The sequence below is a fragment of the Arthrobacter sp. KNU40 genome (assembly GCF_051515115.1).
GTDB lineage: Bacteria > Actinomycetota > Actinomycetes > Actinomycetales > Micrococcaceae > Arthrobacter.
Map to the genome: position 1 here is coordinate 3,988,375 of NZ_CP195850.1, position 230,686 is coordinate 4,219,060.

Sequence of the window (230,686 nt, forward strand, 5' to 3'; positions counted from 1 at the left end):
TTCAACCAGCTTTGCCTTGACCTCATCGATGGACTTCGCACCGAAGTTACGGATGTCCATCAGGTCAGCCTCGGAGCGGGCAACGAGTTCACCCACGGTGTGGATGCCCTCACGCTTGAGGCAGTTGTAGGAACGGACGGTGAGGTCCAGATCCTCGATCGGCAGTGCCATGTCAGCTGCCAAGGCAGCATCCGTCGGCGACGGGCCAATCTCGATACCTTCAGCTGCGGTGTTCAGCTCACGTGCAAGACCGAACAGTTCCACCAGGGTGGTGCCTGCCGAGGCAACGGCGTCGCGCGGGGCGATAGCCTGCTTGGTCTCGACGTCGACAATCAGCTTGTCGAAGTCAGTGCGCTGCTCAACACGGGTAGCTTCCACGCGGAAGGTAACCTTCAAGACCGGCGAGTAGATCGAGTCGACCGGAATACGGCCGATCTCGGAGTCGCCGGACTTGTTCTGAGCTGCCGAAACGTAGCCGCGGCCGCGTTCGATGGTCAGTTCGAGTTCGAACTTGCCCTTCGAGTTCAGCGTGGCAATGTGCAGATCCGGGTTGTGGAATTCGACGCCGGCCGGCGGAGCGATGTCCGCGGCCGTGACGACTCCGGGGCCCTGCTTGCGCAGGTATGCAACAACCGGCTCATCGTGCTCGGAGGACACGGAGAGGTTCTTGATGTTCAGGATGATCTCAGTGACATCTTCCTTGACACCCGGAACCGTCGTGAACTCGTGCAGCACGCCATCGATCCGGATGCTGGTTACAGCAGCACCGGGGATGGAAGAGAGCAGGGTACGGCGGAGGGAGTTTCCGAGGGTGTAACCGAAGCCCGGTTCCAGCGGTTCAATGATGAAACGCGAGCGGTTCTCGGAGACTACTTCTTCAGACAGAGTGGGGCGCTGTGCAATAAGCACTTAGGTTTCCTTTCGGCGAGCATCCGCTATATGACGCAACACAGGTGGTGGAAATCGGCTTGGTTCCGGCTTTGCCGGCCGGGCGCCACGGAGCAGTCAAGCTGTTCCGTGGCGGACCCGGCCGGCAAGGCCAAGAATCCAATTAGACGCGGCGGCGCTTCGGCGGGCGGCAACCGTTGTGGGCGCTGGGGGTGACGTCCTGGATGGAGCCAACCTCGAGGCCAGCGGCCTGCAGCGAACGGATTGCGGTCTCGCGTCCGGATCCCGGTCCCTTGACGAACACGTCAACCTTGCGCAGGCCGTGCTCCTGGGCGCGTTTTGCAGCAGCCTCGGCAGCCATCTGGGCGGCGAACGGGGTGGACTTACGGGAGCCCTTGAATCCAACCTCACCGGCGGAAGCCCAGGAGATTACAGCACCGTTCGGGTCCGTGATGGACACGATGGTGTTGTTAAAGGTGCTCTTGATGTGCGCCTGGCCAAGCGCGATATTCTTCTTGTCCTTCTTACGCGGCTTGCGAACCGCGCCACGAGTCTTCGGGGGCATTATTTCTCCTACAGAAAGTTATCGGGGGAAAGTCAGCTGCTATTTCTAGCGGCCGGCTTTCTTCTTGCCGGCGACGGTACGCTTCGGGCCCTTGCGGGTACGAGCGTTGGTCTTCGTACGCTGACCGCGTACGGGCAGGCCCTTGCGGTGACGCAGGCCTTCGTAGCTGCCGATTTCAACCTTGCGGCGGATATCTGCTGCTACTTCGCGGCGAAGGTCACCCTCAACCTTGTAGTTGCCTTCAATGTAGTCACGCAGCTGGACCAGCTCGGCGTCAGTCAGGTCCTTGACCCGAACGTCAGCGCTGATGCCGGTGGCAGCCAGGGTTTCGTGTGCACGGGTCTTGCCCACGCCGTAGATGTAAGTAAGCGCAATTTCCAACCGCTTTTCGCGGGGAATGTCTACGCCAGCGAGACGAGCCATAGTGGCAGTACTCCTTGAATAAACCGGAGGTCGTAGGCAGTACACCCGCACTTTCAGTGCGGCCCCAGCCTCCGACCGGGGGTTAGCTGCCAGGCTCTAATACGTCCCGATTCAGCTTGTGCTGCCTTTATTTACTTGCGTGGGTTAGCAACCCAGGTTGCCCTCGCGGGCGCTAGTTCCCCTGCGGGGAATTAGCCCTGGCGCTGCTTGTGGCGCGGGTTCTCGCAGATCACCATGACCCGGCCATTACGGCGGATCACTTTGCACTTGTCGCAGATCTGCTTAACGCTCGGCTTGACCTTCATGGCGTTCCTTTGCGTGTTGCAGTTGGTCGGCTGTTGCGGCAACTACCCCGGTTTCCCGAGGCTGCCGCCCAGCAATTACTTGTAGCGGTAGACGATGCGACCACGTGTGAGGTCGTAAGGGCTTAGCTCCACCACTACGCGGTCCTCAGGGAGAATCCTGATGTAGTGCTGTCGCATCTTCCCCGAGATATGTGCAAGAACGATGTGCTTGTTGGTGAGCTCAACGCGAAACATCGCGTTGGGCAGTGCCTCAGTCACAACGCCCTCGATCTCAATGACCCCGTCCTTCTTGGCCATATCCTCCGCTAACTGTTGTTTGCCGCAGCCCTCCGGTTAGGCACCGGAAAATCTGCGGACGTTTTTTGTTTGTTTGGCCGTCCGGCTCTTGCCACTCCACGAAGCAGGACTCGCGACCTGTTAAATGGGCGTGGCTGTGGAGACAACCAACAAACAACTCTACGCCAAAATGGCACGAAAGTTAAATCCGCCCATGCTAGCGCAGACACCGGCACGGTGTCACCCTTCCGTGGACCGAGGAGCCCCCTTGGATCCCGCTAAACCTCGCCGTAGGCAGTGAAGGTGCCTGCCGCCGTCGTGATGGATTCCGCAGCCGCGACACCGTCAAGGACAGCCAGGCGGACGGCGTCCGCCGCCGCGCTTTGCAGGGTAATGAGCGAAACCTGCCTTGCTTGTTCCGAACTGCGGTCAAGCCCGACGGCGCCGGTCGCCAGCGCGAACACGGTGTCGCCGTCGGCGAGTGTATGGGATGGACTCAGCGCCCGGGCAAGGCCGGCGTGTGCCGCACTCGCGGTGCGCTTGCATTCGGCGGGGTCGAGGACCGCGTTGGTGGCGACGACGACGAGCGTGGTGTTCAGCGCCGGGGGCCCCGCCGGTTCTGAACTGCCGGATTCGATCCGCGGGGACGATGTGCCGAAAGGCATCCCCAACGCGTTGACCACCGCGAGCGCGCCCACCACCACGCCGCTATCCAAGGTGATCGACGAGGTGCCGACTCCCCCCTTGAAGGCGCCGCGGCCAATCACTGCACCGGTACCGGCGCCGATGTTTCCGCGTCCGACGTCGGCGTGCTCGCTTGAGGCCGCAGCCGCAACGGCCGCTTCGTATCCCATGGCTTCGTCGGGGCGGGCGGCGAAGTCACCGCCGCGGCCCAAGTCGAAGATCGCGGCGGCCGGAACGATCGGCACCACTCCCCCGGGCACGGCGAACCCGCGCCCTTGCTCTTCGCACCATCGCTGGGCGCCGTGGGCCGTGACCAAACCAAAGGCACTCCCGCCGGCGAGCACTACCGCGTCGACTGTGGGCACGAGGGTGGTGGGGTCGAGGGCGTCGGTCTCGTGCGTGCCGGGGCCGCCGCCTCGCACGTCTACCGATCCCACGGTCCCTCGCGGCGGAAGGACAACGGTCACCCCACTCAGCCAGCCATCGCCGATCCGCTGGACATGTCCCACCCGGATTCCTGGCACATCAGTGATCTTCGAAGTCATGTGCCTATTCTGCTCCCCGCCACCCAACTGACTGACAGTTGTTGTCGTTATCAGCCGCGATAACGACAACAACTGCGAGCTACTTGGGCATGCTCAGGATTTCCTGAGCACGCCGGGCCTCCTTCCGAACACAAACGGTAGTCGTGCCTCGAATGTAAACACGGCCCCATCCGCCACGGAACATCGGGTGAACAAGCGCAAAAGGCTTGTCCAACAATCCCGCGAACAGCCCTTTTTTTGACTTGACAGGTGCTCCCGTGTGGTGAGGTAAAACTAGCCGCCCCCTTGACCCAACAGTTCGGGTCCGGCGCGCCCCGATATCTGCGAACCGTTAGAGACCTCCCATGACAAGACAACTGACAGGTAGCCCCGCGCACACCGCGCAGGCTGTCCCGGCCCCTCAGCGCCGGGGACGCTGGTCCGGCCGAACCCGACGCGACTTCTTTGTGTTCCTGGCGCTGGCCTTGCCGAACTTGGCGCTGATCGCGGTGTTCACGTATCTGCCGTTGATCAACAACATGTATTACTCGACCCTTGACTGGACCTTGGGCTCCACCTCGGCCACCGTTGTGGGCTTCGACAACTACGTCAACTTCTTCACGAGCTCCGACGCCCCGCAAGTGCTTGGCACCACCCTCATCTTCACCGCGGTCACCGTGGGCGGTTCCATGGTGCTGGGCCTCTTGGTGGCCCTGGCCCTGAACGCGAAGGTCCGCGGCACTACCTTTGCGCGTTCCGCCGTCTTCGCCCCCTATGTCCTCAGCGGCGTAGGAGTCGGCCTCGTGTGGCTGTTCATCTTCGACCCCGGATACGGCGTGCTGTCCTGGCTGCTTCGCGGCATTGGCCAGCAAAGTCCCCAGTGGATCAACGATCCGCAGCTCTCCCTCGTGATGGTCATCATCGTCTACGTCTGGAAGAACCTGGGCTACTGCGCCGTCGTGTACCTCGCCGGACTCCAGTCGCTCCCGAAGGACGTCATGGAGGCAGCCTCCCTGGACGGCGCCAACGGCTTCCGCCGCTTCATGAGCATCTCCGTTCCGCTGCTCTCCCCCACCACGTTCTTCCTGTTGATCACCACGATGATCAGCTCGCTGCAGGCCTTTGACCTGATCCGCATCATGACGCCGCTCGGCAACGGCACCAGCACGCTGATCTACGAGGCCTATCTGCAGGCCTTCGGAGCCTACAACCGTGCCGGCTACTCGGCCGCCATCTCGGTAGTCCTCTTCGCCATCCTGCTCATCATCACCGTGCTCCAGTTGCGGTTCGTCGAACGGAAGGTGCACTACTCATGAGCACGCTCTCTCCCGTCAGCCCCAACCCCGCGACCGGCGTCGGGACCCTGAAAGCTCCCGACGGCGGTCCGGAGCTCCCAGCGCGGCGCGACAAGCCGTTCTCGCGCGCAAACCTCGTCCAGACACTGGCTGGAGGCTACATCCCGCTGATCGTGGCCACGCTGGTGGTTGTCCTGCCGTTGTTGTGGATGTTGCTGAGTTCCTTCAAGCAGCCCGGCGAGATCGTCACCACCGATCTCAAGATCCTGCCGCAGGGCCTGAACCTGGAGAACTACCACACGGCCATGACCACAGTGCCGTTCGCCCGGTTCTTCCTGAACAGCCTGATCGTCACCGTGGTAGGTTCCACGGTCAAGGTGATCCTCGCCATCCTGACGGCGTACGCCCTGGTCTTTGTCCGTTTCCCGTTCAAGAACGTCATATTCGTCGTGATCCTCGTGGCCCTGATGGTGCCGCCGCAGGTGTCGATCCTCCCCAACTACATCCTGATCGCGGGAATCGGCGGGAAGAACACCCTGTGGGGAATCATTCTTCCGGGACTCGGCACCGCCTTCGGAACCTTCCTGCTACGCCAGCATTTCAAGACGCTTCCGGGGTCCATCCTCGAAGCCGCGGAAATCGACGGCGCGGGCCACTGGCGCAGGCTGTGGCAAGTAGTGGCGCCCGTGTCGCTTCCCTCCATCGCCACCGTCGCCCTCGTCACCGTGGTCAGCGAATGGAACGACTACATCTGGCCCCTGATCATCACGGACCGGCCGGAAACCATGACCCTCCCGGTCGGCTTGACCCTGCTTCAGAACTCTGAAGGAAACGGCGCCGGCTGGGGGATCCTCATGGCCGGAGCAGTCCTGGTGATCATCCCCATCCTCCTGGTCTTCGCAGCGTTGCAACGCTACATCGTTGCCGGGCTCACCCAGGGCAGCGTCACTGGCTAGTAACACCGCACCTTCCACACAACCCCATCACCACCTTTGCATCCTTGAGAGGACCAACCATGGCAATGAATCTTGATCGTAGAAACTTCCTGGGGCTCGCCGGACTTGGAGTCGGCGCCGCCGCCCTGGCAGCATGCGGCGGTCCGTCGACCAGCGGCAGCGCAGCGAGCAGCAGCCCTTCGGACATCGACTTCACCGGCGTCAAGCCGGCCGGCTCGTTCGACTTTTGGACCAGCCACCCCGGACAGTCCCAGGCTGTCGAGCAATCCATCATCGACAAGTTCCAGGCGAAGTTCCCGGACATCAAGGTGAACCTCGTGACGGCAGGCGCCAACTACGAGGAGATCGCGCAGAAGTTCCAGACCTCGCAGGCCGCGAAGTCGGCCCTCCCCGGCCTCGTCGTGCTCTCCGACGTCTGGTGGTTCCGCTACTACACCAACGGCAACATCATTCCGTTGGACGGGCTCATCAAGCAGCTGGACGTCAAAATCGACGACTTCCAGAAGTCCCTCGTAGCGGACTACCAGTACGCCAACAAGCAGTGGGCGCTTCCCTACGGCCGCTCCACCCCGCTCTTCTACTACAACAAGGACCACTTCAAGGCCGCCGGCCTTCCGGACCGGGCACCCAAGACCTGGCAGGAGTTCGCCGAGTGGGCCCCTAAGCTCCAGGCCAGCTCGGGCGCGAAGTACGCCTACATCTACCCGGCCCTTGCCGGATACGCCGGCTGGACCCTGCAGAACAACCTGTGGGGCTGGGGCGGCAGCTGGTCCAACGGCTGGACCTTCAACTGCGATTCCACCGAGTCCGTCACGGCCCTGCAGTGGGCCCAGGACTCCATCTACAAGGACAAGTGGGCCGGCGTCTCCTCCAAGAACGCCGCGGACGACTTCTCCGCAGGCATCACGTCCACCACGATCTCCTCCACCGGGGACCTGCTGGGCGTGCTGAAGTCCGCCAAGTTCAACGTCGGCGTCGGCTTCCTGCCGGGCGGCCCCAAGGCCGAGACCAACGTCTGCCCCACCGGCGGCGCCGGACTCGGGATTCCCAGCGGTGTGAGCAAGGAAGTCCAGCTCGCGGCTGCCACCTTCCTGAAATTCATGACCGAGCCGGAGAACACCGCTGCATTCTCGGCTGCGACCGGCTACATGCCCACGCGCGTCTCCGCGGACATGACGGCAGTCCTCGCCAAGACTCCCCAGATCAAGACGGCCATGGACCAGCTCGCCGTGACCAAGGTGCAGGACAACGCCCGCGTGTTCCTGCCTGGTGCCGATCAGGAGATGGCCAAGGCGGCCGCGAAGATCCTCACCCAGCAGGGCGACGTGAAGGCCACCATGACGGACCTCAAGACAACCCTCGATGGCATTTACACCAAGGACGTGAAGCCCAAGCTCAAGAGCTAGGTAAGCTTCCTGATACGCAGAATCCCTGGCGACACCCGAATTCGGGAGTCGCCAGGGATTTTCTGTTTCGGTTCCCGGCTTGGGCGTCAGGGAATCGGAACGGGCACGACGCCGAGCGGCGCCAGCTGCTCTGCACCGCCGTCGGGCGCGGAAAGCACCCAGATGCCCTTTTCGTGGACGGCAACCGAGTGCTCCCACTGGCACGAACGCTTGCCGTCAGTGGTCACCACGGTCCAGTCGTCGTCGAGGGTTGCTGTTTCAATGCTGCCGCGGACGAGCATTGGTTCGATCGCAAGGCACAGTCCCGGCCTGATCTTCGGGCCGCGGTGCGTGGTGCGGTAGTTCAACACATCCGGGGCCATATGCATCTCGGAGCCGATGCCGTGGCCGACGTAGTCCTCCAGGATGCCGAGCGGTTTCCCCGGTACGGAGGAGACGTAGTCATCCACGGCGTTGCCGATGTCGCCCACGAACTTGCCCTTCGACAAAGCAGCGATTCCACGCCACATGGCGGCCTGGGTGACATCCGAGAGCCGCTGGTCTTCAGGATCCGCCGTCCCGACTATCACGGTGCGTGCGGAGTCGGAGTGCCAACCGTCAACGATCGCTCCGCCATCAATCGAAATGATGTCCCCGTCCTGGAGGACCCGGTCGCCGGGGATGCCGTGGACCACTTCCTCGTTGACGGATGCGCAGATGGTGGCCGGGAAGCCGTGGTACCCGAGGAAGTTCGACTTCGCTCCAGCGTCGATGAGGACCGCGGCGAACACTGCGTCGATCTCACGCGTGGTAACGCCGGGTTTCGCAGCGTCAACGGCTGCGTCGAGCGCTCTGCTGAGGACCAATCCGGCCTCCTGCATCTTGCGCATTTGCTCATTGGTCTTGTATTCGATGCGGGGCTGGCCGAACGCCATGGTCTCCTCTTGTCGTGTGCTGCTTGTGGTGGGCTGCGGAACCAGATCACCCTCGGATCTCTTATTTTCCCGCACCAGCGGTAGTGCCCGAAACCGGAGCCGCGAACGCCCGGAAACGGTCCCGGGTCCCGCACCCCCGGAAGGGGGAACAGAAAAGGGCGTGTCCAGCGTGGGGAGCGGTTCACTCCAGCGCGGGACACACCCTTTTCGACAGTCGTGCGGCGACTAGACTGCCTTGGCCGCCTCGATGGCCAACAGGACGCGATCCGTGACCTCGTCGATGCCGCCAATGCCATCGACCTGGGTCAGGATGCCGCGTTCGGCATACTTGGCCACGACGGCCTCGGTCTGCTCGTGGTAGAGGTCCAGGCGGTGGCGGATGACACCTTCGTTGTCATCCGAGCGCCCGGTCTCCTTGGCGCGGCCCAGCAGGCGTGAAACAAGTTCCTCGTCGTCGGCCGTCAGCTGAAGCACGACGTCGAGCTTCTCTTCCGTGTCGGCGAGGATCTGGTCCAGGTATTCCACCTGGGCGGTGGTGCGCGGGTATCCGTCAAGCAGGAAGCCGTTCTCGACGTCGCTCTCGCTCAGGCGGTCACGGACCATCTTGTTGGTCACGCTGTCCGGAACGAAGTCGCCGGCGTCCATGTACTTCTTGGCTTCGATACCCAGCGGGGTTTCGCCCTTGACGTTTGCCCGGAAGATGTCGCCCGTGGAAATGGGGACTACGCCCAAGCGCCCGGAAATCCGCTCAGCCTGGGTTCCCTTGCCCGAACCCGGGGGTCCAATGATCAGCATTCTCGTCATCGCAAAAGCCCTTCGTAGTGACGTTGTTGTAGCTGCGCATCAATCTGCTTGACGGTTTCCAGGCCCACACCCACCATGATCAGAATTGACGTGCCACCGAACGGGAAGTTCTGGTTGGCGCCGATCAGGACGAGTGCGACCAGCGGAATCAACGCCACGAAGCCCAGGTAAAAGGCGCCGGGGAGGGTGATCCTGGAAAGCACGTACTGCAGGTAGTCCGCGGTCGGTTTACCCGCCCGGATGCCCGGAATGAACCCGCCGTACTTCTTCATGTTGTCCGAGACCTCTTCAGGGTTGAAGGTGATCGCGACGTAGAAGTAGGTGAAGAACACAATCATGACGAAGTACAACGCCATGTAGATGGGGTGGTCGCCCTTGGTGAGGTTGTTGTTGATCCACTCAACCCACGGGGCGATCGACTCTCCGGCCTTCGGCTGGTTGAACTGCGCAATCAGCCCGGGCAGGTAGAGCATGGAGGAAGCAAAGATGACGGGCACGACGCCGGCCATGTTCACCTTGATGGGGATGTAGGTGCTGGTGCCGCCCACGGTGCGCCGGCCGATCATACGCTTGGCGTATTGGACCGGAATGCGCCGCTGGGACTGCTCCACGAAGACTACGAGTGCGACCGTCACGAGGCCGATCGCCAACACGGTGAAGAAGGTGCCCGGTCCCTTGGAGTTCCAGATGGCACCAAGCGAGGTCGGGAAGCCGGCTGCGATGGAGGTGAAGATGAGCAACGACATGCCGTTGCCCACGCCCTTCTCGGTAACGAGTTCGCCCATCCACATGATGAGGCCTGTACCGGCCGTCAAGGTGATGACGACAAGAATCGTGGCGATGATGCTCGTGTCGGGGATGATCGGCAGCTGGCAGTTGGGCAGCAGCTGCCCGGAGCGTGCCAGGGACACCAATGTGGTGGCGTTCAGCAGGCCCAGCGCAATGGTCAGATAACGCGTGTACTGCGTCAGCTTCGACTGGCCCGAGGCGCCTTCGTCATACAGCTCCTGGAACCGCGGAATGACCACGCGGAGCAGCTGCACGATGATGCTGGCCGTGATGTACGGCATGATCCCCAGGGCAAAGATCGAAACCTGCAGCAGTGCACCACCGCTGAACAGGTTGACGAGCTGGTAGAGGCCGCCCTGGTCCTGATTGCTTGACAAACATTGCTGAACATTTTGGTAGCTCACACCAGGCGAGGGGATAAAAGCTCCCAAGCGGAAGATTGTGATGATTCCCAGCGTGAACAACAACTTGCGTCGCAGATCAGGCGTACGAAATGCCCGGCCGAATGCGCTTAGCAAGCGTCCTCCTGAGTTAAAAGTCCAAGGGTGTCGAAAGGGGTCATTGAAACCCAACACCCGAGTCTAACGGTTTGAGGCGCCATGCGAACAATCGAGGGGTGTGCGCCATATGAAAAAACTCCCGGCGCGAGGGGCCGAAGCCCTCCACACCGGGAGTCTTTTCACAGCGGGCGATAGCCCCAATGCCCTTTAGAGGGCAGTGGTGGTTCCGCCTGCTGCTGCGATCTTCTCAGCTGCGCTGGAGGAGAAAGCGTGGGCGGTGACGTCCACCTTGACGGTGATGTCGCCGGTGCCCAGCACCTTGACGGGCTGGTTCTTGCGAACGGCACCCTTCTCAACCAGGGACTCGACGGTGACAGCGCCACCTTCCGGGAACAGCTCGTTGAGCTTGTCCAGGTTTACAACCTGGAACTCGACCCGGAACGGGTTCTTGAAGCCGCGAAGCTTCGGCAGGCGCATGTGCAGCGGCAACTGGCCGCCGGCAAAGCCAGCCTTGACCTGGTAGCGGGCCTTCGTACCCTTGGTACCGCGACCGGCGGTCTTACCCTTGGAGCCTTCACCACGACCAACACGGGTCTTGGCAGTCTTGGCACCGGGGGCGGGACGCAGGTGGTGGACCTTCAGAGTGTTCTGCTTGTCGGCAGCCTCTGCGGCGGTTTTGTTCTCAGCCATTACTTCGCCTCCTCTACATTCACGAGGTGCGGAACCGTGTTGAGCATTCCAACGGTTACGGCATCAGCGGTACGGACAACGGTGTGTCCGATGCGCTTGAGGCCGAGGGACCGCAGGGTCTCACGCTGGTTCTGCTTGGCGCCGATGACGCCCTTGATCTGGGTGATCTCCAACTGAGCGTCGGAGGGAGTCAGGTTCTTAGCCATGACTAGACACCTGCCTTTTGGTTCAGGAGTGCGCGCACCAGAGCTGCAGGAGCAACCTCGTCCAGCGGCAGGCCACGGCGGGCTGCCACGGAAGCGGGCTCTTCCAGTCGCTTCAGGGCGTCAACAGTCGCGTGAACGATGTTGATGGCGTTCGAGGAACCGAGCGACTTGGAGAGAACGTCGTGGATACCGACGCATTCCAGTACCGCGCGGACCGGACCACCAGCGATAACACCGGTACCCGGGGAAGCCGGACGCAGCATGACAACGCCTGCTGCGGCCTCACCCTGCACGCGGTGCGGGATGGTGCTGCCAACGCGGGGAACGCGGAAGAAGGACTTCTTGGCCTCTTCAACGCCCTTTGCGATAGCTGCCGGAACTTCCTTGGCCTTGCCGTAGCCAACGCCAACCAGGCCGTTGCCGTCACCGACGACGACGAGGGCGGTGAAGCTGAAGCGACGACCACCCTTGACGACCTTGGCAACACGGTTGATGGTTACAACGCGCTCTACGAACTGGCTCTTCTCGGCCTCGCGACCGCCGTCGCGGCCACCACGGCCACCACGGTCGCCGCGGCCCTGGCCACGGTCACCACGCTCGCCACGACGGCCGCCGCGGCGGTCGTCGGTGGCAGCAGCAGTCTCAGTTGCCTCAGCAGCTGCAGCTTCAGTCACCTGAATGTCCTTATCGTTATTCTCAACGGTCACAGTGCCAACCCACCTTCACGTGCGCCGTCAGCGACGGCGGCGATCCGGCCGTGGTACTTGTTACCACCGCGGTCGAAGACAACAGCTTCGATGCCTGCAGCCTTGGCACGCCCGGCAACGAGCTCGCCGACGCGCTTGGCCTTGGCAGTCTTGTCGCCGTCGAATGCACGAAGGTCAGCTTCCAAAGTGGAAGCGTAAGCCACGGTTACACCCTTGCTGTCATCGACAACCTGGACGAAGATGTGGCGTGCGGAGCGGTTGACGACCAGACGAGGACGAGCAGCCGTACCGGTGATGCGCTTGCGGATACGAAGCTGGCGACGGCTGCGTGCAGCAGACTTGCTCTTGTTCGACCGCTTCTTGTTAATTGCGATGGCCATGGTTTACTTACCAGCCTTTCCGACCTTGCGGCGGATAACTTCGCCGGCGTAACGGACACCCTTGCCCTTGTAGGGGTCAGGCTTGCGCAGCTTGCGAATGTTGGCAGCAACCTCGCCGACCTGCTGCTTGGAGATACCAGCGACGGAGAGCTTGGTCGGCCCCTCCACCGTGAAGGTGATGCCCTCGGGAGCGGCGACATTCACCGGGTGGCTGAAGCCGAGAGCGAACTCAAGGTCAGAACCCTTGGCCTGAACGCGGTAACCGGTACCAACGATTTCAAGCTTCTTTTCGTAGCCCTTGGTGACGCCCTCGATCATGTTGGCGATCAGGGTGCGGGTCAGGCCGTGCAGGGAACGCGAAGTGCGCTCGTCGTTCGGGCGGGTGACAGTCAAGGTGCTTTCGTCCAGGGTGACCTCGATCGGGCTGGCTACAGTGTGGCTCAGCTCGCCTTTGGTGCCCTTGACATTGATGACAGAGCCATCAACCTTAACTTCAACGCCGGCAGGAACGGTGATGGGGAGACGTCCAATACGTGACATTATTCTCTTCCTTTCCCGTTACCAGACGTACGCGAGGACTTCGCCGCCCACGCCCTTCTTGCCGGCCTGCTTGTCAGTCAGGAGGCCGGAAGAGGTGGACAGGATTGCGATACCCAGGCCACCCAGCACGTGAGGCAGGTTGGTGGACTTCGCGTAAACGCGGAGACCAGGCTTGGAAATGCGGCGGACACCAGCAATCGAACGCTCGCGGTTCGGACCGAACTTGAGGTCGATGGTCAGCTTCTTGCCGACTTCGGCTTCCTCTTCCTTCCAGGCAGCAATGTAGCCTTCTGCCTTCAGGATGTCGGCAACGCGTGCCTTGAGCTTGCTGTACGGCATGCTCACAGTGTCGTGGTATGCCGAGTTGGCGTTGCGCAGACGCGTAAGCATGTCTGCGACAGGATCTGTCATAGTCATTGTGGGCTCTTGCCCTTCCTCGTAATGGTTTCCGCGTTGGCTACAAAGGAGCCGCGGCCGGACCTACTACGTAGTTATTAGTCTTCGGATTTAAACGGGAAGCCAAGTGCCTTGAGCAGCGCACGGCCTTCGTCATCGGTCTTTGCAGTGGTGACAACCGTGATGTCCATACCGCGAACGCGGTCGATGGAGTCCTGGTCGATTTCGTGGAACATAACCTGCTCGGTCAGACCGAAGGTGTAGTTGCCGTTGCCGTCGAACTGCTTGCCGTTGAGGCCGCGGAAGTCGCGGATACGGGGCAGGGCGAGGGTCACGAGGCGGTCCACGAATTCCCACATACGGTCCCCACGCAGAGTTGCGTGTGCACCGATGGGCATGCCTTCGCGCAGCTTGAACTGTGCGATGGACTTGCGGGCCTTGGTTACCTGCGGCTTCTGGCCGGTGATCAGGGTGAGGTCGCGGACAGCGCCGTCGATCAGCTTGGAGTCCTTGGCGGCATCTCCAACACCCATGTTCACAACAACCTTCACCAGGCGGGGAACCTGGTTCACGTTCTCGTACTTGAATTCCTCAACCAAGGTCTGCTTGATGGAATCGGCGTACTTCGTCTTCAGACGCGGAACGATCTTCGCTGGGGTCTCGAGAGTCTCAGTCATTAGATGTCCTTCCCGGAGGCCTTGGACACGCGGACACGGACGGTCTTGGAGACGCCGTCCTTGTCAACGGTCTCGAGACGGAAACCAACGCGGGTCGGCTTCTTGGTCGAGGGGTCAACAAGAGCAACGTTGGAGACGTGGATCGGGGCCTCTACGACCTCGATGCCACCGGTCTTGGTGCCGCGCTGCGACTGACCGACCTTGGTGTGCTTGGTGACTCGGTTGATGCCTTCTACCAGGACGCGGTTGGTCTCGGTGAACACGCGCAGAACCTTGCCCTGCTTGCCACGGTCGCCGCCACGTTCCTGCTTGGCGCCGGTGATGACCTGAACCAGGTCACCCTTCTTGATCTTTGCACCCATGGGTTACAGCACCTCCGGAGCCAGCGAAACGATCTTCATGAACTTCTTGTCACGGAGTTCACGACCAACCGGGCCGAAGATACGGGTACCGCGGGGGTCGCCGTCGTTCTTCAGAATCACAGCTGCGTTCTCGTCAAACTTGATGTAGGAACCATCCGCACGGCGGCGTTCCTTCTTGGTACGAACGATGACAGCCTTGACGACGTCACCCTTCTTTACGTTGCCGCCCGGGATAGCGTCCTTGACGGTTGCGACAATGACGTCGCCAATGCCTGCGTAGCGACGGCCGGATCCACCGAGAACGCGAATGGTAAGGATTTCCTTAGCACCCGTGTTGTCGGCGACCTTCAGTCGCGACTCCTGCTGAATCAATTTTTACTCCTTGCGTCGCGCCGGTTCTCAGACCGAAATGGAGCATACGGAATGAGCCTTGCGGAACGGTTGATCGGGGTGTCTCTTGACCTGCCTGGATTTTGCCAGAGCAGGCCTAAACTCCCGTGCCGCCAGCATCAGCTTCCCTTGCGGAAATAACTGCGCGGGGCAGTATGCCGCGGCACGATTGTTTACGAGGTGGTTGTTGACGCACAAGTGGCGCCATACAAACTCAATATCCTAGCACGTTTTATGCTAAGGACCGAAACGCGGAAAGGCCCGCATTCCTTCCGGAATACGGGCCTTCCCACCAATCCATATCGCTGCCGGACAAAGTCCGGCGCGGGATTACTTAGCCTTTTCGAGGATCTCGACCAGGCGCCACCGCTTTGTAGCGGACAGCGGGCGGGTCTCAGAGATCAGAACGAGGTCGCCGATGCCGGCGGTGTTCTGCTCGTCGTGAGCCTTGATCTTCGAGGTGCGGCGAATGACCTTGCCGTACAGAGCGTGCTTCACGCGGTCTTCGACCTGAACAACGATGGTCTTTTCCATCTTGTCAGAGACAACGTAGCCGCGACGCGTCTTACGGTAACCGCGCTGTTCAGCGCTGGCTGCTGCTTCCGTCACAGTTTCCTTCTGTTCGCTCACTTGGCGTCCTCTCCAGCCTCGGCTTCGGCCTTTTCAGCCTTGGCTTCTGCCTTCTTGGACTTCTTTTCTTCCTTGGCTTCCACAACCGGTGCGGCAACCTCGGCACGAATGCCCAGCTCGCGCTCACGGAGAACGGTGTAGATGCGTGCGATGTCCTTCTTTACCGCGCGCAGACGACCGTGGTTCTCCAGCTGTCCGGTGGCGGACTGGAAACGCAGGTTGAACAGCTCTTCCTTGGACTTGCGGAGTTCTTCAACGAGACGCTCGTTGTCGAAACCGTCCAGCTGTGCGGGTGCGAGATCCTTCGACCCTACTGCCATTTCTATTCACCACCTTCGCGACGCACAATGCGTGCCTTCAACGGCAGCTTGTGGATTGCCAGGCGCAGTGCCTCGCGAGCTACCTCTTCATTGACACCGGCGAGCTCGAAGAGAACGCGGCCCGGCTTGACGTTTGCGACCCACCATTCCGGAGAACCCTTACCGGAACCCATGCGGGTTTCGGCCGGCTTCTTCGTCAGCGGGCGGTCCGGATAAATGTTGATCCAGACCTTGCCGCCACGCTTGATGTGGCGGGTCATCGCGATACGGGCAGACTCGATCTGACGGTTCGTGACGTAGGCCGGGCTCAGCGCCTGGATGCCGTACTCACCGAAAGTGACCTTGGTGCCGCCCGTTGCAGCGCCGGAACGACCCGGGTGGTGCTGCTTACGGTGCTTGACTCGACGTGGGATAAGCATTTAAGCCTGTCCTCCTTCTGCTGCGGGAGCAGCAGCTTCAGCTGCCGGAGCCTCTGCAGCAACAGGTGCTGCGTCAGCTGCCGGACGGTCGGTACGACGGCGGCGGTCACCACGGTCTGCGCCACCCGGGCGGCCCGGACGGTCGCTCGGACCGCGGCCGCGGGACGGAGCAGCAGCTGCCTGCTGAGCCAGTTCCTTGGCGGTGACGTCGCCCTTGTAGATCCAGACCTTCACACCGATGCGGCCGAAGGTGGTCTTGGCCTCGTAGAAGCCGTAGTCGATGTTCGCACGCAGGGTGTGCAGGGGCACACGGCCTTCGCGGTAGAACTCCGAGCGGGACATTTCTGCGCCACCCAGTCGACCGGAGCAAGCGATACGGATACCCTTGGCACCCGCACGCTGTGCGGACTGCATGGCCTTCTTCATCGCACGGCGGAAAGCCACGCGGGAAGTCAGCTGCTCAGCAACGCCCTGGGCAACAAGCTGTGCTTCCATCTCGGGGTTCTTGACCTCGAGGATGTTCAGCTGGACCTGCTTGCCGGTGAGCTTTTCGAGCTCGCCGCGAATGCGGTCTGCTTCTGCGCCGCGGCGGCCGATGACGATACCCGGACGAGCCGTGTGGATGTCCACGCGGACACGGTCACGGGTGCGCTCGATTTCGACCTTGGCGATACCAGCGCGCTCCATGCCCGTGGACATGAGCTGGCGGATGCGGATGTCTTCGCGAACGAAGTCCTTGTACCGCTGGCCAGCCTTGGTGCTGTCAGCAAACCAGTGCGATACGTGATCGGTGGTGATGCCGAGTCGGAACCCGTGCGGGTTAACTTTCTGTCCCACTTAGCGAGCCTCCTCTTTCTCCGGGGTAGCGACTACCACGGTGATGTGGCTCGTGCGCTTCTTGATCTGAAATGCGCGACCCTGAGCACGCGGCTGGAACCGCTTCATGGTCGGGCCTTCATCAACAAACGCTTCGCTGATGTAGAGGTCTCCCTCGTCAAAGGCAACGCCGTCGCGGTCCGCGAGGACCCGTGCGTTTGCCATTGCCGACTGAACTACCTTGAATACCGGCTCCGAAGCTGCCTGTTCGGCGAACTTCAGAATTGCCAGAGCCTCATTCGCTTGCTTACCACGAACAAGGTTGACGACGCGCCGGGCCTTCATAGGCGTTACGCGGATGTGACGCGCAATAGCCTTGGCTTCCATTGCTTTCCTTCTCTCGTCTTAGCCGTAGAGCCAGCGCCTTAGCGGCGCTTGCCCTTACGGTCGTCCTTGACATGGCCGCGGAATGTCCGCGTGGGAGCGAATTCGCCGAGCTTGTGCCCGACCATCGACTCAGTGACAAACACCGGAATGTGCTTGCGTCCGTCGTGAACGGCAATCGTGTGACCCAGCATGTCCGGGACGATCATCGAACGGCGGGACCAGGTCTTGATGACGTTCTTGGTGCCCTTTTCGTTTTCCCTGGCGACCTTCACAAAGAGGTGCTGGTCTACGAAAGGACCTTTTTTCAGGCTGCGTGGCATGTGTCCAGGCTCCTATCGCTTGTTCTTGCCAGTACGGCGGCGACGAACAATAAGCTTGTCGCTCTCTTTGTTGGGGCGGCGGGTGCGGCCTTCACGCTTACCGTTCGGGTTGACCGGGTGACGTCCACCGGAAGTCTTACCTTCACCACCACCGTGCGGGTGATCGACCGGGTTCATGGCGACACCACGGACGGTCGGGCGAACGCCCTTCCAGCGCATACGGCCGGCCTTACCCCAGTTGATGTTCGACTGCTCGGCGTTGCCGACCTCGCCGACGGTTGCGCGGCAGCGCACGTCAACGTTGCGGATTTCACCGGAGGGCAGACGCAGCTGGGCGAAACGGCCTTCCTTGGCGACGAGCTGAACCGAAGCACCTGCGGAACGGGCCATCTTAGCGCCGCCACCCGGACGCAGTTCAACTGCGTGGATGGTGGTACCAACCGGGATGTTGCGCAGCGGCAGGTTGTTGCCCGGCTTGATGTCAGCGTCGGGGCCAGCCTCGACGAAGTCACCCTGGGACAGCTTGTTCGGGGCGATGATGTAACGCTTGGTGCCATCAACGTAGTGCAGGAGGGCGATGCGAGCCGTGCGGTTCGGATCGTACTCGATTTCGGCAACGCGGGCGTTGACGCCGTCTTTGTCGTGGCGACGGAAGTCGATCAGACGGTACTGGCGCTTGTGGCCACCACCCTTGTGACGGGTAGTGATCTTACCGGTGTTGTTACGGCCGCCAGTCTTGTGCAGCGGACGCAGCAACGACTTTTCCGGAGTCGATCGCGTGATTTCGGAGAAGTCGGCTACGCTCGAGCCGCGACGGCCCGGGGTAGTCGGCTTGTATTTACGGATTCCCATAATTCATTTCCTCGTTAAAGTGGTCTCCGCTACGCGAGCGGACCGCCGAAGATGTCGATTGTGCCTTCTTTGAGGGTCACAATTGCACGCTTGGTGCTCTTGCGCTGTCCCCAGCCGAATTTGGTGCGCTTGCGCTTACCGGCACGGTTGATGGTGTTGATCGATTCGACCTTGACGGAGAAAATCTTCTCCACGGCCAGCTTGATCTCGGTCTTGTTCGAGCGGGGGTCCACCAGGAAGGTGTACTTGCCCTCATCGATCAGGCCGTAGCTCTTTTCCGAAACGACGGGTGCAATGACGACGTCGCGCGGGTCTTTGATGGTGGCTGCACTCACTTGGCATCCTCCTCGTTCTTTGCCTTGTCAGCGATGAAAGCCTCGAACGCAGCCTTGGTGAAGACAACGTCGTCGGAAACCAGCACGTCGTAGGTGTTCAGCTGGTCTGCGTACAGAACGTGAACATCCGTGAGGTTGCGCACGGAAAGTGCAGCAACATCGTTGGCGCGCTCGATAACAACGAGCAGGTTCCGGCGCTCGGAAACTGCACGCAACGCGGCCAGTGCTTCCTTGGAGGACGGCTTGGGGCCGGCGACCAGTTCAGCAAGGACGTGGATGCGGCCGTTACGGGCGCGGTCGGACAGGGCGCCACGCAGTGCGGCAGCCTTCATCTTCTTGGGGGTCCGCTGGCTGTAGTCACGCGGAGTCGGGCCGTGGACAACGCCACCACCGGTCATGTGAGGAGCACGGATGGAACCCTGACGGGCGCGGCCGGTACCCTTCTGCTTGAACGGCTTGCGGCCTGCACCGGAAACTTCGGCGCGGGTCTTGGTCTTGTGGGTACCCTGGCGAGCAGCAGCGAGCTGTGCGACGACGACCTGGTGCAGCAGCGGCACGTTGGTCTGGACGTCGAAGATCTCTGCAGGCAGGTCTACCTTGACAGTGCTAGTCATTTAACTAGGCTCCCTTCACGGCGGTGCGTACGAGGACGACCTGGCCGCGGGCGCCGGGGACGGCACCCTTGATAAGGAGCAGCGACTTCTCGGCGTCAACAGCGTGAACCGTGAGGTTCAGCGTGGTGTGACGTTCTGCGCCCATGCGACCGGCCATTTTCAGACCCTTGAAGACGCGGCTCGGGGTGGATGCGCCACCGATGGAACCGGGCTTGCGGTGGTTCTTGTGCGCACCGTGGGAGGCTCCAACACCGTGGAAGCCGTGACGCTTCATAACACCGGCGAAGCCCTTACCCTTGCTGGTGCCGACGACGTCGATCTTCTGACCGGCTTCGAAGAGCTCAACAGAAAGCTCCTGGCCCAGTTCGTAAGACGCGGCGTCTGCAGTGCGCAGTTCGACGACGTGGCGGCGAGGAGTTACGCCAGCCTTTTCAAAGTGACCAGCCAGCGGCTTGGTGACCTTGCGGGGATCGATCTGGCCGTAGCCGATCTGAACGGCGACATAGCCATCAGTCTCTGCATTGCGCAGCTGAGTGATGACGTTGGAGTCAGCCTGGACGACAGTTACCGGGATGAGCTTGTTGTTCTCGTCCCAGACCTGGGTCATGCCGAGCTTCGTGCCCAGCAGGCCCTTTACATTACGGGTTGCGGTCATAGTTTTCTCAGCACCTCCCTACAGCTTGATTTCGATGTTCACGTCGGCCGGCAGGTCGAGACGCATAAGCGAGTCAACAGCCTTCGGCGTGGGGTCGATGATGTCGATCAGACGCTTGTGAGTACGCATTTCAAAGTGCTCACGGCTGTCCTTGTACTTGTGGGGAGAGCGGATCACGCAGTAGATGTTCTTCTCCGTCGGCAGCGGCACGGGGCCCACTACCGTTGCGCCTGCGCGCGTGACCGTCTCAACGATCTTCCGCGCTGAAACATCAATGACCTCGTGGTCATATGACTTCAGCCGGATGCGGATTTTTTGTCCCGCCATGTCGCCTGACTCTCTTTCAGTCTGTGCTGCCCTCGAATAAAGGCTGCCCTGTTCACTTACGTGTTGTATGTGGCTGCCGAAGCATTTGAAGTAGTACTACCACCCGCCGCACAAGCTGAATCCGGAGGGATCCGGGTTCCTCAACTTGCCGGTGTAACCGACCCCCGCGGTCGGGCGTGTCGCGATTTCCACGCAAACGCGTCCGACTTCCTTGGGGATCTGGGTTATGTTTGGGCTTCAGCTTGGACCCTGACACCCGGCATTATCCGGATCGGGACGCGAAGAAGCGCTTGAACAACTCACCTAGTATGCCGGAATTCCCCGGCATAAGCCAATCGGGCCTCGCGGACCATTGCCATCGGCTCCCGCGCTCGGGATGATGGGGTCATGACTGTCCAAGATTCTGCCACGGTGGGGGATCTTGCAGGCCGCATCCGGCCGGACTTCACCTTGGGCGTCGCTGCGGCAGCCTTCCAGATCGAGGGCTCGCTCTCAGCGGACGGGCGCGGACCGTCAAGCTGGGATGCATTTGCCGAGAAACCAGGCGCGATCGTCGACGGGCACTCCCCCGCAGTAGCCTGCGACCACTATAACCGGACGGACGAGGACATTGCCCTCATGCAGGATCTGGGCGTGGATTCCTACCGGTTCTCGCTCTCCTGGCCCCGGATCCAACCCGGCGGCAAGGGCCCCATCAACGAACAAGGCCTGGACTTCTACGACCGTCTGATCGACAAGCTCCTGAAGGCCGGGGTCTCGCCCATGGTGACCCTGTTCCATTGGGATACTCCCCTGCCGTTAGAGCACGACGGCGGCTGGCTGAACCGGGCGACGGCGGAACGGTTCGCCGAATACTCCGCTGCGGCCGCGCACCGCTTCGGTGACCGCGTGGCGCAATGGGTCACCCTGAACGAACCCGTTTCGGTCGCGTTGCAAGGTTATGCGCTCGGTGTCCACGCTCCCGGCAGGCGGTTGCTTTTCGATGCCTTGCCGGCCGCCCACCACCAGTTGTTGGGGCACGGCCTTGCTGTCCAGGCCCTGCGCGCTGCCGGCGTGGCGGGAACTGTCGGCGTAGCCAACGTCCATTCGCCAGTCCGGCCCGCAAGCAAGCGGCTTGCAGACGGTCTGATGGCCAAGGCCTTCGACCTCATCTTCAACCGGGTCTATGCCGATCCCATCCTCTTGGGGCGGTACCCGAAACCGCCACTACAGGTAAGGCCCTGGTTCCGGGCCTTGGGCAAGGTCCGCGACGAGGATCTCAAGACCATCCACCAGCCGTTGGATTTCTACGGCTTGAATTACTACTACCCCATCAAGGTGGCCTCGGGCCGCGGCGACGGAAGCGGACCCAGCAGCAACCCGGACATGATGGCCAAGCTGCCGTTCCATCTGGCGGCCTTCCCGGAATACGAAACGACGGGATTTGGGTGGCCTGTGGCTCCCGAACACCTCGGAATCCTGCTGCGGGAGCTGAAAGACCGCTACGGGGCAGCGCTGCCTCCCCTGTTCATCACGGAGAGCGGCGCGAGCTTCCCGGAACCGGACCACACCCCGGGTCCGGTGCACGACGCCGATCGCATCAGCTACCTTGCTTCGCACCTTGGCCAGGCCTTGAGGGCCACGTCCTCCGGCGGGATCGCCCACGACGTCGAACTTCTGGGCTACTACGTCTGGACGTTGCTGGACAACTTCGAATGGGCCGCCGGGTATTCACAGCGATTCGGGCTGGTGCACGTCGACTTCGACACCCTCGAAAGAACCCCCAAAGACTCGTACTACTGGTACCAGTCCTTGAGCAAGGCACGCAGGAGCTGATTCGAGCCCCTTTTGTGGACCGATCGTGCTAAATCAATCTTTCCTGTTGGCCCGATTGATCCGCTTGGCGCGCTCGATCTCGCGGCGGAAGTATTTCCTTCCCCACATCACGCCAGCCACCACCACAACCACAACAACCAGAAAAATGAGCCATCCCATTCCGCATTCCTCCTTTGAGGCAACGCTATCAGGGCGCGGTCCTGTTCAGGCGCCAGACGGCAAGGACGATCAGCGCCAAGGCGATCACGGCGAGCATCGCGAAGGCGTAGGAACGAAGGGCCCACATAACACTGAGGACAACGCCCGCGGCACCCCACCATACAAACATGCGCTCGGCGAGGACCAGTCCGGCAAGCAGTAGCATCGCGTATCCGATGAGGACCCACAGTTGCTGTGGCACAGTGCCCGTGAAGACGCTGCCTGGCACTATCGAGAGGAGGCCCCCGAGGGACAATAGGCCTGAGGCGAGGCCCAACCTGATACGCCCCTCCAGCTGGTTCCCCGCGTAGTAGCGCAGCCCTGCCAAAACGGCGCCGAGGACCGTGAACCACTGCACCACCCAAAAGAGCTCTGGCCTGGTTCCATGGACGAAGAGAACCGCCCGCTGAGCAGCGGCAAGCACCAGCACCGCACCCAGCTCGGCGACAGCGAATCTGATGGCCCGGGGTGCCTCTAGGAAAGCCACGGCCACCGCAGCGCCGAGCAAGCAAGTTCCTGCCAGAGCGATGTCATCGTGCAGTAGGCCTGCAGCTCCGGCCAGGGCGAATCCCCCTCCTGCCGCTACTGCGAGCGACAACTTGCGCACGGGCTGCGACCCCACCCCCGGAATCCGGGACCACCGGACAGCGTAAAGAACAGCGGCCGTTCCTGCGCAGCCCAGGAGCCACGGCAGGAAATCCTCCCAGTGAGCCCCGGCCTGGCCAACAATCGGAGCCCTTTCCAAGACAGAAGAGGCGAAGACTGTAGCCCCGACGAGGCTCGCGGCGGAGGCAAGAGGATAGAAGCCGGGCATTCCCTCGACGTGCGAGGCCACGAAGCACACTACAGCCAATACCAGTCCCGCCATTCCCGTGGCGGTGTCCGACACGTCCACTGACAGCGCCCCACCGGCGCCGGTGAAAGCCAGCGCCGCCACCAACCAGAACCAACGTTCAGGGACGCCGTTTACCGGCTGGACGAGTAGCCTCACAACAGTCACCAAGAGTGACATCGCGAGCAGCACCAGGGGCACCGCCAACTGGCTGAGGAGAGGTGCGGCAAGCCACGTCCCGGAAGGGAAGGACGCCTCGGGTCCGGCTGCCGCCACCGCCGCGATCGACGCCGGAATGGTGAAATACACAGCGCCTCGGGCGGTAAAGATCCGGTTCGCGACAACGGCGGAAACCAACAACACGGCCAGCTCAAGCAACAGGACCCAGCGGCCGCCGTCGTGGGCTTCCGGCTGAACCACAGACGAAAGGTACGTCGCCGGCAGCACGGCCTGCGCGCTGAGCGTCACCCACACTGCTGCCTGCTGGAAGGGAATCTGCTGCAATCGGTTCCGCATGAACCAACGGATGATGTGCTGGAGTACCAGGACGGCCGCGAAAGTCAGCGACACCACCGTGGCGGACGCCGATAGGTCATGGGCAAAAACCGCGGCAACGGCGGCCGTGAGAAACCTGGCGGCGATGAAGTAAATGCCCTTCGCAGTGCGCCCGGGAGCCGCGGCCACCATGACCGCGCCGAATACGGCGAAGATGGCGAGCAACGCCTCGACTTCGTGAATGTGTGCACCGCGAAGCAACAGCAAGAGCGCCAACGTCGCCGGCGCGAAGACCGCAGACGCGCCCTCCGAGCGAATCATGAACCCCGCCACCACAGCCGACACCGCCATGATGATTGAGATCGCTACCGCCTGCCAGCTTCCGGCCGCGGAGCTGTCGAAGTAGCTCCCGGAAATGCTCACGACGGCGGCGGCGCCGGCCATGAAAGGCAGCACCACGGCAACGTCGAGTGCAGCGAGACCTCGATCAGGGCCGCGCAACGCCTCGGCAAGCGGCGGAATCAGTTGGAGTGCCAATGCCACGAAGACCACGGTGGCAAGCTGAAGCCTCTCCCCCGCCACCACCAGGCCGCCTCCGTCCCGGAGCAACTGCAGATAGGCTGTGCCGGCGAGCACGGTGACGAGCGCACGGGCGGCCCACCAATAGCGGCGGCGGTGCAGGGCGCGGGGAAGGCGGAGCGCCTGAACGGCGAAGTAGACCACGCCAATGAGCAACACAACGTTTCCCAACGCCACGGACACCGCCCCGAAGGAAAACGCCCCAGCCCAGGCAAAGGATGCCGGCGCGAGGAACTCAACCACCCTTCCGCGCAAGGTAGCTCTTACGGCTTTCGGGAACAGCGCCCAGCCAAGCAACGCGACGGCGAGGACATGAATCACGACGGCCGATACTGTCAGGGGCTGGCGGGGCGCTTGCTCGAACAACACAACCAAAGGCATCCCTGCCATGCCGGCACCGGCAAAGGCTGCGAGGCAGGCGGTCGGCGCGAAGGTCCTGACGCCGGAACGGATCAGCGCGCCTTCCACCAGCAACTGGAACGTCGTTGCGGCAAGAAACGCCAGGACGACCGCGGCAATGCGGTCGGAATTCTCCGGCAATATCCCCGCTGTCATTGCCGGGACGCTGAGAGTGAGCGCAATCCGCCCCGCCAAGACAAACACCCTGCGCTTGGGCTCCGTTGGCCTGCTTGCCCGCAACAGCCAGAACGCGCCGGCGATAGCCAATAGGGCCGCCGTCGGCCACCCGCCCAGCTCATCGGCAAACGGAGCAGCCACCGCAATGGCTGTCACAGGGAGCCATTCGGCCGGCCCTCCCAGCTTCCACGCCAGGACCAGACTGCACAGGAGGGTCGCGAACAACGGAATCCCCAAGGGCGTCTCGGAATGCCGGACCAGGATGGCGAAGGCCGCCATGAAGGCGGCGGCCAATTGAAGGCCGAAGCACACCACGGCATCAATCCAGCAGCGCCGGATTGCCTGGGATGTGCCCGGTCCCGGGAACCAACGGACGTGCCGGCGGCTGTCGAATGCCGACCACAGGGCCTGCAGTGCAAAGAGAGCGGCCGCGGCGAGCAGCACTTCCGGCAGCCCAAGCCCTGCGTCGGCCAGGGCCACGAGGAAAGCCACGGTGAATGAGAGCCTCGCCGCGTAGAACTGTGGGAGCCGGAACACGCTCTGGGGAATGGCTGCCATCACGGCGAAATACAGTCCACACGCCATCATGATCATGGCGTACTCACCCTTCCCCAGATGCTCGGGCACGAAGCTGGCGGCAAGTGCAACGAACGGCACGACATAAGGGTGGAGGGACATCAAAGGCCGGACATAGACCGGCGGAAGCCAGCGCGGTCTCCGCATGGCCATCAGGGTCAGGACCGCGGCGAACCCGATCAGGGACGCGAAATACCAGACGAGGGCGCCGCCGAGCATGGATACACCGGACCAAGCCGCGGAGACCACAAAGCTCAACGACAGGAAGGCGAGAACCCTGTTGTCGAGTCGCACCGCGGCGACAACATAGGCCACTGTCCCAACGACGGACGTGACCAGCCAGGCGGCCGGGCCATTGTGCAGCGCGAAGTTGTACATCGCCAAACCCGTCACAGGGATCAAGGCAAGGCCCGTTCCCGCAAAGGCGATCGCGGCGGGCCGCAGCCTGGGAGCCCTCGCGTGGAGGATGAAACCCCCCGCGTAGAAGGCAGCAGTGATGGTCCAGACGCCGGCAAAGCGGAGGACAGACGGGAGGCTGGTGCCAATGAACAGTGCCGAAGCTGCGACCAGTAGAAGGCTCGCCACATACAGCGTGACGTTGATGTTCTGCCGATCCCGTTTCAGCTTCCGGGCCGCTTGCTCCTCCCGCAGCGCCTCCGGCGGGATCCGGGCTGCTTGCGGATGGATGGGGAGTGGACCGGGCTTGACTGGAACGGGCCAAACCGGGGCGGCCTGGGCTGGGGTGGCTTGAACTGGAGTAGTCCGAACCGGGACCGTCTGGACGGAAGCAGGTGCGAACGTTTGACCGCGTTCCGCGCCTGGCGGGCGGGAATCCCCTTCCTTCGCGGGAGGCCCCCCGCGGTGAGCCTCGGCGTCGCGCCATCCTGCCAGGTGACCAGCCAGATAGCCTAAGCGATACTGCCGGACAGAATCGTCAGCAAGCCGTTGGGCGGCCCTTGCGGCAAGCGATCGCCCTTTCGATTTCCCTGTGGAGTATGCCACCAAAGCGGTGACGAAGACGACAAGCAGTACGAGGACGGTGCCAAAGAAGCCAGACATTCCTGCTCTCCTGTCCAGGGGCGACGAAGCCACACGGGCTGTGGATTCGCAAGGCACGGATCCACTGTCACCATTAATCCATTCGATCGATAAACTATAGCAAAGAAGAACCCCGCCACGATAGTGACGGGGTTCTTATTTGGTTTGCTACCGGTCGCCAGGCGCCCGGTCCTCCACCGATCTACAAGTAGAAACTACTTGATGATCTTGGTGACACGTCCCGAACCAACGGTGCGGCCACCTTCACGGATTGCGAAGCCGAGGCCCTCTTCCATAGCGATCGGCTGGATGAGCTCAACGGTCATCTCAGTGTTGTCGCCAGGCATAACCATTTCCGTGCCTTCCGGCAGGGTGATAACGCCGGTTACGTCCGTGGTACGGAAGTAGAACTGCGGGCGGTAGTTCGAGTAGAACGGGTTGTGACGTCCGCCTTCGTCCTTGGAAAGGATGTAGACGTTGGCCTCGAAGTCGGTGTGCGGGGTGATGGAACCCGGCTTGACGACAACCTGGCCACGCTCGACGTCGTCGCGCTTCAGACCGCGGAGCAGGAGGCCACAGTTCTCGCCGGCCCATGCTTCGTCGAGCTGCTTGTGGAACATCTCGATACCGGTAACGGTGGTCTTCTGGACCGGACGGATACCAACGATTTCAACTTCAGAGTTGATCGCGAGGGTACCGCGCTCGGCGCGACCCGTAACAACGGTGCCACGACCGGTGATCGTGAAGACGTCTTCGATCGGCATCAGGAACGGCTTGTCGCGGTCACGAACGGGGTCCGGAACCGAGTTGTCGACAGCTTCCATGAGGTCCTCGACGGACTTGACCCAAACCGGGTCGCCTTCGAGTGCCTTGAGGCCGGAAACGCGTACAACCGGAGCGTCGTCGCCATCGAAGCCCTGAGCGCTGAGCAGCTCGCGAACTTCCATTTCAACGAGGTCGAGAAGCTCTTCGTCGTCGACCATGTCGGACTTGTTCAGCGCGACCAGCAGGTAGGGAACACCAACCTGGCGGGCGAGCAGGACGTGCTCGCGGGTCTGAGCCATCGGACCGTCAGTGGCGGCAACCACGAGGATCGCACCGTCCATCTGTGCAGCACCGGTGATCATGTTCTTGATGTAGTCAGCGTGACCCGGAGCGTCTACGTGTGCGTAGTGGCGCTTCTCGGTCTGGTACTCAACGTGGGAGATGTTGATGGTAATACCACGCTGGCGCTCTTCCGGAGCAGAGTCAATCGACGCGAAGTCGCGCTGCTCGTTGAGAGTGGGGTACTTGTCGTACAGCACCTTGGAAATGGCGGCAGTCAGCGTCGTCTTACCGTGGTCAACGTGACCAATGGTGCCGATGTTGACGTGCGGCTTAGTCCGCTCGAACTTTGCCTTTGCCACAGGTTCCTCCTAGAACGATTTCAAGTGAGTTGCTCCTCGGCCGCGCTTTTCGCGGCAGAAACTCCAGCAAGTCTACTTGGGGGCTTTGGATTTGGTGAAATTGCAGATTCAGGGACCATTATCGGCACCTGGAGTCTGTTCGCGCAGGGACCGGACTGCGGCCTGGGCTACAGCCCGGCGCCTGCGCTGAATGCTTTCCCGGAACGGGCCAACATCCTGGTTTATCCGTCGGTGATTACTCGCCGCGGTTCTTCTGGATGATCTCGTCGGCAACTGCCTTCGGGACCTCGGCGTAGCTGTTGAACGTCATGGAGTACACAGCACGGCCCTGGGTCTTCGAACGCAGGTCACCGATGTAGCCGAACATGCCGGACAGCGGAACGTGCGCGCGGATCACCTTGACGCCGGCGGCATCTTCCATGGACTGCATCTGGCCACGGCGGGAGTTCAGGTCACCGATTACTTCACCCATGTATTCCTCAGGGGTGCGGACCTCAACATCCATCAGCGGTTCGAGCAGAACCGGGTTCGCCTTGCGTGCGGCTTCCTTGAAAGCCATACGGCCGGCGATCTTGAACGCCATTTCCGAGGAGTCAACATCGTGGTACGCGCCGTCAATCAGCGTGGCCTTGATGCCGACAACCGGGTAGCCGGCCAGAACGCCGTCGTTGAGTGCATCCTGGATGCCCGCGTCAACGGACGGGATGTACTCGCGGGGCACGCGGCCACCGGTGACCTTGTTCTCGAACGCGTAGAGCTCGCCGTCGGCGGTGTCCATCGGCTCGATGGCGATCTGGATCTTTGCGAACTGACCCGAACCACCGGTCTGCTTCTTGTGCGTGTAGTCGTGACGCTCTACAGCGCGCTTGATGGTTTCGCGGTAAGCAACCTGCGGCTTGCCGACGTTCGCCTCGACCTTGAATTCGCGACGCATGCGGTCCACCAGGATGTCCAGGTGGAGCTCGCCCATGCCGGCGATGATGGTCTGACCGGTGTCCTCGTTGAGGGAGACCTGGAAGGTCGGGTCCTCAGCAGAGAGCTTCTGGATGGCCGTGGAGAGCTTCTCCTGGTCACCCTTGGTGTTCGGCTCGATGGCAACCGAGATCACGGGCTCCGGGAAGCTCATGGACTCGAGGACGATCTGGTTGTTCGCGTCGCACAGGGTGTCGCCCGTGGTGGTGTCCTTCAGACCGATCGCTGCGTAGATGTGGCCGGCGGTAGCGCCTTCAACAGGCATTTCCTTGTTGGCGTGCATCTGGAACAGCTTGCCGATGCGCTCCTTCTTGCCCTTGGTGGAGTTGACCACCTGTGCGCCTGCTTCCACGTGACCGGAGTACACGCGGATGAAGGTGAGCTGGCCGAAGAACGGGTGCGCGGCAATCTTGAACGCGAGGGCCGAGAACGGCTCTTCGGAAGAAGGCTTGCGGGTGAGCTCCTTCTCTTCGTCGCGCGGGTCGTGACCGACCATGGGCGGGACGTCGAGCGGGTTCGGCAGGAAGTCGACAACAGCATCCAGCATCGGCTGTACGCCGCGGTTCTTGAACGCAGAGCCACAGAGAACCGGGTAGAGCTCGGAGTTGATGGTCATCTTGCGGATGCCGGCCTTGAGCTCCTCGACAGTGAGTTCTTCACCTTCGAGGTACTTCTCCATGAGTTCTTCGGAAGCCTCGGCAACAGTCTCAACGAGCTGTGCACGGTACTCCTCAGCCTTGGCCTGGAGATCAGCGGGGATCTCCTGGACCTCGTACTTGGCACCCATGGTGACGTCACCCTTGGCATCGCCCGGCCACACCAGGGCGCGCATCTCAAGGAGATCCACAACGCCGATGAAGTCGTTCTCTGCACCGATCGGCAGCTGGAGGACCAGCGGCTTGGCACCGAGGCGGCTGATGATGGTGTCTACGGTGAAGTAGAAGTCAGCGCCGAGCTTGTCCATCTTGTTGACGAAGCAGATACGCGGCACGTTGTACTTGTCGGCCTGGCGCCAAACAGTCTCGGACTGCGGCTCGACGCCTTCCTTGCCATCGAAGACAGCAACGGCACCGTCGAGGACGCGCAGCGAGCGCTCGACCTCAACCGTGAAGTCCACGTGGCCCGGGGTGTCGATGATGTTGATCTGGTTCTTGTCCCAGAAGCAGGTCACGGCGGCAGACGTGATGGTGATGCCGCGTTCCTTTTCCTGTTCCATCCAGTCGGTCGTCGAAGCGCCGTCGTGCGTTTCGCCGATCTTGTGGTTCACACCCGTGTAGAACAGGATGCGCTCGGTGGTGGTGGTCTTGCCGGCATCGATGTGGGCCATGATGCCGATGTTGCGGACCTTGCTAAGGTCGGTAAGCACGTCCTGTGCCACGGTGTCTCCCTTTCGGATGGACTACACGTTCGCCGCCAGCTCAGGGAGCCGGCGGCGTACGGGAAGTTTTACCAGCGGTAGTGTGCGAAGGCCTTGTTCGACTCGGCCATCTTGTGGGTGTCTTCGCGACGCTTCACAGCGGCACCGAGACCGTTGGACGCATCCAGGATTTCGTTCTGGAGGCGCTCGGTCATCGTCTTCTCGCGGCGGGCCTTGGAGTAGCCAACCAGCCAACGGAGAGCGAGGGCGGTGGAGCGGCCCGGCTTGACCTCAACGGGAACCTGGTAGGTTGCGCCACCGACACGGCGGGAGCGGACCTCGAGGGAAGGCTTGACGTTGTCCATGGCCTTCTTGAGGGCGGCGACGGGGTCGCCACCGGACTTGGCGCGTGCACCTTCGAGTGCGCCGTAAACGATGCGCTCTGCGGTGGACTTCTTGCCGTCGATCAGAACCTTGTTGATCAGCTGCGTGACCAACGGGGAACCGTAAACGGGATCGGAAACTAGCGGCCGCTTCGGGGCCGGACCCTTGCGAGGCATATTACTTCTTCTCCATCTTTGCGCCGTAGCGGCTGCGGGCCTGCTTGCGGTTCTTGACACCCTGGGTATCGAGGGCACCACGGACGATCTTGTAACGGACACCCGGAAGGTCCTTCACACGACCACCACGGACCAGCACGATGGAGTGCTCCTGGAGGTTGTGGCCAACACCGGGGATGTAGGCGGTAACTTCAACGCCACCGTTGAGGCGCACACGTGCAACCTTACGGAGAGCCGAGTTCGGCTTCTTCGGGGTGGTCGTGTAAACGCGGGTGCAAACACCGCGGCGCATCGGGCTGCCCTTAAGCGCGGGAGCCTTGGTCTTGGAGACCTTCGGCGTGCGGCCCTTGCGGACCAGCTGGTTAATCGTAGGCACTTTCGTGTTCTCCGTTGGTTGATCTCTGCTCCGCGCCCAGACGTTGGCCTGTGTTTGCGTGAGAGCTTTGGCGTTGTCCATGCGGCCCTGGTCCGAAGACCGGTGGGCGTGCAAAAGTGCGGCATTCGTTGCGCACGTAGCCCGCAACCCGGAAACAGGCTCCACCCAACATCATGAGAACAAAACCGAAATGATGCTGCGGCGGCCTTCATCCACTGCCACACAGAACAATTACCAAAATTCTAGCATGGCTTGATCTGAGGCCTTAATCGGGTGTAAAGGGGTGAACCACGACGGCGGGTGCCGCCCGCCGTCGTCGGGCACTTAACGGGAAGGACCCCGTACTCACTGAGTACGGGGTCCTTACCTTGACTAGAAGACTAAGGGCAGGGCGGCAGGGTCCCTACGTGGCGCGGAACGCGACACGAAAGGGCCCGCCGCGCCCGTTAGCGGAAGTCGTTGCCGAGATCGTAGTCATCCAGCGGGATGGCGTGGAACTCGGGAGCTCCGTCGCCGCCCAGGGCGTCATACGAGAAGTCGGTGAAGGCGCTGGGGCCTGTGAACAGGCTTGCCTTTGCTTCTTCAGTCGGCTCCACGGTGACCTCGGTATAACGGGGCAGGCCCGTACCGGCCGGGATGAGCTTACCGATGATGACGTTCTCCTTGAGGCCAAGCAGCGGGTCGCTCTTGCCTTCCATGGCCGCCTGCGTCAGAACGCGGGTGGTCTCCTGGAAGGAAGCGGCCGACAGCCAGGACTCGGTTGCCAGAGATGCCTTGGTGATACCCATCAGTTCCGGACGACCGGAAGCCGGGGTACGGCCTTCGGACACCACGCGACGGTTCTCGTCTTCGAAGCGGCTGCGCTCAGCGAGCTCGCCCGGAAGCAGATCGGAGTCGCCGGATTCGATGACGGTCACGCGACGCAGCATCTGACGGACGATGACTTCCACGTGCTTGTCGTGGATGCCGATGCCCTGGCTGCGGTAAACGCCCTGGACCTCGTCCACCAGGAACTTCTGGGCGGCACGCGGACCCATGATGCGCAGAACCTGCTTCGGGTCCACAGGACCGTTGATCAGCTTCTGGCCGACGCTGACGTGCTCGCCATCCTCGATGAGGAGGCGGGAACGGCGCAGCACCGGGTAGGCGATCTCCTCGGAACCATCGTCCGGGGTGATGATGAGGCGCATCTGGCGCTCGGACTCTTCGATGGCGATGCGGCCGGCTGCTTCAGCAATCGGTGCAACACCCTTCGGAGTACGGGCTTCGAAGAGCTCCTGGATACGGGGCAGACCCTGGGTGATGTCGTCGCCACCGCTGGCGGAAACAGCACCACCGGTGTGGAACGTACGCATGGTCAGCTGGGTACCGGGTTCACCGATGGACTGTGCGGCGATGATGCCGACGGCCTCTCCGATGTCCACGGTCTTGCCTGTAGCCAGCGAACGGCCGTAGCAGAGTGCACAGGTGCCGACCTTGGACTCACACGTGAGCACGGAACGGACCTTGACCTCGGTGATGCCGGCTGCGAGCAGCTCGGCAATGACGACGTCGCCGCAGTCGGTGCCGGCAGCTGCCAGCACCGCACCCTTGGAGTCGACGACGTCGACGGCGAGGGTACGTGCGTAGGCGCTGTTCTCGACGTTCTCGTCAAGGACCAGCTCACCGTTGGAGTCCGGCACGGCGATTGCGGTCATGAGACCACGCTCGGTGCCACAGTCCTCTTCACGGACGATGACGTCCTGCGAAACGTCCACCAGACGACGGGTCAGGTAACCCGAGTTGGCGGTACGCAGCGCGGTGTCGGCCAGACCCTTACGGGCACCGTGCGTGGCGATGAAGTATTCCAGCACCGACAGGCCCTCACGGTACGAGGACTTGATCGGACGCGGGATGATCTCACCCTTCGGGTTGGCCACAAGACCACGGATACCCGCGATCTGGCGGACCTGCATCCAGTTACCACGTGCACCGGAGGACACCATGCGGTTGATGGTGTTCATCGGGGACAGGCTGTCACGCATCGCCTGGGCGATTTCGTTGGTGGCCTTGTTCCAGATTTCGATCAGTTCCTGGCGACGCTCGTCGTCGTCGATCAGGCCCTTGTCGTACTGGCCCTGGATCTTGGCAGCCATGGTCTCGTAACGGGCCAGGATGGCCGGCTTGGAGGTAGGCACCTCGATGTCGGAGATTGCCACGGTGACGCCCGAGCGGGTTGCCCAGTAGAAACCGGAGTCCTTCAGGTTGTCCAGCGTTGCAGCCGTGACAACCTTCGGGTAGCGCTCTGCGAGGTCGTTGACGATCCGGGAAAGCTCGCCCTTGTCGGCAACAGCCTCAACCCACGGGTAGTCCTCCGGCAGGGTCTCGTTGAAGAGAACCTGGCCGAGGGAGGTCTGGACCAGTGCGACCTGACCCGGCTCCCAACCTTCCGGAGCTTCCCAGCCGGCGTAAGGGACAAAGCCCTCAAGGCGGATCTTGACCTGGGAGTTCAGGTGCAGCTCGCGGGCATCGTAGGCCATGATGGCTTCCGCAACCGAGGAGAAGATCCGGCCTTCGCCGGCGGAACCAACGCGCTTGGTGGTCAGGTGGTACAGACCGATGATCATGTCCTGCGAAGGCAGGGTCACCGGACGGCCATCAGACGGCTTCAAGATGTTGTTGGAGGACAGCATCAGGATGCGGGCTTCAGCCTGCGCTTCGGGGCTCAGCGGCAGGTGGACTGCCATCTGGTCGCCGTCGAAGTCGGCGTTGAAGGCGCCACAAACCAGCGGGTGAAGCTGGATGGCCTTGCCTTCAACAAGCTGCGGCTCGAATGCCTGGATGCCGAGGCGGTGCAGGGTAGGTGCACGGTTGAGCAGCACCGGGTGTTCGGTGATGATCTCTTCCAGCACGTCCCAGACCTGCGGGCGGTAACGCTCGACCATGCGCTTTGCCGACTTGATGTTCTGCGCGTGGTTGAGGTCAACCAGCCGCTTCATCACGAACGGCTTGAAGAGCTCCAGGGCCATCTGCTTGGGCAGACCACACTGGTGCAGCTTCAGCTGCGGGCCGACGACAATGACCGAACGGCCGGAGTAGTCGACGCGCTTGCCGAGCAGGTTCTGGCGGAAACGACCCTGCTTGCCCTTGAGCATGTCGCTCAGGGACTTCAGCGGACGGTTGCCCGGACCCGTGACGGGACGGCCGCGACGTCCGTTGTCGAAGAGGCTGTCAACAGCTTCCTGAAGCATGCGCTTCTCGTTGTTGACGATGATCTCCGGAGCGCCGAGGTCAAGCAGTCGCTTGAGTCGGTTGTTGCGGTTGATCACACGGCGGTAGAGGTCGTTGAGGTCGGAGGTCGCGAAGCGGCCACCGTCCAGCTGGACCATCGGGCGCAGTTCCGGCGGGATCACCGGGACAGCGTCAAGAACCATGCCAAGCGGGCTGTTGTTGGTGGTCAGGAATGCGTTGACAACCTTCAGTCGCTTGAGGGCTCGGGTCTTGCGCTGGCCCTTGCCGTTCTGGATGGTGTCGCGGAGGGACTCCGACTCTGCCTGCATGTCGAAGTTCTCAAGACGCTTCTTGATGGCTTCGGCACCCATGGAGCCTTCGAAGTACATGCCGTAGCGGTCGCGCAGTTCGCGGTACAGGCCTTCGTCACCTTCAAGGTCGGCGACCTTGAGGTTCTTGAAGCGGTCCCAGACCTGCTCGAGGCGCTCGATCTCAGCATCCGCGCGCTTGCGGACGTTGGCCATCTGACGGTCCGCGGAGTCGCGGGCCTTCTTCTTGTCCGCAGCCTTGGCGCCTTCACCTTCGAGGCGGGCAAGCTCGTCCTCAAGGTCGCGGGCGATCGTGGCGATGTCACTGTCGCGGTTGTCGACGAGCTGCTTCTTCTCGAGGTCGTGCTCCACCTGAAGGTTCGGCAGTTCCGCGTGACGGCTCTCGGTGTCGACGCTCGTGATCATGTAGGCAGCGAAGTAGATGACCTTTTCAAGGTCCTTCGGCGCCAGGTCAAGGAGGTAGCCCAAGCGGGAGGGAACACCCTTGAAGTACCAGATGTGCGTGACGGGAGCGGCCAGCTCGATGTGGCCCATGCGCTCGCGGCGCACCTTGGCGCGAGTGACTTCAACGCCACAACGCTCGCAGATGATGCCCTTGAAGCGCACGCGCTTGTACTTGCCGCAGTAGCATTCCCAGTCCCGGGACGGGCCGAAGATCTTCTCGCAGAAGAGGCCGTCCTTCTCGGGCTTGAGCGTGCGGTAGTTGATGGTTTCCGGCTTCTTGACCTCACCGTAAGACCAGCCGCGGATGTCTTCCGCGGTGGCGAGGCCGATCTGCATGAGGCCGAAGGAGGATTCGCTGGACATATGGTCCCTGTTCTCTCTTGTTCTCTAAATTCTGAAGTCTTGGGTTTACGGAAAGAGGCAGCTGCCTTGGCTGGCGGTCTGCACCGCCAGCCAGAGCGGCTGTTAGACCTCTTCTACGGAGCTGGGCTCTGCGCGAGACAGATCAATGCCCAGTTCTTCCGCAGCCGTAAAGACTGCGTCATCAGAGTCACGCATTTCGATCGTCGTACCGTCCGTGGAAAGAACTTCCACGTTCAGGCACAGCGACTGCATTTCCTTGATCAAGACCTTGAAGGATTCCGGAACGCCAGGCTCGGGGATGTTCTCGCCCTTGACGATGGCTTCGTAGACCTTCACGCGGCCGTGGATATCGTCCGACTTGATCGTCAGCAGTTCCTGGAGGGTGTAGGCAGCGCCGTATGCTTCGAGCGCCCACACTTCCATTTCACCGAAGCGCTGGCCACCGAACTGTGCCTTACCACCCAGCGGCTGCTGCGTGATCATGGAGTACGGGCCAGTGGAGCGCGCGTGGATCTTGTCGTCCACCAGGTGGTGGAGCTTCAGGATGTACATGTAGCCCACGGAGATCGGGTCCGGGAACGGCTCGCCGGAGCGGCCGTCGAACAGACGGGTCTTGCCGGAGGAGTCGATCAGGCGGTCGCCGTCGCGGGTCACGTTGGTGGAATCCAGCAGACCTGTGATTTCCTCTTCGCGTGCACCGTCGAACACCGGGGTGGCGACAGTGGTCTGGCCGGATTCACGAGGCAGGTTCGGGAGGTTCTTGACCCACTCCGGCTCGCCTTCGATCTTCCAACCGGTCTTCGCAACCCAACCGAGGTGCGTTTCGAGCACCTGGCCGACGTTCATGCGGCCCGGAACACCCAGCGGGTTCAGGACGATGTCCACCGGCGTACCGTCGGCAAGGAACGGCATGTCTTCGATCGGGAGGATCTTGGAGATGACGCCCTTGTTACCGTGGCGGCCGGCGAGCTTGTCGCCGTCGGTGATCTTGCGCTTGGCAGCAACGTAGACGCGGACCAGCTGGTTGACGCCCGGGGGCAGCTCGTCGTCGTTGTCGCGGTCGAAGACGCGCACGCCGATGACCGTGCCGGACTCACCGTGGGGAACCTTCAGGGAGGTGTCACGCACTTCGCGGGACTTCTCGCCGAAGATCGCACGGAGGAGGCGCTCTTCCGGAGTCAGTTCGGTTTCACCCTTCGGGGTGACCTTTCCGACCAGGATGTCGCCGGCTTCAACCTCGGCACCGATGTGGATGATGCCGCGCTCGTCCAGTCCTGCGAGGACTTCCTCGGACACGTTGGGGATGTCACGGGTGATTTCCTCGGCACCAAGCTTGGTGTCGCGGGCATCGATCTCGTGCTCCTCGATGTGGATGGAGGAAAGAACATCCTCAGCGACGATGCGCTGCGACAGGATGATGGCGTCCTCGAAGTTGTGGCCTTCCCAGGACATGAATGCCACGAGGAGGTTCTTACCGAGGGCGAGTTCACCTTGGTCCGTTGCCGGGCCGTCAGCGATGATGCCGCCGACTTCGAGGCGCTGGCCTTCGTTGACCAGGACACGGTGGTTGTAGCAGTTGCCTTGGTTGGAACGGGCGAACTTGTTGATGCGGTAGCTGGTTTCCGTGCCGTCGTCGTTAAGCATGGTGACGAGGTCAGCGGAAACTTCGTTGACGACACCGGCCTTCTTCGCGATGACAACGTCACCGGCGTCGACGGCGGCAGCGCGCTCCATGCCGGTACCCACGAACGGGGCCTCGGAACGGACCAGCGGCACAGCCTGGCGCTGCATGTTGGCACCCATGAGTGCGCGGTTTGCATCGTCATGCTCAAGGAACGGAATCAGGGCGGTAGCCACGGACACCATCTGGCGCGGGGAAACGTCCATGAACTGAACTTCGCCGGCCGGAACCAGGACGGGCTCGCCTCCACCACCACGGGCACGGACAAGCACGGTTTCTTCCGCGAACTTCTTGTCGGCGTCGAGCGGTGCGTTGGCCTGTGCAATCAGGACTTCTGCTTCGTCGTCGGCGGTGAGGTACTGGACCTCATCGGAAACGACACCCTCGGACACCAGTCGGTACGGAGTCTCGATGAAACCGAACGGGTTGATACGGCCGTAGGAAGCCAACGAACCGATCAGACCGATGTTCGGGCCTTCAGGAGTTTCGATGGGGCACATACGTCCGTAGTGGGACGGGTGCACGTCTCGAACTTCCATGCCTGCGCGGTCACGGGACAGACCACCCGGGCCAAGGGCCGACAGGCGGCGCTTGTGGGTCAGACCCGACAACGGGTTGTTCTGGTCCATGAACTGCGACAGCTGGGACGTTCCGAAGAACTCCTTGATAGCTGCCACAACAGGGCGGATGTTGATCAGGGTCTGCGGCGTGATCGCTTCGACGTCCTGCGTGGTCATACGTTCGCGGACGACGCGCTCCATGCGGGACAGGCCGGTGCGGACCTGGTTTTCGATCAGTTCGCCGACGGCGCGGATGCGACGGTTGCCGAAGTGGTCGATGTCATCGATCTCGACGCGGAGCTCGTGGTCTTCGCCATCGCGCTTGCCCATGAGGGTCTTCTCGCCGGCGTGAAGCGCGACGAGGAACTTGATCATGGCCACGATGTCTTCAACGTGCAGGACCGAAGCTTCCTTGTCGCCAAGGGAGCGGTCGATGCCGAGCTTGCGGTTGATCTTGTAACGGCCGACCTTGGCCAGATCGTAGCGCTTGGCGTTGAAGTACAGGTTGTCCAGCAGGGACTGGGCAGCCTCGACGGTGGGCGGCTCGCCCGGACGCAGCTTGCGGTAGATGTCCAGCAGGGCGTCTTCGCGGGTTTCGGTGGCGTCCTTCTCCAGCGTTGCGCGCATCGAGTCGTACTGGCCGAACTCTTCGAGGATCTGGCCTTCGGTCCAACCGAGGGCCTTCAGCAGAACGGTGACCGACTGCTTGCGCTTGCGGTCGAGGCGTACGCCGACCTGGTCGCGCTTGTCGATTTCGAGCTCGAACCATGCACCGCGGGACGGGATGATCTTTGCAGTGAAGATGTCCTTGTCACTGGTCTTGTCAGCGGTGCGCTCAAAGTAGGCGCCCGGCGAACGGACCAGCTGGGAGACGACGACACGCTCGGTGCCGTTGACAACGAACGTTCCCTTCTCGGTCATGAGAGGGAAATCGCCCATGAACACGGTCTGCTGCTTGATTTCACCCGTGTTGTTGTTCATGAACTCGGCCTTGACATACAGCGGTGCCGAGTAAGTGGCGTCACGGTCTTTGCATTCGGCCATGGTGTACTTCGGATCAGCGAACTCCGGCTCGGAGAAGCTCAGGGACATAGTGCCCTGGAAGTCCTCGATGGGGGAGATCTCTTCGAAGATGTCAGCAAGTCCCGAGGTGGTGGCGACGCTCAGGTCGCCTTCCTCGACGGCCTTCGCTACCCGCGACTGCCAGCGTTCGTTTCCGACCAGCCAGTCAAAGCTGTCCGTCTGCAGTGCGAGCAGATTCGGAACGTCCAGCGGTTCGTGAATCTTTGCGAATGAGAGCCGGCGAGTTGCACCATCGGTGCTTGCCGTATTAGCGGTTTCGTTATTAGAGGTGCTCGAGGCGACCAAGAGGGATCCTTCCACAGACCTTCAGGCGTTTTCAGATCTCCCCCGCTTGCACCCTGCAGATTGAATCCGCAGTGTACCTTTCCGGTTCCGCTATATGACCCGGGACCCCCGCTGGCCAAGACCATGCGCGTTCTTAACGGCACGTCGATGGCGCAGCTGAGAGGTAAAGCCCACCGCTATATGAAGGCTGAAGGTTAACAGGGAAGACGCAAATATCCACAATACGGCAAATCAACCCACCTGTCTACCCCACATCCCGCCCGAATGCAAGCACAGTTGCTGCAGGCACCTATGCGGCCCTGCCCGATACTGCCGTCGACGGAATGTAGATCCAGGCTCCATTGTTGAATGGAGTGGTGATGTACGCCACGGTAACCTAGGCTCACCACCCTTGATCGGAAGAGAGAAAATGAGCACCCCCTCAGACATGACGGACAACAACAACGACGTTGTCATCCTTTCCGCCAGCCGCACCCCACAGGGACGGTTGAACGGGCAACTGGCCGGGCTCACCGCCGTCGAGCTCGGCGCTCACGCCATTTCGGGCGCCATCGCCGCGAGCGGACTCACCGCGGACAAAGTGGACGCGGTGATCATGGGACAGGTCCTGCAGGCGGGCGCCGGCCAGAATCCGGCCCGGCAAAGCGCCATCGCCGCCGGAATCGGCTGGAACATCCCGGCCGTCACCATCAACAAGGTCTGCCTCTCCGGGCTGACTGCCGTGATCGATGCCGCGCGAATGATCCGCAGCGGGGACGCCGCCGTCGTGGTTGCCGGCGGCCAGGAATCGATGAGCCGCGCTCCCCACCTGTTGCCCGGTTCGAGGCAAGGGTGGAGCTACGGAGCGATCCAGGCCCTCGACGTCGCGGCCCACGACGGCCTCACCGACGCGTTTGATGGCCAGTCAATGGGCCTGTCCACCGAGATCAAGAACCTTTCGCTTGGGATCGACCGACGGTCCCAGGATGAAGTGGCCGCCGCTTCGCACCAGCGGGCCGCCGCGGCCGCCGCGCAAGGCGTGTTCGACGGCGAGATCACACCCATCAGCGTCAAGCAGCGCAAGGGAGAACCCTTGGTGCTGACGAGCGACGAAGGCGTCCGCCCCCAGACGACCCTGGAGACCCTGGCCCCCTTGAAGGGCGCCTTTGCCACCGACGGAACCATCACCGCGGGCAACTCCTCTCCCCTGTCCGACGGCGCCTCCGCACTCGTCCTCACGAGCCGGCGCTTTGCCGAGGAGAACGGCCTTGACTACCTCGCCGTCGTCGGCAAACCCGGCCAAGTAGCCGGACCCGACAACAGCCTGCATTCGCAGCCTTCCAACGCGATACGGCACGCGCTGGGCCGCGCGGGGTGGACAACGGCCGATCTGGACTTCATCGAGATCAATGAAGCCTTCGGCTCGGTTGCGGTGCAGTCCTTGAAGGACCTGGACTATCCCTTGGAGAAGTGCAATGTCCATGGCGGAGCAATTGCGATTGGACACCCGATCGGCGCCTCAGGAGCGCGGCTTGCCCTCCATGCGGCCCACGAGCTGAAGCGCCGCGGGAAGGGCAAAGCGGCCGTCGCCCTTTGTGGTGGCGGCGGCCAAGGCGAAGCACTGCTTCTCTACCGCGACTAGATATTCGGGGTATTCGGCAGCGGGAGCGGCCATGACTGGAAAAGGGGCATGAATGCGGGGCACTGAGCGATTCCTGGCCGACGCGGCCGCCCGCGGACTCGACGTCCAACTCGTGGAGCGGACAGCGGCAAGCAGCCTTGACGAAGCGGCCCGCATCATGGGGATCAGACCGGCGGACATCGTGAAGTCCCTTGTGGTCAAGCGCCGGGATGGCACGTTCCTGTTTGCGCTGGTTCCGGGTGACCGGCAGATCTCCTGGCCCAAGCTGCGCGCCCTCCTGGGCGTCAACAAGCTGTCCATGCCGTCCGCAGACATCGCCTTCGAGGCAACCGGCTATGAGCGCGGTACCATCACGCCGCTCGGAAGTTCCAAGCCCTGGCCGGTATATGCCGATGCCAGCATCGCCGGACGGAGGATCTCCATGGGGGCGGGCGAACACGGATTCAGCGCTTTCGTGAAGGCCGATGAGCTGGCAGCCGCGCTGCAGGCCGTCGTGGCCGACATCAGCGACCCCATCTGAGCAACGCGGGGTCACTTACGGCCCATCCAGCAGCACCCAATGGGCCGTAAGTGACCCCGCGTTGCCCTTAAACGCAGGAAAGCCCCGCCCGGACGAATCCGGACGGGGCTTTCTGAAAAGGCGAGTTACTTGACAGTAACCGTGGCGCCTGCAGCTTCGAGCTGGTCCTTGGCCTTCTCAGCGGCTTCCTTGGTGGCGCCTTCGAGAACAGCCTTCGGTGCACCGTCAACCAGGTCCTTGGCTTCCTTGAGGCCGAGGGAGGTGATGGCGCGAACTTCCTTGATCACTGCGATCTTCTTTTCACCGGCAGCTTCGAGGATGACATCAAATTCGGTCTTCTCTTCAACTTCTTCGCCAGCGCCGGCGCCAGCCGGGCCTGCAACTGCAACAGCAGCAGCAGTGACTTCGAAGGTCTCTTCGAAGAGCTTGACGAACTCGGAGAGCTCGATGATGGTCAGTTCCTTGAAAGCTTCAATGAGCTCTTCGTTGCTGAGCTTCGCCATGTTTGGCGTCCTTCCTTTAGGTGGTGCTGCCACGGACGTGGTCCGTTACTGCACCGCAGTTTGAATGGGGAGAACTTAGTTCTCTTCGGTTGCTGCTTCAGCGGCTTCAGCCGGAGCGGCAGCCTCTTCTGCAGCAGCCTCGGCGGGAGCCTCTTCGGCAGCCGGTGCTTCTTCAGCGGCCGGTGCTACAGCGCCGCCCTCTTCTTCAAGCTTGAGGCGCAGAGCGTCAATGATGCGTGCAGCCGCGGCAGCAGGTGCCTTGAGGATGCCTGCAACCTTGGCGAGCTGCAGCTCACGGGACTCGAGGGCTGCCAGTGCGGCAACCTCTGCTGCGTTCAGTGCCTTGCCTTCGAAGTAGCCGGTCTTGATGACCAGCTGCTTGTTGACCTTGGCAAAGTCCGTCAGGCTCTTGGCGGCAGCAACCGCGTCACCCTTGATGAATGCAATTGCAGTGGGGCCGGCGAGCTGACCGTCGAATGCTTCGACACCAGCTTCCTTGGCTGCAATGGCGGTCAGGGTGTTCTTAACGACCGAGAACTTGGTGTCCAGGCCGAGAGAAACACGCAGCTGCTTGAGCTGTGCAACAGAGAGCCCGCGGTATTCGGTCAGGACAGCGGCGTTCGATTCCTTGAAATCGTTGGTGATCTCAGCTACTGCAGAGATCTTGCTAGGCGTTGCCATAACCCTCCTTCCGGGGAATAAAGCCGGTTTTCCGGGTCCCCGCTCAAAAGAGCTGCAACTAAAAAACGCCCCGCGCAGATGCACGGGGCTTGGCTCAACACGATCGAATGATCGCGGAGATTTGCTTCGTTCACCTGCGCCGGCCGCCCTTTGTCAGGGTCCTTCGTCAAGGAATCCACTTGGTTCTTCCGCGCGTTGCTGCAGAGTTGAGCTGCGCCCGGAGGAGTGGATTCCCATCAACCGACGGTCTTTGGTAGTTCAAGCTTACGGGACTGGCAAGTGCATCGCCAAATCGCGCGGCCTCACTCGGAGGAGGTGACTCTCGGGCCCATGCTCGGCAGTTCTTTCTGCCAAAGCCCCGTGACCCCGGCCGTCGTGAATCCCAATTGCTTGTTCACCGTCAGCAGGTACCGGTTTTCGGGGGCATTCCAGGTGTAGATCACCCGGGCATCGGGGAACTGTTCGCTAAGGCGCTGCATGTTGGCGACCTTGATGAGGAGCCCGAGCTTGTTTCCCCGGTGTTCCTGCAGGACGATCGTGTCGTCCTGGAAGACGACGTCCTGGCGTTGCGCCAGGACGCCGATCGTGGTGAGCCCAACGATCCGCCCGCTGGCGACGTGCTCGACGGCGGTGACCACCGTTCGGCGCCCCTGCGCGACGGCGGCGTCTTCCGCCTGGCGCAACACACCGGCGTCGAACACTAACTGCTGCTGCTCGGCCTCCGCGGTCTCACTGCTCTCGGACACCACTTCTCCGGCCGCGTTCTCCAGCGCGGCCACTGCTTCGAGCCACTGTTGCGGGCAGCGATCGGTCCAGTGGTGGACCCGATAGCGGCCGGCGTTCGCGGCTTCGGCCTCGGCCTCAAGCTCAGCGACGAGTTTTGAATCCAGCGGGAGCGCACAGGAACTGAACTGTTCGATGTGCTGGAGGGTGTAACCGGTACGACGGGCAAAGTCGACCTCGCGGCTGGCCAAGGGAACGAAGCCCAGGCCGCTGCCAGGTACGAGCTGGCCCTCGGCACCACCGCGCAAGGACTCGGCAGGATGGTTGGTGTCCACCATGATCATCGTCCGGCCCTCGCTTTTCGCGAAATGTTCGGCAGCTTCCAGAAGCTGCCGGCCGACGCCCCTGCGCTGGAATTCAGGAAGGATGTCGAGGGTGAACTCGGCCAGGTCCATGTTGTCGGCAAGGGGCAGCGCGATGTCCACGGTACCGACAATACGGCCGTCGACGCGGGCTACGAGAATGACCTGGCGTTCGTAAGGGTCGCCGAGTTCGAGCAGTTTCTCCAACGGAGTGTAGGCGAGATCGTCCGTGCCCCAGATCTGCATGCGGACCCTGCGGCTGACTTCGACGGCCGCCAGAAAATCCTTTGCGTCGTCGGCGTCAAGGGAATCCGGGATCCAGAGTTGGCCGATCTCCACGGTGCTCGTCATTTGATCCTCTTTTGCCATTCGCCGTCGTATCCCGCCGGTTTGAAGCCGAGCTGTACGTTGATGGACAGCATATGTTCGTTTTCCTCGGCGTTAAAAGTCATGACGCGCTGGACGGCTGGATATTCCGCTTGAAGTCTGCGCAGATTGGCCAGTTTCACGAGCATTCCCAGTCCATGGCCCCGGTGCGGCTTTGCCACCAAAGTATCGTCCTGCTCGGCCACCCAGGGCTTCGCTGGATCAAGGTAGATCACGGTGTACGCGACGAGCTCCCCTGTCCGCTGATGTTGCGCAGCTGCCACAAGGGCAGTCTGGCCCTCGGCAAGCGTTGTGTCCTCGAGTTGCCTGACGCGCGCAGCGTCCCAGGCCTCTGCCTCGATCTCAAGACCGCCCGCCGGGGTATCCGTGCTCATCCGGCCCATCAGCACGGCCATGTGGTCCACGTGTTCTGCGGGGCACCGGTTCGTCCAGGCAAGGACCTCGTAGGCGGCGTCGGCCTTGGAATGGGCCGCAAGCTCCAGCCTTGACCATTCCCCGCTGTGGTCCATGTCCAGGCTGCTGAATCTGCTGGCCTGTTCCAAGGTGAATCCATTCTTGAGGCAGAAGGCCACGCCCGGACTGTCTTCGGGCACTCCCCCGGGTACTCCTTCGGCCCCTGCGGAACCGATCGGGTGTTCGGTGTGCGCCTGCAGGACGTGCCTCCCCTGTGCCCTGGCAACCTCTTCTACGGTGCGGAGCAGTGCGGTTCCGATTCCATACCGGCGGTGCCCCTCCAGAACATCTACATGGAGCCAAGCGGTGTGGACGTTGTCCTTGAGCGGAACCTGGCAGGAAGCGTAGCCGACGATGCTTCCGTGAACCCGGGCGAAGAAGTTCCTTGAGGCCTCGTATGGGGAATCCCGCCATCCGGCGAGCCGGGCCTGCGCCGATGATGCCCGGTCCAGGTTTCCCCAGGTTTCCAGCACCATGGCATCCATTACGGAAGAAAGCTCCCGGAATTCCTTGGCGTCCGGCCCGTCCAGGGACTCCGGCAGGTGGAGCTCATGGATGCTGAAATCCGGAAGCCGGTCTGTCATGCCCTTAGCCTAATCAGCGGTCGCTACGCGCGATAGGTGCCGGTTTGCGTACAACGAAAGGACCGCCCGGCGAATGCCGGACGGTCCTTTCAGAGTCGATGCTCCCGGTGGCTTACGCCTCGGTGAGAACCTTGGTGACGTTCGGGTCAACGGAGATGCCCGGGCCGAACGTGGTGGCGACCGTAGCCTTCTGGATGTACCGGCCCTTGGAAGCGGACGGCTTCAGGCGAAGCACCTCTTCCAGAGCGGCTGCGTAGTTCTCGGCCAGCTTCAGTTCATCGAAGGAAACCTTGCCGATGATGAAGTGCAGGTTCGAGTGCTTGTCGACGCGGAAGTCGATCTTGCCACCCTTGATGTCGTTGACAGCCTTGGTGACGTCTGCGGTCACGGTACCGGTCTTCGGGTTCGGCATGAGGTTACGCGGGCCGAGGACTTTACCGAGACGGCCAACCTTGCCCATGAGGTCCGGGGTTGCCACTGCGGCGTCGAAGTCGGTCCAGCCGGCGGCGATCTTTTCGATCAGGTCATCGGAACCAACGAAGTCGGCGCCTGCAGCGATTGCTGCTTCGGCCTTGTCGCCCGTTGCGAAAACCAGGACGCGGGCAGTCTTACCCGTGCCGTGCGGCAGGTTGACGGTGCCGCGCACCATCTGGTCGGCCTTACGCGGGTCAACGCCCAAACGGAAAGCAACCTCAACGGTGGCGTCGAACTTGGACGGGTTGGTGTCCTTGGCGAGCTTGATGGCCTCGAACGGGGCGTAGAACTTGTCTGCCTCGATCTTGGCTACGGCTGCCTCATATGCTTTGCTGCGCTTTGCCATGCTGCTTATTCTCCTTGTGCAGTTGTGGTCTGCGGACCGCGCTGGGCCCTGCCACAGTTGGAAATCCGGCGTGGATCTCCAACATTTTCAATATTTCAGTGGTGCCGGTTTCCCGGCGGTGCTACCCGGCGTCGTCAGTTTCCCAAAACAGACGCCATGAAGCGGTGAGGGGAATTAACCCTCGACGGTGATACCCATGGAGCGTGCGGTGCCGGCGATGATCTTGGCAGCGCCCTCAAGGCTGGTGGCGTTGAGGTCTTCCATCTTGGTGGTGGCGATCTCGTTAACCTGTGCCTGGGTCAGCTTGGCAACCTTGACGGTGTGCGGCGTGGCCGAACCCTTTGCAACGCCTGCAGCCTTCTTGATGAGCTCTGCAGCCGGCGGGGTCTTGGTGATGAAGGTGAAAGAGCGGTCTTCGTAGACCGTGATTTCAACCGGGATAACGTTTCCGCGCTGGGCTTCCGTTGCAGCGTTGTACGCCTTGCAGAATTCCATGATGTTGACACCGTGCTGGCCAAGCGCAGGACCGATCGGCGGGGCCGGGTTGGCGGCACCTGCCTGGATCTGCAGCTTGATGAGGCCGGTGACCTTCTTCTTGGGAGCCAATGTAGGTCCTTCTCTCAATAACTTCCTAGGACACAGGAGCGTGCCTCAGGTTTGTGGCCGCCATGGCAAGGCGACCGACCGCTCCGTGGTTGCTAAGCGGGCAACCACGGGGCGAAATTCTTGGATCAACTAGATCTTGGTGACCTGGTTGAATGCGAGCGTAACCGGGGTTTCGCGTTCGAAGATCGACACCAGCACCACAAGCGTCTGGGAATCCATCTTGATCTCGGAGATCGTGGCGGGAAGGGTCTCGAACGGACCTTCCTTGACGATGACGGACTCTCCGACCTCGAAGTCGATGTCGACGGGCGTCTGGTGCTGCTTGTTGACCGGCTTGCCCTTTTCGGCCTGCTGCTCTTCGAAGACTGGAGCCAGCATGGAGAAGACCTCGTCAAGGCGAAGCGGGACCGGGTTGTGTGCGTTGCCCACGAAGCCAGTGACACCCGGAGTGTGGCGGACGGCGCCCCAGGATGCGTCGGTCAGGTCCATACGGACGAGGACGTAACCCGGGATGCGTACGCGGTTGATGATCTTGCGCTGGGCGTTCTTGATCTCAACGACTTCCTCCATGGGCACCTGGATCTCGAAGATGTAATCTTCCATGTCCAGGGTCTGGATGCGGGTCTCAAGGTTGGCCTTGACGCGGTTTTCGTAACCGGCGTAGGAGTGGATGACGTACCAGTCACCCTCCTGGCGGCGAAGCTTGGCCTTGAACTCCTCAGCGGGGTCGGCGGGCGCTACGGCTGCAGCGGCGGCCAAGGCGTCGGCGCCGGACTCGGCGTCGTCAGACTCGTCGTCGTCGGACACCTCGGCGTCGGACTCATCGGCGTCGTCGACGTCGGCAGTTTCGGGCGCAGCAGAATCGACCTCGGATCCTTCCACGGCGTCAGCCGTGGCGTGGGCCGTGCTTTCAGCGGGCCCATCCAGCTCAGTCTCAGTTACCTCGAGCTCCTGCTCAGACACTTGGTCTCCTGCTTCCTCATTGCCTAACATGCCTATTTAAATGGCTCAATTCCGCAAACCCTACGAAATCCCTTGATTTTCCGGGGATTCCGCGCGGTTTGCGGAGCGATCCGCTTAGTGGTTCGTGGTGCCGGTAGCGCCGAAAACCCATTTGATTCCCGTACCGAAAGCCAGGTCCAGGATGGTGACGACCAGCATCATGATGGCCACGAACACCAGCACCACGACTGTGTAGTTGACCAGTTCCTTACGGGTGGGGGCAACTACCTTCTTGAGCTCGCCAATTACCTGGCGAACAAAAAGCGCAATTCGAGCGAAGAGGCCGGAATCGGACTTCTTGGCAGGGCGGCCCTTCGAGCTGCTCGCAGCTGTTTCGGTCACCTGATCCTCACTCATCTATGCAAACGTCGTTGACCCGACTCTGATCAGAGTCATGGTTGCTGCGCTTGTTCCGAGCAAAACCCGGAACAGCTTGCGCAGGGCAGACAGGACTCGAACCTGCAACCTGCGGTTTTGGAGACCGCTGCGCTACCAATTGCGCCACTACCCTATGGAACGAATCCATATTTCGGCCGCACTCCATCGAAGCCAAGGAATCCAGAAGAACACGAGATTCCGGAGCCTATCTGGGGCGCGAACCATTGTGATGTTTTTCAACACCGGTGAACCAGTCTACGCAACAACGTCGCGATAGTCGAACCGGGCCATTTCCGGAGCGTTCAGGCCGTCCCGCTCGTGTGATCAGCGCTCGCTTGATCAGCCTTCACTGTCACTTTCCCGGCGTTAGCCCGATAGCTCCGCAGAACAGCATAAAGTAGATTTCGTCGAATCCCACCATCCAGCCCATGAGCTGCCCGCGAAGAACGGTGCTTTAATGTCTGCCGGAATACTAGCCGCCCGCATTTCACAGCGAATTTCCGCCATCGCCGAATCCGCCACCCTTGCCGTTGACGCCAAGGCCAAGGCGCTCAAGGCAGCGGGTCGCCCCGTGATTGGCTTTGGCGCCGGGGAGCCCGACTTCCCGACCCCCGACTACATCGTCAAGGCCGCCGTCGAGGCCGCCGGCCAGCCGAAGTACCACCGCTACTCCCCTGCCGCCGGCCTGCCGGAGCTGAAGCAGGCCATCGCGGACAAGACGTTCCGCGACTCGGGCTACAAAGTAGACGCTTCCCAGGTGATGGTTACCAATGGCGGCAAGCAGGCCGTCTACAACACCTTCGCGACCCTTGTTGATCCGGGCGACGAAGTAATCATCCCCACGCCGTTCTGGACCACCTACCCGGAGGCAATTCGCTTGGCCGGAGGCGTTCCCGTTGAGGTCTTCGCCGGCCCCGAGCAGGGTTACCTGGTCACCGTGGAGCAGCTCGAAGCCGCGGTCACCGACAAGACGAAGATCCTGCTTTTCGTTTCGCCGTCCAACCCGACCGGAGCCGTCTACAGCGCCGAACAGGTGGCTGAGATCGGAAAATGGGCTGCGGCAAAGGGCCTCTGGGTTGTCACCGACGAAATCTATGAGCACCTGACCTACGACGGCGTGCCCTTCACCTCGATCGCCACTGCCGCCCCCGAACTCGGCGACAAGGTGGTCATCCTCAACGGTGTCGCCAAGACCTATGCCATGACCGGATGGCGTGTTGGATGGATGATCGGCCCGGCTGACGTCATCAAGGCCGCCACCAACCTCCAGTCGCACGCGACGTCGAACGTTTCCAACATCATGCAGATCGCAGCCCTGGCTGCCGTGTCCGGTCCGCTGACCGCCGTCGACGAAATGAAAGTCGCCTTCGACCGCCGCCGCAAGGCGATTGTCGCCGGACTGAACGCGATCGAGGGTGTGGAATGCCCGACGCCGACCGGCGCCTTCTACGTGTACGCCGACGTCCGCGGTCTGCTGGGCAAGGAATTCCCGACGTCGAACGGTCCTGTCCGTCCGTCAACGTCCGCTGAGCTGGCCTCGCTGATCCTCGACGAGGTTGAGGTCGCAATTGTTCCGGGCGAGGCCTTCGGCCCCTCCGGTTTCGTGCGCCTCTCCTACGCCTTGGGCGACGACGACCTTGCCGAAGGCGTTCGTCGCCTCCAGGAATTCCTCGGCCAGGCCAAGTAGCCTTCCGCCTGCACAAACGCCCGTTCACCTTGGGTTTAGGTGAGCGGGCGTTTGGGTTTAACCCGCTAAAGGTGAGCGGGCGTTTGGGTTTAACCCGCGAAAGGTGAGCGGGCGTTTGGGTTTAACCCGCTAAAGGTGAGCGGGCGTCAGAGGAGGCGGCGCTCGGCGGCCCACCTGGTCAGTTCGTGGCGGCTGGAGAGCTGGAGTTTGCGGAGCACCGCCGAGACATGGGTTTCCACGGTCTTGATGGAAATGAACAGCTCCTTGGCCACCTCCTTGTAGCTGTAGCCGCGGGCGATGAGGCGCATGACTTCCAGTTCCCTCGCGGAAAGCCGGTCCAGTTCGTCGTCGGCGATCTCGGCCGGGGAGGTTCCAAACGCGTCGAGGACAAAACCGGCCAGTCTCGGCGAGAAGACGGCGTCACCGTCGGCCACGCGGATCACGGCATCAGAGATCTCGGGGCCGGAAATGGTCTTGGTGACATAGCCCCGGGCGCCAGCCCGAATGACGGCCACGACGTCCTCGGCGGCATCCGAGACGCTCAAGGCCAGGAAGCTCGTGCTCCCACGCAACGGCGCGGATGCGCTGATGACTTCCCGACCGCCACCGCCAAGGCCGCCAGGCAGGTGGACGTCGAGCAACACCACTTCCGGGTGAACTTCGGCAATCACGGCGATAGCTTGCTCCACTGTTCCGGCTTCGCCTACGACGTCGATCCTGGAATCGAGGTCGGCCTTCAGCCCGGACCGGAAAATGGCGTGGTCGTCCACGATCACCACACGAACCTTCCGCGCTACTTGCTCTGATAGGGCGTTCATGCTTTGGCTTCTCCGTTTCGGTTCTCTGCTTTATCGGGGTTCTCAACGGGCAGTTTCAGGCGTACTTCGGTGCCCTCCGAGCTACTGCTGATGACCGCCGTTCCGCCGTGGCGCTTCATCCGTCCGATGATTGATTCCTTGACTCCGAGCCGGTCTTCCGGGACGGTATCGGGGTCAAAGCCAGGCCCGCGGTCCCTGACAAAAACCTCGCTGCCCGTGTCCGAGCTCTCGAGATAGACGGACACGGCGCCGCCGCCGTGCCGGGCGGCATTGTGCATGGCCTCCCGGGCCGCCAGGACGAGCGCTTCGTGCCTGTCTGTCATGGCGGCGTCTCCCACGCTGACGACGTCGACGGCGTGTCCGTGGGCGTCCTCGACTTCGGCTGCGGCCGCGGCAATCCGCTCCGCCAGGAGTCCCGCATCCTTGGCGGCGTCCCGGTACAGCCAGGTGCGCAGTTCGCGCTCCTGGGCACGGGCGAGGCGGACCACGTCCTGCTCGGAACCTGCCCGGCGCTGGATCAAGGCGAGCGTCTGCAGTACCGAGTCGTGCAAGTGGGCGGCAATCTCGGCCCGCTCCGTCTCCCGGACCCGCGCCGCCCGCTCAGTTTCAAGGTCCTTCCAGAACTTCAAGCCCCACGGCAGCAGCACCAGGGCGACGCCGCCAAGCACTGCGATCGAAGCCAGCAGCGCGAGCCAGGTCTGCTCCCACGAGCCGGAACCGGACACCATGACCAACACCCCGGCAACCACCAAGGCCAGGCCCGCGGCAAGACGGACCCAGCCGCCTGCTTGGTCGGCCTTGGTCTTGTCCACCAGCCCGGCCCGGCGTGTCTCGTCCAACTGCATCCACGCGATCGACGCTCCGCCGAGTATGGCCGCCGCCGGGATCAGCGTGCCGAGAGGGACCTCGACGCCGAACTGCCGGGCGATGAGGATGGCGGCCACCAGGAGCAGGCCGGCTCCCAGGAGGATCTCTTTCCCGTACTGGATGCGACGAATCCTGAACCAGGAGGCGAAGACGGGGGCCGGGGTGGACAGCGGCAGCGGCTGCGCGCCGCCGTCGGGCGCTGTTACCTCGAGAGGGATGCTCACTGAAAGGGGCATGCTCACTGCGGGAGCAATGGGCGACGCCGGCCGGCGGCTATTGCGACGGGCGCTTTCGTCGGCAGTGGGCACCATGACCCAAAGCCAGGCGTAGAAGGCCAGGCCCGCGCCGCCGGCGAACGAGGCAAGGACCATACCGAGCCGGATGTATTTCACAGGCCAGCCAAGGTGGTCCGCCAGGCCACTGCACACGCCGGCAATCATCCGGTCGCTGCTCCGGACCAGCGGCGGGCGTTGCATGGCGGTTGTCATGATTCCATCCAAACACGTATCAGGGCCTTCGGCGCTCGAAGCCAGGGCATCTCAGGGGGCCACTCAGGGAACGTTCAGGGTATCCCCCAATAGAGGGCGGCGTCGCCGGGCGGCAAGATCGAAGTATGAACGCGAACAGCATGAATCCCGAGGACTCCGGACAAGCAGCGGAGCCCGGTCAACCTGAAGAATCCGGCCAGCCGGCCGGGACAGGCTCGCCGGAAGAACCGGCCCAGCCAAACGCTGCCCACAGCGGCGCCTCGCCGAACTACGCCGTTCCCGCTCCCCCGCAGAACTTCTTCAACTGGATCCGCAGCCAAGGCATCAGCCGTGGCCGGGACCGTTGGGTGGGCGGCGTAGCGAGCGGCATCGCGCACCGCTTCGGTGTCGATCCATTGATCGTCCGCGGCATCTTCATCGTCCTTACCCTCTTCGCCGGCGTCGGCATGCTGCTCTACGGCGTCGCCTGGGCGCTCCTGCCCGAACCGGATGGCCGCATCCACGCCCAGGAGGCCGGAGCAGGCCGCTGGTCCGCAGGCATGACCGGCGCCCTCATCACAACCATCATCGGATTGCCGGGCCTCGGCCGCGGTTTCTGGGGATGGGGCTGGAACGGCGTTCCTGGAATCCTCTGGACGCTGTTCTGGGTAGGCGGCACCATCTACCTGATCTACTTCCTGGTCCAGCGCAGCAAATCCCGCAACGGAAGGCAGACCATGGGCCCTCACAACCACGCGGCCGCTCCCGGCTCCCCCAGCGGGGCGGGCACCCCTGCCTCGGCAGGTTATCCAGCCGGCCCCTACACCGCAGGCCCTTACGGTGCGGTTCCTTACAGCGCAGCTCCTTACGGCTCCGGTACTTACGGGACAGGCGGCCCCTCAACTCCCGCAGGCCCCGTCAATCCAGCTGGCCCGTACCCACCGGCCGGCGTACCCAACCGCCCAGAGCGGCCAGAGCGGCCGAGGCGGCAAGGACCGGGCGCGGCCATCGTAGCGGTCTCAGCCGGGGCGGCCCTGTTGGCCGGCGGAACGCTCAAGCTGCTCGACACCGGCAATGTCATCCACCTTGGCGACGCCGCCAACGCAGTGGTCTGGGCCACGGGCGCCGCAGTCCTCGGCCTCGGCATCCTTGTCGCCGGACTCCGGGGCCGTTCGTCGGGGCTGCTCGGCTTCCTGGCCGTAGCGACGCTGATAATCGGAGCCGTATTCAATATCGCCCCGAGCGCGGACCACTTCCGCCTCCAGAATGCCCAATGGAATCCCGTGAGCATCGACGATGCCCGCAAAGGCTTCGACATCACGGGAGCCAACGGGACCGTTGACTTGACCAAACTGAACCTGAGCGCGCCGTTGGGCTCCGACGTCGTGGTTCCGATGGACGTGACCGCAAGCAACATCAAACTCGTCATCCCCTCGACCGTGCCGGTGGAGGTCCAAGCAGACATGACCTTCGCGAACCTCAAGCAGGACGGTAGCGCCGTCACCCAAAGCAACGGTGGTACCAGGGAGAGCTTCAACACGAACAAACCCGGGGCCAAGCTGGTCGTCAGACTCAACGGCACTTTCAGCAACGTCACCGTCCAGGAAGGAAACTGACATGAGCACGCACGAACCCACGCGGGCATTTGAAACGGCACCCGAGCCCGGGGCGCAAGCCGCCCGGGCCAGGGTGGGCACGGTGGTCTGGGGGCTGATTGTCGTCGCACTCGCTGCTTTGATCATCATTTCCAAGCTCGGCCTCGTGGCGCTCAACGGCAACTATGTGTTGATCGGGCTCATGATCGGGGCCGGCGCGGCACTCGTGATCGGAGGCCTAATGTCCGCCCGCTCCCGAAAGGGCAGCGGGTCAGGCCCGGACTCCGGGGCCGGCGGCACCGATTCCGACCACCGGTAGCAAGCAGCACGTGACAAAGCAGCCACAACAGGGAAGGCTCTAGCCATGAACAAGTTCTTCAGCATCGTACGGGGCATCGGCCTGAAGCGCGGTCCGCAGCGTTTGATCGGAGGGGTGTGCGGTGGCATTGCCGCCAAACTGAATGTGGACGTGGCCTACGTCCGCATTGGCTACCTGATCTTCTGCCTGCTACCCGGGCCCGCCGTAGTGATCTACGTGGTGGCTTGGCTGCTGCTTCCCAACCAAAGCGGCACCATTGCACTGGAATCCTTCCTCACCCAGCGTTCGCAGGGCCGGAAGTAGCACAGCCCGGGTTTGCCGGCGAGTTTCAACCCTGTTTCAAAAGTCTCATCCCCGGCGGTGGTCATGGTTTGTGTCCCACCCCACATTGCCCCCTACAATCATTGTGAGCTCAGCGTGGCGCTCTGCACGTATACCTCCTAGCCAGGATTTGAGCCCTCATGAAAATTGGAATCCTTACCAGCGGTGGCGACTGCCCCGGACTTAACGCCGTCATCCGCGGCGCCGTCCTCAAGGGAATTGCCATTCACGGCCAGGAATTCGTCGGTTTCCGGGACGGTTGGCGGGGCGTCGTGGAGGGCGACGTCATCGACATTCCCCGCACCATGGTCCGCGGTATCGCCAAGCAGGGTGGAACCATCCTCGGCACGTCCCGTACCAACCCGTTCGAGAACGGCGGCGGCCCGGATGTCATCAAGGCCCACATGGACCGCCTCGGCATCGACGCCATCATTGCCATCGGCGGCGAAGGTACCCTTGCCGCCGCGAAGCGCCTGACCGACGCCGGGTTGAAGATCGTGGGCGTCCCCAAGACCGTGGACAACGATCTCGACGCCACCGACTATACCTTCGGGTTCGACACCGCCGTCCAGATCGCCACTGAGGCCATCGACCGGCTGCGCACCACCGGGGAATCCCACCACCGCTGCATGATCGCCGAGGTCATGGGCCGCCACGTGGGCTGGATCGCCCTGCACGCGGGCATGGCTGCCGGCGCGCACGCCATCCTGATCCCCGAGCAGAAAGTCAGCATCGAGCAGATCACCGAATGGGTCCAGGAGGCCCACGACCGTGGCCGTGCGCCGTTGATTGTTGTTGCCGAGGGTTTTGTTCCCGACCACATGGAAGCCCCGCACTCCGAACGCGGCCTGGATACCTTCGGCCGGCCCCGACTGGGCGGCATCGCCGACCAGCTCGCCCCCGAAATCGAAGCCCGCACCGGCATCGAGACCCGCGCCACGATCCTCGGCCACATCCAGCGCGGCGGCGTCCCCTCGGCTTTCGACCGCGTCCTGGCCACCCGCCTGGGAATGGCGGCCATCGATTCCGTCGTGGAAGGCCGCTGGGGAACCATGGTGGCCCTCAAGGGCACGGACATCGAGCACGTGGGCTTCGAAGCCGCCCTGGGCAAGCTCAAGACCGTCCCGCAGAACCGCTATGACGAGGCCGCGGTACTGTTCGGCTGAGCTGCTGCCGTTCGGCTGAGCCGGTTCTTCAAGGAGCAGGCGGGCACCACCAGGTGCCTGCCTGCTCCTTCCTTTTCCAGGGACTGCATAGACTCGATGTCATGGAACTTGATGCGGGATCGGCGGAAATTGTGCTGCTGGCCTGGGCCCGACATTTAGGGTTCGACGACGAAGCCTTCAGTTTCGTCTCCGGCTCACCTGCTGCCCTCAACGGCGAGCGGTTGGTCCGGGAAGATGAGGACGCCGAATCCATTACGTTCGTGAGGCTCTTCGGCCGCTCCGCATTGGTGGCCCCGGGATGGGCGGCGGCCGCCGCCGTCGAGCTCTCGGATGATCAACTGAGCGAGCATTCCGTACTGTTGCGGATCAGCCGCGAACACGGTGGCCACGGGCTCGGGACGTCTGCGCTGCTGTTCGCCGATGACCTTCCCCTCTTCCAGCCGGGCGGCGAAGTCACCGTCTCGCACGGCCATCCGGAGGCGATCGAGTTGGAAGGCAGGTGCCCTCCGGACGACGTCAATGAAGTCCATCTCTCCAGGATGGACCACCATTTCACGGTGATGGATGGCAACGAACCGGACCGCAAACCGGTTGCCTGCGGCGCTTATGCGGAGTGGCAGGGGATCCTCGCGGATATGGGCGTCCTGGTGCCCCCGGAATTGCGCCGGCAAGGGCTCGGAACCCTGGCTGTGTCGATCGCCGCCCACGAGGCGCTGGCCTCCGGCCTGACGCTGCAATGGCGGACTGCGCTGGACAACCGGGGCTCGATGGCCTTGGCGCGGAAGCTGGGATTCGTCGACGGCGGCATCCAGACCTCCGTGCTGCTCCGCTAGCGCCCTCCACTGCCCGCGAGTTGGCAGACGATGCCCTCAAAATCGCATTTTGAAGGCATCGTCTGCCAGTTCGCGCGGACTAACCGTCTTGCGAAACAGTCTCAGGCTTGGCCTCTGCGGCAGTCGGGGAACCCCAGCCCTGGACGGCTTTGGGCTTGCCAAACAACAACGCGGCTACGGCGCCCAGCAGAATCGCAAAGGCCGGCAGCAAGACCGACTGGCTCATCGCCGTCGAAAACCCGTCATGCAGGAATTCAGGCAACTTGCCGGTGAATCCGCCTTCGCCCGCCGGGGCGGCACCTGGCGGAGCCGCGGGCAGCTCGGCCGCGAGCCGGGACTGGATGAGGGCAGCAATCGCGGCCGATCCCAGCACCGCACCGATCTGGCGCGTCGTGTTGAAGACACCCGAACCGGCGCCTGCCGAGCGCGGCGGGAGGTTTCGGGTGGTGGCGTTCGAGACCGGTCCCCAAATGAAGCCGTTGGCCACACCCTGGAGGGCGCTGGGCAGCAGGAACATCCAGATGGGGGTGTCCGGTTTCAGAAGGGTCGACGTCCAGAAGAGTGCACCGGACAGGCAGACGAGGCCGAAGGCGGCGAACCAACGCGGGTTGATGCGGTCGATCAGCTTGCCAACGAAAGGTGCCAGCGCCCCGGAGATCACGGCCATGGGGATCATGAGCAACGCGGACTGCGTCGGGGACAAACCGCGGACTACCTGGTAGTAGAAAATGGTGGGCAACGGGAACGCGGTGATGGTGAAACCCACCGCCATGATGGTGGTGTTTCCCAAGGAGAAGTTGCGGTCCTTGAACAGGCCCAACGGCAGCAGGGGTTCGCCGCCGCGGCGTTCCAGGAGCCACTGCCACAAGACGAACAAGGCGAGGACCACGAGCCCCGTGATGATCAGTCCCCAAACGGTAATGGGTCCGCTGACGGTGCCCCACTTGTAGCTTTGGCCCTCCTGGATGCCGAACACCAGCAGGAACATACCCGCTGCGGACAGCAGCACACCCAGGACGTCGAACTTGTGGCTGTGCGTGGTCAGCTTCGGTACGAGCCGGGTCACGAGGACGAAGGCAACGACGCCGATGGGAACGTTGACGAAGAAGATCCACTGCCAACCGAGGCCGTCAACCAACACGCCGCCGAGGATCGGGCCGACGAGGATAGCCATGCCGGCCGTCGCTCCCCAGAGGCCCATGGCCGCGCCGCGGCGGTCCGGCGGGAAGATCCGGGTAATGACGGCCATGGTTTGGGGCGTCATCATGGCCGCGCCGATGCCCTGGACCACCCGGGCGGCGATCAGCATGCCGATATCGCCCGAGAGGCCGCACCACAGCGAAGCCAGGGTAAAGACCACGAGGCCGATCAGGTAGAGGTTCTTCGGCCCGAAGCGGTCACCGAGCCGTCCGGTGATCAGCAACGGGACGGCGTAGGCGAGGAGGTAGGCGCTCGTCACCCAGATTACGGCGTTGATATCCGTGTGCAGGCCCTCCATGATCCGCGGGTTCGCCACGGAGACAATGGTGGTGTCGATCAGGATCATGAAGAACCCGACCACGAGGGACCACAGTGCGGGCCACGGTTTAGCTACGTTTTCCATGGGTTTCCTTTGACTGTGCTGAATCTATTGCAAGTTGGTTCGTGGGATGGGCGGTCACCATGGCAACTGCCCGCTGCGGAGATCATTTTGGAAGCTGCGTATCCAGTCGATTTCCGTCCGCAGCATAGCTTGTTGGTACTTGACGTCAATCCAGAACTTGGGCTCGACGCCTTTGGCAGCGACAGCTTCTTCACCGCGGACCAGGAAGTCGAGCTGGTTTTCCAGGTTCGCCACGCGGTGGTCCAGTAGTTCGAGTACGACGCCGGAGGGCAGGTTGTGCGCCTCGGCGATCGCGTGGGGGAACACCGGGTACTCATTCACGGGTTCCTCCAGCATGTTCTGGAGGCGCTCGGTCAGCGTCTCCCGGCCGGCTCCCGTGATTCGGTAGGTGGTGCGCTCGGGCCGGTTGCCGGAACGGTCAATGCCAGTGGACTCGACCAAACCCGCCTCTTCCAGGCGACCGACCGCGTGGTAGAGCGTACCCGGCCGGACTTTGACCAAACGATCCTCGTGGCGGGCCATCAGGAGCTGGTACATCTCGTAAGGATGCATCGGCGCCTCGACAAGGAGGGCCAATGCAGCGACGCCCAGTGGAGTCAGTGCGGCTCGTGCCATTTCCCCATCCTCCGTGCGAACTATTCCACAACAAATATTCCACATGGAATATTTGGCCGCAAGCCAGCCGGCGCGGTGAGGCCGTCACGCATGGGCAAAACCCGACGGCCCCGCCTTGGCCTATCCGAGCAGTCCGAGAATCTCCGTCCGGGCAAACATCCGGGCGGTGTCGCGCGCTGTGGGTGCGCCGGCGTCGGGATCGGCGCCGGCGTCGATCAGAACCCGGGCCACCTCCGTGTAACCCTTGAAGACTGCGCCGGCCAGCGGAGTCTGGCCACGGTCGTTCGCGCCGTTTGCGTCGGCACCGTGGTAGAGCAGAAGCTGAACGGTTTCAGCGTGGCCATGGTATGCGGCCAGCATCAGCAGCGAGTCACCCGCGGCAGTGCGCATTCCAACCGGCGCACCGGCATTGAGGTAGCTGCGCAGGATCTGCGAGTTGCCTTCCCTGGCGGCATCGAACAAGGCATGCGCCAAGGCAATGGCCTCGTCATCGGCACCGCCCGTTTGGGCTTCGGCGCCCGTCGTTTCGCTCATCGATGGGGTCCCTTCAGGAATCCGGTCTGACGCCCCACCACCTGTCCGGCATCGGGCGCAACGATTACTTCCTGGGCGGCCGGATAAGGCTCCTCACCGTCCAGCACGGTCAGCACTTCGTGCGGGTCGACGGACCGCTTGATCAGAGCCAGTCCTACTGCCCCCATTTCGAAATGCTGGGCCACGGATGTCAGCGTACCCACCTTGCGCTCTCCGGCAAATACGACGCTGCCCGGCGCCGGAAGGGTGTGCTGCGAGCCGTCCAATTGCAGGAAAACGAGCCGCCGTGGTGGGTGTCCCAAGTTGTGGACGCGGGCGATGGTCTCCTGGCCCTTGTAGCAGCCCTTGGACAAGTGGACCGAGGTCCGCAGGAGATCGAGCTCGTGCGGAATGGTCTTCTCGTCTGTCTCCGCGCCGAGCCGGGGACGCCACGCGGCAATGCGGAGCGCCTCCGCCGCCAACGAGCCGGCGAGGGCCATGCCTTCAACGGCCGCTTCAAACTCGTCCGCGGGAATGAGGTACTCGAACCAGGGACGCTCAAGGCCGGGATGGGAGCTTTCCTCCACCACGCTGTACGAATACCCGCCGACGCCGATGTGCGGCCACGGGTCCTCCCAGACGAGCCGCCCGGACCAGGCGTCAACGGGCTTGGTTGAGCCGACGACGGCCCAATCGGCCGACACGTCGGCCACCTCGACGCGCAACATGAACCGCATTCTGTCGAGCCACTCCGCCAGCGGGGCAGCCTCGGCGGCTTCGACCAGCAGCCAGGTGGTCCCGCCGTCGTCCACCACACGGGCATCGAAGTCGATGCGGCCTTGGATGGTGAGAAGCAGCAGTTCGCTTGAGACGCGCGGCTGGAGGTTGGTCAATTGCTGCGAGGAAAGAGTGTTGAGCCAGCTCAGTCGGTCAGGGCCGGTGACGGTGACAACGCCCCGGTAGGAAAGATCGACGACGGCGGTGCCGGCGGCGAGTGCGCGCTGCTCACGCAGGGGTTCGCCGTAGTGGGCCGCGACGCCGGAGTCCTCGCCGCCGCCTTCTACAGCTCCGGGGCGCGACAATAGGGGGCTCTTGTAAGTCATATGTAGTAGAAGTCCTTGGGGCTCAGCGGTATTCCGGGTTTTCAAAATCGAAGCGTGTGCCGGCTTTCCATTCATCCGGGAGGTTGCCGTAGGCAGGAATGCCGCCGACGTCCTTGAGCATGCGGGCGTAGTGGAGCAGGTTCCACGTCATGAAGGTGGTGTTCCGGTTGGTGAAGTCGCTCTCGGGGCCGCCTGATCCTTCGTCGAGGTAGCTGGGGCCGGGGCCGACGGCACCGATCCAGCCGGCGTCGGCCTGCGGCGGAATCGTGAAGCCGACGTGCTGGAGGCTGTACAGGACGTTCATGGCGCAGTGTTTGATGCCATCCTCGTTGCCCGTGATCAGGCAGCCGCCGACTTTTGGATAGTAGGCCCATTGGCCTTTGCTATTGAGCTGGCCCGAATGGGCGTAGAGCCGCTCGATGAGTTTCTTGGTCTGGGAGGAGTTATCACCAAGCCAGATAGGACCGGCCACCACCACGATGTCGGCCTCCAACACGGCCGGGTACAACTCCGGCCATTCGTCCGTGGCCCAGCCATGTTCGCGCATGTCCGGATACACTCCGGCGGCAATGTCATGGTCCACCGTGCGGATCACCTGCGTACTGACGCCCTGCTTTTCCATGATGCGCCGGCTGATGGCTATCAGTCCGTCGGTATTGCTCACTTGCGGGGATGGTTTGAGCGTCCCGTTGAAAAACACAGCTTTGAGATCGTCATAGCTGGCAGGCTTTGTTGCTTCGTTCACTTGCTGTTCCCCTTTGGTTCGGATTGCGAAACGGGACGTTCAGTGAGACCTCTTCGGTGAGACCTTGAAGCCAGGGAACAAACCCTCCTACTAAAGCTTGTTCAGGAAAGCCGAAGCGTGGGCCTCGAGCGACTTGCCCGGAGTGGACACATCCCAGCGCCACAACAGATTGCCATCCACGAGGCCGAAGATGCGTGTGGCCGCAGTGTATTCCTTGGAGTGGCCGCCGCGCATCACCATATCGGTGCTCATCTGGATCTGCGGCCCCTTGATTTGGCCGTAGTACAGCTCGCTGATGCCACCTGGATGGGCGATCGTCACGGTGATGTCGAACCCGCCGTCCGCATTCCGGTGCGCCTCGACGTCGTCGGCGGTTTTCAAAACCGGGACAATTTCCGCGGGAATCAAGCCGGGGCCGCCGTCGGCGTCGAGCATTTTCCGCTCCAGCGCCCAGAAGCCTGTTTCCACCGTGAGGGGCCGCAACTTGGTGCCGTCCTCGTCGCTGAGCCAGCTTTCCGCGCGGTACTCCAGGTAAGGCAGACCGTGGTGCGTGAAGGAGACATGCTGGATGAAATGATCCGAGTCTTCTTCACCGGTTCCAAGCCGTCCCCGGCCTTCCCACTCACCAATGAGCCAGGAAAGAGGTACCAATTCGGGTGTTAGGTCGGAAGGGATTTCGATGGGCACAGCAATTACCTCAGTGGACCGGAAGGTACAGGTTGATCAAAAGCGATGGGAGCTCTACTTCTGGCCCTTGAAGAGACGGTAAACGACAAAACCAGCGAACCACGCCATCGAGAGGCTGGCCAGGCCGAGGAGGACAAGGAAGAAGATTTCAAATGCAAGTACGGACATGATGCCATCCTAACTGTTAGTAGATGAGTAGTTTGTCGATGAAGTAGCACATGGCGCCAACCGCCCAGACGGGAGCGACACCCATTCCAAGGACGGCCGGGAAATTGAGGCGGCCGAGCCGAAGCGTCACCATCCGGCGGAAACTGACCAGGACCGAGCCGATGACGACGCCCACCACGATGGCGGCCACGATCGCGATATTGGAGAACACCAGGCCTGCCAGCGGAGCCACCAACCCGGCCGCCACGATGCCCAAAGGCGCCACAACCCGGTCCGGCCAGCGCAACAAGCCGGCGAGGAGCGCGACGGCGGCGCTGAGAGCGGCGACCAGCACCATTTCCTTGATCCCGTTGAACCTAGCACCCGCAATCCAGCCCGCGCCAAGGCAGCTCAGCAGGACGCCGGCGCAGCTGCCAAGGGTGGATTCGAGCCGTTGGGCCTGACCGGTTCCGCGAATCAGCTGCACGACGAACACCGCGATCACGCCTGCGGCGATGAAGGCGGGGGTTGCGTCGAGAAATCCGGGGGCTGGCACGAAGCCGGCAGCCAAGGCTGAACCCGCACCGCTCAGGCCGATCACGGTGGCGAGCGTTTTCTTCGCGGGGACCGCTAGAAAATGGGGCCAGCCGATGCCAACCGCGGCCGACGCCAGAACTCCGACGGCGACCAGCCCTTCCGTGGGACCGTAAGAGCTGGCGACGAAAACCGCGAGCGCCACGAGGCCGACCACCCCGATGCTCCAAGACTTCACTGCGCCCCTGACCTCACTGTGTCCCTAACCTCGTTGCGCCCTCGTGGGATCCGCGATGGGCCCCATTTCGTTCCAGGCTGCGAGCAACCTCCTGCCAATCCTGCCTTATACGGCACAAATATGTCGCAAACATGGGTTGAAGGTGACACGAATCCCTGACGTTGCAGGGGCCTTTGGGTATACTCGGTTGTCAACAGCGCTTCTTGTTGCAACGCTTCCGTTACAACGGAACCACGCCCCATAAGCAGCTACCGGCCGGTGGAAACCCGGTTCAGACGCCCGATGATGCGCGGACCGCCCATTGGAGGAACTATGTCGCACATCCTGCTCCTGACGAACAGCACCGGCTCGTCGGTAGACATCCTGCCCGCCTTGGAGCTATTGAACCACCGGGTCCACATCCTTCCGGCAGAGCCAACGGCGTTGCTCGAAACCGACCCCACCGACGTCGTCTTCCTTGATGCCCGCAAGGACCTCGTGGGGGCCCGCTCCTTGACCCAGTTGCTCAAAGCCACGGGCTTGAGCGCCCCCCTCATCCTGATCCTCACCGAAGGCGGCATGGCTGCAGTCTCTTCCGCATGGTCTGTTGATGACATCGTCCTCGACTCGGCGGGGCCGGCCGAAGTCGAAGCCCGGATCCGCCTGGCCGTGGCACGCGCCATCCCCGGCGAAGAGGAAACCAACACCGAAATCCGGGCGGCCGGCGTCGTGATCGATGAAGCGAGCTACACGGCCCGCGTGAACGGGCAGCCGCTCAACCTGACCTTCAAGGAGTTCGAACTCCTGAAGTACCTGGCCCAGCACCCGGGCAGGGTGTTCACGCGCCAGCAGCTGCTCACGGAAGTATGGGGCTACGACTACTATGGCGGCACGCGCACCGTGGACGTTCACGTCCGGCGCCTGCGCGCCAAGCTGGGCGTGGACCACGAGAACCTCATCAGCACGGTCCGCAACGTCGGCTACCGCCTGACCTTGGTCCGCTTACCGGAAGACGAGCTCACGGAGGCCTAGGCTTCCGACACCCTTCAAAACACAGGGAAGGCCCGGACTCACTGAGTCCGGGCCTTCCCTTGCTTGAGTGGAGGACATACGGGTCGAACGTATCGAGGCCACCCCACTGGTGGATCCCCCTCGTATCCTGCTTCGCGAAGCCGGATGAGATATAGACCTTACACGGCCAACACGGTGGCCGCAAAATCCATCCCGCCAAACCGGCCGGAGACGTATAGCCTTGCAGCATGAGCCCTGCGCACCCGGAGAACTGGCCCGTCCTCGTCGTCAAAGGCGCGTCGGACAACGACTTGTTGAAAGACATCAAGACGCTGGCCGCAGCTGCCGAGGAGTCGGACGGCAATCCCCCGCTGTCCGAACAGACCCTGGTCATGCTGCGCGGAGCCGATGCCGGCGACCACTCGGTGCTCACGCTGGCCCTCTACGCCCCGGACGAGCAGTCCGATCCCGCAAGCGGCCAGGATCTGGCGGGAATCGCCGTCGTGGTTGAAGCGGACGACGGGACCGGAGTCCTGGAAATGGCGGTGCACCCCAGCTACCGCAACCAGGGTGTCGCAGGCCGGCTGTTGGACTCGCTCCGGGACAGCCGCGGGCTCGAGGGGCTGAACGCCTGGTCCCATGGGAATCACGAGGCCGCCGCGGAGCTTGCGGCCCGTTACGGCTACGGCCCGGCGCGCGAACTGTGGAAGATGCGCCTCATGACCTCCACAGCGGAGCTGCCCGACGCCGGCCTCCCTCAGGGAGTCTCGCTGCGCGCCTTCGTGCCGGGCCAGGATGAGTCCGCCTGGCTGGCCGCCAACAGGGCGGCATTTGCCCACCACCCCGAGCAGGGTTCCCTGACCAGGGCCGACCTGGAAGCGCGTATGGCCGAGGACTGGTTCGATCCCGCCGGTTTCCTGCTGGCTGTGAACCAGGCCGGGGAACTGCTCGGATTCCATTGGACCAAGGTGCACCCCCGGCAAGGACCCCATCCGGCCATCGGAGAGGTCTACGTCGTCGGTGTGACCCCCGCGGCCCAAGGGCTGGGGCTTGGCAAGGCGCTCACGGTCGCCGGAATCAGGTATCTCCAGAGCCACGAGCTGCACTCCGTAATGTTGTATGTGGACGCCGACAACACCGCGGCCGTCGCCCTTTACCAGAAGCTGGGCTTCGTCCGCTGGGACGTCGATGTCATGTATGCGCCGTTGACCCGGAAGTAACCCGGAACCAAGGCGTATCTGAAAGGCTAGGACATCTAGGATTCCGGCACGTGGAATCCTTGTAGGGTTGAATCAAACCCCCGCGCTGAACGAAGGAGAGCCCGATGAACCCGGACCCGGTCGGAACCACCAAAACCGAGGTCAAGGGCGCAACCTTGCCTCCCCGCTTCGGATCTTCCGAAGTCCCGGCTGCGCGGGCAACACAGGACCGCATCGACATTCCCGAATTTGCGCCCTCCCTTGAACCGGAAGGCGACATCACTCCGGACCGCTTCCTGGACCGCGAGCTGAGCTGGCTCGCCTTCAACTCCCGGGTTCTCGAGCTCGCGGAGGATCCGGACCTCTTCCTGCTGGAGCGGGTCAATTTCCTCTCCATCTTCGCCTCGAACCTGGATGAATTCTTCATGGTGCGGGTTGCCGGCTTGAAGCGGCGCATCGCCACCGGGCTCGCGGTCCCCTCCCCCGCCGGGCTGAGCCCGATCGAAGTCCTGGAGCAGATCGGCGATGCCGCCCGGAAGCTGCAGGAACGGCACGCGCGCGTGTTTGCCGAGCAGATCCGCCCCGCCTTGGCCTACGAGCACATCCACCTCATGCGCTGGGACGAACTCGACGACGAGGCCCAGCACCGCTTGAGCATCATGTTCGGCGAGAAGGTCTTCCCGATCCTCACCCCGCTCGCTGTCGATCCCGCCCACCCGTTCCCGTATATCTCCGGCCTTTCCCTCAACCTGGCCGTGATTGTCCGCAACCCCGTGAGCGACAAGGAACTGTTCGCACGCGTCAAGGTTCCGGACCAGTTGCCGCGGCTAGTCTCGATCGACGGACCGCGTGCCGGCGCGGTCCCGGGCCGCGTGGCACGATTCATCGCGCTCGAAGAGGTCATCGCCGTGCATCTGGACAAGCTGTTCCCCGGAATGGAAGTCATGGAGCACCACTCCTTCCGCGTTACCCGCAACGAGGACGTGGAAGTTGAGGAGGACGACGCCGAGAACCTCCTGCAGGCGCTTGAAAAAGAACTGCTGCGCCGCCGCTTCGGCCCTCCCGTCCGGCTTGAGGTCACCACCGACATCAACCCGAACATCCGTGCGCTCCTGGTGCGGGAACTCGGCGTCGAGGAATCCGAGGTGTACTCCGTTCCGGCTCCCTTGGACCTCCGGGGCCTGTCGGTCATCGGCGGAATTGACCGCGCCGACCTCCACTACCCCAAGCACGTGCCCCACACCTCGCGGTACCTGAACGAATCCGAGACCTCCAAAGCCGCCAACGTCTTCGCGGCGATGCGTCGCCGCGACATCCTGCTGCACCACCCGTACGACTCGTTCTCGACGTCGGTCCAGGCCTTCCTGGAGCAGGCCGCCGCCGACCCCAAGGTCCAGGCCATCAAGCAGACCCTGTACCGCACGTCCGGCGATTCCCCGATCGTGGACGCACTGATCGACGCCGCCGAGGCTGGCAAGCAGGTCCTGGCCCTCGTGGAGATCAAAGCCCGCTTTGATGAGCAGGCCAACATCTCCTGGGCCCGCAAGCTGGAGCAGGCCGGTGTGCACGTGGTGTACGGCATCGTGGGACTCAAGACGCACTGCAAGTTGTCCCTGGTTGTCCGTCAGGAAGTGGATGGCCTCCGCCGGTACTGCCATATCGGCACGGGCAACTACCACCCGCGGACGGCCCGCTACTACGAGGACCTTGGCCTGTTGACCTCCAATGAGCAGGTGGGCGAGGACCTGTCCAAGCTCTTCAACCAGCTCTCCGGATATGCCCCCAAGTCGACCTTCAAGCGGCTCCTCGTGGCGCCGCGCTCGGTGCGGTCCGGTCTGATCGACAGGATCGAGACCGAGATCCGCAACGCCCGCGCGGGAATTACCGCCAAAGTCCAGATCAAGGTCAATTCCATGGTTGACGAGGCCACCATCGATGCCCTTTACCGGGCGTCACAGGCCGGGGTAAAGGTTGACGTCATTGTCCGTGGCATCTGCTCGCTGCGTCCGGGAGTGCCTGGACTGAGCGAGAACATCACGGTCCGCTCCGTCCTTGGCCGCTTCCTGGAACACTCCCGCGTGTTTGCCTTCGCCAATGCCAACGATCCCGTGGTCTACATCGGCTCCGCGGACATGATGCACCGCAACCTCGACCGCCGGGTTGAGGCCTTGGTGCAGCTCTCCAACCGCGAAGACACGGCCGAGGTCATGGACCTGCTGCGCCGTTACATGGACCCAGGCACGGCGAGCTGGCACCTCGACAACCAAGGCCACTGGACCAGGTTCCACCAGACCGAGGACGGCACGCCGCTGTTGGACATCCAGTCCTGGCTGCTTGCCTCCCGGTCCCGCCAACGTGCAGTTGCCCGGCGGTAGGCAGCGAAAAGTTGAAGAGCGATACACCTGTTGCAGACCAGACGGACCATCCCGGGGAGCCGATCGCCGTCACGGCGGCCGGCGCTATTCCTTGGCGCATTACCAAGGGCGCCCTTGAGGTCCTACTGATTCATCGGCCAAAATACGACGACTGGTCCTGGCCCAAGGGCAAGCTCGACTCCGGGGAAACCATCCCGGAGTGCGCCGTCCGCGAGATCAGGGAAGAAATCGGCCTCGACGCTGCCCTCGGGATCCCCCTTCCGCCGACCCATTACCATGTGGCGGCCGGGTTGAAGGTGGTGCACTACTGGGCGACGCAGGTCAACGGGTCCATCATCAAGCCGGACGGCGAGGAAGTGGATGCCTACATGTGGGCCGCGCCGGACAAAGCGGCGCGTTTCCTCAGCAACCCGACGGACGTGGGACCCCTCCAGGCGCTCGCGAAGGCACACCTGAACGGTGAGCTGGAGACCTGGCCCCTGATTCTGGTGCGCCATGCCAAGGCCAAGCCGCGATCCTCCTGGTCCAAGGCCGAAGGCAGCCGGCCGCTGGCCGTGACGGGACTGCGGCAGGCGCTGGCCGTCGAACGGCTTCTGGGCGTGTGGAAGCCGCAGCGGATCGTGAGCAGTCCGTGGGCCAGGTGCGTATCCACCATCGCGCCGTATGCCAAGTCAGCCGGAGCCAAGGTGAAACTTGTGGAGGCCCTGACCGAGCACAACCACCAGCGGAGCCCGAAGAAGGCATCCGCCGTCGTCGAGGGCTTGTTCGACAAGCAACGCGGGGTTGCGCTGTGCACCCACAGGCCGGCACTCCCCACCGTCTTGAAGGCGCTCGGCGAGCGTATGGGTCCCGAGCTTCACGAGATGCTGCCTGCCCAGGATCCGTACCTGGCGCCTGGCGAGATGATCGTGTGCCACGTGGCCCGGGCAAACGGCCAGCGCGTTGTGGCCGTGGAACAGATCAAGCCCTTCGACGACTGACTCCAGTAAGCTGGGTGCGTGAGCATCCCAACCCCATACGAAGACCTCCTGCGCGACGTCATGGCCAACGGCACGCATAAGTCGGACCGCACGGGCACAGGCACGCGGAGCGTTTTTGGCCGCCAGCTGCGCTTCGATTTGAGCCAGGGTTTCCCTCTCATAACCACTAAGCGGGTCCACTTCAAATCACTCGCGCTGGAGCTCTTGTGGTTCCTCCGCGGCGAGTCGAACGTGAAGTGGCTCCAGGAGCAGGGTGTCACCATCTGGGACGAATGGGCGGACGCCGACGGCGAACTCGGCCCGGTGTACGGCGTGCAGTGGCGCAGCTGGCCGACCCCCGACGGCGGGCACATTGACCAGATCGCCGAGCTCATGAAGGGCCTGGCCGCCAACCCGGATTCGCGCCGGCATATCGTTTCGGCATGGAACGTGTCCGAGATCAAGGACATGGCCCTGCCGCCGTGCCACGCGTTCTTCCAGTTCTACGTAGCCGACGGCAAGCTGTCCTGCCAGTTGTACCAGCGTTCGGCAGACATGTTCCTAGGTGTTCCTTTCAACATCGCTTCCTATGCTCTGCTGACTTGCATGGTGGCCCAGCAACTGGGCCTTGAACCCGGCGATTTCGTCTGGACCGGCGGGGACGTCCACGTTTACGACAACCACGTGGAGCAAGTCACCGAGCAGCTCTCCCGGGAGCCTTACGAGTACCCGCAACTGCGCTTCGCCCGCAAGCCGGACTCGATCTTCGACTACACCTTCGAGGACTTCGAAGTAGTCGGCTACCGCCACCACCCCTCGATCAAAGCGCCCGTGGCGGTATGAACACCCACGAAACTCCTGCCGCGGAGTCGCCTTCCTCCGGGGAGGCCGCGGACACGCTCAACGGAATCGGCCTGGTCTGGGCACAGACCGGCAGCGGAGTCATCGGCAAGGGCGGGACCATGCCTTGGCACGTTCCCGAAGATCTGCAGCATTTCAGCCGGCTGACAAAAGGACATCCGGTCATCATGGGCCGGAAAACCTGGGAGTCTTTTCCCGCAAAGTACCGGCCCTTGCCCGGCCGCACCAATATCGTGGTGACCCGGCAACACGGCTGGGCGGACTCGCCCGAAGCACGTGGCGCCGTCGTGGTTTCATCCCTTGACGCAGCCCTGCTCGAGTCCCAGTTCGCACCGGGCGGCCAGAATGTCTGGATCATTGGCGGCGGCGAAATTTACCGGCAGTCCATGGATATCGCGAATGTCGCCGTCGTCACGGTCATCGATACCGACACCGACGGCGACACTTACGCGCCGGAGTTCGGCGAGGCCTGGAATCTTGAGGCGACGGAGCCGGCTGAAGGCTGGCTGACGTCCGAGAACGGTACCAACTACCGGATCGCCACGTGGCGCCGGACGGAAGACTGAGAATGCTGAAGAAACCTGAGACCCTGTTCGTGCTCGGCTACATGTTGTTGCCGCTCTTCGCGCTCTTGTCCGCGATCGTTGGACTCACCATGATCCTGGGCGGCAACAAGATCCTGGGAATCATCGTGCTTGTAGTTGTGACCCAGGTCTTCGCTTTTGGCGCCTTCTACGCCCTGCGCGCCCGCAAGGCGGCCCTGCTGGAAGAGCCCGACTCCGGCAAGTAAGGCTGTGTGCCCTGCCCCTCACCCAAGTAACTCGCATTAGTTGTCGTTTTGAGCGCCCAAAACGACAACAACTGCGAGTTAGTTGGGTTTGTCGTGGATGTCCTCGTGACGTAACCGACAGCGGCCGGGAGCCGCGAAAGTCTAGACTGGTTCAATGACTACAGCAGCTAATCCGTCCGTTGGACTGGTCGGTTGGCGTGGCATGGTCGGCTCCGTCCTGATGCAGCGCATGCAGGAAGAAGGCGACTTCGCCAACATCAACCCGGTATTTTTCTCCACCTCGAACGCTGGAGGTGCCGCGCCGTCATTTGCCGACGGCGCAGGCAAGCTCGAGAACGCGTTCGATATTGAGACTCTTGCCAAGCTGCCGATTATTGTCACCGCCCAGGGCGGCGACTACACGAAGCAGGTCCACGGCGAGCTGCGCGGCCGTGGCTGGGACGGTCTGTGGATCGACGCCGCGTCCACGCTGCGCATGAACGACGACTCCATCATCGTGCTGGACCCCATTAACCGCGACGTCATCGACGCAGGCCTGTCCGGCGGCGTGAAGGACTACATCGGCGGCAACTGTACGGTTTCCTGCATGCTCATGGGGCTCGGCGGTCTGTTCAAGAACAACCTGGTCGAGTGGGGTACCTCCATGACCTACCAGGCGGCCTCGGGCGGCGGTGCCCGCCACATGCGCGAACTGCTCAATCAGTTCGGCACCCTCAACAACGAAGTCAGCAGCGAACTGGATGATCCCGCCTCCGCGATCCTGGAAATCGACCGCAAGGTCCTTGCGACCCAACGCACCGGCGTCGATGCCACCCAGTTCGGCGTGCCGCTGGCCGGCTCCCTGATCCCGTGGATCGACGCCGACCTCGGCAACGGCCAGTCCAAGGAAGAGTGGAAGGCCGGGGTGGAAACCAACAAGATCCTCGGCACGGGCAACGGAAAGCCGGGCAAGGACCACGTGGTCATGGACGGCCTCTGCGTCCGTATCGGCGCCATGCGCTCCCACTCCCAGGCACTGACGCTCAAGCTGCGCGAGGACTTGTCCGTCGCCGAAATCGAGAAGCTCCTGGACGCTGACAACGAGTGGGCCAAGGTTGTGCCCAACACGAAGGAAGCATCCATGGCTGACCTCACCCCGGTGGCTGCCTCCGGTACCTTGGAGATCCCTGTGGGCCGTATCCGCAAGCTCGAGATGGGCCCTGAATACATCAGCGCCTTCACCGTGGGCGACCAGCTCCTGTGGGGCGCTGCCGAGCCGCTGCGCCGCATGCTGAAGATCGCTACCGGCACGCTCTAGGCGTCCTGCTGGCATCAACTGACTCGCAGTTGTTGTCGTTTTGAGCGCTCATAACGACAACAACTGCGAGCCAGTTGGGCGCGGTCAACTCTCCATGAACCGCAGGTACTTCGCGGCCTGGAGTTCGAAGGAGCGTTTGGCCGCCGGAGCCAGGCCTTCAGCGGCGAACGGTTCGGGCACGACGACGGCGGTCCGGCCGGTGCCGCTGCGGGACCAGGTGCCCACCACTTCGCCGCCGGACACGATCATCCGCTTGAAGACCCCGTTGCCGCCCGGAACGACCTTCTGGAAATGCTCCGGGGGCAGGACAAGGCTGCGGTCCGTATACCCCAGCAGGAATTCATCGAATCCCGGCAAGGCGAGGACCGTCCGGGAGCCGGGGACGCCGTCGTCGAGCAGTGTTGCCGTCTCAGGCGACAGCCAATAGGACGTTCCGCGGAAGACGAGCTCAACGATTTGGCTGCGAATAGCCTCGAGGGCTGCCCGGACCTCGGCTTTGGGAATCTGGGTCCACCACGCGAAGTCCAAGAGCGTGGCCGGTCCGTGGCTGCGTATATACCTGAGCAGGAATTCGGCAATTCCCTCTTCACGGCCCAAGCCCTTGGATTCCTGAATCCACTCATCGAAGGCCACGAATAGTTGCTGTCCAAGCGCTTTGCCTGCCGTGCCGGCCGGAGGGCCTTGGACCAGCCACGCGTTCTGGCACAGAATCCAGAGCAAATGGATGCCGCGCTGGGCAGTGGTCACTTGGCCTGCGGATTCGAAGATCTTGAAAAGTTCCTCGCGCGTGGCGCCTGGGCTGCCGGCGACCCGTTCAAGGGCAAGGTCCCGGCACGTGGCGATGTCTGCGTCGTCGATCCCAAGCTCCCGATGCCGTGCGGCAACCGAACGCATGGACCGATCCGTGGTGATGGCCAGGATCCAGCGCAAGTCCTGCGGCGGAACCAAGTGAAGTGTGCCCCGCATGGGCCAGGACCGGACCACTGTGCCGTTCTCCAGCGCTTCCAGCACCTTCGAGAGGCCGGAACCGGGGACCCGCTGTCCCACCGCCCAGAAAGCCGAGGCAAGGTCCTGGGCCTGCATGGCGCCCATCCTGGAGACGCATTCCTCCGGGCTACTGAATCCGCCAAGCAATCCTTGGCTCGCAAGGCGCAGCCTGCCCATGACTTTGGGAGTGACGCTGATCTTCGTCGAAGCTGCCATGGCCCCATCATAGGACGCACGGAGGACAGCTTCGGTCCTCATTAGCCCGCTGAAGGAACTCCCATGCCGCTCACAGGGGCCTTCCAGCGGGCCCTCCTACGCTAGGGGAATGCTGTTCGGTGAGTTAGGTCCGCTGCTGCGGCCGCTCAGCCGGCGGTTAGCGGCCGCTGGTTGGTGCGCCGCCGCCGTCGGGCTTGTCTGCGGCTTGGCAATAGCTGTTGGTGCGGGGGTCCGGTTGTCCCCGTCGATGCAGGCTGTCCAAGAGGTGGGACTTGCCGCCACGGGCGCCGCGGCCCTCCTCCTGGGCCTTGCCGCCGCGTGCCAGCCCTCGTCCGAGCGGCACGTTGACGATTCCGAACCAGGGTTCCAGAAAGGCGCGAGCGATCAAGTGCGCAGTTTCCTGCTTGCCGCCATCGTTATGCTCCTGGGCGTCGCTGGCTTTGCGGCAGCCGGCTGGATTTCCCCCGGCGGTCCGTCGCCGCAGAGCATAGCGTTCAGCCAGATCTTCCTCTTGGGGGCAGCCAGTTGCGGGCTGACGTTCCTGCTCCTGAACAAGGTCCTCCCGAGCGGAAAGCGCTGAAGGGCTTTCCTCGCGGGTTCCTAAGCGGTTTTCTACAGGGCCAACCCGATCAATAGCGGCTCCGGATGCAGTTCAATGCCAAAACGCTCGACGACGCCGCGGCGCACCTCGCGCGCGATCGCCACCATGTCCTCCGCGCTGGCTCCTCCCCGGTTGGTGATGGCCAGGGTGTGTTTGGTGGACAGCGAGGCGCGGCCGCCGGAGATGCTTGCGGGTTCGAGTCCGAAGCCCTTTCCGAAGCCGGCCTGGTCGATCAGCCAGGCTGCCGACAGCTTGACGAGGCCATCGTTTCCGGCCGGGTACTGCGGCGCTCCCTCGGGCAGTGACGCGGCCGCTGCTGCCGGGACAATCGGGTTGGTGAAGAAGGAGCCCGTGGAATAGGTGTCCCTGTCCGAAGCGTCGAGGACCATGCCCTTGGAGGCACGCAGCCGCAGGACTTCGCGCCGGACGTCGTTGGAATACGCGCGTTTCCCGGCCTCGACCCCGAGTGACCGGGCCAGCTCTGCGTACCGGATGGGCGCGCTCATCCGTCCGAGCGGCAGTTGGAATTCAACTGTCAGCACCACGTATCGCGGTGAGCCCTCGGTGGTGGTCTGTTTGAGGATGGAGTCCCGGTAGCCGAACTTGAGCTCGGAGTTGGTGAAGGTTTGCACGGCGTTGCGTTCGCGGTCCCAGGTACGGACCGCGGCGATGGTCTGGGAGACATCGGCACCGTAGGCGCCCACATTCTGCACTGGAGTGGCGCCTGTGGCTCCTGGGATGCCGGAGAGGGCTTCCAGCCCGGACCACGCGTGCAGCACCGAGTGCTCCACGAAGGCATCCCAGTTGTGCCCGGCCTGGACCACCACGGAAACGCCTCCGCAGCTATCCTCCGAATTGACGGTGAAGCCTTGCGAAGCGATCTTGAGCACGGTGCCCGCGTATCCGGCGTCGGAGATCAGCAAGTTGGATCCCCCGCCGATGATGAGCAGTTTGTCGCCCGCAGCATCCGCCGAGCGGACGGCGTCGATGATTTCCGCTTCGTTGCGGGCCTCCACGAAGGTGCCGGCGGGGCCACCGACAGCGGCCGTGGTCAGTTCGGAAAGCATCGTCTGGGTCACCAAACAAGCCTAGCGGGGATTGCAGCCCCTAGCCGACTCAGGGGATTGCAGGCCCTAGCCGACTCAGGGGTGCGCCGGCTCAGGGGCACGCTTCCGCGAGACCGGCGCCAAGAAGAAGCTCGCGACGAGCAGGACCAGGACGGCGAGCAAGGAATGCAGGATGCCGAAGTGCTCCGCCAGCAGTCCCAAAAGCGGCGGACCGCAAAGGAAAGCCCCATAGCCGATCGTGGAGACGACTGAAACCCGGGCCGCCGCATGGGCTGGATCGTCCGCGGCGGCGGACATGCCCACCGGGAACCCCAAAGAGGCGCCAAGACCCCAGATGGCCAGGGCCGCGAAGGCGAGCCACGGCACGGGGGCGAAGACAAAGAGCGCCAGCCCCACCACAGCCGTGGCCGAGCACCAACGCATGACGGGCACCCGGCCGAAACGGTCCAGGACCACCGTCCCGGCAAAACGGCCCACAGTCATGAAGGTCACGAAGATTCCGTAGCCGATGGCTCCGGCAGCATCGGATTGACCGTGGCCATCGGCCAACGCCAAGGCCACCCAGTCCCCCGCCGCGCCCTCAGCCAGGGCGAGCCCCAGGACGAGCAATCCAAGCAGGAGGGTCCGGCGTTCGCGCCACGCCCGCGCCACCATGCGCTTGCTGTCCAAGGGTTCGGCCGGTCCCTGCTGAGCGGGCTCGCCCGGCTGGATGACCGGCAAGGGGCCGGTTGAAGGATCTTCGAAGGTGTCCGGCCTTTCGGGCTTGAAAGCCTTGGCAGCCCCTCGCGCTATGGAATGGCGGGTGATATCCGCACGGAACCAGGCAGTGGTTGTCACCACCGAGGCCGCGACCACCAGGCCGGCCGCGGCCAGATGCCAGAAGACCGGCAGTCCCGCGGCAGCGGCCCAAGCGCCGAGCCCTGCGCCCGCAACGGTGCCGAGGCTGAAGGATCCGTGGAGACGCGGCATGATGTGCCGTTCGAGGGCGCGTTCCAGTGACGCTCCCTCGACATTCGATGCCGTGTTCCAGCTGGCCGTGCCGAGGCCGATGACCATGAGTCCAAGCGCCACGACCACCGGGCTGGCCAGCACGGACGTGCCAAAACCGGCAACCGCGAGGCCGAGGCCCACCATGGCGCCGCCGATCCGCGTGGTCAGTCGTGATCCGAGCCGGATCACGATCACCCCGGACGCCGACACGGAGAGGAACGATGCCACGGTCATGCACATCAGCAGGAGCCCTACCGTGCCGGGCGTCAGGTTCAGGCCATCGCGGATCGCGGGCAAGCGGGAGACCCACGAAGAGAAGGCCAGGCCGCTGGCGCCGTACGCGGCCACCACAGCATTACGCCACCGCGACAATTCCGCCGCGGTGGCGCGAGGTGCTGATTGTTGCAACCGGCTCAAGCGAGCTTCACAACGGCCTGGGACTTCATGAGGACCTTCTGGCCGGCAAAGGTGACAGTCAGGTCGATGCGCGCGGTGCGGGCTTCGGCGTCGAGCGCTCCCACCACTCCGGCAACCTCAATCACGGCGCCGGGCTCGCTGGTACCGGTCGTGTCGGTGACCAGCACCGGTTTGGTGAAGCGCGTCTGGTAGTCGATGACGGCGGCGGGGTCGCCGGCCCAGTCGCTCACCAATTGGACGGCGGAGCCCATGGTGAACATGCCATGGGCGATGACTCCGGGAAGTTCGACGCCGGTGGCGAAGGATTCGTTCCAGTGGATCGGGTTGAAGTCGCCGGACGCGCCGGCGTACTTGACCAGGTCCTGGCGCGTGACCTCGATGCTGCGGGTGCCGATTTCCTGCCCGACGGTGAGTTCTTCAAGTTTCAAGCTCATGGTTACTGTCCCTCTCCGCGGACCAGGATGGACGAGGTGGTGGTGGCGACCCTTTCGCGCTGGTTGTCCTCGCGGACAGCGAAGATTTCCGAACGAGTGGTGATCATTGCCCCGCCGCCCATGGCGCGGACGCCGTCGACGTGCAGTTCGGCCCGCAACTGATCCCCGGCAACGATCGGGCGGTGGTGCGTGAAGCGCTGCTCGGCGTGAACCACGCGGCTGAAGTCAATCCCGGAATCGGGGTCCTCGATCAGCTGGGCATCGGCCCGCTGCGCGACGATGATGGCGAAGGTCGGCGGGGCGACGAGGTCGCTGTGGCCAAGGGCTTTGGCGGCTTCGACGTCGAAGTGGGCGGGATGGGTGGCCTTCACGGCCCGGGCGAACTCCCGGATCTTCTCGCGGCCGACGTCGTACACCTCTGCGGCAGGGTAGCTGCGGCCCTGCAAGTCCGGGTTAATAGTCATGGTCCAACCCTATCGGCCCGGGACGTGTCTCCGGATGAGCATCGACGCCGTACCACTACTCCGCGGCACGCGGTCCGAACCATGCGGTCAGCGCGTCGGCAAGGCCCTCCTGGGTTCGGTCTCCCACCCAGACCACGTATCCGTCGGGCCGAATCAACACGGCGGCCGGAGGAGTGACGGCCCCGAGTGCCGGAAGCTCCCAGGCACCAAGGTAGGCGGCGTCGACCAACTGGACGCGGTCCGCCCACGGCGTGATGTCGATGCCGCCGGGCGATCCAAGGTTGAGGAGGACCGGCCGGGCATCGTGCAGCAAGCTGAAGACGCGCAACGGGCCGTTAGCCGTGACCAGGTCGAGATCGGGTATGCGGCGTCCAAGCAGCGGGTGCCCCTCGCCGACGTCGTAATGTACATCGAGGCCGGACTGCATCGCCGCGAAGCGCTTGCGGGGTTCCTCCATGCCTAGGAGCTCGGCTATGACCTCGCCCACGGCTTTTGTGCGTTCGTCCGGGCGGCGAAGCGCGACACTCGCCATCGTATTTCGCAGCACGCGGGCGGCCACCGGGTGGCGCTCCGCGTGGTAGCTATCGAGGAGGCTCTCCGGCGATGTCCGCTTGACCACCTGGGCCAGCTTCCATCCAAGGTTCACGGCATCCTGCACACCCATGTTGAGGCCCTGTCCGCCGTCGGGGGCATGCACGTGTGCGGCGTCGCCGGCGAGCAGGACCCGTTTGTCGCGGTAGCTCGCGGCTTGCCGGGTCATATCGGTGAACCTGGAGATCCAGATGGGACTGTGGATCCCGTAATCCGTCCCGCATACGGCGATGAGCGCCTCGCTCAGGTCATGCAGGGTGGGTTCGCTCGCGGGGCCTACGTGCTCTTCGGTCACCATGACCCCCACCGGCCCGCCATCCGCGTAGACCACCTTGCCGTCGAGAATCTTGTAATCCAGCTTGCCGAAGGAGTGGATGCCGAAAGCATTGGGGTGGACGCCCAATGGCGGCTTCTCGGTCATCTCGACCTGGGCGATCAGGGCGCTGGTGGTCGGATCCCACCCGGGGAACTCGATTCCGGCTGCTTTACGGACCAGGCTGCGTCCGCCGTCGCACCCGACCAGGTATTCAGCCCGCAACGGCCCGCCGTCGGACAGCTCGACGTCGACGCCGGTCTCGTCCTGCGCGAAACCGGTTACCTCTCGTCCGTAGTAGATCGGCACCGCGAGCTCGGCAACCCAGCCGGCCAGGATGCGCTCGATGTGGTTCTGCCACAGCCCAAGCCCGTAGTTGTGCCGGGTGGGAAAGTCGCTGATGTCAAAACGGACGCCGCCGAACCCCGCGACCTGGGCCACCTGCCCCTCGGACAGGAACCGATCAGCGATTCCGCGCTGATCGAGGACCTCAATGGTACGTGAGTGCAAACCGCCCGCACGTGAACCGGCGAGATCCTGGTTTGGACGCCGCTCGACAATGGCGACATCGACGCCGGCCAACGCCATCTCGCCGGCTAGCATCAGCCCTGTAGGGCCTCCTCCGGCGATCACCACCGCATGCTTGGCCATCGCCATGCTCCGCCAGGCTACTTCTTCAAGCCTTTGCGGACCTGCTGGCCGCGGACCACCATGCCCACGACATGCAGGACCAGGCCGAGCCCGATCACGAACAAGGACGTCAGTGCAAGGCTTTGGTTATGGGAGGTGTTGCCGATGATCGTAAGGATGATCCCGACGGCGATAAGCCCCATCGCGCTGAAAACCAGCGTCTTGTAGGCGGTAGAGGCCGTGGCCCAGAATTCGTTCAGCACCCCCCAAGTTTAGGGCACTTGCCAGAGCAGCGGGTCCTGGGGACCTGGAAACCCGACGAACGCTCGCTCACATATCAACGGTTGTGGGCGAACCCTCGCTCACATATCAACGGTTGTGGGCGAACCCTCGCTCACATATCAACCGTTGTGGGCGAACGCTCGCGCAGGTCATCTGCAGGAGGGTTTCAGGAATTGCCGCCATAAGTGAGCGAGCGTCGTGAAAAAGCCGGACATAAGTGAGCGAGCGTCGGTGGGTGCCCTTAGAGCGAGGGCTGGACTCCGAAGGCCACCGCGAGCTTCATGATCTTTTCGGCGCGGCCCAGGCGCGGCAGGTCGGAACCGTCGCGGATGACCCTGCCGTTGGCTTCGAAGTCGTTCATGAAGTCGGTGGCCCAGGCGACGTCGGACGGCGTCGGGCTGATGACCTCGTTGATGACCGTGGTCTGGTCGATGGCCAGGCAGAGCTTGCCGGTCATGCCCATGGTCACCGTGATGCCGGTCTGCTCGCGCAGGATCGGGTGGTTGGTGCCGACGGTGGGGCCGTCGATCGGTCCCGGCAGGTTGCCAACGCGGCTCGCGACGACGAGCTTGGCACGCGGGTAGGCCATTGCTTCAGGCGTGGCGGCCATGCCGGTGTCCCGGCGGAAGTCGCCCGAACCGAAGGCCAGGCGGAAGGCGCCCTGGGCGCGGGCGATGTGGTTGGCTTCCTCGATGCCGAGGGCCGATTCCACGAGGGCGACCACAGGCGTCTTGCCGTCCATGCGGTGGAAGGACTCGGTGACCTGGTCCGCTGACTCGGTCTTGGCCAGCATGACGCCCAACAGGCCGGGCGTGCCGCGGAGTCCGGCGAGGTCATCGGCCCAGAACGGGCTCGTGGCGTCGTTGATGCGGACCCAGGCCTGGCCGCCGGCGGTCAGCCAGTTGATGACGTTGTCGCGGGCGATGTCCTTTTGGGACGGGTCCACGGCGTCTTCGATGTCAAGGATGATGGCGTCCGCGCGCGATGAGGCCGACTGGTCGAAAAGCTCCGTCTTCATGGCGTTCACGAGGAGCCAGGAGCGTGCAATGTCTGCGGGAATTCTGCGGGTTGACCGAATGGACTCGGCGGCGGTGCTTGAGGTCATGTATCTACCGTATCCGGCCAGCCGCCAGGAACGCTAAGAATCTGGCACCGGTGTGAGCATCAATACGAACAAAACGATTGTGACAGGCCGCCCCCACCCCAACTGGCTCGCAGTTGTTGTCGTTATGCGCCGTCAAAACGACAACAACTGCGAGTCAGTTGGGTTTGGCGCGCTGTGGGGAGCCCGCAGCTCAACGCGGCTCAACCCCGCGACGCGAAGCGAATTGTGTCCTTGCATTGCCCGGAGTTGCGCGGGCATGTCGCCGGATTTCGCCCGGTTTCCCGGCGTTTCCGGGCGTTACTGGCGGGCTTCCACTGAGCAGTGGACATGCGCTTACATCGTTCCCACCGGCAGTTCGGTCTGCTCCAGACCACGCCCGGACCACGAATTCCACCGCCCAGAAAGTAGCTCCCATGAAACTGCACCAGACCCTGCTAAGCGTCGCGGCCGCCGTCGTACTTGCGCTGACGGTGACCGGCTGCGGCGGCAATGCTCAAGCGGGAGACCAATCGGCCGGCCAGACAGCCGGTCAACCGGAAATCAGAGTACTCCGCTACCAAGGCTCGGCCAACAACGTCGGGCTCCCGGAACTGGCTGCTGACCTCGGTTACCTGGGCGACATCAAGCTCAATTGGGTGGGCAACACCATCAGCGGCCCCCAGGACATCCAATCGGCTGCCACCAACCAGACCGACTTCGGCGGAGCGTTCGCCGGGGCCGTCGTGAAGCTGATTGAGGCAGGGGCTCCGGTGACCGCCGTCGTGAACTACTACGGCGAAGACGCCAAGACCTTCAACGGCTTCTACGTCAAGGCGGACAGCCCCATCAAAACCGCCAGGGACCTCATCGGCAAGAAGATCGCAGTCAACACCCTCGGCGCGCATTCCGAAGCCGTCATCAACGCCTACCTCAGCAAGAACGGGCTCAGCCAGGACGAAATCAAGCAAGTACAACTGGTAGTAGTCGCGCCCAACGACACTGAAGAAGCCGTGCGCCGCGGCCAAGTGGACGTCGGAAGCCTGGGCGGGGTCTTGCAAGACCATGCCGTTGCCGCCGGTGGACTGCGCTCGCTCTTCAACGACTATGAACTCTTCGGCACCTTCGCCAGCGGACAGTACGTGCTCCGCAACGACTTCATCGAGAAGAACCCCAACACGGCCCGGACCTTTGCAACGGGCGTGGCCAAGGCCATCAAATGGGAGACCGAGACGCCGCGCGACCAAGTGATCGCGCGCTTCAAGAAGATCATCGACGCCCGCGGACGCAATGAGAGCACCGCGAACCTGCAGTACTGGAAGAGCCCCGGAGTACCCGACAACGGTGTGATCAGGGATGGGGATTTCAGCCGCTGGTCTGCATGGCTGAAGAGCTCGGGGATTGTCAAGAACGATCTCGCACCGTCGAAGTACTACACCAACAAATTCAACGATCTCGCAACAAGCACCACAACCCCAAGTACCGCGAAGGGATAGTGATGACCGCCAAAATCAGCCTCCGCAATGTCACCAAGCAATTCGCCGTCCGCCCCGGCAAGGGCTCCAAGACCTCCCCGCCCGGCAACGGCATCAAGATCGGCGTGAAAGAGCCCACTACGCTCACCGCCCTCGACTCTTTGAGCCTCGACGTGCGCGACGGCGAGTTCCTCACCTTGGTGGGGCCCAGCGGTTCCGGCAAGGCCACCTTGCTGGACCTCCTGGCTGGCCTGTCCACGCCCACCTCCGGCGAGGTATTGGTGGACGTCGATCGGGCTTGAAGGCAAGGGCACGGACGGGCGCAAGCTCAATCGCCGCGAACGTGCCACCAAGGCAAGCGAATACCTCAAACTGGTTGGCCTGGCCGGCTTCGAGGACCGTTTCCCGCATGAGCTGTCCGGTGGCATGAAGCAGCGGGTGGCCATTGCCCGGAGCCTCGCCTATGAGCCTGATGTGCTCCTCATGGACGAACCCTTCGCCGCTCTGGACGCCCAGACGCGTGAACAACTCCAAGACGAACTCCTGCGGATCTGGCGGGCCACGGGCAAGACGATCGTGTTCATCACCCACGGCATCGACGAGGCCGTGTACCTGGGGCAGCGCGTCGCCGTCCTCAGCGCACGGCCTGGACGGCTCAAGGAAATCGTGGACGTGGACATCCCGGACCGCGACGGCGAGGACGACATCCGCTCGCACCCCGCCTTCGTCGAACAACGGCACAAGGTCTGGACCTTGTTGCACGACGAAGTCCGCTTGGCCCAGCACGCCGGCCATCGCAAGATCCTGCCGGACGGCACGGCCCCGGATGAAGTCCCGGGAACAACTCTCGAAAGGAGCGCAGCCTGATGACCACAACACTCGCGCAACAGCCCGCGGCGAGCGCCGCACCCAAGCAACCTCCCGCCGTCGGGCACTCCGGTCCTGCTGAGGCGGGGCGTCGGCGCACGACGGCGATACCCGACTTTGTGCGGACCGCCGCCGCCCGCGCCGGTTCCGGCCTGTGGAAGTCCGCAGGGATCATCGCATTCCTCGCGCTGTGGGAACTCGGGCCGACATATCTGGCCAGCCCCTCGACCCGGGTATTCCCGCCGCCCTTGCACGTGGTCCTGGCAGCATGGGGGAAGCTGTTCGAATCCGGCACCATCCAGGCGCATTTGGCCGCGAGCCTCACCCGTTCGTTCTCGGGATTCGGCGCAGCCCTCGTGGCTGGCGTTACCCTCGGTTTGCTGATCGCCTGGTACGGACGGCTCAATTCGGTGCTGAACCCGCTCCTGGAACTGTTCCGGAACACAGCCGCGCTTGCCCTGCTGCCTGTGTTCACGCTGCTGCTGGGGATCGGCGAGGAGTCCAAGATCAGCATCGTGGCCTACGCGGCGTTCTTTCCGGTCCTCTTGAACACGATCGCCGGGGTGAAGACGGTGGACCCGCTGCTCATCCGGGCGGCGAAATCGCTCGGCCTCTCAAGCCTTTCACCTTTCCGCAAAGTGATCCTGCCTTCCGCGGTGCCCACTATTTTCACGGGAATCCGCATGGCCGGCACGGCGTCGATCCTGGTGTTGATCGCCGCGGAAATGGTGGGGGCGAAGGCCGGGCTCGGTTACCTGATTGTGAATGCCCAGAGCAGTTTCCTCATCCCGGACATGTACGCCGGAATCCTCACGGTGTCCCTTTTGGGCTTGGCCGTGAATTTCCTCCTTGTGGCCCTGGAGCGGCATTTCTCCCGCTGGCGGACCGCCGTCGGGTCCGGGTCCTGACCGTCAATCCACCCATTTAGTCGCAACCAAGTCACAACAGAAAAGGAACAAATAATGTCCATCATTACCGAAACCAAACTCGAATTTGCCAAGCTCGGATCCCGCATCGGCGCCGAAATCCGCGGCTTCGACCTGAGCGGCGATCTCGCCCCGGAAACCGTGGCGCAAATCCGGGCCGCGCTCAACGAACACAAGGCCCTCGTTTTCCGGGAAGCCAACATTCTCAGCGATGAGGCTCAGGTGAAATTCGCCAGCCATTTCGGCCCGCTCACCACCGCACATCCGACCGTGGCCTCCGTGGAGGGCGAAGAGAATGTACTGCCAGTGGACAGCGAGAACGGTTCCGCGAACAACTGGCACACTGACGTCACGTTCGTGGTCAACCCGCCGCAGGCTTCGACCCTGCGTAGTATCGACCTTCCGACGTATGGAGGCGAAACCCTGATTGCCTCTTCGGCGGGAGCGTACGCGGACCTGCCGGACGAGCTCCGGAAATTCGCGGACACGCTCTGGGCGATCCACTCCAACGACTACGACTACTCGGTGCCGAAAAACCTGGAACATGAGAACGCCGATGAGCGCCGCAAGGAGTTCACCCGCATCAAATTCGAAACCGCCCACCCCGTGGTGCGTGTCCATCCCCTGACCGGCGAGCGCGGATTGTTCATTGGGGGCTTCGCGCAGCGCCTTCGGATCGTCGGGCTTTCGAATACGGAGTCGAAGGACATCATCCGCTTGTTGCAGGCCTACGTCACCAGACCGGAGAACGTGGTGCGCGTGAACTGGGAACCGAACCAGTTGGTGCTCTTCGACAACCGCATCACCCAGCACTACGCCCCAGACAACTACGACGGCCAGCCGCGCAAGCTCAACCGCGTGACGATTGCCGGCGACATCCCGGTGGGCGTGGACGGCAATCCGAGCCAGTCGATCCAGGGTGACTCGTCAACGTATTCTGTCGTCGCGCCGCTGTAGTAGCACGCATGTGTCGCTGTAGCTGTCGTAACCCAACTGACTCGCATTTATTGTCGTTTTCAGGGCTCATAACGACATCTAACGCGAGTCAGTTGGGCTTAACGGGCTTAGGGGAGCTTGCTGCCCCGCGCGGCCACCCACAGGCCGTACCACTCGGTCCGCGTCATGGCTGCGGCGACGGCGGCAGCGTCCGCGCAGGCAGCGATCCGCGCCGGGTTGGAACTGCCGAGCACCGGGGAAATGCGTGCCGGATGCTTCATGAGCCACCCCAACAACACGGCCTCGGGAGTGACACCCTTTGCTTCCGCAAGCTCGGCGACAAGAGCGGCAGTCGCAGCGTCCGCGGCAGTCGGGGCATCCGGCGTCGAGCCCGTGTACCGGCCCTGGGCGAGGGAACCGTAGGCCTGCAACTCAATCCCCTGGCCGACGCAGTATTCCAAGGTGCCGTGCGGGAAACTGTAGCCGAGGGCGTCGTCGTGGTTGACCAGGACCGTGCTCTCAAGCCAGGCTCGCCGGTTCAGGCTCATTTCCAGCTGGTTGGCCACGATCGGCACCTCCAGCTGGTCCTGCAGGAAGGCGATCTGCGCGCCGGACATGTTGGACACGCCCAATTGCCGCACTTTGCCTTCCGCTATGAGCTGCCCGACGGCGGAGGCCACCTCTGCGGGTTCCATCAAGGGGTCGGGGCGGTGAAGCAGAAGCACGTCGACGTAGTCGGTCCGCAACCGTTCCAGGCTTCCATTGACCCGTTCCAGGATCGCGTCCTTGCTGAGGTCGTAATGTCCGTCGACGCCGGGTTGGCCGAGCCGGATTCCGCACTTGGTCTGGAGCTGGATCTTCTCCCGCAACCCTGGCGTCCTGGCCAGGACCTCGCCGAAAACTGCCTCGGACTTGCCGCTGCGGTAGATGTCGGCGTGGTCGAACAGGGTGATCCCGATGCCCATGGCGGCTTCGATCGCGGCCGCGGCCTGATCAACGTCGGCAGCCCCGTATTCGCTGCCCTCCCAAGGACCTCCGAGACCCATGCAGCCATAGATGAGCCGGCCCGCGGCTGTTTCACTCTTTGCAGTCATTTTCCAACTCTTTCACACCCAACTAGCCCGCAGTTGTTGTCGTTTACAGCCTTCAAAACGACATTAACTGCGGGCCAGTTGGGTAAGGGGTGAGGGTTAGCGCCCAGAGGTTAGACGATCCAGGCCGTGGTGTTTGCCGGGAGCTTGCCGCCGTCGAGCGGTGCGCTGCTCACGACGACGGTGCCTTCCGGAAGTGCCACGGGTTCGGTGCCGAAGTTGGTCACCGACTGCCAGCCGTTGGGCCGCGCGAAGTGCAGCACGGACTCATTGCCCGAGGGGATCCATTCAAGGTCCTCGGCCGCCCGCAGTTCCGAACGCAGTTCAAGTGCCTTGCGGTACAGCTCAAGGGTGGAGCCGGGAACGTTCTCCTGCGCGTCCACCGCGTAGCCGGCAAACCATTCAGGCTGCGGCAAGTGGGCATGTCCATCGCCGAAGCCGAACGACGAACCTTTGCCGGTCCACGGCAGCGGGACACGGCAGCCGTCGCGGCCGACGTCGACTCCCGGGTTGCGGAAGAACGCCGGGTCCTGGCGCTGGCCGGCCACGATGTCGCCGACTTCCTGCAGCCCAAGTTCCTCGCCCTGGTACAGGTACGCGGAACCCGGCAGGGCGAACATCAGCAGCGACGCGGCGCGGGCCCGGCGCAAGCCAAGCTCGGCGTCGACGTCGGCGGCCGAACCGCCGTCGAGCAGCCATTGCTTGCCGTCCTGGCCCAAGCCGTCACGGCCGCCACCCGCAGGCAAACCGTAGCGCGTGGCGTGCCGGACGACGTCGTGGTTGGAGAAGACCCAGGTCGAGGAAGCACCGGATGCCGCGGCCTCACCGAGGTTCTTCGTGATGATCGTGCGGAACTGTTCGGCGTCAAAATCGGCCTGGAGGAGATCGAAGTTGAAAGCCTGACCCAGTCCTTCGGGGCTGGCGTAGCGGGCGCGGCGGTCTGCATGGACCCACGCTTCCGCGACGGCCGTGCGGGGAGGGTTGTACTCGTTGAAGACCTTGCGCCACTCGGCGTAGATTTCGTGTACCTCGTCGCGGTCCCAGAACGGGTGCTCGCCCAAGGCGTTTTCGCCTTCCTTGGGCAGTTCGTTCTTGGAGGGCAGAACCTCCGGCAGGTCCTTCGTGAGGGCGTGGGCGACGTCGATGCGGAAGCCGTCCACGCCACGGTCGGACCAGAAGCGCAGGGTCTTCAAGAAGTCCTCGCGGACCTCGGGGTTGTCCCAGTTGAAGTCCGGCTGCTCCTTGGTGAAGATGTGCATGTACCACTGTCCGGGGGTGCCATCCGGTTCGGTGATGCGCTCCCAGGCCGGGCCGCCGAAGATCGAGTCCCAGTCGGCCGGGGGCAGTTCGCCGTTTTCGCCCAGGCCGTCGCGGAAGATGTAGCGTTCACGGGCTGCCGAGCCCTTCGGGGACGCCAGCGCCTCCTTGAACCATTCGTGCCGGTCCGAGGAGTGGTTCGGGACGATGTCCGCGATCAACTTGATGCCCGCGGCGTGCAGGGCGGCCGCCATCTCATCGAAGTCGGCCAGGGTGCCCAGCTTGGGGTCCACGTTGCGGTAGTCGTCGACGTCGTAGCCGCCGTCGGCAAGGGCCGAGGGGTAGAACGGGCTCAACCAGACGGCGTCAATGCCAAGGGACTTCAGGTACGGAACCTTGGCGGTAATGCCCTTGATGTCGCCCAGGCCGTCGCCGTTCGCATCGGAGAAGCTGCGCGGGTAGATCTGGTAGACAGCCGCTTGGCGCCACCAGTTCGGATCGGCCATGCGCTCGGAGCGCTCGGAGTCGAAGTGGGTTGCCATGGTGACGGTGGAGGACAAAGGAAATCCTGTTCTGTGTCGACGCTTCGATGGATAGGACTTTTATTTAGAATCTAAATTTAGTACCTCAAGTATTATGTGACGTATACCTACAGGAGGTCAACAGCCATGGCTGAAATCGCGACTGCCACTCCGCAGATGCTCCGGCGGTTCAACGCGGCCACCGTGCTCGGAGTCATCCGTTCTTCCAACGCCGTGACCGTTTCTGAACTGATGGACGCCACCGGCCTGACCCGTGCCACTGCCCTTTCCGTGTGCGAAGACCTTATGGCCCGGGGCTGGATCCGCGAGCTGGAAAACCAGCGCGATTTCGGCGCCTACCAGAAGGGTCGCCCCGCGCGGCGCTTCGAACTCGACGAAACTGCTGGCTGCGTCCTGGGTATCGACGTCGGCGTCCTCAAGACCACAGTGGTAGTGGCCGATCTGCGCGGCAGGACCGTCGGACGGGCCAGTGGGCCATTCCGCGCCAGGGAGATCGAAGCGGAGGAACGGATCCGGGTCATCAGCGAAACCGCGCTGCTCGCCCTCGAGTCCGCCGGAGTGGCACCGGACAAGGTCCTTGCCGTGACGGTCGGGCTAGCCGCCCCGGTGGGCCGCGACGGAAATATCCTCGTCAGCCAGCCGTTCTGGAGCCTGTTCGACGTCGGCCTGAAGAAGGCCCTGCACGAGCTGCACGGATGGGCGGTAATGCTGGAGAACGATGCCAACTTGGCCGCATTGGGCGAATGTTGGCGCGGCGCCGGCAGCGGCGTCCAGGACCTGGCCGTGCTCCTGGCCGGTGAGCGTTTCGGTGCGGGCCTGGTGGAATCCGGCAGGCTGCTTCACGGTACTGCCGGGGGCGCGGGTGAAATGGCCTATTTGGACATGGTGGAGGGTGTCGGATCGGCGGACGGCCTCGCTGCACTCGCCAGGCTGTGGGCGGCGGAAGCCGTGGCGGGAAAGTCGAAAACGACGCTGCGGACGGCAGCCCCGCCGGATCGCGAGGTGACCGCCCAACACGTCTTCGCCGCAGCTGCCCAGGGTGACAAAGTTGCGCTGGACATCCTGGACCGGCTCTCGGACCGGCTGGCCCGCGTAGTCTCCACAGTAGCCATTTTGCTCAACCCGGAGCTCGTGGTGATCGGCGGCGCGGTGGCAGATTCGGCGTCGGTCCTCCTAGAGCCGGCCGCCCGGAAGCTGGCTAGCTACACCGCCACTCCCCCACGGCTGGCAGCGTCCCCCTTGGGCGACGCGATCGTGGGCATCGGCGCGGTGCGCCACGCACTGGACCACGTGGAGAAGAACTCTTTGGATCTGGTGTTGCGGCGCGCGTAGGGCCTTCGGCGGCTAATCCGGCATCGCCATAGTGCGGAGGTCCAGCTGGCGCAGCACCCGGTCCGCAACCTCGGGATCCATCCCGGGCTCACTCCGCGCCGCGACCACTTCCTGGCGCGCGGCGTCGAGGGCGATGGTCTGGACCGCGATCGCCAGTTCCCTGCCGCGTTGGCGCTTCTCAGCGTCCGACTCATTCTTCAATGTCCCGTCGAGCAGCTCGGCATGCAGGCGGGTCATTTTTTCCTTGACGAGGGCCACCTTGTCCGCCGGCAGCTCCTTCATCAGATCGTGTTCCTTGAGCGCAGAGATGGCAGCAGTCTGGGCGCGTTTGGCCAAGAGCCGCGCGGCATCCTTTTCGTGTGAACCGTCTTCGGACGCCTTGAGCACGCGCATGAGCCACGGAAGGGTCAGCCCCGGCAGCACCAGGGTGGCCAGCAGTACGGCGCAGGCGATGACCAGGATCTCGTGCCGGGCAGGGAAGTCACTGCCGTCCGCAATAGTCAGCGGAAGGGCCAAGGCGAGCGCGAGCGTCGCCAGCCCCCGCATGCCGCACCAGGTCAGGATCAGGACCTCCTTGGGGGAAGCGGGCTGCAGCAGGTTCTTCCGCTTGCGGGCCGAGATTGCCAAAAGCCCGAGCCAGGCGAAACGGACAACGAACACGAGCACGCAGACCGCCACGGCCGGGCCAATCATGCCGTAAATCGCTGCGCCCTCGTCCCGGATCACATGCCGGATCTCCAAACCCACAAGGCCGAATGCCAGGCCCGTGGCAAGGAGTTCCACCACATCCCAGAAGGCGGTGCGGGTGACACGCTCGGCTGCGTCCTGCGACCGCGCGTGCCGCTGTGTCTCGAGGGCCGTGACGACGACGGCGATCACCCCCGAGGCGTGCAGCTCTTCAGCCAGGATGTATGCAGCGAAGGGAATCACCAGGGTCACGGCACTTCGGGCCACCATGGAGGTGACCAGCTTGGTGATCAGCCTCGTCAACCAGCCCATCGCAATGCCGACAATGACGGCAACGGCGGCACCGATGACGAATTGGAGCACGACGCCGACCCCCAGCTTGGTGCCTGAAACCGTCGCCGCCACCGCAGCCTGGAAGATCACGATCGCGGCGGCGTCGTTGAACAGACCTTCGCTCTGCAGCACGGTGATGAGCCTGCGCGGCATGTGGACGCGGCCGGCAACGGATTCAACCGCGACGGGGTCCGGCGGAGCCACCATGGCGCCCAGTGCGATCGCCGCAGGAATGCCGATCCCTGGAATCATGAGCCACGAGGCTCCGGCAATAACCGCCGTCGAAACGACCACGAGTGCCACCGCCATGAGCAGAAGCGTCCGCCAACGGACCCGGAAGACCGCCCAGGAACTTTTCTGGGCGGTCGCGAAGAGCAGCGGAGGGAGGAAGATCGGGAGGATCAGTTCAGGCGCAAGCTCAAAGTCCGGGAAGCCCGGAATGAAGGTCATCGCCGCAGCCAGCAACAGCATCAGCACCGGGTACGGGAGCCGCAAGCGGTCCCCCAAGCCAACGGCAACGACCGTTGCAAGCAGCAATCCAACAATGAGTGCCAACTGGTCCATGTTCCCGATTTCCCCAGACGTCGTAGTGGCAGCGTCCCGGGCATTGCCTCGGGACCAGCCCTACAAACATATCCCGGCGACGTGCGGTCCCGGCCCGGCTCCGGGCCCGGCAGCGTGTGGCTAGGACGCGGTGAGGGCCTCCACCACAGGCACCGAGCCGTCCCTGAACTCGATGGTGCGGCGGACAGTCTCGGGCAGTTCCAGGACGGCGGCAGCCACCAGGGCAACATTGGCCCGCGAAGTTTCGGTCCCGGTGCTCGGATCGGCGGGGCTTACCTCAATGAGCGCAGACCCAGGATTGCTGGTCAGTGCGCCCGGGCCAAGGATCGTCCAGTCGAGGCCAGTCGCACGCAGGTACTCGTCCGCCGCAGCCTTGGCATCCGCGTAGGCGAAGAAGCTGTTGTCCTCGGGAACCCCATGGCCGGGTCCTGCGCCGAAGTAGGACACCATCACATAGCGGGCCACGCCCGTTTGCGCCGCTGCATCCATCGAGCGGATGGCGGCGTCCCTGTCCACTGCATACGTACGTTGCGGATTGCCCCCGCCTGCCCCGGCGGACCACACCACCGCGTCGTGGCCGTCAAGTGCAGAGGCGATCTCCGCCGTCGTCGAATTCTCGACGTCGAGTACTACCGGGGCGGCACCCGTCACTTCGACGTCGGGCGCGTGTTCCGGATTGCGGATGAAGGAAGTGACCGAGTGACCTTCGTTGCTCAGGATGCGGGACAGTTGCAAGGCCACCTTGCCGTGGCCGCCGATGATTGCGATTCGACTCATGGACCCATTCTGTCCCAGTGGTCAAGAGCGCGGTCAAGCGCGTGGTCAAGCCCTCCCGGACACGGTGGATAAATTCACGAAAAACGGTCTCCGCGCATTTGCAGAGCACATTGCCGAATTCGTCAATTCTCCGGATAAATATGACGGGTACGGATCGCTCAGCGATGGACCAGTCAGCCAGCTGAGCGAGGGAGCAGCGGCAATGCGCGGGCTCTCGCGGCCAGAGAAGCTTATGCGCGTCCACCGAAGAGAAATAATGTAGACGGCGCACTCGTCTGGAATGAATTTCCTATCTCTCGACCCAAATCACCAGCAGCAAGAAAGTAGAATCTCTTTTACCAATCCAATTGATGCATCGTATTTAAGATGTGCGGAAATTATGGGGTTGGAGATGGCGTGTTGTAACCAGTGTCGTACATTTCGTAGTCGTCGGTGGTGATGGTGCCGTTGGTTTGGATGTTCAGTCCCCAGCTGATGCCGGAGGCGCCGGCTGGCAGGGCAGGAGTGGTCCAAGTCAACTGGGTCCAATCGGTGGAAGCGGTGAACAGAGGGCTCGCGGTCCAGTACTGCCAGTATCCGGTGCCGGTGCGGTAGTAGAGCTCGAACTGGGTGGGGGCAGTCGAGGTATACCAGGCCTTGAGCTGGTAAGCGTGGCCGACGGTCCCTGTCGGGGAGCATCCCCCCAGGTCCAGGGCCGGCAGGAGTTTCGCATCACCGTCTACGTAGTTAGTGATGGTGAGCTGTTCGGCATTGGTGCCGCTGTGGCCCGGGTTGATGACGGTGAACGCGGGCGTGTTCGTGCCGTAGCCGCCCGCGGCCCAGCACTGCGGGATGCCGTTTGAAAGGTTCTCCAAGCCTGGGTTCTGGATCATGTTGGCCCCGGGGACCGGTGCGGGTACGTCGGGTCCGGACAGGACGGGTTGAACTGCTCCGCCTATGACCTGGTCCACGGTCTGGACATCGATGGTGCCGCCGGCCTTCTGGTCGGCCAACCACTGGGCAAACTGGCTAAACAGGTCGGGGCTGATCGTCAGGGTGGGGTCGGTGTCGGTTGCGATGTGGTGGAAGGTCAGCTGCACCCAGCCGCCGCCGTTGGCTTGAGCGTTGGTGATGGTGTTTTGCAGGTCCTGCAGGGTCCAGGTGCTGTCCACTTCGGAGGGGGCCGCGGTGTCGTAAGGATTTGCCGGGGGAATGCTTTCGCCTGTGGGGAATCCGGCTGAGGCCGGGTCCTTGCTCTGCAGGTCACCGAGCCCGCGGGCGCTGTTGAATCCACAGTCCTGCACGATGGCCTGGGTGTTGGGATCCTGGGATGCGAATGGATAGGCGAAGCTGGTGATTTTGAAGCCCATGTTCGTCAGGGCTACCCGGCCGTTGCAGATCTGCCTTGTCGCTTCGTCGGCAGGGAGGTTGACCAGGTCGGGGTGACTGACTGTGTGGCCGCCGATCTCGTTGCCGTCGGCTGCTATCTGTTCCAGGTTGGCTTGGGTGAGGTAGCCCGGCTGGTCGACCCATCCAGACGCGGTGTAAAAGGTGCCGGTGAGTCCTAGGGATTTCATCGTCTGTTCAGCGGGGAGCTGGTCCGCGTTATTGTCGTCGAACGTCAGCGACACAATGGTGGCGGCCGCGGCATGCGCGGGTGTCGCTGCAACGATGCCGCAGAGCATGCCCACGGCCAGCAGCATGACGCTGCCCGCCGCGGTCGTGCGGAACCGGAGGGGTGCTGAGATCGTGGGGCGCGTCGCGGGGCTGGCCGTGCGCAGTGGGTTTGTGGTCTTCATCGCTTGGTATCCATTCGGCAGTCGGGGCACGACTTTGCTTCACCGATACCAGCAGGACCGCCGGGCGGCCCTGCTGGTATGGGGAGACCGTTCGGCAAGTCAACGTCAGGCACGGTTCACAAGGACTGCTGCGACAGTGTCTCACCTCCCGGGTCGGATGGGGCGAGCGTCGCGGGACCGTAGTGGTTGGCTAGACGAAAGCAACCGTACGGTGCCGGGCTGAGCCCGGCTAGAGTGTGCGCTACTTGTTTCAATAGCGCCAGAGGGATGGAGCAGACATGGCAGATACAATCCATTTGTGCGGGCAAAGGTGCCTTTCCATCCCCAAGCGACAGAGGACGGCATGACCAGCACCATGATCCCGGAGAAAAGAACAGCGCCACGCCGGAAACGACGCAAGCACATCATCAGCATCATCGTCTTGTGCGTCTCCCCCGTCCTCCTATGGGCAACCGCGGGCCTGTTTCTATACGTAGAGCCCCCAGCTGATGCCCCGAAACACGCTGACGTGCTCTTCGTACTCGGGCCCGCTGATGACCGCGTGGACTACGCTGAGAAGCTTATGGACCAAGGCTATGCGCACACGCTCGTAATATCGGTTCCACAAGGCGTGGCCGGCTACCCTCGCCTTACTCTCTGTGACGAACAGCGCCCTTATCGGATCATTTGCTTCAAACCGGACCCCGGAACCACCCAAGGCGAAGCGAGAGAGCTGCGCACTCTCGCTCAAGAAAACGGGTGGAAGAGCGCCAACGTGCTCACCGCCCAATACCACGTCACGCGAGCACGGGTCATCGTGCAACGCTGTTTCCAAGGGGAACTCAACATGGTTTCATATCAGAAGGATCTACCGTTGCTATCGACCAAAAAATCCACGCCATCATGGGCGTACATGTACGCATACCAGACCGCAGCATTCGTCAAGGTGGCACTCAATCAAGAATGCTGATGAGTTACGCCACGGGATAAATCGGTGTCAGTAGATCTGCAGGTAGTCGCAATCATCCTTGCACTCAGTCGAACAGAATTCTGACTTCGCTCTGCGGGGTACGGGCTCCCCGCAGTAGCGGCAAGTTTTCTCGCGCTTGAATAGCCACAACAACTTCGTGAGCATATCGGGCCTCTCATCGGTGGGCAATTAGTTACCCCAGACCATGAGAAGCGCGCCATGCGGAATCACAGTAAACGTAGCTCGCCCGTCCCCGAGATCGACGCCGTCTTTACGAAATCTTTACGCGTCAATTCTGACACTTAGCTGAATGCAACCTGATGTTTTACGCCATGTCGCTACTCGGCGAATCCGATACCCGGCGAGAATATCGTGTGGCCGATCCAATTTTTGATTTTGCGGACACCATCCCTTATGTAGTCACCTGCGGTCTTGGCCGGGAAGCCCGCGACTTGGCGGGCCGCGCACCCGCGCTCCCGCACGTTCAGCCGTCGTTATCTCAGGACGGCGGGGGGTCGTAGTAATCCATCGACTATGGCGCCGGTACGAACACATGCTTCCACGCCCAGGCTCTGGATCTACCGGGGCCACACAGGCATGGGAGCAAGCGAAAGCGAAGCTTCCAGAAGCTGGTTTCCTCTGCGGCCTAAAATCGCCACCGTGGGCATACAAAATTTCTCTTTCGTTAGTCGGGGTGGACCGCCTAACGCGTCGTTCAATACCGGACCATTGGTTATCCCTGTATCTGGCAAAGTTCTCGCGCTGAAGCCTTGAGAACTAGTAGAGACCAGACCACTCGCAACAACAGTCGCTCTCTGCCATAATGTTTCCCACAGCGTCCACACCAAGGCGGAAACGCCGGATCGCCCATGACCGAGCCCCAACAGCCGACAGCCTGAGATTGGTGGAGAACGTGGACGGACAACAATGGATCTGGGTCATAGCCGTGATAGTTGGCGCAGCACTTGTAGCTGTTGTCTTCGTCTCGGGACGGCGCGGACCGGCGCGAAATGATCGCAAGTCGGTTGGCCAACGTCGCAAGCGGAAGCCCGGAACCACCCGGGCCGCGCCACCTAAGGTGGAGGTCAGGCGGCCGGCTGGATGAATTCGGGTCCGTTGTTCCGCACGTGGTTGCTTTTGTCGCTCACCACGCGCGGGACTCATTGAGGTTCCGGCATCGATTTAAGCAGCGCACCGACGTCAACCTCAAAGGTTGCCTTCACGTGAAAGGGACTTCACTCCGACGGTCTGAGCGGTTCAGGTCCGGATGTGGGCTAACGCCGACAAAAGTGCGGGCGTGGGTCACCTACGGCCTTGATCTCGCCAACGGCGTGGAACAATGCACCCGATACGAGATATGCAGTTATTGCATTCCTTGACAACAAATGAGCGACACGTGCCGCGCTGACAACTGCACTCTCACCAGGCCGAAGCTCGACGCGTCGGCGCTCCGCGCCGACAGAATAGCCGGGGTATCGGAAACCCTCGTCATGGACGCTGGGTCGGCTAACGACCGAGGGCACGAGGCACTGGCCCGGCACGCCGCCCTGACGCGGTCAACATTCCATACGGCCGGGCATCTGGTGAGATCGGCGCGCTGTTGCCCCATGAGTGACGCCAAGAGATGAATCCGCGTCAGTAGACCTGCATGTGTTCCCAGTCATCCCTGCACTCGGCTGAACAGAAATCGGACTTCATCTCGGCGGCAACTAGCCCTTCGCAGAACTGACAGGTGTTCCCGCGCCCAAATAGCCAATGCAACTTCATGAACATGTAGGGACCTTTATCGTTTGGCTTGGGCGAATCGCACCCATGCCATGAAACGGCATGGTGAGTCCCACTGAACGTACATTGCCTGTTTCCCAAATCGACCCGATCTTTACGAATTCTTTACGCCTGTATGCCGATATTTGGCTGAAAGCAACCTGATGTTTCACGTCGGGTCGCCACTCGCTGAAACCCGGGCGCTGCGAGAGGACCGAGTTGCGAACGAGCACCCCCTGTCGCCCCAGGTTCGAAAGAACCACTCACTTATCGGACGGATGAGCCTTTCCCAGTTGAATCACTTGCAGGGTCTACCAACCGGGAGGGTCAATTCGTGCAGACCCTGAAGTTTCGGAATTTGGCTGACGTGGATGCTGCCTGAATGCCGAATGACGTTCCTGTGTGCGTCGAATCAGTGACCGTCACAGTCGGAACCCCGTCAACAAAAGCCTGAATGGTCGGTCCAGTGAACTGCAATGAGATTTCCGTACCGGTCGCTGGCGCAGACGGAAGAACGGTAGCCAGTGTCGTGACAGCACCAGCTGCCACCTTCTCAAGGGACAACCGCCCATCCCACGAGATCCCGAGACGGTAATAATTTGCCGCATCAACAAAGCGTGCCACCAGCCAATGCTCCACCGTGTTTGACCCGGTTATCTGCACTGTCGCCTTCACATCCGCCACTCCCACATTCACGTGCGCACGCGAATTTGCGTTCGCCGACGGTACCGCCCCCTTCCCCGCAACCGTGAACGCTCCAGCAGAGGAAACCCAGACCTGGCCGCCCTCCGAAGTGCCAAGAGTCGCAGCATTTGCGCGGGCAAACGAATCGCACCCGATCCAGGGTGGCAACCCACTCTTCGCGGCGAGAACCTCGACGGTCTTGGTCGAGCCCGTCGGCGCAGACTGCGTAACAATCGGCGCGTTGAACGACACGAAGGTCCGCCCGATAATCTGCCCCGACGCCGGGAAACTTCCCCCACCCAACCACGTATCCCAGCCAGCCACGCCGTTTCGCACGGCCGGAACAAACGCGGACTTGTAATAGGACGCATCCCAGTCGACGCTGGGCGTTCCCTTGTCGATTAGTGGTGGGCCGGCCGTGAAGTTCAGGCCATCCTGCGAGACCATCGCCCAAAGATCACCAGCGCTGCCGTCTGACACGTCAGACATGACGAGCGCCTGCCATTCAGCGCCGACACGGTGCAGGTCGACATGCCAGGGAATTGCAGAGTTGCCGGTGATGGTGCAGATCTGCGGTGTAGTCCAGGGTCCGGCCACGGCTGGCGCGGTGGCCGTGACGAAGGTGCGGGGGGCCTTGGCTGCGTCCACCGCGTACACCACCCAACTCCCGTCGGCGAGCTGCGTGTACGACGGTGCGAGAAGGCGGCGAACGGACTGCGCGTCCTTCCTGACGAGCGTCCTCGCGCCCCAATTAACGCCGTCCTTGCTTGTCACCACATAGTGGTACTCCCAGCCGTCGTAGGTGTTGAGGCGCCAGAACAGATACATAAGCCCTGAGGGGTCAATAAATAGATTCGGGTCAGAATTATAGCCGCCAGCTGGGTCGTTCACTACAGGAATGACGGGGTTCGTCAATCCGGCAGGAACCGTCCAGGTGTTCCCATCATCCGAGTAGACAATAGACGGGTTCTCGAGCTGGTTATTTGAGTTTGGATATGGCGTGAATACCATCCAATAACTGTGCCCATTCCAACCGTCAGCCTTGAAGTAGACAGACGGATGGACTGCAACACCCGATCCTTCATAGGTCGGGATTTTCACAAGTGTGCCGCGCGGAGCGTGCGCGAGGGTCACATCAATACTCGGGGGTGCCGCTGCGGTAACCACGGATGCCCGACTTATGGCCATCGAAGCCGCGGTATGGCCCGGTGCTATGGTTTCGACGGCCGCATGAACGACTCCGCAGGCGCAGGCCGCCGCAGCCGGCTGGCTTGCCAGAGTAACCGTAGCGATAGAGCCGGCCGCAGCAACAGCACCTACCCGGAACAAACTTCGTCGGTTGAGATTCCCCTTGAGTGCGGGCAAAGCACCTTCGAAACGCTTCATGATCAGACCTGCCTATAAGCCCGGTTAGTGTGATTCTGAGCCTAGGGATTTCACTTATAGGCAACACGAGTGATCATCACTGGTTTTGCCACACCAGACTCAGGGGCGACACCCGGTCCCCCACTCACACCTACTCGATTCGCAAGGACTGCCCACTTGGTTCGAGAGCGACAGGTTGAGCGCCCCTTAGCATTGACGGCCGACGGCCGGGATGCCGGCCTTGTGGCATTGGGGAAGCTGGCAACCTGGCGGGCCGCGTGCCCGCGCCCACGATTACACACCGTCAGCCCGTCACCGTCCCTGACAGTGGGGGGACTGCCCCGGTTTCGTTGATTACTTGACCTAGCGAGCTGGTGCTCGTGGAAGGATGTTGACCATGCCCGCGGCTTATGGGGCGGAGTTCCGTCAGGATGTTATTGATGTGGCCCGCAGGGGCGACGCGCGCCACTGGCGCGGATTGCAAAGGATTTCGGAATCTCGGTCACCACGCTGAAGCGTTGGATTGCCATAGCCGAACGTAAGGAGACCGGGGCGGGGGCCCGGCAGCGGCGGAGATGCGTGAAGAAACGCAACAATCCGCCAGGGCTTCACAAGACCGGTTAAATGTAGTCAGTAGGCCCGAAAATACTCCCAGTTCTCCCTGCACTCAGCTGAGCAGAATTCTGGTTTTACTCCGGGTGGCACGGGCCCCCCGCAGAACACGCAGGTTTTCTCGCGCGTGAATAGCTTGAGCAACTTCGTGAACATGTGGAGGCCTTCATCGTTCGGCGTGGGCAGATCACTACCCCAGGTCGGAGATGGTCTTGCGCGGGGATTCGAAGCCAAACGTAGCCTGATTGTTCCACGGATGGACGCGATTTTTACGAAACCTTTACGCCCCAATTCTGAAATTTAGCTGAAAGTAACCTGACGCTTCGCATCGGGTAGTTGCGGGTTGGAACCGAAAGCGGCGAGACCGGCGGGCCATCCACGCCACCCTTGATGTTCCGGCACCCATCGCTCATGGTGGCATTTCCGGCCGACCCTCCGGTACCGCGCCGGTAGCGGCCCTGTGGGATTGGGGGGTGTCCCTATGTTTTTTGTCAAGCGCTGGGTCAGGTTTTTTCGAAAAATGATGTGACCGTTTTCGGGCAGGGATAAGCGGCTTGCGGCGCGTGTCCGCGAGCTGGTATCCCTCCGTGTTTAGGCGGTTTTCGGGCTTGGCGCCTCGTAGAACGTGCCGTCGCGGAGCATCGCGAAGAGGACGTCGCAGCGGCGTCGTGCCAGGGCGATCAGGGCCTGGTTGTGCCGTTTACCCTCTGCGTGTTTGCGGTCGTAGTACTCCCGGGAGACCGGGTCTTTCAAGGACGCGAACGCCGGAGAGGAAGAACGCCCGTTTGAGGATCTTGTTGCCCTTCTTGGAGGAGTGGTCTCCGCGGATTGAGGTTCCGGAGCGCCACGTCACCGGCGCGAGCCCGGAGTAGGAGCCCAGGTGCCCGGCGGTCTTGAATTCCTTGCCGACAACCTCGGTGATGACCCGGGCTGCCGTCCTGACGCCGACCGCCGGTAGGGACGTCAGGAGCTGGTGAAGAGGGTGGGCCTCCACGAGTTTTTCAACCTGTGCCAGGACCTCTGCCCGGGAGGCGCGCAGCTGGGCAAGCTGCGCCGCCAGCTGGGGCAGCACGACGCCGGCGGCACCGGTGCCGACCCCGACCACGGTCTGCTCGGACAGGGCGGTGAAGACCCCCGCGGCCCAGCCTTTACCGGCCCGCGGAGCGGACCTGGCCATGAACGCGGCGACCCGGCTCTGGCCGGCCCTGCGCAACGCCTCAGGCGTGGGGTATTTTTGCAGCAGCTCGGCCATCACAGGGTGGTCCAGATGCGGGCCGATGGCCCGTTCCAGTGCGGGATGGATCTGGGTGAGGAGCCCGCGGATCCGGTTCGAGGCGGCCGTGGCCTGCTTGGCCAGGTCATCGTCGAAGCCGCAGAGCATCGACAGTTCGGCGGCCTGCTCGTCGGTGACGGCGATCGAGCGCAGGGTGTGCGGCATGGTCCGGGCGGCCTCAGCGATTATGTAGGCGTCTCGGGCATCAGTCTTGGCCTCGCCCGGGTGCAGGTCCGCGATGCGGCGCATCGCCAGGCCCGGCAGGTAACCGACCAGAATGCCGGCACCTTGCGCCACGGCGACCGGCAGGGCGCCGATGGTGGCGGGCTGGTCCACGACCAGCAGCAGGGTCCCGTGCTTTGCGAGGCTGTCGATGATCGCCCGCAGTTTCGCCTCGTCCTGGGGCAGGGTCTTGTCGAGCAGTTTCTTGCCGTTCCTGTCCAAGGCCACCGCGTGGTGGTTGGTTTTGCCGACGTCGACGCCGATGAAGACATCAACGCATTCGTGGTCCTTGATCACGCATAACCTCCAGCATTCCGTCCGATCTGACAGCTGGCATGTCCTGCGGCCCCAGAGCTCGGCATCCACGTTACGGCCGGCCTCCCGCGATAAAGTCTGCAGCTGGTCTGGTCCCCATCAGCGATCCCCTGGCGCCTATCGCACCCCGGTGACAACACCCCCCGGATCATGGTCGACTGGGGGACTAAATCATGCCGGGGCCGACAGGCCAGCAACCCCGATTCTTGCTCGTTCAGGGGCTATAAGAAAGGTAACGGGTAACCGGCAACCGAGCGGGCCGTGACCCGTGCCCACGACTACACGCGTGCAGCCCCTCACTGTCTCTGACAGCGAGGGGCTGTTCTCCTGTCCCGGATATTTGCCCGGGCTCCGGTTAGTTGTCCATGCAGCCTTGGGCGCCCAGACTGGTGAAATGACTATGGAAGGCGAGCTTAGCTATCGAAATAGTTGTTGATCGACTCGCGCACGGTACCCCCGCCATGTCACCGAAACATGTTTAAGATGCTGAGCGTGAGGAGCACGAAACCCTGGCTGACCCGATTCGCGACTCCATTCCTATCCTCGTGGAACACCGGCGAAGGACCGCCTTCGCGACAGGCTCAAGCAAGAAAGGTTCCCTCACCGCACCGGACTCAGTGGACTTCCGCCGCACAACCCTGCCGGGTAGAAAGCAATGCGCAGAAGTTGCCTCATAGTCTGCACACATTTAGAACAGAACATCGGGGGGCTGAACGTGTGCTGGCTACCCATGTTAGACGGGAGTCTGCATCCGGGCACGGATCCGGCGCTGGTTGGATCGGTCACAGCGTATGTGCAGGTGGGCACGTGCGGCAAGGGGCCGCACAAAAGGCACTGTCGTTCTAGGGCGACCACATGGGCCCTCACGGCAGCTGGAACCCTGTACTGCGCCCGCTGGGTCAGGCCGCGGAGGCCATGACCATGACGATCGAGGATGCCGCCTAGATTCGCTCGCTAATCTTTGTGGCGGCGTACGGATCCTCGCGCGCCGCCACTAAGCCGGCGGGTCCTCGTTGCGGCTTGGACGCCTGGAGCTGTGCGGCCAAGAGGCGGTACTCGGGTGAGAATCTAGCTACCGGTGCGGCCGCGGACATGGGCTGCCGGGGTGGGGTCTCCTGTACCAGTCCGGCGAAGCTGAAAGCGGCCAACAGCCACCACCAGTCGTAGGAAACGCCGCTTAGCCCCACACTGTAGAAGGCGCTCACAGAGAGGCACGCGAGCATGGCAAGGCTAAGCCCGCCGCTCGCTTCTCTCACACGCCACAGCACCCGGATGCTCCGCCAGAACAGCCAGAGCCACAGGGCTGCGCCAACGATCCCCGCCATGAACAGGGCCTCAAGCAGGGAGTTCTCCAACGGCAAGTCGAACGTGGCAAGCTTCAGCCCGGCGTCCGGACCGGTGTTGTCATAGAGGGCAGTGAAACCGTAACCACGGAACCACTGGTTGAAGTACGTCAGGGCGCTGCCCCAAATACGGTATCTGCCGCTGGCTCCGTACAGGCTTTCAAGGTCGTTGGCACCAAGAAAGTCGATCAGTTTTGGCAGGATCACGGAGTATGACAGCGTCCCGGCAATGCCTGCGATAAGGAACCGCAGGACCTTCCCCCGCCCCCAGAACACAAACACCAGCCCGCTTCCGATCAACAGTGAAACGAACGCGGCCCTGCTGAACGCAGCGAACAGGCAGTACCCGGCGAGAACGAAGACGCAAACGTTCACGAACACATACCGGCGCCGTGAGATGAACCATAGCGAAAGCACGACAATCAGGGATGCTTCGAAACCTAAGAGGACGGCGCTGGTCCCGGCCTCAAGCCTAGACACGCCGCCGAATGCCATCCGTGTGGATCCGGTAGCAACAGCCATTATCAGGTGGCCAACGCTGGCCGCATAGACGATGCGCAACCAGCTTCCCGGGCGGAATCTTTCCGACACATAGAAGCCGAAAACAGCAAGTGGGAACAGGGCAAACAGTTGATACCGCACCGACGGCAAGTCGCCTCGGGCCGTAGCAATGCCCACAACGATCATGTAGACAATCAGTGGAGGAATGGCATAGCGCGCCGAGCTGCTCAACGCGTGGTCTTTTGTCAGCTTTAAAAGTGACAAACAGAGCAGGAACGCCGCCAAAACTGCTGCCCAGGTGCGGAACGTGGGCGAGGCAAGGAATGCCGGCTGCGTTGCCGCTCCCAGCGGCATGACAAAGCCGAGCACTGCGAGCGCCCACTCGTGCGGATAATAACGTTTACCGACCGGATTATGGTCCCCCAGCTGAATCACAGGCTGTAGTCTACCAACCAGCCCGCGCCCACCATGCGATGCCACGTCATGACCACTTTCCTTCCCCCAAGGCCTCATACGAGAGTGGCCAGTCGGCCGCCCATCGCAGGAAGAAATCCGCCTCAGGCTTACATTGGACTGGGTGCTTCAGTCCCCCAGGATCTCGTAATTTTCCGGTCTGTTGACTTGGTCTAATTGAAGATCCACATCCCCTGAATTCTGAACGAGGGTGACACCGCCGGCGCTATTGAACTTCCCAATGCGGATTGTCGCATTTGTCACGTCGTCCAACCCGATTGCTTCAGAAAGCATGGAGCGGGAGGGAGTCGCTGCCGCCGCTGCCGACCGCATTTTGAGTCTACGTGCCTTGCCCAAGAGGTACCCCCGAATAAATAGTCCGTCGATTATCAGCCAAAGGACGCAAAAGCCGACGGCCCAAAATGCAGGCACCATCCATGTGGGCTGTCCCGCGAAGAGACTCGCGGCAGCCCCAAGGAAGCTAGCGACAATCACGCCGACTTGTCATCTGCGCCCGGCCCGAATGCGCTTGACCATCCGAGCTCACGGCTGGTCTGTGCCGGGGCGTGGCCCTGCGAGTGAAGCCAAGAGTTGACCCGGGGTCAGTAAACCTGCATGTAGTCCCAACGGTCCAGACACTCAGCCGAACAGAAATCTGATGTCACATTGGTGGGCATAGACTTCCCACAAAAACGGCACGTTTTCTCGCCCTTGAATAGCCGTCGCAACTTCGTGAACATGAAGGCCTTCATCGTTTGGCGTGGGAACATCACTACCCCAGGCCGGAGATCGTCTTGCACGGGGATTCGAAGCCAACCTAGCCCGGTTGTTCCCCAGATCGACGCGATTTTTACGAAACCTTTACGCCCCAATTCCATATTTAGCTGAAAGCAGCCTGATATTTCGCGTCAGGGTGGCCCGCGGAATCCGAGGCCGCGCGCGGGGAGCGAGTCGTCGATACCGTCCCTTGATGTTGCCGACACCCATCGCTTATGGTGGCTTTTCCGGCCCACCCTCCGGATCCGCGCCGGTAAGCGGCCCTGTGGGATTGGGGTAACCGGCAACCGAGCGGGCCGTGTACTCGCGCCCACGACTACACACGTGCAGCCCCTCACGGTCACCGACAGTGTCGGCCCCGGCTCGCTGGACGGCCGCCTTAGCTTCAGCTACGGAGTCCCGGATGCTAGCCAGCATCGCGCGCGTCCAGTCCGGCCCGGAAAGCATCTCGATGGCCCCGTTTTCCATATCGAAAGTCCCTTGCATGGTTTGAGCTGGGCCTCCGCAAGTAGGGCAGTGTTCCGCACCTCCGACAATGGTCACGTTGAAGACATTGTCGGCTTCGATCAAATTGGATTCAAAGCACTCCCCCACACTTCGTCTGGTGATAACTTGACTGAATTGTGACTCCAACTCAGCAGCTTTTCGTACGCTTCCGTTTTTTGGCCAGACTGCCTTCCACGATCGGTTCTGGCGCGCGGCATACGCTAACAGCAAGTGTCCCGCCACAGCAACGACCGCGCCGGCCAGAACCCCCTGCACGGTGATCAGCGGTACTAGCACCAGATCCGGAATTCCTGGAATCATCCCGGGCTGGGGAACAGGAGTGGGAATAAGTGTCATCTTGAACGCTTCGCGCCTGAACCAAACGGGAACTTGTGGTTCCTGCCTGGCGTGCTGTCTGTAAGCGGGAGCAAGACCACCGGGTGCTCGGCCGGGGCTTGGGCAGCGGCCACGGGCCAGCTTTCGGTCGGTGTTCCAGCGGGCGAGCGTTGCAGTCAGTTTCCCTATGGCCCAAGTGTAAGCGGTCCATAAGTCGCGTGATGAAATGGGTCGGATAAATCACTGGCGCAGAGAGCATTCATCGCCCAACGACGGGATTGCCGTATTCGTCACGGTAATCCAGGACGCGGCGTTGCAGGTCGATAGTCTGCGACAAGGCTTCGTGAAGGTGCAGTTCCTTCCCGAATACTGAGAGCTGACTTGTTTGTGGATCGTAGTGCCGTGCGATGACGAAATTGTCGCCCCCGATAAGCCATGCAGGACCAAGCAGGTTGCCGATAAAGGCCGCGGGTCCTTCTCTGGCGAATTTATCGAGCTTCTCGTCGAAGTGCACCAATGCATTGCGTACTTCCCGAACGGCTTTGAGGCCGTGCTCCGGCAGCACGAGCGTGCGGCGGATCTCGCTGGCCCGAATCTCAGCAGCGATTCGGCGGGAATCAGGTTTTTTGCCGTCCTTTGAGGTGGTGTCTTTGGTTGGCCAGCAGATGTTGGCGATAGATATCATTCCATTGAGAGCGCTCGAAAGCGAGTACCAAACCCGGTCCGGGCTGAGTGGAGTGCGACGGTCCGGGTCATCGAAGTGAGCGCCTAGGTGATAGTCGAGATCCTGAGTGGCCATTATGACCAAGAGGCTCTGATGGTGTATCTCGCCCAGGAAAATTTTGAACAACTCTGTCCGCATGTGTTGATCCCCCATGATTCCTAATCTTAGGGGTCAGATAAGACCGGTTATGTGCCGTCAGTAGACCCGAAAATACTCCCAGTTCTCCCTGCACTCAGCTGAGCAGAATTCTGACCCTACTTCGGGTGGCACAGGCCCACCGCAGAACACGCGGGTTTTCTCGCGCTTGAATAGCCGTGGCAACTTCGTGAACATGTGGAGGCCTTCATCGTTAGGCTTGGGCAGATCACTACCCCAGTCCGGAAGATGGTTTTGCGCGGGGATTCGTAGCCAAACGTAGCCCGGCTGTTTCCCGAATCGATGCGTTTTTTGCGAAACGTTTACGCCTCAATTCTGAAATCTAGCTGAATGCAACCTGATATTTCGCGCGATACCATCCTTGATCTTGCCGACACCCATCGCTTATGGTGGTGGCACTCCGGCCCACCCCCCGGAGCCGTGCCGGGATGGGTGCCCTGTGGGATTGGGGAAGCCGGCAACCGAGCGGGCCGTGTACCCGAGCCCACGACTACACGCGCGCAGCCCCTCACCGTCCCAACGGTGAGGGGCTGTTTTCGTGTCTCGGCGAGGCTCCGGGAACTGCAAGTTAGAGGGTGCGGTCAGATGACTTTCTTAGCCGCTGAGCCGGACCACTTTGGTGCCGAGGTCGGGGCCGCCCAAGGTGAAGTTGCTCAGGCTGGTGAACTGCACGAATTTACCGATCAGGCCTTTGCAGCTGCCCTTGCAGCTGGGTGAGCCGTTGTTGTTCCAGCTGTGCCCGGGGAAATTGAAGCCAAGGAGCTGGAACGCGGCGAAGCCTTTGATGTGGTAGTCGCCCGTAGTGCTGTCGATGTCGTCGAAGACGGGCAGGATGATGACCTGGTTTTCCAAGGAATCGAACACGGCCGAGCACTGCCCGGGTTCGCTGACACCCTGCTTGGACGGAACCAGAGGGTTGGCCAGTGAAATCGTTGCCCCGCACTTTCCCGGGTCCGACTGCAGCCAGCCGAACCCTCCGGGGATGATGTGTCCCGATGGGCTGGAACTGACGCACGTCGTGGTTCCGTGGATCGGCAGGACCTGGATCGTTCCGGACAGATCGAACTGGCACTCGGAGAAGGTGACCGGCAGGTTGACCGTCCCGCCGGAGGGGGACCCCCATTTCGCTCTGGACTCGGCTTTGACGTCGGCGCGGTTGACGCCGAAGATCCTTGCCAGGCCCAGGGAGACTCCGCTCCCGCCTGCGTCCTGGGCCGAGACATCGACCACGACGGTGCCGGGGCTGGGAAAGGTCGGGGCGGCCGCGTTGGCGAGGCCGCCGTCGGCGTTTGCCCTGGCCAGCTGCAGCGCCTTCCCCGGGGCGGCAGGGGTACACAGGCTTATGCCGCGAGTCGCGCAGTCCTGGGCGATTGCCAAGGCGCCGGCATCGGCTCCGTTCTGGAGTTTCGCCTTCGTGGCGTACAGGTTGCCGACGTCAATGGCGATGGCTCCGAAACCCAGCAGCACCACCATGAGTAGTGCGATCAGGACAGCGGCGGCCCCGCGTTCACCTGTATCTTTCAAACCCGCCCCCAGGCAGCGTCCTTTGGAGCCGCCGGTTCGACGCAACCCCTCCGCAATCATAGGGCAACGGACCATTCAGTACAGGTGCCCGCCCTCCTTTTCAGGTCGCCTAACCCGGCGGCGAAAGGCCTTCACCGCCCCGTCAGCGGCCGTTTTTGCGTTCAACGCACTCTCGGGTCGATTATCCGGCGTCGCACCCTTGGCTCTTCCACCCAGACTTCTTTGCGGCCCTCGTAGTAATCCATTGGCCAGGGTACGGACACCAGCACATTCACCCGAGTCCACCAGTAGGCGAACGCTGGCACCTCATGGCTTTGCCCGTTGTTGTAATCGAGCATCACAAACACAGGGAGGGGCTCCTTGGGCCTCGTCAAGCCTTCCACGGCCGCAGGGTCGACCGCCGGCACAACAGGCATGGGCCTATGCGCGCGCGGCGGCTGCCAGAACTTCTTTTCCTCCACAGCCCGAGTCTGTCACCGAGGGCAGACAACCGGGGCCCTTCTCTGGCCATTACCATGGCCTCGCGGAAGGGTAACCCCCACCGGGCGGCGTGCTATCCAGGAACCCGCCGAGGACGCCCCGGGGGCCGTCCCGCAGATTGTGACCCACGAGCCTTTCCCTAAGCTATTTCGTCACAAGACAAGCAACCAGTGAGGCTTCCCGTTCGACGCCTTTCACCTCCGGACAGGCAACAGCCAAAAGGCCTGGCCAGCCAGGACCAGGACCAAGATATTGACTAACGCGAACAGGGCAAGTCCCGCAACCCAAACGGTAACGCTCTTCCAATTCACCATCCCCTCGCGACGCGGAACGCGGCAGGTCCGGCCCTCGGTCCAGTTGTACTGATAGATGGTGCCTACCTTGGTGTCCCAATCGACGGCGCTGGATACCATGCCCATTCTGCGCTCGAGTGCGATCATCAGTAGCTCATCAGTCGCCATGAAGAACCGATGCTTCAGCATCAGCTGAATAGACATGACCGTGACCGCGACTCCGAGTAGCGCGGCGAGAAATTGGGCAAGCCAACTTGTGTCGTGGCCGAGCGCGATGGCGAGGAGGAACGCCTGCGCTGTCATTGCCATGGCCGGGGCCTGCCACATCATCTGGTCTCGGTCCCCAACACGATCATTCAAGGCACCATAAAGTGCGGCTAGCGCTTGGTCCGGCGGAAAACCGCCCGCCGTGGCGGATTCCGGTATGTTGTCGGATTTTTTGTCCATTTTAGGGGCGACCAACTTTCTATTCCTGCGTTTGCCGAAAAGTGATGGGACCTTCTTCGCGGGCCGTCCAACTTCGCGTCAGGTGACACTCGCTGAGTTCACTCAGTCAAGTTCGGAGATAGCGTGGTCAGTACTCATAGCGGGCTACGGGCGTCGATTGTGTCGCGGCGGACCGGGACGGCTGGCGCACAGGCAGGGCATCGATTTTGACCAAGGCACGGTACACCGCCACGAGAATCATAATGTAGCTAGCAACCGCCATAAGGGCGCCGAGGATGGCGATGAGCGCGCCGATAACCAATGCACCCCGGTTCGGATTGCCAGTCGAAAGCGCAGCCAAGTTCGGGGCCGCCACAACGGCTCCCAGGGCACTTACAATTGGGCCGCTGATTGCCATGAATACCCCGGCTTTGAAGATTCCGGCCTTGAAGATTCCGGCTGAACGTTCGAACTGCACCATGGCCCCCTGAGATGAATGAACGAGGTCAGACCACAGGGAAGGCGGTCATTCAACGAGGCGAAAGGCTCCGCACTCCCGGACGCTCAACGAGGACACCAGGCGGCGGGCCATCAGAATCTCCAAACCTGAAGGCCCGATAGCCCGTCAGGGTAGCGAAACCTAACGCCGCTCAACTAACAGACCCCTTACCGAGACTCCTTGGCCTGGGGTACAGTCGCGAGCGAATCATCAGGGCAAATATGGAGGACGCATGGAAAACCACCCTAGGCACTTGGACGACGCGATCGCTTTGCTGGTCGGAAGCCGCAAGACTCCCGGTGACACCAGAGCACTGCTCACGACGGTAGATGTAGCCACCACATCAAGCCAAGCCCAAGCTCTTCTCGACGCACTGGACGCGATGCCGGAGGACGTCAGAGAGGAGTTCTCCACCAAAGGCCGCGAACTTATCGTGACCGGAGCAATTGCAGCTCAGCATGTGCTAGGACCGCAATAGAGAGAACTGGACATTGGGAACTTGGACGGACAGCAGTGGATCTGGGTTGCGGCGGTGCTAGTCGTCGCGGCCGTGGTAGCCGTTGTTATAGCCTTTGGACGCCGGTGACAAATGCCAAGATGCGCAGGCCACGGCCGTCATCATCGGCTGTAGGTTGACTGGAGATCCTTTGCGCCCGCATCTGGGACGCTGATCACAACCGGCACTGTAGTCACTCTGACCGTTTCGTCAGGGTTCCCCGCTGACTACACGCCGCCGTCAATCCCCAGTCGGCCTTAGCCGCGCTCCACCGTTTGAGACCGCCCCCCCAGCCTTGCCCTGGAAACGAAAGCGGCGGCCGCCAGAACTTCTTTTCCTCCACAGCCAGTGTCTGCCACCGCGGGCCGACACCGTTTAGTTAACAACGGCATCCGCTATCGGGCAGAATTTGACGTGCCAGAGACTCCGAAGACGAGTAGCGGCTACTCGCGACCGTGGCTACGCGTCAATCTAGGGTTTCGCGCAGAATCCAAACCGAGAGCCTCAAGCTGGCTTTTGCCAGGGCTGAGCTCAGATTGGGGGAAGCGTGGACGGGCAACAGTGGATCTGGGTCCTGGCGGTGTTCATAGGAGCGCCACTCGTGACTGTTGTTGTGATGTTTGGACGCGGAAGACAGGCGCAGATCGATCCCCAGCGGGTTGCGAATATCGCTGACGGTACGCCGAAATCAGCCGGGCGGCACAGTGGACGGCGGATCAGGCGGCCGGCTGGATGAGTTCGGGGCCGTTGTTCCGCACGTAGTTGACCTTGTCGCTGACCACGCGAGGCATGAGGTGGGGTTCAGGCATGGAATCCAGCAGCGCCCGGACGTCGGTCTCGGAGGTCGTCTCAGGGTCGAGCCAGTCCGAGAACATGTCAGTGGGCACGATTAGCGGCGTGCGGTCATGGATGTGCCCGAGCGCGTCTGAGGCAGCCGTTGTGATGATCGTGGCCGTCCGCAACCACTTTTCGGGGTGACCGTCCGGCAACGCAGGATCCGGCCAGTTCTCGAACAATGCGGCGAACGCCAAGATCTGGTCATCGGCATCATGCAGATAGGTGGGGATCTTCCCGCCGCCGGGTTTCTTCTCCCACTCGTAGTAGCCGTCACCGGCGAGCAATCCGCGCCTCGCCGAGGCGGCCTTCCGGAAGGATGGCTTCTCAGTGACCGTTTCCATCCTCGCGTTGATCAGTCGCGCGCCACCCTTGGTGTCCTTCGCCCACGACGGCACGAGGCCCCAGCGCGCAGTGACCAGCTTCCGCGTCACCGGCTCACCCTCTCCGGAACTCCGATCCAGGATCAATGGCACCGTGTCTGTCGGGGCGACATTGTAGGAAGGCGGCAGCTCATCGACATAAGACTCGTGGACATCGAATGCGTGCATCAGGTCGGAAATCGATTTGGAAACTACGTAGCGTCCGCACATGACTTCATCATGTCGCAGACGGTTGGTGCAGTCAGAATGACATTTCACGAGACTCTGACTCGCTGGGAATTGTCATCCTTGCCTTTGGGGCGCCGTACCGGTAATGGCTCCCAAGGCCTCGCCGGCTTCCAAAACTCTTCCGCCACAATCAGTCGCGCACCATAGACAAACGATCGAAGCGGAATAGGCTCCTGACCTGCGGTTTCTTTCATATCCAGTAGGATTTGGGGCACCGCCGATTCTGCGCGGCCACAGTTTTATGGTGGAATCATGGGAACACTTAGGACCACGCTTCGAAGTACGGCCCTACTAGCGGCATTGCCGCTCGCGGCGCTGATTGCCATCAGCGCCGCAGGAGCCGCCCAAGCCGGCACCCGCCCTACTGGGTTCCATTGGAACGATCTCGGTGGCGGGGCTGGCTTCTGCTCGCCGAACCCAAGCGGCGGAGGCACCGGCGGAAACTCGAGTGTCGATCTGGGAGGAGGTGGCGGAGGGCCATATGGGGCAGTACCTCCCGCCCCGGTGGTCAATGCGCCTGCAGCGCCGGTCTACGTCCCGGGACCTCCAGCTGGGTATCAGCCACCCGCCCCCAATGCACCCGTAAATGTCCCTGCGCCTGCACCGGCGCCAGCCCAAGCCGACCGCCAACCTGCGCCGGGTCCGGCTAACGGCGTCCAAGCACCGGCCAGTGGTCACACGGCCGCAAACTCAGGCGCGGTTGCCGGAACGGCGGAGGTCCCAGCCGACGCCGTCCCCGGTGCGGCGGCTCGGCAGTCCAGTCAGAAGCGCCCGTAACGGCCACGACTGCCCCACCCACACCGAGCACATCTGCGGCGACCGCAGGTCCGACACCTTCGATAGCCACATCCAGTACAGCCGGCGCCCCGGACAGCTCAGCACCTGCCAAACCAATCAGTGCCGACCAAGCTTCCCAGACTGATCACGGGGCACCGCACGGTTACATCATCTGGTTAATCGCCGTCTTGCCCGTGGCCGCCGGAGCCTGGAAGTGGCGTAAGACGTTGAAAGCCCGAAAGGAAGCTCTGTCTCACGACTAAGGAGCAATGGGAGCTCCGCGCTTCGTGCGGGGAGCCTCTAGCGGTCGGTGCGGATCGCAATCATGCGACTGCCCTCTGGCACCTTGGCCCGTGTTGCGGCAGGTGCTTCCGCATAGGTAGCGGCCGTCTCGGTGACATGGCTGAAGCTACCGTCAGGCGCTTTAATGGTGCAGGTAATTTCCACCGCAACAGTCTAAGGCTGGGCCAATCTTCGAAAGGCGCCGCCACCTCAGAATCGGGGGGAACCTCAGATGGCGGCGCTTCTCTGAAGCTATCGGCAGGTCGCGCTCGCCCTCAGCCTTCCGGCACGATCTTTACGAAATCCTTACAGCAAGTCCTCCCCGGACTGCACAATCCAGCCCGGGCGCCAGACGCTCGGCGTTCCTGCCAGTCGTTCGGTGGCTACGTGTAGCGGGTAGCTACAGGAGTAGCTACACCCTGGCACTCATCGGCTAGTCCCGGAAATGAAGAAACCCCCGGAATCTCGCGGATTCCGGGGGTCTGTCTTGGTAGCGGTGGGGAGGCTCGATCTCCCGACCTCACGATTATGAGTCGTGCGCTCTAACCAACTGAGCTACACCGCCACGAATGAGAAAAACCTGCGTCAAGCCGGTCAAAAACCGCCTTGACACAGGCCCTCATTCAGAGCCCCCCACCGGAATCGATCCGGTGACCTCGTTCTTACCAAGAACGCGCTCTACCACTGAGCTAGGGGGGCAACGAGTAAATACTCTACCGGACGATTTCTCAGGCCACAAATCGGCTGCGGGACAAGGATAAACGGCGCCGACACAATTTGCATCCGCACCGGATTCTTGAGCCGGAAAGCGTCCGAATCAGGGCAGGCGGAGTACTTGGCCCGGGTAGATGTGGTCCGGGTTGGGCACGGTATCCGCGTTCGCTGCGATCAGGGCATCCAAGTCAACGCCGAACTGCATGGCTATGCCGCTCAGGGTATCGTCTGCTTCCACTACGACTTCGGTGACCTGCCCCTCGCTGGCGGCGGGAGCGCCGGCGTCGGGCACTGCGGTGCCAGGAACCACGAGAGCTCCCGCTGACGGCTCGGGCCCGGCACTTTGGACTGTCTCCCCCATTGAGGCTTCAGCGGCCTCATGCGGGGCCTCCGAGGCCCGTCCAGTCGGCTTGTGTTCGGCCTTGTCGAAGCCGAGGTTCTTCTTCAACCCATCAAGGAAACCCATGAACCAACCTTTCCACACCCACGGGCCGCGCGTCTTCCCCATGTTTGGTTTGGGACAGCGTTTACGACACGGCGGGTCGGTCATTCTTGATACTCAGGGCCGTCAAATGGGGAAAACGGTACAGTCAGGCGTGCGCGGGACCTGGGCCGTCGTTAAAGGCGGGCCGTCGTTAAACAGCCAGAGGCCGGCTCGAAAGCCGGCCTCCGCCAAAAACCCAGGAACTAGTCCTGTTTACCACTTACCCTTGCGGTTGAAATCGCGGTTGCCTGCGTCGCCGCCAGTGCGCGGCTTGCGTGCGCCCCGGTCGGCGTAGCTGCCCGTTCCGGCGCCGGCGCTGGCGCCGCTGCGCTCGCTGTAGGAACGGCCGCCGCGGTCAGCGGAGGAACGCTCGCCACCGGTGTAACCGCCACGGTCAGCGGAGGAACGCTCGCCACCGGAGTAACCACCACGGTCGCCTTCGGTCTTACGGAACTCCTTTTTGAAGCCACCGTTGCCCTTGAAGTTTCCGCCACGGTCTCCACCGGAGTAGCCACCACGGTCGCCGCCGCGGCTGCCACCGGAGTAACCGCCACGCTCGCCGCCACGGTCAGAGGCCGGCTTGCGACCGTTGTCCAGCTCGAGGTGAATCAGCTCGCCGCCGATCCGGGTGCGGGACAGTGCGCGCAGCTGCTCGGGGCTCAGGTCCGCCGGAAGCTCCACCAAGGAGTGGTCCGAGCGGATGTCGATGCCGCCGATCTGTGCCGAGGAGATGCCGCCTTCGTTGGCAATGGCGCCAACGATCGAACCCGGCATGACGCGCTGGCGGCGTCCGACGGCGATCCGGTAGGTGGCGTTGCCCTCGGTCAGGGTGCGGGTCGGGCCACGGGAACCGAAGCCGTCCTTGGAGCGCTCGCGCTTCTGGAATTCCGGCGCGGCCGGCAGTTCCTTGACCAGGAGCGGCTGTCCGCCCTGTGCCATGACGGCCAGTGCAGCGGCGATTTCCGAAGCCGGAACGTTGTGCTCTTCTTCGTAGGAGGAGATCAGGTCGCGGAACGCGGCGACGTCCTCGGATTCGAGGGTCTCCGTGATCTTGTCCGCGAACTTACCCAGACGCAAGGTGTTGACCGTCTCGGCGGTGGGCAGGTGCATCTGCTCAACCGGCTGGCGGGTGGCCTTCTCGATCGAACGCAGCAGGTACTTCTCCCGAGGCGTCATGAACAGGATGGCGTCGCCGCTACGGCCTGCACGGCCGGTACGGCCGATGCGGTGGACGTAAGACTCGGTGTCGTGCGGGATGTCGTAGTTGACCACGTGGCTGATGCGCTCAACGTCAAGGCCGCGGGCCGCGACGTCGGTGGCGACCAGGATGTCAATGCGGCCTTCCTTCAGCGCGTCGACAGTTCGTTCGCGCTGCTGCTGCGGAATGTCACCGTTGATCGCGGCGGCCTGGAAGCCGCGGGACTTCAGCTTGTCAGCCAGGTCCTCGGTTGCCATCTTGGTGCGCACGAAGGCGATAACGCCGTCGAACTCTTCCACCTCGAGGATGCGGGTCAGTGCGTCGAGCTTGTGCGGGCCCATGACCTGCAGGTACCGCTGGCGGGTGTTGGCGCCGGTGGTGGTCTTGGACTTGACCGAGATCTCGGCAGGGTTATTCAGGTACTGCTTGGACATCCGGCGGATCTGGCTCGGCATGGTGGCGGAGAACAGCGCAACCTGACGGTCTTCCGGGGTCTGCTGGAAGATCTGCTCAACGTCCTCGGCGAAGCCCATGCGGAGCATCTCGTCGGCTTCGTCCAGTACGAGGTACTGCAGCTCGGAAAGGTCCAGTGAACCCTTGGAGATGTGGTCGATGACGCGGCCCGGGGTACCGACAACAACCTGTGCACCGCGGCGCAGGCCAGCAAGCTGCGGGCCATAGGCGGAGCCACCATAGACAGGGAGAACCGTGAAGTCATCGATGTGCTTGGCGTACGAGGTGAAGGCCTCGGCAACCTGGAGCGCAAGCTCGCGGGTCGGGGCGAGAACCAGGGCCTGGGTCTTGCGGGACGGGCCGTTGAGGTCGTGGAGTTCGGCCAGGCGGGACAGTGCCGGTACTGCGAATGCTGCAGTCTTACCGGTGCCGGTCTGGGCGAGGCCGACGACGTCGCGGCCTTCGAGCAGCAGCGGAATGGTTGCTGCCTGGATCGGAGACGGCTTCTCGTAGCCGACGTCCTGCAGGGCCGCCAGGACGCGGGGGTCGATTCCGAGGTCGACGAAGCGGACGCCCTCTTCCTCTTCTTCGACGGGTGATTCGGCCGGGGCCTCAGCCGGGGCCGAAGCCTTTGCGGGTGCCTCAGCTTCAGCGGGTGCCTCAGTGAAGGCAGGAGCCTCAACCGGCGCAGCAGCCTCGATGAATTCAGCGGCGGGTGCGGTTTCGGCGATCTCGACGGCGGTCTCTGCTTCTTCAGCAGACTCGGCGACGAACGGGTCGTTCAGGTTTTCGGGCATAGGGGAAAGTTTCCTCATCCATAGGGGGCCAGTCGGCGCGGCCCGGTTGGGCTTGGCCGCAGTACACGTTGCGAACAGAAGAACCCGAAGGCTCTGTTGCTCGCAAGAAGTCCGGCGCTGTCGCAATCCCAAGGCAGGACTTCCCGCTGCATCTCTTGGCTGCTATCTCAGCAGTCTGTACAGCGTTTTCTTCGCCCGGCTCTCCCTATGAAACTGCCCACACACATTTTGCGGGCCCCAACACTGACCAGTCCTGCCTCAAGAATTGGGCAGGAAAAAGGGATTTCCGGAGTGGGGGATATTTCAAGTGTAGGGCACAGATTGGTCCCTTGGCGACAAAACTGTCGACGGCGGCGGTGAGCTTGCGCACAAACCCGCCCCGAGTGCCCTCAAGGCAGCCCCTCAGGACGCCCGTTCGAGGACGTCCGTTCGAAGCCGGATCAGGCGTCCACCCCGTTGCGGCGCATGAGCTTTTCGAAGATGTCGTGGTAGTCGGACTGCAGCAGGACTTCGCCGTCGGCCTCTGCGTCGAGGAGCAACTGCATGTCATCGAGGTTGGGGTTGCTGAACCACTGCCCCACCGTGATGCCGTGTTTCGGCACAAACAGTTTGTGGATGTAGTCCCCGGCCGAAATGGAACCCGTCTTCACCACGCGCATATAGGTTCCAACGCGTCCAGCTTCCGTGAACCGCTTGACCCACTGCGGTTCATTCATGCGGCGTTGGAACGTTGCGCACGGCACGCGCGGGGAGGTGACCTCGACTTCGACGTCCAGGCCGATCTTCCACCGTTCGCCGATCACGGCACCGCTCGTCTCGATCCCGGCAACGCGGAGGTTCTCCCCGAAGATCCCGGCGGGCATGTCCCTCTGGAGTTCACCGGCCCAGTAATCGGCATCCGCCTGGGAGTACGCATAGAGCGCTTGGTCCTCGCCCCCGTGGTGGATCCGGCTCGCCTGGATGTCTCCGTGGATTCCCAGCTTGTGGACCTTCACAGGCCCGTCAACGGGGCGCTTGTCAATGGCCGTCACTCCGACCGACCCTTCGGGATCGGGCAGGAGTTCGTATACCCGGCAAACAGCAAGCAACGATGCGGTATCCATAACTACAGTCTACGTACGCAGCTACGGATCGAAGCGATATCCCATGCCGGCCTCGGTGTGGAGATGGCGGGGCTGTGCAGGGTCGCGTTCGAGCTTGCGCCGGAGCTGGGCAATGTAGACACGCAGGTACTGGGTCTCCTTCGCGTAGGCCTGTCCCCAGACCTGGGTGAGGATCTGCTGCTGGCTGACCAGCCGGCCGGCGTTGCGCACCAGCAATTCCAGGATGTTCCACTCCGTGGGTGTCAGCCGCACTTCTGCGCCGTCTTTGGTGATCTTCTTTCCGGCCAGGTCAACCAGGAAGTCGGCGGTCTGGAGCGTCGGCACTTCGTGCCGGGGCGCTGCCCGCCGCGAGGCGGCACGGAGCCTGGCCAGCAGTTCGTCCAGGCCGAAAGGCTTGGTCACGTAGTCGTCGGCTCCGGCGTCGAGGGCCTCTACTTTGTCTTCCGAACCGTGCCGGGCGGACAACACGATGATGGGCATGCTGCTCCAGCCGCGGATTCCTTTGATCACATCCACGCCATCCATGTCCGGAAGCCCAAGGTCGAGCACCACGATGTCCACGGGCTGCTGGGCCGCCGCCTTAAGCGCATCCGCGCCGTTGCCCACGCTGATGGCGTGGTAGCCGTGGGCATGGAGATTGATTTGCATCGCGCGGGCGATCTGCGCCTCATCTTCCACGATCAGCACGAGGTTCAAGGCCGCCCTCCTGTCCACAGAGGGAGTGTGACCACCATGGTCAGCCCGCCTCCCGGCGTCGCCTCAGCCATGAGCGTACCGCCCATGGCCTCCGTGAATCCCTTGGCCACAGCGAGTCCCAAGCCGATTCCGCTGCGGCCGTCCCGGCTGGATGGAGAGTCATCGAGTCGCTGGAAAGGCTGGAAGAGCTCCAGGACTGCAGCGGGCGCGATCCCCAAACCATGGTCCATCACCCGCAGTTCGCTGGCCGGCCGTCCGTCCACCGTGATGCCCGCTCCGGTCCTGGCGACAAGCACAACATCGGAGTCAGGTGCGTATTTCACTGCGTTTTCCACAAGGTTCGCCACGACGCGTTCCAGTATCCCGGCGTCGGCCTCAACGTACGGAAGGTTGGCAGGAAGCTCGTTGCGGATGCGCTCCCCCGGCACGCCTCGCAAAGCCTGCGGCATGATCTGGTGCCAGCCCAGTCCGCGCAGCAAAGGGTTCACGGCATCCGCGGTGATCCGGGACATGTCCAGCAAGTTGTCCACCAAGTGATCCAAGCGGTCCGCGTAGTCCTCGATGGTGGCCAACAGTTCGCGCTCGTCTTCGGGGGCAAAGGTCACGTCTTCCTGTCGCAGGCTGCTGACAGCAAGCTTGATGCCCGCCAGAGGAGTACGGAGATCATGGGAGACGGCGCGCAGGATGGAGGTACGCATTTTGTTGCCTTCGGCCAGGCGCACGTTGTCCTGCCTGCTCTTGACAAGCTGCTGGCGCTCCCGCAACGCGACCACGAAGGCGCCGAACGCCGCGAGCATGCGCCGATGCTGTTCGGAAAGCGGCCCGCCCCGGAGCAGGAGCGTGTAGTTGCGATCGACGATGGCGGCATGGTCGGCTGCCGCATGGGTCACCGGCGGCTGAAGCCCTGAGCTTGCAAGGACCTGCCAGTTCGGCCAGGGGGCATCCGGCGAGTCAAACGTGGAGAGCAGCGTCATCGACTCCATGCCGAGGTTGACGCGGATCTTGTCCAGGAAAGACTCGAGGCTGCCGTCCGAGCTCAGGATACGAAGGGCCAATTCGCTGAGGGCTTTTGCTTCGGCGCCGGAGTGCGCGGCCTCTTGGGCCCGTCGGGTCGCCAAACCGACGGCGAGCGCCACTCCGCACGCCACAGCAAGGAAGATGACCAGAGTGAGAAGCGTGGCGGGATCCGCAATCGACAGGGAGCCCACCGGTTCGGCCGAGAAGTAGTTCAAGAGCATACTGCCGAGGACGGCGGATACCACGGCCGGCCATAATCCCCCGATTGCGGCAACGGCGGCGGACACGGCCAGCTGGAAGAGCATGATCATGGCGAAGTTCCGGTATTCCAGCACGGATACCATGACTTCGATGGCGGAGGGTAGCAGCAGGGCCAAGACCAGTCCCGCCAGGATGCGGCGTCGCCCGATCCCCTTGGCTGCCCGAAGCTGCAGCCCTATTGCGTTCACGTCCGCGGCGGCCATGGCTCAATTCTGGCACGACGCGGGTGCCGCGCCCGCGTCGACGGTCTCTACAGGACGCTGCGGGGAACATGTCCGGCCTTAGGATGCTGGCATGAGCCATTCAACGACGAATACCTCCGATGTCCTTGCCCTTGATTCCCTCTTGAGCTCCGAGGAACTGGAGCTTCGCGAGAAGGTACGCGATTTCACCGACCAGCGGATCCGGCCGAACATCGCCCGCTGGTACGAGGACGCGGTGTTCCCGCGGGAACTGCCGGCGGAACTCGGCGAACTCGGTGTCCTTGGCATGCACCTGGAGGGCTACGGCTGCCCGGGCCGCACCGCCGTCGAATACGGCCTCGCCGCGATGGAACTCGAGGCCGGCGATTCCGGCATCCGGACCTTCGTATCGGTCCAGGGCTCCCTGGCCATGACGGCGATCCACAAGTGGGGCAGCGAAGAGCAGAAGGAGCAATGGCTCCCGCGCATGGCAGCCGGCGAACTGATCGGCTGTTTTGCCTTGACAGAGCCGACGGCGGGTTCGGATCCGTCGTCGATGGCCAGCTTTGCGCGCCGCGACGGGACGGGCGACGACGCCGGCTGGGTGCTGAATGGCTCGAAGCGCTGGATCGGGATGGCATCGATCGCCGACGTCATGATCGTGTGGGCAAATACTGACGACGGCATCCGGGGCTTCCTGGTTCCCGCCGGAACTCCGGGAGTCACCGCGACTCCCATCGACGCGAAGCTTTCCATGCGCGCCTCGATCCAGTGCGATGTGGTGTTCGACGCCGTCCGGCTCGGTCCGGAAGCCCTCCTCCCGGGTGCCGTTGGCCTCCGCGGCCCGTTTTCCTGCCTCAACGAGGCGCGATACGGCATTGCTTGGGGTGCCATGGGCGCGGCCCGTGACTCCTACGAAGCCGCGCTCGAATATGCCGGAAGCCGCATGCAATTCGGCAAACCCTTGGCCAGCTACCAGTTGACCCAGGAGAAGCTCGTGAACATGGTCCTGGAAATCCAAAAGGGCACCATGCTCGCGCTACATCTTGGACGGCTCAAGGATGCGGGCAAACTGCGAGCCGAACAGATCTCGGTGGGCAAGCTCAACAATGTGCGCGAGGCAATCAAGATCGCCCGTGAAGCCCGCACCATTCTGGGTGGCAACGGCATCACGCTGGATTACCCGCCGTTACGCCATGCCAACAACCTGGAATCAGTGCGGACCTACGAAGGGACGGACGAGGTACACACGCTGATCCTGGGCCAATACATCACGGGGGTTCCGGCTTTCCGCTAGCTTCCGGTGCGAGGATCAGGCTCCGACGGCAACCGGCTCCTTCTTCCCCGCATCCTTCCGGATTGTGGCGCTGATGACCGCGGCCACCGTGCACATCGCTGCCGCGCCGATCCATGCGTAGGTGTAATGGCCGGTGGCGTCACGGATGTAGCCCGCGAGCAACGCGGCAGCCGCGGCCCCGAGCTGGTGAGCGGCAAAGACCCATCCGAACACCACAGACCCGTCCGCCCCGAACACCTTCCGGCAGATGGCCGCCGTCGGGGGCACAGTGGCTACCCAGTCCAGGCCGTAGACCACAACGAACAGGATCATGCTGGGTTGCACCGTCGAGCCCAAAAGCACGGGCAGCACCAACAGCCCGACTCCGCGGAACTGGTAGTACACAGCGAGGAGCACCTTGGGATTGAAACGGTCCGTCAACCAACCTGAAGCGATGGTGCCCACGATGTCGAAGATCCCGACGACGGCCAGCAAGCCCGCCGCAGTGGTTTCCGGCATCCCGTGGTCGTGCGCAGAGGGAATGAAGTGGGTGCCGATCAGTCCGTTGGTGGTAGCGCCGCAGATGGCGAAACCGGCAACCAGTGCCCAAAAGGTGCGCACCTTGCTGGCGCGTTTGAGGACCTGCAGGGCCCGCACAGCCGCGTTAGGCGTCTTGGCGCCTTCAGCTTGGGTGGCGTCCCCGGCAGGGGCGGCTTCCGCCGTCGTCGGCTGCTCTTCTTCGGCACCGTAAGGCCGGACCCCGACGTCCGCGGGCGAGTTCTTGAGCCAGCGCAGCACGAGCGGCACTACGGCAAGCGCACCGGCTGCGATGAGCAGCGAGGCGCCACGCCAGCCCGGGCTCTGCGCGAGCATGGCGATAAAGGGCAGGAACACAAGCTGCCCGGCGGCGCTGCCCGCCGTCAGGATGCCGATCACGAGTCCACGGTTCTTGGAGAACCACGTGTTGGCGATGGTGGCCGCGAAAACCAGGGCCATGGATCCGGTGCCGAGCCCGATCAGCACACCCCAGGTCAGCAGGATCTGCCAGGACTGGCTGACGAACACCGTCAGCGCGGAGCCGAGGCCGATCAGGCAGAGGGCAATCGAGGTGACGGTGCGGATGCCGAAGCGTTCCATGAGCGCGGCAGCGAAGGGCGCCGTGAGGCCGAACAACACCAGGTTGATGCTGACGGCGAGCGACAGGACGGTTGTTGACCAGCCGAATTCCTGCTGGAGCGGCACCATGAGCACGCCGGGCGCTGCGCGGAACCCGGCAGCGCCCACAAGTGCCAGGAACGCGACGGCGGCCACCATCCAAGCGGGGTGGAGGCGCCGCTTCCGTGGTGTCTTGCCGGCGGAAAGTTTGGTGGGACTGGGTGCGGTCATGCGGAGGGCTCCGATTCGTTCGGGAGGTCGCGTCTGGCGGGGGCAGTGGCCAAAGCCAACGGGTGTTCAGACCGCGTCAGGCTATGCCAGCTGGTGTTGGCGGCGGTCAGCCGGGACCCGCAGTGGGAGCAGGTATCAGCCGACGCCGTCGGCAGTCCGCAACCATTGTGGATCACGCGCATATGGGCGTTGTCCGCCGGGGCGTCGAGATGTTTTTCGGACCAGAGGATGATGGCGTTCAAGACAGGCAAGGCATCTTCGCCCTTGGGGGTGAGGACGTACTCCTGGCGCGTCCGAGCGCCATCCAGATACGGCCGTTGGGCAAGGAGGCCCGCTTCAACCAGCCAACCCAGTCTTTTGCTGAGGACGTTGTCTGCGATGTGGAGGCGGGTCTTGATGGCATCGAAACGGCCGTTGCCGAAGAAGACCTCCCGCAGCACCAGGCTTCCCCACGGGTCGCCCAGGATATCGAGGCCGCGGGCCAGGCTGCACGTCCGCTCGGACCAATCGGATCGTAAGGGCATGGTTTGAGATTAGCTGGCTTTTCTAAAGAAAGCCAGACTTTTGCGAGGGGCACACCAAACCTGACCATGTTTGACGGCAAATCGGCCGGGACACGCCGCTGTGATGGCGCGTCCCGGCCAATCCGGTCATCAAAAAAGGTCAGAAGTTGAGGGGCTATCAGTCAGTGATGTTGCCGATTGCCTGCTCGAGGTCCGCGATCAGGTCCTCGACGTCCTCGATGCCGCAGGAAAGCCGGATCAGGTTGACCGGAACGGCCAGCTCGGTGCCCTTGACCGAAGCGTGCGTCATCTCCGAGGGGTAGTTCATGAGGGATTCGATGCCGCCCAGGGATTCTGCCAGCGTGAAGACCTGGGTGGACTCGGCCACCTTGCGGGCCGCAGCTTCGCCGCCCTTGAACTGCACGGAAATCATGCCGCCGAATTTCTTCATCTGCTTGGCCGCGAGCTCGTGGCCCGGGTGGGAAGGCAGGCCCGGGTACAGCACGGCTTCAACCTCGGGGCGCTCAAGCAACCATTCAGCCACGGCCTGGGCGTTCTCGCTGTGGCGGTCCATGCGCACACCGAGTGTCTTGAGGCCCCGGGTGGTCAGGAACGCATCCATGGGTCCGGACACGGCGCCGACAGCGAACTGCACAAAACCGATCTTTTCGGCCAGTTCGGCGTCCTTGACCACGATCGCTCCGCCCACGACGTCCGAGTGGCCGCCGATGTACTTCGTGGTCGAGTGGACCACGACGTCGGCACCCAGGGCGAGCGGGGTCTGCAAGTAGGGCGAAGCGAAGGTGTTGTCGACGACAAGGAGGGCACCGGCGTCGTGCGCTACTTTGGCGAGCGCCTCGATATCGGTGATCTTCATCATCGGGTTGGAGGGAGTCTCCACCCAGACGATGCGGGTCTTGTTCGCCGCGACGGCCGCCGCAACGGCGTCAAGGTTGGACATGTCCACTGGTGTGTTGCCGATGCCCCACTCACCGAGCACCCGGTTGATGAGCCGGTACGTTCCGCCGTATGCGTCGTTGCCAAGAACGATGTGGTCGCCGGGCCGGGCAACGGCACGGATCAAGGAGTCCTCGGCGGCGAGGCCCGAGCTGAAGCTGTAGGCGCGGGTTCCGCCCTCGAGCGCGGCGAGCTGTTCCTGCAGGGCATCGCGGGTGGGGTTGGTGCCGCGGCCGTATTCGTAGCCGTCCCGCAAACCGCCTATGCCGTCCTGGGCATACGTCGAGCTGAAGTGCAGCGGCGGGACCACTGCGCCGGTGCGCGGTTCGAAGGCCTGGCCGGCGTGGACGGCACGCGTGTTGAATCCTGCTTCGTTTGCAGACATATGAACTCCTAGTGTCAGTTGCTCAGGTAGGCGAGAAGGTCGTGGCGGGTCAGGATGCCCACGGGAGCTCCGACGAACGTCACCATGACGGTGTCGACGTCGGAAAGCAGCTCGCGTGCGGCGGAGATGGTTTCCAAGAAGCCGATGACCGGCAAGCGCTCCCCCATGTGCTCGGAGATCTTGTCGGTCAATTTCGCCTCGCCACGGAACAGCTTGGAGGTCAGCGTGCGCTCATCGACGGCGCCGAGCACCTCGCCCATGACCACCGGCGGTTCCTGCGAGAGGACCGGGATGTGCGAAACCCCGAATTCGTTCATGATGTTGATGACATCGCGCACGGTCTCGTTGGGATGTATATGGACAAGGTCCGGCATCTCGCCCGTCTTGGACTTCAAAACCTCGCCAACCGAGGCTTCCTCCCCGCCGGAGAGGAAACCGTAGGAGCGCATCCACTTGTCGTTGAAGATCTTCGCCAGGTAGCCGCGCCCGGAGTCCGGCAGGATCACGACGACGACGGCTTCCTCGCCAAGGTCTTTGGCCACCTGCAACGCGGCAACCACTGCCATGCCGGATGACCCGCCGACCAGGAGGCCTTCCTCGCGGGCCAGTCGCCGGGTCATCTCGAAGGAGTCGGCGTCGCTGACGGCAATGACATCGTCCGGCACGGTCTTGTCGTAGTTGGCCGGCCACATGTCCTCGCCGACGCCTTCCACGAAGTAGGGCCGCCCGGTGCCGCCCGAGTAGACCGAGCCTGCCGGGTCTGCGCCGATGACCTTGACGCGGCCGCCGTCGGAATCCGGCCGGTTGGCGGACACATCCTTGAGGTACCGTCCGGTACCGGTGATGGTGCCGCCTGTGCCCGCGCCGATCACCACATGGGTGATCTTCCCGTCGGTGTCACGCCAGATCTCTGGCCCGGTGGTTTCGTAGTGGCTGCCGGGGGCGGCGGGGTTGGAGAACTGGTCTGGCTTGTAGGCTCCGGGGATTTCCGACACGAGCCGGTCGGAGACGCTGTAGTAGCTTTGCGGGCTGTCCGGGGCCACAGAAGTGGGAGTGACCACAACTTCGGCGCCGTACGCCTGGAGCACGGCACGCTTGTCCTCGCCGACCTTGTCCGGGACAACGAAGATGCACCTGTAGCCCTTTTGCTGGGCCACGAGGGCGAGTCCCACGCCGGTGTTGCCCGAGGTGGGTTCCACGATGGTTCCGCCCGGCTTGAGCTTCCCTTCCCGCTCTGCCTCCTCGATCATCTTCACCGCGATGCGGTCTTTGATCGAGCCGCCGGGGTTCACATATTCGAGCTTCACCAGAATGGTGGCTTTGATGTCCCCGGTCACGTGGTTGAGCTTGATGAGCGGTGTATTGCCAATGAGGTCCAGGACGGACTGGGCGTACTTCATAGGTACCAAGTTACCGCCTGGTCGGGACTGCTCCTGTGCAGCGGAGGGTCGGGATGGTGGCGGGTCCGCGTCCGCTTCGCGTCTAGCCAAAGGACGGCCTCGCGGGGCAAGCTAGCGGGGACACCCTCCAAGGAAAGGACATGGACCATGGATTGGACCCTCGAAGTGGTTGTGCTCCCCGTGAGTGACATTGACCGTGCCATCGAGTTCTACCGCGACAAGGTGGGCTTCAACCTCGACCACAACACCACCAACGAGCACATGCACGTGGCGCAGCTGACCCCGCCAGGCTCCGGATGCTCGATCGTCGTCGGAGACCTGCCCGCGCAGAGCGAGATGGCGCCGGGTTCCATGCGGGGCCTTCAACTTGTGGTGGCGGATGCGCGCGCTGCACGCGAGGAAATACTCAGCCGCGGAGTCGAGGCCAGCGAAATCACCGTCTTCGACGAGCGCGACGGCGGCACGTTCTTCGGCTTCAGCGATCCGGACGGAAACACCTGGGCGGTGCAGGAACTCAAGGTCCGCGCCGGGAAGCCATTGATTCCGGCGGAGGCCCGCGGGCGCTTCGGAGAATAGGCAACCGACTCACTCAGCCGGTGCAGTGCCTCCTGCCGAAGAGTCGGTCTGCCAGAGGCCCAGGATGTTGCCTTCAGTGTCCTTGAAATAGGCGTAGTAGCCCATTCCCGGAACAGCATCCTTGCCCTTGACCACTGAACCGCCCGCACTCTCGATTTGGCCGAGCGATGCCTCGATATCTTCGACGTCGACCGTGATGATGGGAGTCTTCAGCTCTTCCGAGCGCGGGAAAAGTGCGCCATTGATGGCCCCCGGCGAGCTCGGCATGCCCGTCTGCGGGTCTGACGGCGTGGTGATTGCGATCGTGTAGTCCATCTCCTGCATGGGGTTGAGCATCCAGCCGAAGGCACCCTGGTAGAAAGTGTTGGCCCGCTCCTTGTCGTCCGCGGGGATTTCAAAATGCACAACACCGGCCATTGCGTTCTCCTGAAATTGTCATGGAAGGCGCAGACGCCCCGCGCCACACGTGGAGTCTAGTCGTGTGGGTTTCGCGGCGTAAGGGGCTTGAACGCCGCACTTTTGGAGTGTTGTCGGACGAGCATGCGACCATGAATGAATGACCATCGTCGATGCCCCACCCGCCGCAGCGGCTGCGGCCGACGCGTCGGTGCGATGGCACTCCGGCGCCCCTTTCGACCTTCTGCAGACCCTCGGTATCCTCATGCGCGGCAACGGCGATCCGTCGTTCGCTGCGCGGCAGGACGGCGTGTGGATGGCGTTCACTACGCCGGACGGTCCGGTCACCTTGCGCCTCACCGCCGCGGGAACCGGCCAAGACACGCATGTCGATGCCCAGGCTTGGGGCACCGGCGCCGATTCGGCAATCGCCTCTGTGCCTGCGCTGTTGGGGAGCGGGGACGACTGGTCCGGCTTTGACGAGGCTGCGTTCCATGCGACTCTTCCGCGGATGGTCAGGGAAGCCCGACGCCGGAACCTCGCCGTCCGTTTACCTACCACCGGCCGTGTGGTGGACTCCCTCGTGCCCACGATTCTTGAGCAAAAGGTCACCACTATCGAGGCCCGGAGGGGCTATCGCTACTTGATGTACCGTTACGGTACCGCAGCGCCAAGCGGGGGCCGCCTTTCGACGTCGAGCCTGCCGTCGGGCCTGCTCGTCGCGCCGACCGCCGCCCAATGGTTGGCCATTCCTTCCTGGGAATGGCACAAGGCCGGTGTGGGTCCCCAGCGTTCTGCAACAGTCATGCGGGCGCTGCGATCCGCCGTCGCGCTCGAACGGCTCGCCTCACTCAGCGCGGCGGAGGCCGGGGCCAAGATGCAGACGATTCCTGGCATCGGCATCTGGACGGCTGCCGAGGTCGTCCAACGAACCCATGGCTGCCCGGATTCGATCGCGGTGGGCGACTACCATTTGGCCTCGTACATCGGTTACGCGCTCACGGGCAGGAAAACGGACGACGCCGGAATGATCGCCCTCCTGGAACCCTGGCGCGGTCACCGGCAGCGGGTAGTCCGGATGCTGGGGCTCAGCGGCTTCCGCAAACCGACGTTCGGGCCGCGGATGACCATTCAGGACCACCGAGGACACTAGCAACGCGGGGTCACTTACGGCCCATGTTGCTGCCCGGCACTGGTGAACGCTTCGTCCCTCCGGTTGTCCCTTGTCTGCCGTTCCCGCGTGAGATGCGGGGCGCCGTCATACTGCACGGCGATCCGGAACCGCCGGTACCCCAGGTCCGCGGAAGGCGACCACGGATCGTCCGGATCGACGCGGAGCTGCAATTCCGGTTCAGGCAACCGCGCATCCACCATGGCCAGCCGCAGGAATGTCTCCGGGAACGAATCTGCTCCGACCCGCATGTCTTCAAGGGCAAGCCGGGCCTTCTCGACGCCTTTCATGTTCGGATGCTGCCGAATCAGGAGCCGCAACCCGTCCTTGTTCGCGTAGGGCGCCGTTCTTCCTTCGAGGCCCGGCCGGGGCATGCGGATCAACTGGTCTCCCATGGCGATCACGTACCGCAGCGGCAACTGCTGCGCCAGGTCAAGCCACGTCCGGGATGGAGAGGACACAGGAATTCCGTCAATTTCCGTGACTTCGTCCGGGAGGACACGGACTCGGTGCCCCGTTACTCCGGTTCGTCGGACCCTGGGAAGAGCATGGGGCTTGCTGAGGTGGACCGTCTCGCCGCCGCCGAGCCACGGAGGAAGGCCGAGGCGGGTCAATATCGCGGCACTCTCATGGGACACCCAGGCGCCCGGTGTTGCCGCGGCAAGGATCCTGGCCCTTTCGGAAAACTCAAACTCGCGACCCGAAGGCAAGTAGATCAGGCGGCCGCCGTCGGACACGTCCCTCGCCCGGAGCCGCTTCGGAGCGACGCCAAGCACGCGGGATTCATAGACCGTGAAAGGACGGTCACTGAGTTCCTTCGGCAGCGGAATGATGCGGACCATGGGATCCAGTTTGACCGCAATTCGACCCCGACAAGGAGTTATCCACAGGCAGACTTCCAACCACCCCAACGCGGGGTCACTTACGGCCCATGTCGAGCAGCAACATGGGCCGTAAATGACCCCGCGTTGGCATTAGAGTCCGAGGCGGGCGATCGCTTCTTCGCGCATGTCGATCTTGCGCACCTTGCCGGACACCGTCATGGGGAAGCTCTCCCGGATGTCCACGTAGCGCGGGATCTTGTAGTGGGCCAGTTTGCCGCGGCAGAACTCCTGCACCCCGGCCAAGTCCAAAGCTGCTCCCGGCTTGAGGATGATGCAGGCCATCAGCTCTTCGCCGTATTTGGCATCCGGAACCCCGATGACCTGGACATCCTGGACGGCGGGATGCCTGTACAGGAACTCCTCGATTTCGCGGGGATAGACGTTCTCGCCGCCGCGGATGACCATGTCCTTCATGCGGCCTTCGATCACGATGAAGCCGTCCGAGTCCATCCGGGCGAGGTCGCCGGTGTGCATCCAGCCGTCGTCGTCGATAGCCTCAGCCGTCTTCTCGGGCTGGCCCCAGTACCCTGCCATCACGGCGTAACCCCGCGTGCACAACTCGCCGATCCCGCCGCGTTCCAGGGTTTCGCCAGTGCCTGGATCCACGATCTTGGACTCGAGCCGGGGCATCGTGCGCCCTACCGTCGTGGTCCTCTGCTCCAGGGTGTCCGCCGCGAGGGTCATGGTAGACACGGGCGAAGTCTCGGTCATCCCGTAGCAAATGGCTACGTCCCGCATGTTCATCTCGGAGATGACACGCTCCATGACCTCAATAGGGCACAGGGAGCCTGCCATGACGCCGGTACGCAGCGTGGAGAGATCGTAGGAGGCGAAATCGGGCAAAGCCAACTCGGCGATGAACATCGTGGGAACCCCGTACAGGGAGGTCCCGCCAAAATCCTGCACGGCTTCCAAGGCGGCGGCGGGGGTGAATCCGCGCCCCGGGATGATGGCGGCCGCACCGTAGCTCAGGGCATTCAGGTTCCCGATGACCATGCCGAAGCAGTGGTAGAACGGCACCGGAAGGACCACCCGGTCGCGTTCCGTATATCCGAGCAGCCTGCCAATCTGGTTGCCGTTGTTGAGGATATTGTGGTGGGTCAGCGTGGCACCCTTCGGGAAGCCGGTGGTCCCCGAGGTGTATTGCAGATTGATGGGATCGTGCGGGTCCAGTTCCGCCATGCGAGCCTTGAGCGCTGAAGGGGCGACGTCGTCCGCCCGCTTGAGCAGTTCGGCGTACGTCAGCTCAGCGTCTGTTTGCGGTTCGCCCGCGTTGAGCATGTCCAGTCCCAGATCGGGAAGGAAGACCAGCTCCCGAAGCTCGGGACAGCTGGCCAAGGCCGCCCGGGCCATGCCCACATAGTCGCTGTTCTTGTCCGATGGAGCGGCCACCAGCATCCGCATGCCGTTCTGGCGGACCACGAATTCGAGTTCGTGGCTGCGGTACGCCGGATTGACGTTGACCAGGATCGCGCCGGCCTTCGCTGTGGCATATTGCAGGATGGTCCATTCGGCGCAGTTCGGGCTCCAGATGCCCACCCTGTCGCCCTTGGCGACGCCCATGGCGAGCAGCGCACGCGCGAGCCGGTCGACGTCGTCGTTCAGTTTTTCGTAGCTCCAGCGACGGGCCTCATCGCCGGGCACCACGGCGGCTTCGATGAGCGCATCCCGCAACGGAAACCGCGCCGCGACGCGTTCAAAGTTGGCGCCGATGGTCTCTTCAAGCAGCGGGACGTCAGTGTCCCCGGCTGTGTAGGAAAGCATGAACGCACGCTACCAACTCCGCGGGGCCAAGAGAAGACTTTTGCTTGGAAGTCCTACAAAATATTTCAGGGCCTTGCCGGGCCAGCCGGTAATGTGAATCCCATGAGTGCACCCATTGACCTACAGGCCACGTTCATTCCCAACGACGGCGAATTCTTCCGCGTCAAGCTCGCGCTGGAAATCGCGATCGACGAAGTGGTGAACGAGCCCGGCTGCATCCGCTACGAGCTCACCGAAGCCAACGAGGACAAGCTGGTCCTGACCGAGCAGTGGGCCTCCGAGGAACACCTCGACATCCACTCCAAGGGCATCGCTGTCCAGGACCTCAACGAATCCCTCAGCGCACTGCTGGCGGAGCCTGTGATGCTCGAGCGCCTCTAGGAGTTTCCTCTAGGAGTTTTCTGCGCGCTGCTTTGCGATGTGCGCGTGGACCTCATCCATATCGAGCCCCTTGACGGCCTCGATGACCTGCTCCAGCTGGGGTCCGTTCAGCGCGCCCGGCTGGGAGAACACGAGGACCTTTTCGCGGAACGCCATGAGCGTGGGGATCGAGGAGATCCCGGCTTCGGCGGCGAGCTGCTGCTCGGCCTCGGTGTCCACTTTGGCGAAGAAGACATCGTCGTGCTTCTCGGAAGCGGCCTGGTATGTGGGGGCAAACTGCCTGCAAGGGCCGCACCACGCAGCCCAGAAATCCACCAGGACAATGTCGTTGCCCTCGATGGTCGATGCGAACTGCTCCCCGGTGATGTCAACTGTAGCCATGCTTCCACGGTACGCGACCGCGCCGCCTAAGTCGCCTCTGTTCGCTACCCGGCAAACCGGGAATAAAGCACGACGGCGGGTGGCCAAGTTGGCTCAGTCCGGCACCTTCGGCTAGTGCCAGAGGTGCGGGGCGGCCTTGCGGGAGCCGGGGAGCGCGTTGTTCTCGCGCCACTCGTGGATCCATTCGGGAAGCTCGAGGTCTGCGGGCGGCTCGCCGAACTCGGCCAGGATTTCCTCCTGGCTCACGGGCCGGCCCTTGGCGACAAGCCGGGTGGCGATGTGCGCGCGGGCGTAGATCTCGCCGTCCACCACCATGCGTTGTTCGAAGTAGATCGCTTTGGAATCAAGCCCGATGATCTTGGACTCGATGGTGTATTGCTGCCAAAGCTGCAACGACTTCCGGAATGCGATGGTCTCCCCTGCAGCCACAGGGCTCCAGCCCCGGCGGCGCATCTTCTGCCAGATCCCTGCACGCACCATAAGGTCGAAGCGTCCAAGATCCATCAGCGAGAAGTACATGCCGTTGTTTACGTGCATTGCAATGTCGATGTCCGTGGGCAGTACGCGCATGGGCAACGAGGACGTACCCCAAACGCTGAGCCTGCTCCGCCTGGACGAGGTGAACAGGATCAAGAGGGTTCGCAGAAGCAAATGCATAACCGCCATGTTACTCCGCAGTAACATTTCGGGACAGCTTCGTTTTGTGTGTCGCTACATGGCATGTCGTTTACCGCCGGTTCACGTGCCACGGGAAGAATGTCTGAAAACAAATTGCAGAAGGCACCAAGGAGATCCCGTGAGCACCACCCAAACCATCAGGGCACACGCAGAGGTGTGGCCGGAACTGCCGCTCCACCAGGAACTGGTGCTGCAGGACACCCGCGGCAACAGGATCGTGGGCACCTTGGACGGCATGACCGAGGATCGCAGCACGCTCTGGATCCAGTTGTCCGGAGGCCTGGGCCGGCAACTCGTCCACCATCAGGACGGATACTGGCTGGAGCCGGGCAGCGCGAGCTAAACCGGGCTTCTTCCGCTGTCGACGCGCCAAATCCCTGGCGACACCGGAATTCGGGCGTCGAGAGTCCATCCGCGCCGCGCAGAGAATTTTCCGCGTCGAACGGCCCGCGCGCGTCGAACGGCCCCGCCAAGAAAACACGGACAAACAAAAAAATCCCCGGAACCATGTGGTTCCGGGGATTTAATTTTGTGGCAGATGAGGTGTGTAGTTTCACGACATAGTTCACACATGAGTCGGGTCATCGTTCCCGGTTGACGCTTCACCGGTGAGTCGGGACATCGTTCACGCCCCGGGCGCGGCGAGCATGTTTCATGTCGAAGCAGAAAGTGATCGTCCTTGCAGTCCGTGACCAGGGCCTGAGCGTCGCGGATGCGGCCCGCCGCTATGGAGTCAGCCGCCGCTGGGTCCATGAACTCCTCAGGCGCGAAGCCGAAGGGGGCATCGACGCCGTCGAGCCCCGGTCCAAACGCCCGCTGAGCAACCCGCGCCGAACCACCGACGCTGTCACCGGCCGGGTCCAGGCCCTGCGGCGGGAACTGGACGCTGCCGGCCTGGACGCCGGGCCCGTGACGATCGCCTGGCACCTTGGACGTGAAGGACTACACGCGCCGTCGATCTCCACGATCCGCCGGATCCTGCACACCGCGGGCCTGATCGCCCCGGAGCCGAAGAAACGCCCGAAGTCCTCCCTGCACCGCTTCGAGGCGCACCAGCCCAACGAAACCTGGCAGTCCGACTTCACCCACTGGGCCCTGGCCGACGGGACCGATACCGAGATTTTGAACTTCCTCGATGACCACTCCTGCTACCTGCTCGCCTGCGCCGCGTTCACGCCCGTCACCGTCACTGCGGTGGTGTCCACCTTCCTGGCCGCCGCCGCGGAACACGGGTTGCCGGCCTGGACCCTGACCGATAACGGCATGGTCTACACCACCCGCCTGGCCGGCGGAAAAGGGGGGCGCAACGCCTTCGAACACCAGCTCCACGCCCTGGGCATCACCCAGAAAAACGGCTCACCCAGCCACCCGCAGACCCAGGGAAAGATCGAACGCTTCCATCAGACCCTGAAGAAATGGCTCACCGGCCAGCCCCGCGCCCACACCCTGGCGGACCTGTACGAACAACTGGACAAGTTCCGCCACATCTACAACCACGAACGCCCCCACCGGGCCCTGAACCGCAGAACACCGCACGAGGCCTACACCGCGACCCCCAAAGCAGCACCGTCCGGAGCGAAACAAGGAGACCACTGGCGCCGCCGCATCGACCGCGTCGACCGGTTCGGGAAACTCACCCTCCGCCACGCCGGACGGCTCCGCCACATCGGCATCGGGCGGGCCTACGCCGGCAAACACGTCCTGATGCTCATCCACGACACGGACGTCACGATCAGCGACACGGCCACCGGAGAGATCATCCGCGAACTCACCATCGACCCCGCCCGCGGCTACCAACCCAGACAAAGAAAAACACCCCGGTCCGAAGACCGGGGTGTTACCGATGACCCGACTCATCCATGAAGGATGTCTCGACTCACCACATTGTGGCAGATGAGGGATTCGAACCCCCGTAGGCGTTGCCAGCTGATTTACAGTCAGCCCCCTTTGGCCGCTCGGGTAATCTGCCGAACTTCAAAAGAAGTCACTCCCGATCATCGTTTCGTTTCCGATCCGGTAAGCGCGAGCAAGACAACCTTACAGAACTTCTGCCGAAGAATCGAATCGAGGCGCCGAAGCCTCAAAACAGGCGAAAATCTCAGGCCCCACCAAATATCCGGCCAGCCAACTTGGCCTCGAAACTGGCTGCTTGCTCCAGCGTGATCTGGTTGAGCTGCACGGCCCGCAACAAGTCCGAGTGGACACCATCCATCCGCGATGCCGCATCAGGAACCGGACTCAGGACCACGGACGCTGCGAGCGCCGCGGCTGCAACCGCGGTTGCGGCGGTGGCGGCGGCGGCTCCGATTGAACCGGCGGCGGCAGCGGCTGACTTGGTGACGTAACGGACGGCCTGGTTGCTCATGGTGCTCCCTTTCAGGATGGGATCTTCAAACTGTTACAACTCTGTCCGGGCAGTCTCAGTTCCTGCCATGTGTGTGCTGTGAGCGAACTGTGAACGCCCGGCACACGCCGGGCGCTTCCGTATTAGGCTGGTTGGCAGACAAAGCCGCCCGTTTCCGGGCCGCAACGCATCAACCAAAGGAGAGTCATGGCAGGCGAATCCACATTCGACGTCGTCAGCAAGGTAGACAAGCAGGAAGTCGCCAACGCGCTCCACCAGTCCCAGAAGGAAATCTCACAGCGATACGACTTCAAGGGCGTCGGCGCGGAGATCGACTTCAGCGGCGAAAAGATCCTCATGAAGGCCAACTCCGAGGACCGCATCCTCGCTGTCCTGGACGTCTTCCAGTCCAAGCTCATCAAGCGCGGCATCTCCCTCAAGTCCCTCGACCAGGGCGAGCCCTACCCCTCCGGCAAGGAATTCCGCCTGGAATGCTCCATCAAGGAGGGCATTGCCCAGGACATCGCGAAGAAGATCAACAAGATCATACGCGATGAAGCCCCGAAGTCCGTCAAGTCCCAGATCCAGGGCGACGAACTCCGCGTCACCTCGAAGTCCCGCGATGACCTCCAGGAGACCATGAACATCCTGAAGAAGTTCGAAGAGGTCGATCTCCAGTTCGTGAACTTCCGCAGCTAAGACTTCGCTGCGGCCCAGGCCGCCATCCGGAAGTACGACGACGGCGCGTTGCCCCCTGAGCGGGCAACGCGCCGTCGTCGTCTTTAACGGAGACAGGCGCGTCACGCAACGCAACTTTTTGGAGTCGAGGTCCGGCGAAGATGCCGGGATTCCGCGGCGGCACCGATCCGCGCGAATCAAAAGACTGCAACGCCTGACAAGCAGTCAAAATAATTACGACACCCTTCTTTTGCGTAATCCCTTCCAGCGGGTACTGTACTTCCTTAGGCGAGCCTAAGTGTGGCTCCCCTAACGAAAGATTCCACATGACCGCGAACTTCCTGATCGGCCTGCGCGAGGGCCTTGAAGCCACCCTCGTTGTGGTCCTGCTCATGGCCTACCTGGTCAAGACCGGACGCCGCTCGCTGCTCCCCCGGCTGTGGGCCGGCGTCGGCATCGCCGTGGCCGTATCCATCGGCTTCGGCGCCTTGCTCACCTTCGGTCCGCAGGGACTGACCTTCGCCGCGCAAGAGGCGATCGGGGGCGGATTGTCCGTTGCCGCCGTCGGGCTCGTCACCTGGATGGTCTTCTGGATGGCGCGCACCGCCCGCAGCCTCGGCGGCGAGCTGAAGTCGCAAGTGGACAAGATGGCCGACGGCGCCGCGTGGGGCCTCGTGGTGGTGGCGGCACTCGCGGTGGGCCGCGAAGGACTCGAGACCGCGCTGTTCCTTTGGGCTGCTGCCCAGGCCGCCGGGGAATCGTCGCAGCCGCTGCTAGGCGCGCTGCTCGGCCTGGCCGTCGCTGGCGGGCTCGGATACCTGCTGCATCGCGGCGTCCTCAAGGTCAACCTCTCGCGGTTCTTCACCTGGACCGGAGTCGGCCTCATCGTGATCGCGGGCGGCGTGCTCGCCTATGGCATCCATGACCTCCAGGAAGCCGGAATCCTGCCAGGGCTCCACACCCTCGCGTTCGACGTCTCCGCGGCCATCCCGCCGTCGTCCTGGTACGGCACCCTGCTGAAGGGCACCCTCAACCTGTCCCCGGCCACCACTTGGCTCGAAGCCGGGGCCTGGTTGCTCTACGTGATCCCGGTGCTCTACTTCTACATCCGCGCCAACGGTTCCACTCCCGCGAAATCTTCCGGCAACGCCGCCGCTTCCCAGGCCGCCAAAGCAGCCTAGACGCTTCTCGCACTCCACAACAGAAGGAAAACCCCATGCCTGGCACTCCCCTGCCCAAAATAACGCTGCCTAAGATGACCTCCCGCCGTCGGACAGCTTTTTCCATCGTCGCCGCGGCCGCCGCTGTTCCGCTGGTACTCACCGGCTGCACGGACAACACCAAGACGCCCGGCCCCAGCGCTTCCGCCGGACCGATACAGGTGACCAGTACCAAGACCGAGTGCAAGGTTTCTACCGGGAGCGTCCCCAGCGGCAACCTGAGCTTCGCGGTCAAAAACGAAGGCACGGAAATCACCGAGTTCTACCTCCTCGCGGAGGACGGCTTGCGGATCGTCGGCGAAGTGGAAAACATCGGTCCCGGCCTGACCCGCAACCTGGTGATCACAGCCCCTGCCGGCAAGTACACCACCGCGTGCAAGCCTGGCATGCAGGGCGACGGTATCCGTGCGACCTTCGAAGTCACGGATTCCGGAAGCAAGACCGGAGTCGATGCCGATTTCCAGAAGCTCGTGGACACCGGCGTCCAGCAATACACGGCCTACGTCAAGGACCAGACCGAGCAGCTCGTGACCGGCACCAAGGCCTTCGCCGATGCCTACGCTGCAGGCGACGCAGCAAAGGCCCGCGAACTGTACGCCGCGACCCGCATGCACTGGGAGCGGATCGAGCCCGTCGCGGAATCCTTCGGCGACCTCGATCCCAAGCTCGATGCCCGCGAAGCCGACCTTGAGCCCGGCCAGGAATGGACCGGATGGCATCGCGCGGAGAAGGACCTGTTCCCGCCGGCAGGCTACACGGCACTGACGGCCGCCGAGCGAGCCAGGATCGCCACGCAGCTCGTCGCCGATACCGAGGAGCTCGGCAAGCGCACGCGCACTGTGGTGCTCTCCGCGGACAAGCTCGGCAACGGGGCCAAGGAACTCCTGGACGAGGTCGCGCGCGGCAAGGTCACCGGCGAGGAAGAGATCTGGTCCCACACCGACCTCTGGGACTTCCAGGCCAACGTCGACGGCGCCCGGATCGCGTTCGAAAACCTCAAGTCCGCGCTTGCGCAGAAGGACGCTGCCCTCGCCACGAGCCTCGACGAGAAGTTCGCTGCCCTGCAGACCGAGCTCAAGAAGCACGCCAAGGGTGACGGCTTCGCGTACTACAACGAACTCAGCCCGGCCGAGGTCCAGCAGCTCGCCGCGCTGGTCGACGCCCTCGGAGAGCCGTTGTCCAAGCTCACCTCAGCCGTGGTCCTGTGAGCGGCTGCCCTTTCAACCACGAGCCCATTGAGGTGCCCGACGACGGGACGGAGGCTGCCGCCGTCGGGCCGGCAACCGCTTCTGGCACCCGAGCGTCCGACGGCGGGAGGGCCGGTGCGCTTGCCGGTCCTCCGCAGCGCGGCCTGTCCCGTCGGGGACTGTTCTCCCTCGCGGGCGTAGGCGGCGTCGGTGCCGCGGCAGGCCTTGCCGCCGGATACCTCAGCCATGACGCCGTGGCCGCAGTGGCCGCCCCGGCAGGTACCGGGAGCAGCGTGGTTCCTTTCTATGGCGAACGCCAAGCCGGCATCATCACTCCCGCCCAGGACCGCCTCCACATGGCCGCCTTCGACGTCACCATCGAGGACCGCGCGGCATTAATCCAGCTCCTGAAAGCCTGGACCGCTGCGGCCGAAGCCATGACCGCCGGCCGCACGACCGGCGCGACCGGCGCCGTCGACGGCCCCTACGATGCGCCGCCGGAAGACACCGGGGAAGCCCTCGATCTGGCGGCCGGCAAGCTGACGTTGACGTTCGGCTTCGGACCGGGCCTCTTCGAAACGGACGGCAAGCCCCGCTTCGGACTGGAGGGCCGCAGACCCGATGCCCTGATCGACCTGCCGCATTTCCCTGGCGACGCCTTGCAGCCCGAACGCACGGGCGGGGACATTGTGGTCCAGGCGTGCGCGGACGATCCCCAGGTCGCCGTACATGCGATCCGGAACCTCGCGCGTATCGGCTTCGGCAAGGTGCGCGTCCGTTGGTCCCAGCTGGGCTTCGGCCGGACCTCCTCCACGTCCAGGGCCCAGACGACAACCCGCAACCTTTTCGGGTTCAAGGACGGCACAGCCAACCTGAAGGCCGAAGAACCTGCACTCCTCAACGAGCATGTCTGGGCCACCGCCGGAACCCACCCGGGTGAAGCGTGGATGGCGGGAGGCAGCTACCTTGTGGCCCGGCGGATTCGGATGCATATCGAGATCTGGGACCGGACCTCGTTCCGCGAACAGGAAGGGCTGATCGGCCGCACGAAGGGTGCCGGAGCGCCATTGTCCGGAGGAGAGGAATTCACGGCGCCGGACTTCGGGATCAAGGGCCGCGACGGGGAGCCGTTGATTCCGATCGATTCCCACGTCCGTCTGGCGCACGCGGACCAGAACAACGGTGTGAAGATGCTTCGCCGCGGATACAACTACACCGATGGTTCGGACGGACTCGGCCACCTCGACGCGGGCCTGTTCTTCATCGCCTTCGTCAGGGACCCGCGGACGCATTACGTGCCCATGCAGATGGCCATGGCGAAGAGCGACAAGCTGGCCCTGGAGTACCTCAAGCACACGGGCTCGGGCCTGTTCGCAGTGCCTCCGGGCATAAAGGCGGGCGGCTTCATTGGTGAGGGCTTGTTCGCATGAAGCCGCCCGTCGTCGGACGCGGCACCGGCACTCGGTGACTTACGGGACCGCTGGCTAGGAAAGCGGCCGTCCGGCCATCCGTTCGAGCCGCTCGATGCGCTCACGCATGGGCGGGTGGGTGGCGAACAGCTTGGTCATGGCACCGCCTCGGAACGGGTTGGCAATCATGAGGTGCGAAGTATTCACGAGGCGCTGATCCTGTGGCAGCGGCACTTGCTTCACGCCCGCTTCGATCCTGCGGAGGGCTGAGGCGAGCGCCAGCGGATCGCCGGTGAGTTCCGCGCCGTCGTGGTCGGCGTCGTACTCCCTCGTGCGGGAAATGGCGAGCTGGATCAAGGAAGCGGCAAACGGTGCAAGTAGCGCCATGGCGATCATGGCAAACGGGTTGGCGTTCCGCCGGTCCCCGCCGCCGAAGAACAGCAGCATCTGGCCCACCGAAGTTATGACGCCGGCGACGGCGGCCGCGATGGACGAGGTGAGGATGTCGCGGTTGTAGACGTGCATGAGTTCATGCCCGAGGACGCCGCGGAGTTCGCGCGCGTCGAGCAAGTTCAGGATGCCCGCGGTGCAGCACACGGCGGCGTTCTTCGGATTGCGTCCCGTGGCGAAGGCATTGGGGGTCATGGTCGGAGAAATGTAGATCCGCGGCATGGGTTGGTTCGCGCGCACGGAGAGTTCCCGGACGATCTGGTACAGCTGCGGAGCCTGCTCTTCCGAAACCGGGTACGCGGCCATGGAGCGGATGGCGATCTTGTCGCTGTTCCAATATCCGTAGGCCGTTGTGGCGACGCCGATCAGGGCCATGATCCAGATGGGTCCGGCGCTGCGCGTGCTCGCCCCGATCAAGGCACCGAGTCCCAGCAGCACCGCCCAGAGCACACCGAATAGCGCTGTGGTCTTCAGGCCATTGTGATGATTATGCACTTCACTACTTTCTTGCAGTACGGCTTTTGGTTCTGATCCGATTAACGCCGACGGCGGCCCAGACGTTCCGCCCAACTAGCTCGCATTTGTTGTCGTTCTGGGCCGTGATAACGACAACAACTGTCAGCTACTTGGGCGCGGGGCTGACACTGGGCTAGGGCACCGGGTGGAGCGAATCGTACTGGAGGAATCCGCGCTGCCCGCGCGCCACGAGCCACGCCAGCACTGCGCACAGCACGCCGCCAAGGAGCAGCACCCAGCCCTCGCTGAGAACCTTGGTGACGCCACCGGCGAGCATGTCCCCCACTCGGGGACCACCTGAAACCACCACAATGAACACACCTTGCAACCGTCCCCGCATGTGGTCCGGAGTGGCCGATTGCAGGATGGTGGTGCGGAAGACCGCGCTGACCGAGTCCGAGATTCCGGCAAGGGCACAACACATCGCCGCCGGGATGATCCACAGCGTGACCCCGTCGCGCCCGACGTCCCCGGCAAGGACAACCACCAGGCCGAAAGCCGCGATCGAAAAGCCCCATCCGGCCACGGACCAGACCACCGCACTCCCTTGGCGCCGTACCCTCCCCAACGGTCCGGAGAACAACCCCGCCAGGAACGCGCCGACAGCCACCGAGGCGAGCAGCACCCCAACAGTAGTGTCGCCGCCTCCGATCATCGTGGCTCCGATGGCGGGCATGAGGGCACGCGGCTGGGCGCAGATCATCGCTATGAGGTCGATGATGAAGGTCATGCGGAGGTTCGGCCGGGTGCCCAGGAAACGGAAGCCCTCGACGACGGAGCGCAGGCCGGGTGCCGACGCGTTCGCTGCCGCGGGAAGGGCCGGGAGCTTGAAAAGGCTCCACAGCGCGAAGGCGAAGCTCAGGGCATCGATCGTGTAGGTCCAGCCAAAACCGCTCGAAGCGACCAGAACGCCGGCCAGCAGGGGGCCCGCCGTCATCGAAATACCCATGTTGAGCATGCTCAACGCGTTGGCGGCGGGCAGCAGTTCCTTGCGGACCAGCAAGGGAATGATGGCGCTGCGTGCCGGCGCGTTGATCCCTTGCGCGCCGCTCTGGATCGCGACGAGGAGGAACAGTATCCAGACATTGTTCAGCTGGAACCACGCCTGGAGTGCCAAGGCCACGCTGCAGGCCCATAAAACGAGGGACGCAACAATGGCGACTTTCCGCCGGTCATAGGCATCGGAAAGGGCCCCGCCAAACAAACCGGCGATCACCAGCGGAACCAGGGCAAAGATGCTGAGCAGGCCCACGAAGAGGCTCTGTTGGGTGATGCTGTAGACCTCGAGGCTCACGGCAACCAGGGTCAGCTGGGATCCGACCATCGATACCGAAGACCCCAGCCACAGGCGGCGGAATGCGGGGCTTTCGCGAAGCGGGGTCATGTCAGCCAGGAGTTTTGCCACCGTCCAACCCTACCCACCAACGCGTCCGCCCTCCCGGAGCGCTGCGTGGGGCGGGGTTCGCCGCTGCGGTGTGGGCCGCCGTCGGGCCGCGTGGCTCTGTCCCGCGCCCGAGTCCCGGCCGCCGTCGGCGGGTTCATCCGAAGTTAGCCTCACCTTATTGTGAAGTAATCATAATAAGTGCTTCAATGGGCGTATGGCAGATCACACGGCAGACCAGGAAGCGTGGGCTTCCGCCCTGCATTCCCACGGACGCCGCGTGACCAAACAGCGCTTGGCGGTCCTCGCGGCTGTTCAGCACAATCCACATTCCCCGGCCGAAGGCATCCTGGCTGCCGCGCGCAAGGATCTTCCCGAACTGACAGCGCAGTCTGTTTATGTGGTGCTGAGCGACCTTACGGACCTGAAGATGCTGCGACGCTTCGAACCGCCCCACTCTCCCGCGCTGTACGAGACGCGGGTGGGAGACAACCACCACCACGCCGTCTGCATCAGTTGCGGGCGGGTGGAGGATGTCGACTGCGCGGTAGGCCATGCCCCCTGCCTCACCCCGCACTGGGATGAGCACTCCAAACCCATGACCATCCAGATCGCAGACGTCCTGTACCAAGGCATCTGCCAGGACTGCCAGGCCAAACAACAGCTTCCTACTCAAACGCAAGTAACCACGAAATAGGAGAACGATGACCGCGAACATCTCGACCACCCAGTCGGGCGCCCCCGTCACCTCGGACGCGCATTCCCAGTCCGTTGGTGCCGATGGTGCCATCATCCTGACCGACCACTACTTGGTGGAAAAGCTCGCCCAGTTCAACCGCGAGCGCGTCCCGGAGCGTGTTGTCCACGCCAAGGGTGGCGGCGCTTTCGGTACCTTCAAGACGTCCTCGGACGTTTCCAAGTACACCAAGGCTGCCCTGTTCCAGCACGGTGTCGAGACGGACATGCTCATCCGTTTCTCCTCCGTTGCAGGCGAGAACGGCTCCCCTGACACGTGGCGCGACCCCCGCGGCTTCGCCGTCAAGTTCTACACTTCCGAGGGCAACTACGACCTCGTCGGCAACAACACCCCGGTGTTCTTCATCCGCGACGGCATCAAGTTCCCCGACTTCATCCACTCCCAGAAGCGCCTTCCGGGCACCCACCTGCGCGACGCCGACATGCAGTGGGACTTCTGGACCCTCTCCCCCGAGTCCGCACACCAGGTCACCTGGCTCATGGGCGACCGCGGCCTGCCGGCTTCCTGGCGCGAAATGCAGGGCTACGGCTCGCACACGTACCAGTGGATCAACGCCGAAGGCGAGCGCTTCTGGGTCAAGTACCACTTCAAGTCCAACCAGGGCGTCAAGACCATCACGGGCGACCAGGCTGAAGAACTGGCCGGTTCGGACGCGGACTTCTACATCCGCGACCTCCAGGAGAACATTGCCGCCGGCAACTTCCCGTCCTGGGAACTGCACGTCCAGGTCATGCCTTACGAGGACGCCAAGACCTACCGTTTCAACCCGTTCGACCTCACCAAGGTGTGGCCGCACTCGGACTACCCGCTGATCCACGTCGGCACCATGGAGCTCAACAAGAACCCGGAGAACTATTTCGCGCAGATCGAGCAGGCCACCTTCGCGCCGTCGAACTTCGTTCCGGGTATCGCTGCCTCCCCGGACAAGATGCTGCAGGCCCGCATCTTCTCCTACGCTGACGCACACCGTTACCGTGTGGGCACCAACCACGCCCAGATCCCGGTGAACCAGCCGAAGAACCAGGTCAACAACTACAGCCAGGACGGCGTGGGACGTTACCTGTTCAACGCTCCTTCGGTTCCGGTCTACGCACCGAACTCCGTGGGTGGCCCGGCTGCCGTTGAGCCGCAGAACCCGGCCGGCGGCTGGGAGAACGACGGCGAGCTGACGCTCTCCGCGCACTCCCTGCACGCTGAGGACGGCGACTTCGTCCAGGCTGGCGCCCTGTACCGCGAGGTCTACGACGACGGCGCCAAGGCCCGCCTGCTGGAGACCATCACGGGCGCTGTGGGCGGCGTCAAGAGCCCCGGCATCAAGGAACGCGCCATCCAGTACTGGACCAACGTCGATGCTGAACTCGGTGCCAAGTTGCGCGCCAACCTCGGCGCAGGCGAAGGCGAGTCGGCTTCAGAGGCAGCCAACAAGCTGTAACAAAGTCAACAAACGAAGCAACCCCGCTGCGGAATCTCCGCGGCGGGGTTGCTTTTTATGCCCATGGATGGCGGGCCTGATTACCGTTACGCGGCGGGTTTTCCACATAGCCGAGAATGTCTCTGGCTAGCTCGGCATTGTGATCCATAGGATCCTTACATGAGCACATTCACCGGGATCCCCGCAGAGGCCATTGCCTTCTATGCCGAACTTGAAGAGAACAACAACCGCGAATGGTGGTTGGCGCACAAAGACATCTACGACTCCGCCGTGAAGGAGCCATTGACGCTGTTGCTGGAGGAGCTTGAGCCGCGATTCGGGCCGGGCAAGGTTTTCCGTCCGAACCGGGATATCCGCTTCTCCCAGGACAAGTCCCCCTACAAGACGGCACAGGGAGCGTTTGCGGCGGACAAGGAGGGTGTGGGGTTCTACCTCCAGCTCAGTGCAGACGGCCTGTTGCTCGGCGGCGGATGCCATTCGCGCACCCCAGAGCAGATCGCCCGGTTCCGCGCCGCCACGGATTCGCCGGCCAGCGGGGAGGAACTGCAGAAAATCGTCGATTCCATCGCCGCAGCAGGTTTCGCGGTGGAAGGCGAGAAGCTCAAGACCGTGCCTCGTGGTTTCGACAAAGACCATCCCCGGGCCGAGCTCCTGAAGCACAAGTCGCTGTCTGCCGGGATGACCCTCGGCGAACCGGAATGGATGTCCCAGCCCTCAGCCAAGGAAGAAATCGCCAAGCGTTGGGAGGTATTGCGCCCGCTCGTGGAGTGGGTCAACGAGCACGCGGCACCGTAATCGTTGGGGATGTTGCCTTGGGTCCGTCGGGAGCAGTGAATCCACCGCTGCTTAGACCCTGCTGAGGCTGTCTTCGTCGTCGCCGCTCTTGTCGGAAACAGCGGCCTTCCCGGACACCGCAGCCTTAGCGGAAGCGAACTTCTCGTTCAGTCGGGAGTGGCGCTGCCCGTAGGCAAAGTAGATGGCAAGTCCGATTACCAGCCAGATGGCGAAGAAGATCCAGGTCTCCACGGCCAGGTTTGTCATCAGGTAGACGCACAGCACTGCCGAGACCACGGGAAGCACCTTGCCGAACGGAACCCGGAAAGCAGGCTTCAGATCCGGGCGCTTCTTGCGCAATACCAGGATGCCCAGGCTCACCATGACGAAGGCCGAGAGGGTACCGATGTTGATCATTTCTTCGAGAAGATCCACGTTGGTCAGACCGGCGACGATTGCCACGGCCGCGCCGCAGATGATCTGGAGGCGGACCGGCGTCGAACGCTTGTCGCTCGTCTTGGACAGCGCGCGGGGAAGCAGACCATCGCGGCTCATTGCGAGGACCACGCGGGCCAAGCCCATGAGCAGCACCATGATGACAGTGGTCAAACCGATCAGGGAGCCAAAGGCAATGACCTTGGCCGCGTCGGTGTTTCCGACCGCTTCGAAGGCCGTGGTCAGGGTGGGGTTCTTCGCTTGCGCCAGCTGTGTATAGGACACCATGCCGGTCAGGGCGAGGGAGACCAGGATGTAGAGCAACGTCACGACCGCCAGGCCGCCGAAGATTCCCCGGGGCAGGGTTTTCTGCGGGTTCTTGACCTCTTCCGCGGAAGTGGCGACAACGTCGAAGCCGATGAAGGCAAAGAACACCAAGGCTGCGCCGGCAAAGATGCCCAGCGTTCCGTATTGCGCCGGGACCGCACCAGTGAGGAAGCCGAAGAGGGACTGTTTCATGACATCCGCCCCGTCGGCGCCTCCGGTGGGCTGCGATGCCGGGACGAAGGGAGTGTAGTTGGAGAACTTCACGTAAGTGAAGCCGACAACAATCACGAACAGCACCACGGCGATCTTGATCAGCGTGAAGACGTTGCCCACGCGGGCGGACAGCTTGGTGCCGAGCACCAGGAGCACCGTGAAGATCGCGACAATCAGGAAAGCGCCCCAATAGAGATCCACACCGGCGATGTTCAAGGCCGGCGGCATATCCACGCCCATGAGCGCAAACACTTTGCTCAAGTAGATGCCCCAGTACTTGGCGATCACGGCAGCAGCGGTAAACAGTTCAAGGATGAGGTTCCAACCAATGATCCAGGCGAGGACTTCACCCATGGTGGCGTAGGTGAAGACGTAGGCGGACCCAGCGACCGGGATCGCAGTAGCGAATTCGGCGTAGCACATGATGGCCAAGGCACACGTGACGGCCGCGACGGCGAAGGAGATCGTCACGGCGGGGCCGGCAAAGTTCGCAGCCGCCTTGGCCCCGACTGAGAAGATCCCGGCGCCGACTGCAACGGCAACGCCCATGATCATCAGATCCCAGGTGCTGAGGGAACGCTTGAGCTTGCGTCCGGGCTCATCGGCGTCCGCAATGGACTGCTCGATCGATTTGGTCCGGAAGAGGTTCATAGAAGAGTCCACAATCTTGATGAGGCGGTAGAAACAGACTCATCAAGAGTAGTGTCCAGCCAATGGACCCCCACATTTGTCCCAAATCGTGAGACGCAAGCTCCGCCTATCTTCAGAGCTTGGGGACGTTCCAATCCATCAACGTGGAACGGATCAGGAAGCGTTTCCCCTCGGGCGATTCCACCGAGAAGCCACTCCCGCGGCCGTCCACTACGTCCACCGTCAGATGGGTGTGGGACCAGTAATTGAACTGCTCCCGGGACATCCAGAACTCCAAGGGCTGCGGCCTTTCGGGCTCGCCGATGTCGAAAAGTCCGAGGAGAACGTCCGAATCGCCGGTGATGAATTCGCCGGCGGGGTAACACATGGGTGAGGAACCGTCGCAGCAACCACCTGACTGGTGGAACATGAGCGGACCGTGCTGCTCCCACAACTTTCGGAGCAGTTCGATGGAAACGGCGGTGAGCGCCACCCGGGAAAAGTCTTCCCCGGGCAGCGTCACTGCGGCGTCAAGCCTGTTGTGGGGCATTAGAACCTCAGCACCACGCGGCCGTCGATCTTGGCGTGCTTCATTTCGTCAAGGACCGCGTTCACCTCGGACAGCTCCCTCGTGGACACGGTCGGGTGGATCTTGCCCTGCGCGTAAAAGTCCAGCGCTTCCTCCAGGTCCTGGCGCGTTCCCACGATCGAGCCACGAACGGTCAGGCCCTTGAGCACAATCTCGAAGATCGGCGCGGGGAAGTCTCCCGGCGGGAGTCCGTTGAAGACGATGGTCCCGCCACGGCGAGCCATGCCGATCGCCTGCCCGAACGCTGAAGGGTGCACCGCCGTGACCAGGACGCCGTGGCAGCCTCCGGTTTCCCGCTGGATGACTTCCGCCGGATCTTCGTGCAGCGCGTTGACCGTGAGCTCGGCGCCGTGCTTCTTGGCGAGGGCGAGCTTGTCGTCGGCGATGTCCACTGCGGCAACCCGCAGGCCCATGGCCACCGCGTACTGGACGGCGATGTGGCCCAGGCCGCCGATGCCGGAAATGGTGACCCACTGGCCGGGCTTGGCCTCCGTCATTTTCAATCCCTTGTAGACCGTGACTCCCGCGCACAGCACCGGGGCAACTTCCACAGGGTCCGAACCTGCCGGAATCCTCGCGGCGAACCGGCTGTCCACCAGCATGTACTCCCCGAAGGAGCCGTCGACGCTGTAACCGGCGTTCTTCTGGGCTTCGCACAGCGTTTCCCAGCCGGTCCGGCAGAACTGGCAGTCGCCACAGGCGGACCAAAGCCAGGCGTTGCCCACGAGGTCTCCGACGGCGAGGTCGGTGACGCCCTCGCCGAGGGCAACCACTTCACCCACGCCTTCGTGGCCGGGCACGAACGGCGGCGAGGGCTTGACCGGCCAGTCCCCCTCGGCGGCGTGCAGGTCCGTGTGGCACACGCCGCTGGTGATGACCTTAACCAACGCTTCTCCTCGACCAGGCGAGGGAAGGGGAAGGGATTGGATCTGGAGGTCTTTTCCGAATTCTGTTACTACGGCTGCTTGCATTGTCGTCGTCATTGGCGAAATCCTTGCGTCGTTAAAACTAGATGTGCGGTGCGGGTACTTCTTTCCTGAGGGGTGGCCAGGGTGGTTCGGCAGGGAGTGATCTGTGCTGAACACTCCCTGCCGGATCAAGTGCGGCTTAGAAGAAGCCGAGCTTGTTCTCGTTGTAGCTGACCAGGAGGTTCTTGGTCTGCTGGTAGTGGTCCAGCATCATGGCGTGGTTCTCGCGTCCGATGCCGGAGGACTTGTAGCCGCCGAACGCGGCGCCGGCCGGGTAGGCGTGGTAGTTGTTGACCCAGACACGGCCGGCTTGGATTTCCCGGCCTGCCCGGTAAGCGACGTTGCCGTTGCGGGACCAGACGCCGGCGCCGAGTCCGTAGAGGGTGTCGTTGGCGATGCCGATGGCGTCGTCGTAGTCGCTGAACTTCGTCACGGACACCACGGGGCCGAAGATCTCCTCCTGGAAGATCCGCATCCGGTTGTGGCCTTCGAAGATGGTCGGCTGGACGTAGTAGCCGCCGGCGAGGTCGCCGTCGAGCTGTGCGCGGGCGCCGCCGGTGAGGATCTTGGCGCCTTCCTGCTTTCCGATGTCGATATAGGAGAGGATCTTCTCCAGCTGGTCGTTGGAGGCCTGGGCACCGAGCTGGGTGTCGGTGTCCAGCGGGTTGCCTTGGATGATCTTGTTGGTCCGGACCACGGCGTCGGCCATGAAGGAGTCGTAGATGCCTTCCTGGACCAGGGCGCGGGAGGGGCAGGTGCAGACTTCGCCCTGGTTGAAGGCGAAGAGCGTGAAGCCTTCCTGGGCCTTGTCATAGAACGCATCGTTCTGCGCGGCGACGTCGTCGAAGAAGATATTCGGGCTCTTGCCGCCCAGCTCCAGGGTCACCGGGATCAGGTTCTGGGACGCGTACTGGCTGATCAGCCGGCCCGTGGTGGTCTCGCCGGTGAAGGCGATCTTGCGGATCCGCGGGCTGGACGCCAGCGGCTTGCCGGCCTCGACGCCGAAGCCGTTGACGACGTTCACGACGCCGGCGGGCAGCAGATCGGAGATCAGTTCCATCAGGACCAGGATCGAGGACGGGGTCTGTTCCGCGGGCTTGAGCACGACGGCGTTGCCCGCGGCCAGTGCCGGGGCGAGCTTCCACACGGCCATGAGGATCGGGAAGTTCCACGGGATGATTTGGCCCACGACGCCGAGCGGCTCGCGGAAATGGTACGCCGTGGTGTCCTCGTCGAGCTGCGACAAGTGGCCTTCCTGGGCGCGGATCGCGGAGGCGAAGTAGCGGAAATGGTCCGCCGCCAACGGAATGTCTGCGTTCAGGGTTTCCCGGATCGGTTTGCCGTTGTCCCAGCTCTCGGCGACGGCCAGCAGCTCGGTATTCTCGTCGATCCGGTCGGCGATCTTGTTCAGGATCGCGGCGCGTTCGGTCGCCGAGGTCTTGCCCCACGACGGTGCCACCTTGTGTGCTGCGTCCAGGGCCAGCTCGACGTCCTCGGCTGTGCCCCGGGCCACTTCGCAGAATGCCTTCCCGGTCACCGGGGTGATGTTCTCGAAGTACTGCCCCTTGACGGGGGCAACCCATTCGCCGCCGATCCAGTTCTCATAACGGTCCTTGAACGTGACCTTCGAACCCTCGGCACCCGGCTGTGCATAAACAGTCATCTGTAGCTCCTTTGCTGCGCATGATGGTGGCTTAGCTGTGCCATCAGCGTAGGAGCGGGGAGGTTGCAAGCAGGTTGCAACCCTGTGGTTCAGATCACTTCGGGGCGGTACTCACCTGTCGTAGCGGGGAAGCTAGAGACCCGCAGGGAAATCGTAGGAACCGGGAACCGGTGAGGGTGCGGCACCGTAGGAGAGCACTACCTCGTCGTGGGCCTTGAGAACTACGTCAGACACCGGCGCACTCTGCTTTGCTCCGTTCACGTACACGGTCCATCCACCGGTCCCGCCGTGCGGTGCTCCGCTGGCGTCCTTGCCGTCGAGAACTCCCCATTCGCTGAGCACCTGGCCCAGCGTGTACTTCAGGCCGGCCGTGGGCGCTTCGATGTGGATGACGCCGGACGTGTCGTGGGTGTGAAGCGCCGAGATTCCGTTGGGCTGCCCGTCCGCCCCGAAACTGAAGCCGATCTCAGCCGGGACCGTGACGGCTTTGCCATCAACAAGGACGTCCACATGGGCGTGATAGTGCTCGGCTGTGCCTTCGGCGGTCAGGATATCCAGGCCTGCGGCCTTGATTCTCTGTGCCCCAGCGGCTGGATCAAGTTCCCAACCGGCGGCGGCAGCCGTCGCGGCCGAAGCCGAAGGCGTTGCCGATGCGGGCGCTGTCTGGGCAGGTGCCCCGCAGGCTGTGGCTCCTGCAAGGAGTCCGGAAATGGTCAGGGCAACAGCGAGGCGTTTGTTCAACACGGAGGAAGCTTCTTTCGTTTGGCTCGGTTCTACGATACGGGCCGAAACTCCGTATTTCCCGAGTGCCACACGAGGGGACCGCGTCAGGCCGACAGTTCGCTTTCCAGGCGTTCAAGCTCGGCGACGACGGCGGCCCGCTTGGGCGAGCGCGGCGGCAGGAGCTTGAGGGCTGCAAGCCGGACGTCGACGTCGTTCTTCGCCTCGGGCAGGCCCGCATACTTGAGCAGCGCCTCGGCACTGCCGTCGTTGAGGACCGCCTCGCGCAAGAGCGCCGAGACCTTCTCGCGGAGCTCCACAATGCCGGGCGCTTCCGAATGCGGAAGGACGGCGCCTTTGTAGATCTCCAGCGCGATGCGGTGGGCGCCCCGTTGCAGGCAGGAGAGAACCTGAGCAGCATCCTGGCCGAGGTCGATCGGGAGCCGGTAGGGGCGGGATTCCGGGACCGCAGCGGGATCGATCTCGTGGAGTACCTTGCGCAGACGCACCATTTCGGCCCGAAGGGTGACAGTGAATCCATCGCCCGGATACAGGGCCAAGGCGAGCTCCTCGGCACTGAGCCCCTCGGGACGAGTACCCAGCAACGCCAGGATCTCGCTGTGTCTTGCGGAAAGCGGAATACTGCGCCCTCCTATGCTCAAGAGCGCCTGGTCTCTGCCCAATAGCTGGAGGCTGTTCCGGTACAGGCCCGTGCCCTGCGGCGAGCCACCAGCAGAAGACGAGTTTCGGCGTCGGGCTGGTGTTGAGCGCTTGGTCGCCGCGAGCTGTAGCCTTTCCACGCGCAATTGGGCCTGCGCTGCCGCCACGGTTGCTTCCACGAGGGAAAGCGTGTGGGGCGCGACGGCGGCTTCCGTGCCGGTGATGTCGACGACCCCAAGGAGGGCACCGGAGTCAGGGTCGTGGAAGGGCACCGCCGTGCAGCTCCACGGGTGGACGGAGCGTTTGTAGTGCTCGGCCCCGGAAATCTGGATGCCGCGGCCCAAGGCGAGCGCCGTGCCGGGCGCACTCGTACCGACCGCGGCTTCGGACCAGTCTGCACCGGCGACGAACATCATGCCTTCCGCGCGACGCCGCATCGCGGGATTTCCGTCCACCCACAGCAGTCGGCCGAGCTCGTCCCCCACGGCGACCAACAGCCCGCTCTCGTAGCTGGGCTGGATGAGGAGCTTCTGGATGACGGGCATGATCGTCGCCAGCGGGTGTTGCCGGCGGTATTCCTCAAGCTCGTCGAGATCCATGGCCACGGGAGCCTCGGGCTGGTCCGGGTTCGCCTTGAGCTGCGCGGATCGCTGCCAGGATTCCTTGATCAGGCGGCGCAAACCGGGAAGCTCCGTGGCCTCGGGAAGCCCAAAGCGCAACGTATCAATTTGCTCATGTCCAGCGCGGGCATGGCGCTGCAACAGCTCGGCGACATCATTGACCGAAGCTGCCGGATGGATCGGATTCTTCATCGAACTCCCAAAACCGGACGCAGCACAGTACAGGCCAGTCTAGTTGCGACGCGATGCTTTGTGTACCCGCTCACTCCGGGTGGAATTCGTAGGACTCTACCTCGCCCAACGCTTCGATCCGGGGTTCAGGCAGGCCGACTTCCGCGACGAGTTCCGCGAAACTGTGGCCACGGCTGAAGCGGTCAAATGTCGCCCTGTCCGGACAGGTGTCGTAGACCGAGATGCCACCTTCAGTGGATAGGCATACATGGATCTTCAGGGCCCCGGGTGGCAGGAGGCCCACCATGCGCTTGTGACCTTCCAGCAGTTGAGCGGGATCCCCGTCGAAATGGTAGACGCCCATGAACATTGCTTCTCTCCTGTCTTGCTTCAGCTTCAGTGCGGTGCCGCCAGTGCCCGCGCGAGTGCTTCAGGTTTGCGGTCCGCCCAGGGCGCGGCCTTCTCAAGCTGGCCCGCCAAGCGAAAGAGCGTGGCCTCGTCCCCGAAGCGTCCAAGGAAGGACATGCCCACCGGCAGGCCGGTCGAGTCGACTCCGAGTGGAACCGACATGGCCGGATTGCCCGAGATGTTCGCGTACTCGCCGTCGAACATGAGGAAGCGGCCGGCTTCGCGTTCCCCGCGCAATGGTTCTTCCTCGGTTCCTTGCAGCGTTTCCAGAGGCAACGGTGGCCAGCCGACGGTGGGTGTCATCCAGACGTCGAATCCCTCGAAGAATCCAGCCAGACGGCGGCTGAAGCGCTGCAATTCCTCCATGCCAAGCAGGTATTGCCCGCCTGTCACGGCCCGCGAGCGCTCGAAATCGGCTGCGGTGAACGGCTCGATCTCACCGGGTTCCGGCGGCCTGCCCATCCGCTGCGTCCAGTACGCCTCTATCCACGCGATCGCGCCTCCGTAGACAGCCCTGACTGCCCGGTGCCCGGCCCGCCCGAGGCTCTCGGGGTGCGCTTCTGTGACAGTGAGGCCCAGCCCGGCGAGCAATTCCACGGTTTCCTCGAAGACCCTCATGTAGTCCGGATGCACCTGTTGTCCCGAGTTGGGAGTCGCGGTTGCGGCGATGCGGAGCTTTCCAGGAGCAGTGCCGGCTTCAGGCAAAAAGGGCCGGGCTTGGGGCGGCGCCCAGTATGGATCACCGGGCGACGGACCTGCCGTCGCGTCGAGGAGTGCCGCCGAATCGCGCACGCTCCGCGTCAGCGCGTGTTCCACGGCGAAGCCCCCGGCCACGTCGCCATACTCTGGCCCCACGGGAACCCGACCGCGGGTCGGCTTGAACCCGAAAACCCCGCACCATGCAGCCGGGTAGCGCAGGGATCCGCCAAGGTCGTTCCCGTGCGCCATGGGGACCATTCCGGAGGCGACGGCGGCGGCGGACCCGCCGCTCGAGCCGCTCGTGGACAGCCCCAGGTTCCAAGGGTTTCGCGTGGCACCATGCAAGGCCGGCTCGCAATGCGGGCTGAGCCCGAATTCCGGGGTGTTTGTCTTCCCGAGGATGGAAAGTCCGGCTCGGCGGTACCGCCTCACAAGCTCCTGGTCCTGGCTTGAGACGTTGTCCTTCAACCAGCGGGAGCCTTCGGTGAAGGGCGCTCCGGCGATCTCCAGGGACAGGTCCTTCACCAGGAAGGGGACCCCGGGAAACTGCGCGTCGGGGGTCGGGTCTTCGGCTCCAGGTTCCAAGTGCGCGACGATGCAATGGAGGACCGGATCGATTTCCCGGATACGGTCGCGGCCGGCGTCGAGCAGTTCGCCCGGCGAAATCGCGCCGCTCCGCACCAGTTCTGCCTGCCCGACCGCGTCAGTCCAGCGGAGCCCCTCGTCCATGGCTCATTTTAGGACCGGAGGTCACAAGCCGCTAGGCGCACTGTCCCGAGCCATCAGCCATCAGCCGTTAGCCGCGCGAGATCTCGATCATGTCCTCGCGCGGAACCACCTTGATGCGTTCGCGTACGACGCCGGCGTCCGGGTTTTCGGCGGTCCATTCGGCGCCGAGGGCTACTTCGTGCGCATCGAGCTTGTTCCAGCCTTCCCACGTGGTGTACTCGATGCCCCGCTCCTCCAGGAGGTTAATGATGGCCTGCGGGTCCGGGTTTTCGGCCGGGGGCAGCGTGAGGCGGTCCTCCAGGAGGCAGCCGATGGTCTCCAGCGCGTCGCCCTTGGTGTGCCCGATCAGGCCGACAGGTCCGCGCTTGATCCAGCCCGTGGCGTAGATACCGGGTACCGGTTTGCCGTCGGCGCCCAGCACCCGTCCGCCGTCGTTCGGAATGACGCCGCGGCGGGCGTCGTACTCAAGTTCGTCCAGCGGGGAACCGTGGTAACCGATGGCGCGGTAGACGGCCTGGATCGGATAGTCCACGAACTCGCCGGTGCCCTTGACGTTGCCCGTGCCGTCCAGCTGCATGCGCTCGAACTTGATGCTGGAGACTTTCCCGGAGCCGTCCTCGGAAACGATCTCCACCGGGCTGTGCAGGAAATGCAGGTGCAGGCGGCGGGACGAGGGCTGCTCGGCTTCGGCATGTTCCTCGACGAGCCAGTTGGTCAGCGTGTTGACCATGGTCTTGATCTGGTTGTTGCTGCGGATGGCCTCATCTGAGGCTTCGTCAAACTCGAAGTCTTCCGGGTACAGCACAATGTCCACGTCGTTGGAGTGCGAGAGCTCGCGCAGTTCGAGCGGAGTGAACTTGATCTGGGCGGGGCCGCGGCGTCCGAAGACGTGGACGTCGGTGACCGGAGAGGCCTTGAGGGCGGCATAGACGTTGTCCGGGATTTCGGTCACCAGGAGGTCATCTGCGTGCTTGGAGAGCATGCGGGCCACGTCGAGCGCGACGTTGCCGTTGCCGATGACCGCTACTTCCTTGGCATCCAGCGGCCATTCACGGGGAACGTCGGGGTGTCCGTCGTACCAGGAGACGAAGTCGGCTCCGCCGAAGGAGCCCTCCAGCTCGATGCCTGGGATGTTCAGGTCCGCGTCCTTGATGGCGCCGGTAGAGAAGATCACCGCGTCGTAGAAGGAGCGGAAGTCATGCAGCGTGAGGTCGCGGCCGTACGTCACGTTGCCGAGGAAGCGGATGTCTCCGCGGTCCAGTACCTTGTGGAGCGCGTTGACAATGCCCTTGATGCGGGGGTGGTCCGGCGCCACGCCATAGCGGATCAGGCCGTACGGCGCGGGGTATGCCTCGAAAAGGTCAATGCTGACCTCGACGTCGCCGTCCTTGACCTCGTTCGATTTGGTCAGGATATCCGCGGCGTACACGCCGGCCGGTCCTGCGCCGACAATAGCGACGCGCAGTGGACGTTTGGAGGTGGTTTCGGCCGAGTTGGACACCGTGAACCCTTCTGAGACAGGAATCCGCCCCGCGTGGTGGGGCGCGCAGTTTCCAATTCTAGTTCTCACTTGTGGCCGGAGTGTCAGTACGTGGCGGGAGGTGACACAACCGGGCGAGGAAGCTCACACTAACTTTCCGGCCGTACGGTCAGGAATACCCTCGCAAAATGTGATGTTGTTGACTTTGTGTCTACGCCCGAGCAAACCGTGCCTGCCCAGTCCGCCAACACCGCGCCGAATGCTTCGGCTGCAGCTTCCGCCGCCGCTGCTATGGCAAAGAAAGAGACGACGGCGGGTGTCGTGTTCGGCATCGGGGCGTACGGTCTGTGGGGGCTGCTCCCGCTCTACTTCGTGGTGTTGCAACCCGCCGGAGCCGTGGAAATCGTCGCCAACCGAGTGGTGTGGTCGCTCATTTTCTGCGCCCTGCTCATCACCATCACCCGGACATGGCGCCTCCTCGGCAATGCCTTCAGGAACCGGGCCGTCCTTGGACCGCTCGCGATAGCCGCCGGGCTGATCGCCATCAACTGGCTGACCTACACCTTCGGTGTCACCACCGGGCACGCGGTCGAAGCTTCGCTCGGCTACTTCATCAACCCGCTCGTGTCTGTACTCCTCGGGGTGTTCGTCCTGAAGGAAACGCTTCGCCCGCTCCAGTGGGCCGCCGTCGTGATCGGCTTCATCGCCGTCGGCGTTTTGACGGTTTCCTATGGCAAGCTGCCGTGGATCGCTTTGGTCCTGGCGTTCAGCTTTGGACTCTACGGCTTCGTGAAGAAACGCGTAGGGCCAAAGGTCAACGCCATCACGAGCCTTACTGTGGAAACCGTGGTCCTCGCTCCGATCGCCGGCGCCACCATGATTGTCCTCGGCCTCACGGGTGCCGGGACTCTGGGCAGCAACGGCCCGGGCCACTTCTGGCTGCTGGCGGCTTCGGGCATCATCACCGCCGTGCCGCTCCTGTTCTTCGGTGCCTCCGCGCGCCGCTTGCCCATGACCACCATCGGCCTCCTGCAATACTTCGCGCCTGTCCTCCAGTTCGTCGTGGCTTTGGCGGTCCTCCACGAGACCATGACACCGGACCGCTGGGTGGGCTTCGGAATCGTGTGGCTGGCGCTGCTGCTCCTGACCCTCGACATGCTGCGTACGGCACGCAAGAACTCGGTCATCAGGAAAAGCGCACGGCTCAGCGCGGCCTAGCCCCCGGGGGCAGGCCTTCAAGTCCTCAAAACGGGAACGTAGTAGGTCTCAGGAGCAACCGGTATTCGGCCATCGGGAAACAGTGCGTCCGCCTGGGTGGCATATTTGCGGACGAGCCGATGCTTGGCGGGAATCCGGTCCTCCCAGAGCCACGATCCGAGGCCCTTTCGATCGAGAAAGGCCTCATCTGGTTGGAAGGTCTGGTCATAGGGGAAGTCGGAGTAATAGACGACATGGTTGGTGAAAGCTTCTCCGACCATCCGGGTAATGAGGTGGTCGACATGCCTTCCGACTCCGACTGGGCAGAACACCAAGTCAGCACTGTGCTGCTGGATCAAGCCCGCAACGCTGTCACGGAGCCGTGAGATAAGCGACGCATCACCACGCGAAATCCGTCCAAGGGCGATGTCGAACCGATAAGTGGGGTAGCGATGCACGAGTTCCGGCAACGCGCGTCCCAGGACCCCGCTGCGCACCATCTTTTCCTCCCGCTTCCGGAACAAGGCATCCGTGGCTCCGAGATGAATGGGCTGAACTCCCAAGTCGTTGAAGACCGCGGCATCTTCCCTTCGGCGGGCTTCAAAGAGATCGCCGGCGTCATGAGCTGAACACTGCCGCAGGAAAGATCGTGCAGCCCGTGTATAGGGGGCGGGCCCGGCTTCGGTGAAGAGCGTCGCCACCACAACTTTCCGGTTGTTCGCCGCAGATTCCATGAGGGCGCCGCAGGACAGGACGGCATCGTCCAAGTGCGGGGAAAGAAAGAGCCACGGATTATTGGTCGTCAAAGAGCCCTCGACGCGGGACAGCGATGCAACGGACATGATCTTGCTTCCTGTTCTAGGGTCGCAGGGCCGGGTTCAGTCTTCATCCCGCTCCTCAGTTGTCACCGAGGAAGCGGGCACGGCGTCCCCAGGGTCGAAAGCGCGGCGCGATATGCATCTATCTGGCGGCCGGCCAGCAGATCCCAGTCAAACGTTGACGCGAAGATCCGGCCTGCCGGACCGGCTTTGGCCAGCTCGGAGGCGGCACTGTACCGCTGGACGAGCTCGCGGGCTAGGGCCGCTACATCAAAGGGAGGGATGAGCCAGCCGCACCCTGCTGGCACCACTTCCCTCAGACCAGGTATGTCAAAAGCGATAACTGGCGTGCCAGCGGCCATGGCCTCTATCGCAACGAGTCCGAAGGTCTCCGCCCTCGACGGCATCACTGCCAATCTCGCCGAGCTCAGCAACTGAAACTTTTCCCGACCCGTGACCCAGCCCACAAGATGCACGCGCCCGGCCAGGTCCAGGGTGTCAATCTCTCGGCGTATCTTGTCCTCGTCCGGGCCCGATCCCGCTATGACAAGGTCACCGTCGACGTGCGGGGACGCCTCGGCCCAAGCCGCAAGGAGAAGATCGATGCCCTTTCCGAAAAGCTCCAGCCGTCCGATGCATACGATGTCGCGGCCAAGTTGCGGACGGACCTCGAACGCTTCGGCGTCAGCCCCATTGCCAATCACATCCACGTGCACATCAGGGTTGATCTCGGTCAGGCGGTCGGCTGTGTCTTGCGATACGGCGATCAGCCGTCGGTGTTGGCGCACACCTACCCGTTCAATCAGATGGAGCGGCAACCTATACTCCCGTGACTTTTCCTGTGCATGCAACCATTGCACGAGCCCGATCGTCGGTCGCTTCGTCCACAATGGTGCCGCCATCGTTGAGAATGGGGCAAAGAAATCCTCGACCACCAAATCTGCGGCTTGACCACGTTTCCGCGCCTCAAACGGAAGCCGGGCTATGTACCCGAGCAGCCTGGTCAGCCGGGACTTCCCTTGTCCGAAGCCGATTGGCACATAGTGGACTCCATCCTGGATACGATCCGCCCAACCGGGATAACGAGTCGTGAGGACGGTGACATCGTGACCTTGGAACGCCATTCTGCGGTTCATCTCGTGCGTGCGGACCGACCCGCCGCCGGCCCCAGGCATCATCGGGTCTTCAAACCCCAGATGGAGTACGTGCAAAGTCCCCGGTTCCTGTGGACCTACCCTTGGGGTGCTACCACCGGACATCGGCTGGATCCACCGCCCGGAAACGGGATGGGCCTGCAAGCAGGTCAGAGCCGCTGGCTGAACGCAACTCCGCATGGGTTGCACCCAGCCTTCTCATGACCGCCGACGCCTCAAACTCATCGCAACCTTTGAGCACTGCGGAAACAACCCCGTCGCGTTCAGCAATCTCATCCGTCGCCCGCAAAACGGCGGCCAGGTCAGTGCCCGCCGGGAGCTCGAAGCTCGCTAGTGTCGACATGTCGGAGCGATTGACGGCCCGCCGGGCGTCGCTATGCCCACGCTGCGTGCGTCCAACCTCATCAAAGAGTACGCCTGCGAGGAGGGCCGCGCTCCGGTCCCACGTGAAACAGCGCGCCCACTCCTGGCAGGCAGCGGAAATTCTACTTCTCGCCCCTGCGTCGGACAAAGCATCCAACCCGCCGATGAGGGCCGCCCCAAGTTCCTTTGGAGAATCAACGAGCCAACCGGTGCTGCCGTCAACCACCGAGTCGCGAATTCCCGGTACCCGCAGAGCCAGGCAGGGCACGCCCCAGGCTGCGGCCTCAATAACGGAACACCCCCACCCCTCGGCGGCAGAGGTGCACATCGTGAGCCAAGCGCGGTTGAGCAAAGTGTTTCGCACATGGTCAGGCACGTATCCATGAAAAGTAACGGTGGAATCAAGGCCCAGGTCCCTGGCGAGACTCTCCAGTCGTGTCCTCTCCGGACCATCACCTACTATCTCCAGCCGGAGACGCGGAACGGCGGTTGCGGCTATAGCAACCTGGCCGAGAAGCGTATCAATTCGTTTGTGCGGCACTAGACGACTCACAATGGTTATGGTCGGATCCGGATCACGAGGGCCAACGGTGTCCGGGACCTCAATAGTTCCATTGGGAACCACATGAATAGGCCCTTGAAACCCGAGACGACGCAGCTCCAACCGAGTAGATGGCGAAACCGCGGCGATGGCCCGGGGCCCGTAGACTGCCTTCGCCACTGTGCCTTCCAAATACCGTCCTAGCGCGGCCATGGGGGGTGAAAACCTCGTCCGGAACTGCTCTTGGTGGACGTGGTGAACCACTTGGACCACCGGAACGCCTCTTTGTACGAACAAAGGGGAGAAAAAAGGAATTCCGTTCTGGCAGTCAACTACGGCGTCGTAGGCGCCGCGTTGGCTTAAGAGCCTGAGCGCTGCCCGGGGATACAGTGCGAGCGTGCCCCCTCCCCGGATGATGTTGACACCGTCGATGGTGTCCTTTTCAGTCTGGGCTCCGTCCCGCCCCGTAAACCAGGTGACCTTAACTCCGGCGTCGACCCAACGTCTCGAAATCTCGTGCATATATTGTTCGGCTCCGCCCGCCTGGGAGTGGCGAATGTCCCGCCAGTTCAAAACCAGCAAATGCCTGCCGGAGAGGTGCAAGAGGGAGTTCACGCTGGAAAATGTCATGGCAACAACCGATTCATCTGCAGGACCGCGGCGAAACTAGAAATGCCGTCGCGGAGTGGGTGGAATGTAGACCCGGGTCCATCAGTCCAGGCCACCGGAATCTCTACGATTCGGTCGCCGTCGCGCTGGATCCGCTGTAGGAGTTCGACGTCGAAGGCGAAGCCCGAAGTGCGGCACCGCACCATTGCCCGAGTCAAAACATCCCGCTCGAAAAACTTGAATCCGCATTGTGTGTCGCTGATGCCCTGGACCATGGATTTGGTGAGAATGCGGAATGCCCCACCGCCAACCCGTCGGCCCAGCGGCTGTGAACGGACGAAAGTCGAGCCCGGGGCATGACGTGTCGCAATGACGGCTCCGACCCCTGCTTCCAGGTGTTCCATGGCGGCCGTTAACGTTTCAACCGGCGTGGCAAGATCTGCGTCAAAGAAGCCCGTGAACTTTGACGTACCGCTGAGCATCCCTCGTCGGACCGCGGCCCCCTTGCCTTGACAGGAGCAACCTAACAGAACTACCGGAACTGCACCGCCGCACTCCCGCGCGACTTGCCGGACAAGGAGCCCCGTGTCGTCGACGCTGCCGTTGTCCACGACCACGACTCGCGAACTCCAACGTTGGGACTCCAGGAATGCGACAGTTTGCCGAAGCGTGCGAGCGATCAGGTCCGCTTCGTTATAAGCCGGAATGACGACCTCCAGCTCGACCGGTGAACGCCGCAATCCCTCATTGGCGAGACTGGTGGGGCTTTGGGCCAAGGTCCCGTTTTGCGGAACGACTTCACTAAAGGAAATCACGTTCAGGCCTCCTACTAGCTTGGGGGTTTGATCACAAACCCTAGGGGAGCCCTGTTAGGGTGACACGAGTGCGAAACACTCGAAAGAGCAAGCCGTTCCTACCTTTTGTGGCGAGTGACCCTACTTGCCCCCGGTTGTGCCCTACTCCTGCCAAGGGTTAACTACGCGCCGGATCGCCCGCGCCACAACGGTTGCCGACACACGTACTACTCCGTCGCCGCCGTACTGAGATCGTCGACGCACTTCGGTCCAACTACCTTGAAGTGGGTCTGCGATCGCAACAGCTCAGGACACTTTCAACAAACGGTTGAGGCCCTCCGGGCACGGAGATATGCTGACCGGATGAGAACTACAGCGGGGAAGGCAGCTGTTCTTTCTGCAGTCGCCGTAGCAATCGTCCTGGGCGGGAGTATCGTCCAGGCGTCCCGCGGAACCGCCTCATCGTGCAGCGCCAATGGCAGTAGCGCGACACAAATCCGGCATGCAGACGGAGCCAATCCGGATGATTCAGTGGATGACTCCCTTCCGATCCAGCAGGCGATAGACGCTGCGGCACGCGCCGGAGGAGCGGTTGTGCAGTTACCTGCCGGCCGTTTCGATCTCGATCGTTCACTCGTATTGAAAAGCAACGTTGAATTGAAGGGCGCCGGACCATCGACAGTCCTAAAGGCCACTTCGAACTTCCTGGATTCCGAGGGCCCCCATGGAGGCCATCCGCTCATCACCACAGACGGAGCGACTAACGTCACAATCTCGCAATTGACTGCCGACCAGAGCGGCGACGTCCTGAACGGGGACACGGCTGGACGATTGAACGAGTATCTTGTTGATGTCCGGCATTCCTCAAATGCGCTTGTCGAAGGCGTTTCAACGACAAACCCTTTCACCTACTCAATAGCAGTTGTCGACAGCAGTAACTTTTGCGTCAGAAATAACACCACGGCTGTGACAACGAACGGAAGATACAACCAGTTGGATGGCATCCACATTACGGATTCACATTCGGGCGTCGTTGAGGGCAACCACGTGGATCAGGGCAAAGGGGCGGACGGAGACGACGGACTCGTGGCCCAGACAATCGGTGCGCCGGTTTACGACGTCCTGTATCGAAACAACGACGTTCGAGGCGGACCCCACGGTTCCGGGATGCAGATTGCCGTGGGAAACAACGAAGCGTTTAACATCACCGTGGCCAATAACCGCTTCTGGGGATCTCCGAACGGCATCCGTACCGGCTACTACGGTGGGAGTGCGGCCATCCACGACATAGTGATCTCAGGTAATACCTTCACGGACAACGCGGGTCCGTCGGTTTATTTCACCGGTCAGTTGACGAACATTCATGTCACGGGCAGCGCAATCTGCCGGAGCGGAGATGTCAAAGTGACGTCCGGGGAAGGCAACGACGTAAGCGACACGAAAAACACCTGCTAGCCGAGCAGCCTTTTTGGATAACGGGGTTACAACTGTCCTGAGCGAGGGTCAGTTTTGTCAGGCGCGGTTCCTGCCAATGGCCGCCGCTCAGTGGTTAGCAAGCCTCCGACCCCGAATATACTATCGGAAGAATCACCCGTCTGGCAGCTACCGCTCGGTGGCGTAGGTTCGGGTTGGTGTTCCAACGCCAGCGGCGGCCGCCTCCGCCAGGTCCGCCTCACTGACACGCCACAGCGTTGTTGATCCGTTTGTCGGCCCCTGGACGATGATCAAGGGCACCCCCTTCGCAGACAGCCACGAGATCATCGCCGGCTGCGCATAGCCGTATCCCTGACTTGTGGGGAGGGATTGGGTGAGGATGTAAGTGGCTCCGCTCTGTTCCATCAACGGCGCAGAAGGCCAGACGCCGAAACGCGGATCCTCCGCGAACATGAATTGCCCAGTACTGTTCGTAACGCTGACTCGTGCATCGGCCGGCAAGTTTCCCTGAATCCAATTCCGCACTTGGACATATCCGTTGTCCGCGGTGAATTCAGTTCGAATTCCGAGCACCATAGCCAGTCCGATCAGGACAATGGCGCCGGAAATGATTGTCCAACGGAATCGCGGACGTCTTTCCACGATTTCCGCGGCAAGGACGGTTCCGCTCAAGACGCCCGCGAGAACAACGCCGTATCCATACTGCTCCTCGAACGTCCCAAATACGGCACTGTACAAGCCGAACGCACCCCATGCCAGGCTGACAAGCCCGATCATGCGTCGATCGGCGCGGTGGCTAAAGCACACCAGGCAAGCGGCAATCGGACAAAGCGCCAGCAAAAGATAGCTCGAGCCAAAATGACCTGCTTGGTCGACCAACCGGGTTAGAAAATCAGGGGAACCCGCCGCAGTGAATCCCGTAGATTTCTCGACGCCGATCAGGCGTTGCACTCCGTTGGTTTTGGCCCACACCCATTCCGGGAACTGTCCTTGGATTGCAATGACTGTCAAGTACAGAATGTATGGCGCGGCCGTGGCGGCCACAACGATGACCGCGTCCCGAATACGAAGAGTACGTCGCCAGAAAGTACCTACGATCGTGGGTACGATCGTGCAGAGCGCAAAAACGTCCTTGGTGAGCACGCTATAGCCCAGAAGCAACCCGGCGAGTACCAGCTGCGGGACGGCAAGCTTATTCGCCCGCCGCTTCAATTGGGCCACCAGCAGCATCAGGCCGCCGAGGACTGCGGCCATCCCGAGAGTTTCAAGAAAGACGTGGCTGTTATTGCGTAACACGAAGGGCTCAAACGACAGCACTACTGCGGCTACCCAGGCAGCCGGCTTGTTTGCGACCCTTCGGACCACGAGGAATGCCAGTCCTACTGATGTCGACCCGATCACGGCATTAAGCCACCGGAGGTCAAGAACGACATCGACGATGCCACCTGAAATCCCGAACAAGTTGATGATGCCGCCCTCTACAAGGAAGAACCCTGGAGGATGGAGGAAGAAAGGGCCGTCCGGAAGATTGGGAAGCTGCCCTGCGCTGACAGATTGGCCCAGTTTGGCATAGAGCATTTCGTCAACCCAAAGCTCGAACCCCTGTAGCAATCCGACGCAGCGGATACCTAACGCCATGCCCGAGATCAAGACAAAGGCCGCCAGAGTCCTCGCTGAATGGGCCGTAATGGGAAGTACCCGTCCGCTCACGCGATGTTTGGACGATTTTTCAGTCGCGACGGCGGTGGGATCCGGCTGTATTTGCGTATCATCCCGAGACCCCGAAAACCAGAATTTACGTAGCATCGCTTTCACGTCTGCCGACCCTGATGCACGAAGCACCATCAAGCGACGGAAGCGCCTGATCCACTTTGAGTTGACGGGCCTCCTCCCTCGCTGGCGAGCCAGGACAGCTAGGCCAATTCCGAGTACAACTAGCAGCCAGAGAGCGGGTTGAAGACTGACCAATGACAACAGGACAATGAGCGCTACGGCCGCCGCAATTCCTCGAACCGTGTCGGTCGCGGTGCCAGGCGGCAACAGGGGATAAGAGATTGCCGCCAGCACGGCTGCGGCCAGCATGGATCCCAGAGCACAGCCAATTGCCAAGCCGTCTACTCCGTTGAGTTGCCATCCTGCGAAAAGCCCTCCGGGCACCAGGATGCAGGCGACGCCTAGACCCAGCTGGCAGCGCCGGTAGGCACGCAAAGCAAGCAGAACCGTAGCAAGCACCGTCAGTGTCGCATAGCTGAGGCCTGAGACCGCCAGCCACGGCAATAGCGAAAGCGCCACATGGTAGCGCTCAGGCAAGATCAGTGACGCCAGCCCCCTTGGCACCGTCGCGATCACGGCAAACGCCACGAGGGCGAGTTGACCGAATGAACGCAATGAAGCGCTCAAAACATTATTGAGTTGGGCCCCCGGGGTACGCAACAAAGGGAATGCTACCAATACGGTGCCGGCAGCAACATATACGGGCCCCTTGGCGATAGTGGCCAGCGCCTGGAAACCCGAAGAGGCGTCGGAACCTCCGTCCAGAAACGCGATCACAACTACGTCTGCTCCCACGAGCACCGAAACAACGCACAACGTCAGCGCGATATCGCCGGTTTCGACCCAGCGCCACTTTTGCCGCAGAACATGGGGACGCCAAGTCAGGTCCCGGTAGAAGGAGAAAGGAACTGCAAGCAGCGCAAGCGCACCGATGACGAAGCCTAGAATCGCGCCGTCAGGCCCCCAGATCAGAATAATGGCGAGGATGCTGAACAAGAGGCGTAGGACGACTTCGCCAATAGACGTTAAGGCGTAGCGCATGAACCGGAGCTCACCTTGCAGCCATCCGGACGGCGCCGCGACCAGGAACAGCGCCAGGGCTGCGACAGCCACTGCCGCGGCCATCGTGGGAGGAGCAAAGGCAAGCGTCACCCCACCTGCAACCAAGGCGGCAAGAATTCCGGCCAGCAGGGAGACTTGCGCTGCGAATGCAATGCCGTCACGTCGAGGCTCTGATCCGGTCGAATGCATCGCGACTGCATGAGACAACGGCAAGGGCACCAGGGCCGAAGCGACGATCCCAACGATGCCAAGCATCATCTGCCCTGCAGCGAATTGGCTGTACCTCCCGGAATCCAGGGCATTCGCCATCAAGAGGTTGCAACCGTAGCTCAGCAGGCCGACTACCCCGGCCGAAATAGACAACAGACCGTTGTGTTCGGCAACTTTCAAATGTCCGGTAGGTGCCGCGAGCTCGGAGCTGACCGAGCCAAGAGGCAGTATTTGCGGGACAGTCGAGCGCGTCGTCATGGATTGCCCCTGGAAGCGATCCCGGTCGGGACTCCGGTCGCGAGGATGTTCGGGACCATGACGGACCTCCTTCGACTTTTGGGGAGACTCGTTGTCAAACTTACGGCGGCGCTGTCAGTGGTGACGCGAGTGCTCCTCACCCGTAACTAGGCCTTGGAGGGCTGCTCTTGCAAGTCGGACTACCTGTTTTATGCTGCCTCCACTCGAAAAGCAGCTCGAACACTTGGTTCGCACGCGGGCACTTACTCGCTTTTCACGCGTATCTACCCGCTTTTTTTATTCCCGAAGGCCAAAGGCGGGGGCGCCGTTTGGCAGCGATATCCTCGATCCAACCGACCAGGGGTATCAGCAGCAGCAGAACCATCCACACCGCGAGGTATTCAGAAATCTGGCTATCCAAAAGCCAACCTGCTGAATTGCTCAAGAATGGAATGTCCCATAGCAGGTTGCTCACATACACCGCTGCCATCAGTGCCAGACTGTGCCACAGGTAAATGGTGACCGCGCGGTTGTTGATCAGGATTAGTGGTCTATCCAACTTATGTAGTCGTTTTGGGAGGGTATTCCAAGACGGAGAAAAGCCCATCAGAAGGACGCAGGAACCGAATGACCACGTGGCCTGGGCGAACGGAATCGTACCAAGGTCCCACCCACCGTCGCCAAGGTGGGTTGCGGCCCACAGCAGGCCCACGATCATGAGCAGGAGCCCGCCGGAAAGCTTCAGCCGGGGAGAAAGCTTTCGAAGGAGGCCACCGTAGTGCGCGAACCCAAGGATCCAGCAGGATCCGAAGACGACGAAGTCGGTCACTGCAGGGGCGGCCAACCCCTGAACTTCCACTAACCCGGTGCCAAATACGAACGCTAGGCAGAGCGGCGCGAAAAGGGTTCCCAAGGGCCAGCGTCTAAACGCCGCCAGGATCATAGGAGAGAAGAGGACAAAGAGGAGGTAGGCGCGGACATACCACAGGATGTCCGCTGCCAAGGGCCACGCCGAGACGGCAAAGCCGGCGTCCGTTACAGCGCTACCAGGGAACGGTGGATCGATGATCGGAAACACCCACAGTAGCAAGCGAAGCCACCAGCCGGAATCTCCTGGTTCAGGCCGCCATCCTTCAAGGAGCAAAGCAGCCACGACCGTCAAGCTGTAAGCCCATAGCGGGAACAGGAGACGCCGTGCCCGACTCTTTAATACTGATGCAGCAGGGCGCTCGAGCGATCGGGCGATTAAGGAGCCGGCGAGCGCAAACATCACTCCCATTGAGGGGAATGCAACGGTAAGCCAGACCGCCGTATCAAAAGTGTGAAGCGTAACGATCCGGATCAACGCGATGGCACGCAGAAAGTCGAAATATCGGTCCCGAAAAAGTGCGGGCCTTTCAGCGGTGGCTGAATCCGAAGCTCCCATGTCTGGAGGTTCAGCGGCTCCCGCAGCTGACGGGGCGGTCATCGGGCGATCCTGTGCATCAATGACTCCATCATCGTGGACTCCATCATCGTGCGAATTATCCCGTGGTCTACTCTTGGCCGTCAACGGACTCTTCAAAGATGGCCAGACGACGGAAGAGCCGCGGACGGTCAGTCCGCGGCTCTTCCGTCGTGGTCAGGGCGACGCCAAGCTTTCCCCGAAGTGCTAAGCGTTGGCCTTGATGGCCGCTGCCAGGACCTCGAGGCCGTCCAGGAGCAGTTCGTCGCTGATGACCAGCGGCGGCAGCAGACGGATCACGTTGCCGTAGGTACCGCAGGTCAGGATGATGACGCCTTCCTGGAGGCACGCGGCGGCAACAGCCTTGGTCAGTTCCGCGTTCGGTTCCTTGGAGCCGGCCTGGACCAGTTCGATCGCCAGCATCGCACCGCGCCCACGGACGTCGCCAATGACACCACCTGCAGAAGGATCAGCAGCGAGCTCACGCAAGCGGCCGAGTGCGACTTCCTCGATGTGGCGGGCGCGGGCGTTGAGGTCGTGCTGTTCCATGGTGCCGATCGCCGCAAGAGCTGCAGCACAAGCAACCGGGTTGCCACCGTAGGTGCCGCCGAGGCCGCCCGGGTGGACGGCGTCGAGCAGGTCTGCGCGGCCGGTGATCGCGGACAGCGGGAGGCCGCCGGCAATGCCCTTGGCCATGGTGATGATGTCCGGGACAACGCCCTCGTGGTTGACGGCGAACCATTCACCCGTGCGGCAGAAACCGGACTGGACCTCGTCGGCAATGAAGACGATGCCCTTGTCCTTGGCCCATGCGGACAGTGCCGGCAGGAAGCCCTCAGCGGGAACAATGAAGCCGCCCTCGCCCTGGATCGGCTCGATGATGATCGCGGCAACCTGGTCGCCGCCGATCTGCTTCTCGATCATGGTGATGGCACGCTTGGCGGCCTCGGCACCGGTGATCTCCGGGTTTTCCTCGCGGAACGGGTAGCTCATCGGCATGCGGTAGACCTCGGGCGCGAACGGGCCGAAGTTGGTCTTGTACGGCATGGCCTTGGCGGTGAGCGCCATGGTCAGGTTGGTGCGGCCGTGGTAAGCGTGGTCGAAGGCGACGACGGCGTCACGGCCGGTTGCCAGGCGTGCCACCTTGACGGCGTTCTCCACTGCTTCAGCGCCGGAGTTGAACAGCACGGTGCGCTTCTCGTGGTCGCCCGGGGTGAGGCGGTTCAGCTGCTCGGCGACGGCAACATAGCCCTCGTACGGTGTGACCATGAAACAGGTGTGGGTGAAGTGCGCTGCAGCGTCCTGGACGGCGGCGACGACGGCGGGATCCGAGGCGCCCACGCTGGTGACAGCGATGCCTGAGCCGAGGTCGATGAAGGAGTTGCCGTCGACGTCGCGGATGATGCCGCCGTCGGCGTCCTCAACGTAAACGGGCACGCCCGAGGACACACCAGCCGCGACGACGGCCGCGCGGCGCTCGTTCAGGGCCTGCGACTTGGGGCCGGGGAAGGCGCCGTTGATGCTGCGCCTCTGGTCCAGGCGGTAGGTGATTTCATGTGCTGTTGCGGTCATGATGGTTCTTTCTTTCTTATGCTTACCGTGTGTGGGCGTCGGGCGTTATATGCCTGAGTTAGGCATCAAGGGCGGACATGACGTGCTTGATGCGCGTGTAGTCCTCGACGCCGTACATGGACAGGTCCTTGCCGTAACCGGACTGCTTGAAGCCGCCGTGGGGCATCTCAGCGGTCAGCAGGATGTGGGTGTTGATCCAGACCGCACCGAAGTCCAGGTCGCGGCTCATCCGCATGGCGGTGCCGTGGTCCGTGGTCCAGACGCTGGATGCCAGGGCGTATTCGACGTCGTTGGCCAGCTCGAGTGCCTCGGCTTCGGTGGTGAACTTCTGGACGGTGATGACGGGGCCGAAGGTTTCCTTCTGGACGACGTCGTCAGTCTGCTTGGCGCCGGTGATGATGGTGGGCTCGAAGAAGAAGCCCTTGTCACCTGCGCGGTGGCCGCCGGTTTCGATCTTGCAGTTGGCCGGAAGGTGCTCCACTACCGAGTTCACGGCGTTGAAATGGTTCACGTTGTTGAGCGGGCCGAAGTAGTTTTCCTCGTCGTTCTGCGAACCGGTGTGCAGCGTCTTGGTGTGCTCCACCATGGCGGCAACCATGTCGTCGTGGATGGAGTCCTCGATCAGCACGCGGGTGATGGCCGTGCAGTCCTGGCCGGCGTTGAAGAAGGCGAATTCGGCGATGGCCGCTGCGCTCTTCTTGATGTCGGCATCCTTGAAGACGATGGCCGGGGCTTTGCCGCCGAGCTCCAGGTGGGCGCGCTTGAGTCCCTTGGCCGCCCCGCTCGCGACGGCAATACCGGCACGTACGGAACCGGTGATCGAGACCAGGCCAGGGACCTTGTGCTCGACCATCATCGAGCCGGTGGCCGCGTTGCCGAGGACCACGTTGAGAACACCGGCCGGGAAGATCTCCCCCGCCAGGCGGGCCAGGACCAAGGTGGATTCCGGAGTGGTATCGGAGGGCTTGAGAACAACGGTGTTGCCTGCTGCGAGGGCGGGGCCGATCTTCCAGATGCCCATGAGGAACGGGTAGTTCCACGGTGCAACCTGGGCCACGACGCCAATCGGTTCGCGGCGGACGTACGAGGTGTGCCCCTCGAAGTACTCGCCTGCGGACTTGCCTTCCATGATGCGCGCAGCCCCGGCGAAGAAGCGGAGCTGGTCTGCGCCAGCGGCAACTTCCTCGGATGCAATGAGGGCGCGGACCTGGCCGGTGTTGCGGTGCTGTGCCTCAACGAGCTCGTCGCTGTTGGCCTCGATGGCATCAGCGAGCTTGAGCAGCATGAGCTGGCGCTGGCCGGGCGTGACGTGCTTCCAGGACTTGAAGGCTTCCTTCGCCGCGTTCATGGCCGCATCGACGTCGGCCGCCGTGGAAATAGGCGCCTGGGCGACAATCTCCCCGTTGGTGGGGTTCACGATGTCGAGCAGTTCGGTGCCTGCCGGCGTGACGAACTCGCCGTTGATGAAGTTCTGCAAGGTTTGGACCACGGTGTACAACCTCTTTCGGTGTCTAGGCATTGGTTGCAGCTGCTCCGAGCCTATGCCAGCACCCCGCAGCGCGGAATAGTCAGGTGCACACCCCGACCACCCCGACTTAGTGCGAATGACCAGTGCCGGGATATCCTTTTTGGCATGGCAATGTCACTCGCCGCGCTCGTCGCCGTCCCCTCTCTTCGGCTCCGTAAAGCCGGCCTCGCGGAAACCACCTGGAACGAAGATATCCGTTGGGTGGCCGTGACCGAGCAGGAGGATCCCCAACGCTTCCTCAACGGCGGCGAGCTGATCCTGACCACCGGCCTCAGGCTCAACGGGGCCGCGGAACAGCGCCGCTTCGTGCGCCAGGTCCAGCGCGCGGGAGCCGTCGGCATCGGCTTCGGCACCGGGCTGACCCACGAGGCCATGCCCCCTGCCCTCATTGCGGAAGCGAACCGCTGGGGCCTGCCCCTCGTCGAAGTCCCGTACGAGACCCCTTTCATCGCCATCGGCAAACTCGTGGCCGATTCCCAATCCGCTGACCACTACTCGAAGCTGGAGCGACTCATCGCGGGCCACCAGATCCTGGCCCGGGCCTTGCTGACCGGTGGCGGACTCGGCGAGCTGCTCAAGCAGTTGGGCAGCATGCTCCGGACCGACATCGCCCTCACGCAGTTCAGCGCCCAGCTCTACAACAGTGTGGCCGGCAACCCCGCACCGACGGCTGACGACTGGGCGTCCTTCCCCATCCCGACAGGCCGCCGCGACGCCTGCACCCTATGGATCAAGCAGCCCTTCGGCGACACCGGGATTGTCAGTTATGCGCAAAACCTGATCAGCGTGGAACTCAACAACATGGTCAAGCAGCGCCAGAGCCAGCGGGCCTTGGCGGGCCAGGTGCTGGACGACGTCATCCACGGAACGCTGGACACGGTAGAGGGCGCCCGCCGCCTGGCCGGCGTCGGAATCAACAGCACACGCAAGAACGTGGTGCTGCTGGTGGTCTCCGCAGCGCACCACAAACAGCTCGGCAGCACCTCGCTGCCGCAGTCGCTCGACCGCGGGGTGACCGCCGTCGTCGGGAAGGACCTGGTGACGGTAGTGCCCGACGACGGCAGTTCCGCGAGCGCGCTCGCGAAGGACCTCAGTGATCACCTTCTGGAGGCGGGGATCCATGCGGTGATCGGGATCGGCGGCGCGTACACCAAGCCGAACGGCGTGCGCTGGAGTTACTTCGAAGCGCGCGACGCCGTGGCCCACGGCCTGCCCGTCAACGAACCGGAGCGGCTCAGCCTGACCTCGCTGTTGCTCGCGAGCGAGGATGTGCCGTTGGCCGATATGGCCAGCGAAGCCCTCACTCCCCTGCGCAAGTTCGACGCCGCGCACGGCTCGGAGCTCGTTTCGACCCTGGAAAGCTACCTCAACCACAATGGTTCAGTGGCCGCCGTCGCAGAAGCCCTGACCCTGCACCGCAATACGGTCCGCTACCGCTTGGCGCAAATCACGGACCTCACCGGCTATGACCCTGCCCAGACGCCGGACCGGGTGCAGTTGTGGCTTGCCCTGGCGGTGCAACGGCTGGGAGCGCGCAACCCGCGCTGAGGGTTCTTCGCGGCCGGCCGGCCCAACTAACTCGCATTTGTTGTCGTTTTGAGGGCTGAAAACGACATTTACTGCGAGTCAGTTGGGCTCCCACCGCGACGGGGCCTAGCGGAAGATGTCGGCGGCAACACCCATGATGATCCTGTCCCCAGGGGTCGACTTTTGCAGGAAGTCCACAACCGCCCAATCGTCCAGCGAGATGCACCCGGCGGTAGGCACTTTGTTTTCGTGCAGGAAGATGGCAAATCCGGCGTCTTGGACGATTGGAGAATCAGGGGGACGGTTGTAGTTGATGACGGCCCCTTGCCGGTAATCATGCTGCGGGCGCGTAGCGAAATACCACATGTTCTCGTCATAACCCACCCACGAGCTGGATTCGAAGTACGTGTTGTAGTTCCCGGTCCATGGATTTCCACCCCAGCGCGAACCGGGGTTCAGCGTGCGGTACGGAAGGGCCGTCCCCGGATTACCCAGGCCGAACGCCTCCGTGACAGAGAACGAGCCGGTGGGCGAGTAGTTGTAGCGGGTAGGACCCGAGGGAACTCCGGGTGGCTTGAACCCGCTGGCGCCCACGAAACCGCTCGTGGTCCACTCGGCCACGTACGTTCCTGCCACCCGCTTGCAGTACGCAACTCCGGCGAACGATTGCCCGTAGGCGGCGGTATATACCAAGGTCACGTGGTTGGCGTTTCCAGAGGAGTATTTCACTCGGCCGTCGTTCAACCCCGTGCACTCACTTTGCCTGTAGTCGCGGGTAGCGGCCGGCGTCCACGTCAGGAACCCGCCCTGGAAAGCTTGGACACATTCACCGTTGACGCACGTCTCCGGCGTCGCCGGATAGCCGAGGTAACTCAGATGCCAGCCCATTTGTTCGTACTTGGCTTTGATGGCTCCCCGAACAGGCTGTGCCCCTGTGGCCGGCGACCAGAAGATGAGGCCGCCTTGAAACCACTCGTAGCACCCGCCGTCGCGCTGGCCGCACACCTCGCCCCCCAAGGGATAGCCAAGATAGCCGCCTGTCAGTCCGCCCATGTTGTCGTACTGGGAACGGATGCCGCCGTTGACGCCATTCGCCCCGGTCTGCGGCGACCAGTAGATGACGCCGCTTTGGAACTGCTGAAGGCAACCGGATGCTGGCTGGCCGCAGATTTCGTCGGAAACAGGATAGCCAAACCGTCCGTTTTCGAAGCCCGCACTGGCCCATGCAGAGCGAATGCCGCCGTGGCTTGTCCGCGCCCCGCTGGCCGGTGACCAGATGATGGCTCCGTGCTGATACATCTGGTAACAGCCGCTGGCCTTGAGTCCGCAGGTCTCGCGGGTTGTCGGATACCCCAGCCAGCCAGATTCAGCTCCGGCCGCAGCATACGTTGCGCCAATAGCCCCTGGTGTCCACACTCCGGCCGCTCCCGACGCCGAGCTCCACAGAACTCTCAGATTCCCGAAGCTCTGCTGGCACCCGGCGTTCACCAGATCGCATAGTTCCGGGCTCGTGGGGTACCCCGCCTCGGCGTAGCCACCATACAAGCGGAACAGGGAGTCGCCGATGCCACCCTTGGTCCAGACAGTCTGAGGACCCCCGGCAGGGCTCCACGTGATATCCAAACCACTGGAGAACTTCTGATAGCAGCCATTGCTATCGCATTTTTCCTCGCCGAGGGGATAGCCGAACGCGGAAAGCTGTCCGCTTGCGTGCCACTGGGGCCCCGTCTTTCCTGCCGTGAGCAGCACAGCGTGAGCACCAGTGAGCGCCGTGTAATAGATTCGTCCGCCGGCAAACAACTGAACGCAAAGGAGATCCTGGTCGCACGATTCGTCCGCTGTAGCGGCCCCCAAAGGTCCCGCCGCACCGCCCAATAGCTGCCATTTGGCCGCGATCGCTCCTGTAGGAACGATGTCGACGGCGGTCGGAGCGATGTTCGGCGGGGCTGCGGGCGCTGCGTCCCGGGTCGGAGCGGGCGCGGGCACCGAGGAGGGCGCCGTTGGAGCCGTCGCAGGCGGAGTTGTCGTCGCCGGCGTCCCCGTCGGTTCCTGAGCCGGGGCCGTGCCGTTGCTCGGCTGAGGGGCAACGGTCTCGGAAGGTGCGGGAGACGTTGAAACGGCGGGAGAACGCGTCGGAGACTCCACTGCTGGGAGAGCGACGGCGGTTGCCGCCGTGGGCGCGAGCCCGGCCGCGACAACTGCGGTCAGGACAAACGTTGCTAAGACACGGATAGCCCCGGTGGCGCTGTTTCCCGTCACTTTGAGACCACCGCATCACACGTGGAGCCGGCAGGTGCCGCCTGGGCGACTTCTGCTGCGCGGACTTCCGTGCTGGCGCCGGCAGCGACTTCCTTCTCGATCATCGCGTGCCCGGCCACGCTGCTTGTCGTTCCCACGGCGATCGCGATCGTGTACTTCGCGGATGCCGTTCCGGTGTTGTGCAGCGTCCCGGAGAAAGACCAGATGCCGTGAGCGTCGGCCGCACATTGCACATTCTTCAGCGCATCAGTGACGAGAGAATCCGGCGCGGATACGCTCGGCGCGGGCGACGGCTGCGAAGGAGTCGTCGCGGGCGCGGAAGGTGGTGCGGCGGCGCTCGGAGGTGGTGCTGACGACGGCGCGCCGCAAGCGCCAAGAGTAAAAATTCCGACGGCAGCGAGCACGACAGTAAAGGGCCAGTTCTGCATTCTTCCCCCAAAAAATGTTCATAACCTGCCCAGAACCGTGTTCCTGGCCAGCAACAGTTGCGAGACTACCAGCGCCCGGACTTCAACCGGGAGATTTCCACCACAAAACTTCCCGCGCCAAACATCAAACGTCTAACCTTTAAGCATGGCCTCAACTCACCCGACTCCCCACGCAACGGAAGCAACAACTGTGCCCACCAGCGGCGGTACGGTGGCGCCGAAATCCCGGGTGGTCGCCGTCGTCGGGATCATCGCCGTCATCTTGATCGGCCTTAACCTGCGCGCAGGCATTACGAGCGCGGCGGCGCTGTTCCACGATCTGCAGGCTTTCCTCGGCTACGGGGCGCTTGTCGCGTCGATTCTTCCGTCCATCCCCTTGCTGTGCTTCGCCGTTGCAGGACTGGGCACTTCGTGGCTTTCACGGCGGATCGGCGTTGAGAAGTCGATCTTCGTGGCGCTGGCAATGCTGGCGGCCGGGCTCCTGGTCCGCAGCGTCCCCGCGACCGGCGCCCTCCTCGCCGGAACAGTGCTGGCGATGTCCGGCCTGGCGGTGTGCAACGTGGCCATGCCCTCTTACATCCGCGAGCACTATGCAAGCAAGACCTCCCTGATGACCGGCCTTTACACGTTCACGATGTCCGGCGGTGCCACCTTCGCTGCAGCGGTCAGCGTCCCCTTGGCGCAGCAACTGGGCTCGCCGTCGATGGGACTGGCGGCGTGGGGCCTCCTTGGCGTCGCCGCACTTCTTGGTTTCCTCCCGATGGTCCTCCACACCCATAGCACTACACGGAAGGCCAACCAGGAGCGCGTATCCATGTGGCCCCTCCTGCGCACCCGGTTGGGATTCCTCATCACATCCATCTTCACGTTGCAGGCCCTCCTGGCGTATGCCGTGATGAGTTGGTTTGCATACATCCTGACAACCCAAGGACTGAGCGCCTCCGAGAGCGGCCTGCAGTTCGGACTCATGCAGCTGGTTTCGGTGGCCGCCGGCATGATCCTCCTGGCCATTGGCTCTCGACCCGGCATGATGCGGCCGGCTCTGTACCTAGGTAGTGGGACCACCCTTCTGGCGATCCCCGCCATGCTGTTGCTCCCGACGTCGTTCGCCTCGGTTCCCGCCGTAATGTTCGGTTTCGGTCTGGGCATCTTCCCGTTGGTCCTGGTGATCATCAGCCGCAGCGGGCGTACGACGGCGGAGACCACCGCCATGTCCACCGTCGCACAGTCCGTGGGGTACTTGATCGCGGCGTTGGGACCGTTCGGCATGGGCCTGCTCCATAGTGCCACCGGAGCTTGGACCCTCCCCCTCTCGCTCCTTGCCGTGGCGGCCCTGGCCCTCATGGTCACCTGCCACCAGCTGACCAGCAAACGCACGCCGATCAAGGCCGGACCAAGGCCCGTGGCATGAGCCTGACACCTTCGCACCGGCCCGCCTTGGCCGAGGAAGTCACCAGGCAACTGCGCGGCATGATCCAGTCCGGAGAGTGGCCGCTGCAGGAGAAGATTCCGGCCGAGCCGGAACTCATGGCCTCGCTCGGAGTCTCGCGCGGAACACTCCGCGAAGCCATCAAAGCCTTGGCGCACAGCGGCATGTTGGAGGTCCGCCGCGGTGACGGCACTTATGTCAGGGCCACGAGCGAGATCTCCGGCGCAGCCCAACGCATGTACAAGGAACATACGCAGGAGCACGTAGTCGAGGTCCGGGTGGGGCTCGACACCCAGGCCGCCCGGCTGGCCACGAAGCATGCCACGGCCGAGGACATCGCCGCCATGCGGGCCCTTCTCCAACTACGCCACGACGCGTGGCTCGCCGCCGACTACCCAGCCTGGGCCCGGGCCGATTGGGACTTCCACGAACGGGTGGCGCTGGCTTCGGGCAACCCGTTGCTGCACCAGTTGTATGTGTCCTTCGGCGGGGTCTTCCACGACGATCTCCTGCGCCAGCAACGCAAGGCCGGCTTCAACGGCATCCCGCACGAAGGTCACGACGAGCTCGCCGACGCCATCGAAGCACGCGACCAGGCCGCCGCCGTCGCGAGCGTCTACCGCAACCTGGACTTCTCCGCGGAATGGATCAACAGCTGACGCCGGCTCACCTATGACCGGGTTTTGAGCGACGCCCGCTCACATATGACCGGGTTTTGAGCAACGCCCGCTCACTTATGACCTGCTTTTCCCGGACCCTCGCTCACTTAGGCCGGAGCGGCGCGCGTCAACTCAACGCCGGCATCGGCTGCCTCGCGGAAGAGTGCGTCGATGAGCACCACGTCGCGGCCGGCACGATGCAGCAGGCTTGCGGCGACGCTGGCCCGGTAGCCGGAGGTGCAATGCACCCAGATCCTGGAGTCCGGCAGTTCGTCCAGCCGGAGCAAAAGCTCGTGCAGTGGAACGCTCGCCGCGCCTTGGACGTGGGACGCGGAAAATTCCTCGGTTCGGCGCACGTCCAGCACCGTCTCACCGGGGGTTCGGTCGCGCACCAGCCCGAACCAGTCGGTGACCGGGTACTGCACCAAAGACGCGCCTGGCGCCAGAGCCCCAATATCCCCGCCGACGGCGGCATCCGGGGAGTCGAATCCGATCCTTGCGAGATCGCGGATGGCCTTTTCGACGTCGTCACGGTCGCCCAGCAGGGTCAGCGGCTGATTCCAGGGCAGGACCCAACCGAGGTAGCTTGTGAAGCTCGATCCCGTCCCGTATTCAAAGGCCACGCTGCCGCGCAGGTGGCTCGCCGCGAAGGCGACCCGGTTGCGCAGGTCCACCACCCACTCCCCTGCCTCGAGCCTGCGCTCCAGTTCCGCGGATTCCAGAGATTCCGGCACGTCGAGCATCGCTGGGCCCGGGCCCAGGGCGTTGAGTGGACTCATGTGCGCGTAGTAGCTCGGATAGGCCGTGATATTCGCCAGGAGGTGCCTGACAAAGTGGTCTTCGTCCGGGTCGGTGAGCGCATGGTTGGTGGCGGCTTGCTCCCCGATCGTCGATGCGGGAATCCTGCTCGCGGGACCGATGGAGCAGAACGAACCGAAGCCATGGGTGGGGTACAGGATCGCGTCCGGTGCTGCCTCAGCCACGAGCCGCCGGACTGAGGCGTACTGATCATGGGCCAGCCCGGCGGTGTCCTCCGCGGTAATCAAATCAGTTCGGCCCACAGAACCGTAGAGCAGGCTGCCACCAGAGAACACGGCTTGCCGGACGCCCGCACCGGCGTGAGGGTCCGAAACGACATAGGCCAGGTGGGTGTGCGTGTGCCCAGGGGTCGCTATGGCTTTGACGGAAAGTCTGCCTACTTTGAAGGTCTCCTCCGGGACAACGGGCTCACGCGCAAACGCCACGTTGTCCGCCGCATTCACCAGGTAGCGGGCGTTGTGTTCCCGGGCAAGGGTCAGGCCACCCGTGAGGTAGTCGTTGTGAAGGTGGGTCTCAGCGACATGCGTGATGGTCACGCCGGCGTTTCGGGCTGCCATTTCGACGCGGTCGGTATCACGCTGGGGGTCGATCACGAGCGCCACCGTGCCGTCGTGAACGAGGTAGCTGCGGTCCCCCAATTGGGTCGTTTCGACGACGACGACGTCCATGCGGAGAGTCTAACCCCGATAGAGAGCAACGCGGGGTCACTTAGCGCCCATTCCGATGCTCCGGATGGGCGCTAAGTGACCTCGCGTTGTAGGAGCTAGACCTGTGCCGCCACGCCGTCGCGGGAAATGTCCACCATGTCTTCACGCGGTACAACCTTGATGCGTTCGCGCTTGACCTCGACGCCGTGCGAGGTGCCGGCCTCGGAAGCGGCGGCGCCAAGGGCAAGCTCGTGGGCGTCCAGTGCCAGCCAGCCCTCCCAGCTGGTGAACTTCACGCCGCGGGCGTCCAGGAGCTCGACGACGGCGTCCGCCTCGGGAACTGCGGCGACCGGCAGGTTTTCGCGGTCTTCGAGGAGGTACGTGACCGTCTCCAGGGCGTCACCCTTGGTGTGGCCGATCAGGCCGACAGGGCCGCGTTTGATCCAACCCGTGGCGTACAAGCCAGGAACGTGCTCGCCGGAAGCGTCAAGCACGCGGCCGCCGTCGTTCGCGACGACCCCGCGCCGGTGGTCGAACTCTACGTCCGGCAGTGCGGAACCGAAGTAGCCGATCGCACGGTACACGGCCTGGACCGGGTAGTCCACGACCTCGCCGGTACCGCGCGCGTTGCCGGTTCCGTCCAGTTCGGTGCGCTCGAACTTGATCGCGGCAACCTTGCCGGGGGTCTCTGCGGAGTCCACGATCTCCACCGGGCTGTGCAGGAAGTGCAGGTGCAGCCGGCGGGAGGCTTTGAGCTCGGAGAGGTCCTCGGGCTGCTCGGCGATCCAGTTGGTGAGGGTGCCCACCATGGTCTTGGTCTGGTTGTTCGTCTGGATCTGGCGGTCCGACTCTTCGTCGAACTCGAAGTCCTCGGCGTAGAGGATGATGTCCACGTCCTTGGAGTGGGACAGTTCGCGGAGCTCCAGCGGGGTGAACTTCACCTGCGCGGGACCGCGACGGCCGAAGACGTGCACGTCCGTGACCGGGGAAGCCTTGAGTCCGGCGTAGACGTTGTCCGGGATTTCGGTGACCAGCAGGTCGTCGGCGTGCTTGGAGAGGACTCGGGCGACGTCGAGCGCCACGTTGCCGTTACCGAGCACGGCCACGGAGGTGGCGTCGAGCGGCCATTCGCGGGAAACGTCGGGGTGTCCGTCGTACCAGGAGACGAAGTCGGCGCCGCCGAAGGAGCCTTCCAGCTCGATGCCGGGGATGTTCAGGTCCGCGTCCTTGATGGCGCCGGTGGCGAAGATCACGGCGTCGTAGTGGGTGCGCAGGTCTTCGATGGAGATGTCCGTGCCGTAGTCGACGTTGCCGAAGAACCGGATGTCGCCGCGGTCCAGGACCTTGTGCAGGGCGTTCACGATGCCCTTGATGCGAGGGTGGTCCGGGGCAACGCCGTAGCGGATCAGGCCGTAGGGGGCCGGGTAGCGGTCGAAGAGGTCGATGCTGACCGTCAGCTCGCCGCTCTTGACGGCCTCGCTCTTGGTCAGGATGTCAGCTGCGTAGACGCCGGCCGGGCCGGAGCCGACGACGGCGACGCGCAGCGGACGTGCGGCGGTTCCTACGGTGGTGCTTGATGACACGGCTGTGTTCCTTTTCAGTGTGCTTCCCAACTAGCTCGCATTTGTTGTCGTTTTGAGGGCTCATAACGACAACAACTGCGAGCTAGTTGGGTGAGGGGCTAAGGGGTAACGACGCGGGGCTTGTTGGGGGTCAGGGTGCTGTAGTCAGCGGTCTTGAAATGTTCGGGGGCAAACGGGCTGACACGGACGACATCGCCGATCACAATCACTGCGGGATTTGCGACGCCGGTTGCCTCGGCTTGGTCTGCAATGGTTGCCAAAGTGCCGATCGTGACGCGCTGTTCGGGCATGTAGCCGTTCTCTACGATACCTACTGGCGTGTCCAAGGGCATTCCGGATTCCGCGAGGGCAGCGGCGGATTCGCGGAGTTTGGCGACGCCCATGAGCAGGATCACGGTGTGGTCAGGCCGCGCCGGGACTTCGGACAGTTCCTCGTGGCCGGTCACCACGCTGAAGCCCTTCGCAAGTCCGCGGTGCGTCACGGGAATGCCGGCTGCCGCCGGTACGGAGATCGCCGACGTGACACCGGGAACCACTTCAACCTCGACGCCGTTCTGCCGGCAGAATTCTGCTTCCTCGCCGCCGCGGCCCAGGACGTAGGGGTCGCCGCCTTTGAGTCGGACCACACGGTGGCCGGCCAGGGCTTCCTCCACCAGGATCCGGTTGATCTCCAGTTGCGGCACGGGGTGGTGGCCGGGAGTCTTCCCGACTTCGATCACGCGGACGTCCGGAGCGAGTTCCTGCAGCAAGTCGCGCGGTCCGAGGCGGTCCGCGACGACGACGTCGGCCTGGCCCAGCAGGCGGCGGCCGCGAACGGTGATGAGGCCAGAGTCACCGGGGCCGCCACCCACGAGGGCGACGCTTCCGGTCGAGGCACGACGACGGCGGAGGGGCAGGTCTCCCGTCTCAAGCGCGGTGGCAACTGCGTCGCGCAACGCCATGGCTCGGCGGGGGTCTCCCCCGGCGTTGATGGCGATCTTCACGTCGTCCACAACGGCGACGGCGGGGGTCCAGGCTGCCGAGGATTCGTGGTCCGAGGCGTTGACGCACCAGATGCGCTGCGCCTCGGCGTCGGCGGCTACCTGGGCGTCCACGGCTGCAACGCCGGTGGCCGTCTGGACGAACCACACGCCGTCGACGTCGGAGGAAAGGTAAGTGCGCGGCTCCCAGGTGAGCAGGCCGGAGGCGGCGAGTTCGCGGAGCGCGTCAGAGGCAACGGGGGCCACCACGGTCACCCGGGCGCCGGCGTCGAGCAGTCCCTTGGCGCGTCGCGCGGCCACGGGTCCGCCGCCCACCACCAGCACCGGGCGGCCAAGCAGCCGCAGGGCTGTGGGGTAGATGTCCTGTATTGCCATGAAAAAACTGTAGGGCCGGGCCGTAACATGCTTCAAAGGTCCGGAAACACCAGTTCACGCTAGGTAACCCGGCGTCACATTACGCCTAAGCGCTGGGCGCCTCCCAGCCGATCGCCGGAGCCACGTATTTGGCGATGTTACCCAGCAGCTTGATGTTGTATTCCACCCCTAGTTGGTTGGGCACGGTGACCAGCACCGTGTCCGCAGCCTGTACCGCGGCGTCCTGCGCGAGTTCCTCGGCCAAAGCATCGGGTGGGCCGACGTAGCTCTTGCCGAACCGCGACAAGGCACCGTCGAGCATGCCCACTTGGTCGCGGTTATCCACCTGCGCACGGAGCCCGAAATAGTGTTCGTCCTCGGCGTCAACCACGGGAATGATGCTGCGGCTGACCGAAACGCGCGGCTCAAAACCGTGTCCTGCGGCTGCCCAAGCCTCGCGGAACATGCTGATCTGTTCGGCCTGGAGTTGATCGAAGGGAACCCCCGTGTCCTCGGTGAGCAGGGTGGAGCTCATCAGGTTCATGCCGTGTTCCGCAGCCCAGACCGCGGTCTTGCGGGTGCCGGCGCCCCACCAGATGCGCTGCGGCAGCCCGGGCGACGTCGGCTGGATCGGCAGGAGGCCACGCCCGCCGCCCATGAAGGAAGGATCGGCTTCGGCCACTCCATGGCCTGCGATGGCGTGCCGGAATACGGCCGTGTGGCGGCGGGCCATCGCGGCGTCGTCCTCACCCTCGGCCGGGGCGTAGCCGAAGTACCGGGCGCCGTGCAGGGCCGGCTCGGGTGAACCACGACTGATGCCCAACTGGAGCCTGCCTTGGCTGATGAGGTCAGTGGCCGCGGCTTCCTCGGCCATGTACAGCGGGTTTTCGTAACGCATGTCGATCACGCCCGTGCCCATTTCGATCCGGTTGGTCCGGGCCGCGATGGCCGCCAACAAGGGGAACGGCGAGGCCTGCTGGCGCGCAAAGTGGTGAACGCGGAAGAAGGCTCCGTTGATGCCGAGTTCCTCGGCCGCAACCGCAAGGTCGATCCCTTGGAGCAAGGCGTCGCCGGCCGAAGGAGTGCGCGAGCCTTGGACGGGTCCCCAATGGCCGAAGGAAAGAAAACCGATTCGTTTCATGCCCGCATCAACCACGGGGTGGGCCCGGGAATTCCTTAGCGCGTGCTCCCCGCCAGCAGGCCACGGCGCAACAGGAGGCGGCGCTCAATCGGGGCGAAGACCACGAGTTCGATCAGGATGCCCACAAACAGGATCGCGAGGATCGCGGACATGACCGTGGCCATGTCGGACAAGGTGCGGCCCTGGTCCAGGAGCGAACCGAGCCCGAAGCCGATGGTGCCGCCCACTGCGATGATTTCGGCGGCCATGAGCGAACGCCAAGAGAACGCCCAGCCCTGCTTGAGGCCGCCCAGGTATCCGGGGAGGGCCGCCGGCAGGACGATCTGCAAGGCCATCTGCAGTCGCGAGGCCCCGAGGACCTTGCCGACGCTCCGGTATTGCGGCGGAATCTGGTCCACGCCGGAAATCAGCCCGTTGATGATGGACGGGATGGCACCCATGAGGACGACGAAGTAAACAGTGCCGTCCGAGAGCCCGAACCAGATGATCGCCGCGGGAACCCAGGCAACCGACGGCAGCACCTGGAGCCCGGAGATGAGCGGGCCGAAGGCACGGCGCAACGGCTGCACCTGTGCCAGGAGCAGGCCAACCGGAGTAGCCACGGCAACGCTGATGAGGAAGCCGATGACGCCGCGCTGAAGTGAGGTCCAGATGGCTTCCTGGGCTTTGCCTTCGGCCCAGAGGGCACCGAACTGTCCTAGGACATCAAGCGGCCCGGGAACCTGGTCGCGGCGCTTGAAACCGAGGGAGACGTAGAACTGCCATGCCAGGATGAGGACCAGGAGCGCCGCAATAGGGAGGATGACCCGGGTCCAGTCGATGTGCGCCTTGCGGTGGGCGTCCGACTGCAGCTTGTCCAGGCCGGCCTCGAGATCCCGGAGTTCGTCCGGGTTTCCCTTTAGGGACGGCGAGGTGATGTGGCGGGACTGCGGAGCTTGCTCTGCAGTTTCCCCTTCGGCAAGCCGGGTCTCTTGTTCAATTGGCATGGCGGCGGATCTCCTCGCGCAGGCGGCGGGTAATGGTTCCGGTCAGCTCCCCGGCACGGCCGGCGTCGGTCCGGTGTTCCTCGGTGACGTTCCACTCGGCCACGACCCGTCCCGGACGGGAGGACAGCAGGAGGACCCGCTGGCCGAGCCTGACGGCTTCGCGCACGTTGTGCGTCACGAACACGATGGTGCGGCCCGTTTCTTTCCAGATCCTCTCTAGCTCGTCGTGCAGAAGGTCACGGGTGATGGCGTCGAGGGCAGCGAACGGTTCGTCCATGAGCAACAGCTGCCGGTCCTGGGCCAAAGCGCGGGCCAGGGCGACGCGTTGCCGCATGCCGCCGGAGAGCTCGTGGGGGCGCTTGTCCCCCGCGCCACCCAAATGGACGAGGTCCAACAGCTCGCCCGCACGGGCAGCACGCGACGCTTTGCTCAGGCTGCCGGACTTGTCGGCGAGTTTCAGCGCGAGTTCGATGTTGCCACGGGCAGTGAGCCACGGGAACAGCGCTGAATCCTGGAACATGAAGGCGGCACCGTCGCTGGGCACCTCCAGGGCGCCCGACGTCGGCTGGTCCAGCCCCGCGAGGATGTTCAGCAGGGTGGATTTGCCGCAGCCGGACGCACCGAGCAGGGCGACGAACTCGCCTTGCTCGATGGTGGCGTTGACGTCGTCCAGCACCGGGGCGCCGTCGCCGAAGCGTTTACCCAGGTGTTCCAGTACGACTGGCATGGTCCCGTCCTTCGTTCGTTGCTTCGTTGTTGAATTCCCAACTGACTGGCAGTTGTTGTCGTTATGAGCCTTCAAAACGACAACAACTGCGAGTCAGTTGGGCCTTGGCGGTTCAGTCTTGGCCCAGTCCTGCGGCCGAGGTCTTCTGCCCGGTCACGCTGTTGAGGGCGCGGAGGTCGAAGATGCCGTTGATGTCGGCGGGTTTGGTGATGCCGGCGTCGACCCCGTCCTGGAGCAGCTTCTTGTAGGTTCCAGCGAGCGGGTCCACGGTGAAAGTGATGTTCTTCAGGGAGCGGTCGATGACGTCGGCCGGGAGCGTGCTGCCCGCGGTCGCCTTCAGGGCGGCGTTGATGGCCGTGGCCTTGTCGGCGGCCGAAGCGGTGTTGAGCCAGTTGACCGAGGCTTCGTGGCCTTGGATCAGGGCGGTCACGGTCTGCGGGTGTTCAGCGGCGAACTTCTTGCTCACGATCAGGATCGTGGTGGGGAACGCGCCTTTATCCCAGAGGTCCTTCTCGTCCACCAGGACCTTGCCTCCGGCCTGGACCACCAGACGTGAGGCCCAAGGCTCGGGCAGCCACGCGCCGTCGAGCTTTCCGTCCTGGAAGAGCTTGAGGGTCTGGGCGTTGTCGGTCGGGTTGATGGCGACGTCGCCCCCGCCGTTCGGGTTGGTCTTCAGGCCCTGCTTGCCCAGCCAGGCGCGCAGCGCCACGTCCTGGGTGCCGCCCAGCTGCGGGGAGGCGAGGGTCTTGCCCTTGAGGTCCGCGGCGGAGTTGATGCCGGGCCTGACCACCAGCTGGGCTCCGCCGGAAGCCGCGCCGGCGATGATGCTGATGGATGCGCCCTTGCTCTGGACGAAGGAGTTGATGGCCGGGTTGGGGCCAAGGTATGCGGCGTCGATCGCTCCGGCGTTCAGGGCCTCGACCGCGGCCGGCCCGGCGTTGAAGATCTGGGTGGTGAGCTTGGTGCTGCCCAGCTTGCTGGCGATGATGCCCTTGCTGACGCCCACCAGCGCGGGGGCGTGGGTGACGTTGCCGAAGTAGCCGAGCCGGAGTTCGGCGGCGGGCGTCGTTGCCGCGGCCGGCTGGGTTTCGTTGTTCTTGGCCACAACCGATGCGACGGCGGCGCCGGCACCGATCAGCAGGACGAGTCCGACGGCGATGCCGATCTCGAGCGCGCGGCGGCGCTTGGGCTTGTTGCTCTCGCCGGCGACGATGCGCGTGGTTCCCGGGTTCGAGGCGGGCGGCGTGGGTTCTGGGGTGTTTGACATGTTGATCCTTGGAGTGCGTGAAGGGGCTGGGCGTTTGTCAGGCCCTGCGACATCGCCCCGGGAGGGCAGGCAAGGACCAATCCGAAGAGGTCATGGATTCACCATAGGGACTGTCATATTTGCCGTTCAATGACCCGGAAACCCGGGGTCACGCACGTTCATGCGGCGTCATAATTCGGCCGGCCCCAACGCAAAAAACCGCAGCTTGTTTCCCGTCCCGGACCTTGAAGTCGGGGTTTGGGAAACAAGCTGCGGTTCCAGTCACCGAGAACGTCAGATGACGTAACGTTCGTCCTCGTGGTCGCCCGGGTGGTCCTTCACCAGGCCGGCGGCCAGGGTGTTGCCGTCCACGGGGTCGATCACCAGGAACGCGCCCGTGCGGCGGTGGTGCAGATAGTTCTCCAAGGGCAAGGGCGCGGCCAGTCGAAGCTGGGCGTTGCCGATGTCGTTCAGCTCAAGGCTCGAGGCGGCCTCAACGTTGAACGTGGCCAAGTCGAGCTTGCCCGTTACATTGCGGACGAGTGCCTGGACGGTCCGGGTCCCGTGCTTCACGAGCACCTTGGCACCTTCGCGCAGCGGCTTGGGCGAAAGCCAGCACAGCGCCGCGTACAGGTCGGCCGAGCTCTCGCGCACCGTCCCTGCTGCGGCAATGGTGTCTCCGCGGGCGATGTCGATTTCATCGGCCAGGCGGATCGCCACCGACTGCGGAGCAGTAGCCTCAGCCAGCTCGCTGCCGGCGAAGTCGATCCCCGTCACGGTGGTGATGCGGGGCTCGTGGCCCGGGCTCAGGACGGTTACCTTGTCGCCAAGCTTCACGGTTCCTTCCGTGATCTGGCCGGCGTAGGCGCGGTAGTCGCGGTACGCTCCGACGTCGAGCCCTGCGGCGACGGCGTCGGGAGCCAGCGCGCCCTGCGGGCGGATGACCAGCTGGACCGGGAAGCGGAAGCTCTCCAGGTGGCTTTCAAGCTCGTCGGCGGCCGGAAGGGTTTCCAGGACCTCGAGCAGGGCCGGGCCGCTGTACCAAGGTGTGCGGTCCGAGCGGTCCACGACGTTGTCGCCGTCGAGCGCCGACACTGGGATGACTGCGACGTCGGCAATGCCGTCGCTGCCCAAGCCAAGCTCGCGGGCAACCTTCTGCACGTCCGTCTCGATCTCGCGGAAGACGGACTCGCTGAAGTCCACGAGGTCGATCTTGTTCACAGCGACGATCACGTGCGCCACGCGAAGCAACTGCAGCACTGACAGGTGGCGGCGGGTCTGCTCGAGGACTCCCTTACGGGCGTCAATGAGTACGACGACGGCGTCCGCAGTGGACGCGCCCGTCACCGTGTTCTTGGTGTACTGCACGTGGCCGGGGCAGTCCGCGAGGATGAAGCTGCGGCGGTCGGTGGCGAAGTAGCGGTAGGCGACATCGATCGTGATGCCCTGTTCCCGCTCGGCACGAAGACCGTCGGTCAGGAGGGCGAGGTCGATCGCTTGGCTGCCTGTTGCGCCGGCTCCGCCAAAGCCACGGTCCGCTGAGGTGCGGGCGACGGCGTCGAGCTGGTCGGCAAGGATCGCCTTGGAATCGTGCAGCAGGCGGCCCACCAGGGTGGACTTGCCGTCGTCGACAGATCCAGCCGTGGCGAAGCGGAACAGCGTCCCCACCGGCACCCTAACCTCGCTGCGCTCGGCCAGGGAACCCTGCCGGTGTGGGCCCGCGTTGGACTCGGTGATTGAGCTTGTGGAAATCGTGCTCATTAGAAGTAGCCGTCCTTCTTGCGGTCTTCCATGGCTGCCTCGGAGATGCGGTCATCTGCACGGGTGGCGCCACGTTCGGTGAGTGTGGATGCGGCAACTTCGACGACGACGTCGGCAACCGTGCGGGCGTCGGAAAGGACGGCGCCGGTGCAGGACATGTCGCCCACAGTGCGGTAGCGGACGAGCTTCGTGATGACTTCCTCGTGCGGTTTCGGCATGGAAACCTCGCCGACCGCGCGCCACATGCCGTCGCGTTCGTAAACCTCGCGCTCGTGGGCGTAGTACAGGCCGGGCAGCTCAATGCCTTCGCGTTCGATGTAACGCCACACGTCCAGCTCGGTCCAGTTGCTGATGGGGAACGCGCGGACGTGCTGGCCCACTGTGTGGCGGCCGTTGTACAGGTTCCACAATTCGGGGCGCTGGTTGCGGGGATCCCACTGGCCGAATTCGTCGCGCAGGCTTAGGATGCGTTCTTTGGCACGGGCCTTGTCCTCGTCGCGGCGGCCGCCCCCGAAAACGGCGTCGAACTTGTTGCGCTGGATGGCATCCAGCAGCGGCACGGTCTGCAGCGGGTTGCGGGTACCGTCGGCACGCTCGGCAAGTTCGCCACGGTCGATGAACTCCTGGACGGAGCCAACCACGAGCTTGAGGCCCAGACGCTCCACCGTGCGGTCACGGAAATCGATGACCTCGGGGAAGTTGTGGCCGGTGTCCACGTGCAGCACCGGGAACGGCACCTTGCCCGGCCAGAACGCCTTCGTGGCCAGGTGCAGCATCACCACGGAGTCCTTGCCGCCGGAGAACAGCAGCGCAGGCTTCTCGAACTCGGCAACAACCTCGCGGATGATGTGGATTGCCTCGGACTCCAACGTATCCAGGCTGGACAAGCGTGCGCGGGGTTCGAAGCTAGTCGGCGTCTCAGCAGCGTCGGTTTCCAGCACAGACAACTCCAGGTCCTCGTTGGTTGTGTAGATGCTCATACGTGTAGTCCGCATTCTGTCTTGTCGGTTCCTGCCCAGCGGCCGGAGCGGGGGTCCGCTCCCGGGGCCACTTTGCGGGTGCAGGGCTGGCATCCGATGGACGGGTAGCCCTGGCTCAGGAGGGGGTTGACGGGAAGGATGTTGTCTTCGGAGTACTGGACCAGCTGGTCAAAGCTCCAGTCGGCCATCGGGTTGACCTTGACCAGGCCATTGGTCTCGTCCCACGTGATCAGCGGGGTGTTGGTCCGGGTGGGGGCCTCGTCGCGGCGGACTCCGGTGAACCAGACTTCGTAGCCGGCGAGGGTCCGGCGCAGCGGCTGGACCTTTCGGAGCGCGCAGCACTGGGCGGCGTCGCGGGCAAACAGATCCTTGCCGAGAAGCCGGTCCTGCTGCTCCACAGTGTTTTCCGGGAGCACGTCCACGATGTTCACGCGCAGGTTCGCGGCGACCTCGTCCCGCGTGGCGTGGGTTTCCGGGAAGTGGTAGCCGGTCTCCAGGAAGAGGACGTCGACGCCGGGAAACTGGTCCGCGACGAGGGCCGGCAGCACGGCGTCGGCCATGGAGCAGGCGACGGCGACGGCGGGCAGTTCGAAGTTGCGGGCCACCCAGGCGATGACGTCGCGGGCGGGCGCGTTCCAGCCGAGCTCTGCGGCACCGGCTTCGGCGAGCGCTTTGAGTTCGTCGTGGGAGCGGAGCTCGGTTGTGGCGGTCACTGGAGATCTCCTTCATCTGCGGAGTGTGCCCATTCGGCGAAGGTCTGGCCTTCGGCGCGGTCGGCCACGAACTTCCGGACTACCCGCTCTACGTAATCGGGCAGGTCCTCGACGTAAACCTTGAGGCCGCGCACGGTGCGTCCGAGGCCTGCTTCTTCGCGGTCGGACGAAGCCAGCCCGCCGCCCAAGTGGACCTGGAAACCCGGGGTGGGGTCGCCGTCGGGCGTTGGCAGCATCATGCCCTTGAGCCCGATGTCCGCAGTCTGGATGCGGGCGCAGGAGTTGGGGCAGCCGTTGATGTGCAGGGACAGTGCCTGCGGCAACTGACCGCTGTCCGCGAGGTCGGCCATGCGGCGTTCCAGTTCAGCGACGGCGGTGGCTGCCGTGACCTTGGTTTCCACGATGGCGAGTTTGCAGAATTCGATGCCGGTGCAGGCGATGGTGCCGCGGCGGAACACGGACGGGCGGGCGGAGAGGCCCAGGGTGTCCAGATCGGCGACGAGCGGTTCCACTTGCTCTTTGGCGACGTCGAGCACAACAATCTTCTGGTGCGGAGTGGTGCGCAGGCGGAACGAGCCACGTGCCTCGAGGGTGTCCGCGAGCTTCACGAGCTGGCTGCCCGAGAGGCGACCAGCCAAGGGCGTGGCACCGATGAAGAACTTGCCGTCCTTCTGCTCGTGGATGCCGACGTGATCGCCCGGAGTTGAAGGCTTGGGCGCTGCGGGGCCGTCGGCAAGCTTGAAACCGAGGTATTCGTCCTCGAGGATCTGGCGGAACTTCTCGGGACCCCAGTCCGCAAGGAGGAACTTCAGGCGTGCCTTGGTCCGCATGCGGCGGTATCCGTAGTCGCGGAAGATGCTGGTGACGCCGAGCCATACTTCGGCGGCTTCCTCGGGCTTCACGAACGCACCGAGCCGCTTGGCGAGCATCGGGTTGGTGGAAAGCGCGCCGCCCACCCAGAGGTCATAGCCGACGCCGAGTTCGGGGTGGACCATGCCGACCAGGCCGAAGTCGTTGATCTCGTGGACAACGTCCTGCGAGGGGTGGCCGGTGATGGCGGTCTTGTATTTGCGCGGCAGGTTGGCGAGCTCGGGGTCGCCGATGAAGCGCTCTGCGAGTTCGTGGATCAGCGGCGTGGGGTCGATGATCTCGTCCTTGGCGATGCCGGCGACCGGGGAGCCAAGGATGACACGCGGGACGTCGCCGCAAGCCTCGGTGGTGGACAGGCCCACGGATTCGAGGCGGCGCCAGATTTCCGGCACGTCCTCCACGCGGATCCAGTGCAGCTGGATGTTCTGGCGGTCGGTCAGGTCGGCGCTGCCGCGGGCGAAGTCTACGGAGATCTGGCCGATGACGCGCAGCTGCTCGGTGGTGAGCGCACCGCCGTCGATCCTCACGCGGAGCATGAAGTACTTGTCCTCAAGCTCGTGCGGCTCAAGGGTGGCGGTCTTGCCGCCGTCGATGCCGGGCTTGCGCTGGGTGTACAGGCCCCACCAGCGGAAGCGACCGTGCAGGTCCGTGCCGTCGATCGAGTCGAAGCCGTGCTTGGAGTAGACAGACTCGATACGCTCGCGGACGTTGAGCCCGTTGTCTTCCTGCTTCCAGGTTTCGTTGGCGTTGAGCGGCGCGGTGCCGTCGACTTTCCACTGGCCGTGGGGTTTCGCGGCAGGACGGGCGGTGCGGGCCGGGCGCTTGGAGGCAGCCTCGTCCGCAGACGCTCCGGCTAGAGCTGTATCAGTCATGCATCGACTGTAGGGCTGGCCAGATTTCTCCAACAACGACGCAGAAACGAAGAGTCACCTAGGGAAATATTTCGTCACGAACCGCCGTCGGGCCTTGTTCACCTGGCCGCGCTGTGCATTCGAAAATCCCGCTTAAGCGCTCGCGGCAACCACTGCGTCGTAGCGTTCCAGGGCGATCTTCGCGAGCACCGGAGAAGGCAGCAGCGGTGCCGTCACGACGTCGGCCCCGGCCTTGGACAGCTGGTCGTGGAAGTAGCCCGTGGCCAGCAGATACGAGGACACCACCACCCGGCCACCGTCTTCGGTGACTTCGGCGCGCAAGGCCGCGACGCCGTCGGGCACGTTCGGTTCGGCACTGGCGCCATAGGCGACGCGCACCTTGTTGGGAAGCATCTCGGCGAGCTGGCGCGCCTGCTCTTCCGAATCGACGGAACCGTCCGGTAGCGATGAGCCCGCGGCGGCGAGCAGGACGCCGTCGTCGTCGCCCAGGCCCGAGTCGCGCAACCGTGCGGCAAGCAACTCTGCGAGCCGCGGATCCGGCCCCAGCGGCGGCGCCGCGGACACCTCCGGGCGGGACTTGATCGCCTTGGGGATGTCCACCTTGACGTGGTAGCCGGTACTGAGCAGCAAAGGAACGACGACGGCGGGCGTGCCTTCCGGGAGTGCGGCCACCACGCCGCCCAACTCGGGCTCCTGGACGTCCACGTAGGCCTCGACAACGGTCAGGCCGGGCCGGAGCGCCTCAATCTCGGCCATGACCTGGCGGATAGCGGCTTGCCCTTCGACGTTCCGGGTTCCGTGGGCGCACGCGATCAAGACGGGGCTGTTCATGCGTGCAAGCGTAACGTTGGGCGAGCATGATCGCCCGTCTGTGAACGAAGAATGGAGCTGCATTTGTTCACTTTTGACCTTGCGCTGGTATGGCTGGATCTGGCCGGCGTCTTCTTTTTCGCCGTGTCCGGATCCTTACTCGCGGCCAAGAAACAGTTCGACATCATCGGCTCGCTGCTATTGGCTTCGCTGGTTTCCCTGGGCGGCGGTGTCATCCGCGACATCGTCATCAACACCGGCCCACCCGCCGCGTTCACCAATCCGGTCTATCTCGTGCCGCCCCTGTTGGCCGCAGTGTTGGTGTACTTCCTGTTTTCGAGCATCCAGCGCTTCACGTCCCTCTTGACCCTGTTCGACGCCGGCGGGCTGGCTTTGTTCTGCATCACCGGGACACTCAAAGCACTGGCCGCCGGGATGAATCCGGTGGCTGCAATCCTCCTGGGCGTCACCACTGCCGTGGGCGGCGGCTTGCTTCGCGACATCACGGCCAACGAAATTCCCACCCTCTTCAATGCCCGGGACCTGTACGCCCTGCCGGCCTTCACGGGAGCCGCCCTGACCGCACTCCTCTGGAACATCGGAGCCTTCAACGGTGTGACGGCCGGGGTCATTGCCGCCTGGGTTTTCGCCTTCCGGGTGGTGGCTTGGCGTTGGGGTTGGCGGGTGCCTTTGGCGGTCCGGGGATGGCACCGCGCCGGGGTCTCCCCGGGCGCCGAATCACGTGGCCGCGATTAGCTAGGATGGGAGCATGACTGACATGTTCCTCGAGAAGTTCCGCGCGCTTGTACCGAAGTATCTCGAGGACGAATGGCAGGAAGAAGATGGGCTGTCCGCCGCTGAGCTGGACGAGGCCCTGTCCGCCCACACGTTCACCATTCCCATGGTGCTGCGCGAGTTCTACCTCGCCCTCGGTGGCTGCGAGGACCTCATGGAGGCCTACCACTACTTCTGGGACCCCGAAGAGCTCGAAGTGGACGACGAAGGCTTCCTCATGTTCCTCGAGGACGAAGAAGAGCAGTTCACCTGGGGCTTCCGGGTAGGCGACCTCGGCGTCCCCGATCCGATCGTGTGGCGCCGCAACAACGCCCGCGGCCAGTGGAAATCCGAAGAAGGCACCTTCTCCGAGTTCGTGTTCGACATGTTCGACTGGGCTTTCAGCGACGAAGAAGACTGAGGGTTTTTGGGGGGAGCCGGAGCTTTCTCCAAGAAGTCCACAATGCCGATTCCGGGCAATTCGACCTGCGTCTCGGTGTGGATTCCTGCCTGCCGGAAAAGTATCCGCGCCACGACCTCGATCGGAGAGTCTGCCGAATCGTCGACAAGTGGGAGCACCTTTCGGGCCGCCCCGTTCCGCTTGCCCGGTACCCTCTCCCGGAGGTAATCAAGGTTGGTCCGGGGCTCATGCAAAACCCAGATGCCATGGTGCCGGGCCCCGGATGCGCAGGCGAGCAGGCCGTTTGCGCTGAGGGCTGCGACGATGTCCTCCCGGGCGACGGGCAAGGCCAGCACGCCCCAGCGTCGCCGCACGATCTCGCCTCCAGCAACCGCTGTTCGGATGGCACGGTCGGAGAAGCCAGCAAAGGTGGGGAGATTACGACGCCAAATTCCCAACAAACTCCAGAAAACCCTTTGACCGGGAAAGTTGCACCCATGACAAAGTTGTCATAAGCTGTAACCGGATTCACTAAATGCCTCCGGTGGGTCTGATGCGAACGGAGATTATGGTCCCGGTTCGTTGCAGCGCGTGACTCGTAGCGTTGCAAGGAACCGGGGCCATTGCATTTAAGCCCGGCCCCACCCAACTAGCTCGCAATTGTTGTCGTTATGAGCGCTCAAAACGACAACAACTGCGAGCTAGTTGGGTCTACGGGGCAACCAAACTAGCTGGCGCGCTCCACAACGGCGTGGGCGAAGTTCGTGAGCGACTCCTTGACCACGCCTTCGGGCAACGGCTTCAAGGCTTCGATGGCTTCAGCGGACCACTGACGGGCAATCACCCAGGATTCGGCAGTGACGGGGTGCTCGCGCAGCCCGGCGACGACGAGGGCCAGGGCTTCATCCGAGGTCAAATCGCCATCGACCAGCTTCAAGAGTTCGACGGCGGAGTGGTCGCCGTTGTCTGCAGCCTTGCGGAGCAGGAGTACCGGCAGAGTGGGAACGCCTTCGCGGAGGTCTGTCCCCGGGGACTTGCCGGACTTGACCTTGACGCCCGTGACGTCGATGACGTCGTCGGCCAGTTGGAAGGCCACGCCAACCTTCTCGCCGTACTCCACCAGCACGTCTTCGAAGGCTTCGTCAGCACCGGCGAAGATGGCACCGAGCTGGCCCGAGGCCGCAACCAAGGAGCCGGTCTTGTCGGCGATGACGGAGAGGTAGTGCTCCACGGCGTCCTCGCCTTCACGCGGGCCCACGGTTTCGTGCAGCTGCCCGAGGCACAAACGTTCGAAGGTGCGGGCCTGGATTCCCAAGGCACGCGACCCGAGTTCGGACACCAGGATCGAGGCGCGGGCAAAGATCAGGTCGCCCGTGAGGATGGCCACCGAGTTGCCCCAGACTTCGTGGGCCGTGGGGGCTCCGCGGCGGTAGGGCGCCGAGTCCATCACGTCGTCGTGATAGAGGGTGGCCAGGTGGGTCAGTTCAACAACGACGGCGGCCTGGACCACTTCCGGACGGGACGCGTCGCCGAGGTGGGCGCACAGGAGGGTCAACAACGGGCGGATGCGCTTGCCGCCGGCTTCCACCAAGTGACGCGACGTTGCGTCAGCCAAGGGATCCGAGTTGGCAATTGCTTCGCGGAGCTTCTTTTCCACGCGGGCAAGGTTCGTAGTGATGGCAGGACCCAACTCCACGTCCTTGGCGATAGCCGCAAAACCGGCAGGAAGCTGCAGGCCAGTGGCGATCGCCGTAGTGGTGGGAGCGGGTTCGACAGCGTCCGGCAAGCCGTGCCCGGCATGCGTCCAACTGTGTTCGGCAGAGTGAGTCACGGGTTAACCCTAACTTTTCGCGGAGGAAAGCGTTGATTCGGTGCCGACGCGGGTGGAAGCGGCGGTGGATGTGGTGTTGGACGTGGCCGGAACCAGCATCTCGAGGACGCGGATGGCGCGGTCCTCGAAACCCTTGGCGGACGCATCGGTGAGGTTGGCGAGCATCCGCACCACGAAGCGCATCAGCACCGGAATGGGCATGCCCGTCCGTAGCGCGAGTTTCATGACGGCGGGCTTACCGATGAGGGCGGCAAAGACCCTGCCCAGGGTGAAGTGTGAACCCCATTGGTCCCGCACGTAGTCCGCGTACCGCGAAAGGTGCGCGTCGGCGGCTCTGGAAGCCTCCGTCCCGGATCCCCATCCCGCTGAACGCGAACGCGAGCTGGCGTCGATAATGAACTCGGCGGCAAAGCGGGCGGACTCCATGGCGTAGGAAATGCCCTCGCCGTTGAACGGGGAAACCATGCCGCCGGCGTCGCCCAGGAGCATGAGCCCCGGCGAGTAGTGCGGGGTACGGTTGAAGCCCATGGGCAGGGCGGCCCCGCGGATCTCGCCAACTTGGTTTTCGGGTGTGAAGCCCCACTCGGACGGCATGCCGGCGGTCCATTCGCGCAGGACCTGTTTGTAGTCGAGCTTGCCGAATTCCTTGGAGGAGTTCAGGATCCCGAGGCCAACGTTGGACGTGCCGTCGCCGACGCCGAAAACCCAACCGTAGCCGGGCAGCGGCTTGCCGGACTTGCCAGGGAGCTCGAGCCAGCCTTCCATCCAATCGTCGTCGTGGCGCGGCGAGGTGAAGTAGGTGCGGACGGCGACGCCGAGCGGGCGGTCGTCGCGCTTGTGCATGCCAAGCGAAACGGCGGTGCGGGTGGAGTTGCCGTCTGCGGCGAGCACGACGTCGGCATGGAAGTCGCGCGTTTCGCCCGTCTTGCGTCCGGAGTCGTCGAGCAGGGCGGCGCGGGCGCCGATCACCCGCCCGGCGTCGTCACGGAGCGCTTCGGTGACGCTGTGGCGTTCAAGCACGACGGCGCCCGCCGACTGGGCGTGCCTGGCCAGCTCCTCGTCGAACCCGAGGCGCGTACGGATGAGTCCGTACGTGGGAAAATCGGCGACCTCGGGCCACGGCAATTCAATGGTGCGGCCGCCGGCGATGAGCCTGAGCCCTTTGTTCCGGCGCCACCCCTCGTCCTCGGCGTGCGGGAGGCCGAGCTTCTGGATTTCGCGGACCGCGCGGGGAGTGAGGCCGTCGCCGCAGACCTTCTCACGCGGGAAAGCGGTCTTTTCCAGAACCGTCACGGAAATGCCCGCCTGGGCAAGGTAGTACGCGGCGGTGGACCCGGCTGGCCCTGCGCCGACTATCAGTACGTTCACAGCGTCCTTGTTAATGGGCCGGTTAGCGGGACTGATCGCCGGCTTGGCGCCGCGGCTTGATCTGGCGGCGCAGCTTGGCCAGGGGAACGCTTTCCCGGTGTTCGGCTCCGGGCTTCTGGGCGCGGTGCACCGCGACGATGCCGCCGCTCAGGTTGCGGTAGTTGACGTCGGTCCAACCGGCTTCCTGCAGCCACGCGGCCAGGTGGTCCTGGTCCGGCCAGGCGCGGATGGACTCGGCGAGGTACACGTAGGCGTCCGGGTTGGAGGAGACCTTGGTGGCGATGGCGGGCAGTGCACGCATGAGGTATTCGGTGTACATGGTCCGCCAGAGGGGGACCACGGGGGCCGAGAATTCGGCGATAACCAGGCGTCCGCCCGGCTTGGTGACGCGGAACATCTCCGCGAGGGCCTTGTGTGGTTCGTTGACGTTGCGCAGGCCAAAGGAAATGGTGCACGCGTCGAAGGAGTTGTCCGCGAAGGGCAGCTTGGTGGCGTCCCCGGCAACGAAATTGATGTCGGGGCGGCGGCGCTTGCCGACCTTCAGCATCCCGAGCGAGAAGTCGCAGGCCACAACGTCCACTCCGGCGTCGGCGTACGGTTCGCTGGATGTGCCGGTACCGGCAGCGAGATCCAGGACCTTTTGGCCTACCCGAACATCCATCGCATCCACGACGACGCGGCGCCAACGCCGGGTCTGCCCCATGGACAGGACATCGTTGACGACATCGTATTTGGGGGCGACATCGTCAAACATCGTCGCAACTTCGTCCGGACGCTTTTCCAAGGATGCTCGGTTCACCCTGCAATTGTCTCAGACAAATATGGGAAGAACTTTCGGGGCGCTCTGGTCCGGCGCCGGTCCGGCCCGGGTTCCCGCTCCGGCCAGCACGGCTACCGTTGCCCGCGGGAGTAATGTTGTTCCATCATGACCAGTACGCTCCGCACCTTGACAGTCCCCCTCGATGTTGATTCATCCTCCGGGGGACTGCCGTCATTTCTGGTCCGGGACGACGTCCTGTGCTGGTCCCGCCGCGAGAACGGACTGGTGGGCTTTGGCGAACTCGCGCGATTCACCGCTTCCGGGCCCGATCGCTTTCTCGAGGGCGACATCTGGTGGCGCCACCTCGTCATCGAGGCCGACGTCACGGATCCCCTTGAGCTCCCCGGCACTGGCCCTGTCGCCTTTGGCTCCTTTGCTTTCTCCAAGACGTCCGACTTCGAGTCCCGCTTGATCCTTCCGGAAATTGTTGTCGGGATCCGGGATGGGCAGTCATGGCTCACCCAGTTGACGCTCGACGACGTCGAACTCACCGAGGCGGGCGCCCTGGCCGCCCTGGCGGGCTGGCTCGGCGGCGAGTCGGAGGAACGCGAGTCAGCGGCCGGTGAGCTCACGGCGGCGGCAGGCTCCGGCGTCGGGCACCCAACTAACTCGCAGTTGTTGTCGTTTAGAAGCCCCAAAACGACAACAAATGCGAGCCAGTTGGGTGACGGGAAGGTGACACTCGAGAGCGGCTCGCTGAGCGAAACCGCCTGGAAGCAGGCCGTGGCCGACGGCGTCGCGGAAATCCGGACCGGAAAGCTGGAGAAGCTGGTCCTGGCGCGCGACGTCGTGGCGACACTGCCCGACGGCGTCAACGCCGCCAACGTCCTGCGGCAGCTGGCCAGCCGTTACCGCGAATGCTGGACATACGGCGTCGACGGCTTGGTGGGAGCGACGCCGGAAATGCTCATCCAGGTGGAGGGCCGCACTGCACAAGCGCGGGTCCTGGCCGGCACGCTGGACCGTCGCGACGCCGAAGGAATGGGCGGCTCCCCCATGGAATACGCCGAACGCGTGCTGGCCGGTTCCGAAAAACAGCGGCACGAGCACGAGATCGCCATCCAATCGCTCACCACGCAGCTCGCACCCTTCTCCGAAGCCATGAACGCCCACAGCGAACCGTTCATCCTGGAACTGCCCAATGTGTGGCACCTGGCATCGGACGTGAAGGCCGAGCTCGCCGATATTGAGGGACATGTCCCTACATGCCTGGCCCTGATCAACGCGCTCCACCCCACCGCCGCCGTGTGCGGCACGCCTACTTTGATTGCCGGGGAACTGATCCGGGAGCTTGAGCACATGGATCGGGGGCCCTACGCCGGACCGGTCGGGTGGCTCGACGCCGCAGGCAACGGCGAGTGGGGCATCGCACTGCGCGGCGCGATCATCGAAAGTCCCACCACCGTGCGCCTCTATGCGGGCTGCGGGATCGTTGAAGGCTCGGTTCCCGACGCCGAGCTGGCCGAGACCTGGGCCAAGTTCCGGCCGATGCTCGAGTCGCTGGGGATTAGCAACTAAGCCCCCAAACCCGAGGATTCCGTTCGAAACCTACCCTCCCAACTGTCTGGGGTGCGAGACAATAGCCACGTTGGGGGGCTTGATTTTTTGCTTGGTAGGTTATCCAATAGTAAAACTTAGTTTTCTGTGACGCACATCTCATGTTCGGCGCTACACTATGAACCGATTAGTTTCGCATCCACTGCAAAAAAAGGTAAGAAAATGCAGAAATTCCGTTCGCTCCCGGTCAGTTCGACGCTCAAGGCTGCAACCATCATCGCAATCGGCGCCTTGGCCCTGACGGCCTGCACCAACGCCTCAGAGGCGGGCCCGTCGAGCGCCGCTTCGCCTTCCGGCAGTGCCAATGCAAGCTTTGACCCCAGCACCATCACCAAGGACGACACCCTGGCGGCAATGGTCCCCGCGGCCATCAAGTCCAAGGGCACGCTGACCGTCGGCTCGGACACGACCTACGCTCCTGCGGAATTCCTCGGAACCGACGGCCAGACCCCGGTGGGTTACGACGTCGACATCGCCAAGGCGATCGGCGCCACCCTTGGCCTGAAGGTCCAGGTGCAGACCGCCGAATTCACGGGCATCCTCCCCGCCCTCGGCCCCAAGTACGATCTGGGCATCTCGTCCTTCACGATCAACCCTGAGCGTCTCGGCGCCGTCAACATGGTCAGCTACTTCAACGCCGGCACCGCTTGGGCCGTGCAGAAGGGCAACCCGAAGAAGTTCTCCCTCGACGACGTATGCGGCAAGTCCATCGGCGTGCAGACCGGTACCGTCCAGGAAGACCCGGACCTCTCGGGCCGCAACAAGAAGTGCGCAGCCGACGGCAAGCAGCCGATCAACATCGTGACTCTCAAGAACCAGACCGACGTCACCACCCGGCTCGTCAACGGCAGCATCGACGCCATGGCAGCCGACTCCCCCATCATCGGTTACGCGCTGACGCAGACCAACGGACAGCTCGAGAAGCTCGGCGATGTGTACGACGCCGCTCCCCAGGGCATCGCTGTTGCCAAGTCGGACACCGCCCTCGCCGATGTCATCCAGAAGACGCTGACCAAGCTCATGTCTGACGGTTCCTACAAGAAGATCCTCACTGGCTGGGGCAACGCCGAAGGCGCCATCACCAAGTCCGAGGTCAACCCGGCGGTCAAGTCTTGAGTATTCCCGCCACCGACAACAAATCAGGTGCACAGATGGATCATCATCAACCAGGCCACGCCGCGCCGGTGCTGAACGATGCGGTGCCGGTCAGGCATCCTGGCCGTTGGATCAGCGCCATCATCATTGTTGGCGTACTAGCACTGATGGTGCAGAGCGTGATCACGAACCACAACTTCCGTTGGGACGTGGTGGGCACCTACATCCTGGACGTGAAGGTCGTCCAGGGTGTCGGCTGGACATTGCTCCTGACCGTAGCTTCGATGGTCATTGCGATTGTCCTGGCCATCCTGCTGGCCGTAATGCGCCAGTCAGATAACCCGGTTCTTCGCTATACCTCCTGGGTATGGGTCTGGTTCTTCCGCGGCACCCCGGTCTACACCCAGTTGGTCTTCTGGGGCCTGATCGCCGTCCTCTACCCCAAGATCAGCGCAGGGGTGCCGTTCGGCCCCGAGCTGTTCAGCGTGGACACGAGCACAGTCATTACGGCTCTTGTTGCGGCGATTCTGGGGCTTGGCCTTAACGAATCGGCCTATCTCGCGGAGATCTTCCGGGCCGGCCTGAAGTCCGTGGACAAGGGACAGACCGAAGCCGCCGAAGCCCTGGGCATGGGCAAAGGCAAGATCATGTGGCGGATCATCCTGCCCCAGGCAATGCGCATCATCGTCCCGCCGACCGGCAACGAAACCATCGGCATGCTCAAGACCACCTCCTTGGTCCTGGCCGTCCCGTTCACCTTGGACCTGACCTTCGCGACCAACGCCCTGGCCAACCGGATCTACCTTCCGGTGCCGCTGCTGATCGTGGCAGCCATCTGGTACCTCGTCATCACCAGCCTGCTCATGGTTGGCCAGCACTACATCGAGGCCTACTACGGCAAGGGCGTTGACACCAACCTCGCGCCGGCCGTCATCAACCCCGCAGCCGCCAAGGCTGCCGCAGCAGTGGCACCTAGTGCCGAAGCAGAGCCGTCCCTGAAGATGGACTTCCCGGAGGATGAGGCAAAATGACGATCACCACCCAGAAACCGCTGGTGCGGATCGAAGGCCTCCACAAGTACTTCGGCCCCCACCACGTGCTCCGCGGCATCGACCTGACGGTCAACCAAGGCGAAGTGTCCGTTGTCATCGGCCCGTCCGGTTCCGGCAAGTCCACAATGCTCCGCTGCGTGAACCTACTGGAAACCATCAGCGCCGGCCGCATTTCCGTCGGCGACCAGCTCATCGGTTACCGCGAAGTCAACGGGCGCCTCCACGACCTGAAGGTCAAGGAAATCGCCGCACAGCGCCGGGAAATCGGCATGGTCTTCCAGCGGTTCAACCTGTTCCCGCACAAGACCGCCCTATACAACGTCATGGAAGCGCCCGTGCAGGTCAAAGGCAAATCCAAGGGCGTCGCGAAGAAGGCCGCCCTCGAATTGTTGGATCGGGTGGGCCTGGCCGACCGAGCCAACCACTACCCGGCACAGCTCTCCGGTGGCCAGCAGCAGCGCGTCGCGATCGCCCGGGCCCTGGCCATGGAACCGGAGCTGATGCTCTTCGATGAGCCGACGTCCGCGCTTGACCCCGAGCTCGTGGGCGATGTGCTCAACGTGATGAAGGACCTGGCCAAGTCCGGCATGACCATGATCGTGGTGACCCACGAGATCGGCTTTGCCCGCGAGGTCGGCGACCGCCTGACCTTCATGGACGGAGGTGTGGTGGTGGAATCCGGTGACCCCCGCGAAATCATCGCCAACCCCCAGCATGCCCGCACCAAGGAATTCCTCAGCCGCGTGCTGTAGTTCCTGCTGCCGCTGTTGCGCCTACGACGCGCAAATGCCCTGACGAGCCTGGAAATCCATGGTCGTCAGGGCATTTCCGTGTCGCCAGCCAGGTCCGGTGTCGCCAGTGCCGAGCGCCTACGCCCCGAGCAGCACCTGCGACACTGCCGCGGCAACGGCGGCCTTGATGCGGGCGTGCAACGGACGCAGCTCGGACCGGTCCGTGCGTACTTCCACGATGCTGCGCCCCTTCAAAGGCGAGGCAAGCACGGCGGCGAGCTCCGCCGTCGTGCGCACCAAAGTGTGCCCGACGCCGTATGCCGCGGCGAGCGCTGAAATGTCCACACGGTGCGGGGTGCCGAAGAGGCGCTCGACGGCGGTGCCGTAGCCTCCGTCGTCCTCCACCTTGCCGTGCTCGAGGAGGCCGAAAATGCCCCCGCCGGCGTCGTTGAGGACCACGATGCGCAAGTCCGGTCCGGGTTCGCCGGCTCCGAGGAACAGGCCGCCGGCGTCGTGCAGGAAGGTGACATCGCCCAGGAGGAGGGTGGTTTCGCGGCCCGCGCCGAGGGCGATTCCCGTCGCCGTGGAGATGGTTCCGTCGATGCCAGCGAGGCCGCGGTTCGCGAACACCGTGGCGAGGGGCTCGGGGCTGGGCTGCCCGGCGAGGTCGACGTCGCGGATGCCGTTGGACGAGCCCAGAACCAGCTGCCCGCGGGCGTGTTTCCAGACTGTGGCTCCCACGGCGGGCCCGTTAGCTGCAGGCTCCGCCTCGAGAACGCCGTCGAGCGCGTGTTGGGCCGCAGCCCCGGCCAGGAGCCAGGCGTCGAGCCACTCAGTCGAACCGCGGCCCGCGAAACCGGCCAGTTCCGCCAGGGAATCAAAGCGTTCCTCGCTGCGCCGGCCGTGCTCGTACCAGGCCACCGGAACGGGCTCGTAAATGGCCGCGCGAAGGTCGCCGCGGGCTAGCAAGGAGGCAACGGGCCGGGACAGGGTCGGCCGTCCGAAGACCACCACCCGCTCTATCGGCAGTGCAGAGCCACGCCCGAAGTTGTCCAACATGAGGCGATACGGCCCCACCGCGTTGGGACCGAAGCGCGCGTTGGATGAGGGCTCGGCCAGCAGGGGAAGGCCGTGGGCGCGGGCGAACGCCTCGGCGACCGGACCGGCGTCGTGCCCTGCCAAAACCACGGTCCGCCGCTCCGTTAGTTCGGCCGGAGCGGGGGTCATGCTCAGTGTTTGGGGACCGGAGTCGTAGTGGAAAACTCCGTGGCCCTTGGTGGCGGGCAGCGCCTCGCCTGGTTCCGGAACCAGCGGCTCACGGAAAGCCAGGTTGAGCTGAACCGGGCCTGGAGGGGTGTCCTCGAGGGCGCCGGTTGCCGCGTAAAGGGCGGTCTCGACGGCCCTCTGCGGGTTGCTGCCCGCGGCGATGTCGACGGCGAAGCGAACGTGTTCGCCGAAGAGGTCCAGTTGGATGGTGGTTTGGTTGGCGCCGGTTCCGTGGAGCTCGGCGGGGCGATCGGCCGAAAGGACCACGAGGGGCACGGCGGCGTGGTTGGCCTCCATGACCGCGGGCAAGAGATTCCCGACGGCGGTGCCCGAGGTGGTCAGGACGGCCGCCGGAGCGCCTGTCGACAAGGCCAAGCCCAGGGCCGTGAAACCGGCCGAGCGTTCATCGATCCTCACCAGGAGCCGGACGTTCCCGGCCGCTTCGGCCTCGGCGAGTGCGTACGCCATGGGTGCCGAGCGCGAACCGGGAGAGACCACCACGTGCCGCACACCGCCGTCGAGCAACGCCTTAACGGCGATCCGGGCAGCGGCGAGGGAGCTCAGGGAGCCTTGCGAAGTCACCGCACCAGTCTATTAGCGGCGCCTCCCTCCCGACGCTCGCTCAGCTATGGGCCCCAAAACCGAAACGCTCGCTCACCTATGCAGACATAGGTGAGCGAGCGTCGGGAGGCGGCGAAGAGCCTTAGCCGTCCTTGCGGAACACCTGCACGATCGACGGACGCGGGGCGCGGACCTGGCCGGCGGCCGGGGCAGCTCCGGCGCCCACGTAATCCGGGAAGAAGGAGTGCGGGGCGTCGAACGTCCCTTCCTCGCCCGGGTGCTGCACGGCGACGAATACTGTCCGCTCGTCGTCGTGCACAATCGGTCCGCACGTCTCGGCGTCACGCGGGACGGCGAGGAACTGCTCAACCTTGCCCCGTTCGCTGCCATCCAGCGTGACCTTGAAGAGGCCGTCCGCATAACCGATCGACGACGGCGCGCCGTCAGTTGCGATCCACATGTGGCCTGCCGAGTCGAAAGCGACGTTGTCCGGGCAGGAGATGGGCGAGACCTTGTCGGCCGGGAAGCCGGAGAAGTATGTGGAGGAGTTCTTGGCCGGATCTCCACAAACCATCAGGAGGGTCCAGTTGAAGCGCGTGGAGGTCTGGTCGCCGGTTTCGGTGATTTCGACGATATGGCCGTCCCGGTTGAGCGTGCGCGGGTTGACCTCGGTGGCGCCTTCCTTGCCGGGCTTGCCGCGGTCCGAGTTGTTCGTGCAGACCACGTAGACCTTGCCCGTCGCCAGGTTCGGCTCGACGTCTTCACAACGGTCCATCTTCGTGGGGCCAACCTTGTCCGCGGCGAGGCGGGTGTAGACCAGCACCTCGGGGACGGACATGCCCGGAACTGCGGAGACGCCGTCGACCACCAAGGGAAGCCACTCGCCCGAACCGTCGAACGCGCCATCGGAGGGCAGCGCACCGTTGCCGGTGATTTCAGACGCGGGAGAGTCACCCGTGAACTTGGCGACGTAGAGATCGCCTTCCGAGAGAAGGTTCATGTTGTTCCGGCGGGCTGCGGCCGAGTCGCCGGCCATGTAATTGCCCTTGGAGACGAACTTGTAGAGGTAGTCGAAGCGCTCGTCGTCGCCCATGTAAGCCACCACACGGCCGGAGGCGGCAAGGATCACGTTGGCGCCTTCGTGCTTGAAGCGGCCCATCGCGGAGTGCTTCTTGGGTGTGGAGGAGGGGTCGAACGGGTCGACCTCGACGATCCATCCGAAGCGGTTGGCCTCGTTGGCGTAGCCGGCGTTGTTGGTGTTGAAACGCGGTTCATCCAGCTCCCACTTGCGGGCCGTTGGCTTGTTCGAGAGGCCGTAGCGCTTGTCGCCCGCCGAGGTGCCGGGAGCTACGAAGTAGCCGTTGAAGTTCTCCTCGCCGGAGAGGATGGTCCCCCAGGGAGTCGTGCCGCCGGAGCAGTTACCCAAGGTGCCCTTGATGGCCCGGCCGGTCGGGTCGTCGATGGTCTTGACGAGGTCCGTGCCCGCGGCGGGACCGGTGAGCTCATACGTCGAGTCGGTCAGGAACCGGCGGTTCAGATCAGCGCCCTTCACGTAGTTCCAGGGCTTGTTCTTGTTCTTGCGCTCAAGTTCAACAACCGTGAGACCGTGCGCGGCACGCCCGATCGCCCGCGCCTCCGCAGCCGCCAAAGTGGCCGGGAACATGATGTTCTCGTTGGTGTACTCGTGGTTGGTGAAGAGTACGGCACGGCGGTCCTTGGAGTCCGGGATAGGCAGGATGTCCGTGTAGTCATTGTTGTAACCGAACTGTCGGGCCTGAGCTGCCGCGGTCTGGCCGTTCAGCTCGAAGGCCGGGGAGTCGGCAAAGAGCGGATCGCCCCAACGGATGATCGGCTGCCACGCGAAACCATCCGGCACGGTGAAGGCGTCAACGGTGTAGTCAACGGGCTTGATCGGCGTGAACTTGAGCTTGGCCTTGTCGAAGCCCGTTTTTGCCGCCGCGGACAGGCCGGCACCTTCGGGAACGTTGCCAGGCAGGCTTCCGCCCAGCACGACGGCGAGCGCGCCGACGGCGCCGAAGCCCAGGGCAGCGCGGCGGGACACAGCCGCGGAAGCGATGTCGCGGAAGTAGGCGTTGGAACTCGTGTTGCATACCTCGCCCGAGCAGGCGTTGTCGCACTTCAGGGCGCACGTCACGGGGCTGCGCTTGCCCTTGGTATGGCCGAGCATGGGGAGCAAGTCGAACTTGCGCTTGGTTGATTCAGACATGGGAAATACCTCCGGGGATTGAGTGATTTCCCAACCCTTACAGCGTCAGCGGAATCCGAGAGGAAACCCCGGTAAAGTTCCGGTGAATTCCCAGACTTTTCCCAGCAATCTATGCTTTAAGGAGTGCGTGCACGCGCCGGAGCCGGTCCAGCCACCAGTCGCGACGTTCAGCGGTGGCCGCATACTGCTCCAGCAGCCCCTCGTCGGCGACGGCTTCGCGAACGCGGATGGCGCCGTCGTCGGGCACTAACGGATCCTGGGTAATGTCCGAGCCGAACAGCCGCACGGTCCCCAGCCCGCAGGCGTACGGCAGCTCCGGCAGCGCGGCGGCGAGCGCGAGCCCCGCGCGGATCCCCACCGAGGTGTCCAGCGCCGAGCTTACGACGGCGGGCAGCCCGGCTTGTGCCACGATGTCCAATGCGCGCCACACTCCCCCAAGCGGCGCCACCTTGACCACGATCAGGTCAGCGGCTCCCGCGCGGGCCACCTTGAGGGGATCGTCTTCCTTGCGCACGGATTCGTCGGCTGCGATAAGTACGGGCGTGCCCTGCTGCGCGAGCCGCCGGCGGACTTCGGCGAGGCCCTCAATGTGCGGCACGGGCTGCTCTGCGTATTCGAGCCCGACGGCGGAGAGCCGCCCGAGTGCCTCGACCGCCTGCGGCACGTCCCACCCCGCGTTCGCGTCCACGCGGATCGCGGCGTCCGGCAGGGCGTCCCGGACTGCGGTGACGCGCGCGACGTCGTCGGCCAGTTCCTGCCCGTGCTCGGCAACCTTGACTTTGACGGCGTCCACGCGGCCAAAGCGCTCCAGGACCTCTGGCACTCCGGCGGCAGGTACGGCGGGGACGGTGGCGTTGACGGGGATGATGTCCCTTAGCTGCGGCGGAAAACCTTGCCATGCGGCTTCGACGGCGGCGCTAAGCCAGCGGGAAGCCTCGGCGTCGCCGTACTCGGGGAACGGACAAAACTCGCCCCATCCGGCCGGGCCGCGGAACAGGAGGATCTCGCGCTCGGTGATGCCCCGGAACCTGACCCGCATCGGCAGGCTGACCACTTTGGCTGTGGCAAGGAGCTCGTCGAGGGTGGGGAATGGAGGCATGGTTTCACTGTAACGTGGGGCGGTGCTACGCCGAGTTGCCTGTTTGCGGCGGGGTGGGCTGTTTCGTGGCAGGAATAGTGGGCAGTTGATCGCCGGCATGGTCGACGATCGCATTGACGTAGCTGCTGAGCTCCCGGATGACCGCATCAGTGGGCTGAGCACCCGGCAGCGGGTGCACGCCGGTGACGAACAGGTTTCCGCTCATGGCGACCATGCGCAGCACATGGATCGGCGACCCGGAACCCGTGATGGTGGTGACGTAGGCGAACGACTTCGAGCCATGAAGATCCATATTCAACCGCGTCAGGGACGAGTGCACGGATTGATTCCCCGAGCTAATAGTCACCTCAGTGCAATATCCGAGGACTTTACCGATGCTGTACATGCCCTGCCAGAAATAGCCGGATTCGTCGGAGGAGGCCATGATGACGGACATATTCGACTGGGGGCCAAGCACCGCGGCCGCCGTCGGGATCCTGTAGTCGAGCAACTCTCCTGCTTTCAGGAGGTCCCGGCAATTGGCGGGATCTGTGGTCATATCGGCGGGCCCGACTGCCATCGAATCCTGCATGTCCTGAATTGCTGCCTCATCAATAAGCCGCGACATCACGCCGTCGGGAGCGCGGAGGTTGCCGAGCAACGCCTGCAGCTCTTTCGACGATTGGACCCGCGTTTGGGTGCCACTGCTTGCAGTTGGTGCCGCGGATGGCTTGGAGCTCGGAGGGGCGGGGGACGTCCCGGCTGGGGCCAAGGGTCCGGCCGTAGTTACATCGAACACGCAGGCGTTGAGACTCACTGCCACCGCAGCTGCCAGCACGATCGTAGCCATTTGGCGCAAGGAAAAAATCGGACCCACCCCCATAGATCTGAAACACCGGTTCTGCCCGGCACGCCCAACGATACCGCTTGGCGTTCGGCTCGAAGGGCGTATATCTGAGCGAGGGTTCGGCTCGAAGGGCGTATATCTGAGCGAGCGTTCGGCTCGAAGGGCGTATATCTGAGCGAGCGTTCGGCTCGAACGGCGTATATCTGAGCGAGCGTTCCTGTCTTTTGCTTTAGCGTTCGGCTGCCACACAGGGCCGGCAAACGCCCGCTCACCTTTGGGGGGGGTTTTCGGCAAACGCTCGCTCACCTTTGGGTTGTTTTCGGCAAACGCTCGCTCACCTGATGTGAGCGAGCGATCCCGGTTTTGGCCATATATCTGAGCGAGGGTCGGGCTGACACACCGACCCCCCCCCCACCTCACACGCGTTAGGTAGAATGCAGCAAGAAACGGAACCACAGCCGGAGGAGCACGCATGCAGCGCAAGGCCACAGCACTCGACGTCGCCAAACGCGCGGGCGTCTCTCGGAGTGCGGTGTCGCTGGTGCTCAACGGCCGTGGAGACGGCAACGTGGCCAAGGAAAGCCAGGACCGTATCCGGCAGGCCGCCGCGGACCTCAACTACTCCCCCAACCCCATCGCCCTGAGCCTGCGGAACCAACGAACACGCGTGATCGGCATCGTGTCGGACGAGGTGGTGGTGAGCCCGTTCGACGGCAACATCATCGGGGGCGCCGACGACGTCGCGCGGGCCCACGGCTTTGTCACCGTGGTCATGGACACCGAGCGCGACGCCTCCCGTGACGAGAGCGCCGTCGAGACCCTGTTGGACCGGCAAGTGGACGGGCTGATGTACGTCACGGTCGGTTTGAAGCCGCTCGACGTGCCCCAGGGCATGTTGCGTGTCCCGTCCGTGCTCGCCAATTGCTTCGACAACAGTCCCGCACCACGGCTGCACCACGTGATCCCGGACGAAGTTTCCGGGGGTCGCGAAGCCACTGAGCACTTGCTTCAGCTGGGCCATCGCGATATCGCGTTCCTCGCCGGCGCCGCCACCTCACCGGCTGTGCCCTTGCGCATCAGGGGGCATCGTGAAGCAATGGCCAAGGCCGCCATCCCCGTTCGCGAAGACCGCGTGTTCATGGCCGGTTGGGACATCAACGACGGTTTCAATGGCGCCATGGGACTGCTGTCCGCCACTGAACGCCCGACGGCGATCGTGTGCGCGAATGATCGCCTCGCCATCGGCGTCGCCCTGGCTGCGGCGCGGCTCGGCCTGGCGGTACCGCGCGACCTGTCGATCATGGGTTACGACGACGAGTCACGCATTGCCTCCACAATGGTCCCCGCGCTCACCACCATGGCGCTCCCCCTGCGGGAAATGGGCGCGGCCGCGATGAGCATGTTGCTGGGGCAGATTGAGCATCCGGCCCAGCGGCCGACGTCGGGCGACGGCACCGGTTTGGAGGCCAAGGCCGGCTTGGAAACCATGGTTCCCTGCCGCCTGGTGGTCCGTGAGTCCACTGGGCCTGTTCCCGCCCGCTGAATCTCCCCGCTTTTGGCCGGGCCGCCGCCCGGAAATCCCCGGAAATGCGGGGATCCCGGACTGCGACGCCGGCCAAATGTGGTCAAAAGTGGGGAAACTACGACGGCGGCCTGCCGCCTATTCCGGCAGCTTCAGTTCCCAGACGTCCGCTTCCCCACCTTCGGGAAGCTCAAGGATCCATTCCTCACCCAAGGCAGGATAGGCGCGGAGGGTTGTGGCAACGGAGCCCTTCCGATACACCTCTACCAAGGAAGCATCCACGAAGATGCGGAGTTCCTCGCTGGCGGACAGCGGCCCCGCAAACACGACTTGCCGTTCCGCGCCCGAGGCCAGGACCAGCCGAACCTCACCGGCTCCACCGCCAGCCCCGGTCTTCACAGCCGCCTCGGCGAACGGCGGCAGGGGGACCGTTCCGGAAGCTCCGCTCGCAAGCACAGCACCCCGGTACGCCTCGACCTCCGGCGCAGGAGCAACCACCAATGCACCGTCCTCTACCGAGAGGAAGCGCGGGTGGGTTAATACGCCGGCCCAGCCTGCGGCGTCGATCTCGTCTTGCGAACGGCCACGCCGGCCATCACGGCCGGGGCCTTCGTTGGCCCATCCCCACAGAAGGGCACGCGGCTCCGGCCCCGACGCAGAACCCAGCTGAGCAATCTGCGGGGCATAGAAGTCCCGGCCAAGGTCGGACCTGCCGCCGGAACGCGGGACGAACACGGGCAGCCCCGTAGACGGCTCCTCAGCGAGCGAGCCGATCAGGTGGCCCACCCCGTTGGCGTGCTCGTGATCATCGCCGGAGAGCCAGAGGGAGAACATCATGACCCAGGTTTGCGCCCCGTCGGAAGGCACCTGAACCAGTTGCGGGCACTCCCAGATCTCGGCCGGGGTGTGCATAGCTGCCACGGGGTTTTCGGTGGTCAGCCAAATGCCTTGGTAGTTCCAGTCGGACATGTCCTCCACCGTGTACAGCAGCAAAGCAGCATGTCCATTGGCCAGCCCGGCGCCCTGCATGGCGTAGCGCTTCCCGTTGAAGTGGAAGATGAAGGGGTCGCGCACGGCCGTGACCAGGCCGTCGTCCGGCATGGAAGCTGCAATGTGGCCGTCCTGTTCCCAAGAAACCAGGTCGGCGGAACCCCGGGAAATCACCACTTGCGAGTGTCCGCCGTCGCCCCGCACGCCCGAGTACGCGGCGGTGGGGACACCGCCGTCGTCGGTCACCACACCGGTCCAGCAGCCGAACTCATCCGGCCCGCCGTCCTGCGGGCGCAGCGCGACAGGGTGCTCATCCCAATGAACCAGGTCCGGGGAGCTGGCGTGGCCCCACTGGATCCGGTGGTGCCGGGCCGATTCCGGGTTGAACTGGAAGAACACGTGGTATCGGCCGTTGATGAAACTGACGCCGTTAGGGTCGTTGATCCAGCCTTGCGCCGGCCGGGGGTGGAAGCGCGGGAAAGCCGGGTCCGGGTGGGCGGCCGCCGCGACTAGAGCAGGGGCGGAAGATATGACGTCCGTCATCGAGGTCCTTTCAAGAAAGAGTAGGAGTGCTATTTGCCGGTGCCGGCGGTGAGTCCGTCACGCAAGGCGCGCTGGCCGAACATGAACACCACCAGGGCGGGAATCATGGAGAGGATCACGCCGGCCAGCACCACGGAGATGCTGCCCGTACCGAGGTTGCCTTGCAGCGACACCAGGCCCAGCGGGAGCGTGAAGTTCTGCTCGGAGATGGTGAGGATGAGCGGGCGGAAGAACTCGTTCCAGTGGTAGTTGAAAGCCAGGATGCCCACGATCGCCATACCCGGCATCGCCAGCGGCGCATACACCGAGCGGAACGTGCGCCACGGCGAGGCTCCGTCGATCGCGGCGGCCTCGCCCAAATCACTTGGCAGCCCCAGGAAGTACTGGCGCATCAGGAAGGTGCCGAACGCCGTCGGGATCGCCGGAAGGATGAGCGCGAGGAGCGTGTCGGACAGACCGATGCCGCGGATCAGCATGAAGACCGGAACGATCGTCACCTGCGCCGGGACCATCATGGTGGCCAGCACAATCGAGAACAACGCCCCGCGGCCCCGGAACTTGAGGTTCGCGAACGCGTAGCCGGCGAGCGCCGCCGTGAACATCTGCCCGACGGCGATCAGTCCCGTCACGAGGGCACTGTTGAGGACCAGAAGCATGATGTTGAGCTGCTTGAAGACCTGGTCATACGACGAGAAATCGGGGTTGAGCGGAAGGAACGACGGCGGCAGCTGGAACGACTCCGCCGGGGGCCGCAGCGAGGTGGACAGGGTCCACAGCACCGGACCGAGGATGAAGACGGACGCGATCAGGAGCAGCACGATTCGTCCCGCCATGCTCCAGTTCCGCTTCTTGCGGGGCGCGGGCCGCTGGGGAGCCAAGCGATCGACGACGGCGCGCTGGGTTGAGGTTGTAGTCATGGCGGGCCTTACTGGTAGAAGACGAATCGTTTGCTGAGCCGGAACTGGGCGGCTGTGATGGCCATGATGATCAGCGTGAGGATGACGCCGATCGCCGATGCCTGGCCGAATTCGAGGCGCTGGAACGCGGACTCGAAGATCACCATCACGGCAGTGCGCGTGGAGTCGCCGGGGCCGCCGCGGGTCAGGACGTAGGGCTGGTCGAACACTTGCAGGGCGTTGATGATCGCCATGACGGAGGCCACTAGCGTGGTGGGGCTCAGGAGGGGCAGCGTCACGTGGAGGTGTTTGCGCCAGCCCGTGGCGCCGTCGATTGACGCTGCCTCGTACGTTTCGGTGGGGATGGACGCCAGCCCGCCGATGAACAGCAGGAACGAGAACCCGAAGTTCTGCCACACGTACACGAGGATCACGACGGCGGCAGAGCCGGCTGGCGTCGTCAGCCACGGGACAGCGGGGATGCCTACGAAGGACAAGAGCCAATTGACCACGCCGAATTGTTCGTTGAACAGGTAGCGCATGAAGATGGACACCGACGCCGCGGACAGGATCAGCGGGAAGAAGAAAGCGCTGCGGAAGAAGACGCGGAGCCAGGCCGGGAGCTTCTCCTGCACCATGATCGCCAGTGCTAACGCGAGGCCGAGCTGAAGCGCGACGGCGACCACCACGAACAGGATCGTGTTCAGGAACGAGACGCGCACCGTGGGGTCCTGGACCACTTCGGCGAAGTTGTCGAACCCGACGAAGCTTGGCGCTGAAATGATGTCCCAGCGGAAGAACGCGAGGACCACGGAAGCGACGATCGGCACGAGCGTGAACAAGCCCATGCCCAGGATGGTCGGGGCCAGGAACGCCCACGGCAGCCAGCGCTGACGCTGTCTTCCGCTTGCCTCGCTCTTCGCGGCGCCGTTTCGGCGTTTGGGCCCCGCGCCGTTTCGGCGTTTGGTGGACATGCCCGTTGTTGCCGTGCTCATGCCTGCCTCCTCAAGGCGATCTCAAGGTCGCGCTGCATGGAGGCGAGGGCCTGCTTGAGCTGGTTCTCGTCACCGCTGACGGCCAGGGATACGTTTTTCATCAATGCGGTCTCGACGGCGGCCTGCTGGGGCGGCGCCGGAATGGGACCTGTGGTGGGGAATTTGTCGAGGGTGTCGTAGAAGACTTTCCAGTGTTTGGGTCCGCGTCCCGCATACAGCTGCTCGTTGACCATGGAGCGGCGCGCGGGGGTGGTGTTCGGCGTCGGGAAGACCAAGCGCATGGCTTCCAGGCTGGAAGCGAACTTGAGCCACTCCCAGGCCGCGTCCTTGTCCTTGGCGGTCTTCATGATGGCGTAGCCGGCGGTACCGAACTGGTGCCGCTGGGTGCGCCAGCGCGGGAAGAACTGGACGTCGAAGCCGTCTTCCTTCATTCCTGCTTCGTGGAGGCCTTCCACCCAGTAGCCGCCGGCCGGGGTCATGCCGATCCTGTTGGAAGCGAACAGCCCCACGAGTGAATTTCCGCCGCCTTCCTCGGGACGAACGCCCAAGCCATCTTTGACGAGGCCCCGGAGGTAGTCGAACGACTCGTACACGCGCGGGTCATCGGCATTGGGTTCAAGCCACTGGTAGCCGCCGGAGCGCAGTCCGCGGGAAGGATCCTGGGCATAGAAGCTGTCCCAGAGCCACTCGCCGCCAGTGGACTTCGATTCCTTGAGGAAGCTGGTGTCGTTGGCATAGAGCCAGGGCACCACGCCGCCGAAGAGCCTGTTGGTCCAGTAGTACGGAGTGAAGTCCTGCGGCCTTGCTTTCCGCATGGCAGCCAAGGTGTTGCGAAAATCGACCTGGGTCCAGTCGTCCGCGGGACGTTCAAGTCCGGCTTGCTGCAGGGCCGAGGTGTTGTAGTACATATTGGCGGCGTTCCAGTCGATGGGAAGCTGGAACAGGCTGCCCTTGTACATAAACGCTTCCACGAGGCTCGGGTGGACGTCTGCGAAGTACTCCTTCATGTCCGCGGCGTCGCGGCGAAGGTACTCGTCCAAGGGGTGCGCGAGCTTCTCGGCGAAGAGCTGGGCGCCTTCGGTTGCCACATAGACCACATCCGGTGGCGTTCCTGCTGCCACCATGGTGAGGATCTTGGTGAAGAAGTCCTTCCAGTCCGCGGCCTGGATGGCCTGGACTTTCACCTTGATTTCCGGGTGCACCTTCGCGAACGCATCAATGACCCGCTGGCGGGCGGCTGCGTCCGCTGCGGTTCCCAAGATGGCGATGCTGAGGCTGTTGTCGCCGCGGCCCGGGATGTCCATGCCGGTCAACCGCGGCCACGACGCCACCGTTGCTCCGACAATTCCCGCACCCAAGGCACCAAGGGCTGTCCTGCGTGAGATCTCACGCAGCTTCCCATTGCTTCCTGCCATGTCCAATTCCTTCCTAACACGTGTTAGGTAGCGTAAATCCATCACCTAACACGTGTCAAGCGTCACATTCGTGTTACGCGCCCCTCACCCCTCCCGACCCCCGCTCACATACGTGCCCCAAATTCCGAACGCTCGCTCACATATGTGCCCCAAACTCCCGGATCCACCTGCGGCCGTATGGTTTTGTGAGACAGCTTGATGGGAGCCTCAGTTTCAGATGACCACCCGCAGAAAGACATACGACGCCGCGTTCCGGGAGGAATCGGTTCGACTGGTTTTGTCTTCGGACCGGCCGGTGAAGCAGATCGCGCAGGAGATCGGGGTGAAGGAAAGCACGCTGGGAAACTGGGTACACAAGTCCCGGGACAAGCAACCGGACACCCCTGCCCAGCCCGAGGACCGGGGGCCGGTGGCGTGGGATGAACACCAGAAAGCGCTGGCCGAAAACGCCAGGTTGAAGGCCGAGGTCGAGTTCCTGGGAAAAGTCAGCGCCTTCTTTGCCGCGAAGCAAAAGTAGAGGATTTCTACGAGTTCATCGAAGCGGAGAAGGCCAACCATCCCGTGGTGTGGCTATGCCGGAAATTGAACGTCTCCCGGGCCTCCTATTACCGGTGGCGCAAACCTGCCGGCCCTTCACCGCGCACCGTGCGGCACGGGGAGCTGGTCACCGCGGTCACCAAGCTCTACACGAAGGAGTCCGGGCGTGCCGGGCGGGACCAGCTGACCCGGCTCCTGAACGCGGCCGGGACCAAGGTCTCCGCCCCGACCGTGGGGGCCATCATGCGCGAGCACGGCCTGCGGGCCATCCGCACCCAGGCCTGGAAAAAGACCACGCTCCAGGACCCGCAGGCCAAGACCGCCCACATCCAGAACCACATGCTCGATGACCAGGGCAGGCGCGACTTCACCTCCGCGGTGCCCGGGACCCGGCTGGTCGGGGACATCACCTACCTGCGCACCGGCGAGGGCTGGCTCTACCTGGCCACGGTCATCGACCTGTTCTCCGGGATGGTCATCGGCTGGGCCATGGCCGAACACATGCGCGCCAGCCTGTGCACCGCGGCCCTGCGGATGGCCCGGAACCACGGCCACCTCATCGGCGGCCCAGTCGTCTTCCACTCCGACCGGGGCACCCAGTACACCTCGGAGGAATTCCAACGATGGTGCGCCCAGAACGAGGTCACCCAGTCCATGGGCAAGGTGGGGGTGTGCTGGGACAACGCGGTCGCCGAGAACTTCTTCTCACACCTCAAGACCGAGTTCTACCACCACCACCGCTTCGGTTCCAGGCTCACCGCACGGACCGCCGTGATGGACTACATCGAGGGCTGGTACAACCGCCGCCGACCCAACCGACGGGCCGGCGGCATCCCGCCAGCCACCGCCCACGCAAACCACCACACCAGCGTCCAGGAACCCCTGGCCGCCTAACCAAAACAAACAACGAAAATGTCTCAAAAACTTGACGACCGCAACCCCACATATCCGAGCGAGCGTCCACCCAAAACCCCACATATCCGAGCGAGCGTCCACCCAAAACCCCACATATCCGAGCGAGCGTCCACCCAAAGGCCCACATATCTGCAGGAGGGTTCACTTCCGAAGACGTGGCGAATACGCTGAAACAAGCTGCCCCATTCCCCCGTCCCTAGCTTTGGAGCCCATTGATGACAGGTTGGAATGCCGAGAACCTCGCAGGTTCGGCCGGCGCAGGTGCCGTAACACTGTTGGCAGGAACATCGTTTTGCGTCTCTGCGGCGAACGGCGATATGGACCAACTGCGCCCGCACGGGATGTTCTTCCGTGACACGCGGTTCGTTTCAAACTGGGCGTTGGAGGTGAACGGCCACCCTATCGAGGCCTTGGGTTCTCCTGTCCCGGAGCCCTATCGCGCCGATTTCGTCGGCCGCGCGTCTCGCACCGATGGCTTGGCGGACAGCCATCTGCTGATTGAACGCCGGCGGAGCCTGTTCGGCGGAGTGCGCGAAGAGATTACGGTCAGGAATTTTTCCAGCAAGCCCACCCAGGCCACGGTTTCACTCACGGTCAATGCGGACTTTGCCGACATCTTCGAAGTGAAGGAGGGCCGGGCACGCCACGAGAGTGTGCATTTGACGCGTGGTAGCGACGGTTCGTTGGTCCTTGAGTCCCAGCGGCAGGGCCGGCATGTCCTGGTCGCCGTTGACGCTCCGCATGGCCTGGTTGACGGGGATGTCATCAGTTACCACATCACTCTTGAACCCCAAGGCCATTGGTCCACGGGAGTGACGGCCACGCCCCGCATCGACGGTGTCGGGCCCGAGGCGGACGCCCAGGTTTGGGGGAACCAACGCCCCTACGATGTCCCTGAAGAAAGGCTTCAGGAGTGGCATGGCAAGGTTCCTACGACGGAACTTGCCAACAAGGCCTTCGATAAAGCGTTAGCCCAAAGCAGGGCAGACCTCGGCTCCCTCAGGATCTTCGACCCCGACCATCCCGGACGCACGGTGGTGGCTGCGGGATCGCCTTGGTTCATGGCCCTTTTCGGCCGGGACTCGCTCCTGACCTCCTTCATGACCCTTCCACTGGATCCCTCGCTCGCGCTGGGAACACTCAAAACCCTCGCCGATCACCAGGGCCGTACCGTCAATCCGCTCAGCGAAGAGGAGCCGGGCCGGATCCTGCACGAGGTGCGTCTCGGCGCCACCACAGGCCTCGCGCTTGGCGGCGGGAGTGCCTATTACGGTTCAGTGGACGCCACCCCGTTGTTCGTCACGCTCGCCGGGGAGCTCACCCGCTGGGGGTTCCATTCCGATGTCTCGGAATCCCTTCTGCCGGCGGTGGACCGCGCCCTGGACTGGATCCGCGACTATGGAGACGCCGACGGCGACGGCTTCGTTGAGTACTCGCGGGCCACAGACCATGGCCTCCTCAATCAAGGCTGGAAGGACTCAGGGGACGGCATCAACTTCGCCGACGGCACGTTGGCGGAGCCGCCGATCGCCTTGTGCGAAGTCCAGGGCTATGTCTACACCGCCTATCTCAGCAGGGCCCTGATGGCCCAAGAAGACGGAGACCTGAAGCTGGCCGCGGTGTGGGGCGCACGGGCAGCCGAGCTCAAGCGAAAATTCAACGAGCAATTCTGGCTTCCTGAACTCGGCTATTACGCAATCGCCCTCGATCGGGACAAGCGGCCGGTAGACGCCTGTGCGTCCAATATGGGCCATTGCCTGTGGAGCGGAATCGTCGACGACGACAAGGCTCCGTTAGTCGCGGAGCGGCTGATGTCGGACGCCATGTTCTCGGGCTGGGGCGTCCGGACATTGGCCTCGGACATGGCGGCATACAACCCGGCGAGCTACCACAACGGCTCGGTATGGCCGCATGACAATGCCCTCATTGCAGGCGGATTGATGCGCTACGGCTTCGTCGAGGAGTCCCAGCGCCTCGTCACGGGTCTCCTCGATGCGGCCGAGGCGTTCGGTGGACGGCTCCCCGAGTTGTTCTGCGGACTGGACAGGAAGACCTACGGGACGCCCGTCCCCTACCCTTCGTCATGCTCGCCACAGGCCTGGGCAGCTGCCACACCGGTCCATCTGCTCCGCGTCCTTCTCCGCTTCGATCCGTGCCTCACCCACGGCGGCCTCTGGCTGGCGCCGGTGGTTCCCAAAGGCTTCGGCGACATCAAAATGCGGAACGTCCCGCTCGCCGGCTCCCGGATCTCCGTGGAGGTGGTCAACGGAGAAACACGGGTCACGGACCTGCCCGAGAATGTCGCGCTCCACCTCGAAGCCCGCAAACCGTTGTCCGATCTCTTGGATGTACACCACGCCACCGCCGGACCGCGGCGGGGGCACTAGGTGCGCATCGGACTGGTTGCCCCGCCCTGGATTCCAGTACCGCCGCCTGCATACGGCGGCACGGAGTCGATCATCGATATCCTGGCCCGAGGCTTGTCTGCCGCGGGCCACGATGTGCTTTTGGCGGCCGCGTCCGGAAGCACATGTCCAGTGGACAAAGTCCCCGGCCCGCCGCTTGCGGACGGCTCGAGGATAGGGAACGGGACGGACGAACTCCGCCACAGCGTGTACGCATTCGCGGCCATGGACGACGTCGACCTCATCCACGACAACACCCTGGCGGGACCGCTGTACAGGCATCGGCCGAAGGGAACACCCATCGTCGCAACGGCGCACCTCCCGTTTTCGGCAGAAAACCATGACATCTACCAGGCCATGGCCACGGACACGGCGATCATTGCCATCTCGCACCATCAAGCGGACACTGCCCCCGCCATCAAGATACGGAAGGTCATTCACCACGGGATAGACACGCAGTCCGTCCCGCTCGGAGCCGGCGACGGCGGCTACGCCTGCTTCCTCGGCCGGATGCACCCCGGCAAGGGCCTGCCGGAAGCAATTGAGACCGCCCGGCTGGCCCAGGTTCCGCTGCGAATTGCGGCCAAGATGTACAGCGCGGAAGAACATGAGTACTACGCCGAGGTCATCGCACCGCTGCTCGGGCCCGACGTCGAATACCTCGGCGAGCTGAACGCGGCGGACAAGTTCGTCCTCCTGGGCGGCTCCGTGGCCCTCTTGAATCCGCTTCAGTGGGATGAACCCTTCGGGATGGCGATGATCGAGTCCCTCGCCACAGGGACGCCGGTGGTGGCAACTTTCCGGGGATCAGCCCCGGAAATCGTGTCCGATGGCGTCACGGGCTATCTCCGTTCCAGTCCCCCTGAACTGGCCGAAGCCGTCATTGCCGCCGCGACGCTGGACCGCGGTGAGTGCCGCCGCGCCGCGGAAAACTACTTCAGCGCCGAGAGGATGGTTGCCGAACATTTGGCGCTCTATGAGGAACTCCTCTCCGAGCAAAAGTGATCCTCCCAGCCAAATATGACACCCTGAAAGTAATGAGTTTTCCTAAGACGAGCCGGATGCCGGCCACACGTGGTATTGCCAGCAGGCGCTGGGCCGGCGCTGGGATGGGCTTCCTTTTTGTGCTCTCCACCCTGGCATGCATGGCCGCATTCGTTGCCACCTACTATTTTTTCGTCCGCACCACCACGGGACAGTACATCGACGAATCCGCCCTGGTGGAAGCCGCGACCATCAACGGTCCCACCGAGCGGGCAACCACCCAGTTCCTCGATTGGTTGCCGGTCATCTCGGTGGCGATCGCCGCCGTCGTCGTTCTTTTCGTCACGATCATGCGCCGCCGCTGGAAGTCTGCCGGGATCGCGGTGGCCGCTTGTGTCGCGGCGAACCTGGCCACCCAGCTCCTCAAGGACTGGTTCCCGAACAGGCCGTTCCGCGGCGTCCAGACCATTGAACTGAACTCGCTGCCCTCCGGTCACACCACGCTCGCGGCCTCAGCGGCTGCGGCGGTCTTCTTGGTGGTATCGCCGCGGTGGCGGCCCCTGGCGGGGTTCCTCGGCGGCACTTTCGCGGTGGCGGCCGGGGTTTCCACGCTGATCAACCAGTGGCACCGGCCCGCCGACGTCGTCGCCGCGTTCCTCGTGGTGGGAGCGGTCATGCTGCCGGCTGGCTGGTTGGTGCTGCGAACGGGAAAGCGCTGGAATGTCCAGGACGGCCGCGGTGAGCACTGGGCGTCGTCGCGTGTGTGGCTTTCGCTGTCGACTCTGGCGGGCGTCGTCGCCGCGGCCGTTGCGGTGTACTCGCTGATTGGAATCGCGAGCGGTTTCGGGCAGGAAAGCACCACCAACTATTTCTGGGCCGGCGTCTCCCTGATTGTCATCACCGGTTATCTGGCAACGGTCGCTGCCACCTGGCTTTTCGGTCTGAATGCCCGACGGCGGCAGTCACCTTAGTGCCGCGCGCGGCTTCCTGCACGGTCTGGTCTAGAGGCCCGGTGCGCTGAGCGCTTCTGCCCGATAGAGGTTTTCGATGATGATGTCGGCCTGCGTTGGGCCGATTTTGGGGTACATCGTGCGGAGCTCCTTCACGGCTGCCTCGTGTCCGCGGCAGACGTGGATGACCCGTAGCCAGTTGATCTGCAGGCTGGAAAGGCGCACAGCGAGCCGGCACCGAAATTCTGCCATCTAAGCCAATCAAGGAAGTGTCCCGGGCGTAGTGGCGGGATCTCCAAAAGCGGCGCCTTCTCCGCAGGCACTACTGAAATGGCAGCCGATGCCAGCAGCAGGCCACCCATCCACAAGGACGGGTTGGCCGGATCGGAGAATCCAGGCGCCGACAGCAAGGGCGACGAAACCACGGCCAGAGGCAGGATGGCCGGAAGAACATCCGCTACTTGCCTTCGCATCAGGACCATCAGCTTGGACCAGAAGCGCCAGGACAGGATGACGACACCCCAGATCAGGGCGACGGCGCCATAGAAGAAAGAAAGCAGAACAATCTTGCCATTCTCCGGTCCGGCGGGCGCTCTGGCGGCCAGCCACATTCCGACACAGCCCTCAAGCACCAGGGTGCTGCCCGCCACGATGGATACAGGTTTCGCATTCCAGATTGCCCGCATGAACTGTTCCCTCCCCGCCGAGACAGTTCCCCCTGCGATCATCGAACGCCAATGCCTCGTAGGTGTCAACGATTCCGGGATCGCCCGGCGGGACTCTCCTTAGTGCCGCGCGACGAGGCGTACCCTGATGCTATGGGCGCCGAAGTCCTGGATCTCAGGCTCACGACGGGCGTACGGGTTCCGTGCCTCGTCCAGGGCGACGCCGATGCGAAGCCGTTGTTGCTGTTGCACGCCTGGGGTGAATCCCGTCGTAGCTTTGACCGCCTTGTACCTCTGCTGAAGGACTTCAGGGTCTACGCGCCCGACCTCCGCGGCCAGGGAGACGCGGAGAAGCCGGGGCTCGGCTATTCGTTGGCTGATCAGGCCGAGGACGCCGCAGCCATCCTGGATGCGCTCGGTGTCCAGAGGGCGTTCATCCTTGGTTCCTCCAGCGGCGGCTATGTGGCCCAGCAGCTAGCCATCGGGTACCCCGATCGTGTGGCAGCGCTCGTGCTGGTGGGCTCTCCCCTAAGCCTGCGGGGTCGGACTGCTTTCGCCAACGAAGTCGCCGCTCTTCAGGACCCCGTCGACGAGAGCTGGGTACGGAATTCCCTTGCATGGTTCCCACTACTGCATGCGATTCCTGCTTGGTATATCGAGGACCGGGTGCGCGACGGAGTCAGGATGCCTGCGCATGCGTGGAAGCTCATCCTCGATGGCTTGCGTGCGGCGACTCCGCCCACGGAGTCCGGAACCATTCTGGCGCCCACCCTGATCTTGTGGGGCGCACATGATGGCGTGCTGCCTCGAAGGCACCAGGAAGCCTTGGCGGCTCGAATACCCGGCGCCGCGTTGAAGGTTTATCCCGGGGTAGGGCACCTGGTCTTGTGGGAGTGCCCGGACGAAGTGGCAGCGGATGCCATCGCGTTCCTCAATTCACTCGACTGAGGTTCTGGGACGGCATCACACACCCGCCCTCGCGGCCCCCGCCTTCGGGACCAGTGCGCGCAGCCGGAGCCGGGCCGGTTCCTCGACGTACTTGAACAACAGATGGGTGGCCAAGGCAATCGCGAGCAGGCACGCCGCCCCGAGCAAGTTCTCCGCCACCGGACTGGCCCCATGCGGCCAGTCCTTGATGAGCCAGTAGAAGAGGTAGATGAAGAACATGTGGACCAAGTACAGGCTGTAGGAGCTGTGGCCGCCATATTGCAGCCACCGCGCCGACAACGCCGAGCGGAGCCAGCCGCGGGTCAGGCTAAGGAGCGCAATGAGCAGCGGGAAGGCAAGCACGGCCAGCCGTCCCGGGCCGGGTTTTCCGGCCGTGGCCAGGAAGATCACGACGGCGGTTCCGGTCAGCAGGGCGCCGGGACCGGCCAGGGCAGGATTGAACTTCATACGGTCCGCGTTCCGAGCTGCGATGCAAGCGAAAGCCCCCGCAATGAAGCAGCACGCGATCCGCAGCAGCCATTGGTACGGCTGGTCCTCATCCGTGGCGATTGGCAGGTCCGGACCCCAGATGGCTGTCGGCAGGAGGACGAGCACGGAGGCGGCCAGCGCCGCGAGCGGATGCAGCCGGCGCAGCCGGAACAGGACCAGCGCGAGCAGCGGAAACGCCAAGTAGGCCAGCCACTCGGCACTGACCGTCCATCCCGGGCCGAACCAGCTGGCGCCGTCGGTACCCGGTTGGAACCAGAGATGCATCATCAGCAGCTGCTTGGCCAGCCCCCACGGCGACAGGTCCGGAGCCTGGGTCTGGAGGGACCATTCCCGCACGGATTCCTGCGCGGTCCCATATACGAACCACAGGCCCAACACGCCCACCACCAGGGCGAACGCGGGCCACATGCGGGCGAACCGCGCCCAGACAAAGTCCGCTGCAGCTCGCCAGCGGAAACGTGGGCCAAGCCGGTCCAGGTACGTGTAGGTGATGATGAAGCCGCTGAGCACAAAGAACACGTCCACGCCCAGGTCGCCGTTGGCAATGACGGGCCGGAACAGCTCATAGACCGGGGCGAGGAAGGTGTGCTGCATGGCCTGAAGATGGAAGAACACCACCCACAGAGCGGCAAAAAAACGCAGCGCGGTCAGCGTCGCGAGATCAGGCCGGGACTGCTTTGCCACGCTCTTCGGCAGGCGATTATCCGCCCCGGAACCAAGCGGCGGTGGGTTGTCCGTGACGGGTTTCCCAGCGGTCGGATTCGCGGTGGGGGCACGATGCGGAGGCGCGATGACTGAGAACATCCAATTCACCATACCGGATGCACCTGACCGGAGTCTGGGAGCTGCATTCCCAACTGACTCGCAGTTAATGTCGTTCTGAGCCCTCAAAACGACATCTATTGCGAGCCAGTTGGGTACCCACCGGCGAGGGAGGTGTTGGGCCTCAGTAGTTCCTGCGGTGCTTGAGTTTCGGGAGCGCGACGGCGAACACCGCCGCGGCGGCCAGGCCAAGGAAGCCGGTGGCCCAGACGCCCGCAGCGAGCGATATTGCAGCCGTCAGGGCCGAGAGCAGCACGGGCCCGCCTGTGGCACCGGCGTCGGAAATGAACCTCCACAAGCCGAGGAATTGCCCGCGACCCTTCTCCGGGGAAAAGTCGGCGCCGAGAGTCATGATGAGTCCTGAGCTGATGCCGTTGCCGAAGCCGATCAGGAGCGAGGCCAGCAACAGCCCCACAAACTCGGCGGACGACGGCATCAGGAACAACGCCGCGCCCATGATGAGGGTGGACGGTACAGCTACCCACATGCGCCCCTTGCGGTCCATGAGCTTGCCGGCCGGATAGAACACCAGCATGTCGATCGCGCCGGACAAGCCGTAAATCAGAGACGCGTGTGTGGCGTCCAATCCCAAGTGGTCCGCCCACAAAGGGATGACCACCTGACGTGAGGCCCGCAGCGCGCTGAGCAGCAGGATCCCGGTCCCGACAGTCAGGAACACCCCCGCGTGCGAAACCGCCACGCCACGGAGGGTGGGCTCGGGACCCTTCCGCCCGCCGTCGCCGTCGTCCGGCAACACAAGGTCCGGAATGGTGAGGGAAAGCACCGCGGCTGCCGCCATGCCCGCCACGCCAACCCAATATGCGCCGCTGATGCCGGCGAACTGCATCACGGCCGCGCCGACGAACGGGCCGATGAACACGCCGATCCGGGTGACGCCGCCCAGCGTCGAGAGGGCGCGTGCCCGGTAGATGACCGGGACGGCTTCCGTGAGGTACTTCTGTCGCGCTAGGTTGAAGACGCTCGTGGACATCCCGACCACGGTCATCGCCGCGGCGAGCAGCCAGATGCCGTTGTGCGCAAGGAGCGGCGCGAATCCTGCCGCCAACAAGGCCAAGGCTCCGGCGGCGCCCGCGGCGACGATGGCCCATCGTTCGCCGAACTTGATGGTGATGATCGAAGCGGGCAGGTTGAAGAACCACGATCCCAGTCCGATCAGGGTAACCACCAACGCGGAAACGGCCACGGAAGCACCAAGGTCGCGGGCGGACAACGCCACCACCGGAAGGACCGCGCCTTCGCCGATACAGAACAGCAGGGCGGGCCCAAATGCGGGCAACGCGATGCTGCGGAGATTGAAAGGCTGAAGGGTGCTGGTGGTGGTCATCCCCTTCATCCTAGGACGCCACTCCTTTGCGACGCGCCAAATACCTGTCGCACAGGGAATTCCGGCTGCGTCAGGCAGTCAGCGTAGCGTCAGGCATTCAGCGCGGCGCCAGGCATTCAGCGTAGCGCCAAGCATTCAGCGTAGCGCCAGGCACTCCGCGCCTCATCGGGATCCACGCGGACGACGCCGGGACACCCCTGCCGCTGCCAGCTTCCGTTCGAACACGCCGGGAGCCATGAGTTCTGCCCACACCCAACGGACGACGCCGCACCCCGTGGCACGGATCCGGTCCTCGCGCAGCTTCTCCTCGACGACGGCTTGAGCGGGGGTGCGTCCCTTGAGGAATTCCGGTTTCAGGTACTTATCGATGCCGTCGAACTCCCCGGCCAACCGCACACCCTTCCAATAGAAGTCCGAATAGCCCACCAGGCCCGCTTCGTCGCGGAATTCACGTTGAAGAACCGGGGCCTCGAATCCGGCGACATGCATCAAAGCGCGGCTGTAGGATTCCCCCGCAGATCCGGACAGGGGATCTGCGAAATCGATCGCCGCTTGAATTCTCCGGGTGGCCGCCGCCGTGTAAATTCCATCCGCTCCCGCCAGAAGTGCCTCTTTCGAGATGGCGGGCAATCTCCTTTTCCGGTCGGCTTTGAGGACGTGATCCAAAGGAGCTATGGATTCGACGAACGGGGTGAAAGCGGCCAGATCCAGCACCGTGCGCACCCTGTCAGTCACCAGAAGTCCCTCTCGGCGATACACCTTGAGGCTAGCGGGGTCCGCGTAGTGGCGGGATATTCCGGCCCGAGAGCGGCCGCCGTCGTTCCTCAGGGTCACGGCCTGCACCGGATGATGCAGTCCGATAGTGGGGATACCCCATACAGACGCCGCCGAGTGTCTGGCGAAAATGGTTCGTGAGCTGGAGGTTTCGGCCGCAGCGTTGACCCGTACACGATATTGTTCCCACGGTTTCAGTGCGTCCCACGCAGCGCCGTCAACGTACACTCCTTGGCGGACGCGATGCAAGGCGCCCGCCTTGGCACTCCGAGCGAGTTCCTTGAGAGTCGTTCCGTGAAAAAGGTGATCTCGGCTGAGGATCAGGCGGGGCAACTGGGTCATGCCTACGAACCTGCCACGTGGATCGAGGCCCACGACAGCACCGAATTCCCCCATGTGGACAACTCCAAGGAAACAATCCCGACGCGTCCCGTGCCCTCCGACCCCGTGTCTTCCTGACGCCCCCGGAATTCCTGACGCCCCCGGAATTCCGGGGGCGTCAGGAATTCAGCGCAGCGCAGGGCAAGAAGCGCAGCGCCTACTTCAGGAACCCGGCGTCGAACGAGTTCAGGTCGACGTTGATGCCGTTCAGGGTGTGTTCGAGCTTCTGCTGGATCCCCACGCGCATAGTGCCAGCCGTGTTCCAGCCGCCGTACTGCACAGGGGCCGGTGCCAGGTAGTCCGCGGTCCAGCCGGCGTAGTTGAGGTTGCTCGTGTCGGTATCCCACAGAGGCACGTCCGAGAATGCGGTGCTGTTGCCCATCAAGCCTGGCCACATGCCGCTGCCGCTGTAGATCACGGGCCGCACGCCCAGGCTCCGCACACCATCCACCATGGCGCGCGTTACCAAGGATCCCCCGGGCTCGATGTCCAGGGCGAAGAACTGCAGTTGGGCCATGTACGGGCCTGCGGCTTTGATCCCGTTCGCCCAGCACGAAGCGTCACGCGTGTAGACCGCGATCTTGAGGCCGGCGTCGAGCGCCATCTTCAATTGGGCTTGGGTCTGTTGCCACGGAGTGCACGTGCCCCACGCGGTGGAGTGCATCACGTAGAGACCGAAGCCCTCGGCGTAGGCGTGGCGGAACCAGTTGGGGTCGGTGATGGCCGCGGTGGTGTCGAGCACCTTCACCGAGCCGCCCCGACCAGCTTGGGGTACGGCGGCGGGTACGACTGCAGCTTTGGGCACGACGACGGCGGGCGCGGGTGCGGCGGCAGGCTGCGGAACGGCGGGCGGTGCTGGAGTCGGCGTCGCGAGCGGGGCCACCTCAGCGGCGGGTGCGGCGTTCGCGATGGGTTCGGGAGCGGCGTCGGGCGCTGTGTTGGCGGTGGGGCGGGCGCTAGTGGCACCCGTCAGTCCGAGGAGAAGCACGGCAGCGAACATCAAGGCAAGTTTTTTGGGAATCAAGGAGGCTCCTGGGTGCTGGCCTCGGGTTCAGAAACGGGCGCAGCAGGGTGTCATAAAGGCACAGAATTGGGTGCACCATGCCCGGGCCCAGTTCCCGGTCATGGCGAGGTCGCCCCGCAAAGCGAATGCGTCCAGGTGCAACTCTAGGGAAATCCCGGCGGAAGCGACAATTTGCAATCCGCGTAGTAGTCGAGTAATAACCCGCTCTTGCCGGCGTAAAACCAAGTAATGAATAGAGTGTCAACAGCGTCACGCTAGGCAATAACTAAGTAGCCCCACCCCAACTGACTCGCACTTGTTGTCGTTATGAGCCTTGTAAACGACATCTAATGCGAGCTAGTTGGGCGGGGCCACCAAAGCGGAGGCGCTACACGTACCCGTCCACGATCGCGGCCGCGATCTCCTTGTACGCACGGCGGGTGTCGGGGCGCAGGACGTCAAGGGTGACCAGGTCGCCGTCGGCCACTCCCCTGTCGTGAGGCACGGCAATCAACTGGCGGCAGATCCCGGCGAGGTGTTCCTCGATGGCATCCTTGTCCACGCGGGAGGACACCTCGTCCTTGTCCGTGATGACCACGATCGCGTTGCGTGCCAGTTCCTCGTAGCCGTGGCTCGCGAGCCATTGAAGGGTGCTGCGGGCACGCTTGGCGCCGCTCACGGCATAGCCGGCGGCGATGATGAGGTTGTCGGCCGATTGCAGGATGCCGCTCATCGCATTGTGCGTAACGCCGGTCCCGCAGTCGGTCAGCGCGATGGAGTAGTAGCCCGAGATCAACTGGCGGATCCGCAGGTATTCCTCGGCGGTCAGTGAATCCGAAACTTCCGGGTCCTGTTCGCCGGCGATCAGGTGCAGTCGGCCGGCATGGTGCATGTACCGGGCGAGTGCCGTGAGCGAATCGACGTTGTCGACGTTTTTGAGCAGGTCCGTGATGGTGCGCGGCGTGGCCTTCTGGTAGATGCCCTCACCCAGTGCGCGCTCCACGAGGTCGCCGGAATCAGGGTTGGCGTCGATGGCGCAGGGCGGGTCGCCGCGGAATTCCGCCAAGGTAAGGCCGACGCCCACCGTGGTGGAGGTCTTGCCGATCCCGCCCTTGAGGCTCAGGACAGCCGTGTTGTAGCTGCCTTGAAGCTGCCGGGAAATGCGCCGCGCCAACTCGTCCTCTTCGCGCTGCTTGGCGCTGGGCCCGAGGTTCCAGGCGCCGCCGGTCAGCCTGTAGAGCATGCCGCGGAAGCCACCGATGGGGCGCGGCTTCTGCTCCCGCACGAAGGAACCCGGCGACGAGATGAAGTCGGAAATTGGAGCGTTGGCGGCAGCGGCGCGTCCGGCTCGTGCGGCAGCCGGGGGAACAGCGCCCGACGCCGGTGCTGCCGCCGTCGGGATCTCACGGCGTGGTTCCGCGGGGGTCGCGTCACCGCTGGTCGAGTCTTCGCGGTCTGTTTCCGCGCGGTCCGTTACGGTCCCTGCGGACGCGTCGGCGGCGGCTGCAGCTTCGGCCCAGGATCTGCTTTGGAGCGGGGCAGCGGATGCGGGTGCGTCGGAATCGTTCGGCGTAATGATCGGCATAGTTCCTGTCCAGGGGTCGCCCTCGGCGCGACGGCGATCGCGGCGTCGACGAAGGTCGGGCTGTCCTTCGTTCGATGCAGCGGCGCTGGCTTCGTTGTCCAAAGAATCCGGCATGGTCTTGTCCCCTAAGACTCGCAGCGTTTTGCGCTGCGGCTCTCGTTTAGATTGCTTCAACCAGCAAGTCTAGGTGGCGAGGGCCTCAAACCTGACATGCGGGCCGTGCCGGGCAGTTTGGACAGGGGTTTTGGGCCTTCGTGTGGGCCTGGTTTTGTGGCTGGGGCGGCGGCGGTTGAGGTGGCAGGGGCGACGGATTCTGTTGGATCACCCGGACTCGCCCGGTGCTTATACGCCGGAAACCCGCGGATCTTCCGCCGATATCTCGGCGGTGATCCAGCAGAATGTGTCACGCATCCCAGGCATCAGGACGAGCCGTGTGGGGAATTCGGCGCCGGTTGGAGACAGCCGCGGCCACCCTGGAACCCCAATAGTTCACGACGTCGAACGGGCCGGCAGCCGCATTCAATCCGGCGGCAAATCGCCTGCCCCAGGATCGGGGCAGGCGGCTCATGATGCGGACCAAGGGCAAAAGGGACCGGAAGATCATGTATCCGAAGACCATGTGGAAGAGCAGTTCCTCGTTGGTCCAGCGGGTCCCGTTGCTCTTGCGTTGCAGCTCCGAGCGTTGTCCAGCCAGCCGATCAACTCCCGAAGGGCCCGGCTGTATCCTGCGAGGCATGCTTCCCGGGCCGGATCCATCATGCCTGTGATTCTTGCATCAGGCTGTGCCGGACACTGCTATCACGCGGCGGGCGCGAGGGACTCGATCAGGCCCTCGATGCGGCTTTTGATCTCGTCCCGGATGGGGCGGACGGCGTCCAGGCCCTGGCCGGCCGGATCTTCGAGGACCCAGTCCTCGTAGCGCTTGCCGGGGAAGTACGGGCATTCGTCGCCGCATCCCATGGTGATGACGACATCCGATTCCTTCACGGCCTCTGTGGTGAGGACCTTGGGGATTTCGGCGGACATGTCAATGCCAAGTTCGGCCATGGCTTCGACTGCGGCCGGGTTGACCTTGTCCGCTGGCTGGGAGCCCGCGGACCGGACCTCAATCCGGCCTTCGGCCAGGGTGGTGAGGAAGGCGGCCGCCATCTGGGAACGGCCCGCGTTGTGTACGCAGACGAAGAGGACGGAGGGTTTCTTGGCGGTTTCAGTGCTCATGAGAGGACCTTTCGATCGGATTCGGAGCCGGGCGCGGGAGCCGGCAAAGGCAACGCGGCAACGCGTGGGTACAGGGCGCGGATCAGGAAGAACCCGGCGGCGCCGCCCAGCAACTGGGCGAGGATGAACGCCGGGGCGGATGCGGGGGCGATCCCGGCGAAGGTGTCTGTGATGGTCCGGGCCACGGTCACGGCGGGGTTCGCGAAACTCGTGGAGCTGGTGAACCAGTAGGCGGCAGTGATGTAGCCGCCGACGGCGAAGGCCACCAGCTCGGTCCGGCCGGAGCGGATGGTGCCGAAAATGACCACGAGAAGCCCGATGGTGGCAACGACTTCGCCGAGCCACAGCCCTCCCCCGGCACGTTGATGCGTGGAGAGCGTCACGGCGTCGAGGCCGAACATCAGGTTCGCGAGGACTGTCCCGGCCAGGCCTCCGGCAAACTGGGCGGCGAGCAGAGCCAACGCGGTGGGCGTATCCAGGATCCCCAGGGCGCGTTCCACCAAAGTGACCACAGGGTTGAAGGATGCCGAAACCGGCTGCAATGCAAGAATCAACGCGACGAGGGCGGCGCCGGTGGCGACGCTGTTCTGCAGAAGCTGCAGTCCGACGTCGTTCGGGGACAGTCGCGAGGCCATGACCCCTGAGCCCACCACGCCCATGACCAGGAAGGCGGTGCCGGCGAACTCCGCCACGGCCTGCCGCTTGAGCGCGCTCACTGGCCCTGTCCACCGATCAGGGCCGCCAGGCCGGACAGGGCGTCGGTGCGGGCGCGGTAATAAACCCAGACGCCGCGCTTTTCGCGTTCGAGGAGGCCCGCTTCGTGCAGGACCTTCAGGTGGTGGCTGATGGTCGGCTGTGACAGCTCGAAGGCGTCGTTGAGGTCGCACACGCAGGCTTCGCCGCCCTCGTGGGACGCCACGAGGGACATCAGCCGCAGCCGCACCGGATCGCCCAGCGCCTTCAGCAGTGGCACGATCCCTTCCGCTTCGGATTCCGACAAGGGTTCCCTGGACAGCGGCGAACAACAAGCCACCGTCTGGACGGGTGTTAACTCCAGCGACATAGACACATGTAAATATTCACACTTGTCGATATTTAAGGCAAGGCCGCTAAGGCAAGGCCGCCGGATCGTCGTCGTCCGCCATCGACGCCGCTGCTGCCGTGATGCGATTGGCCATTCCCTTGAAGATGACACCGTGGAAAGGCAACACCGCCAGCCAGTACAACCGTCCGCCCAGGCCTTTGGGGAAGAAGACCGCCCTTTGTCGGTAGAGCGCCCCGCCTTCGGCTTCCTCCGCCCGCATTTCCAGCCACGCGCGCCCGGGTACCTTCATTTCCGCGCGGAGGCGCAACAGGGAGCCGCGGTCGATCTGCTCCACACGCCAGAAGTCCAGCGCGTCCCCCGTATTCAGCCGGGTCGGATTGAGCCGGCCGCGGCGAAGCCCCACTCCACCCACGATCTTGTCCATCCAGCCGCGCACGGACCACGCCAAGGGAAAGGAGTACCAGCCGTTGTCTCCACCGATGCCTTCTATGACTTGCCACAGTTGTTGCCGGGTGGCTGTGGTGAGCTGCTCCTGGTTGTCCTGGTACACCAGGTGTCCGGCCCATTGCGGGTCACTGGGAAGGGGATCACTCGGGGCACCGCGAACGGAGGAGTTCTGCCAACTGGTTTCCACTTCTCCGGCGGCCTCGCGCGCAAGCGCCAGGCGAAGGGATTCCCGGTATCCAAGCAGGCCAGCTTCGGGCGGATCTACATATTCATGGATGTCCCGCTCCCCGACCACGCAGTTCTGCTGCAGCGATCCGATCAGCGGCACTGCCAAGGATCGCGGTATGGGGGTGACGAGGTTGACCCACTGGGATGCCAACCATGGAGTCAGGACGGGCAGTGCGACCACCGGCCGGCGTCGGAGGCCCGCTTCCGCGGCGTAGCCGTTCATCATCTCGTCGTACCGGAGGACATCCGGGCCGCCGACGTCGAAGGTGCGGTTGAGCGAAGCAGGGAGTCCAGCCGCTGCGACCAGGTAATACAGCACGTCTCGGATCGCTATCGGCTGGACTTTGTTCCGCACCCATCGCGGAGCCACCATGACGGGCAGCACCTCGGTCAGTTGCCGGATCATTTCGAAGGACGCCGAACCGGAACCAATCACGACGCCGGCCTGAAGCACTATCGCAGGCACCTGCGGTTCCGCTAGGAAAATGTCGCCCACTTCCTTGCGGGACCGGAGGTGCCGGCTGAGCTCAGTTCCTTCCGGGTGCAGTCCACCCAGGTAAATGATCCGTCCGGCCCCGGCATCGGCCGCCGCACGCGCTACGTTGCCGGCGCAGAGTCTTTCGGTCTCTTCAAAAGACCGGTGGCCCGAATGACCCATCGAGTGCACCAAGTAGTAAATGACGCCGGCCCCGGCAAACGCCTGCCGCAAGGAGTCGACATCCTCGAGGTCGCCGATCATCACGTCCACGCGGTCTGCCCAGGGGACGTCGCTGAGCTTGTTGGTGTGGCGTACCAGGACACGGACGTCGTAGCCGGCGTCGAGCAATCGCGGGACGAGCCGTCCCCCGATATAGCCGGTGGATCCCAATACCACTGCCAGCGGATTCACTGTGGCCCCTTCCGATGCCTTGCGGAGCCGGAACACCGGCGCCCAAGGCCAGCGTAGCCCTACGCCGATCCGGCCCGTTTCCGGCGGTCGTTCTTGCCCCGGAGGTCGCGGTTCAGGCGGCGGTCACCGTGGTAGAGCAGCGACTCCCAGTCGACCTGTTCCGGGGTTTTGGGGATGATGGCCGGCGGCTGTGCTTTCGGCTTCTTGGGCTCGACGTACAGCCAGTTCAGCACGCCAAGGTACATGTCCACTCCGGAGTTGGCCAGTCCGATGTAAGCCCGGATAGCACCGGCGGCCATGACGGCGTTGAAGGCGGCGAATGCGGCGTTGCCCCAGTTTCCCAGTTCCCAGTTGCGCCAGACGGTCAACAAGGAGAACGCAACGATCAAGTACGGAGCGAGGACGTAGAGGGCCGGTGCGGCGGTACGGTCCTTGACCTTCGGGGTTCGGACGAACGGGATCTTGTCTCCCGTGAGGGCTTGCTGGAGGGATTTCAGGACGCCTGCGAGATTGACCGGAAGGAGAACGAGGTTGAATCCGTAGATCCGGAAGATGTCGCTGAACCGGTGGCCGCAGTCCCGCAGGTCGCTTCCCATGGCCAGGAAGTAGGGCAGGGCCGCAAGGAAGACCAAGGGGCTGAGGAGACGGCTGTCGTAGGGGTATGCGAGGAGGAACAGCAACCCGAAGCTCGCCCAGGTGATGGAGGCCATGTAGTTGACGCGCAGCAGGATTTCGCGGAAGAGGACCGGCCGGGCTTGGCCTCGGCGCTTGCGGATCTGTTCCCAGAGTTTGGGCAGGATCAGCAGGCCGCCGTTGGCCCAGCGCCGTCGCTGCACCACGAGCGATCCGAAGTCCGGCGGGGTGGCGCTGTAGCTGAGCCGCTCCGGGTAGTTGGCCAAGGTCCAGCCATGCTTACCGAGGTCCACGCTGGACTCGGTGTCTTCAATGACGGTGCGGTCCTGGATGTAGGTTCTGACCTCGAAGCCGCCCACGGTGGAGATCTCTACGATGTCCTCCAGGGCGCGTTTGCGGATCACGGCGTTCGCGCCCACCCAGAACGTGGCGCCGTATTGGGTCATGCCCTGGTGCTGGATGTGCTGGATGTCCGTGGTGGCCCCGGCGATGCGCTCAATCCGGGTCGGGGCGCCGCGGAAGGAGGAATACGGAGTCTGGGTGACGGCTACCTGCTCATTTCCAGGGGATTCGAGGAGATGAACCAAGCGGAGGCAGTAATCGCGCAGCAGCATCGAGTCCGCATCCAGAGTCAGGACGTAGGTGGTGTCCGGGACCGACAGCACATCGCCGTCGTCGACCCCTGCGGGCCGCAAGACGGTCCCGTCCGCGGTCTGTTCCGGGTGCCAGGTCCCGCCCATGAGTGAGAGGTAGGCGTTCAGGTTCATGGCCTTGTTGGCCTCGTGGGAGAGGCTCGCGAACCGCTTCCGCTCGAACGTGGAAACCCGTGCGTTGAAGATCCAGGTCAGCCGCGCATACAGTTCAGCGATGCGTTCCGGGCCGGGCGACTTCCGCTGTGCGTTGGCGGCCGTAAGGGCCAGGATCACGAGCCGTAGTTCCCGGGCCAGGCCCATGAGGACCAGATCGACGAAGAACTCATCCACGTGGTCCTCGACGGACTCGGTCTCGGCCATAGCTTCGAGCCATTCGGCAGCGTATTGGTATTCGGCGATGAGCCGCTCAACCTCGGTGCCGGGGTCTGGTTCAGGTCCTTGATCACGACGACGGCGGTACCTCGCGTAGGCGGCGTTGACCCTCGCGGCTGGTTCTTCGAGGGTTTCGGTGATCTGGCCGGCAAGGGCACGGGTGGCTTCCAGGCGCCGGAGCACGTCCGGGTCCTTGGGGAAGGGTGGGTCATCAAGAAGAAGCACAACGCTCAGGTCCGGGAATTCCTGCAGGACCGCGGACCACATGGTGCCGCGCACTACTTCCGGTTCTTCTGCGTAAGAAGGAATCAGCACGGTGATGCCCTCGGAGTAGTCGAAGAAGTGCCGGTCCAGTTCCCCTCGGGGAACCCGTCGGTGGGCCCGAAAGCGGGTCAGGGCGCCCTGGCGGGCGGTGAGGTACATCAACGCCGAGAACGTCAGGAAGGACACCACTACCAAGTAGGAGAGGGTCTCGGCGCCGAAGCGGAATCCAGCGCCGGGGTTGTCCACCAGCTGCTTGAGCACCGTCGTGACCAAATAGCCGACCCAGGCAAGCACGGTGGTGAGGACGCCGACGCGGCCGAGGACAATTTTCCGCCGCGATGGTGCCGGGTGGACGATCGAGAGCGGTTCGGAGCGCTTTTCCGCTCCCCACTGACGCTTTCGGGCCTTTGAAGACTGCCCGTCCGCCGTTCCCTGTTCATCGGGGCGAAGCAGCACAATCTGATCCGACATGAATCCCCATTCGCTGTCCGTGCACCCCCAGCGGGCACACGGCACAATGCGGGCGTAATGTAACGGACCGCACTTCAGTGCGCCCCTATGATAGGCGAACAACGCGGAGTTCCGACAGAACTCATGGAAATGCTACGCAAGCTGCGGCGCTTCCCGGGGAGTGAGATCTTTCCCAGACATCCGTGAAGTCCTATTCAGAAGCTCTGGGGGTATTTCTGTGTCTAAACGCTTTCCCGGCCGCCGGCTGTCCGTCCTGCGTTTGGGCATCCTTTGCGTCATCGTGGTTGCGGCGGTCACTGCCGGCTACCTCGGCCTCCGCAATGTCCAGGATGTCAGTGCCGCCGCATCCATGCCCTCGGTGTTCTCCGGCTATGTGGATGTGACGGCGACGCCCCGCTTCGCGTTCGAAGATCCAGCCGTGCCCAGCGCGAAAGCCGTGGTGCTGTCCTTCGTCGTCGCCGATCCGAAGCAGGACTGCGCCCCGTCCTGGGGTGCGGCGTACAGCCCCGACCAGGCAGCTTCCGACCTCGATCTGGACCGGAGAATCGCCCGGCTCCGCCAGCTTGGCGGGGCAACGGCTGTTTCCTTCGGCGGGCTGAACAACAACGAACTCGCGGTTTCCTGCAAAGACACGAAGGCCCTGACCGACGCCTACCGGCAGATCGTGGACCGCTACGACGTCGCGACGGTAGATCTCGACGTCGAAGGCGTCGCCCTGGGCGACCTGGCCGCTGCCGACCGACGGGCCCAAGCCATTGCCGCCCTCCAGAAGGAACGCAAAGCCAGTGGCAAGCCCCTCGCCGTCTGGCTGACCCTTGCGGCCGACCCAGACGGCCTCACGAGCCAAGGCCAGGGCATCGTGGCGCATACCCTGTCCGGCGGAGTCGATCTGGAGGGTGTAAACATCATGACGATGGATTTCGGCGCCAGTAAGCCTGCAGCTTGGAGCATGTCCCGGGCCTCGGAGTCAGCTGCGGATGCCGCCCACGATCAGCTGGCCGCCCTCTACAGCAACGCCGGAACTGACTTTGGGAGCGAAACCATCTGGCGCAAACTTGGCCTGACCGTCATGGTGGGCCAGAACGATATCGCCGGCGAAATATTCACCCTCGATGACGCTGCCACCATGAACAGCTTCGTCAAGGACAAGGGCCTCGGCAGGTTGTCGATGTGGTCCATGAACAGGGACAGGACCTGCAGCCCCAACTACCCGGATTTGAGCAAGGTCTCGGACAGCTGCAGCGGGGTGGTCCAGGGTTCCCAACTGTTCTCGACCACGCTCGCCCATGACGTGGCACTGCCTACGCCGGCTATTACTCCATCGCCAACAGTCACTGCCTCAAGTAGCGCACCCGCCACCACCACCGATGACCCGGCAACGAGCCCCTATCCGATATGGAGCACCTATGCCGCTTATACGGCTGCGGACAGGGTGGTCTGGCACGGAAGCGTCTATGAGGCGAAATGGTGGACCCGCGCTGACGTCCCGGACAACCCGGTCCTGCAGGGCGGCGCCACTCCGTGGAAACTCGTGGGTCCGGTGCTGCCCGGAGACAGGCCAAGCCCCAAGGCAACGGTGCCTGCGGGGACCTTCCCGGCATGGGTTCCGGAGACCATCTATCACAAGGGCGACCGCATTCTGTTCGAAGGATCCGCGTTCGAGGCCAAGTGGTGGACCCAAGGCGACAGCCCGGAAGCCGCAGTCCAAGGCGCCCCTGACTCCCCCTGGGCAAGATTGACCACGGCCCAGATCCTGGCCGCATCCCCCACCGCGCCGGCTTCCTGAAGCGCGAACTGGCAGCAGATGCCCGCAAAATCGCCCGCTCCCTGTTACACCCGCCGTCACACCCGCCCCGCGAAGTTAAGCGCGAATTGGCAGCAGATGCCCTTTCCGTTGCTTTTTGCGGGCATCTGCTGCCTGTTCGCGATGGGGGGGAAGGCCCTCCGCCGTCGGTTTCAGGGGGGGCTCGACGGCGGAGGGCTGGCTGGGGTTGGGGGGTGTTACTGGGCGGCGGCGGTGCGCTGGGTGCCGGTGAAGGTGAAGGCGATGGTGCTGCTCTGGTTCTGCAGGGAGTTGTCCGCGGTGGCGGGCAGGGTCAGGGTGACGCGGAGGTCGTCGGTGTGGCCGGGCGCGACCGAGGTCAGGTTTGCCAGGGCGATGTTGGCGCCGACTTTGCCGGTGGTGGTTTTCAGGTTGAGAACCATGATGATTTCCGTTTCTTGAAGCCCGTGAGACCGGGACTTTGCTGTCCGATGACCTCTACTTTCCGGCAGGAATTTTATGAAGCCGCAAGGTTCCCGCAAGCTTTTCTCGAAGATTAGTTAAATATTCAATCAAGTAGTTTTCGAGTGTTGAGCAGGCGGGTGCCCGCAGCGGGCAAGTAGTGGA

General features: G+C 63.4%; 207 protein-coding genes, 4 tRNA genes and 3 pseudogenes (1 of these 214 cut by a window edge). 61 read left to right on the forward strand and 153 right to left on the reverse strand.

The features are described from left to right. The 6 genes from ACSKT0_RS18520 to ACSKT0_RS18545 all read right to left on the reverse strand — a co-directional run. A protein-coding gene (locus tag ACSKT0_RS18520) for a DNA-directed RNA polymerase subunit alpha (protein ID WP_011692778.1) crosses the window boundary here: on the reverse strand, positions 1-909 show its 5' portion. 102 nt of this gene lie to the left of the window's left edge; the window shows 909 of its 1,011 coding nt (coding positions 1-909); the start codon lies at positions 907-909; its stop codon lies beyond the left edge, outside the window. Between the two features lie 142 nt (positions 910-1,051). Continuing rightward, positions 1,052-1,453, reverse strand: coding sequence for a 30S ribosomal protein S11 (rpsK, locus tag ACSKT0_RS18525; protein WP_028265083.1), 402 nt, complete (start codon positions 1,451-1,453; stop codon positions 1,052-1,054). A 45-nt stretch (positions 1,454-1,498) separates the two neighbouring features. Beyond that, positions 1,499-1,876, reverse strand: coding sequence for a 30S ribosomal protein S13 (gene rpsM / locus ACSKT0_RS18530; protein ID WP_011775569.1), 378 nt, complete (start codon positions 1,874-1,876; stop codon positions 1,499-1,501). A gap of 191 nt (positions 1,877-2,067) precedes the next feature. Beyond that, a complete protein-coding gene (gene rpmJ / locus ACSKT0_RS18535) occupies positions 2,068-2,181 on the reverse strand; it encodes a 50S ribosomal protein L36 (protein WP_011775570.1) in 114 nt (37 codons plus the stop codon). Between the two features lie 75 nt (positions 2,182-2,256). Next, complete coding sequence (gene infA, locus ACSKT0_RS18540) at positions 2,257-2,478, reverse strand: translation initiation factor IF-1 (protein WP_009358723.1); 222 nt, start codon at positions 2,476-2,478, stop codon at positions 2,257-2,259. 257 nt (positions 2,479-2,735) lie between these two features. Continuing rightward, positions 2,736-3,686: a P1 family peptidase gene (locus tag ACSKT0_RS18545; RefSeq protein WP_437771048.1), complete on the reverse strand. Its 951-nt coding sequence runs from the start codon at positions 3,684-3,686 to the stop codon at positions 2,736-2,738. 344 nt (positions 3,687-4,030) lie between these two features. Between ACSKT0_RS18545 and ACSKT0_RS18550 the strand changes: the two genes are divergently transcribed. From ACSKT0_RS18550 to ACSKT0_RS18560, 3 genes are read left to right on the forward strand one after another with little or no spacing between them, the layout of a single operon-like run. Continuing rightward, entirely contained in the window at positions 4,031-4,981 is a 951-nt protein-coding gene (locus ACSKT0_RS18550; RefSeq protein WP_437771049.1) for a carbohydrate ABC transporter permease, read from the forward strand. Further along, the gene (locus ACSKT0_RS18555; RefSeq protein WP_437771050.1) at positions 4,978-5,916 is read left to right on the forward strand and encodes a carbohydrate ABC transporter permease; all 939 of its coding nucleotides are present in this window, start codon (positions 4,978-4,980) and stop codon (positions 5,914-5,916) included. The genes ACSKT0_RS18550 and ACSKT0_RS18555 overlap by 4 nt, the downstream gene beginning before the upstream one ends. Before the next feature lie 59 nt (positions 5,917-5,975). Next, positions 5,976-7,322 carry an ABC transporter substrate-binding protein gene (locus tag ACSKT0_RS18560; protein ID WP_234749072.1) on the forward strand — a complete coding sequence of 449 codons (1,347 nt, stop codon included), beginning with the start codon at positions 5,976-5,978 and terminating at the stop codon, positions 7,320-7,322. An 86-nt stretch (positions 7,323-7,408) separates the two neighbouring features. Here the strand turns inward: ACSKT0_RS18560 and map are convergent, their stop codons facing one another. The 23 genes from map to rpsJ all read right to left on the reverse strand — a co-directional run bounded on the left by map (position 7,409) and on the right by rpsJ (position 20,352). Further along, a complete protein-coding gene (map, locus tag ACSKT0_RS18565; protein ID WP_437771051.1) occupies positions 7,409-8,236 on the reverse strand; it encodes a type I methionyl aminopeptidase in 828 nt (275 codons plus the stop codon). Positions 8,237-8,461: 225 nt separating this feature from the next. Next, on the reverse strand, positions 8,462-9,031 hold the full coding sequence (locus tag ACSKT0_RS18570; protein ID WP_437774082.1) for an adenylate kinase: 570 nt from the start codon (positions 9,029-9,031) through the stop codon (positions 8,462-8,464). 5 nt (positions 9,032-9,036) lie between these two features. Beyond that, the gene (gene secY, locus ACSKT0_RS18575) at positions 9,037-10,347 is read right to left on the reverse strand and encodes a preprotein translocase subunit SecY (protein WP_236812275.1); all 1,311 of its coding nucleotides are present in this window, start codon (positions 10,345-10,347) and stop codon (positions 9,037-9,039) included. Between the two features lie 189 nt (positions 10,348-10,536). Next, on the reverse strand, positions 10,537-11,019 hold the full coding sequence (gene rplO, locus ACSKT0_RS18580; RefSeq protein WP_059387372.1) for a 50S ribosomal protein L15: 483 nt from the start codon (positions 11,017-11,019) through the stop codon (positions 10,537-10,539). Continuing rightward, a complete protein-coding gene (gene rpmD / locus ACSKT0_RS18585; protein WP_059387371.1) occupies positions 11,019-11,225 on the reverse strand; it encodes a 50S ribosomal protein L30 in 207 nt (68 codons plus the stop codon). The genes rplO and rpmD overlap by 1 nt, the downstream gene beginning before the upstream one ends. Before the next feature lie 2 nt (positions 11,226-11,227). Then, the gene (gene rpsE / locus ACSKT0_RS18590) at positions 11,228-11,899 is read right to left on the reverse strand and encodes a 30S ribosomal protein S5 (protein ID WP_437771052.1); all 672 of its coding nucleotides are present in this window, start codon (positions 11,897-11,899) and stop codon (positions 11,228-11,230) included. Between the two features lie 29 nt (positions 11,900-11,928). Beyond that, positions 11,929-12,312, reverse strand: a complete 384-nt coding sequence (rplR, locus tag ACSKT0_RS18595) for a 50S ribosomal protein L18 (protein ID WP_234749066.1) — start codon at positions 12,310-12,312, stop codon at positions 11,929-11,931. Positions 12,313-12,315: 3 nt separating this feature from the next. Beyond that, complete coding sequence (gene rplF / locus ACSKT0_RS18600) at positions 12,316-12,852, reverse strand: 50S ribosomal protein L6 (RefSeq protein WP_437771053.1); 537 nt, start codon at positions 12,850-12,852, stop codon at positions 12,316-12,318. Positions 12,853-12,870: 18 nt separating this feature from the next. Further along, entirely contained in the window at positions 12,871-13,269 is a 399-nt protein-coding gene (rpsH, locus tag ACSKT0_RS18605) for a 30S ribosomal protein S8 (RefSeq protein WP_028265096.1), read from the reverse strand. A gap of 77 nt (positions 13,270-13,346) precedes the next feature. Further along, entirely contained in the window at positions 13,347-13,925 is a 579-nt protein-coding gene (rplE, locus tag ACSKT0_RS18610) for a 50S ribosomal protein L5 (protein ID WP_059387367.1), read from the reverse strand. Then, positions 13,925-14,287, reverse strand: a complete 363-nt coding sequence (rplX, locus tag ACSKT0_RS18615; protein WP_437771054.1) for a 50S ribosomal protein L24 — start codon at positions 14,285-14,287, stop codon at positions 13,925-13,927. Before rplX ends, rplE begins: the two co-directional genes overlap by 1 nt. Positions 14,288-14,290: 3 nt before the next feature. Further along, positions 14,291-14,659 (reverse strand): 50S ribosomal protein L14, encoded by a 369-nt coding sequence (gene rplN, locus ACSKT0_RS18620; RefSeq protein ID WP_003803789.1) that lies wholly within the window; start codon positions 14,657-14,659, stop codon positions 14,291-14,293. A gap of 348 nt (positions 14,660-15,007) precedes the next feature. Next, complete coding sequence (rpsQ, locus tag ACSKT0_RS18625; RefSeq protein ID WP_059387365.1) at positions 15,008-15,307, reverse strand: 30S ribosomal protein S17; 300 nt, start codon at positions 15,305-15,307, stop codon at positions 15,008-15,010. Further along, positions 15,304-15,627, reverse strand: coding sequence for a 50S ribosomal protein L29 (gene rpmC / locus ACSKT0_RS18630; protein ID WP_059387364.1), 324 nt, complete (start codon positions 15,625-15,627; stop codon positions 15,304-15,306). Before rpmC ends, rpsQ begins: the two co-directional genes overlap by 4 nt. Positions 15,628-15,629: 2 nt before the next feature. Further along, positions 15,630-16,046: a 50S ribosomal protein L16 gene (gene rplP, locus ACSKT0_RS18635; RefSeq protein ID WP_028265101.1), complete on the reverse strand. Its 417-nt coding sequence runs from the start codon at positions 16,044-16,046 to the stop codon at positions 15,630-15,632. Next, complete coding sequence (gene rpsC, locus ACSKT0_RS18640) at positions 16,047-16,883, reverse strand: 30S ribosomal protein S3 (RefSeq protein WP_028265102.1); 837 nt, start codon at positions 16,881-16,883, stop codon at positions 16,047-16,049. Then, complete coding sequence (rplV, locus tag ACSKT0_RS18645; RefSeq protein ID WP_028265103.1) at positions 16,884-17,249, reverse strand: 50S ribosomal protein L22; 366 nt, start codon at positions 17,247-17,249, stop codon at positions 16,884-16,886. 38 nt (positions 17,250-17,287) lie between these two features. Then, entirely contained in the window at positions 17,288-17,569 is a 282-nt protein-coding gene (gene rpsS, locus ACSKT0_RS18650) for a 30S ribosomal protein S19 (RefSeq protein WP_018773666.1), read from the reverse strand. Between the two features lie 12 nt (positions 17,570-17,581). After that, positions 17,582-18,421 carry a 50S ribosomal protein L2 gene (rplB, locus tag ACSKT0_RS18655; protein WP_028265104.1) on the reverse strand — a complete coding sequence of 280 codons (840 nt, stop codon included), beginning with the start codon at positions 18,419-18,421 and terminating at the stop codon, positions 17,582-17,584. A 29-nt stretch (positions 18,422-18,450) separates the two neighbouring features. Then, the gene (rplW, locus tag ACSKT0_RS18660; protein WP_059387362.1) at positions 18,451-18,756 is read right to left on the reverse strand and encodes a 50S ribosomal protein L23; all 306 of its coding nucleotides are present in this window, start codon (positions 18,754-18,756) and stop codon (positions 18,451-18,453) included. Continuing rightward, a complete protein-coding gene (gene rplD, locus ACSKT0_RS18665) occupies positions 18,753-19,370 on the reverse strand; it encodes a 50S ribosomal protein L4 (RefSeq protein ID WP_437771055.1) in 618 nt (205 codons plus the stop codon). The genes rplW and rplD overlap by 4 nt, the downstream gene beginning before the upstream one ends. A gap of 4 nt (positions 19,371-19,374) precedes the next feature. Beyond that, positions 19,375-20,025 (reverse strand): 50S ribosomal protein L3, encoded by a 651-nt coding sequence (gene rplC, locus ACSKT0_RS18670; protein WP_059387360.1) that lies wholly within the window; start codon positions 20,023-20,025, stop codon positions 19,375-19,377. An 18-nt stretch (positions 20,026-20,043) separates the two neighbouring features. Continuing rightward, positions 20,044-20,352, reverse strand: coding sequence for a 30S ribosomal protein S10 (gene rpsJ, locus ACSKT0_RS18675; RefSeq protein WP_038464699.1), 309 nt, complete (start codon positions 20,350-20,352; stop codon positions 20,044-20,046). A gap of 387 nt (positions 20,353-20,739) precedes the next feature. Here rpsJ and ACSKT0_RS18680 point away from each other — a divergent pair, with 387 nt between their 5' ends. Continuing rightward, complete coding sequence (locus tag ACSKT0_RS18680; protein WP_437771056.1) at positions 20,740-22,167, forward strand: GH1 family beta-glucosidase; 1,428 nt, start codon at positions 20,740-20,742, stop codon at positions 22,165-22,167. Positions 22,168-22,200: 33 nt separating this feature from the next. Here the strand turns inward: ACSKT0_RS18680 and ACSKT0_RS18685 are convergent, their stop codons facing one another. The 8 genes from ACSKT0_RS18685 to rpoB all read right to left on the reverse strand — a co-directional run bounded on the left by ACSKT0_RS18685 (position 22,201) and on the right by rpoB (position 39,087). After that, positions 22,201-22,326, reverse strand: a complete 126-nt coding sequence (locus ACSKT0_RS18685) for a hypothetical protein (RefSeq protein WP_272909588.1) — start codon at positions 22,324-22,326, stop codon at positions 22,201-22,203. Positions 22,327-22,354: 28 nt separating this feature from the next. Next, the gene (locus ACSKT0_RS18690) at positions 22,355-26,482 is read right to left on the reverse strand and encodes a hypothetical protein (protein ID WP_437771057.1); all 4,128 of its coding nucleotides are present in this window, start codon (positions 26,480-26,482) and stop codon (positions 22,355-22,357) included. A 194-nt stretch (positions 26,483-26,676) separates the two neighbouring features. Then, positions 26,677-27,867, reverse strand: a complete 1,191-nt coding sequence (gene tuf / locus ACSKT0_RS18695) for an elongation factor Tu (protein WP_059387357.1) — start codon at positions 27,865-27,867, stop codon at positions 26,677-26,679. A 235-nt stretch (positions 27,868-28,102) separates the two neighbouring features. Beyond that, entirely contained in the window at positions 28,103-30,217 is a 2,115-nt protein-coding gene (gene fusA / locus ACSKT0_RS18700) for an elongation factor G (protein WP_437771058.1), read from the reverse strand. 68 nt (positions 30,218-30,285) lie between these two features. Then, positions 30,286-30,756 (reverse strand): 30S ribosomal protein S7, encoded by a 471-nt coding sequence (gene rpsG, locus ACSKT0_RS18705; RefSeq protein ID WP_059387355.1) that lies wholly within the window; start codon positions 30,754-30,756, stop codon positions 30,286-30,288. Position 30,757: 1 nt separating this feature from the next. Further along, entirely contained in the window at positions 30,758-31,132 is a 375-nt protein-coding gene (gene rpsL, locus ACSKT0_RS18710) for a 30S ribosomal protein S12 (protein WP_009358312.1), read from the reverse strand. A 446-nt stretch (positions 31,133-31,578) separates the two neighbouring features. Next, positions 31,579-35,478, reverse strand: coding sequence for a DNA-directed RNA polymerase subunit beta' (locus ACSKT0_RS18715; protein ID WP_437771059.1), 3,900 nt, complete (start codon positions 35,476-35,478; stop codon positions 31,579-31,581). 102 nt (positions 35,479-35,580) lie between these two features. After that, a complete protein-coding gene (gene rpoB, locus ACSKT0_RS18720) occupies positions 35,581-39,087 on the reverse strand; it encodes a DNA-directed RNA polymerase subunit beta (protein ID WP_078108119.1) in 3,507 nt (1,168 codons plus the stop codon). Positions 39,088-39,496: 409 nt separating this feature from the next. Here rpoB and ACSKT0_RS18725 point away from each other — a divergent pair, with 409 nt between their 5' ends. Together ACSKT0_RS18725 and ACSKT0_RS18730 are read left to right on the forward strand one after the other, a co-directional pair. After that, the gene (locus tag ACSKT0_RS18725) at positions 39,497-40,708 is read left to right on the forward strand and encodes an acetyl-CoA C-acetyltransferase (RefSeq protein WP_437771060.1); all 1,212 of its coding nucleotides are present in this window, start codon (positions 39,497-39,499) and stop codon (positions 40,706-40,708) included. Between the two features lie 52 nt (positions 40,709-40,760). Then, complete coding sequence (locus tag ACSKT0_RS18730) at positions 40,761-41,228, forward strand: aminoacyl-tRNA deacylase (protein WP_437771061.1); 468 nt, start codon at positions 40,761-40,763, stop codon at positions 41,226-41,228. 125 nt (positions 41,229-41,353) lie between these two features. On the opposite strand, the gene rplL is transcribed toward ACSKT0_RS18730, so the two are convergent. From rplL to ACSKT0_RS18775, 9 genes are all read right to left on the reverse strand, one after another. Then, entirely contained in the window at positions 41,354-41,731 is a 378-nt protein-coding gene (rplL, locus tag ACSKT0_RS18735) for a 50S ribosomal protein L7/L12 (protein ID WP_234749044.1), read from the reverse strand. A gap of 75 nt (positions 41,732-41,806) precedes the next feature. Further along, a complete protein-coding gene (gene rplJ, locus ACSKT0_RS18740; protein WP_234749043.1) occupies positions 41,807-42,412 on the reverse strand; it encodes a 50S ribosomal protein L10 in 606 nt (201 codons plus the stop codon). A 302-nt stretch (positions 42,413-42,714) separates the two neighbouring features. Beyond that, on the reverse strand, positions 42,715-43,866 hold the full coding sequence (locus ACSKT0_RS18745; RefSeq protein ID WP_437771062.1) for a GNAT family N-acetyltransferase: 1,152 nt from the start codon (positions 43,864-43,866) through the stop codon (positions 42,715-42,717). Further along, a complete protein-coding gene (locus tag ACSKT0_RS18750) occupies positions 43,845-44,921 on the reverse strand; it encodes a GNAT family N-acetyltransferase (protein WP_437771063.1) in 1,077 nt (358 codons plus the stop codon). Before ACSKT0_RS18750 ends, ACSKT0_RS18745 begins: the two co-directional genes overlap by 22 nt. 112 nt (positions 44,922-45,033) lie before the next feature. Next, entirely contained in the window at positions 45,034-45,741 is a 708-nt protein-coding gene (rplA, locus tag ACSKT0_RS18755; protein ID WP_234749040.1) for a 50S ribosomal protein L1, read from the reverse strand. Positions 45,742-45,915: 174 nt separating this feature from the next. Beyond that, positions 45,916-46,347, reverse strand: a complete 432-nt coding sequence (gene rplK, locus ACSKT0_RS18760; RefSeq protein ID WP_018773647.1) for a 50S ribosomal protein L11 — start codon at positions 46,345-46,347, stop codon at positions 45,916-45,918. 129 nt (positions 46,348-46,476) lie between these two features. Continuing rightward, positions 46,477-47,310 carry a transcription termination/antitermination protein NusG gene (gene nusG, locus ACSKT0_RS18765; protein WP_437771064.1) on the reverse strand — a complete coding sequence of 278 codons (834 nt, stop codon included), beginning with the start codon at positions 47,308-47,310 and terminating at the stop codon, positions 46,477-46,479. Between the two features lie 114 nt (positions 47,311-47,424). Further along, a complete protein-coding gene (gene secE, locus ACSKT0_RS18770) occupies positions 47,425-47,706 on the reverse strand; it encodes a preprotein translocase subunit SecE (protein ID WP_059387348.1) in 282 nt (93 codons plus the stop codon). An 81-nt stretch (positions 47,707-47,787) separates the two neighbouring features. After that, positions 47,788-47,860 (reverse strand) — tRNA-Trp (locus tag ACSKT0_RS18775). A gap of 324 nt (positions 47,861-48,184) precedes the next feature. Here ACSKT0_RS18775 and ACSKT0_RS18780 point away from each other — a divergent pair. After that, positions 48,185-49,414, forward strand: a complete 1,230-nt coding sequence (locus ACSKT0_RS18780) for a pyridoxal phosphate-dependent aminotransferase (RefSeq protein WP_437771065.1) — start codon at positions 48,185-48,187, stop codon at positions 49,412-49,414. A gap of 146 nt (positions 49,415-49,560) precedes the next feature. Here ACSKT0_RS18780 and ACSKT0_RS18785 read toward each other — a convergent pair whose 3' ends face one another. Together ACSKT0_RS18785 and ACSKT0_RS18790 are read right to left on the reverse strand one after the other, a co-directional pair. After that, complete coding sequence (locus tag ACSKT0_RS18785) at positions 49,561-50,232, reverse strand: LuxR C-terminal-related transcriptional regulator (RefSeq protein ID WP_437771066.1); 672 nt, start codon at positions 50,230-50,232, stop codon at positions 49,561-49,563. Beyond that, on the reverse strand, positions 50,229-51,587 hold the full coding sequence (locus ACSKT0_RS18790; protein WP_437771067.1) for an ATP-binding protein: 1,359 nt from the start codon (positions 51,585-51,587) through the stop codon (positions 50,229-50,231). Before ACSKT0_RS18790 ends, ACSKT0_RS18785 begins: the two co-directional genes overlap by 4 nt. 125 nt (positions 51,588-51,712) lie before the next feature. Here ACSKT0_RS18790 and ACSKT0_RS18795 point away from each other — a divergent pair, with 125 nt between their 5' ends. The 5 genes from ACSKT0_RS18795 (at position 51,713) to ACSKT0_RS18815 (ending at position 55,800) form a co-directional block, all read left to right on the forward strand. Continuing rightward, positions 51,713-53,182: a PspC domain-containing protein gene (locus ACSKT0_RS18795; RefSeq protein ID WP_437771068.1), complete on the forward strand. Its 1,470-nt coding sequence runs from the start codon at positions 51,713-51,715 to the stop codon at positions 53,180-53,182. A 1-nt stretch (position 53,183) separates the two neighbouring features. Further along, positions 53,184-53,480: a hypothetical protein gene (locus ACSKT0_RS18800; RefSeq protein ID WP_437771069.1), complete on the forward strand. Its 297-nt coding sequence runs from the start codon at positions 53,184-53,186 to the stop codon at positions 53,478-53,480. Positions 53,481-53,525: 45 nt separating this feature from the next. After that, positions 53,526-53,783: a PspC domain-containing protein gene (locus tag ACSKT0_RS18805; protein ID WP_345448649.1), complete on the forward strand. Its 258-nt coding sequence runs from the start codon at positions 53,526-53,528 to the stop codon at positions 53,781-53,783. A gap of 158 nt (positions 53,784-53,941) precedes the next feature. Next, on the forward strand, positions 53,942-54,967 hold the full coding sequence (locus tag ACSKT0_RS18810) for an ATP-dependent 6-phosphofructokinase (protein ID WP_234749032.1): 1,026 nt from the start codon (positions 53,942-53,944) through the stop codon (positions 54,965-54,967). A 101-nt stretch (positions 54,968-55,068) separates the two neighbouring features. Next, positions 55,069-55,800 carry a GNAT family N-acetyltransferase gene (locus ACSKT0_RS18815; protein ID WP_437771070.1) on the forward strand — a complete coding sequence of 244 codons (732 nt, stop codon included), beginning with the start codon at positions 55,069-55,071 and terminating at the stop codon, positions 55,798-55,800. A 79-nt stretch (positions 55,801-55,879) separates the two neighbouring features. Here the strand turns inward: ACSKT0_RS18815 and ACSKT0_RS18820 are convergent, their stop codons facing one another. The 7 genes from ACSKT0_RS18820 to ACSKT0_RS18850 form a co-directional block, all read right to left on the reverse strand. Next, positions 55,880-57,403: a DHA2 family efflux MFS transporter permease subunit gene (locus ACSKT0_RS18820; protein ID WP_437771071.1), complete on the reverse strand. Its 1,524-nt coding sequence runs from the start codon at positions 57,401-57,403 to the stop codon at positions 55,880-55,882. A gap of 54 nt (positions 57,404-57,457) precedes the next feature. Further along, a complete protein-coding gene (locus tag ACSKT0_RS18825) occupies positions 57,458-58,018 on the reverse strand; it encodes a PadR family transcriptional regulator (RefSeq protein WP_437771072.1) in 561 nt (186 codons plus the stop codon). Positions 58,019-58,138: 120 nt separating this feature from the next. Then, positions 58,139-58,552 carry an ankyrin repeat domain-containing protein gene (locus ACSKT0_RS18830; protein WP_437771073.1) on the reverse strand — a complete coding sequence of 138 codons (414 nt, stop codon included), beginning with the start codon at positions 58,550-58,552 and terminating at the stop codon, positions 58,139-58,141. Next, entirely contained in the window at positions 58,549-59,634 is a 1,086-nt protein-coding gene (ygfZ, locus tag ACSKT0_RS18835) for a CAF17-like 4Fe-4S cluster assembly/insertion protein YgfZ (protein ID WP_437771074.1), read from the reverse strand. Before ygfZ ends, ACSKT0_RS18830 begins: the two co-directional genes overlap by 4 nt. A 22-nt stretch (positions 59,635-59,656) precedes the next feature. Continuing rightward, positions 59,657-60,379 carry a flavodoxin family protein gene (locus tag ACSKT0_RS18840; RefSeq protein ID WP_059387341.1) on the reverse strand — a complete coding sequence of 241 codons (723 nt, stop codon included), beginning with the start codon at positions 60,377-60,379 and terminating at the stop codon, positions 59,657-59,659. A gap of 90 nt (positions 60,380-60,469) precedes the next feature. Next, entirely contained in the window at positions 60,470-61,066 is a 597-nt protein-coding gene (locus ACSKT0_RS18845) for an FABP family protein (protein ID WP_437771075.1), read from the reverse strand. A gap of 184 nt (positions 61,067-61,250) precedes the next feature. Then, the gene (locus ACSKT0_RS18850; RefSeq protein WP_437771076.1) at positions 61,251-61,985 is read right to left on the reverse strand and encodes a permease; all 735 of its coding nucleotides are present in this window, start codon (positions 61,983-61,985) and stop codon (positions 61,251-61,253) included. Positions 61,986-62,297: 312 nt separating this feature from the next. Here ACSKT0_RS18850 and ACSKT0_RS18855 point away from each other — a divergent pair, with 312 nt between their 5' ends. The 8 genes from ACSKT0_RS18855 to asd all read left to right on the forward strand — a co-directional run bounded on the left by ACSKT0_RS18855 (position 62,298) and on the right by asd (position 70,456). Continuing rightward, the gene (locus ACSKT0_RS18855; protein WP_059387339.1) at positions 62,298-62,996 is read left to right on the forward strand and encodes a winged helix-turn-helix transcriptional regulator; all 699 of its coding nucleotides are present in this window, start codon (positions 62,298-62,300) and stop codon (positions 62,994-62,996) included. Positions 62,997-63,223: 227 nt separating this feature from the next. After that, positions 63,224-64,195 (forward strand): mycothiol synthase, encoded by a 972-nt coding sequence (gene mshD, locus ACSKT0_RS18860; RefSeq protein WP_437771077.1) that lies wholly within the window; start codon positions 63,224-63,226, stop codon positions 64,193-64,195. A gap of 104 nt (positions 64,196-64,299) precedes the next feature. Next, positions 64,300-66,549, forward strand: a complete 2,250-nt coding sequence (locus ACSKT0_RS18865; protein WP_236812317.1) for an RNA degradosome polyphosphate kinase — start codon at positions 64,300-64,302, stop codon at positions 66,547-66,549. A gap of 11 nt (positions 66,550-66,560) precedes the next feature. Then, complete coding sequence (locus tag ACSKT0_RS18870) at positions 66,561-67,529, forward strand: NUDIX hydrolase (protein WP_437771078.1); 969 nt, start codon at positions 66,561-66,563, stop codon at positions 67,527-67,529. A gap of 18 nt (positions 67,530-67,547) precedes the next feature. Next, the gene (locus tag ACSKT0_RS18875) at positions 67,548-68,351 is read left to right on the forward strand and encodes a thymidylate synthase (protein ID WP_366176353.1); all 804 of its coding nucleotides are present in this window, start codon (positions 67,548-67,550) and stop codon (positions 68,349-68,351) included. Next, positions 68,348-68,935 (forward strand): dihydrofolate reductase, encoded by a 588-nt coding sequence (locus ACSKT0_RS18880; protein WP_437771079.1) that lies wholly within the window; start codon positions 68,348-68,350, stop codon positions 68,933-68,935. The genes ACSKT0_RS18875 and ACSKT0_RS18880 overlap by 4 nt, the downstream gene beginning before the upstream one ends. 2 nt (positions 68,936-68,937) lie before the next feature. Continuing rightward, on the forward strand, positions 68,938-69,159 hold the full coding sequence (locus ACSKT0_RS18885) for an NF038396 family protein (RefSeq protein ID WP_437771080.1): 222 nt from the start codon (positions 68,938-68,940) through the stop codon (positions 69,157-69,159). A gap of 154 nt (positions 69,160-69,313) precedes the next feature. Continuing rightward, the gene (gene asd, locus ACSKT0_RS18890) at positions 69,314-70,456 is read left to right on the forward strand and encodes an aspartate-semialdehyde dehydrogenase (RefSeq protein ID WP_345448662.1); all 1,143 of its coding nucleotides are present in this window, start codon (positions 69,314-69,316) and stop codon (positions 70,454-70,456) included. Positions 70,457-70,540: 84 nt separating this feature from the next. On the opposite strand, the gene ACSKT0_RS18895 is transcribed toward asd, so the two are convergent. Further along, positions 70,541-71,659 carry a winged helix DNA-binding domain-containing protein gene (locus tag ACSKT0_RS18895; protein ID WP_437771081.1) on the reverse strand — a complete coding sequence of 373 codons (1,119 nt, stop codon included), beginning with the start codon at positions 71,657-71,659 and terminating at the stop codon, positions 70,541-70,543. A 109-nt stretch (positions 71,660-71,768) separates the two neighbouring features. Here ACSKT0_RS18895 and ACSKT0_RS18900 point away from each other — a divergent pair, with 109 nt between their 5' ends. Then, positions 71,769-72,239, forward strand: a complete 471-nt coding sequence (locus ACSKT0_RS18900; RefSeq protein ID WP_437771082.1) for a hypothetical protein — start codon at positions 71,769-71,771, stop codon at positions 72,237-72,239. A gap of 32 nt (positions 72,240-72,271) precedes the next feature. Here the strand turns inward: ACSKT0_RS18900 and ACSKT0_RS18905 are convergent, their stop codons facing one another. The 7 genes from ACSKT0_RS18905 to ACSKT0_RS18935 form a co-directional block, all read right to left on the reverse strand. Beyond that, a complete protein-coding gene (locus ACSKT0_RS18905; protein WP_437771083.1) occupies positions 72,272-73,339 on the reverse strand; it encodes a UDP-N-acetylmuramate dehydrogenase in 1,068 nt (355 codons plus the stop codon). Between the two features lie 63 nt (positions 73,340-73,402). Continuing rightward, a complete protein-coding gene (locus tag ACSKT0_RS18910) occupies positions 73,403-74,734 on the reverse strand; it encodes an MFS transporter (protein WP_437771084.1) in 1,332 nt (443 codons plus the stop codon). After that, complete coding sequence (locus ACSKT0_RS18915; protein WP_437771085.1) at positions 74,731-75,168, reverse strand: MaoC family dehydratase; 438 nt, start codon at positions 75,166-75,168, stop codon at positions 74,731-74,733. The genes ACSKT0_RS18910 and ACSKT0_RS18915 overlap by 4 nt, the downstream gene beginning before the upstream one ends. A 2-nt stretch (positions 75,169-75,170) precedes the next feature. Next, the gene (locus tag ACSKT0_RS18920) at positions 75,171-75,632 is read right to left on the reverse strand and encodes an FAS1-like dehydratase domain-containing protein (protein WP_437771086.1); all 462 of its coding nucleotides are present in this window, start codon (positions 75,630-75,632) and stop codon (positions 75,171-75,173) included. A 55-nt stretch (positions 75,633-75,687) separates the two neighbouring features. Continuing rightward, positions 75,688-77,187 carry an FAD-dependent monooxygenase gene (locus ACSKT0_RS18925; protein ID WP_437771087.1) on the reverse strand — a complete coding sequence of 500 codons (1,500 nt, stop codon included), beginning with the start codon at positions 77,185-77,187 and terminating at the stop codon, positions 75,688-75,690. A 17-nt stretch (positions 77,188-77,204) separates the two neighbouring features. Continuing rightward, positions 77,205-77,429: a DUF3188 domain-containing protein gene (locus ACSKT0_RS18930; RefSeq protein ID WP_236812333.1), complete on the reverse strand. Its 225-nt coding sequence runs from the start codon at positions 77,427-77,429 to the stop codon at positions 77,205-77,207. Positions 77,430-77,689: 260 nt separating this feature from the next. Beyond that, positions 77,690-78,553 (reverse strand): HpcH/HpaI aldolase/citrate lyase family protein, encoded by an 864-nt coding sequence (locus tag ACSKT0_RS18935; RefSeq protein WP_269996021.1) that lies wholly within the window; start codon positions 78,551-78,553, stop codon positions 77,690-77,692. A gap of 413 nt (positions 78,554-78,966) precedes the next feature. On the opposite strand from ACSKT0_RS18935, the gene ACSKT0_RS18940 reads away from it, so the two are divergent. The 4 genes and pseudogenes from ACSKT0_RS18940 to ACSKT0_RS18955 all read left to right on the forward strand — a co-directional run bounded on the left by ACSKT0_RS18940 (position 78,967) and on the right by ACSKT0_RS18955 (position 82,754). Then, entirely contained in the window at positions 78,967-80,025 is a 1,059-nt protein-coding gene (locus ACSKT0_RS18940) for an ABC transporter substrate-binding protein (RefSeq protein ID WP_437771088.1), read from the forward strand. 2 nt (positions 80,026-80,027) lie between these two features. Further along, positions 80,028-80,871, forward strand: a pseudogene (locus ACSKT0_RS18945) (ABC transporter ATP-binding protein). Further along, a complete protein-coding gene (locus tag ACSKT0_RS18950; RefSeq protein ID WP_437771089.1) occupies positions 80,871-81,779 on the forward strand; it encodes an ABC transporter permease in 909 nt (302 codons plus the stop codon). The pseudogene ACSKT0_RS18945 and the gene ACSKT0_RS18950 overlap by 1 nt, the downstream one beginning before the upstream one ends. Positions 81,780-81,833: 54 nt before the next feature. After that, positions 81,834-82,754: a TauD/TfdA dioxygenase family protein gene (locus ACSKT0_RS18955; protein ID WP_437771090.1), complete on the forward strand. Its 921-nt coding sequence runs from the start codon at positions 81,834-81,836 to the stop codon at positions 82,752-82,754. A 107-nt stretch (positions 82,755-82,861) separates the two neighbouring features. Here the strand turns inward: ACSKT0_RS18955 and ACSKT0_RS18960 are convergent, their stop codons facing one another. Together ACSKT0_RS18960 and ACSKT0_RS18965 are read right to left on the reverse strand one after the other, a co-directional pair. Then, on the reverse strand, positions 82,862-83,827 hold the full coding sequence (locus tag ACSKT0_RS18960; RefSeq protein ID WP_437771091.1) for an aldo/keto reductase: 966 nt from the start codon (positions 83,825-83,827) through the stop codon (positions 82,862-82,864). A 110-nt stretch (positions 83,828-83,937) separates the two neighbouring features. Then, complete coding sequence (locus ACSKT0_RS18965; protein WP_437771092.1) at positions 83,938-85,641, reverse strand: glycoside hydrolase family 13 protein; 1,704 nt, start codon at positions 85,639-85,641, stop codon at positions 83,938-83,940. A 108-nt stretch (positions 85,642-85,749) separates the two neighbouring features. On the opposite strand from ACSKT0_RS18965, the gene ACSKT0_RS18970 reads away from it, so the two are divergent. After that, positions 85,750-86,955, forward strand: coding sequence for an ROK family transcriptional regulator (locus ACSKT0_RS18970; protein ID WP_437771093.1), 1,206 nt, complete (start codon positions 85,750-85,752; stop codon positions 86,953-86,955). A 12-nt stretch (positions 86,956-86,967) separates the two neighbouring features. Here ACSKT0_RS18970 and ACSKT0_RS18975 read toward each other — a convergent pair whose 3' ends face one another. The 3 genes from ACSKT0_RS18975 to ACSKT0_RS18985 form a co-directional block, all read right to left on the reverse strand. Beyond that, entirely contained in the window at positions 86,968-88,539 is a 1,572-nt protein-coding gene (locus tag ACSKT0_RS18975; RefSeq protein WP_437771094.1) for a Na+/H+ antiporter, read from the reverse strand. Between the two features lie 120 nt (positions 88,540-88,659). Continuing rightward, a complete protein-coding gene (locus ACSKT0_RS18980) occupies positions 88,660-89,316 on the reverse strand; it encodes an NAD(P)H-binding protein (RefSeq protein WP_437771095.1) in 657 nt (218 codons plus the stop codon). A gap of 377 nt (positions 89,317-89,693) precedes the next feature. Beyond that, positions 89,694-91,094 (reverse strand): polysaccharide deacetylase family protein, encoded by a 1,401-nt coding sequence (locus tag ACSKT0_RS18985; RefSeq protein WP_437771096.1) that lies wholly within the window; start codon positions 91,092-91,094, stop codon positions 89,694-89,696. A gap of 343 nt (positions 91,095-91,437) precedes the next feature. Here ACSKT0_RS18985 and ACSKT0_RS18990 point away from each other — a divergent pair, with 343 nt between their 5' ends. Further along, positions 91,438-92,043: a YdcF family protein gene (locus ACSKT0_RS18990; RefSeq protein ID WP_437771097.1), complete on the forward strand. Its 606-nt coding sequence runs from the start codon at positions 91,438-91,440 to the stop codon at positions 92,041-92,043. Between the two features lie 2,091 nt (positions 92,044-94,134). Here the strand turns inward: ACSKT0_RS18990 and ACSKT0_RS18995 are convergent. Next, positions 94,135-95,877: a hypothetical protein gene (locus tag ACSKT0_RS18995; RefSeq protein ID WP_437771098.1), complete on the reverse strand. Its 1,743-nt coding sequence runs from the start codon at positions 95,875-95,877 to the stop codon at positions 94,135-94,137. 376 nt (positions 95,878-96,253) lie between these two features. Here ACSKT0_RS18995 and ACSKT0_RS19000 point away from each other — a divergent pair. Continuing rightward, positions 96,254-96,450 (forward strand): annotated as a pseudogene (locus tag ACSKT0_RS19000) (IS3 family transposase); the annotation flags it as partial. Between the two features lie 609 nt (positions 96,451-97,059). Here ACSKT0_RS19000 and ACSKT0_RS19005 read toward each other — a convergent pair. The 8 genes and pseudogenes from ACSKT0_RS19005 to ACSKT0_RS19040 all read right to left on the reverse strand — a co-directional run bounded on the left by ACSKT0_RS19005 (position 97,060) and on the right by ACSKT0_RS19040 (position 106,258). Beyond that, a pseudogene (locus tag ACSKT0_RS19005) lies at positions 97,060-98,257 on the reverse strand (IS110 family transposase). 962 nt (positions 98,258-99,219) lie between these two features. Next, on the reverse strand, positions 99,220-100,557 hold the full coding sequence (locus tag ACSKT0_RS19010) for an O-antigen ligase family protein (RefSeq protein ID WP_437771099.1): 1,338 nt from the start codon (positions 100,555-100,557) through the stop codon (positions 99,220-99,222). Positions 100,558-101,565: 1,008 nt separating this feature from the next. Beyond that, a complete protein-coding gene (locus tag ACSKT0_RS19015; protein WP_437771100.1) occupies positions 101,566-102,195 on the reverse strand; it encodes a hypothetical protein in 630 nt (209 codons plus the stop codon). 238 nt (positions 102,196-102,433) lie between these two features. Beyond that, positions 102,434-103,051 carry a hypothetical protein gene (locus tag ACSKT0_RS19020; protein ID WP_437771101.1) on the reverse strand — a complete coding sequence of 206 codons (618 nt, stop codon included), beginning with the start codon at positions 103,049-103,051 and terminating at the stop codon, positions 102,434-102,436. Positions 103,052-103,648: 597 nt separating this feature from the next. Next, positions 103,649-104,578 carry a TadE/TadG family type IV pilus assembly protein gene (locus ACSKT0_RS19025; protein WP_437771102.1) on the reverse strand — a complete coding sequence of 310 codons (930 nt, stop codon included), beginning with the start codon at positions 104,576-104,578 and terminating at the stop codon, positions 103,649-103,651. 161 nt (positions 104,579-104,739) lie between these two features. Continuing rightward, positions 104,740-105,039 carry a hypothetical protein gene (locus ACSKT0_RS19030; protein WP_437771103.1) on the reverse strand — a complete coding sequence of 100 codons (300 nt, stop codon included), beginning with the start codon at positions 105,037-105,039 and terminating at the stop codon, positions 104,740-104,742. Between the two features lie 213 nt (positions 105,040-105,252). After that, the gene (locus ACSKT0_RS19035; protein WP_437771104.1) at positions 105,253-105,660 is read right to left on the reverse strand and encodes a hypothetical protein; all 408 of its coding nucleotides are present in this window, start codon (positions 105,658-105,660) and stop codon (positions 105,253-105,255) included. A 265-nt stretch (positions 105,661-105,925) separates the two neighbouring features. Beyond that, entirely contained in the window at positions 105,926-106,258 is a 333-nt protein-coding gene (locus ACSKT0_RS19040) for a hypothetical protein (RefSeq protein WP_437771105.1), read from the reverse strand. A gap of 250 nt (positions 106,259-106,508) precedes the next feature. Between ACSKT0_RS19040 and ACSKT0_RS19045 the strand changes: the two genes are divergently transcribed. Beyond that, positions 106,509-106,754 (forward strand): hypothetical protein, encoded by a 246-nt coding sequence (locus ACSKT0_RS19045; protein ID WP_437771106.1) that lies wholly within the window; start codon positions 106,509-106,511, stop codon positions 106,752-106,754. Between the two features lie 734 nt (positions 106,755-107,488). Here ACSKT0_RS19045 and ACSKT0_RS19050 read toward each other — a convergent pair. The 8 genes from ACSKT0_RS19050 to ACSKT0_RS19085 form a co-directional block, all read right to left on the reverse strand. Continuing rightward, on the reverse strand, positions 107,489-108,199 hold the full coding sequence (locus tag ACSKT0_RS19050) for an SOS response-associated peptidase (protein ID WP_437771107.1): 711 nt from the start codon (positions 108,197-108,199) through the stop codon (positions 107,489-107,491). Between the two features lie 1,565 nt (positions 108,200-109,764). Next, positions 109,765-109,841: transfer RNA gene (locus ACSKT0_RS19055), tRNA-Met, on the reverse strand. 62 nt (positions 109,842-109,903) lie between these two features. Next, a tRNA-Thr gene (locus tag ACSKT0_RS19060) sits at positions 109,904-109,975 on the reverse strand. Between the two features lie 118 nt (positions 109,976-110,093). After that, positions 110,094-110,456 carry a LysM peptidoglycan-binding domain-containing protein gene (locus tag ACSKT0_RS19065; RefSeq protein WP_437771108.1) on the reverse strand — a complete coding sequence of 121 codons (363 nt, stop codon included), beginning with the start codon at positions 110,454-110,456 and terminating at the stop codon, positions 110,094-110,096. Positions 110,457-110,687: 231 nt separating this feature from the next. Next, positions 110,688-112,922 carry a DEAD/DEAH box helicase gene (locus ACSKT0_RS19070; RefSeq protein ID WP_437771109.1) on the reverse strand — a complete coding sequence of 745 codons (2,235 nt, stop codon included), beginning with the start codon at positions 112,920-112,922 and terminating at the stop codon, positions 110,688-110,690. A gap of 440 nt (positions 112,923-113,362) precedes the next feature. Beyond that, positions 113,363-114,025, reverse strand: coding sequence for an MOSC domain-containing protein (locus tag ACSKT0_RS19075; RefSeq protein ID WP_437771110.1), 663 nt, complete (start codon positions 114,023-114,025; stop codon positions 113,363-113,365). 21 nt (positions 114,026-114,046) lie between these two features. Then, complete coding sequence (locus ACSKT0_RS19080; protein WP_236812356.1) at positions 114,047-114,721, reverse strand: response regulator; 675 nt, start codon at positions 114,719-114,721, stop codon at positions 114,047-114,049. After that, entirely contained in the window at positions 114,718-116,202 is a 1,485-nt protein-coding gene (locus ACSKT0_RS19085; protein ID WP_437771111.1) for a sensor histidine kinase, read from the reverse strand. The genes ACSKT0_RS19080 and ACSKT0_RS19085 overlap by 4 nt, the downstream gene beginning before the upstream one ends. A gap of 91 nt (positions 116,203-116,293) precedes the next feature. Here ACSKT0_RS19085 and ACSKT0_RS19090 point away from each other — a divergent pair, with 91 nt between their 5' ends. After that, on the forward strand, positions 116,294-117,478 hold the full coding sequence (locus ACSKT0_RS19090; RefSeq protein ID WP_437771112.1) for an acyl-CoA dehydrogenase family protein: 1,185 nt from the start codon (positions 116,294-116,296) through the stop codon (positions 117,476-117,478). A gap of 15 nt (positions 117,479-117,493) precedes the next feature. Here ACSKT0_RS19090 and ACSKT0_RS19095 read toward each other — a convergent pair whose 3' ends face one another. From ACSKT0_RS19095 to ACSKT0_RS19110, 4 genes are all read right to left on the reverse strand, one after another. Then, positions 117,494-118,843 (reverse strand): MFS transporter, encoded by a 1,350-nt coding sequence (locus ACSKT0_RS19095; protein WP_437771113.1) that lies wholly within the window; start codon positions 118,841-118,843, stop codon positions 117,494-117,496. Further along, entirely contained in the window at positions 118,840-119,367 is a 528-nt protein-coding gene (locus ACSKT0_RS19100) for a winged helix-turn-helix transcriptional regulator (protein ID WP_345448684.1), read from the reverse strand. The genes ACSKT0_RS19095 and ACSKT0_RS19100 overlap by 4 nt, the downstream gene beginning before the upstream one ends. Before the next feature lie 157 nt (positions 119,368-119,524). Beyond that, positions 119,525-120,688: a cystathionine gamma-synthase gene (locus ACSKT0_RS19105; RefSeq protein WP_437771114.1), complete on the reverse strand. Its 1,164-nt coding sequence runs from the start codon at positions 120,686-120,688 to the stop codon at positions 119,525-119,527. Between the two features lie 14 nt (positions 120,689-120,702). Further along, complete coding sequence (locus tag ACSKT0_RS19110) at positions 120,703-122,088, reverse strand: cystathionine beta-synthase (protein ID WP_437771115.1); 1,386 nt, start codon at positions 122,086-122,088, stop codon at positions 120,703-120,705. A 147-nt stretch (positions 122,089-122,235) separates the two neighbouring features. Between ACSKT0_RS19110 and ACSKT0_RS19115 the strand changes: the two genes are divergently transcribed. Further along, on the forward strand, positions 122,236-122,664 hold the full coding sequence (locus ACSKT0_RS19115) for a VOC family protein (protein WP_437771116.1): 429 nt from the start codon (positions 122,236-122,238) through the stop codon (positions 122,662-122,664). A gap of 9 nt (positions 122,665-122,673) precedes the next feature. Here the strand turns inward: ACSKT0_RS19115 and ACSKT0_RS19120 are convergent, their stop codons facing one another. Further along, positions 122,674-123,081: a VOC family protein gene (locus tag ACSKT0_RS19120; protein ID WP_236812371.1), complete on the reverse strand. Its 408-nt coding sequence runs from the start codon at positions 123,079-123,081 to the stop codon at positions 122,674-122,676. 139 nt (positions 123,082-123,220) lie between these two features. Here ACSKT0_RS19120 and ACSKT0_RS19125 point away from each other — a divergent pair, with 139 nt between their 5' ends. Continuing rightward, entirely contained in the window at positions 123,221-124,213 is a 993-nt protein-coding gene (locus ACSKT0_RS19125) for a DNA-3-methyladenine glycosylase family protein (protein ID WP_437771117.1), read from the forward strand. Between the two features lie 14 nt (positions 124,214-124,227). On the opposite strand, the gene ACSKT0_RS19130 is transcribed toward ACSKT0_RS19125, so the two are convergent. After that, the gene (locus tag ACSKT0_RS19130) at positions 124,228-125,073 is read right to left on the reverse strand and encodes a hypothetical protein (RefSeq protein ID WP_437771118.1); all 846 of its coding nucleotides are present in this window, start codon (positions 125,071-125,073) and stop codon (positions 124,228-124,230) included. A gap of 132 nt (positions 125,074-125,205) precedes the next feature. Then, complete coding sequence (locus ACSKT0_RS19135) at positions 125,206-126,879, reverse strand: AMP-binding protein (RefSeq protein ID WP_437771119.1); 1,674 nt, start codon at positions 126,877-126,879, stop codon at positions 125,206-125,208. A 102-nt stretch (positions 126,880-126,981) separates the two neighbouring features. Here ACSKT0_RS19135 and ACSKT0_RS19140 point away from each other — a divergent pair, with 102 nt between their 5' ends. After that, the gene (locus ACSKT0_RS19140; RefSeq protein WP_437771120.1) at positions 126,982-127,260 is read left to right on the forward strand and encodes a putative quinol monooxygenase; all 279 of its coding nucleotides are present in this window, start codon (positions 126,982-126,984) and stop codon (positions 127,258-127,260) included. Between the two features lie 9 nt (positions 127,261-127,269). Here the strand turns inward: ACSKT0_RS19140 and ACSKT0_RS19145 are convergent, their stop codons facing one another. Next, positions 127,270-127,641 (reverse strand): thioredoxin family protein, encoded by a 372-nt coding sequence (locus ACSKT0_RS19145; RefSeq protein ID WP_059387274.1) that lies wholly within the window; start codon positions 127,639-127,641, stop codon positions 127,270-127,272. A 111-nt stretch (positions 127,642-127,752) separates the two neighbouring features. Continuing rightward, positions 127,753-128,298 (reverse strand): acyl-CoA thioesterase, encoded by a 546-nt coding sequence (locus ACSKT0_RS19150; RefSeq protein WP_437771121.1) that lies wholly within the window; start codon positions 128,296-128,298, stop codon positions 127,753-127,755. Positions 128,299-128,437: 139 nt separating this feature from the next. On the opposite strand from ACSKT0_RS19150, the gene ACSKT0_RS19155 reads away from it, so the two are divergent. Beyond that, positions 128,438-128,662 (forward strand): hypothetical protein, encoded by a 225-nt coding sequence (locus ACSKT0_RS19155; protein ID WP_332602775.1) that lies wholly within the window; start codon positions 128,438-128,440, stop codon positions 128,660-128,662. 311 nt (positions 128,663-128,973) lie between these two features. Further along, positions 128,974-130,182: an IS481 family transposase gene (locus tag ACSKT0_RS19160; RefSeq protein WP_437771122.1), complete on the forward strand. Its 1,209-nt coding sequence runs from the start codon at positions 128,974-128,976 to the stop codon at positions 130,180-130,182. Between the two features lie 24 nt (positions 130,183-130,206). Here ACSKT0_RS19160 and ACSKT0_RS19165 read toward each other — a convergent pair. Then, positions 130,207-130,288 (reverse strand) — tRNA-Tyr (locus ACSKT0_RS19165). A gap of 129 nt (positions 130,289-130,417) precedes the next feature. After that, on the reverse strand, positions 130,418-130,684 hold the full coding sequence (locus ACSKT0_RS19170) for a hypothetical protein (RefSeq protein WP_437771123.1): 267 nt from the start codon (positions 130,682-130,684) through the stop codon (positions 130,418-130,420). A 186-nt stretch (positions 130,685-130,870) separates the two neighbouring features. Here ACSKT0_RS19170 and ACSKT0_RS19175 point away from each other — a divergent pair, with 186 nt between their 5' ends. From ACSKT0_RS19175 to efeB, 4 genes are all read left to right on the forward strand, one after another. Continuing rightward, complete coding sequence (locus ACSKT0_RS19175; RefSeq protein WP_234748976.1) at positions 130,871-131,362, forward strand: YajQ family cyclic di-GMP-binding protein; 492 nt, start codon at positions 130,871-130,873, stop codon at positions 131,360-131,362. Positions 131,363-131,667: 305 nt separating this feature from the next. Next, complete coding sequence (efeU, locus tag ACSKT0_RS19180) at positions 131,668-132,522, forward strand: iron uptake transporter permease EfeU (RefSeq protein WP_437771124.1); 855 nt, start codon at positions 131,668-131,670, stop codon at positions 132,520-132,522. 35 nt (positions 132,523-132,557) lie between these two features. Next, positions 132,558-133,769, forward strand: coding sequence for an iron uptake system protein EfeO (efeO, locus tag ACSKT0_RS19185; protein ID WP_437771125.1), 1,212 nt, complete (start codon positions 132,558-132,560; stop codon positions 133,767-133,769). Continuing rightward, a complete protein-coding gene (gene efeB / locus ACSKT0_RS19190) occupies positions 133,766-135,178 on the forward strand; it encodes an iron uptake transporter deferrochelatase/peroxidase subunit (RefSeq protein ID WP_437771126.1) in 1,413 nt (470 codons plus the stop codon). The genes efeO and efeB overlap by 4 nt, the downstream gene beginning before the upstream one ends. A gap of 54 nt (positions 135,179-135,232) precedes the next feature. Here efeB and htpX read toward each other — a convergent pair whose 3' ends face one another. Next, positions 135,233-136,102, reverse strand: a complete 870-nt coding sequence (gene htpX, locus ACSKT0_RS19195) for a zinc metalloprotease HtpX (protein ID WP_437771127.1) — start codon at positions 136,100-136,102, stop codon at positions 135,233-135,235. Between the two features lie 154 nt (positions 136,103-136,256). Beyond that, positions 136,257-137,528 carry an MFS transporter gene (locus ACSKT0_RS19200; protein ID WP_437771128.1) on the reverse strand — a complete coding sequence of 424 codons (1,272 nt, stop codon included), beginning with the start codon at positions 137,526-137,528 and terminating at the stop codon, positions 136,257-136,259. Between the two features lie 193 nt (positions 137,529-137,721). On the opposite strand from ACSKT0_RS19200, the gene ACSKT0_RS19205 reads away from it, so the two are divergent. From ACSKT0_RS19205 to ACSKT0_RS19215, 3 genes are all read left to right on the forward strand, one after another. Next, complete coding sequence (locus tag ACSKT0_RS19205) at positions 137,722-138,201, forward strand: Fur family transcriptional regulator (protein ID WP_437771129.1); 480 nt, start codon at positions 137,722-137,724, stop codon at positions 138,199-138,201. 7 nt (positions 138,202-138,208) lie between these two features. Next, complete coding sequence (locus ACSKT0_RS19210) at positions 138,209-139,693, forward strand: catalase (RefSeq protein WP_437771130.1); 1,485 nt, start codon at positions 138,209-138,211, stop codon at positions 139,691-139,693. 159 nt (positions 139,694-139,852) lie between these two features. Next, positions 139,853-140,488 (forward strand): DUF2461 domain-containing protein, encoded by a 636-nt coding sequence (locus ACSKT0_RS19215; protein ID WP_437771131.1) that lies wholly within the window; start codon positions 139,853-139,855, stop codon positions 140,486-140,488. 51 nt (positions 140,489-140,539) lie between these two features. On the opposite strand, the gene ACSKT0_RS19220 is transcribed toward ACSKT0_RS19215, so the two are convergent. The 9 genes from ACSKT0_RS19220 to ACSKT0_RS19260 all read right to left on the reverse strand — a co-directional run bounded on the left by ACSKT0_RS19220 (position 140,540) and on the right by ACSKT0_RS19260 (position 150,800). Continuing rightward, on the reverse strand, positions 140,540-142,093 hold the full coding sequence (locus ACSKT0_RS19220; protein WP_437771132.1) for an amino acid permease: 1,554 nt from the start codon (positions 142,091-142,093) through the stop codon (positions 140,540-140,542). Positions 142,094-142,205: 112 nt separating this feature from the next. Then, on the reverse strand, positions 142,206-142,622 hold the full coding sequence (locus ACSKT0_RS19225) for a DUF779 domain-containing protein (protein ID WP_437771133.1): 417 nt from the start codon (positions 142,620-142,622) through the stop codon (positions 142,206-142,208). After that, positions 142,622-143,644, reverse strand: coding sequence for an alcohol dehydrogenase AdhP (gene adhP, locus ACSKT0_RS19230; protein WP_437771134.1), 1,023 nt, complete (start codon positions 143,642-143,644; stop codon positions 142,622-142,624). The genes ACSKT0_RS19225 and adhP overlap by 1 nt, the downstream gene beginning before the upstream one ends. A 124-nt stretch (positions 143,645-143,768) precedes the next feature. Beyond that, entirely contained in the window at positions 143,769-145,292 is a 1,524-nt protein-coding gene (exaC, locus tag ACSKT0_RS19235) for an acetaldehyde dehydrogenase ExaC (RefSeq protein ID WP_437771135.1), read from the reverse strand. Between the two features lie 132 nt (positions 145,293-145,424). After that, positions 145,425-146,036, reverse strand: coding sequence for a hypothetical protein (locus tag ACSKT0_RS19240; protein ID WP_437771136.1), 612 nt, complete (start codon positions 146,034-146,036; stop codon positions 145,425-145,427). Positions 146,037-146,119: 83 nt separating this feature from the next. After that, positions 146,120-147,484 (reverse strand): GAF domain-containing protein, encoded by a 1,365-nt coding sequence (locus ACSKT0_RS19245; RefSeq protein ID WP_437771137.1) that lies wholly within the window; start codon positions 147,482-147,484, stop codon positions 146,120-146,122. A 70-nt stretch (positions 147,485-147,554) separates the two neighbouring features. Next, positions 147,555-147,833: a hypothetical protein gene (locus tag ACSKT0_RS19250; protein WP_366176300.1), complete on the reverse strand. Its 279-nt coding sequence runs from the start codon at positions 147,831-147,833 to the stop codon at positions 147,555-147,557. Between the two features lie 26 nt (positions 147,834-147,859). Next, the gene (locus ACSKT0_RS19255) at positions 147,860-149,299 is read right to left on the reverse strand and encodes an amidase (protein WP_437771138.1); all 1,440 of its coding nucleotides are present in this window, start codon (positions 149,297-149,299) and stop codon (positions 147,860-147,862) included. A 67-nt stretch (positions 149,300-149,366) separates the two neighbouring features. After that, a complete protein-coding gene (locus tag ACSKT0_RS19260) occupies positions 149,367-150,800 on the reverse strand; it encodes an FAD-dependent oxidoreductase (protein WP_437771139.1) in 1,434 nt (477 codons plus the stop codon). A 270-nt stretch (positions 150,801-151,070) separates the two neighbouring features. Between ACSKT0_RS19260 and rarD the strand changes: the two genes are divergently transcribed. Then, positions 151,071-151,997 (forward strand): EamA family transporter RarD, encoded by a 927-nt coding sequence (gene rarD, locus ACSKT0_RS19265; RefSeq protein ID WP_437774083.1) that lies wholly within the window; start codon positions 151,071-151,073, stop codon positions 151,995-151,997. Between the two features lie 17 nt (positions 151,998-152,014). On the opposite strand, the gene ACSKT0_RS19270 is transcribed toward rarD, so the two are convergent. The 4 genes from ACSKT0_RS19270 to ACSKT0_RS19285 form a co-directional block, all read right to left on the reverse strand. After that, a complete protein-coding gene (locus tag ACSKT0_RS19270; RefSeq protein ID WP_437771140.1) occupies positions 152,015-152,818 on the reverse strand; it encodes a PIG-L deacetylase family protein in 804 nt (267 codons plus the stop codon). A gap of 62 nt (positions 152,819-152,880) precedes the next feature. Continuing rightward, positions 152,881-154,128 carry a glycosyltransferase family 4 protein gene (locus ACSKT0_RS19275; RefSeq protein WP_437771141.1) on the reverse strand — a complete coding sequence of 416 codons (1,248 nt, stop codon included), beginning with the start codon at positions 154,126-154,128 and terminating at the stop codon, positions 152,881-152,883. After that, a complete protein-coding gene (locus ACSKT0_RS19280) occupies positions 154,040-155,482 on the reverse strand; it encodes a glycosyltransferase family 4 protein (RefSeq protein ID WP_437771142.1) in 1,443 nt (480 codons plus the stop codon). The genes ACSKT0_RS19275 and ACSKT0_RS19280 overlap by 89 nt, the downstream gene beginning before the upstream one ends. Further along, on the reverse strand, positions 155,479-156,276 hold the full coding sequence (locus ACSKT0_RS19285; protein WP_437771143.1) for a glycosyltransferase: 798 nt from the start codon (positions 156,274-156,276) through the stop codon (positions 155,479-155,481). Before ACSKT0_RS19285 ends, ACSKT0_RS19280 begins: the two co-directional genes overlap by 4 nt. A 342-nt stretch (positions 156,277-156,618) precedes the next feature. Here ACSKT0_RS19285 and ACSKT0_RS19290 point away from each other — a divergent pair, with 342 nt between their 5' ends. After that, positions 156,619-157,710, forward strand: a complete 1,092-nt coding sequence (locus ACSKT0_RS19290) for a glycosyl hydrolase family 28-related protein (RefSeq protein WP_437771144.1) — start codon at positions 156,619-156,621, stop codon at positions 157,708-157,710. A gap of 147 nt (positions 157,711-157,857) precedes the next feature. Here ACSKT0_RS19290 and ACSKT0_RS19295 read toward each other — a convergent pair whose 3' ends face one another. The 4 genes from ACSKT0_RS19295 to ACSKT0_RS19310 form a co-directional block, all read right to left on the reverse strand. Beyond that, entirely contained in the window at positions 157,858-160,992 is a 3,135-nt protein-coding gene (locus ACSKT0_RS19295; RefSeq protein ID WP_437771145.1) for a hypothetical protein, read from the reverse strand. 253 nt (positions 160,993-161,245) lie between these two features. Further along, on the reverse strand, positions 161,246-162,397 hold the full coding sequence (locus ACSKT0_RS19300) for an acyltransferase family protein (protein ID WP_437771146.1): 1,152 nt from the start codon (positions 162,395-162,397) through the stop codon (positions 161,246-161,248). A gap of 225 nt (positions 162,398-162,622) precedes the next feature. Next, on the reverse strand, positions 162,623-163,987 hold the full coding sequence (gene gabT / locus ACSKT0_RS19305; protein WP_437771147.1) for a 4-aminobutyrate--2-oxoglutarate transaminase: 1,365 nt from the start codon (positions 163,985-163,987) through the stop codon (positions 162,623-162,625). A gap of 58 nt (positions 163,988-164,045) precedes the next feature. Continuing rightward, positions 164,046-165,476, reverse strand: coding sequence for a gamma-aminobutyraldehyde dehydrogenase (locus ACSKT0_RS19310; RefSeq protein ID WP_437771148.1), 1,431 nt, complete (start codon positions 165,474-165,476; stop codon positions 164,046-164,048). Between the two features lie 144 nt (positions 165,477-165,620). Here ACSKT0_RS19310 and ACSKT0_RS19315 point away from each other — a divergent pair, with 144 nt between their 5' ends. Continuing rightward, positions 165,621-167,063, forward strand: a complete 1,443-nt coding sequence (locus tag ACSKT0_RS19315; protein ID WP_437771149.1) for a PucR family transcriptional regulator — start codon at positions 165,621-165,623, stop codon at positions 167,061-167,063. Between the two features lie 105 nt (positions 167,064-167,168). On the opposite strand, the gene ACSKT0_RS19320 is transcribed toward ACSKT0_RS19315, so the two are convergent. Continuing rightward, positions 167,169-169,301 (reverse strand): hypothetical protein, encoded by a 2,133-nt coding sequence (locus tag ACSKT0_RS19320; RefSeq protein ID WP_437771150.1) that lies wholly within the window; start codon positions 169,299-169,301, stop codon positions 167,169-167,171. Continuing rightward, on the reverse strand, positions 169,298-169,729 hold the full coding sequence (locus ACSKT0_RS19325) for a hypothetical protein (RefSeq protein ID WP_437771151.1): 432 nt from the start codon (positions 169,727-169,729) through the stop codon (positions 169,298-169,300). The genes ACSKT0_RS19320 and ACSKT0_RS19325 overlap by 4 nt, the downstream gene beginning before the upstream one ends. A 145-nt stretch (positions 169,730-169,874) precedes the next feature. Between ACSKT0_RS19325 and ACSKT0_RS19330 the strand changes: the two genes are divergently transcribed. Further along, the gene (locus ACSKT0_RS19330) at positions 169,875-171,140 is read left to right on the forward strand and encodes an MFS transporter (protein ID WP_437771152.1); all 1,266 of its coding nucleotides are present in this window, start codon (positions 169,875-169,877) and stop codon (positions 171,138-171,140) included. After that, positions 171,137-171,817 (forward strand): FadR/GntR family transcriptional regulator, encoded by a 681-nt coding sequence (locus ACSKT0_RS19335; RefSeq protein ID WP_437771153.1) that lies wholly within the window; start codon positions 171,137-171,139, stop codon positions 171,815-171,817. The genes ACSKT0_RS19330 and ACSKT0_RS19335 overlap by 4 nt, the downstream gene beginning before the upstream one ends. Before the next feature lie 107 nt (positions 171,818-171,924). On the opposite strand, the gene ACSKT0_RS19340 is transcribed toward ACSKT0_RS19335, so the two are convergent. From ACSKT0_RS19340 to ACSKT0_RS19395, 12 genes are all read right to left on the reverse strand, one after another. Beyond that, positions 171,925-173,304 carry an MBL fold metallo-hydrolase gene (locus tag ACSKT0_RS19340; protein WP_437771154.1) on the reverse strand — a complete coding sequence of 460 codons (1,380 nt, stop codon included), beginning with the start codon at positions 173,302-173,304 and terminating at the stop codon, positions 171,925-171,927. A 95-nt stretch (positions 173,305-173,399) separates the two neighbouring features. Continuing rightward, on the reverse strand, positions 173,400-174,866 hold the full coding sequence (locus ACSKT0_RS19345; RefSeq protein ID WP_437771155.1) for an FAD-dependent oxidoreductase: 1,467 nt from the start codon (positions 174,864-174,866) through the stop codon (positions 173,400-173,402). Positions 174,867-174,964: 98 nt separating this feature from the next. Next, positions 174,965-176,221 (reverse strand): uroporphyrinogen-III C-methyltransferase, encoded by a 1,257-nt coding sequence (cobA, locus tag ACSKT0_RS19350; protein ID WP_437771156.1) that lies wholly within the window; start codon positions 176,219-176,221, stop codon positions 174,965-174,967. Between the two features lie 85 nt (positions 176,222-176,306). Further along, entirely contained in the window at positions 176,307-177,341 is a 1,035-nt protein-coding gene (locus ACSKT0_RS19355; RefSeq protein ID WP_437771157.1) for an LLM class flavin-dependent oxidoreductase, read from the reverse strand. Between the two features lie 35 nt (positions 177,342-177,376). Beyond that, a complete protein-coding gene (locus ACSKT0_RS19360) occupies positions 177,377-178,327 on the reverse strand; it encodes an ABC transporter permease (RefSeq protein WP_437771158.1) in 951 nt (316 codons plus the stop codon). Beyond that, complete coding sequence (locus tag ACSKT0_RS19365; protein WP_437771159.1) at positions 178,317-179,054, reverse strand: ABC transporter ATP-binding protein; 738 nt, start codon at positions 179,052-179,054, stop codon at positions 178,317-178,319. The genes ACSKT0_RS19360 and ACSKT0_RS19365 overlap by 11 nt, the downstream gene beginning before the upstream one ends. A gap of 112 nt (positions 179,055-179,166) precedes the next feature. Beyond that, positions 179,167-180,321: an ABC transporter substrate-binding protein gene (locus ACSKT0_RS19370; RefSeq protein ID WP_437771160.1), complete on the reverse strand. Its 1,155-nt coding sequence runs from the start codon at positions 180,319-180,321 to the stop codon at positions 179,167-179,169. Positions 180,322-180,594: 273 nt separating this feature from the next. Further along, complete coding sequence (locus ACSKT0_RS19375) at positions 180,595-182,061, reverse strand: sulfate adenylyltransferase subunit 1 (RefSeq protein WP_437771161.1); 1,467 nt, start codon at positions 182,059-182,061, stop codon at positions 180,595-180,597. Next, positions 182,061-183,041: a sulfate adenylyltransferase subunit CysD gene (cysD, locus tag ACSKT0_RS19380; RefSeq protein WP_437771162.1), complete on the reverse strand. Its 981-nt coding sequence runs from the start codon at positions 183,039-183,041 to the stop codon at positions 182,061-182,063. Before cysD ends, ACSKT0_RS19375 begins: the two co-directional genes overlap by 1 nt. Further along, entirely contained in the window at positions 183,038-183,754 is a 717-nt protein-coding gene (locus ACSKT0_RS19385; RefSeq protein ID WP_437771163.1) for a phosphoadenylyl-sulfate reductase, read from the reverse strand. Before ACSKT0_RS19385 ends, cysD begins: the two co-directional genes overlap by 4 nt. After that, positions 183,751-185,496, reverse strand: coding sequence for a nitrite/sulfite reductase (locus ACSKT0_RS19390; RefSeq protein ID WP_437771164.1), 1,746 nt, complete (start codon positions 185,494-185,496; stop codon positions 183,751-183,753). The genes ACSKT0_RS19385 and ACSKT0_RS19390 overlap by 4 nt, the downstream gene beginning before the upstream one ends. A 132-nt stretch (positions 185,497-185,628) precedes the next feature. After that, positions 185,629-186,327, reverse strand: coding sequence for a sirohydrochlorin chelatase (locus ACSKT0_RS19395; protein ID WP_437771165.1), 699 nt, complete (start codon positions 186,325-186,327; stop codon positions 185,629-185,631). Between the two features lie 63 nt (positions 186,328-186,390). On the opposite strand from ACSKT0_RS19395, the gene ACSKT0_RS19400 reads away from it, so the two are divergent. Continuing rightward, complete coding sequence (locus ACSKT0_RS19400; RefSeq protein WP_437771166.1) at positions 186,391-187,062, forward strand: trimeric intracellular cation channel family protein; 672 nt, start codon at positions 186,391-186,393, stop codon at positions 187,060-187,062. 13 nt (positions 187,063-187,075) lie between these two features. Beyond that, positions 187,076-187,501 (forward strand): hypothetical protein, encoded by a 426-nt coding sequence (locus ACSKT0_RS19405; RefSeq protein ID WP_234748940.1) that lies wholly within the window; start codon positions 187,076-187,078, stop codon positions 187,499-187,501. A gap of 706 nt (positions 187,502-188,207) precedes the next feature. On the opposite strand, the gene ACSKT0_RS19410 is transcribed toward ACSKT0_RS19405, so the two are convergent. From ACSKT0_RS19410 to ACSKT0_RS19420, 3 genes are read right to left on the reverse strand one after another with little or no spacing between them, the layout of a single operon-like run. Then, positions 188,208-189,311, reverse strand: coding sequence for a polyprenyl synthetase family protein (locus ACSKT0_RS19410; protein WP_437771167.1), 1,104 nt, complete (start codon positions 189,309-189,311; stop codon positions 188,208-188,210). A gap of 9 nt (positions 189,312-189,320) precedes the next feature. Beyond that, a complete protein-coding gene (locus tag ACSKT0_RS19415; RefSeq protein WP_437771168.1) occupies positions 189,321-190,679 on the reverse strand; it encodes a geranylgeranyl reductase family protein in 1,359 nt (452 codons plus the stop codon). A gap of 22 nt (positions 190,680-190,701) precedes the next feature. Next, on the reverse strand, positions 190,702-191,478 hold the full coding sequence (locus ACSKT0_RS19420; RefSeq protein ID WP_437771169.1) for a demethylmenaquinone methyltransferase: 777 nt from the start codon (positions 191,476-191,478) through the stop codon (positions 190,702-190,704). Positions 191,479-191,604: 126 nt separating this feature from the next. On the opposite strand from ACSKT0_RS19420, the gene ACSKT0_RS19425 reads away from it, so the two are divergent. The 4 genes from ACSKT0_RS19425 (at position 191,605) to ACSKT0_RS19440 (ending at position 195,955) form a co-directional block, all read left to right on the forward strand. After that, entirely contained in the window at positions 191,605-193,017 is a 1,413-nt protein-coding gene (locus ACSKT0_RS19425) for an isochorismate synthase (protein WP_437771170.1), read from the forward strand. Positions 193,018-193,218: 201 nt separating this feature from the next. Further along, a complete protein-coding gene (locus ACSKT0_RS19430; RefSeq protein ID WP_437771171.1) occupies positions 193,219-194,172 on the forward strand; it encodes an ABC transporter substrate-binding protein in 954 nt (317 codons plus the stop codon). A gap of 35 nt (positions 194,173-194,207) precedes the next feature. Then, on the forward strand, positions 194,208-195,182 hold the full coding sequence (locus ACSKT0_RS19435) for an amino acid ABC transporter permease (RefSeq protein WP_234748933.1): 975 nt from the start codon (positions 194,208-194,210) through the stop codon (positions 195,180-195,182). Further along, a complete protein-coding gene (locus ACSKT0_RS19440; RefSeq protein ID WP_437771172.1) occupies positions 195,179-195,955 on the forward strand; it encodes an amino acid ABC transporter ATP-binding protein in 777 nt (258 codons plus the stop codon). The genes ACSKT0_RS19435 and ACSKT0_RS19440 overlap by 4 nt, the downstream gene beginning before the upstream one ends. Positions 195,956-196,072: 117 nt before the next feature. Here ACSKT0_RS19440 and menD read toward each other — a convergent pair whose 3' ends face one another. The 4 genes from menD to ACSKT0_RS19460 all read right to left on the reverse strand — a co-directional run bounded on the left by menD (position 196,073) and on the right by ACSKT0_RS19460 (position 201,916). Beyond that, positions 196,073-197,782, reverse strand: a complete 1,710-nt coding sequence (gene menD / locus ACSKT0_RS19445) for a 2-succinyl-5-enolpyruvyl-6-hydroxy-3-cyclohexene-1-carboxylic-acid synthase (RefSeq protein ID WP_437771173.1) — start codon at positions 197,780-197,782, stop codon at positions 196,073-196,075. Positions 197,783-197,903: 121 nt separating this feature from the next. Then, a complete protein-coding gene (locus tag ACSKT0_RS19450; protein WP_437771174.1) occupies positions 197,904-199,988 on the reverse strand; it encodes a PhoX family protein in 2,085 nt (694 codons plus the stop codon). 109 nt (positions 199,989-200,097) lie between these two features. Then, positions 200,098-201,087, reverse strand: coding sequence for an o-succinylbenzoate synthase (locus tag ACSKT0_RS19455; protein WP_437771175.1), 990 nt, complete (start codon positions 201,085-201,087; stop codon positions 200,098-200,100). A 25-nt stretch (positions 201,088-201,112) separates the two neighbouring features. After that, a complete protein-coding gene (locus ACSKT0_RS19460; RefSeq protein ID WP_437771176.1) occupies positions 201,113-201,916 on the reverse strand; it encodes a hypothetical protein in 804 nt (267 codons plus the stop codon). Positions 201,917-202,385: 469 nt separating this feature from the next. Between ACSKT0_RS19460 and ACSKT0_RS19465 the strand changes: the two genes are divergently transcribed. Then, positions 202,386-203,456, forward strand: a complete 1,071-nt coding sequence (locus tag ACSKT0_RS19465) for a LacI family DNA-binding transcriptional regulator (RefSeq protein ID WP_437771177.1) — start codon at positions 202,386-202,388, stop codon at positions 203,454-203,456. A gap of 117 nt (positions 203,457-203,573) precedes the next feature. Here ACSKT0_RS19465 and ACSKT0_RS19470 read toward each other — a convergent pair whose 3' ends face one another. The 4 genes from ACSKT0_RS19470 to ACSKT0_RS19485 are packed head-to-tail and all read right to left on the reverse strand — an operon-like array spanning position 203,574 to position 208,274. Then, positions 203,574-204,968 (reverse strand): glycoside hydrolase family 32 protein, encoded by a 1,395-nt coding sequence (locus tag ACSKT0_RS19470; protein WP_437771178.1) that lies wholly within the window; start codon positions 204,966-204,968, stop codon positions 203,574-203,576. A 29-nt stretch (positions 204,969-204,997) separates the two neighbouring features. Continuing rightward, positions 204,998-205,885, reverse strand: a complete 888-nt coding sequence (locus ACSKT0_RS19475; protein WP_437771179.1) for a carbohydrate ABC transporter permease — start codon at positions 205,883-205,885, stop codon at positions 204,998-205,000. Between the two features lie 8 nt (positions 205,886-205,893). Beyond that, positions 205,894-206,859 (reverse strand): carbohydrate ABC transporter permease, encoded by a 966-nt coding sequence (locus ACSKT0_RS19480; protein WP_437771180.1) that lies wholly within the window; start codon positions 206,857-206,859, stop codon positions 205,894-205,896. Continuing rightward, positions 206,856-208,274, reverse strand: a complete 1,419-nt coding sequence (locus ACSKT0_RS19485; RefSeq protein WP_437771181.1) for an extracellular solute-binding protein — start codon at positions 208,272-208,274, stop codon at positions 206,856-206,858. Before ACSKT0_RS19485 ends, ACSKT0_RS19480 begins: the two co-directional genes overlap by 4 nt. A gap of 217 nt (positions 208,275-208,491) precedes the next feature. On the opposite strand from ACSKT0_RS19485, the gene ACSKT0_RS19490 reads away from it, so the two are divergent. The 4 genes from ACSKT0_RS19490 (at position 208,492) to ACSKT0_RS19505 (ending at position 214,086) form a co-directional block, all read left to right on the forward strand. Next, a protein-coding gene (locus ACSKT0_RS19490; protein ID WP_437771182.1) for an IS3 family transposase occupies positions 208,492-209,705 on the forward strand; the annotation gives its coding sequence in 2 pieces (ribosomal slippage) (positions 208,492-208,753 and positions 208,753-209,705; 1,215 coding nt in all). Between the two features lie 236 nt (positions 209,706-209,941). After that, positions 209,942-212,113 (forward strand): amylo-alpha-1,6-glucosidase, encoded by a 2,172-nt coding sequence (locus ACSKT0_RS19495; RefSeq protein ID WP_437771183.1) that lies wholly within the window; start codon positions 209,942-209,944, stop codon positions 212,111-212,113. Continuing rightward, entirely contained in the window at positions 212,114-213,136 is a 1,023-nt protein-coding gene (locus ACSKT0_RS19500) for a glycosyltransferase family 4 protein (protein ID WP_437771184.1), read from the forward strand. It abuts the gene before it with no gap. A 32-nt stretch (positions 213,137-213,168) separates the two neighbouring features. Then, complete coding sequence (locus tag ACSKT0_RS19505) at positions 213,169-214,086, forward strand: phosphatase PAP2 family protein (protein ID WP_437771185.1); 918 nt, start codon at positions 213,169-213,171, stop codon at positions 214,084-214,086. Between the two features lie 131 nt (positions 214,087-214,217). On the opposite strand, the gene ACSKT0_RS19510 is transcribed toward ACSKT0_RS19505, so the two are convergent. Further along, entirely contained in the window at positions 214,218-214,751 is a 534-nt protein-coding gene (locus ACSKT0_RS19510) for a hypothetical protein (RefSeq protein ID WP_437771186.1), read from the reverse strand. 132 nt (positions 214,752-214,883) lie between these two features. Between ACSKT0_RS19510 and ACSKT0_RS19515 the strand changes: the two genes are divergently transcribed. After that, entirely contained in the window at positions 214,884-215,678 is a 795-nt protein-coding gene (locus ACSKT0_RS19515) for an alpha/beta fold hydrolase (RefSeq protein ID WP_437771187.1), read from the forward strand. A 15-nt stretch (positions 215,679-215,693) separates the two neighbouring features. Here ACSKT0_RS19515 and ACSKT0_RS19520 read toward each other — a convergent pair whose 3' ends face one another. From ACSKT0_RS19520 to ACSKT0_RS19530, 3 genes are all read right to left on the reverse strand, one after another. Further along, positions 215,694-216,851: an acyltransferase family protein gene (locus ACSKT0_RS19520; protein WP_437771188.1), complete on the reverse strand. Its 1,158-nt coding sequence runs from the start codon at positions 216,849-216,851 to the stop codon at positions 215,694-215,696. A gap of 262 nt (positions 216,852-217,113) precedes the next feature. After that, positions 217,114-218,334 (reverse strand): MFS transporter, encoded by a 1,221-nt coding sequence (locus ACSKT0_RS19525; RefSeq protein WP_437771189.1) that lies wholly within the window; start codon positions 218,332-218,334, stop codon positions 217,114-217,116. Between the two features lie 162 nt (positions 218,335-218,496). Then, on the reverse strand, positions 218,497-219,069 hold the full coding sequence (locus tag ACSKT0_RS19530) for a hypothetical protein (protein WP_437771190.1): 573 nt from the start codon (positions 219,067-219,069) through the stop codon (positions 218,497-218,499). A gap of 333 nt (positions 219,070-219,402) precedes the next feature. Here ACSKT0_RS19530 and ACSKT0_RS19535 point away from each other — a divergent pair, with 333 nt between their 5' ends. After that, positions 219,403-219,567, forward strand: a complete 165-nt coding sequence (locus tag ACSKT0_RS19535) for a hypothetical protein (RefSeq protein WP_437771191.1) — start codon at positions 219,403-219,405, stop codon at positions 219,565-219,567. 79 nt (positions 219,568-219,646) lie between these two features. Here the strand turns inward: ACSKT0_RS19535 and ACSKT0_RS19540 are convergent, their stop codons facing one another. From ACSKT0_RS19540 to ACSKT0_RS19575, 8 genes are all read right to left on the reverse strand, one after another. Continuing rightward, the gene (locus ACSKT0_RS19540) at positions 219,647-220,513 is read right to left on the reverse strand and encodes a hypothetical protein (RefSeq protein ID WP_437771192.1); all 867 of its coding nucleotides are present in this window, start codon (positions 220,511-220,513) and stop codon (positions 219,647-219,649) included. A gap of 367 nt (positions 220,514-220,880) precedes the next feature. Further along, on the reverse strand, positions 220,881-222,191 hold the full coding sequence (locus ACSKT0_RS19545) for a MinD/ParA family ATP-binding protein (RefSeq protein ID WP_437771193.1): 1,311 nt from the start codon (positions 222,189-222,191) through the stop codon (positions 220,881-220,883). 289 nt (positions 222,192-222,480) lie between these two features. After that, positions 222,481-222,813, reverse strand: a complete 333-nt coding sequence (locus tag ACSKT0_RS19550; protein WP_437771194.1) for a hypothetical protein — start codon at positions 222,811-222,813, stop codon at positions 222,481-222,483. A 62-nt stretch (positions 222,814-222,875) separates the two neighbouring features. Next, positions 222,876-223,295, reverse strand: coding sequence for an arsenate reductase ArsC (locus ACSKT0_RS19555; RefSeq protein WP_437771195.1), 420 nt, complete (start codon positions 223,293-223,295; stop codon positions 222,876-222,878). After that, positions 223,292-224,011 (reverse strand): aquaporin, encoded by a 720-nt coding sequence (locus ACSKT0_RS19560; protein WP_437771196.1) that lies wholly within the window; start codon positions 224,009-224,011, stop codon positions 223,292-223,294. Before ACSKT0_RS19560 ends, ACSKT0_RS19555 begins: the two co-directional genes overlap by 4 nt. Then, on the reverse strand, positions 224,008-224,358 hold the full coding sequence (locus tag ACSKT0_RS19565) for an ArsR/SmtB family transcription factor (protein WP_437771197.1): 351 nt from the start codon (positions 224,356-224,358) through the stop codon (positions 224,008-224,010). Before ACSKT0_RS19565 ends, ACSKT0_RS19560 begins: the two co-directional genes overlap by 4 nt. 46 nt (positions 224,359-224,404) lie before the next feature. Further along, positions 224,405-225,904: an SDR family oxidoreductase gene (locus ACSKT0_RS19570; protein WP_437771198.1), complete on the reverse strand. Its 1,500-nt coding sequence runs from the start codon at positions 225,902-225,904 to the stop codon at positions 224,405-224,407. Positions 225,905-225,963: 59 nt separating this feature from the next. After that, complete coding sequence (locus tag ACSKT0_RS19575) at positions 225,964-228,297, reverse strand: glycosyltransferase family 2 protein (RefSeq protein WP_437771199.1); 2,334 nt, start codon at positions 228,295-228,297, stop codon at positions 225,964-225,966. 217 nt (positions 228,298-228,514) lie between these two features. Here ACSKT0_RS19575 and ACSKT0_RS19580 point away from each other — a divergent pair, with 217 nt between their 5' ends. Continuing rightward, complete coding sequence (locus ACSKT0_RS19580) at positions 228,515-230,083, forward strand: chitinase (protein WP_437771200.1); 1,569 nt, start codon at positions 228,515-228,517, stop codon at positions 230,081-230,083. A 215-nt stretch (positions 230,084-230,298) separates the two neighbouring features. On the opposite strand, the gene ACSKT0_RS19585 is transcribed toward ACSKT0_RS19580, so the two are convergent. After that, a complete protein-coding gene (locus ACSKT0_RS19585) occupies positions 230,299-230,502 on the reverse strand; it encodes a hypothetical protein (RefSeq protein ID WP_437771201.1) in 204 nt (67 codons plus the stop codon). Positions 230,503-230,686 lie beyond the last annotated feature (184 nt).

Bases quoted from the DNA above. Each gene is read 5' to 3' on its own strand.
- ACSKT0_RS19050 (WP_437771107.1), bottom strand. From the start codon at position 108,199: ATGTGCGGACGCTACGTAGTTTCCAAATCGATTTCCGACCTGATGCAC.
- ACSKT0_RS19140 (WP_437771120.1), top strand. From the start codon at position 126,982: ATGAGTGCACCCATTGACCTACAGGCCACGTTCATTCCCAACGACGGC.
- ACSKT0_RS19220 (WP_437771132.1), bottom strand. From the start codon at position 142,093: ATGAACCTCTTCCGGACCAAATCGATCGAGCAGTCCATTGCGGACGCC.
- ACSKT0_RS18780 (WP_437771065.1), top strand. From the start codon at position 48,185: ATGTCTGCCGGAATACTAGCCGCCCGCATTTCACAGCGAATTTCCGCC.
- ACSKT0_RS19585 (WP_437771201.1), bottom strand. From the start codon at position 230,502: ATGGTTCTCAACCTGAAAACCACCACCGGCAAAGTCGGCGCCAACATC.
- ACSKT0_RS19280 (WP_437771142.1), bottom strand. From the start codon at position 155,482: ATGACATTTTCCAGCGTGAACTCCCTCTTGCACCTCTCCGGCAGGCAT.
- ACSKT0_RS18895 (WP_437771081.1), bottom strand. From the start codon at position 71,659: ATGGCAGCTTCGACGAAGATCAGCGTCACTCCCAAAGTCATGGGCAGG.
- ACSKT0_RS18795 (WP_437771068.1), top strand. From the start codon at position 51,713: ATGAACGCGAACAGCATGAATCCCGAGGACTCCGGACAAGCAGCGGAG.
- ACSKT0_RS19440 (WP_437771172.1), top strand. From the start codon at position 195,179: ATGACGATCACCACCCAGAAACCGCTGGTGCGGATCGAAGGCCTCCAC.
- rpmC (WP_059387364.1), bottom strand. From the start codon at position 15,627: ATGGCAGTAGGGTCGAAGGATCTCGCACCCGCACAGCTGGACGGTTTC.
- ACSKT0_RS19475 (WP_437771179.1), bottom strand. From the start codon at position 205,885: ATGACTACAACCTCAACCCAGCGCGCCGTCGTCGATCGCTTGGCTCCC.
- ACSKT0_RS19330 (WP_437771152.1), top strand. From the start codon at position 169,875: ATGGCCTCAACTCACCCGACTCCCCACGCAACGGAAGCAACAACTGTG.
- rpsH (WP_028265096.1), bottom strand. From the start codon at position 13,269: ATGACTATGACAGATCCTGTCGCAGACATGCTTACGCGTCTGCGCAAC.
- ACSKT0_RS19130 (WP_437771118.1), bottom strand. From the start codon at position 125,073: ATGGTCCGCATCATTCCGCTGCCGAAGGAACTCAGTGACCGTCCTTTC.
- ACSKT0_RS19145 (WP_059387274.1), bottom strand. From the start codon at position 127,641: ATGGCTACAGTTGACATCACCGGGGAGCAGTTCGCATCGACCATCGAG.
- ACSKT0_RS19390 (WP_437771164.1), bottom strand. From the start codon at position 185,496: ATGACTGATACAGCTCTAGCCGGAGCGTCTGCGGACGAGGCTGCCTCC.
- ACSKT0_RS18560 (WP_234749072.1), top strand. From the start codon at position 5,976: ATGGCAATGAATCTTGATCGTAGAAACTTCCTGGGGCTCGCCGGACTT.
- ACSKT0_RS18970 (WP_437771093.1), top strand. From the start codon at position 85,750: ATGGCTGAAATCGCGACTGCCACTCCGCAGATGCTCCGGCGGTTCAAC.
- ACSKT0_RS19290 (WP_437771144.1), top strand. From the start codon at position 156,619: ATGAGAACTACAGCGGGGAAGGCAGCTGTTCTTTCTGCAGTCGCCGTA.
- ACSKT0_RS18750 (WP_437771063.1), bottom strand. From the start codon at position 44,921: ATGACAGACCGGCTTCCGGATTTCAGCATCCATGAGCTCCACCTGCCG.
- ACSKT0_RS19315 (WP_437771149.1), top strand. From the start codon at position 165,621: ATGGCAATGTCACTCGCCGCGCTCGTCGCCGTCCCCTCTCTTCGGCTC.
- ACSKT0_RS18715 (WP_437771059.1), bottom strand. From the start codon at position 35,478: ATGTCCAGCGAATCCTCCTTCGGCCTCATGCAGATCGGCCTCGCCACC.
- rplR (WP_234749066.1), bottom strand. From the start codon at position 12,312: ATGGCCATCGCAATTAACAAGAAGCGGTCGAACAAGAGCAAGTCTGCT.
- ACSKT0_RS19015 (WP_437771100.1), bottom strand. From the start codon at position 102,195: ATGACACTTATTCCCACTCCTGTTCCCCAGCCCGGGATGATTCCAGGA.
- ACSKT0_RS19110 (WP_437771115.1), bottom strand. From the start codon at position 122,088: ATGAAGTACGCCCAGTCCGTCCTGGACCTCATTGGCAATACACCGCTC.
- ACSKT0_RS18920 (WP_437771086.1), bottom strand. From the start codon at position 75,632: ATGACTATTAACCCGGACTTGCAGGGCCGCAGCTACCCTGCCGCAGAG.
- ACSKT0_RS19455 (WP_437771175.1), bottom strand. From the start codon at position 201,087: ATGCCTCCATTCCCCACCCTCGACGAGCTCCTTGCCACAGCCAAAGTG.
- ACSKT0_RS18555 (WP_437771050.1), top strand. From the start codon at position 4,978: ATGAGCACGCTCTCTCCCGTCAGCCCCAACCCCGCGACCGGCGTCGGG.
- ACSKT0_RS18685 (WP_272909588.1), bottom strand. From the start codon at position 22,326: ATGGGATGGCTCATTTTTCTGGTTGTTGTGGTTGTGGTGGTGGCTGGC.
- rplJ (WP_234749043.1), bottom strand. From the start codon at position 42,412: ATGGCAACGCCTAGCAAGATCTCTGCAGTAGCTGAGATCACCAACGAT.
- ACSKT0_RS18950 (WP_437771089.1), top strand. From the start codon at position 80,871: ATGACCACAACACTCGCGCAACAGCCCGCGGCGAGCGCCGCACCCAAG.
- gabT (WP_437771147.1), bottom strand. From the start codon at position 163,987: ATGACCGCAACAGCACATGAAATCACCTACCGCCTGGACCAGAGGCGC.
- ACSKT0_RS18985 (WP_437771096.1), bottom strand. From the start codon at position 91,094: ATGAAGACCACAAACCCACTGCGCACGGCCAGCCCCGCGACGCGCCCC.
- ACSKT0_RS19430 (WP_437771171.1), top strand. From the start codon at position 193,219: ATGCAGAAATTCCGTTCGCTCCCGGTCAGTTCGACGCTCAAGGCTGCA.
- rplA (WP_234749040.1), bottom strand. From the start codon at position 45,741: ATGGCAAAGCGCAGCAAAGCATATGAGGCAGCCGTAGCCAAGATCGAG.
- ACSKT0_RS18925 (WP_437771087.1), bottom strand. From the start codon at position 77,187: ATGGCCAAGCATGCGGTGGTGATCGCCGGAGGAGGCCCTACAGGGCTG.
- ACSKT0_RS19485 (WP_437771181.1), bottom strand. From the start codon at position 208,274: ATGGCAGGAAGCAATGGGAAGCTGCGTGAGATCTCACGCAGGACAGCC.
- ACSKT0_RS19090 (WP_437771112.1), top strand. From the start codon at position 116,294: ATGAGCCATTCAACGACGAATACCTCCGATGTCCTTGCCCTTGATTCC.
- ACSKT0_RS19365 (WP_437771159.1), bottom strand. From the start codon at position 179,054: ATGCCAGTCGTACTGGAACACCTGGGTAAACGCTTCGGCGACGGCGCC.
- ACSKT0_RS18885 (WP_437771080.1), top strand. From the start codon at position 68,938: ATGCTGAAGAAACCTGAGACCCTGTTCGTGCTCGGCTACATGTTGTTG.
- ACSKT0_RS19460 (WP_437771176.1), bottom strand. From the start codon at position 201,916: ATGGCTACGATCGTGCTGGCAGCTGCGGTGGCAGTGAGTCTCAACGCC.
- ACSKT0_RS19300 (WP_437771146.1), bottom strand. From the start codon at position 162,397: ATGGGAGCTTCGGATTCAGCCACCGCTGAAAGGCCCGCACTTTTTCGG.
- ACSKT0_RS19575 (WP_437771199.1), bottom strand. From the start codon at position 228,297: ATGTCGGATCAGATTGTGCTGCTTCGCCCCGATGAACAGGGAACGGCG.
- ACSKT0_RS19045 (WP_437771106.1), top strand. From the start codon at position 106,509: ATGGAAAACCACCCTAGGCACTTGGACGACGCGATCGCTTTGCTGGTC.
- ACSKT0_RS18830 (WP_437771073.1), bottom strand. From the start codon at position 58,552: ATGAGCGAAACGACGGGCGCCGAAGCCCAAACGGGCGGTGCCGATGAC.
- ACSKT0_RS19225 (WP_437771133.1), bottom strand. From the start codon at position 142,622: ATGCCCCACAACAGGCTTGACGCCGCAGTGACGCTGCCCGGGGAAGAC.
- ACSKT0_RS19210 (WP_437771130.1), top strand. From the start codon at position 138,209: ATGACCGCGAACATCTCGACCACCCAGTCGGGCGCCCCCGTCACCTCG.
- ACSKT0_RS18805 (WP_345448649.1), top strand. From the start codon at position 53,526: ATGAACAAGTTCTTCAGCATCGTACGGGGCATCGGCCTGAAGCGCGGT.
- map (WP_437771051.1), bottom strand. From the start codon at position 8,236: ATGGCGTTCGGCCAGCCCCGCATCGAATACAAGACCAATGAGCAAATG.
- rpmD (WP_059387371.1), bottom strand. From the start codon at position 11,225: ATGGCTAAGAACCTGACTCCCTCCGACGCTCAGTTGGAGATCACCCAG.
- rplP (WP_028265101.1), bottom strand. From the start codon at position 16,046: ATGCTTATCCCACGTCGAGTCAAGCACCGTAAGCAGCACCACCCGGGT.
- rpsS (WP_018773666.1), bottom strand. From the start codon at position 17,569: ATGCCACGCAGCCTGAAAAAAGGTCCTTTCGTAGACCAGCACCTCTTT.
- rpsK (WP_028265083.1), bottom strand. From the start codon at position 1,453: ATGCCCCCGAAGACTCGTGGCGCGGTTCGCAAGCCGCGTAAGAAGGAC.
- ACSKT0_RS19170 (WP_437771123.1), bottom strand. From the start codon at position 130,684: ATGAGCAACCAGGCCGTCCGTTACGTCACCAAGTCAGCCGCTGCCGCC.
- rarD (WP_437774083.1), top strand. From the start codon at position 151,071: ATGGCAAAGAAAGAGACGACGGCGGGTGTCGTGTTCGGCATCGGGGCG.
- efeU (WP_437771124.1), top strand. From the start codon at position 131,668: ATGACCGCGAACTTCCTGATCGGCCTGCGCGAGGGCCTTGAAGCCACC.
- cobA (WP_437771156.1), bottom strand. From the start codon at position 176,221: ATGGCAATACAGGACATCTACCCCACAGCCCTGCGGCTGCTTGGCCGC.
- rplX (WP_437771054.1), bottom strand. From the start codon at position 14,287: ATGGGTGCAAAGATCAAGAAGGGTGACCTGGTTCAGGTCATCACCGGC.
- ACSKT0_RS19215 (WP_437771131.1), top strand. From the start codon at position 139,853: ATGAGCACATTCACCGGGATCCCCGCAGAGGCCATTGCCTTCTATGCC.
- ACSKT0_RS18955 (WP_437771090.1), top strand. From the start codon at position 81,834: ATGTCCATCATTACCGAAACCAAACTCGAATTTGCCAAGCTCGGATCC.
- efeO (WP_437771125.1), top strand. From the start codon at position 132,558: ATGCCTGGCACTCCCCTGCCCAAAATAACGCTGCCTAAGATGACCTCC.
- rplC (WP_059387360.1), bottom strand. From the start codon at position 20,025: ATGACCGCAACCCGTAATGTAAAGGGCCTGCTGGGCACGAAGCTCGGC.
- ACSKT0_RS19175 (WP_234748976.1), top strand. From the start codon at position 130,871: ATGGCAGGCGAATCCACATTCGACGTCGTCAGCAAGGTAGACAAGCAG.
- ACSKT0_RS18690 (WP_437771057.1), bottom strand. From the start codon at position 26,482: ATGTCTGGCTTCTTTGGCACCGTCCTCGTACTGCTTGTCGTCTTCGTC.
- ACSKT0_RS19270 (WP_437771140.1), bottom strand. From the start codon at position 152,818: ATGTCCGTTGCATCGCTGTCCCGCGTCGAGGGCTCTTTGACGACCAAT.
- ACSKT0_RS19065 (WP_437771108.1), bottom strand. From the start codon at position 110,456: ATGGGTTTCCTTGATGGGTTGAAGAAGAACCTCGGCTTCGACAAGGCC.
- ACSKT0_RS19360 (WP_437771158.1), bottom strand. From the start codon at position 178,327: ATGCCAATTGAACAAGAGACCCGGCTTGCCGAAGGGGAAACTGCAGAG.
- ACSKT0_RS18725 (WP_437771060.1), top strand. From the start codon at position 39,497: ATGAGCACCCCCTCAGACATGACGGACAACAACAACGACGTTGTCATC.
- ACSKT0_RS19160 (WP_437771122.1), top strand. From the start codon at position 128,974: ATGTCGAAGCAGAAAGTGATCGTCCTTGCAGTCCGTGACCAGGGCCTG.
- ACSKT0_RS19435 (WP_234748933.1), top strand. From the start codon at position 194,208: ATGGATCATCATCAACCAGGCCACGCCGCGCCGGTGCTGAACGATGCG.
- rpsJ (WP_038464699.1), bottom strand. From the start codon at position 20,352: ATGGCGGGACAAAAAATCCGCATCCGGCTGAAGTCATATGACCACGAG.
- ACSKT0_RS19035 (WP_437771104.1), bottom strand. From the start codon at position 105,660: ATGGCAATGACAGCGCAGGCGTTCCTCCTCGCCATCGCGCTCGGCCAC.
- ACSKT0_RS19505 (WP_437771185.1), top strand. From the start codon at position 213,169: ATGAGTTTTCCTAAGACGAGCCGGATGCCGGCCACACGTGGTATTGCC.
- ACSKT0_RS19450 (WP_437771174.1), bottom strand. From the start codon at position 199,988: ATGTCTGAATCAACCAAGCGCAAGTTCGACTTGCTCCCCATGCTCGGC.
- asd (WP_345448662.1), top strand. From the start codon at position 69,314: ATGACTACAGCAGCTAATCCGTCCGTTGGACTGGTCGGTTGGCGTGGC.
- ACSKT0_RS19425 (WP_437771170.1), top strand. From the start codon at position 191,605: ATGACCAGTACGCTCCGCACCTTGACAGTCCCCCTCGATGTTGATTCA.
- ACSKT0_RS18975 (WP_437771094.1), bottom strand. From the start codon at position 88,539: ATGGACCAGTTGGCACTCATTGTTGGATTGCTGCTTGCAACGGTCGTT.
- ACSKT0_RS19325 (WP_437771151.1), bottom strand. From the start codon at position 169,729: ATGCAGAACTGGCCCTTTACTGTCGTGCTCGCTGCCGTCGGAATTTTT.
- ACSKT0_RS19555 (WP_437771195.1), bottom strand. From the start codon at position 223,295: ATGAGCACTGAAACCGCCAAGAAACCCTCCGTCCTCTTCGTCTGCGTA.
- ACSKT0_RS19115 (WP_437771116.1), top strand. From the start codon at position 122,236: ATGGATTGGACCCTCGAAGTGGTTGTGCTCCCCGTGAGTGACATTGAC.
- ACSKT0_RS19375 (WP_437771161.1), bottom strand. From the start codon at position 182,061: ATGAGCACGATTTCCACAAGCTCAATCACCGAGTCCAACGCGGGCCCA.
- rpsM (WP_011775569.1), bottom strand. From the start codon at position 1,876: ATGGCTCGTCTCGCTGGCGTAGACATTCCCCGCGAAAAGCGGTTGGAA.
- ACSKT0_RS18680 (WP_437771056.1), top strand. From the start codon at position 20,740: ATGACTGTCCAAGATTCTGCCACGGTGGGGGATCTTGCAGGCCGCATC.
- rplE (WP_059387367.1), bottom strand. From the start codon at position 13,925: ATGACTGAGACTCTCGAGACCCCAGCGAAGATCGTTCCGCGTCTGAAG.
- ACSKT0_RS19075 (WP_437771110.1), bottom strand. From the start codon at position 114,025: ATGGATACCGCATCGTTGCTTGCTGTTTGCCGGGTATACGAACTCCTG.
- ACSKT0_RS19095 (WP_437771113.1), bottom strand. From the start codon at position 118,843: ATGACCGCACCCAGTCCCACCAAACTTTCCGCCGGCAAGACACCACGG.
- ACSKT0_RS18550 (WP_437771049.1), top strand. From the start codon at position 4,031: ATGACAAGACAACTGACAGGTAGCCCCGCGCACACCGCGCAGGCTGTC.
- ACSKT0_RS19135 (WP_437771119.1), bottom strand. From the start codon at position 126,879: ATGCTTTCCTACACAGCCGGGGACACTGACGTCCCGCTGCTTGAAGAG.
- rplL (WP_234749044.1), bottom strand. From the start codon at position 41,731: ATGGCGAAGCTCAGCAACGAAGAGCTCATTGAAGCTTTCAAGGAACTG.
- ACSKT0_RS18940 (WP_437771088.1), top strand. From the start codon at position 78,967: ATGAAACTGCACCAGACCCTGCTAAGCGTCGCGGCCGCCGTCGTACTT.
- ACSKT0_RS19040 (WP_437771105.1), bottom strand. From the start codon at position 106,258: ATGGTGCAGTTCGAACGTTCAGCCGGAATCTTCAAGGCCGGAATCTTC.
- ACSKT0_RS19550 (WP_437771194.1), bottom strand. From the start codon at position 222,813: ATGCCTCGCAGGATACAGCCGGGCCCTTCGGGAGTTGATCGGCTGGCT.
- ACSKT0_RS19275 (WP_437771141.1), bottom strand. From the start codon at position 154,128: ATGCGGAGTTGCGTTCAGCCAGCGGCTCTGACCTGCTTGCAGGCCCAT.
- ACSKT0_RS18730 (WP_437771061.1), top strand. From the start codon at position 40,761: ATGCGGGGCACTGAGCGATTCCTGGCCGACGCGGCCGCCCGCGGACTC.
- ACSKT0_RS19245 (WP_437771137.1), bottom strand. From the start codon at position 147,484: ATGAAGAATCCGATCCATCCGGCAGCTTCGGTCAATGATGTCGCCGAG.
- infA (WP_009358723.1), bottom strand. From the start codon at position 2,478: ATGGCCAAGAAGGACGGGGTCATTGAGATCGAGGGCGTTGTGACTGAG.
- ACSKT0_RS19370 (WP_437771160.1), bottom strand. From the start codon at position 180,321: ATGTCAAACACCCCAGAACCCACGCCGCCCGCCTCGAACCCGGGAACC.
- ACSKT0_RS18990 (WP_437771097.1), top strand. From the start codon at position 91,438: ATGACCAGCACCATGATCCCGGAGAAAAGAACAGCGCCACGCCGGAAA.
- ACSKT0_RS18810 (WP_234749032.1), top strand. From the start codon at position 53,942: ATGAAAATTGGAATCCTTACCAGCGGTGGCGACTGCCCCGGACTTAAC.
- ACSKT0_RS19405 (WP_234748940.1), top strand. From the start codon at position 187,076: ATGACTGACATGTTCCTCGAGAAGTTCCGCGCGCTTGTACCGAAGTAT.
- ACSKT0_RS19525 (WP_437771189.1), bottom strand. From the start codon at position 218,334: ATGACCACCACCAGCACCCTTCAGCCTTTCAATCTCCGCAGCATCGCG.
- cysD (WP_437771162.1), bottom strand. From the start codon at position 183,041: ATGAGCATCTACACAACCAACGAGGACCTGGAGTTGTCTGTGCTGGAA.
- ACSKT0_RS19150 (WP_437771121.1), bottom strand. From the start codon at position 128,298: ATGCATTTGCTTCTGCGAACCCTCTTGATCCTGTTCACCTCGTCCAGG.
- rpmJ (WP_011775570.1), bottom strand. From the start codon at position 2,181: ATGAAGGTCAAGCCGAGCGTTAAGCAGATCTGCGACAAGTGCAAAGTG.
- ACSKT0_RS18800 (WP_437771069.1), top strand. From the start codon at position 53,184: ATGAGCACGCACGAACCCACGCGGGCATTTGAAACGGCACCCGAGCCC.
- ACSKT0_RS18825 (WP_437771072.1), bottom strand. From the start codon at position 58,018: ATGGCACGAGCCGCACTGACTCCACTGGGCGTCGCTGCATTGGCCCTC.
- exaC (WP_437771135.1), bottom strand. From the start codon at position 145,292: ATGACTGTTTATGCACAGCCGGGTGCCGAGGGTTCGAAGGTCACGTTC.
- ACSKT0_RS18570 (WP_437774082.1), bottom strand. From the start codon at position 9,031: ATGCTGATCATTGGACCCCCGGGTTCGGGCAAGGGAACCCAGGCTGAG.
- ACSKT0_RS19295 (WP_437771145.1), bottom strand. From the start codon at position 160,992: ATGACGACGCGCTCGACTGTCCCGCAAATACTGCCTCTTGGCTCGGTC.
- ACSKT0_RS18855 (WP_059387339.1), top strand. From the start codon at position 62,298: ATGTCGCACATCCTGCTCCTGACGAACAGCACCGGCTCGTCGGTAGAC.
- ACSKT0_RS19335 (WP_437771153.1), top strand. From the start codon at position 171,137: ATGAGCCTGACACCTTCGCACCGGCCCGCCTTGGCCGAGGAAGTCACC.
- ACSKT0_RS19480 (WP_437771180.1), bottom strand. From the start codon at position 206,859: ATGAGCACGGCAACAACGGGCATGTCCACCAAACGCCGAAACGGCGCG.
- ACSKT0_RS19340 (WP_437771154.1), bottom strand. From the start codon at position 173,304: ATGGACGTCGTCGTCGTCGAAACGACCCAATTGGGGGACCGCAGCTAC.
- secE (WP_059387348.1), bottom strand. From the start codon at position 47,706: ATGAGTGAGGATCAGGTGACCGAAACAGCTGCGAGCAGCTCGAAGGGC.
- ACSKT0_RS18865 (WP_236812317.1), top strand. From the start codon at position 64,300: ATGAACCCGGACCCGGTCGGAACCACCAAAACCGAGGTCAAGGGCGCA.
- ACSKT0_RS19495 (WP_437771183.1), top strand. From the start codon at position 209,942: ATGACAGGTTGGAATGCCGAGAACCTCGCAGGTTCGGCCGGCGCAGGT.
- ACSKT0_RS18815 (WP_437771070.1), top strand. From the start codon at position 55,069: ATGGAACTTGATGCGGGATCGGCGGAAATTGTGCTGCTGGCCTGGGCC.
- rplB (WP_028265104.1), bottom strand. From the start codon at position 18,421: ATGGGAATCCGTAAATACAAGCCGACTACCCCGGGCCGTCGCGGCTCG.
- rplO (WP_059387372.1), bottom strand. From the start codon at position 11,019: ATGGCTGAGAACAAAACCGCCGCAGAGGCTGCCGACAAGCAGAACACT.
- ACSKT0_RS19510 (WP_437771186.1), bottom strand. From the start codon at position 214,751: ATGCGGGCAATCTGGAATGCGAAACCTGTATCCATCGTGGCGGGCAGC.
- ACSKT0_RS19085 (WP_437771111.1), bottom strand. From the start codon at position 116,202: ATGGCCGCCGCGGACGTGAACGCAATAGGGCTGCAGCTTCGGGCAGCC.
- ACSKT0_RS19125 (WP_437771117.1), top strand. From the start codon at position 123,221: ATGACCATCGTCGATGCCCCACCCGCCGCAGCGGCTGCGGCCGACGCG.
- ACSKT0_RS18935 (WP_269996021.1), bottom strand. From the start codon at position 78,553: ATGACCTCAAGCACCGCCGCCGAGTCCATTCGGTCAACCCGCAGAATT.
- ACSKT0_RS18820 (WP_437771071.1), bottom strand. From the start codon at position 57,403: ATGGAAAACGTAGCTAAACCGTGGCCCGCACTGTGGTCCCTCGTGGTC.
- ACSKT0_RS18880 (WP_437771079.1), top strand. From the start codon at position 68,348: ATGAACACCCACGAAACTCCTGCCGCGGAGTCGCCTTCCTCCGGGGAG.
- rplD (WP_437771055.1), bottom strand. From the start codon at position 19,370: ATGACTAGCACTGTCAAGGTAGACCTGCCTGCAGAGATCTTCGACGTC.
- ACSKT0_RS18960 (WP_437771091.1), bottom strand. From the start codon at position 83,827: ATGACTGCAAAGAGTGAAACAGCCGCGGGCCGGCTCATCTATGGCTGC.
- mshD (WP_437771077.1), top strand. From the start codon at position 63,224: ATGAGCCCTGCGCACCCGGAGAACTGGCCCGTCCTCGTCGTCAAAGGC.
- rpsG (WP_059387355.1), bottom strand. From the start codon at position 30,756: ATGCCTCGCAAGGGTCCGGCCCCGAAGCGGCCGCTAGTTTCCGATCCC.
- ACSKT0_RS19205 (WP_437771129.1), top strand. From the start codon at position 137,722: ATGGCAGATCACACGGCAGACCAGGAAGCGTGGGCTTCCGCCCTGCAT.
- rplV (WP_028265103.1), bottom strand. From the start codon at position 17,249: ATGGAAGCCAAGGCTATTGCGCGTCACATCCGCGTAACGCCTATGAAG.
- ACSKT0_RS19070 (WP_437771109.1), bottom strand. From the start codon at position 112,922: ATGCCCGAAAACCTGAACGACCCGTTCGTCGCCGAGTCTGCTGAAGAA.
- ACSKT0_RS19120 (WP_236812371.1), bottom strand. From the start codon at position 123,081: ATGGCCGGTGTTGTGCATTTTGAAATCCCCGCGGACGACAAGGAGCGG.
- adhP (WP_437771134.1), bottom strand. From the start codon at position 143,644: ATGACGACGACAATGCAAGCAGCCGTAGTAACAGAATTCGGAAAAGAC.
- ACSKT0_RS19355 (WP_437771157.1), bottom strand. From the start codon at position 177,341: ATGAAACGAATCGGTTTTCTTTCCTTCGGCCATTGGGGACCCGTCCAA.
- ACSKT0_RS18745 (WP_437771062.1), bottom strand. From the start codon at position 43,866: ATGGCAAAAGAGGATCAAATGACGAGCACCGTGGAGATCGGCCAACTC.
- ACSKT0_RS18915 (WP_437771085.1), bottom strand. From the start codon at position 75,168: ATGAGCTTGAAACTTGAAGAACTCACCGTCGGGCAGGAAATCGGCACC.
- ACSKT0_RS19020 (WP_437771101.1), bottom strand. From the start codon at position 103,051: ATGGGGGATCAACACATGCGGACAGAGTTGTTCAAAATTTTCCTGGGC.
- ACSKT0_RS19565 (WP_437771197.1), bottom strand. From the start codon at position 224,358: ATGTCGCTGGAGTTAACACCCGTCCAGACGGTGGCTTGTTGTTCGCCG.
- ACSKT0_RS19255 (WP_437771138.1), bottom strand. From the start codon at position 149,299: ATGGACGAGGGGCTCCGCTGGACTGACGCGGTCGGGCAGGCAGAACTG.
- ACSKT0_RS19100 (WP_345448684.1), bottom strand. From the start codon at position 119,367: ATGCCCTTACGATCCGATTGGTCCGAGCGGACGTGCAGCCTGGCCCGC.
- ygfZ (WP_437771074.1), bottom strand. From the start codon at position 59,634: ATGACTTACAAGAGCCCCCTATTGTCGCGCCCCGGAGCTGTAGAAGGC.
- ACSKT0_RS18980 (WP_437771095.1), bottom strand. From the start codon at position 89,316: ATGAGTCGAATCGCAATCATCGGCGGCCACGGCAAGGTGGCCTTGCAA.
- ACSKT0_RS19470 (WP_437771178.1), bottom strand. From the start codon at position 204,968: ATGACGGACGTCATATCTTCCGCCCCTGCTCTAGTCGCGGCGGCCGCC.
- ACSKT0_RS19395 (WP_437771165.1), bottom strand. From the start codon at position 186,327: ATGAACAGCCCCGTCTTGATCGCGTGCGCCCACGGAACCCGGAACGTC.
- ACSKT0_RS18785 (WP_437771066.1), bottom strand. From the start codon at position 50,232: ATGAACGCCCTATCAGAGCAAGTAGCGCGGAAGGTTCGTGTGGTGATC.
- ACSKT0_RS19105 (WP_437771114.1), bottom strand. From the start codon at position 120,688: ATGTCTGCAAACGAAGCAGGATTCAACACGCGTGCCGTCCACGCCGGC.
- ACSKT0_RS18790 (WP_437771067.1), bottom strand. From the start codon at position 51,587: ATGACAACCGCCATGCAACGCCCGCCGCTGGTCCGGAGCAGCGACCGG.
- ACSKT0_RS18900 (WP_437771082.1), top strand. From the start codon at position 71,769: ATGCTGTTCGGTGAGTTAGGTCCGCTGCTGCGGCCGCTCAGCCGGCGG.
- ACSKT0_RS19250 (WP_366176300.1), bottom strand. From the start codon at position 147,833: ATGTTCATGGGCGTCTACCATTTCGACGGGGATCCCGCTCAACTGCTG.
- ACSKT0_RS18995 (WP_437771098.1), bottom strand. From the start codon at position 95,877: ATGAAGCGTTTCGAAGGTGCTTTGCCCGCACTCAAGGGGAATCTCAAC.
- ACSKT0_RS19545 (WP_437771193.1), bottom strand. From the start codon at position 222,191: ATGCCGGATTCTTTGGACAACGAAGCCAGCGCCGCTGCATCGAACGAA.
- rplF (WP_437771053.1), bottom strand. From the start codon at position 12,852: ATGTCACGTATTGGACGTCTCCCCATCACCGTTCCTGCCGGCGTTGAA.
- ACSKT0_RS18545 (WP_437771048.1), bottom strand. From the start codon at position 3,686: ATGACTTCGAAGATCACTGATGTGCCAGGAATCCGGGTGGGACATGTC.
- ACSKT0_RS19465 (WP_437771177.1), top strand. From the start codon at position 202,386: ATGCAGCGCAAGGCCACAGCACTCGACGTCGCCAAACGCGCGGGCGTC.
- ACSKT0_RS19515 (WP_437771187.1), top strand. From the start codon at position 214,884: ATGGGCGCCGAAGTCCTGGATCTCAGGCTCACGACGGGCGTACGGGTT.